213 protein-coding genes, 5 tRNA genes and 2 pseudogenes (1 of these 220 cut by a window edge) are annotated in these 226375 nt (G+C 71.0%); 125 read left to right on the top strand and 95 right to left on the bottom strand.

Annotation, left to right across the window (positions count from 1 at the left end; all coding sequences use genetic code 11):
* The 3 genes in view from QCZ28_RS17310 to QCZ28_RS17300 are tightly spaced (at most 17 nt apart) and all read left to right on the top strand, a layout consistent with a single transcriptional unit that may run on beyond the window.
* Positions 1–78, top strand: the 3' portion of a protein-coding gene (locus QCZ28_RS17310; protein WP_279517604.1) for a YciI family protein. It extends 270 nt beyond the left edge of the window; 78 of the gene's 348 nt are visible here — the last part of the coding sequence; its start codon lies beyond the left edge, outside the window; its stop codon occupies positions 76–78.
* A gap of 2 nt (positions 79–80) precedes the next feature.
* A complete protein-coding gene (locus QCZ28_RS17305) occupies positions 81–1337 on the top strand; it encodes a sigma-70 family RNA polymerase sigma factor (RefSeq protein WP_279517590.1) in 1257 nt (418 codons plus the stop codon).
* Positions 1338–1354: 17 nt separating this feature from the next.
* On the top strand, positions 1355–1945 hold the full coding sequence (locus tag QCZ28_RS17300; protein ID WP_279517589.1) for an HAD-IA family hydrolase: 591 nt from the start codon (positions 1355–1357) through the stop codon (positions 1943–1945).
* A 4-nt stretch (positions 1946–1949) separates the two neighbouring features.
* Here QCZ28_RS17300 and QCZ28_RS17295 read toward each other — a convergent pair whose 3' ends face one another.
* The 4 genes from QCZ28_RS17295 to QCZ28_RS17280 all read right to left on the bottom strand — a co-directional run bounded on the left by QCZ28_RS17295 (position 1950) and on the right by QCZ28_RS17280 (position 7401).
* Positions 1950–2921 carry an NADP-dependent oxidoreductase gene (locus tag QCZ28_RS17295; RefSeq protein ID WP_279517588.1) on the bottom strand — a complete coding sequence of 324 codons (972 nt, stop codon included), beginning with the start codon at positions 2919–2921 and terminating at the stop codon, positions 1950–1952.
* A 134-nt stretch (positions 2922–3055) separates the two neighbouring features.
* Positions 3056–4135: a DUF916 domain-containing protein gene (locus QCZ28_RS17290; protein WP_279517587.1), complete on the bottom strand. Its 1080-nt coding sequence runs from the start codon at positions 4133–4135 to the stop codon at positions 3056–3058.
* A gap of 90 nt (positions 4136–4225) precedes the next feature.
* The gene (locus QCZ28_RS17285; RefSeq protein WP_279517586.1) at positions 4226–6199 is read right to left on the bottom strand and encodes a metallophosphoesterase family protein; all 1974 of its coding nucleotides are present in this window, start codon (positions 6197–6199) and stop codon (positions 4226–4228) included.
* 143 nt (positions 6200–6342) lie between these two features.
* The gene (locus QCZ28_RS17280; RefSeq protein WP_279517585.1) at positions 6343–7401 is read right to left on the bottom strand and encodes a HupE/UreJ family protein; all 1059 of its coding nucleotides are present in this window, start codon (positions 7399–7401) and stop codon (positions 6343–6345) included.
* 340 nt (positions 7402–7741) lie between these two features.
* Here QCZ28_RS17280 and QCZ28_RS17275 point away from each other — a divergent pair, with 340 nt between their 5' ends.
* Positions 7742–8404 carry a hypothetical protein gene (locus tag QCZ28_RS17275; protein WP_279517584.1) on the top strand — a complete coding sequence of 221 codons (663 nt, stop codon included), beginning with the start codon at positions 7742–7744 and terminating at the stop codon, positions 8402–8404.
* A 17-nt stretch (positions 8405–8421) separates the two neighbouring features.
* On the opposite strand, the gene QCZ28_RS17270 is transcribed toward QCZ28_RS17275, so the two are convergent.
* Both QCZ28_RS17270 and QCZ28_RS17265 read right to left on the bottom strand, forming a co-directional pair.
* On the bottom strand, positions 8422–9117 hold the full coding sequence (locus QCZ28_RS17270; RefSeq protein WP_279517583.1) for a hypothetical protein: 696 nt from the start codon (positions 9115–9117) through the stop codon (positions 8422–8424).
* A complete protein-coding gene (locus tag QCZ28_RS17265) occupies positions 9110–9610 on the bottom strand; it encodes a sigma-70 family RNA polymerase sigma factor (RefSeq protein ID WP_030338094.1) in 501 nt (166 codons plus the stop codon). The genes QCZ28_RS17270 and QCZ28_RS17265 overlap by 8 nt, the downstream gene beginning before the upstream one ends.
* Positions 9611–9791: 181 nt before the next feature.
* Here QCZ28_RS17265 and QCZ28_RS17260 point away from each other — a divergent pair, with 181 nt between their 5' ends.
* Complete coding sequence (locus tag QCZ28_RS17260; RefSeq protein ID WP_279517582.1) at positions 9792–13016, top strand: S8 family serine peptidase; 3225 nt, start codon at positions 9792–9794, stop codon at positions 13014–13016.
* Between the two features lie 130 nt (positions 13017–13146).
* Here QCZ28_RS17260 and QCZ28_RS17255 read toward each other — a convergent pair whose 3' ends face one another.
* On the bottom strand, positions 13147–13902 hold the full coding sequence (locus QCZ28_RS17255; protein ID WP_279517581.1) for a glucose 1-dehydrogenase: 756 nt from the start codon (positions 13900–13902) through the stop codon (positions 13147–13149).
* 398 nt (positions 13903–14300) lie between these two features.
* On the opposite strand from QCZ28_RS17255, the gene QCZ28_RS17250 reads away from it, so the two are divergent.
* Together QCZ28_RS17250 and QCZ28_RS17245 are read left to right on the top strand one after the other, a co-directional pair.
* A complete protein-coding gene (locus tag QCZ28_RS17250; protein WP_279517580.1) occupies positions 14301–14453 on the top strand; it encodes a hypothetical protein in 153 nt (50 codons plus the stop codon).
* Between the two features lie 168 nt (positions 14454–14621).
* On the top strand, positions 14622–15164 hold the full coding sequence (locus QCZ28_RS17245; protein ID WP_279517579.1) for a class I SAM-dependent methyltransferase: 543 nt from the start codon (positions 14622–14624) through the stop codon (positions 15162–15164).
* 95 nt (positions 15165–15259) lie between these two features.
* Here the strand turns inward: QCZ28_RS17245 and QCZ28_RS17240 are convergent, their stop codons facing one another.
* On the bottom strand, positions 15260–16789 hold the full coding sequence (locus tag QCZ28_RS17240; RefSeq protein WP_279517578.1) for a non-reducing end alpha-L-arabinofuranosidase family hydrolase: 1530 nt from the start codon (positions 16787–16789) through the stop codon (positions 15260–15262).
* A 560-nt stretch (positions 16790–17349) separates the two neighbouring features.
* On the bottom strand, positions 17350–18462 hold the full coding sequence (locus tag QCZ28_RS17235) for a ricin-type beta-trefoil lectin domain protein (protein WP_279517577.1): 1113 nt from the start codon (positions 18460–18462) through the stop codon (positions 17350–17352).
* Between the two features lie 413 nt (positions 18463–18875).
* Here QCZ28_RS17235 and QCZ28_RS17230 point away from each other — a divergent pair, with 413 nt between their 5' ends.
* A complete protein-coding gene (locus QCZ28_RS17230) occupies positions 18876–20459 on the top strand; it encodes a hypothetical protein (RefSeq protein ID WP_279517576.1) in 1584 nt (527 codons plus the stop codon).
* A 347-nt stretch (positions 20460–20806) separates the two neighbouring features.
* On the opposite strand, the gene QCZ28_RS17225 is transcribed toward QCZ28_RS17230, so the two are convergent.
* Positions 20807–20879: transfer RNA gene (locus QCZ28_RS17225), tRNA-Arg, on the bottom strand.
* A gap of 35 nt (positions 20880–20914) precedes the next feature.
* A tRNA-Ser gene (locus tag QCZ28_RS17220) sits at positions 20915–21005 on the bottom strand.
* Positions 21006–21244: 239 nt separating this feature from the next.
* On the opposite strand from QCZ28_RS17220, the gene QCZ28_RS17215 reads away from it, so the two are divergent.
* Positions 21245–22465, top strand: a complete 1221-nt coding sequence (locus QCZ28_RS17215) for a hypothetical protein (protein WP_279517575.1) — start codon at positions 21245–21247, stop codon at positions 22463–22465.
* 4 nt (positions 22466–22469) lie between these two features.
* Here the strand turns inward: QCZ28_RS17215 and QCZ28_RS17210 are convergent, their stop codons facing one another.
* Complete coding sequence (locus QCZ28_RS17210; RefSeq protein WP_030331591.1) at positions 22470–23240, bottom strand: CPBP family intramembrane glutamic endopeptidase; 771 nt, start codon at positions 23238–23240, stop codon at positions 22470–22472.
* 144 nt (positions 23241–23384) lie between these two features.
* Here QCZ28_RS17210 and QCZ28_RS17205 point away from each other — a divergent pair, with 144 nt between their 5' ends.
* On the top strand, positions 23385–24500 hold the full coding sequence (locus QCZ28_RS17205) for a globin domain-containing protein (protein WP_279517574.1): 1116 nt from the start codon (positions 23385–23387) through the stop codon (positions 24498–24500).
* Between the two features lie 68 nt (positions 24501–24568).
* Here QCZ28_RS17205 and QCZ28_RS17200 read toward each other — a convergent pair whose 3' ends face one another.
* Positions 24569–26098, bottom strand: coding sequence for a peptide deformylase (locus QCZ28_RS17200; protein ID WP_279517573.1), 1530 nt, complete (start codon positions 26096–26098; stop codon positions 24569–24571).
* A gap of 325 nt (positions 26099–26423) precedes the next feature.
* On the opposite strand from QCZ28_RS17200, the gene QCZ28_RS17195 reads away from it, so the two are divergent.
* Positions 26424–27200 (top strand): IucA/IucC family C-terminal-domain containing protein, encoded by a 777-nt coding sequence (locus QCZ28_RS17195; RefSeq protein ID WP_279517572.1) that lies wholly within the window; start codon positions 26424–26426, stop codon positions 27198–27200.
* A 22-nt stretch (positions 27201–27222) separates the two neighbouring features.
* Here the strand turns inward: QCZ28_RS17195 and QCZ28_RS17190 are convergent, their stop codons facing one another.
* A complete protein-coding gene (locus QCZ28_RS17190; RefSeq protein ID WP_279517571.1) occupies positions 27223–29058 on the bottom strand; it encodes a hypothetical protein in 1836 nt (611 codons plus the stop codon).
* Positions 29059–29270: 212 nt separating this feature from the next.
* Here QCZ28_RS17190 and QCZ28_RS17185 point away from each other — a divergent pair, with 212 nt between their 5' ends.
* A complete protein-coding gene (locus QCZ28_RS17185; protein ID WP_279517570.1) occupies positions 29271–29981 on the top strand; it encodes a class I SAM-dependent methyltransferase in 711 nt (236 codons plus the stop codon).
* Between the two features lie 99 nt (positions 29982–30080).
* On the opposite strand, the gene QCZ28_RS17180 is transcribed toward QCZ28_RS17185, so the two are convergent.
* On the bottom strand, positions 30081–30623 hold the full coding sequence (locus QCZ28_RS17180) for a YbhB/YbcL family Raf kinase inhibitor-like protein (protein ID WP_030331603.1): 543 nt from the start codon (positions 30621–30623) through the stop codon (positions 30081–30083).
* 129 nt (positions 30624–30752) lie between these two features.
* On the opposite strand from QCZ28_RS17180, the gene QCZ28_RS17175 reads away from it, so the two are divergent.
* Positions 30753–30908 (top strand): hypothetical protein, encoded by a 156-nt coding sequence (locus QCZ28_RS17175; RefSeq protein ID WP_279517569.1) that lies wholly within the window; start codon positions 30753–30755, stop codon positions 30906–30908.
* 125 nt (positions 30909–31033) lie between these two features.
* Here the strand turns inward: QCZ28_RS17175 and QCZ28_RS17170 are convergent.
* Positions 31034–31120: transfer RNA gene (locus QCZ28_RS17170), tRNA-Ser, on the bottom strand.
* A 161-nt stretch (positions 31121–31281) separates the two neighbouring features.
* Here QCZ28_RS17170 and QCZ28_RS17165 point away from each other — a divergent pair.
* The gene (locus QCZ28_RS17165) at positions 31282–32280 is read left to right on the top strand and encodes an NAD(P)H-quinone oxidoreductase (protein ID WP_279517568.1); all 999 of its coding nucleotides are present in this window, start codon (positions 31282–31284) and stop codon (positions 32278–32280) included.
* A 28-nt stretch (positions 32281–32308) separates the two neighbouring features.
* On the opposite strand, the gene soxR is transcribed toward QCZ28_RS17165, so the two are convergent.
* Positions 32309–32782 (bottom strand): redox-sensitive transcriptional activator SoxR, encoded by a 474-nt coding sequence (soxR, locus tag QCZ28_RS17160; RefSeq protein WP_030331609.1) that lies wholly within the window; start codon positions 32780–32782, stop codon positions 32309–32311.
* 47 nt (positions 32783–32829) lie between these two features.
* Between soxR and QCZ28_RS17155 the strand changes: the two genes are divergently transcribed.
* Together QCZ28_RS17155 and QCZ28_RS17150 are read left to right on the top strand one after the other, a co-directional pair.
* Positions 32830–33522, top strand: coding sequence for a transketolase (locus tag QCZ28_RS17155; RefSeq protein WP_279517567.1), 693 nt, complete (start codon positions 32830–32832; stop codon positions 33520–33522).
* An 8-nt stretch (positions 33523–33530) separates the two neighbouring features.
* The gene (locus QCZ28_RS17150) at positions 33531–34424 is read left to right on the top strand and encodes a transketolase (RefSeq protein WP_279517603.1); all 894 of its coding nucleotides are present in this window, start codon (positions 33531–33533) and stop codon (positions 34422–34424) included.
* On the opposite strand, the gene QCZ28_RS17145 is transcribed toward QCZ28_RS17150, so the two are convergent.
* Positions 34410–35117, bottom strand: coding sequence for a glycosyltransferase family 2 protein (locus QCZ28_RS17145; RefSeq protein WP_279517566.1), 708 nt, complete (start codon positions 35115–35117; stop codon positions 34410–34412). The genes QCZ28_RS17150 and QCZ28_RS17145 overlap by 15 nt on opposite strands.
* A gap of 123 nt (positions 35118–35240) precedes the next feature.
* Between QCZ28_RS17145 and QCZ28_RS17140 the strand changes: the two genes are divergently transcribed.
* Entirely contained in the window at positions 35241–37466 is a 2226-nt protein-coding gene (locus QCZ28_RS17140; protein ID WP_279517565.1) for a glycosyltransferase family 39 protein, read from the top strand.
* Between the two features lie 153 nt (positions 37467–37619).
* Positions 37620–39221, top strand: a complete 1602-nt coding sequence (locus QCZ28_RS17135) for a ricin-type beta-trefoil lectin domain protein (protein ID WP_279517564.1) — start codon at positions 37620–37622, stop codon at positions 39219–39221.
* Between the two features lie 40 nt (positions 39222–39261).
* On the opposite strand, the gene QCZ28_RS17130 is transcribed toward QCZ28_RS17135, so the two are convergent.
* The 6 genes from QCZ28_RS17130 to QCZ28_RS17105 form a co-directional block, all read right to left on the bottom strand.
* On the bottom strand, positions 39262–39861 hold the full coding sequence (locus QCZ28_RS17130; RefSeq protein ID WP_279517563.1) for a hypothetical protein: 600 nt from the start codon (positions 39859–39861) through the stop codon (positions 39262–39264).
* Between the two features lie 56 nt (positions 39862–39917).
* On the bottom strand, positions 39918–41384 hold the full coding sequence (locus tag QCZ28_RS17125; protein WP_279517562.1) for a HAMP domain-containing sensor histidine kinase: 1467 nt from the start codon (positions 41382–41384) through the stop codon (positions 39918–39920).
* Positions 41377–42069 (bottom strand): response regulator transcription factor, encoded by a 693-nt coding sequence (locus QCZ28_RS17120; RefSeq protein WP_279517561.1) that lies wholly within the window; start codon positions 42067–42069, stop codon positions 41377–41379. The genes QCZ28_RS17125 and QCZ28_RS17120 overlap by 8 nt, the downstream gene beginning before the upstream one ends.
* A gap of 89 nt (positions 42070–42158) precedes the next feature.
* Positions 42159–42665: a hypothetical protein gene (locus tag QCZ28_RS17115; RefSeq protein ID WP_124776737.1), complete on the bottom strand. Its 507-nt coding sequence runs from the start codon at positions 42663–42665 to the stop codon at positions 42159–42161.
* A gap of 111 nt (positions 42666–42776) precedes the next feature.
* Positions 42777–43790 carry an aminoglycoside phosphotransferase family protein gene (locus QCZ28_RS17110; protein WP_279517560.1) on the bottom strand — a complete coding sequence of 338 codons (1014 nt, stop codon included), beginning with the start codon at positions 43788–43790 and terminating at the stop codon, positions 42777–42779.
* 56 nt (positions 43791–43846) lie between these two features.
* Complete coding sequence (locus QCZ28_RS17105; protein WP_030331630.1) at positions 43847–45019, bottom strand: acetyl-CoA C-acyltransferase; 1173 nt, start codon at positions 45017–45019, stop codon at positions 43847–43849.
* Positions 45020–45116: 97 nt separating this feature from the next.
* Here QCZ28_RS17105 and QCZ28_RS17100 point away from each other — a divergent pair, with 97 nt between their 5' ends.
* Positions 45117–45545, top strand: coding sequence for a PH domain-containing protein (locus QCZ28_RS17100; protein ID WP_279517559.1), 429 nt, complete (start codon positions 45117–45119; stop codon positions 45543–45545).
* 21 nt (positions 45546–45566) lie between these two features.
* Here the strand turns inward: QCZ28_RS17100 and QCZ28_RS17095 are convergent, their stop codons facing one another.
* Together QCZ28_RS17095 and QCZ28_RS17090 are read right to left on the bottom strand one after the other, a co-directional pair.
* Positions 45567–46478, bottom strand: a complete 912-nt coding sequence (locus QCZ28_RS17095; RefSeq protein WP_279517558.1) for a rhomboid family intramembrane serine protease — start codon at positions 46476–46478, stop codon at positions 45567–45569.
* A gap of 88 nt (positions 46479–46566) precedes the next feature.
* Positions 46567–47097 carry a peptidylprolyl isomerase gene (locus tag QCZ28_RS17090; protein ID WP_030331635.1) on the bottom strand — a complete coding sequence of 177 codons (531 nt, stop codon included), beginning with the start codon at positions 47095–47097 and terminating at the stop codon, positions 46567–46569.
* 84 nt (positions 47098–47181) lie between these two features.
* Between QCZ28_RS17090 and QCZ28_RS17085 the strand changes: the two genes are divergently transcribed.
* The gene (locus QCZ28_RS17085; protein ID WP_279517557.1) at positions 47182–47961 is read left to right on the top strand and encodes a hypothetical protein; all 780 of its coding nucleotides are present in this window, start codon (positions 47182–47184) and stop codon (positions 47959–47961) included.
* Positions 47962–48028: 67 nt separating this feature from the next.
* Here QCZ28_RS17085 and corA read toward each other — a convergent pair whose 3' ends face one another.
* The 4 genes from corA to QCZ28_RS17065 form a co-directional block, all read right to left on the bottom strand.
* Positions 48029–49177 carry a magnesium/cobalt transporter CorA gene (gene corA, locus QCZ28_RS17080; protein WP_279517556.1) on the bottom strand — a complete coding sequence of 383 codons (1149 nt, stop codon included), beginning with the start codon at positions 49175–49177 and terminating at the stop codon, positions 48029–48031.
* A 324-nt stretch (positions 49178–49501) separates the two neighbouring features.
* Positions 49502–50596, bottom strand: a complete 1095-nt coding sequence (locus QCZ28_RS17075; RefSeq protein WP_279517555.1) for a PLP-dependent aminotransferase family protein — start codon at positions 50594–50596, stop codon at positions 49502–49504.
* A 106-nt stretch (positions 50597–50702) separates the two neighbouring features.
* Entirely contained in the window at positions 50703–51161 is a 459-nt protein-coding gene (locus QCZ28_RS17070; RefSeq protein WP_210865575.1) for an ester cyclase, read from the bottom strand.
* Positions 51162–51264: 103 nt separating this feature from the next.
* Entirely contained in the window at positions 51265–51657 is a 393-nt protein-coding gene (locus tag QCZ28_RS17065; protein WP_030331644.1) for a CBS domain-containing protein, read from the bottom strand.
* A 109-nt stretch (positions 51658–51766) separates the two neighbouring features.
* Here QCZ28_RS17065 and QCZ28_RS17060 point away from each other — a divergent pair, with 109 nt between their 5' ends.
* The 5 genes from QCZ28_RS17060 (at position 51767) to QCZ28_RS17040 (ending at position 55544) form a co-directional block, all read left to right on the top strand.
* Positions 51767–52219 (top strand): NUDIX domain-containing protein, encoded by a 453-nt coding sequence (locus QCZ28_RS17060; protein WP_279517554.1) that lies wholly within the window; start codon positions 51767–51769, stop codon positions 52217–52219.
* Positions 52216–52983, top strand: coding sequence for a hypothetical protein (locus tag QCZ28_RS17055; protein ID WP_279517553.1), 768 nt, complete (start codon positions 52216–52218; stop codon positions 52981–52983). The genes QCZ28_RS17060 and QCZ28_RS17055 overlap by 4 nt, the downstream gene beginning before the upstream one ends.
* Positions 52984–53060: 77 nt before the next feature.
* Entirely contained in the window at positions 53061–53792 is a 732-nt protein-coding gene (locus tag QCZ28_RS17050; protein WP_279517552.1) for a phosphocholine cytidylyltransferase family protein, read from the top strand.
* Positions 53780–54847, top strand: a complete 1068-nt coding sequence (locus QCZ28_RS17045) for an iron-containing alcohol dehydrogenase family protein (protein WP_279517551.1) — start codon at positions 53780–53782, stop codon at positions 54845–54847. Before QCZ28_RS17050 ends, QCZ28_RS17045 begins: the two co-directional genes overlap by 13 nt.
* Positions 54822–55544, top strand: coding sequence for a CDP-alcohol phosphatidyltransferase family protein (locus tag QCZ28_RS17040; protein WP_279517550.1), 723 nt, complete (start codon positions 54822–54824; stop codon positions 55542–55544). Before QCZ28_RS17045 ends, QCZ28_RS17040 begins: the two co-directional genes overlap by 26 nt.
* Positions 55545–55707: 163 nt before the next feature.
* On the opposite strand, the gene QCZ28_RS17035 is transcribed toward QCZ28_RS17040, so the two are convergent.
* A complete protein-coding gene (locus QCZ28_RS17035; protein ID WP_279517549.1) occupies positions 55708–57015 on the bottom strand; it encodes a glycosyltransferase family 4 protein in 1308 nt (435 codons plus the stop codon).
* Positions 57016–57039: 24 nt separating this feature from the next.
* On the opposite strand from QCZ28_RS17035, the gene QCZ28_RS17030 reads away from it, so the two are divergent.
* The 5 genes from QCZ28_RS17030 to QCZ28_RS17010 all read left to right on the top strand — a co-directional run bounded on the left by QCZ28_RS17030 (position 57040) and on the right by QCZ28_RS17010 (position 62514).
* Positions 57040–57900, top strand: coding sequence for a DNA-formamidopyrimidine glycosylase family protein (locus QCZ28_RS17030; RefSeq protein ID WP_030331658.1), 861 nt, complete (start codon positions 57040–57042; stop codon positions 57898–57900).
* 263 nt (positions 57901–58163) lie between these two features.
* Complete coding sequence (locus tag QCZ28_RS17025) at positions 58164–59735, top strand: sugar transferase (RefSeq protein WP_279517602.1); 1572 nt, start codon at positions 58164–58166, stop codon at positions 59733–59735.
* Positions 59736–59774: 39 nt separating this feature from the next.
* Positions 59775–61001: a histidine kinase gene (locus QCZ28_RS17020; RefSeq protein ID WP_279517548.1), complete on the top strand. Its 1227-nt coding sequence runs from the start codon at positions 59775–59777 to the stop codon at positions 60999–61001.
* A 23-nt stretch (positions 61002–61024) separates the two neighbouring features.
* Complete coding sequence (locus QCZ28_RS17015; protein ID WP_030331664.1) at positions 61025–61786, top strand: LytTR family DNA-binding domain-containing protein; 762 nt, start codon at positions 61025–61027, stop codon at positions 61784–61786.
* 65 nt (positions 61787–61851) lie between these two features.
* Entirely contained in the window at positions 61852–62514 is a 663-nt protein-coding gene (locus QCZ28_RS17010) for a DUF5701 family protein (protein WP_279517547.1), read from the top strand.
* A 37-nt stretch (positions 62515–62551) separates the two neighbouring features.
* Here QCZ28_RS17010 and QCZ28_RS17005 read toward each other — a convergent pair whose 3' ends face one another.
* Positions 62552–63103: a Uma2 family endonuclease gene (locus QCZ28_RS17005; protein ID WP_279517546.1), complete on the bottom strand. Its 552-nt coding sequence runs from the start codon at positions 63101–63103 to the stop codon at positions 62552–62554.
* Positions 63104–63306: 203 nt separating this feature from the next.
* On the opposite strand from QCZ28_RS17005, the gene QCZ28_RS17000 reads away from it, so the two are divergent.
* Together QCZ28_RS17000 and QCZ28_RS16995 are read left to right on the top strand one after the other, a co-directional pair.
* Complete coding sequence (locus tag QCZ28_RS17000; RefSeq protein ID WP_245233621.1) at positions 63307–63720, top strand: hypothetical protein; 414 nt, start codon at positions 63307–63309, stop codon at positions 63718–63720.
* On the top strand, positions 63721–65361 hold the full coding sequence (locus QCZ28_RS16995; RefSeq protein ID WP_279517545.1) for a cation acetate symporter: 1641 nt from the start codon (positions 63721–63723) through the stop codon (positions 65359–65361).
* A gap of 39 nt (positions 65362–65400) precedes the next feature.
* Here the strand turns inward: QCZ28_RS16995 and QCZ28_RS16990 are convergent, their stop codons facing one another.
* Complete coding sequence (locus QCZ28_RS16990) at positions 65401–65754, bottom strand: hypothetical protein (protein WP_279517544.1); 354 nt, start codon at positions 65752–65754, stop codon at positions 65401–65403.
* Positions 65751–66197 (bottom strand): hypothetical protein, encoded by a 447-nt coding sequence (locus QCZ28_RS16985; protein WP_279517543.1) that lies wholly within the window; start codon positions 66195–66197, stop codon positions 65751–65753. The genes QCZ28_RS16990 and QCZ28_RS16985 overlap by 4 nt, the downstream gene beginning before the upstream one ends.
* A gap of 135 nt (positions 66198–66332) precedes the next feature.
* On the opposite strand from QCZ28_RS16985, the gene QCZ28_RS16980 reads away from it, so the two are divergent.
* Positions 66333–67097, top strand: a complete 765-nt coding sequence (locus tag QCZ28_RS16980) for an ABC transporter ATP-binding protein (protein ID WP_030331674.1) — start codon at positions 66333–66335, stop codon at positions 67095–67097.
* Positions 67094–68785, top strand: a complete 1692-nt coding sequence (locus tag QCZ28_RS16975) for an ABC transporter permease (protein WP_279517601.1) — start codon at positions 67094–67096, stop codon at positions 68783–68785. Before QCZ28_RS16980 ends, QCZ28_RS16975 begins: the two co-directional genes overlap by 4 nt.
* On the opposite strand, the gene QCZ28_RS16970 is transcribed toward QCZ28_RS16975, so the two are convergent.
* On the bottom strand, positions 68782–68976 hold the full coding sequence (locus QCZ28_RS16970; protein ID WP_279517542.1) for a DUF397 domain-containing protein: 195 nt from the start codon (positions 68974–68976) through the stop codon (positions 68782–68784). The two genes, QCZ28_RS16975 and QCZ28_RS16970, sit on opposite strands and share 4 nt — an antisense overlap.
* On the bottom strand, positions 68973–69758 hold the full coding sequence (locus QCZ28_RS16965; protein WP_347815109.1) for a helix-turn-helix transcriptional regulator: 786 nt from the start codon (positions 69756–69758) through the stop codon (positions 68973–68975). The genes QCZ28_RS16970 and QCZ28_RS16965 overlap by 4 nt, the downstream gene beginning before the upstream one ends.
* A gap of 601 nt (positions 69759–70359) precedes the next feature.
* Between QCZ28_RS16965 and QCZ28_RS16960 the strand changes: the two genes are divergently transcribed.
* The 12 genes from QCZ28_RS16960 (at position 70360) to QCZ28_RS16905 (ending at position 82396) form a co-directional block, all read left to right on the top strand.
* Positions 70360–71112: a flavin reductase family protein gene (locus QCZ28_RS16960; protein ID WP_210865623.1), complete on the top strand. Its 753-nt coding sequence runs from the start codon at positions 70360–70362 to the stop codon at positions 71110–71112.
* A 176-nt stretch (positions 71113–71288) separates the two neighbouring features.
* A complete protein-coding gene (locus tag QCZ28_RS16955) occupies positions 71289–71654 on the top strand; it encodes a DUF485 domain-containing protein (protein ID WP_030331682.1) in 366 nt (121 codons plus the stop codon).
* Positions 71632–73323, top strand: a complete 1692-nt coding sequence (locus QCZ28_RS16950; RefSeq protein ID WP_279517541.1) for a cation acetate symporter — start codon at positions 71632–71634, stop codon at positions 73321–73323. Before QCZ28_RS16955 ends, QCZ28_RS16950 begins: the two co-directional genes overlap by 23 nt.
* A gap of 89 nt (positions 73324–73412) precedes the next feature.
* Complete coding sequence (locus tag QCZ28_RS16945) at positions 73413–74390, top strand: NAD-dependent epimerase/dehydratase family protein (RefSeq protein ID WP_030331686.1); 978 nt, start codon at positions 73413–73415, stop codon at positions 74388–74390.
* 76 nt (positions 74391–74466) lie between these two features.
* Positions 74467–75693 (top strand): LCP family protein, encoded by a 1227-nt coding sequence (locus QCZ28_RS16940; RefSeq protein ID WP_279517540.1) that lies wholly within the window; start codon positions 74467–74469, stop codon positions 75691–75693.
* Positions 75694–75852: 159 nt separating this feature from the next.
* Positions 75853–77121 (top strand): LCP family protein, encoded by a 1269-nt coding sequence (locus tag QCZ28_RS16935; RefSeq protein WP_347815108.1) that lies wholly within the window; start codon positions 75853–75855, stop codon positions 77119–77121.
* A gap of 175 nt (positions 77122–77296) precedes the next feature.
* A complete protein-coding gene (locus QCZ28_RS16930; protein WP_279517538.1) occupies positions 77297–78259 on the top strand; it encodes an LCP family protein in 963 nt (320 codons plus the stop codon).
* 58 nt (positions 78260–78317) lie between these two features.
* Positions 78318–78653, top strand: coding sequence for a rhodanese-like domain-containing protein (locus QCZ28_RS16925; protein WP_030331693.1), 336 nt, complete (start codon positions 78318–78320; stop codon positions 78651–78653).
* A gap of 10 nt (positions 78654–78663) precedes the next feature.
* Positions 78664–79452 carry a glycerophosphodiester phosphodiesterase family protein gene (locus QCZ28_RS16920; RefSeq protein ID WP_279517537.1) on the top strand — a complete coding sequence of 263 codons (789 nt, stop codon included), beginning with the start codon at positions 78664–78666 and terminating at the stop codon, positions 79450–79452.
* 55 nt (positions 79453–79507) lie between these two features.
* Positions 79508–80962 (top strand): PAS domain-containing sensor histidine kinase, encoded by a 1455-nt coding sequence (locus tag QCZ28_RS16915; RefSeq protein WP_279517536.1) that lies wholly within the window; start codon positions 79508–79510, stop codon positions 80960–80962.
* A gap of 67 nt (positions 80963–81029) precedes the next feature.
* Positions 81030–81449 (top strand): ATP-binding protein, encoded by a 420-nt coding sequence (locus QCZ28_RS16910; protein WP_279517535.1) that lies wholly within the window; start codon positions 81030–81032, stop codon positions 81447–81449.
* Positions 81450–81508: 59 nt separating this feature from the next.
* Positions 81509–82396, top strand: coding sequence for a DUF5926 family protein (locus QCZ28_RS16905; RefSeq protein ID WP_279517534.1), 888 nt, complete (start codon positions 81509–81511; stop codon positions 82394–82396).
* A gap of 15 nt (positions 82397–82411) precedes the next feature.
* Here the strand turns inward: QCZ28_RS16905 and QCZ28_RS16900 are convergent, their stop codons facing one another.
* The gene (locus QCZ28_RS16900) at positions 82412–83629 is read right to left on the bottom strand and encodes an arginine deiminase (RefSeq protein WP_279517533.1); all 1218 of its coding nucleotides are present in this window, start codon (positions 83627–83629) and stop codon (positions 82412–82414) included.
* Between the two features lie 163 nt (positions 83630–83792).
* On the opposite strand from QCZ28_RS16900, the gene QCZ28_RS16895 reads away from it, so the two are divergent.
* The 5 genes from QCZ28_RS16895 (at position 83793) to pheA (ending at position 87310) form a co-directional block, all read left to right on the top strand.
* On the top strand, positions 83793–84530 hold the full coding sequence (locus QCZ28_RS16895; protein WP_030331709.1) for a hypothetical protein: 738 nt from the start codon (positions 83793–83795) through the stop codon (positions 84528–84530).
* Between the two features lie 167 nt (positions 84531–84697).
* Entirely contained in the window at positions 84698–85156 is a 459-nt protein-coding gene (locus QCZ28_RS16890) for a hypothetical protein (protein ID WP_279517532.1), read from the top strand.
* A 95-nt stretch (positions 85157–85251) separates the two neighbouring features.
* The gene (locus QCZ28_RS16885) at positions 85252–85641 is read left to right on the top strand and encodes an ACT domain-containing protein (RefSeq protein WP_279517531.1); all 390 of its coding nucleotides are present in this window, start codon (positions 85252–85254) and stop codon (positions 85639–85641) included.
* A gap of 207 nt (positions 85642–85848) precedes the next feature.
* Positions 85849–86343: a hypothetical protein gene (locus QCZ28_RS16880; protein ID WP_279517599.1), complete on the top strand. Its 495-nt coding sequence runs from the start codon at positions 85849–85851 to the stop codon at positions 86341–86343.
* Between the two features lie 10 nt (positions 86344–86353).
* Complete coding sequence (gene pheA, locus QCZ28_RS16875) at positions 86354–87310, top strand: prephenate dehydratase (protein ID WP_279517530.1); 957 nt, start codon at positions 86354–86356, stop codon at positions 87308–87310.
* A 90-nt stretch (positions 87311–87400) separates the two neighbouring features.
* On the opposite strand, the gene QCZ28_RS16870 is transcribed toward pheA, so the two are convergent.
* From QCZ28_RS16870 to QCZ28_RS16860, 3 genes are all read right to left on the bottom strand, one after another.
* On the bottom strand, positions 87401–88123 hold the full coding sequence (locus tag QCZ28_RS16870; protein ID WP_030331719.1) for an AIM24 family protein: 723 nt from the start codon (positions 88121–88123) through the stop codon (positions 87401–87403).
* 153 nt (positions 88124–88276) lie between these two features.
* Positions 88277–88624, bottom strand: coding sequence for a metallopeptidase family protein (locus tag QCZ28_RS16865; protein WP_030331721.1), 348 nt, complete (start codon positions 88622–88624; stop codon positions 88277–88279).
* A gap of 170 nt (positions 88625–88794) precedes the next feature.
* On the bottom strand, positions 88795–89226 hold the full coding sequence (locus QCZ28_RS16860) for an OsmC family protein (RefSeq protein ID WP_210859572.1): 432 nt from the start codon (positions 89224–89226) through the stop codon (positions 88795–88797).
* 131 nt (positions 89227–89357) lie between these two features.
* Here QCZ28_RS16860 and QCZ28_RS16855 point away from each other — a divergent pair, with 131 nt between their 5' ends.
* The 3 genes from QCZ28_RS16855 (at position 89358) to QCZ28_RS16845 (ending at position 92132) form a co-directional block, all read left to right on the top strand.
* A complete protein-coding gene (locus QCZ28_RS16855) occupies positions 89358–90095 on the top strand; it encodes a hypothetical protein (RefSeq protein ID WP_279517529.1) in 738 nt (245 codons plus the stop codon).
* Positions 90096–90498: 403 nt separating this feature from the next.
* The gene (locus QCZ28_RS16850; protein ID WP_030331724.1) at positions 90499–91320 is read left to right on the top strand and encodes an HAD family hydrolase; all 822 of its coding nucleotides are present in this window, start codon (positions 90499–90501) and stop codon (positions 91318–91320) included.
* Positions 91320–92132: an HAD family hydrolase gene (locus QCZ28_RS16845; protein WP_030331725.1), complete on the top strand. Its 813-nt coding sequence runs from the start codon at positions 91320–91322 to the stop codon at positions 92130–92132. Before QCZ28_RS16850 ends, QCZ28_RS16845 begins: the two co-directional genes overlap by 1 nt.
* A gap of 2 nt (positions 92133–92134) precedes the next feature.
* On the opposite strand, the gene QCZ28_RS16840 is transcribed toward QCZ28_RS16845, so the two are convergent.
* Entirely contained in the window at positions 92135–92737 is a 603-nt protein-coding gene (locus QCZ28_RS16840) for a bacterial proteasome activator family protein (RefSeq protein ID WP_030331726.1), read from the bottom strand.
* A gap of 84 nt (positions 92738–92821) precedes the next feature.
* Here QCZ28_RS16840 and QCZ28_RS16835 point away from each other — a divergent pair, with 84 nt between their 5' ends.
* Entirely contained in the window at positions 92822–93619 is a 798-nt protein-coding gene (locus QCZ28_RS16835; protein ID WP_279517528.1) for an alpha/beta fold hydrolase, read from the top strand.
* A gap of 81 nt (positions 93620–93700) precedes the next feature.
* Positions 93701–94888, top strand: coding sequence for an ABC transporter substrate-binding protein (locus QCZ28_RS16830; protein ID WP_279517527.1), 1188 nt, complete (start codon positions 93701–93703; stop codon positions 94886–94888).
* Between the two features lie 66 nt (positions 94889–94954).
* Here the strand turns inward: QCZ28_RS16830 and ddaH are convergent, their stop codons facing one another.
* The gene (gene ddaH, locus QCZ28_RS16825) at positions 94955–95788 is read right to left on the bottom strand and encodes a dimethylargininase (RefSeq protein ID WP_342446904.1); all 834 of its coding nucleotides are present in this window, start codon (positions 95786–95788) and stop codon (positions 94955–94957) included.
* Positions 95789–95847: 59 nt separating this feature from the next.
* On the opposite strand from ddaH, the gene QCZ28_RS16820 reads away from it, so the two are divergent.
* Both QCZ28_RS16820 and QCZ28_RS16815 read left to right on the top strand, forming a co-directional pair.
* Complete coding sequence (locus tag QCZ28_RS16820) at positions 95848–96312, top strand: Lrp/AsnC family transcriptional regulator (protein WP_030331732.1); 465 nt, start codon at positions 95848–95850, stop codon at positions 96310–96312.
* A gap of 73 nt (positions 96313–96385) precedes the next feature.
* The gene (locus QCZ28_RS16815) at positions 96386–97342 is read left to right on the top strand and encodes a zinc-binding dehydrogenase (protein WP_279517526.1); all 957 of its coding nucleotides are present in this window, start codon (positions 96386–96388) and stop codon (positions 97340–97342) included.
* Between the two features lie 6 nt (positions 97343–97348).
* On the opposite strand, the gene QCZ28_RS16810 is transcribed toward QCZ28_RS16815, so the two are convergent.
* From QCZ28_RS16810 to QCZ28_RS16800, 3 genes are all read right to left on the bottom strand, one after another.
* The gene (locus QCZ28_RS16810; RefSeq protein WP_279517525.1) at positions 97349–98455 is read right to left on the bottom strand and encodes a hypothetical protein; all 1107 of its coding nucleotides are present in this window, start codon (positions 98453–98455) and stop codon (positions 97349–97351) included.
* Positions 98456–98536: 81 nt separating this feature from the next.
* A complete protein-coding gene (locus QCZ28_RS16805) occupies positions 98537–98803 on the bottom strand; it encodes a DUF6457 domain-containing protein (RefSeq protein WP_210862945.1) in 267 nt (88 codons plus the stop codon).
* Entirely contained in the window at positions 98800–99528 is a 729-nt protein-coding gene (locus QCZ28_RS16800; RefSeq protein WP_279517598.1) for an NTP transferase domain-containing protein, read from the bottom strand. Before QCZ28_RS16800 ends, QCZ28_RS16805 begins: the two co-directional genes overlap by 4 nt.
* A 78-nt stretch (positions 99529–99606) precedes the next feature.
* Between QCZ28_RS16800 and fdhD the strand changes: the two genes are divergently transcribed.
* Entirely contained in the window at positions 99607–100461 is an 855-nt protein-coding gene (fdhD, locus tag QCZ28_RS16795; protein WP_279517524.1) for a formate dehydrogenase accessory sulfurtransferase FdhD, read from the top strand.
* Here fdhD and QCZ28_RS16790 read toward each other — a convergent pair.
* From QCZ28_RS16790 to QCZ28_RS16775, 4 genes are all read right to left on the bottom strand, one after another.
* Positions 100451–101164, bottom strand: coding sequence for a GAP family protein (locus QCZ28_RS16790; protein ID WP_279517523.1), 714 nt, complete (start codon positions 101162–101164; stop codon positions 100451–100453). The genes fdhD and QCZ28_RS16790 overlap by 11 nt on opposite strands.
* 135 nt (positions 101165–101299) lie before the next feature.
* Positions 101300–101698 carry a hypothetical protein gene (locus tag QCZ28_RS16785; protein ID WP_279517522.1) on the bottom strand — a complete coding sequence of 133 codons (399 nt, stop codon included), beginning with the start codon at positions 101696–101698 and terminating at the stop codon, positions 101300–101302.
* Positions 101695–101946: a hypothetical protein gene (locus tag QCZ28_RS16780; protein WP_030331749.1), complete on the bottom strand. Its 252-nt coding sequence runs from the start codon at positions 101944–101946 to the stop codon at positions 101695–101697. The genes QCZ28_RS16785 and QCZ28_RS16780 overlap by 4 nt, the downstream gene beginning before the upstream one ends.
* A 61-nt stretch (positions 101947–102007) precedes the next feature.
* Positions 102008–103054, bottom strand: coding sequence for a DUF4192 domain-containing protein (locus QCZ28_RS16775; RefSeq protein WP_279517521.1), 1047 nt, complete (start codon positions 103052–103054; stop codon positions 102008–102010).
* Positions 103055–103227: 173 nt separating this feature from the next.
* Between QCZ28_RS16775 and QCZ28_RS16770 the strand changes: the two genes are divergently transcribed.
* From QCZ28_RS16770 to QCZ28_RS16750, 5 genes are all read left to right on the top strand, one after another.
* A complete protein-coding gene (locus QCZ28_RS16770) occupies positions 103228–104142 on the top strand; it encodes a fructosamine kinase family protein (RefSeq protein ID WP_279517520.1) in 915 nt (304 codons plus the stop codon).
* The gene (moaA, locus tag QCZ28_RS16765) at positions 104139–105152 is read left to right on the top strand and encodes a GTP 3',8-cyclase MoaA (RefSeq protein WP_279517519.1); all 1014 of its coding nucleotides are present in this window, start codon (positions 104139–104141) and stop codon (positions 105150–105152) included. The genes QCZ28_RS16770 and moaA overlap by 4 nt, the downstream gene beginning before the upstream one ends.
* Positions 105153–105154: 2 nt before the next feature.
* Positions 105155–105409 carry a MoaD/ThiS family protein gene (locus tag QCZ28_RS16760; protein WP_279517518.1) on the top strand — a complete coding sequence of 85 codons (255 nt, stop codon included), beginning with the start codon at positions 105155–105157 and terminating at the stop codon, positions 105407–105409.
* 15 nt (positions 105410–105424) lie between these two features.
* A complete protein-coding gene (locus QCZ28_RS16755; protein WP_279517517.1) occupies positions 105425–106669 on the top strand; it encodes a metallophosphoesterase in 1245 nt (414 codons plus the stop codon).
* 61 nt (positions 106670–106730) lie between these two features.
* Complete coding sequence (locus QCZ28_RS16750; RefSeq protein ID WP_279517516.1) at positions 106731–109910, top strand: UvrD-helicase domain-containing protein; 3180 nt, start codon at positions 106731–106733, stop codon at positions 109908–109910.
* 166 nt (positions 109911–110076) lie between these two features.
* Here QCZ28_RS16750 and QCZ28_RS16745 read toward each other — a convergent pair whose 3' ends face one another.
* Positions 110077–110730: a prepilin peptidase gene (locus QCZ28_RS16745; RefSeq protein ID WP_279517515.1), complete on the bottom strand. Its 654-nt coding sequence runs from the start codon at positions 110728–110730 to the stop codon at positions 110077–110079.
* Between the two features lie 10 nt (positions 110731–110740).
* Positions 110741–111745: an EamA family transporter gene (locus QCZ28_RS16740; protein ID WP_279517514.1), complete on the bottom strand. Its 1005-nt coding sequence runs from the start codon at positions 111743–111745 to the stop codon at positions 110741–110743.
* A 396-nt stretch (positions 111746–112141) separates the two neighbouring features.
* Here QCZ28_RS16740 and QCZ28_RS16735 point away from each other — a divergent pair.
* The 3 genes and pseudogenes from QCZ28_RS16735 to QCZ28_RS16725 all read left to right on the top strand — a co-directional run.
* Positions 112142–112612 (top strand): annotated as a pseudogene (locus QCZ28_RS16735) (hypothetical protein); the annotation flags it as partial.
* Between the two features lie 485 nt (positions 112613–113097).
* The gene (locus tag QCZ28_RS34510) at positions 113098–113544 is read left to right on the top strand and encodes a hypothetical protein (protein WP_347815111.1); all 447 of its coding nucleotides are present in this window, start codon (positions 113098–113100) and stop codon (positions 113542–113544) included.
* A gap of 156 nt (positions 113545–113700) precedes the next feature.
* Positions 113701–114942 carry an ATP-binding protein gene (locus QCZ28_RS16725; RefSeq protein WP_279517512.1) on the top strand — a complete coding sequence of 414 codons (1242 nt, stop codon included), beginning with the start codon at positions 113701–113703 and terminating at the stop codon, positions 114940–114942.
* 13 nt (positions 114943–114955) lie between these two features.
* On the opposite strand, the gene QCZ28_RS16720 is transcribed toward QCZ28_RS16725, so the two are convergent.
* A complete protein-coding gene (locus QCZ28_RS16720) occupies positions 114956–115504 on the bottom strand; it encodes an N-acetyltransferase (RefSeq protein ID WP_210860113.1) in 549 nt (182 codons plus the stop codon).
* A 133-nt stretch (positions 115505–115637) separates the two neighbouring features.
* Between QCZ28_RS16720 and QCZ28_RS16715 the strand changes: the two genes are divergently transcribed.
* A complete protein-coding gene (locus tag QCZ28_RS16715; RefSeq protein ID WP_279517511.1) occupies positions 115638–116183 on the top strand; it encodes a DoxX family protein in 546 nt (181 codons plus the stop codon).
* A gap of 215 nt (positions 116184–116398) precedes the next feature.
* Complete coding sequence (locus tag QCZ28_RS16710; RefSeq protein ID WP_279517510.1) at positions 116399–117865, top strand: glycosyltransferase 87 family protein; 1467 nt, start codon at positions 116399–116401, stop codon at positions 117863–117865.
* A gap of 21 nt (positions 117866–117886) precedes the next feature.
* On the opposite strand, the gene QCZ28_RS16705 is transcribed toward QCZ28_RS16710, so the two are convergent.
* From QCZ28_RS16705 to QCZ28_RS16685, 5 genes are all read right to left on the bottom strand, one after another.
* Positions 117887–118315, bottom strand: coding sequence for a molybdenum cofactor biosynthesis protein MoaE (locus QCZ28_RS16705; protein ID WP_279517509.1), 429 nt, complete (start codon positions 118313–118315; stop codon positions 117887–117889).
* The gene (locus QCZ28_RS16700; protein ID WP_279517508.1) at positions 118312–119568 is read right to left on the bottom strand and encodes a molybdopterin molybdotransferase MoeA; all 1257 of its coding nucleotides are present in this window, start codon (positions 119566–119568) and stop codon (positions 118312–118314) included. Before QCZ28_RS16700 ends, QCZ28_RS16705 begins: the two co-directional genes overlap by 4 nt.
* Before the next feature lie 67 nt (positions 119569–119635).
* Positions 119636–120106: a MogA/MoaB family molybdenum cofactor biosynthesis protein gene (locus QCZ28_RS16695; protein WP_279517507.1), complete on the bottom strand. Its 471-nt coding sequence runs from the start codon at positions 120104–120106 to the stop codon at positions 119636–119638.
* Positions 120103–120594 carry a cyclic pyranopterin monophosphate synthase MoaC gene (moaC, locus tag QCZ28_RS16690; protein ID WP_030331784.1) on the bottom strand — a complete coding sequence of 164 codons (492 nt, stop codon included), beginning with the start codon at positions 120592–120594 and terminating at the stop codon, positions 120103–120105. Before moaC ends, QCZ28_RS16695 begins: the two co-directional genes overlap by 4 nt.
* 259 nt (positions 120595–120853) lie before the next feature.
* Complete coding sequence (locus QCZ28_RS16685) at positions 120854–123946, bottom strand: BTAD domain-containing putative transcriptional regulator (protein ID WP_279517506.1); 3093 nt, start codon at positions 123944–123946, stop codon at positions 120854–120856.
* Positions 123947–124654: 708 nt separating this feature from the next.
* On the opposite strand from QCZ28_RS16685, the gene QCZ28_RS16680 reads away from it, so the two are divergent.
* The 5 genes from QCZ28_RS16680 to QCZ28_RS16660 all read left to right on the top strand — a co-directional run bounded on the left by QCZ28_RS16680 (position 124655) and on the right by QCZ28_RS16660 (position 130304).
* The gene (locus tag QCZ28_RS16680; protein WP_279517505.1) at positions 124655–127057 is read left to right on the top strand and encodes a bifunctional diguanylate cyclase/phosphodiesterase; all 2403 of its coding nucleotides are present in this window, start codon (positions 124655–124657) and stop codon (positions 127055–127057) included.
* 50 nt (positions 127058–127107) lie between these two features.
* Entirely contained in the window at positions 127108–128451 is a 1344-nt protein-coding gene (locus tag QCZ28_RS16675; RefSeq protein WP_279517504.1) for a glycosyltransferase family 87 protein, read from the top strand.
* A gap of 41 nt (positions 128452–128492) precedes the next feature.
* Positions 128493–129125: a phosphoribosyltransferase gene (locus QCZ28_RS16670; RefSeq protein ID WP_279517503.1), complete on the top strand. Its 633-nt coding sequence runs from the start codon at positions 128493–128495 to the stop codon at positions 129123–129125.
* Between the two features lie 22 nt (positions 129126–129147).
* Positions 129148–129528, top strand: a complete 381-nt coding sequence (locus QCZ28_RS16665) for a zf-TFIIB domain-containing protein (RefSeq protein ID WP_030331799.1) — start codon at positions 129148–129150, stop codon at positions 129526–129528.
* Between the two features lie 98 nt (positions 129529–129626).
* Positions 129627–130304 (top strand): maleylpyruvate isomerase N-terminal domain-containing protein, encoded by a 678-nt coding sequence (locus QCZ28_RS16660; RefSeq protein ID WP_279517502.1) that lies wholly within the window; start codon positions 129627–129629, stop codon positions 130302–130304.
* A 33-nt stretch (positions 130305–130337) separates the two neighbouring features.
* Here the strand turns inward: QCZ28_RS16660 and QCZ28_RS16655 are convergent, their stop codons facing one another.
* Both QCZ28_RS16655 and dnaB read right to left on the bottom strand, forming a co-directional pair.
* Complete coding sequence (locus QCZ28_RS16655) at positions 130338–131045, bottom strand: hypothetical protein (protein ID WP_279517501.1); 708 nt, start codon at positions 131043–131045, stop codon at positions 130338–130340.
* Between the two features lie 212 nt (positions 131046–131257).
* Positions 131258–134095, bottom strand: a complete 2838-nt coding sequence (gene dnaB / locus QCZ28_RS16650) for a replicative DNA helicase (protein WP_279517597.1) — start codon at positions 134093–134095, stop codon at positions 131258–131260.
* Positions 134096–134476: 381 nt separating this feature from the next.
* On the opposite strand from dnaB, the gene QCZ28_RS16645 reads away from it, so the two are divergent.
* Positions 134477–136030, top strand: coding sequence for a hypothetical protein (locus QCZ28_RS16645; RefSeq protein WP_279517500.1), 1554 nt, complete (start codon positions 134477–134479; stop codon positions 136028–136030).
* A gap of 206 nt (positions 136031–136236) precedes the next feature.
* Here the strand turns inward: QCZ28_RS16645 and rplI are convergent, their stop codons facing one another.
* From rplI to rpsF, 4 genes are all read right to left on the bottom strand, one after another.
* Positions 136237–136683, bottom strand: coding sequence for a 50S ribosomal protein L9 (gene rplI / locus QCZ28_RS16640; RefSeq protein WP_030331806.1), 447 nt, complete (start codon positions 136681–136683; stop codon positions 136237–136239).
* Positions 136684–136697: 14 nt separating this feature from the next.
* On the bottom strand, positions 136698–136937 hold the full coding sequence (gene rpsR / locus QCZ28_RS16635) for a 30S ribosomal protein S18 (protein ID WP_013289355.1): 240 nt from the start codon (positions 136935–136937) through the stop codon (positions 136698–136700).
* A 41-nt stretch (positions 136938–136978) separates the two neighbouring features.
* Positions 136979–137512: a single-stranded DNA-binding protein gene (locus tag QCZ28_RS16630; RefSeq protein ID WP_030331808.1), complete on the bottom strand. Its 534-nt coding sequence runs from the start codon at positions 137510–137512 to the stop codon at positions 136979–136981.
* 82 nt (positions 137513–137594) lie between these two features.
* The gene (gene rpsF / locus QCZ28_RS16625) at positions 137595–137885 is read right to left on the bottom strand and encodes a 30S ribosomal protein S6 (protein WP_036411437.1); all 291 of its coding nucleotides are present in this window, start codon (positions 137883–137885) and stop codon (positions 137595–137597) included.
* A 628-nt stretch (positions 137886–138513) separates the two neighbouring features.
* On the opposite strand from rpsF, the gene QCZ28_RS16620 reads away from it, so the two are divergent.
* Positions 138514–139305, top strand: coding sequence for a deoxyribonuclease IV (locus QCZ28_RS16620; protein ID WP_030331813.1), 792 nt, complete (start codon positions 138514–138516; stop codon positions 139303–139305).
* Positions 139302–141560, top strand: a complete 2259-nt coding sequence (locus tag QCZ28_RS16615) for a hypothetical protein (RefSeq protein WP_279517499.1) — start codon at positions 139302–139304, stop codon at positions 141558–141560. Before QCZ28_RS16620 ends, QCZ28_RS16615 begins: the two co-directional genes overlap by 4 nt.
* A 123-nt stretch (positions 141561–141683) precedes the next feature.
* On the opposite strand, the gene QCZ28_RS16610 is transcribed toward QCZ28_RS16615, so the two are convergent.
* The 3 genes from QCZ28_RS16610 to QCZ28_RS16600 all read right to left on the bottom strand — a co-directional run bounded on the left by QCZ28_RS16610 (position 141684) and on the right by QCZ28_RS16600 (position 146907).
* Entirely contained in the window at positions 141684–143192 is a 1509-nt protein-coding gene (locus tag QCZ28_RS16610; RefSeq protein WP_279517498.1) for a glycosyltransferase 87 family protein, read from the bottom strand.
* 125 nt (positions 143193–143317) lie between these two features.
* The gene (locus QCZ28_RS16605) at positions 143318–146260 is read right to left on the bottom strand and encodes a transglycosylase domain-containing protein (protein ID WP_279517497.1); all 2943 of its coding nucleotides are present in this window, start codon (positions 146258–146260) and stop codon (positions 143318–143320) included.
* A gap of 197 nt (positions 146261–146457) precedes the next feature.
* Positions 146458–146907: a DUF5318 domain-containing protein gene (locus QCZ28_RS16600; protein WP_279517496.1), complete on the bottom strand. Its 450-nt coding sequence runs from the start codon at positions 146905–146907 to the stop codon at positions 146458–146460.
* A 175-nt stretch (positions 146908–147082) separates the two neighbouring features.
* Here QCZ28_RS16600 and QCZ28_RS16595 point away from each other — a divergent pair, with 175 nt between their 5' ends.
* Both QCZ28_RS16595 and QCZ28_RS16590 read left to right on the top strand, forming a co-directional pair.
* On the top strand, positions 147083–147721 hold the full coding sequence (locus QCZ28_RS16595) for a PadR family transcriptional regulator (protein ID WP_030331823.1): 639 nt from the start codon (positions 147083–147085) through the stop codon (positions 147719–147721).
* Positions 147722–147744: 23 nt separating this feature from the next.
* Entirely contained in the window at positions 147745–148824 is a 1080-nt protein-coding gene (locus QCZ28_RS16590; protein WP_279517495.1) for an inositol-3-phosphate synthase, read from the top strand.
* Between the two features lie 63 nt (positions 148825–148887).
* Here the strand turns inward: QCZ28_RS16590 and QCZ28_RS16585 are convergent, their stop codons facing one another.
* From QCZ28_RS16585 to QCZ28_RS16570, 4 genes are all read right to left on the bottom strand, one after another.
* Complete coding sequence (locus tag QCZ28_RS16585; protein ID WP_279517494.1) at positions 148888–149274, bottom strand: hypothetical protein; 387 nt, start codon at positions 149272–149274, stop codon at positions 148888–148890.
* Complete coding sequence (locus tag QCZ28_RS16580; RefSeq protein ID WP_279517493.1) at positions 149271–149477, bottom strand: ribbon-helix-helix protein, CopG family; 207 nt, start codon at positions 149475–149477, stop codon at positions 149271–149273. Before QCZ28_RS16580 ends, QCZ28_RS16585 begins: the two co-directional genes overlap by 4 nt.
* Before the next feature lie 203 nt (positions 149478–149680).
* Positions 149681–150160 carry a methylated-DNA--[protein]-cysteine S-methyltransferase gene (locus QCZ28_RS16575; RefSeq protein WP_279517492.1) on the bottom strand — a complete coding sequence of 160 codons (480 nt, stop codon included), beginning with the start codon at positions 150158–150160 and terminating at the stop codon, positions 149681–149683.
* A gap of 34 nt (positions 150161–150194) precedes the next feature.
* Positions 150195–150545, bottom strand: coding sequence for a hypothetical protein (locus QCZ28_RS16570; protein WP_279517491.1), 351 nt, complete (start codon positions 150543–150545; stop codon positions 150195–150197).
* A 137-nt stretch (positions 150546–150682) separates the two neighbouring features.
* Here QCZ28_RS16570 and QCZ28_RS16565 point away from each other — a divergent pair, with 137 nt between their 5' ends.
* Positions 150683–151225 carry an NfeD family protein gene (locus tag QCZ28_RS16565; RefSeq protein ID WP_279517596.1) on the top strand — a complete coding sequence of 181 codons (543 nt, stop codon included), beginning with the start codon at positions 150683–150685 and terminating at the stop codon, positions 151223–151225.
* 28 nt (positions 151226–151253) lie between these two features.
* Positions 151254–152756, top strand: a complete 1503-nt coding sequence (locus QCZ28_RS16560) for an SPFH domain-containing protein (RefSeq protein ID WP_279517490.1) — start codon at positions 151254–151256, stop codon at positions 152754–152756.
* Positions 152757–152926: 170 nt separating this feature from the next.
* On the opposite strand, the gene QCZ28_RS16555 is transcribed toward QCZ28_RS16560, so the two are convergent.
* Positions 152927–154387 (bottom strand): CCA tRNA nucleotidyltransferase, encoded by a 1461-nt coding sequence (locus QCZ28_RS16555; RefSeq protein ID WP_279517489.1) that lies wholly within the window; start codon positions 154385–154387, stop codon positions 152927–152929.
* 126 nt (positions 154388–154513) lie between these two features.
* Between QCZ28_RS16555 and murJ the strand changes: the two genes are divergently transcribed.
* The 7 genes from murJ (at position 154514) to QCZ28_RS16520 (ending at position 162905) form a co-directional block, all read left to right on the top strand.
* Positions 154514–156265 (top strand): murein biosynthesis integral membrane protein MurJ, encoded by a 1752-nt coding sequence (gene murJ, locus QCZ28_RS16550; protein ID WP_279517488.1) that lies wholly within the window; start codon positions 154514–154516, stop codon positions 156263–156265.
* 445 nt (positions 156266–156710) lie between these two features.
* Entirely contained in the window at positions 156711–158318 is a 1608-nt protein-coding gene (locus tag QCZ28_RS16545; protein WP_279517487.1) for a protein kinase family protein, read from the top strand.
* A gap of 34 nt (positions 158319–158352) precedes the next feature.
* Entirely contained in the window at positions 158353–159069 is a 717-nt protein-coding gene (gene sigM, locus QCZ28_RS16540; protein ID WP_279517486.1) for an RNA polymerase sigma factor SigM, read from the top strand.
* Positions 159066–160082, top strand: a complete 1017-nt coding sequence (locus QCZ28_RS16535; RefSeq protein ID WP_279517485.1) for a hypothetical protein — start codon at positions 159066–159068, stop codon at positions 160080–160082. Before sigM ends, QCZ28_RS16535 begins: the two co-directional genes overlap by 4 nt.
* A 183-nt stretch (positions 160083–160265) precedes the next feature.
* The gene (gene trxB, locus QCZ28_RS16530; RefSeq protein WP_279517484.1) at positions 160266–161216 is read left to right on the top strand and encodes a thioredoxin-disulfide reductase; all 951 of its coding nucleotides are present in this window, start codon (positions 160266–160268) and stop codon (positions 161214–161216) included.
* 31 nt (positions 161217–161247) lie between these two features.
* A complete protein-coding gene (gene trxA / locus QCZ28_RS16525; protein WP_030331849.1) occupies positions 161248–161571 on the top strand; it encodes a thioredoxin in 324 nt (107 codons plus the stop codon).
* 170 nt (positions 161572–161741) lie between these two features.
* On the top strand, positions 161742–162905 hold the full coding sequence (locus QCZ28_RS16520; protein ID WP_279517483.1) for an N-acetylmuramoyl-L-alanine amidase: 1164 nt from the start codon (positions 161742–161744) through the stop codon (positions 162903–162905).
* A gap of 11 nt (positions 162906–162916) precedes the next feature.
* On the opposite strand, the gene QCZ28_RS16515 is transcribed toward QCZ28_RS16520, so the two are convergent.
* Positions 162917–163582, bottom strand: a complete 666-nt coding sequence (locus QCZ28_RS16515) for a hypothetical protein (protein ID WP_030331852.1) — start codon at positions 163580–163582, stop codon at positions 162917–162919.
* Positions 163583–163876: 294 nt separating this feature from the next.
* On the opposite strand from QCZ28_RS16515, the gene QCZ28_RS16510 reads away from it, so the two are divergent.
* The gene (locus QCZ28_RS16510) at positions 163877–165190 is read left to right on the top strand and encodes a PLP-dependent aminotransferase family protein (protein ID WP_279517482.1); all 1314 of its coding nucleotides are present in this window, start codon (positions 163877–163879) and stop codon (positions 165188–165190) included.
* Between the two features lie 7 nt (positions 165191–165197).
* Positions 165198–166199, top strand: coding sequence for a D-alanine--D-alanine ligase (locus QCZ28_RS16505; RefSeq protein ID WP_030331856.1), 1002 nt, complete (start codon positions 165198–165200; stop codon positions 166197–166199).
* 622 nt (positions 166200–166821) lie between these two features.
* Here the strand turns inward: QCZ28_RS16505 and QCZ28_RS16500 are convergent.
* The 9 genes and pseudogenes from QCZ28_RS16500 to rpmH form a co-directional block, all read right to left on the bottom strand.
* Positions 166822–167586: pseudogene (locus QCZ28_RS16500) on the bottom strand (hypothetical protein); the annotation flags it as partial.
* Between the two features lie 883 nt (positions 167587–168469).
* Positions 168470–169486: a ParB/RepB/Spo0J family partition protein gene (locus QCZ28_RS16495; protein WP_279517481.1), complete on the bottom strand. Its 1017-nt coding sequence runs from the start codon at positions 169484–169486 to the stop codon at positions 168470–168472.
* A 27-nt stretch (positions 169487–169513) separates the two neighbouring features.
* Complete coding sequence (locus QCZ28_RS16490) at positions 169514–170839, bottom strand: ParA family protein (RefSeq protein WP_279517480.1); 1326 nt, start codon at positions 170837–170839, stop codon at positions 169514–169516.
* A 256-nt stretch (positions 170840–171095) separates the two neighbouring features.
* Positions 171096–171806 carry a 16S rRNA (guanine(527)-N(7))-methyltransferase RsmG gene (gene rsmG / locus QCZ28_RS16485; protein WP_347815110.1) on the bottom strand — a complete coding sequence of 237 codons (711 nt, stop codon included), beginning with the start codon at positions 171804–171806 and terminating at the stop codon, positions 171096–171098.
* Between the two features lie 142 nt (positions 171807–171948).
* The gene (locus QCZ28_RS16480; protein WP_030331867.1) at positions 171949–172572 is read right to left on the bottom strand and encodes a R3H domain-containing nucleic acid-binding protein; all 624 of its coding nucleotides are present in this window, start codon (positions 172570–172572) and stop codon (positions 171949–171951) included.
* A 212-nt stretch (positions 172573–172784) separates the two neighbouring features.
* Positions 172785–173777 carry a membrane protein insertase YidC gene (gene yidC / locus QCZ28_RS16475; RefSeq protein WP_030331869.1) on the bottom strand — a complete coding sequence of 331 codons (993 nt, stop codon included), beginning with the start codon at positions 173775–173777 and terminating at the stop codon, positions 172785–172787.
* Positions 173774–174070 (bottom strand): membrane protein insertion efficiency factor YidD, encoded by a 297-nt coding sequence (gene yidD / locus QCZ28_RS16470; protein ID WP_279517479.1) that lies wholly within the window; start codon positions 174068–174070, stop codon positions 173774–173776. Before yidD ends, yidC begins: the two co-directional genes overlap by 4 nt.
* Positions 174067–174483: a ribonuclease P protein component gene (gene rnpA / locus QCZ28_RS16465; RefSeq protein ID WP_279517478.1), complete on the bottom strand. Its 417-nt coding sequence runs from the start codon at positions 174481–174483 to the stop codon at positions 174067–174069. Before rnpA ends, yidD begins: the two co-directional genes overlap by 4 nt.
* Positions 174484–174517: 34 nt before the next feature.
* On the bottom strand, positions 174518–174655 hold the full coding sequence (gene rpmH, locus QCZ28_RS16460; RefSeq protein ID WP_007453904.1) for a 50S ribosomal protein L34: 138 nt from the start codon (positions 174653–174655) through the stop codon (positions 174518–174520).
* A 629-nt stretch (positions 174656–175284) separates the two neighbouring features.
* Between rpmH and dnaA the strand changes: the two genes are divergently transcribed.
* The 5 genes from dnaA to QCZ28_RS16435 all read left to right on the top strand — a co-directional run bounded on the left by dnaA (position 175285) and on the right by QCZ28_RS16435 (position 181688).
* Positions 175285–177114, top strand: coding sequence for a chromosomal replication initiator protein DnaA (gene dnaA, locus QCZ28_RS16455; protein ID WP_279517477.1), 1830 nt, complete (start codon positions 175285–175287; stop codon positions 177112–177114).
* Between the two features lie 776 nt (positions 177115–177890).
* Positions 177891–179024 carry a DNA polymerase III subunit beta gene (gene dnaN, locus QCZ28_RS16450; protein ID WP_196920367.1) on the top strand — a complete coding sequence of 378 codons (1134 nt, stop codon included), beginning with the start codon at positions 177891–177893 and terminating at the stop codon, positions 179022–179024.
* A gap of 40 nt (positions 179025–179064) precedes the next feature.
* Positions 179065–179937 carry a phosphogluconate dehydrogenase (NAD(+)-dependent, decarboxylating) gene (gene gnd, locus QCZ28_RS16445; RefSeq protein ID WP_279517476.1) on the top strand — a complete coding sequence of 291 codons (873 nt, stop codon included), beginning with the start codon at positions 179065–179067 and terminating at the stop codon, positions 179935–179937.
* Between the two features lie 16 nt (positions 179938–179953).
* Positions 179954–181087 carry a DNA replication/repair protein RecF gene (gene recF, locus QCZ28_RS16440; RefSeq protein ID WP_279517475.1) on the top strand — a complete coding sequence of 378 codons (1134 nt, stop codon included), beginning with the start codon at positions 179954–179956 and terminating at the stop codon, positions 181085–181087.
* Complete coding sequence (locus QCZ28_RS16435) at positions 181077–181688, top strand: DciA family protein (RefSeq protein WP_279517474.1); 612 nt, start codon at positions 181077–181079, stop codon at positions 181686–181688. The genes recF and QCZ28_RS16435 overlap by 11 nt, the downstream gene beginning before the upstream one ends.
* A gap of 10 nt (positions 181689–181698) precedes the next feature.
* Here QCZ28_RS16435 and QCZ28_RS16430 read toward each other — a convergent pair whose 3' ends face one another.
* A complete protein-coding gene (locus QCZ28_RS16430) occupies positions 181699–181926 on the bottom strand; it encodes a hypothetical protein (RefSeq protein WP_030331879.1) in 228 nt (75 codons plus the stop codon).
* A gap of 128 nt (positions 181927–182054) precedes the next feature.
* Between QCZ28_RS16430 and QCZ28_RS16425 the strand changes: the two genes are divergently transcribed.
* Positions 182055–182543, top strand: a complete 489-nt coding sequence (locus QCZ28_RS16425; protein WP_279517473.1) for a MarR family transcriptional regulator — start codon at positions 182055–182057, stop codon at positions 182541–182543.
* On the opposite strand, the gene QCZ28_RS16420 is transcribed toward QCZ28_RS16425, so the two are convergent.
* Entirely contained in the window at positions 182528–183082 is a 555-nt protein-coding gene (locus QCZ28_RS16420) for a hypothetical protein (RefSeq protein WP_030331882.1), read from the bottom strand. The two genes, QCZ28_RS16425 and QCZ28_RS16420, sit on opposite strands and share 16 nt — an antisense overlap.
* A gap of 521 nt (positions 183083–183603) precedes the next feature.
* Here QCZ28_RS16420 and gyrB point away from each other — a divergent pair.
* The 8 genes from gyrB (at position 183604) to QCZ28_RS16380 (ending at position 190356) form a co-directional block, all read left to right on the top strand.
* A complete protein-coding gene (gyrB, locus tag QCZ28_RS16415) occupies positions 183604–185550 on the top strand; it encodes a DNA topoisomerase (ATP-hydrolyzing) subunit B (RefSeq protein ID WP_279517472.1) in 1947 nt (648 codons plus the stop codon).
* Positions 185551–185680: 130 nt separating this feature from the next.
* A complete protein-coding gene (gene gyrA / locus QCZ28_RS16410) occupies positions 185681–188203 on the top strand; it encodes a DNA gyrase subunit A (RefSeq protein ID WP_279517471.1) in 2523 nt (840 codons plus the stop codon).
* A gap of 4 nt (positions 188204–188207) precedes the next feature.
* On the top strand, positions 188208–189125 hold the full coding sequence (locus tag QCZ28_RS16405; protein ID WP_279517470.1) for a DUF3566 domain-containing protein: 918 nt from the start codon (positions 188208–188210) through the stop codon (positions 189123–189125).
* Positions 189126–189277: 152 nt separating this feature from the next.
* Positions 189278–189351 (top strand) — tRNA-Ile (locus QCZ28_RS16400).
* Between the two features lie 42 nt (positions 189352–189393).
* Positions 189394–189522, top strand: coding sequence for a DLW-39 family protein (locus tag QCZ28_RS16395; protein WP_209444550.1), 129 nt, complete (start codon positions 189394–189396; stop codon positions 189520–189522).
* 42 nt (positions 189523–189564) lie between these two features.
* Positions 189565–189640, top strand: a tRNA-Ala gene (locus QCZ28_RS16390).
* Positions 189641–189935: 295 nt separating this feature from the next.
* The gene (locus QCZ28_RS16385; RefSeq protein ID WP_279517469.1) at positions 189936–190166 is read left to right on the top strand and encodes a CBS domain-containing protein; all 231 of its coding nucleotides are present in this window, start codon (positions 189936–189938) and stop codon (positions 190164–190166) included.
* Positions 190147–190356 carry a CBS domain-containing protein gene (locus tag QCZ28_RS16380; RefSeq protein WP_279517468.1) on the top strand — a complete coding sequence of 70 codons (210 nt, stop codon included), beginning with the start codon at positions 190147–190149 and terminating at the stop codon, positions 190354–190356. The genes QCZ28_RS16385 and QCZ28_RS16380 overlap by 20 nt, the downstream gene beginning before the upstream one ends.
* Positions 190357–190518: 162 nt before the next feature.
* Here QCZ28_RS16380 and QCZ28_RS16375 read toward each other — a convergent pair whose 3' ends face one another.
* Positions 190519–191283: a TetR/AcrR family transcriptional regulator gene (locus QCZ28_RS16375; RefSeq protein WP_279517467.1), complete on the bottom strand. Its 765-nt coding sequence runs from the start codon at positions 191281–191283 to the stop codon at positions 190519–190521.
* A gap of 109 nt (positions 191284–191392) precedes the next feature.
* Between QCZ28_RS16375 and QCZ28_RS16370 the strand changes: the two genes are divergently transcribed.
* Together QCZ28_RS16370 and QCZ28_RS16365 are read left to right on the top strand one after the other, a co-directional pair.
* Positions 191393–192598, top strand: coding sequence for a DUF418 domain-containing protein (locus QCZ28_RS16370; protein WP_279517466.1), 1206 nt, complete (start codon positions 191393–191395; stop codon positions 192596–192598).
* A gap of 49 nt (positions 192599–192647) precedes the next feature.
* A complete protein-coding gene (locus QCZ28_RS16365) occupies positions 192648–192806 on the top strand; it encodes a hypothetical protein (RefSeq protein ID WP_279517465.1) in 159 nt (52 codons plus the stop codon).
* 148 nt (positions 192807–192954) lie between these two features.
* Here QCZ28_RS16365 and QCZ28_RS16360 read toward each other — a convergent pair whose 3' ends face one another.
* Positions 192955–197421: an HAD-IC family P-type ATPase gene (locus QCZ28_RS16360; protein ID WP_279517594.1), complete on the bottom strand. Its 4467-nt coding sequence runs from the start codon at positions 197419–197421 to the stop codon at positions 192955–192957.
* Positions 197422–197639: 218 nt separating this feature from the next.
* On the opposite strand from QCZ28_RS16360, the gene QCZ28_RS16355 reads away from it, so the two are divergent.
* The 5 genes from QCZ28_RS16355 to QCZ28_RS16335 all read left to right on the top strand — a co-directional run bounded on the left by QCZ28_RS16355 (position 197640) and on the right by QCZ28_RS16335 (position 200987).
* A complete protein-coding gene (locus QCZ28_RS16355) occupies positions 197640–197900 on the top strand; it encodes a hypothetical protein (protein ID WP_279517464.1) in 261 nt (86 codons plus the stop codon).
* Between the two features lie 59 nt (positions 197901–197959).
* Positions 197960–199360 (top strand): MFS transporter, encoded by a 1401-nt coding sequence (locus QCZ28_RS16350; protein WP_279517463.1) that lies wholly within the window; start codon positions 197960–197962, stop codon positions 199358–199360.
* 51 nt (positions 199361–199411) lie between these two features.
* Positions 199412–200065, top strand: coding sequence for a GAP family protein (locus tag QCZ28_RS16345; protein WP_279517462.1), 654 nt, complete (start codon positions 199412–199414; stop codon positions 200063–200065).
* Between the two features lie 83 nt (positions 200066–200148).
* A complete protein-coding gene (locus QCZ28_RS16340; protein ID WP_030331904.1) occupies positions 200149–200343 on the top strand; it encodes a hypothetical protein in 195 nt (64 codons plus the stop codon).
* A 95-nt stretch (positions 200344–200438) separates the two neighbouring features.
* Positions 200439–200987, top strand: coding sequence for a YbaK/EbsC family protein (locus tag QCZ28_RS16335; RefSeq protein ID WP_030331905.1), 549 nt, complete (start codon positions 200439–200441; stop codon positions 200985–200987).
* A gap of 73 nt (positions 200988–201060) precedes the next feature.
* On the opposite strand, the gene QCZ28_RS16330 is transcribed toward QCZ28_RS16335, so the two are convergent.
* Genes QCZ28_RS16330 through QCZ28_RS16315 form a run of 4 tightly spaced genes read right to left on the bottom strand, consistent with a single transcriptional unit; the run spans position 201061 to position 204438 of the window.
* Complete coding sequence (locus QCZ28_RS16330; protein ID WP_279517461.1) at positions 201061–201702, bottom strand: DsbA family oxidoreductase; 642 nt, start codon at positions 201700–201702, stop codon at positions 201061–201063.
* Between the two features lie 20 nt (positions 201703–201722).
* A complete protein-coding gene (locus QCZ28_RS16325) occupies positions 201723–202151 on the bottom strand; it encodes a SufE family protein (RefSeq protein ID WP_279517460.1) in 429 nt (142 codons plus the stop codon).
* A gap of 35 nt (positions 202152–202186) precedes the next feature.
* Positions 202187–202612: a CBS domain-containing protein gene (locus QCZ28_RS16320; RefSeq protein WP_030331911.1), complete on the bottom strand. Its 426-nt coding sequence runs from the start codon at positions 202610–202612 to the stop codon at positions 202187–202189.
* Positions 202613–202668: 56 nt separating this feature from the next.
* Complete coding sequence (locus QCZ28_RS16315; protein WP_279517459.1) at positions 202669–204438, bottom strand: proline--tRNA ligase; 1770 nt, start codon at positions 204436–204438, stop codon at positions 202669–202671.
* An 18-nt stretch (positions 204439–204456) separates the two neighbouring features.
* Here QCZ28_RS16315 and QCZ28_RS16310 point away from each other — a divergent pair, with 18 nt between their 5' ends.
* The 5 genes from QCZ28_RS16310 (at position 204457) to QCZ28_RS16290 (ending at position 208405) form a co-directional block, all read left to right on the top strand.
* Positions 204457–204615: a hypothetical protein gene (locus QCZ28_RS16310; protein ID WP_279517458.1), complete on the top strand. Its 159-nt coding sequence runs from the start codon at positions 204457–204459 to the stop codon at positions 204613–204615.
* A gap of 44 nt (positions 204616–204659) precedes the next feature.
* A complete protein-coding gene (locus QCZ28_RS16305) occupies positions 204660–205427 on the top strand; it encodes an SGNH/GDSL hydrolase family protein (protein WP_279517457.1) in 768 nt (255 codons plus the stop codon).
* Between the two features lie 2 nt (positions 205428–205429).
* Positions 205430–205876: a hypothetical protein gene (locus QCZ28_RS16300; RefSeq protein ID WP_279517456.1), complete on the top strand. Its 447-nt coding sequence runs from the start codon at positions 205430–205432 to the stop codon at positions 205874–205876.
* Positions 205877–206005: 129 nt separating this feature from the next.
* Positions 206006–207364 carry a hypothetical protein gene (locus QCZ28_RS16295; protein ID WP_279517455.1) on the top strand — a complete coding sequence of 453 codons (1359 nt, stop codon included), beginning with the start codon at positions 206006–206008 and terminating at the stop codon, positions 207362–207364.
* Between the two features lie 138 nt (positions 207365–207502).
* Positions 207503–208405, top strand: a complete 903-nt coding sequence (locus QCZ28_RS16290) for a sulfurtransferase (RefSeq protein WP_030331920.1) — start codon at positions 207503–207505, stop codon at positions 208403–208405.
* Positions 208406–208455: 50 nt separating this feature from the next.
* On the opposite strand, the gene QCZ28_RS16285 is transcribed toward QCZ28_RS16290, so the two are convergent.
* From QCZ28_RS16285 to QCZ28_RS16275, 3 genes are all read right to left on the bottom strand, one after another.
* A complete protein-coding gene (locus QCZ28_RS16285; protein WP_279517454.1) occupies positions 208456–209649 on the bottom strand; it encodes a hypothetical protein in 1194 nt (397 codons plus the stop codon).
* The gene (locus tag QCZ28_RS16280; protein ID WP_036411447.1) at positions 209646–210194 is read right to left on the bottom strand and encodes a SigE family RNA polymerase sigma factor; all 549 of its coding nucleotides are present in this window, start codon (positions 210192–210194) and stop codon (positions 209646–209648) included. The genes QCZ28_RS16285 and QCZ28_RS16280 overlap by 4 nt, the downstream gene beginning before the upstream one ends.
* Before the next feature lie 70 nt (positions 210195–210264).
* The gene (locus tag QCZ28_RS16275) at positions 210265–210846 is read right to left on the bottom strand and encodes a TetR family transcriptional regulator (RefSeq protein WP_030331926.1); all 582 of its coding nucleotides are present in this window, start codon (positions 210844–210846) and stop codon (positions 210265–210267) included.
* A gap of 107 nt (positions 210847–210953) precedes the next feature.
* On the opposite strand from QCZ28_RS16275, the gene QCZ28_RS16270 reads away from it, so the two are divergent.
* Positions 210954–212111 (top strand): FAD-dependent oxidoreductase, encoded by a 1158-nt coding sequence (locus QCZ28_RS16270; RefSeq protein ID WP_279517453.1) that lies wholly within the window; start codon positions 210954–210956, stop codon positions 212109–212111.
* On the opposite strand, the gene QCZ28_RS16265 is transcribed toward QCZ28_RS16270, so the two are convergent.
* Complete coding sequence (locus QCZ28_RS16265) at positions 212108–213331, bottom strand: MFS transporter (RefSeq protein WP_279517452.1); 1224 nt, start codon at positions 213329–213331, stop codon at positions 212108–212110. The genes QCZ28_RS16270 and QCZ28_RS16265 overlap by 4 nt on opposite strands.
* Before the next feature lie 107 nt (positions 213332–213438).
* Between QCZ28_RS16265 and QCZ28_RS16260 the strand changes: the two genes are divergently transcribed.
* From QCZ28_RS16260 to QCZ28_RS16250, 3 genes are all read left to right on the top strand, one after another.
* Positions 213439–214038: a TetR/AcrR family transcriptional regulator gene (locus tag QCZ28_RS16260; protein WP_030331931.1), complete on the top strand. Its 600-nt coding sequence runs from the start codon at positions 213439–213441 to the stop codon at positions 214036–214038.
* 71 nt (positions 214039–214109) lie between these two features.
* The gene (locus QCZ28_RS16255) at positions 214110–215447 is read left to right on the top strand and encodes a biotin carboxylase N-terminal domain-containing protein (protein WP_279517451.1); all 1338 of its coding nucleotides are present in this window, start codon (positions 214110–214112) and stop codon (positions 215445–215447) included.
* 228 nt (positions 215448–215675) lie between these two features.
* Positions 215676–216596: a hydroxymethylglutaryl-CoA lyase gene (locus QCZ28_RS16250; protein ID WP_279517450.1), complete on the top strand. Its 921-nt coding sequence runs from the start codon at positions 215676–215678 to the stop codon at positions 216594–216596.
* A 54-nt stretch (positions 216597–216650) separates the two neighbouring features.
* Here QCZ28_RS16250 and QCZ28_RS16245 read toward each other — a convergent pair whose 3' ends face one another.
* Positions 216651–217211, bottom strand: a complete 561-nt coding sequence (locus QCZ28_RS16245; RefSeq protein WP_279517449.1) for a snapalysin family zinc-dependent metalloprotease — start codon at positions 217209–217211, stop codon at positions 216651–216653.
* Positions 217212–217378: 167 nt separating this feature from the next.
* Here QCZ28_RS16245 and QCZ28_RS16240 point away from each other — a divergent pair, with 167 nt between their 5' ends.
* The 3 genes from QCZ28_RS16240 (at position 217379) to QCZ28_RS16230 (ending at position 222923) form a co-directional block, all read left to right on the top strand.
* Positions 217379–218911, top strand: a complete 1533-nt coding sequence (locus tag QCZ28_RS16240; protein ID WP_279517448.1) for an acyl-CoA carboxylase subunit beta — start codon at positions 217379–217381, stop codon at positions 218909–218911.
* Between the two features lie 78 nt (positions 218912–218989).
* Positions 218990–220138, top strand: coding sequence for an acyl-CoA dehydrogenase family protein (locus tag QCZ28_RS16235; RefSeq protein ID WP_030331942.1), 1149 nt, complete (start codon positions 218990–218992; stop codon positions 220136–220138).
* Between the two features lie 133 nt (positions 220139–220271).
* Positions 220272–222923 carry a helix-turn-helix domain-containing protein gene (locus tag QCZ28_RS16230; protein WP_279517447.1) on the top strand — a complete coding sequence of 884 codons (2652 nt, stop codon included), beginning with the start codon at positions 220272–220274 and terminating at the stop codon, positions 222921–222923.
* A gap of 234 nt (positions 222924–223157) precedes the next feature.
* Here QCZ28_RS16230 and QCZ28_RS16225 read toward each other — a convergent pair whose 3' ends face one another.
* A complete protein-coding gene (locus QCZ28_RS16225; RefSeq protein ID WP_279517446.1) occupies positions 223158–223676 on the bottom strand; it encodes a MarR family transcriptional regulator in 519 nt (172 codons plus the stop codon).
* Positions 223677–223776: 100 nt separating this feature from the next.
* On the opposite strand from QCZ28_RS16225, the gene QCZ28_RS16220 reads away from it, so the two are divergent.
* Together QCZ28_RS16220 and QCZ28_RS16215 are read left to right on the top strand one after the other, a co-directional pair.
* Positions 223777–224358 carry a YceI family protein gene (locus QCZ28_RS16220; RefSeq protein ID WP_030331947.1) on the top strand — a complete coding sequence of 194 codons (582 nt, stop codon included), beginning with the start codon at positions 223777–223779 and terminating at the stop codon, positions 224356–224358.
* 311 nt (positions 224359–224669) lie between these two features.
* Positions 224670–226148: a glutamate--cysteine ligase gene (locus QCZ28_RS16215; protein WP_279517445.1), complete on the top strand. Its 1479-nt coding sequence runs from the start codon at positions 224670–224672 to the stop codon at positions 226146–226148.
* The last annotated feature ends 227 nt before the right edge of the window (positions 226149–226375 follow it).

Genomic DNA, 226375 nt, shown 5'->3' with positions numbered 1-226375 from the left:
GCCGCCCGCAGCCCCGGGGCCACCGGTCCCGGATCGGTCCAGGTCCGTCCGATCGCCGAGATCGACGTGCAGGTCTGAGCGTGCCGGATGAGAGGGCGGCCGTCGGGTCGTCGGTGGAGGCCGTGTTCCGGGAGGAACGCGGCCGACTGCTCGCCTCGCTCGTGCGCCGCTTCGGCGACCTCGACCTGGCCGAGGAGGTCGCCTCCGAGGCCATCGAGGCGGCGCTGACGCACTGGCCGACCGACGGCGTCCCGAGCCGGCCGGGCGCCTGGCTGCTCACCACTGCCCGGCGTCGGGCGGTGGACCGGTTGCGGCGTGACCGGGTGCTGGCCACCCGGCTCGCCGTACTGCGGGCGGAGGCCGAGCGGGCCGATCACGCCCCGCCCGCCGACGCGGACCGTGACCTGCCCGACGACCGGCTGGCGCTCTTCTTCACCTGCGCGCACCCGGCCCTGGCCGTGCCGGACCGCGCCGCGCTCACCCTGCGGTTCCTGGCCGGGCTCACCACCGCCGAGGTCGCGCGGGCCTTCCTGGTGCCGCCCACCACCATGGCCCAGCGACTCGTCCGCGCCAAACGGAAGATCCGTGACGCACGCATCCCGTTCCGGGTGCCGGGCGACGACGAGCTGCCCGGTCGCCTGCCCACGGTGCTCCAGGCCGTCTACTCGATCTTCACCGAGGGGTACGCGGCCAGCTCCGGCCCGGATCTGCAACGGATCGACCTGGCCGAGGAGGCCATCCGGCTGGGCCGGATTCTGCGCCGGCTGCTGCCGGCCGAGCGGGAAGCCGCCGGGCTGCTCGGCCTGATGCTGCTCGTCCATGCCCGGCGCGACGCGCGCACCGGGCCGGACGGGGCCATGATCCTGCTCGACGACCAGGATCGGGGGCGCTGGGACCGTCACATGATCGAGGAGGGGCGCGGCCTGGTGGTGGTCGCGCTGACCGGCCGGGCGCCCGGGCCGTACGCGGTCCAGGCCGCCATCGCCGCGCTGCACGACGAGGCTCCCGACGTGGCCGGCACCGACTGGCCGCAGGTGGTGGCGCTCTACGACGTGCTGCTCGGCCTGGTGCCCTCACCGGTCGTCGCACTGAACCGGGCCGCCGCGGTGGCCATGCGGGACGGACCGGAGGCGGGGTTGGCGCTGCTCGACGAGTTGGCCGACGATCCGCGCCTGCGCGGCCACCATCCCTATCCGGCGGCGCGGGCCGACCTGCTGCGCCGGCTCGGCCGGTACGACGAGGCCGCGGCCGCGTACCGCAGCGCGTTGACGTTGGTCGGCACCGAACCGGAGCGCGCGTACCTGCTCAGCCAGCTGAAGGCTGTCACGAGCGGGTGAGCTGTACCCTTCCCCGGGTGAGTCTGCCGCTGCCTCCCGGGCCGTTCGCCGCGTATTTGTTCGACTGCGACGGCACCATCGTCGATTCGATGCCGCTGCACTACGTGGCCTGGCAGCGGGCCCTCGCGGAGTGGGGCTGCGAGTTCCCGGAGGACCTCTTCTACGCCTGGGGTGGGCGGCCCACCGCCGACATCATCGTCGAGCTGAACGAGCAGCAGGGTCTGGCCATGCCGGTGGCTGCCGTGGTCGAGCGCCGGGAGAGCTACTACCAGGAGTTGTTGCCGCAGCTCGCCGCGGTGCCGGAGGTGTTGGCGCACATCCACGACGCGCACCGGCGGGTTCCGTTCGCCGTGGTCTCCGGCAGCACCCGCGCGTCGGTCACCGCCTCCCTGGACGCGCTGGGCCTGCTGGACCGGTTTGACGTGCTGGTCTGCGCCGACGACTACACCCTGGCCAAGCCCGACCCGGAGGCGTTCCTGCTCGCGGCGCGGCAGCTCGGCGTACCCCCGGAGTCCTGCCTGGTCTTCGAGGACACCGACCTGGGCATCCAGGCCGCGACGGCGGCCGGCATGGCATCGGTACGCGTGCCGCAACAGCGCACGTCCTGACCTCTCAGGCCACCGTCAGCAGGAGCTTGCCGGCGTAGGAGGTCTGGAGGCGCTGGTGCGCGTCCCGCACCTTGCCCAGGGGGAACGTCTCGGCGACGTGCACCACGAACGGCCCCGCCTCGATGAGTTCGTTGAGGCGTTGCAACTGCCGGGGGTTCGATTCGCCGTCGTACGCGCGGACCGTGACGCCCGGGTGTTCCTGCGGCTCCGGCCGCACCCCGTGGGCGTACGCGACCACCCCACCGTCGGCAAGCGCCTCGGTGAGCCGGTCCAGCGTCGGCCCGCCGGCCATCGCCAGGATGGCGTTCACCCCTCCCGGTGCCGCGTCCCGGATCCGGGCCAGCACCTCGGTCATGTCGCCGTGCCCGTCGACCGACACATCGGCGCCGAGCCGGGTCACCAGCGCGACACCGTCCGCCCCGGACGCCACGGCGATCACGTTGAGGCCCTGCCGCTTCGCCAACTGCACGGCCAGGTGGCCCTGGCCGCCGCTCGCCCCGAAGATCAGCAACCAGTCGCCGGCCGACAGGCTGACGGTGTCGAGGCCGGCCAGCGCGGTCAGCGCGTCGGTGGGCATGGCACCGGCGTGCTCGGCCGGCACACCGTCGGGCACCTTCGCCGCGTACTCCGCCTTGACCGACGCGTACTCGGCGTAGAGGCCGCCCTTGGGCCGGGTGGTGGCGGAGACGTAGACCAGGTCGCCCACGGCCAGGTTCGTCACCTTGCCGCCGGCCGCGATGACGGTTCCGGCGCCGTCGGAGCCGGGCACGATCGGCAGTGCCGAGCCCTCCGGCACCAGCACACCCTCCCGCTCGTACGCGTCCCACACCCCGACGCCGGCGCTCCACACCTTGATCAGCACCTCGTCGTCGGCGACCTGCGGGATCGGCAGCTTGCGGAGGGTGATCACCTCCGGCCCGCCGAACTCGTCGAAGGCCGCGGCCTGCATCCGCTCTGGCACATCCCCGTCAACCATGTGGATTCCCCCTCCGTGCCGGCGTCACCGTCGCAGCATGCCGGCTCGGGAACGGGCGTGCTCCGGAGCTGAGGGCCGTTCACCCACAAGGACGAACGCGCACGCTCGCCGACCTCGTGGGGCGGCTGCGGCGATCAGGAGGTCTGCGGCTCCGGGCCGCGCAGCGCCTGCTCGACGGCGTCGCGGACGCGGGCGTCCTCGCGCGCCCTGCTCAGCGCCCGGTTGCGGCGCCGGTACAGGTACGCCCCGACGAGCACGGCGATCAGCACGACGAGAGCCAAAACCAGCGTCCAGGGCAGGGCCCAGCCGTGCGCGGTGGCCTGCACCTGCTTGAGCGGGGTGGTGGAGCCCGAGGCGTCGGTGAGCAGCGGCGTCAGGGTCGCGGTAGCGGCCAGCGAGATGACCGGAGCCACGCCGTGTACGGGCACCGTCACGTTCCAGCTCTCACCTGGGAGCAGCTCCGGCGGCGCGGCGACGTCAGCGGCCCGGACCCGCAGCAGGCCGAACGGGCCGGAGACGGTCACCGCCTGGTTTCCGGACAGGGCCGCGTTGCCGACGTTGTGGACCTTGTAGGTGATGGTGGCGTCACCCTTGCTGAACGGGTTGGTCGGTCCGGCGTACGTCACGTGCAGGTCCTCGATCGCGAGGTTCGGCTTCAGCTCGCCGCCGACCCGCAGCTTGATCCGGATACCGAGGCGCCGGTCGACGTTGATCCCCTCCGCCTGGTCGGCCTGGGTCAGGGTGGTGAGGATGCCGCCGACGTAGTCCCCGGGCGTGGCGTTCTCCGGAACGTCGACCGTGAACGGGACCTGGGCGGTCTTGCCGGGCTGGATCACGACACTGCCGGCGTTCGGCTTCACCCAGGCGCCGACCGCTGTGGACTTCTTCTCCCTGGTGAGCAGGTCGAGCTGGCCGGCGTCGGTGGTGAAGCCGTCGGCCGCGTACACGGAGAGGGTCAGCGGGGCCGCGCCGCGGTTGGCCACGACCATGGCGTCCTCGACGGCCCCACCCGGGTTGACGTTGTAGCTGTAGCTGGACCGGGCCTCGCCGTAACCGTTGGACGCCGTCCGGACCGTCCAGGCGACGTTGCCGTCCGCCGCCCGGGCGGGGCCGGCACCGACGCCGACTGCCGCGACGACGGCGAGCAGGGACAGTGCGGTCGTACGGAGGAGTGCGGTGGGCCTGGTCTTCCAGCAAGTGACGGACGGGTACATGTCGGTTCCTTGAGGTGATCTTGGGCGGATGGCAAATGGGTGGCGGGGTAGACACCCGAAGGTGCCTACCCCGCCCGTGGAACTGTTCGGTCAGCTGCTCAGCGCGGTGATCGTGAGGGTGGTGCGGTAGCTACCCTTCGCGATGCTGTCCGGGATCTTCAGATCCAGGTCGGCGCCGAGCTTCGCGCCACCACGCGGGTGACCCTGCGCGGCGGCGGCGAGGGCGCTGGAGACCGAGAGGCCCTTGCCCTGGTCGTCGTAGGACGACAGGACCGGGGCACCGGCCTCGGCGCCCGCTCCGGCGTCGAGCACGTACGGGCTCCAACCGAGGTAGGAGCCGGAGAACTTCTGGTCGGCGTCGGAGAAGTCGCCGACGTTGGCCGAGATCGACCACGGGGCGAGCGAACGGCGGCTGTCCGACACGAGGATCGGGTTGATCTTGCCGTTGGCCTGGAAGTAGGTGCCGTCGCGCTCCTGCGCGGTACCCAGGTCGACCAGACCGTTGTAGCCGTCGATCGTCCAGCCGAACTCGCCCGGAGCCGGGTTCGGCACGTTGACCTGGATGGCCTGGCCGTCACCGTGGTAGGGGTGGATGGTCGTGTTGTCAACGATCGAGCCGACCGGCTGACCCTCGGGGGTGTTGACGCAGGAGACGCCCTTCTCGACGGCCGCGTTCGGCGCCGCACAGGTGCCACTGCGGATGTTCTGGAGCACCAGCTTGTCGGCCTTGACCTGCACCTTGACGTAGCTGCGGACGTGCTCCTGGTTCTCCGCCGAGTTGAACCAGTAGTTGCTCGGGTTGAGCGGGTCCGGGCCGAGTCCCTCGACGCCAGTGCCGGAGCCGTCCGGCTTCTTGATGTCGTAGTACTTCGAGCCGGAGGCCGAGTTGGCGGTCACGTAGATGACGCCGCCCGGACCGGGGAACACGTCGGCCGCACCCGGCTTCTCGGCCGGGTTCTCCTTCTGACCGTTCTTGATGGAGTAGCTGCGGGTGTAGACGTGGTCGTGACCCTGCAGCACCATGTCGATGCCAAGGTCGGAGAAGGCGGTCGTGAAGTCCTTCCGGCGGTTCTTGTTGTCCGCGTCGGTGGAGTGGCTCGCCGCCGAGTAGATGGCGTGGTGGTAGACCAGCACCTTCCACTTCGCCTCGGATCCGTGCTTCTTGACCACGTCGGAGATGTACGCGACGTGCGCCGCGTCGCCACCGGGCGAGCCGTCAGCCGGGTTGACGTAGCTGTTGCTGTTGATGTCGATGAACAGCACGTCCTTGTAGATGTACCAGTAGTCGCCGCCGGAGCGGGTCGCCTGGTCACCGGCGTAGTACTGGGCCGAGCGGTCCGTGTTCGGGGTGAAGTGGTGCTGCTCCCAGGACTTGCCGCCGACATCGTGGTTACCGATGGTGGCCGCCGTCGGGTACTGCCGCAGCTGGTCCGGGGCGAGGTACGCGTCCCACTGAGCCTCGTTGTTCGCGGACTCGACGTGGTCGCCGCCGGAGACCAGCAGTTCGGCGTTCGGGTTCGCCGCGGTGGAGACCTTCAGGGTCTCCGCCCACCCGGCCTGGTCCTTCGCGACGTCACCGGAGGCGCCGATCTGCGGGTCGCCGAAGAACAGGAAGTCGAAGTCACCCTCGAAGTCCCGCGTCTTGAAGGAGTACGCCGGGGACCAGCTGCCCTCGGCGCCGACCCGGTACGAGTACGCCGTGTTCTCGCGCAGGTTGCTGATCGTGGCGTGCCGGTTGAACCCGGTGGTGGAGGTGTTCGCCGCACCAACGGCGTCGAAGCTGACGGCGCCGGCCGGGAACTCGCCGTTGACGATCTCGGCGGTCGGGGCGAGCTGGATCTTCTGCGCGGTGTCGGCGGAGGAGTACCAGCTCACGATGCGCTGGGTCTCGTTGGCGCCGACGCCGAGGACCACACCGGTGATCGTGGTGGACTCGGCCGCGCTCGCGGTGGCCACCAGGCCACTACCGAGAGCCGCGCCCAGGCCCAGGAAGCCGGCTGCGACCCCGGCGACCAGGCGACGCCGTACGAGCGCGGAAGCCCGTGACGAGGTGCTCAATGTCATCGACATTGTTCCCTTTTCAAATAGAGAAATAGATGTGCCTTCACCCGACGCTGGGGAAGCAAATCCACGCTTTCGCTGCCCGATGAACCGACTGTGAACGTGATCTTGCGAAAGACTGCACTTCACGAACTACTTAGCCTTACTCATGATCCAGAAATGCGCTGCACAAACCAGATCAACCCCATAAAGGACACGCCCGCAGAAACGGCCCCGGTCGCCCAGAGGCCGGCTTTCGGCGCACGACGCCGCAGCACGAACAGCAGCGGGAAGACGACCGCGATAATCGTCAACTGAACGACTTCGATGCCGATGTTGAACACCAGCAGGGACCACAGCAGGGTCCACGACCACGCCTCGTCGATGCCCAACGCGCCAGCGAAGCCCAGGCCGTGCACGAGACCGAAGCAGAACACCACGCCAAGGCGGATCCAACCGGCCCGGTCCAGGCTGAAGTGACCGCGCCCGGCCGTCTCCAGGTCGGTGGCGTGCTCACCGCGCCGCCAGATTCCCCACAGGTGCCAGCCGGCGACGACGGCGATCGACAACGCGATGATCGGCTCCACGATCGCCCCCGGCACCTCGACCAGGCCGAGCGCGGCGAGCATGAACGTCACCGAGTGCGCCACCGTGAAACTGGTGGCCGCGAGCACGATCTCCCGGAGCCGTCGCGACCCGGCGATGAGCGCCAGCAGGAACAGGATGTGGTCGATACCGCTCAGCAGATGCTCGGCGCCCAGGACGAAGAACTCGCCGAACCGCTCGTACCAGGCCTGCGCGGTCGAGAAGGACGGGTTGGCGGCGTCGAGCGCCGCGCTGCCCGACCGGCCGTCGATCTCGTAGGTGACGATCGTCTTCGTACCCTTGACGTAGCCCTCGCCGTCCGGGAAGAGGTCACTGCGCACCACGTGCTCGTCGACCCGCTCGGGACAGGCCCAGTCGAGCAGCAGGTCCGCGTACGGCACGCCCTCGTGCGCGCCGATCGTCGCGTCACCCACCAGGGTCGGCCGGCAGGCCGCACCCCGGGAGCTCACCGAGAACCGGTCGGAGACGTAGCCGAGGACCGTCGACGCGTGGCCCTTCAGGGCGGCGGCCTGCGCAGTGGTGTCACCCGCCTCGAACGCCGCGGTTCCGGCCTGGAAGAGCGGGTCGTCGTGGCCGGCGTCCGCGGCGGAGACGACAAGGAGGTCGTATTCGAGCTCCACCGCCGTTCGAATGTGACCCTCATCTCCCGCCGCTATTTTCGCGTACACAGTCGACGAAAAACCGTGCGCGGACGCCGATTCGGCGGCCAGAAACGGAACCACCGCTGCGGCGAAACCGACAGCGGCGACGATAACGGTACGGCGGATCCGGCCTGACATTCGACTCCCTCGGTTGGCCAGTGCACGTTGCATGTCGTGGGTGAACACCAACCCGCGTACCGACGAACCGCCGGAGAACAACATCCCCGACCGGCCGCCCACCAATTGCCGGTGACCGGAATTGAGATAGGAATACGAAGAAGTACGCGCACATTCCGCCACCACCCGGAGGACGATCACCTTGCGCCCCCCGCTTCGGGCCGTCGCCATGCTGGCCGCGACCGCCGCACTGGTCACCGCCTGCAACTCCAGCGACGACTGGTCCGAACCACGTCCGGCGCCCAGCGCCATCGGCACCCTCGGCCCCGGGTTCGTCGACCCCGCCACGAAGCCCGCGCCGGAGGCGACCATCACCCCGCAGCCCGGCTCGTGGGCCGGTGTCCACCCGTCGAAGGACTACCGGGTCGTCCTGCTGACCAGCGGTACCGACAACCCGACCAAGGCCCTGGTGACAGCGGTCAAGGAGTGGGCCGAGGACGAGCACGTCGACCTCAGGACGATCGTTGTCGGCAACGCGCACGACGCCGTCCCCAGCATCGCCAAGGCGATGGAGATGGGTCCGGACCTCATCGTCAGCGCGGGAAACGATCTCATCGACGGGCTCGCACTGGTCACCCCGAACCACCTGGACGAGAAGTTCCTGGTAGTCGGCGCGGAGCTGGCCGAGCCCACCCACAACGTCACCGCCGTCGACTGGGAGGGCGCGTCGTTCCGTGGTGAGGGGCTCGGCATGTCCTCGACGTACGACCCGAACTCGTTCACCGCGGAACGATGCGCGGCGGCCATCCGGGCGGGCGTGGCCGCCGTCCTCAACGACCTGACCGGGATCGTGGTCTGGCTCTGACGAAAAGGTTTCGACAGTCAGCGCGGGGTCGGTCCACGATCCTCGAACTCGTACGTGGTGGTCAGGCCCTCGGGCAGGTCGGGCACCAGGGCGTTGGTGCCGTCGACCACCTGGACGTAGCGCCGGCCCTGGAAGATCGAGTAGCTGCCGTCGGGAACCTGGTCGATCCGGAAGAGCTGCGTCGACGCGGCGGCATCACAGGCCCGGCCGCGTACGCTGCCCGGCGCGGCGTCGTGCACGACGGTCATGCAGACCTCGGTGGCACCGGCCGCCAGGAGGATCCGATACCTGTCGCCCTCGGGGCGCAGCACCCACAGCGCCCGATCGTCGATGCCCTGGTCGGTGGTGGCCCGCACCTGGTCACCGTCGCTGTCGATCGCCAACGTCGCGCCGCGCATGCCGGGCAGCGTGATCTGGACCTGCCGCCGGCCGCCGAGGATCTCCTGCGGTCCCGCCGAAGCGGTCGCGGACGGCACCACGGGTGGTGCGACCTGGCCGGCCGGGCCGGCGTCCGGCGCCTCGACGTCGTTCCGGATCTGTGACAGGACGGTGCCAGCGGCGACGGCCACCACGGCCAGCCCCGCCGCGCCCACTGCCGCCCGACGCCGCCGACGCCGGTCGCTGCGCTGTCGCAACGCCTGCGCCCCCGGCAGCGTGGCGACTCGCCGGACCTCGTCCACGATCGCGGTGAGATCGTCGCGCGGATCAGCCATGGGAGGTCTCCTCCTGGTGCGCATCGGTCAGCAACCCGGCCATCGCTCGCCGGCCACGGGCGAGGTACGTCTTCACGGTCCCGACGGGGGCCCGCATCTCGGCTGCCACCTCCGCGACGCTGAGATCGTTGAGGTGGTGCAGCACGACGGCGCGCCGCTCGTTGGGGCTCAGCCGTTGCAGCGCCTGCAACAGCGCGACGTGGTCCTCGTTCAGGCCGGGCACGCTCTGGTCGACCGCGGCCCGGCGGTGTGCGCGTACCCGGTTGAACGCCTTGCGCCAGCTGCTCACCGCGATCCGGGAGGCCACCCGCCGGACCCACGCCTCCGGGCTGTCCGTCTCCCGCACCGTCCGCCACCGCTGCCAGGCCCGCATGAACGCCTCGGCGACGGCGTCCTCCGCCTCGGCGCGGTTGCCGGTGAGCGCGTACACGTGACCCACGACCCGACCAGCGCAGGCCGCGTAGAGGGCGTCGAACTCCTCGGCGTCACGCATCCGACCGGTGCCCTCCCACGCTTCGTCTCCTGGTCACCGCCGCATGGAACTCGGCTGGTTGGACCGGTCGCGTCGGCGCGGGGCGAGATTGTGGCCCGCGTCACACCACTGTGATCAACCTGACGACCCGGCCAGGCGTCATCGTGCCGACCCGGGAGACGCCCGTGGCGGAGAGGACGATGTGCGACGACGGCAACGACGCGCCCTGACAGCCGGCGTACTCGCAACCGCGCTGGTTACCGCGGGGCTGACCGCGCAACCGGCGAACGCGCAGCCGACGCCCCCGACTCCCGGCACCGCCGGGACCTTCACCCTGATCACCGGGGACCGGGTGTCGCTGGACGCGGCGGGTCGCCCGCAGATCCAGCGCGGCCCGGGTCGGGCCGCCATGCGGTTCGTCAGCAACCGGGAGGACGGTCACCAGTACGTCATCCCGGTGGACGCGATGCCGCTGGTGCGGGACGGGCGACTCGACCGCCGCCTGTTCGACCTCACCACGCTCGCCGAGTTCGGCTACGACGACCGGGCAGCCGAGTTGCCGCTGCTGGTCGCGTACCCCGAGAACACGGCGGCACGGGCGCGGACCGCGACCACCGGGGGTTCCGGGCGCGTGCGGGCCGACCTGCCCGCCGCCCACGCGCTCGCGGTCCGGGCGGACCGGGACGACCGGGTGACGCTCTGGGCGTCGCTGACCCGGGGTACGCCATCCGCGCGCACCCTCACCGCCGGCGTCACCCACATCTGGCTGGACGGCAAGCGCACGGTCTCCCTCGATCGCAGCGTGCCGCAGATCGGTGCCCCGACGGCGTGGCTGGCCGGTTTCGACGGCACCGGCGTCACCGTCGGCGTGCTGGACACGGGGATCGACGCCAACCACCCCGACTTCGCCGGCCACCTCACCGAGGTCCGGGACTTCACCGGCGGCGGCGACCCCAGCGACTCGGTCGGCCACGGCACCCACGTGGCGTCGACGATCGTCGGCAGTGGCGCCGCCTCCGGCGGCAGGTACCGCGGCGTGGCACCGGGAGCGAAGCTGCTGGTCGGCAAGGTCTGTGCCACCACCGAATGCCAGGACTCGGACATCATCACCGGCATGCAGTGGCTCGCGCCCCAGACCCGGGTGGTCAACGTGAGCTTGGGCGGCGACGACGCGCCCGGACTCGACCCGCTGGAAACCGCGGTCCAGGAGTTGAGCCACCGGTACGGCACCCTCTTCGTGGTCGCGGCGGGCAACGAGGGAAAGCCGAAGTCGGTCTCCTCGCCGGCCTCCGCCGACGACGCTCTCGCCGTCGCCGCTGTGGACGCCGACGACCAGCGGGCCTACTTCTCCAGCCGAGGTCCCCGCATCGGCGACAACCACATCAAGCCCGAGATCAGCGCACCGGGCGTCGACATCGTGGCCGCGGCCCCCGGCGGCGACTACGCCACCATGTCGGGTACGTCGATGGCGACCCCACACGTGGCCGGCACCGCAGCGATCCTCGCCGGGCAGCACCCGGACTGGACCGGCCCGCAGCTCAAGGCCGCCCTGATGGACTCGGCCAAGCCGACCGGCGAGGACACCCTCTACGAGCAGGGCGCCGGCCGGGTGGACATCGCCCGCGCCGTCGCCCAGCCGGTCGCCGCCGACATCGCCGCCATCGACTTCCCGGTGCAGCGCTGGCCACACGCCGACGACAGCCCGATCACCCAGGTCGTCGGCTACCGCAACACCGGCACCACACCGGTCACCCTGACGCTGGCCATCGCGCCGGCCCCGGCCGGCATGCTCACCGTCAGCCCGGCCACCCTGGTGGTGCCGGCCGGTGGCCGCGCCGAGGCGACCATCACCGTGGACACCCGGGTGGACGCCCCGGACGGCGTCTACCAGGGGGCGCTGACCGCCACCGGTGCCGGTGATCTGCGGGTGCGCACGCCGTTCGCACTGAACCGCGAGATCGAGAGCTACGACGTACGGCTCGACCACACCGGACGCGACGGCAAGCCGGCCACCGAGTACACGACAGTGGCGGCGAACCTGACCACCGGCGAGTTCAGCACCCTCGCCGTGGCACCGGGCGGCGGCGTCCTGCGGCTGCCCAAGGGTCGTTACGCGTTGTACAGCACCATCCACGAGGGTTCCGTGTCGACCCTGCTCGCGCAGCCGGTCCTGGACGTACGCGGCCCGGTCACCGAGGCGGTCGACGCCCGTGCCGCCAAGCCTGTCGCGTTGACGGTGCCGCAGCACGACGCCGCGCCGACCTCGATCAATGTGAGCGCCAACTGGGACGACGGCCTGCGCTACCCGGGCGTCCAACTCAGCGGGCTGTCCTTCGCGGACCTCTTCTTCGGCCGGATCGGACCCGCCGTCACCGCACCCGAGTTCACCGCGACGCTTGGCGTCGGGCTCGCGCGACCGGGCAGGGACGGCACCTTCCGGAACAGCCCCTACACCTACGACCTGGCGTACGTCCGGCAGGGCGACATGTTCACCGGCCTGACCAGGAAACTGTCGCCGAAGAACCTGGCCACCGTCCGGGCGACCTACCGCAGCCAGTCCAGCACGACGACGGCCACCCGGTTCCACCGCGCGTCGGGTCCGGGAGGCTCCGGTCCGATCGGGTCGAACACGCCCGTCGACCTGCCGTTCAAGGGCGTCGAGTACTACAACACCGACGGGGGCGTCGTCTGGACGTCCACGTTCCTCGAAGGGGACAACCTCACCGCCCAGGACTCGACCTTCGCCGCCGGCCGGACGTACACCCAGACCTGGAACGCGGCACCGTTCGGGCCGTCGGTGGCCCAGGCGCCGACCCTGTCGCCACTGGGGTACGCGGGCCGCGACGGCGACACCATCTCGATCGCGTCGCTGCCCCTGTTCGGCGACGCGTCAGGTCGCCCCGCCAGCCGCGACGATCAGCCGGTGCGGTTCCGGCTGCTCCGCGACGGTAAGGAGATCGGCAGCTCGGACAGCCCGTGGGCCGAGTTCGCGGTGCCCGCCGGCAGGGCCACCTACCGACTGGAGGCGACTGTCACGCGCGGCGCCCCGGACACCCTGTCGACGTCGGTCTCGGTGGCCTGGACCTTCACCTCGGCGCACACCACGTCACCGGAGCGGTTGCCCCTGACCACGGCTCGCCCGACGCCCATGCTCGACGACACCAACACGGCACGGATCGGCCGGGTCATGGCGATCCCGGTGACGCTGGACCGGCAGGTCGGTTCGAAGGCCACGCCCAACCGCACGCTCAGCGTGTCCGCGTCCTTCGACGACGGCCGCACCTGGGCCGCGTTGCCGGTGCTCCGGAACGTCGCCGTGATCAGTCATCCGCGACGGGCCGGGTTCGTCTCGCTGCGACTGGCCGCTACCGACACCGCCGGCAACACCGTCACCCAGACGATCCAGCGGGCCTACCGGATCTCCTGACGCGTTGCGGTGTCCGGGGTGGCGGCTGCTGGAGCCGCCACCCCGGACAGGGCGGTCATAGATGTGTCCGCGATGCGCATCACGCGGTGAAGCACCGTCGAAGCCTCGGGCGGTGCGGGCGGCGTCTGCCTCAGGCGGTGAAGGCGCCGTCGATGGCGATGGACGCGCCGCTGATGAAGGTTGCCTCGTCACTGAGCAGGAACGTGGTGAGCGCGGCGACCTCGTCGGAGGTGCCGGCGCGGCCGGTCGGCTGCGTCGACAGGTAGCGCTGCGCCGCCTCCGGGGCCTGGCTGACCACGTTCTGCCAGAGCGGGGTGTCGATCAGGCCGGTGACCAGGGCATTGACCCGCACATTGGAGCGCGCCACGTCGAGGGCGGCCGAGCGCGTGAGACCGATGACCCCGTGCTTCGCCGCGTTGTAGGCGGCCTGCGTCGGGTCACCCTTCACGCCGGAGACGGAGGCGTTGTTGACGATCGCGCCCCCACCGGAGGCGATGATCGCCGGAAGCTCGTACTTGAGTCCGTAGAAGACGCTCGTCAGGTTGAGGGCGAGCGACCGGTGCCAGTTGTCACTGTCGGTCTCGCGCATGCTGGCCATCGGGCCGCCGCCGGCGTTGTTGAACGCACCGTCCAGCCGCCCGTACTCCGTCACCGCGGCGTCGACGAGCCGCGCCATCTCTTCCTCCACGGTGACGTCGGTGGGCACGAAGAGGGCGGCACCGCCCGCCGTCCGGATCTGGGCGGCGACCTCCTCGCCGCGGTCCTTGTCCCGGGCGCCGATGACGACCCGAGCACCTTCCGTGGCCGCCCGCCTGGCGAACGCCAGGCCCATGCCCTGCGTGCCACCGGTCACGACCAGCACCTTCGATTCCAACCGTCCAGACATCTCGCCGCACATCCATTCGAGTGATGAGCCGCCGCAGAGCGCGGGGCTTCGCGAGACGGAACGCTAGTCTTATCTGGAACGTTCGACAAAGTAATGGGCCTCACAATTGACGTGCCGTGTAGCTGGGCCACCTCGCCTCAACCCGGCTTTTGCTGTCAAAGCGGTCGCAAGGACGGCGCTACCTGCCAGCGCGGGTCCTGTAACCGCACGCACATTCTTTGGTGATCGTTCCACAACCTCGTTAGCGTGGTGAGGGTCGCGAATTCGGCTCGTCGCAGCAGGTCGGCGGTTCGATCGGCACCGCGCTGCTCAACACCATCGCGACCAGCTCCGCCGCCACCTATCTGCTCTCGCACGGCGGCCCGGCGGCCCAGACCCAGGTACGGAACGAGGCGCTGATGCACGGCTACTCGGTCGCGTACTGGGTCGCTGTCGGATTTGTGGTCACGGCGGCCCTCGTCTCCGCGAACATGGTGAACGCTGGCGCTCCGAAGCACGTCCCGGCCCCGCCGGACGCCCTCGGGGACGTCGCGCCCGTGCCCGTGCACTGATCGCTGTCGTACCTGTCAGATGGGGCGCGGTGACCGAGGACACGGTGCACTGACTCCGTCGAGAGAGTGGAATCAGAGCTGTGAGCAGAGAAGGCACCGGCGAGTGACGTGGTGAGGTCCGCTCTTCCGGCCCACAATCGGGGTCCGTCCAGCCCTGACCAGACGCCCGTGGCGAGCGAATCGGTTCGGGTGACGGTCGGGCACCGGCAGCGCTGGGCGGTGGAGACCATGGCTGTGGCGCCCGACGACCAGGTGCTGGAGATCGGGTGCGGCCGGGGTGCGGCAGTCTCCCTGGTCGCCGGTCAACTCACCACCGGCCGCATCGTCGCCATCGACCGCGCCGCGACGATGGTACGGCTCGCTACCCGGCGGAACCTCAGCCACATCGATGCTGGCCGAGCCGAGATCCGGTGTGCCGGGTTCGAGTCCGCGGACCTCCCGACTGAACACTTCACCAAGATCTTCGCGGTGAACGTCAGCCTCTTCTGGTTGGGCGACGCGGCGCAACTGATCGCTCGGATGCGAAGCCTGCTGGCCCCGGAGGGACGGCTGTACGTCTTCGGCGAACGACCCAGCGCCGCGCACGCCACCGCGAACCTCGCCGCCACCGAACTACTGCTCGCGGCCCAGGGGTTCGCGACGACCACGTCGAGCGTCACCCGTGGTCAGGGCCGGGTGCTGACCTGCGTCATCGGCACGCCTGTCGGGTGAGCTGGGGCGTGACCGCCTTGCCAACGTGAGCCGGGCGGGCTCGGCGTCCTGCCGAGCCCGCCCGTTCCGGGTCAGTCGAGCGTGATCGAGCCGTGTCAGCGCTGCAGCGTCAGCAGACCCGGCCGGTACGGCAGCAGACCGTAGTCGACGCCGTTGGAGCTGGGGGAACGACCCTGGTAGAGCAGTTGCAGGTTGCAGGCGTCGACGGTCATGGTCTGGTCGGCGCTGGTCCGCAGCAACTCACCGTGGCTGATGTCGTTGGTCCAGGTCGCGCCACTGTTCGCCTTACCCGCGAACGGGTTGCTCTCACTGGTGGCCTGCGGCGTCCACGAACCACCCAGGCTGGTCGCGGTGAACGACCGGAAGTAGCGACCCTGCGACCCGATCGCCTCCACGATCATCAGGTACTTGTTCAGGCCCTGCAGCTTGTAGACCTGCACCGCCTCGAACAGGTTGTTCGTCGTGTCACTCATGATCGTCGTGTAGTTCGACCCGAAACTGCCCGGGAAGTTCCCGATCGGCATACTCGCCCGGTAGATCTTCCCGTTGTCACCGGCGAAGAACAGGTACATGTTCGTCCCGTCACCGATCACCGCCTGATCAATCGGACCCGTACCCGAACCAGTGATGCTCCCACTGAACAACGTCTGCGGCGACGACCACCCGTTCGGGTTCGTCGGATCCGACGACGTCCGGTACGAGAACGCCGGCCCACCCCACTGATACGCCAACACCCAGATGTTGCGCGGCGCGAAGTAGAACAGCGACGGCGCCACCGTCCCCGAGTTCATCGCGTTCTGACTCGCCGAACCCATCTGCGAATAATTCGAGAACAGGCCGAAGTTCATCGAACCCCAGCTGCTCCCGAAATCGTGCGTGGTGGCGTAGACCAGCTGCTGGCCGTTGTAGGGGGCGACGGTGAAGTCCTTCAACGACACCCAACCCGACCTCGGCTGCGCCAACGCACCCGTCGACGACCACCGGTACGTCGAAGGCAGGTCACAGGTGCCGGTCGGCGGCGGCGTGGTGGGGTCGGTCCCACCGCCGACGCGGACGAACTGCCACTGCTGGTTGGTGCCGTTCCAGTCGTCGTACTGCACGATGTTTCCACCGTCGGCGGTCGAGGCGCCCTGCACCTCCATCACCTTGTTGCTGTTCCGATTGATCAACCGGACGTAACCGCTGTCCGAGTCGGCCAACCGGAACTGCTGGTTGGTGCTGTTGTTGTCGCTCCACTGCACGATTGCGCCGCCGTTGGCGGTCGAGAAGCCCGAGACGTCCAACACCTTGTTGGACAGCCGCGACTTCACCCGGTAGTAGCCACCACCGGAGTCGACGAACTGCCACTGCTGCTGGTTACCGTTGTTGCGGGTCCACTGCGTGATCCGCGCGCCGTCGTTGGTCGCCAGGTTGTACACGTCCAGGGCCTTGCCGCTGTTGCGGTTGACCAACACGTACCACGCGTTCGTGTCGACAGTCGCCGCTGCGGCGGGCGATGACACGACCGCCACGGCGGCGCCACCGACCATCAACGCCGCCGCGCTGGCGGCGAGGAGACGGGGCAACCACCAACGTTGCCGCCGCGACGGCGGTGCGATTGTTGGAGACCTATCGAGGGCAGACATGATCCTCCTCCAATGACCAAGAGCCGAACGGCCTGCCCGGGGTGGGCGTACCGCGACGCGTGGCCGAGCAAACAGGCGTCAAGAAGTTAGCGTTAACAAGATGCCGGCGAGCCCTGGCGCACGCCTGATTCGAGATCGACGAGGCAAGGCTTGCCCGGAAAGCCAAGGTGTCGTCGTCCTTAGGCATCGACTGTGAGCGATAACATGCCGTTCGTCAAGACGTAACGTGCTGGGAACATCAACCGTTGTCGAACCACGGATCTTGGAGCCAGACACACTCGGCCGGCTTCCCGCAGGCATCGCCCCAGATCCCCGCCCAGAGCACGACCACTGCCCTTGAGGCGGCGTCGAGCGCGCGTTAACATCGACGTTTGCCCATCGTCTGAAGTGCCGCCGAACTCAGCCTCGCTGGCGGTGCCACCACACTCGGCGGGACGGGTCGACCGGCCGGGGGCGGTGTCGCCGGCGCCGGGTGGACGGACTGGCTGATCCCGAAGTCCAGCCGTCAGTCGACGTCGAACGTGGGGATGCGATCCGACCACCCGGCGCGAGCGCCCGAACTATCGGCGGCTCCACTGCTGGTTGCTCTGGCCGGTGCAGGTCCAGAGGACGAGCTTCGTGCCGTTGCCGGTGCCCATGTTGTAGGGGTCCAGGCAGAGGCCGGACTGCACCCCGGTGATGGTGCCGTTGGCGTTCACGTTCCACTGCTGGTTCGTGCCGCCGTGGCAGTCGTAGATGGTGACCTGGGTGCCCGGGGAGGTGCCGTAGCCGGCGGCGTCGAGGCACTTGTTGCCGTACACGGTGAGTGCCTTGCTGCTCGTGTAGGTCCACTGCTGGTTGGTACGACCGTGACAGTCCCACAACTGCACCTGCGTGCCGTTGGTGGTGGACGAGCCGGGGACGTCGATGCAACGGCCGGACAGCGCGCCCACGATCGCGTTGGTCTGCCCGGAGCCGCTGCCCGGGTCGCCGATGCTGCCGGGCACCGACTGCAACGCGCTGTACCAGCGGGCGGCCATCTTGTCGTAGCCGCCGGAGGTGGGGTGGATGCCGTCGATCAGGTCGCCGGTGGTGAGGGCGCTGTGCATGTCGACCAGGCGCACCCGCTTGCCGGCGTTCACCTTGCTCTGCACGATGCCGGGGATCGCCGCGTTGAACGTGCGGACGGCCGCCTCCTGGTTGCTGTTGGACAGCGGGATGATCTGCGCGACGAACACGTCAGCGGTGGGAGCCGTCGTGGTGATCCGGTCGATCAGGGTGGAGAGCCGGTTCGGCGCGGTGCTCACGTTGTAGTTCTGCAGGATGTCGTTGGTGCCGATGTGCAGCAGGACGGTCCGCGGCCGTTGGGTGTTGAGCCAGTTGACGATGTTCGCGTCGATCTGGTCGATCCGCCAGCCCGGGTGCCCCTGGTGGTCGTGGTCACCCAGGCTGGCTGGTCCGTTGAACTGCGACCCGACGAAGTCGACTGTGTATCGACCGTTGACGAGGCGCTGCCAGAGCCCGATGCGGTACCCGCCCGGCACCTGGGTGCCCTCGGTGATGGAGTCGCCGAGTGGCATCACCCGTACCCCGCCGTTGGATTCCGCGCTGGCCGGACCGGTCGAGGTCAGCACCCCGGCGAGGACGACCCCGAGCGCGGCGGTCGCCGCGAGCCATCTTGCCCTCGTTCGCATAGATTTCTCCCCTGCAGTGGTAGTGCTGACCGAGGAGTCAGGCCGTCGCGACCGTCACCACATCGGCATGACGATGCCGTCGCAGCACTGGGACGGGTTTGTTAACGCTAACAGCGATTCATGTAAATTCTTGTCGCTGACCTCGCCCACGTCAAGCGCCAGCACCCGAGTAACGGCGCCGAAACCGGCGCACTACCCGCCTCGGCGCGCCGAGGGAGTGATCCAGCGCCGGCTCGGCCGGTGCCGGTCGGCCAGATGGGAACGGATGGGGCCACCGGGACGACTGTGGCAGTTACGCCGAATGTAGGTCTTTTTCGCATAAGCCCGGTTGATGTGAGCATCGCTCGACTACCTTCGCCTTGGTGGCTATAACCGATTTGTCGCCTTCTGCACCGACTGCGACGTGCGGAAACATGGTGTACGGAGAAGGGCTGGGTAGCTCGATGTCCAACTATCTACACCCGAAGATGAGCGAAGTAGCGGCCGACCAGGCCCCGCCGCCCAAGCGGCGCCGGGCGCGTTGGCTCGTCGCCGGGGCGGCCGGGTTGACCGGAGTGCTCGGTCTGGCCGCCTTCACCTCGGCGGGAGTGAGCGGGGCAGCCGGGAAGAACGACGGCAGCCCGTCGAACGCCGGAGCGCAGGTCCTCGCCGACGGCAGCCGGGGCAGCGGCGACGACCACGGCGGCCAGGACCCGGGTGGCCGCGACGGCAGGGACGAGAAGAAGGACAAGAAGGACAACGACCATCGGGACAGCCGGGGCGACGACTTCCGGCCCGTACCCTGCAACGCCGACGAACTGATCGCGGCGATCGTCCGCGCGAACGCCGACTCCGGGGCGAAGCTCCGCCTCGCCGAGAAGTGCACCTACACGCTCAACAGGTCAGCACCCCAGCCGCCGGTGCCGTTCGGCGCGGTCGGCCTGCCGATCATCACCCAGCACGTCGTGATCGACGGAAACGGATCCACCATCGTCCGCGCCGCCAACGCCACCCCGTTCCGGATCCTCGAAGTCGGGACCGGCGGCGACCTGACGCTGCGCGACGCCACCATCAAGGGCGGGCTGGCCGATGGTGGGCTTGGCCAGGGCGGCGGCGGCATCCGGATCGACGTCGGCGGCAGGGCCACCATCGAGAACACGAACGTGGTCTACAACCACACCAACGGCCCGGGTGGCGGTATCGCCAACTACGGCGTCACGAAGATCCTCGGCGGCGGCAAGGACTGGGACAGCAAGGACAAGAAGAAGGACGGCGGCAGCACCATCAGCAACAACAGCGCCGTGTTCGACGGTGGAGGCATCTTCAACAACGGCAACCTCACCGTGCAGCACACCCGACTGAGCTACAACAACACGATCGGCACCTTCAACATCGTGCCGATCGGCGGCGTTGGCGGCGGACTGTCGAACAGCCAGGTCGCCGTGCTCGACAACGTCCGCTTGGACAACAACACCGCAGGCTTCCGCGGCGGCGGCATCCGCGGCGGCATCGACTCCACCACCGAGGCCAGGAACGTCGAGATCAACGACAACCGGGCCGGCAGCGAGGGCGGCGGAATCTTCACCGACGGCGACTTCCGGCTCAAGCACGGCAACGTCCACCACAACGAAGCCGGCCAACGCGGCGGCGGCGTCTTCAACCAGATCAACCAGTTCGTGGCCGAAGAGAGCCGGATCAGCGAGAACGTCGCCAGCACGAACAGCACCATCGAACACGGCGGCGGCGTCTACAACGGCAGCGGCACCGTCGTACTGCGCCGCACCCACGTCGACCGCAACCGGGCCATCGGCTCAAGCTCGCAGGGCGGCGGGATCTACAACAACGCCACGCTCAACCTCACCGAAAGCAAGATCACCGACAACATCTCCACCCTGGCACCCGGCGGGATCTTCAACGACGGCGGCCAGGTCACCGTGGACCAGAAGACTGCCATCACCGGCAACCGGCCCACCAACTGCACACCCAGCTCACCGCCCGTGCCCAACTGCTTCGGCTGATCAGCCGAGAGCCCGGTACGTGCTTTGCCAGACAGGTGTCCGGTCCCGCACGGCTTCGATCACGACGATCGGACCCGCTGCGGGACCGGACACCTGTCTACGGGACGACCCCAGCTCAGTCCCGCAAAGCGGAGACACCAACTGACGGTGCAGGGCGCATTGCGGCGATCCGAACCGCGCAGACCTACGCCCGTGCAGTGCCCCCACCAGGAGAGCGGGCCAACACCCCGCAACCCAAGCGTGACTACGGAAAGCGACGACACCAACCTGGGAGTCAGCGCCCGGCGGGGGCGGCCAACAAAAAACGCCTGACCGCGTTTCCGCAGGCCAGACGTCTTATGATCTTGTGCGCCCGAAGGGACTCGAACCCCTAACCTTCTGATCCGTAGTCAGATGCTCTATCCATTGAGCTACGGGCGCTTGTGCTCAGCCAGTGTACACACCCGGCTTTCGCGCGGAGACTCCGGGATTCGAACCCGGGAGGGGCTTTAAGACCCCAACCGCATTAGCAGTGCGGCGCCATAGACCAGACTAGGCGAAGTCTCCCTGGTGATCCTCAGACCACCGCGCCCGAGGATACAGGTCGCCACCCACCGGGAGCAAAACGACTTCCGGGGTACGCCCGCCAGGGCCACCCGCCCTCGGTGATTCCACGCTGTGCGACGGCGTGATCGGGACTACGCTCCATCGATATGCAGGAGCAGCCGCCCAGCGAGTCGACCCGTCGAGAGCCTGCTGAGGGAGCGCGTCGGCGCTCCCCACGGGCCACCTTCAGGCCGCCGACGGTGGCCGAGGAGCCGACCGGGACGGCGGAGCCCACCGAGGCGGCGGCAGCTCCGGCAGCCGCGCCGGCAAGCCCGCGTCCTCGACGGGCCAAGGCCGCCCCGACGGTGCTCTTCCAACCACCGGATCCGGACCGCCCACTGCCCCGACAGCCTGGACGCGCACCGGCCGACCTGACCACCGACGCGACAGCGGGGCAGGCAGAACCGTCGAACGGTGACGAACCAGGCCCGCCGAAGGCCCGCACCACCCCCACCCGCAAGGCAGCTACCCGGGGCGCGGCCGAGCCGCCCGCCGAGGTGATCCCGACCACGCCGGCACCGCGCAAACGTGCCGCGAGCACCAAAGCCACGAGCCCCACCAAGGCGGCGAGCACCAAGGCCGCGAGCCCCACCACAGCCGCGAGCCCGAGCGAAGGGGCGAGCCCCAGCAAAGCGGCGACCCCGGCCAGAGCCGCAAAGGCCACCAAGCGCGCGGCCGCCGCGCGCAGGAGCACGCCGGCAGAGCCCGCCCCCGAACCTGTCGTCGAGCAGGTCACGGCACCGGCGGCACCCGTCGCGCGGCAGGCTGAGCCGGCTCTGGGGCGTACCCCGGAATCGGAGCTACGGGCGGTCGCCGCGCGCGTGCTCGACCACCCTGGCTTCGCGCCGGAGCTGTTGGCGCTGGCCGCGGTGCGGGCCCTGGGGCCCGGCGCGGCCGGGTGGGCGGCGGGGTTGCGCACCCGGTATCCGGACGCGTCGGCGGACGGCCTGGCCCGGTTGGCGACCCGCCGGTTCGTCCGTTCGGCGGGGGCGGGTGGGGCGACAGCCGCTCTGGCCGGCTTCTTCGCGCCGCTGGCCGAGCTGGCGGCGGTGCTGTGGACGCATGCGGATCTGGTGCTGCACCTGGCCGCGGCGTACGGCAAGGATCCGACGCATCCCGACCGGGCCGTCGACCTGCTGGTGCTGACCCAGGTGCATCCGGACCGGGCGAGTGCGGCGGCGGCAGTGGCCGCCGCGGAGTCGGCGGGCGACCCGGTGGAGGGGGCGTGGCCTCGGGCGGCGGAGGCGGCCTGGCGGTTGGCCGCGCCGCTCACCGCGCAGGCCGGTGGCTGGGTGGCGTTGCGGCTGGTGGCCCGGTTGCTGCCGGGGGCGGCGGTGCTCGCGGCGGCGCTGGGTGACGCGGCGGCGGCCGACCGGCTCGCGGCCCGGGCGGTGGCCGTCTACCGACCCGGTCGGGGCTGACCGGTCAGAGCCAGTCGAACCATTCGCGGGGCAGCAGCGCGTAGCCGACGAAGGCGAACACGTCGAGCAGTGTGTGCGCGATGACCAGCGGCATCACCCGCCGGGTGCGCAGGTAGAAGAGGCTGAACACCACACCCATGATCGCGTTGCCGACGAACGCGCCGAAGCCCTGGTAGAGGTGGTACGAGCCGCGGAGCAGCGCGCTGGCCGCGATGATCGCGGCCAGCCGCCAGTGGAGCTGGCGCAGCCGGGTGACCAGGTAGCCGACCACGATCACCTCTTCCAGCACGGCGTTCTGCACGGCGGCGAGGATCAGCACCGGGACCGCCCACCACACGTCCGGCAGCGCGGCCGGCACCAGCGTCGCGTTGAGGCCCAGGTGGGCCGCCACCCAGAACAGCGCCAGCCCGGGTAGTCCGATGAGCGCCGCCAGGCCGGCCCCACGCGCCACGTCCTGGCCGGGCCGCCGGGCGTCCAGGCCGAGGGTCCGCGCCGGGTCGCCGGGGTCACGGCTGAGCAGGTGTACGGCGAGCAGCACCGGCAGCAGCGCGAACACGATGCCGAGCAGTTGGTACGTGAGGTCCAGCCAGGGTCGGGCCGACGCCGAGGTGTTCAGCGAGGCGGTCTGCTTGGAGAGCGGACCGTCGGCGGTCAACTTCGCGATGATCGACACCACCGCGTAGATCGCGGACTGGCCGAGGGAGAGGCCGAGGACCAGCAGCGTCTCGGTGCCCAGCAGTCGGCGGGACACCGGGCGGGTCAGCTCAACGGTCACCGCACCACTCTGCCCGACGGGCGGCGGCGGTGACATGGCCGACCGGCCAGCATGAGCCGATCGCACATTCTGTGCGACCACTCGACACTCTCCGTGGAGATTCTATGGGCGCCCGATCCGTTGCCGTCTGGAGAAGGAGCGCCCGTGGACAACCTCGCGCGGTTGCTGAAGGAGAGTTGGGCCCTGGTCGAGGACGACCGGGTCCGGTTGAGCGGTCACTTCTACGCTCGGCTGTTCCTGCTCGACCCCGCCCTGCGGCAGCTCTTCCCGGTGCAGATGACCGGCCAGGGCGACCGCCTGCTCGAAGCGATCATCGCGGCGATCCACACCGTCGACGACCCGGAGAGCTTCGACGAGTTCCTCCGGGCGCTGGGTCGCGACCACCGTAAGTACCACGTCGACGAGCAGCACTACGCGACGATGGGCACCGCGCTGCTGGACGCCTTGCGCAGCATCGCCGGTGACGGCTGGAACCTGGAGTACGACCAGGCGTGGCGGGAGGCGTACGCGGCGATCGCCGCTCTGATGGTGGCCGGCGCGGCCGCCGACAACGACCCGCCGTTCTGGCACGCCGAGGTGCTGACCCACGAGCGGTACGGCCCGGACACCGCCGTGCTGACCTGTCGGGCGTTGCAGCATCCGCTGCGCTGGCAGGCGGGGCAGTACGTGAGCCTGGAGGTGCCCCGCTACCACCCCCGGGTGTGGCGCAACTACTCCGTGGCGAACGCCCCGAACGACGACAACGTGCTGGAGTTCCACGTGCGGTCTCCCGGGGCCGGCTGGGTGTCCGGCGCGCTGGTGCGGCGGGTGCGGCCGGGTGACCTGTTGCGCCTGGCGGCGCCGATGGGGTCGATGACGGTGGACCGCGCCTCGGAACGGGACATCCTCTGCGTGGCCGGCGGCGTCGGGCTGGCACCGATCAAGGCGCTGGTGGAGGAGTTGGCCACCTTCAACCGGACCCGGTGGGTGCACGTCTTCTACGGTGCCCGGCAGGCTGCCGACCTGTACGGCCTGGCCGCGTTGCAGGAGTTGGTGGCCGTACACCCGTGGTTGTCGGTCACCCCGGCGTGCAGTGAGGACCCGGACTTCGACGGCGAGCAGGGGGACATCCCGGACGTGGTGGCCCGGTACGGCCCGTGGACCACGCACGACTGCTACGTCTCCGGCGCCGCCCGGATGGTCCGGTCCACCCTGCGGGTGCTCGCCGCGGACGACGTGCCGCCGCCACGCATCCGCTACGACACCTTCGGTGACCTCTAGACGTTCCTCCCCCCACACCGGGGCGCGTGCCCCTGCCCCCTGGGGCACGCGCCCCGGTCCCTCGTCGGTCAGTAACTCCACGGGTGGGCGTTCTCGCGGTACTCCTCCACCGGCACCAACGGCACGCCGGGTGCCATCCGGTCCACGTAGAGCCGGCCCTCCAGGTGGTCGACCTCGTGTGCGACAAGGCGAGCCATGCCGAACTCGAACGAGGTGATGATCCGGCTGCCGTCCCACCGGGCGTGCTCCACGTCCAGGCGCAGCGGCCGGGGCACCAGACCCCGGTGGTCGAAGAAGGAGAGGCAGCCCTCGTACTGCTCGTCGGTTTCCAGGTCGGCGTCGACCACCCGGGGGTTGAGCAGCACGACCGGCTCCGCCGTCCGGTCGGGGGGCCGCACCACAGCTGCCGCCCGGTCGATGCCGAACTGCGGAGCGGCGACCCCCGCTCCCTTGCTGAACGGGTGCAGCTCGTCCAACCGAGTCAGGATCGCGGTGAGCCGGTCGACAACGGCCCGGGCCCCCCGTTCCTCACTGGGCAGATCGAACGGGCGGGCACGCTGGCGGAGCAGGTCGGCACCGCGTTGCAACACGCCCAGGCCGCGCATCCGGTCGCTGGGTCGGACCCGGGTGGGGCCGGGCCCGACGTCCGGTTCGGTGTCCGGTCGGGCGCGGAAGCGCCACTGCATCCGGTAGCGGGCGTTCAACGGTGGGTCGTCGGTCTGCCAGTCGTAGATCGCCCGGTCGTCCTCGTCGTGACGCTGCGGGGCCGTCCGCAGCGGGCCCTCCTCCGCGCTGAGCGAGGTCTCCACGCCCCAGACCTGTGGGTCGAGCGCCGCCGGCAGGTCCAGGCGTACGGCCAACTGCCGGGTGGGCAGCCGGACGGCTCGCTGGAACCAGAGGCCCCACTTCTCGTGCCCGACGGTGTACGCGTACTCGACGGTGGCCCGGCCACCCGGGTAGAGGGGGAAGCGCCGCTCTCCGTTCTCGAAGAGCAGCCAGATCTCCTTGAACGCGTCCCGGTCGTGTTTGGCCCGCCAGTGCATCGGCTCCGGGTCCCCGCCGCCGCCGTCCCGGCGGGCCTGTATCTGCAGCTCGGCGAAGGTGAGGGGGTGCTCCCGGTGGTGCCGGTTGGAGCGGCCGGGGTCGTTCGGGTAGCGGTCGACGGCGACCCGGACCAGGTAGCGGGTGACCGGTTCAAGGCCGGCGTTGTACAGCTCCCGGCGGATGACGCACCGGTAGCCGTCCTCGGTGTGGGTGAGGGTGGCCAGTTCCCGTTCCACGACCAGGCCGGTGCCGGGTGGCAGCCACTGTCCCGGCAGGTACGGCCCGCGGTGCGGCTGGCCCACCCGGGCGTGCCGTAGGTCGTCGTACTCCCGGAAGCGTTGCCAGATCGCGCCGCTGGCTTCCAGGACGGCCTCGGCTCGGCGGGCGAAGTCCTCGGTGGGGCGGTGCCGGCGCCCCTCGATGTGGCTCACGTAGGACGGGTCGAACCCCATCAGAACGGCCAGTTGCTTCTTTGACAGCCCGCGCCCGGTCCGTTGCCGGGCGAGTTCGGCCGCGAAGGAGTCGGCAGCCCGTTCGAGGGGTGAGGTCGTCATCAGCTTCCTCGTGGCCGGGGATATAAGTCTCACGTTCCGTGCCCGAGCACACACTCATGTGGCATCTTTTCGACACACCGCTTGACAATTGGTCGATGACACCGACTGCGCGACGGCGTTTCCCAGCATCGGCTCCGGGTAGTAGCCGAGGCGTCACAACCGCCGGATGCGGAGTGACCTGCGCCTCCGGGATTGGACCAAGGTGAGCCTTCCCTTACGACCGCAGGTCTGGTTAGGCTAGCCTTAGCTCAGGACGGCACTCGTTCGTCCGCCGGGGCGCACTCCTCGGTCACAGAGACAGGGGACGACTCAGGTGACAGCGGTGATGCCGAGGCGGGAGGCCGCCACCACGCCGCTCGCCCCCGTCACCGCCGCGCTCCGGGCCATGTTCGGCACCGACGACCTCCCCGGCCTCGCCCGAGGTCTGCTTGTCGAGGACGAGTTCGGCTGGTCGCCCGCCACCACCCTGATCGACGGCAGCCGACTGCCGGAGCTGCTGAACGGCGCCGCCGTCCGCTGGGGCGGCACCCCGCACGCCTGCGCGGCACTGGCCTGGAAGTCGTACAGCTACTGGGCCGCGCTGCCGGTCGTGCTCGGCTGGGCCTCCGCGCGGCGGGTGCCACTGCTCGATCCGGCCGACCTCCTGATCCACTTCGAGGACCACCGGCAGTTGCTCACCATGGGTCTGCGGCGGGGCACCACGGTGGCGGTGCTGCCGAACGACCCGCTGGCGCTCGCCGGCCTGCCGGAGGTGCGGGTCGTCGCCGACGAGGCGGAGCTGCTGGCCGCGCTGCGCGCGTCACTGCTCGACGCCCATCTGGCGCCGCTCATCACGGCGATCCAGTCCGAGGTCCGGGTGGGCACCCGGACGCTGCTCGGCTCGGTCGCCTCCGGCATCGCGCACGGCATCCTGCGGGCCGCCGACGGTCTGCCCGGCTCCACGGTGCAGAGCATCGAGACCCTGCTCGGCGCACTCGACCTGACCGACCTGATCGAGTTGGTGCCCGGGCCGACCGGTGAGCCGACAGTGCAGCGGCGTACCTGCTGCCTCGCTTTCACCCTGCCCCGACCGAAGGTCTGCCAGGGCTGCTGCGTCCGTTAGGTAAGGGCTGGGCCGGCGCGGCTCAGTCGGTCAGCGACCGGACGTCCCACACCCACACCCCACCGGTGAAGACCGGTTCGATCCCGGTCAGCTCGGTCATCCCCCGACGCAGCGCGGCCTCGTGCTCGTGTGGCCCGAGGATCACCACCCCCGCCCGCCAGTAGCGCAGGTCGTCGACCGCCCGGACCCGACTCTGCGGGGTGATCGGCGGCACCGCTCCGGTGCGCCGGATGGTGGTGAAGAAGTTGCTGGTGGGACGCGGAACCGCACCGAACAGCGCGACCTTCGGCGGGTCGGCGTTCGGGCGGGTGTCCGGGCCGAGGAAGTAGCCGCGCGCCAGCGGCATGTCCAGCCGGGTCGACGCGGACCAGCGCAGCGGCTCCGCGTACGTGGTGTCCGGCAACGGCAGGGTGACCACACTGCGCCCACCGCTCACGTACGGACGCCACGCCCCACTGGTCACGAAGGTGGGGATCGGGTCGAGGCGGGCCACCGGCAGCGGGGTGGGAACGATCGGCAACAGGGCCATCGTGAGCATGGTGGCGGTGACGAAGCGGATCTGCCCCCGGGCCACCGGGTGCGCGTACGCCAACTCGCGGGCCCGTTCGGCGCCGTAGGCGAGCAGCAGCCCGATGATCGGGGTGATCGCCAACGCCCAGCGCGTCGGCACCACCGAGTGCAGGATGGGCAGGTTCTCCAGCGCTGCCCAGGGGCCCGGCACTCCCGTACCCCGGTTGTTGAAGCGGACCTCCCGACCCAGTGAGAGCACCGCGAAGAGCAATCCGAGCGCGGCCAGCGCGAGCACCACTATCGAGCGGCGCAACCACCAGACCAGGGCGATCACCAGCACCACCAGCGCCCAGCCGAAGAAGCTGTTCTCCTCGGTCGGGTTCTTGGCCAGACCCGCCGCGGTGCGCGCGTTCCCCGCGAGGGACTCCCGGGAGTACGCGACGAACGAGGCCAGGTCGCTGGAGTAGCCGCGGATCAGGCGGGACAGCCCGGAGTACGCGTCCGGGCCGAAGAACTGCACGTACAGGGGGTACGCCAGCAGGAGCGCGGCGATCCCGGCGGCGACGGCCAGGCCGGCGAGGAAGGACCGGGCCCGCGACCGGATGTCCGCGCGGCCGACGGCGAGCACACCGATGACCACGCCGAGCCCGATCGCGGTCATCAGCAGGATCTCCAGGTTGAGGAATGCCTGCCAGACGATGACGAGCGCGAGGAGGACCCCGTTGCGCAGCCAGCGGCCCGGTTCGCCGAGTCGCAGCGTGCGCCAGATGATCAACGGGACGACGAACTGCGACACGATGTTCGGGTGCCCATTGGCGTGCGACACCATTGCCGGCGCGAACGCGCAGAAGCCGGCGCCCAGCCAGGCCGGTCCCCGGCTGCCGATCAGGACCCGGGAGAGCACGAAATACCAGGCCGTGGCGGTGGCAATCATGCCGGCGGTGAGAAAGACCAGGAATGACGCGCGCGGCCCGAACAGCAGGGTGATCGGCGTCATTGGCAATGAAATGGATAATACGGACGTATTGGCCATCAGATTCACGCCGTCGGGGACGTTCATCTGATTGGAATGGAACGGATACGCAAAGTGCGTGACTACTCGCGCACCGTGGGCCATCATCCATTCGAACTGCGACTGATCGGACTGGTTGTCCCGCACGTCGCTGCCCGGGTCCAGCCAGAGTCGACCGGTGACCCAGAAGCCGAGCACCACGAAGCTCAGCACGGCGGCCAAATCCGCCCATCTCCCCCTGCGGGAAGGCCGAACGGCACCGGAGGCCCCCTCCGCCGACGGCGCGGCGGCCGGGCCGCCGCTGCCGCTGGGCACGTCCGGTTCAGGAGTAGTCATGACAATTCATAGGGTAGTCAGCGTATGGCACCGCCGTGACATGTTTCGGGGTACTGCCGTACTATGTGCCGGGTTCGCCGACCGCCGATCACGAATCCACCCCCCGACCACAATTCGGCCACCCCGATGCCCCGATTCTTCTGCCGTCCCAGCGGATGATTCACTCTGTCGGTCCAGGCACGGGTCGAGTTCATATCGTGAGGAATCGACGCATGGCAGAAATCACTGGGGATCAGCGCGTGCAGTCCGAGGTGCTGGAAGGCCTGGCAACCGCTGTCAACCACCGTCGCTGGTTCATCGAACTGGCCGTGCCGTACCTCGGCGACGACCCGATCGAGATCGGCAGCGGCCTTGGTGACTACGCGCTGGAATGGTCAGAGCGGCTGCCCCGGTTCACCGCCACCGAGGCCGACCCGGACCGGCTGGTGCAGCTCAAGGAGCGCCTCGCCGACCGTCCGAACATCGACGTCCGGCAGATGCTGCTGCCGCACAACGACCGGGGCGACTACAGCGCCGCGGTCTCGTACAACGTCCTGGAGCACATCGAGGACCACGTGGGCGCGCTGCGGAGCATGCGCGACCTGGTCCGACCCGGCGGCGCCGTGATCATCATCGTGCCCGCGTTCCAGTTCGCGATGGGCCCGGCCGACATCGCCACCGGGCACGTCCGCCGCTACACCAAGAAGACGCTCGGTGCGGCGATGGCCGACGCCGGCCTGACCGTCGAAAAGATCCACTACGCGAACGCGCTCGGGCTGATCGGCTACTTCATGGCCACCAAGGTCTTCCGGCTGATGCCGAAGGAAGGCCCGATGGTCAAGGTGTACGACACCCTCGTCCTGCCCGCCACCAAGGCCGCCGAGCAGCTGGTCCTCCCGCCGTTCGGCCAGTCCGTCTTCGCCGTGGCCCGAGTGCCCTCCTGACCCCACCGCCGCGCGATCTTGCGCTTTCGGTCGTCGCTACGCCCCCTGTGTCGGGAAAGTCGGGACAGAAAGTGCAAGATCGCGGCGGCTGGGCGGGGGTTACTCCTTGATCTGGTACGTGGGGCGGATTACCGCTCTCGCCAGGGTGTGGAACGTGAGGTTGAAGCCCACGTAGGCGGGGGTGGCGTCCGGGGTCAGGTCGAGGCGCTCGACGTCCACGGCGTGCACCGCGAAGACGTACCGGTGCGGGCGGTCGCCGGGGGGCGGAGCTGCCCCGCCGTAACCCTGGTCGCCGTAGTCGTTACGCACCGAGAACGCCCCGCCGAGGTCGGCGCCCGCCGCGCCGCCCGCCCCGCTGGGCAGCTGGGTGACGCTGACCGGCAGGTTCACCAGCACCCAGTGCCAGAAACCGCTACCGGTCGGCGCGTCCGGGTCGTAGCAGGTCACCGCGAAGCTCTTCGTCTCGGCGGGAAAATCCGACCAGGTCAGCTGCGGCGAGACGTTGTCGCCCCCGGTGCTGCCATGCGCGTGCCGGGCGTCCATCGGCTCGCCGTTCTGCACGTCGTCGCTGGTGAGCGTGAACGAGGGCAGCGTCGGCAGCAACTCGTACGGGTCTGGGGCGATCGGTCGTTCCAGGGTCATGGGGACGCGTCCTTCCGATGTGCGGAGATACCAGCCCCTTCATACCCCGCTGCGACCCGTCCGACGAGCGGCACTGTGGTTTTCCGGAGCTACGGTGGAGTTTCGGGCAACGTCCTCAGGGGGGACACCGTGGCCGGCATCTGGCGGGACTTCGTGGTGGCCGTCTTCACCGCGTTCCGCCGCCGGGACGAGCAGGCCATCGCCGACGAACGGCGACGCGCGGTCGAGCGACTGGCCGAGGAGACGATCCGCCAGCAGCGTCGGACCACCGACCCTCCGCAGTGATCAGGACCCGGGCCGCCGGACCGGCACCACTCACCCGCGCCAGATCCACTCGACATTCAGAAAACCGCGGCATTCGTGCGGCCAGAACACCCCAACTTTCAGGAAGTCGAGTGGATCAAAAAGGGCGGAGGGTGTGGGATTCGAACCCACGAAGACATCGCTGCCTTACCGGTTTTCAAGACCAGCGCCATCGGCCACTAGGCGAACCCTCCTGGACCGCCACCCGTGGGCGTACGGCCACGCATAGTCTGCCACGGCTCACTCCGGGCGGCCCAGTGTCCCTCCCCGCTGCGCCGGCCAGGCATCTTGACCCGTCCACTGTGGGCTGGAGGGTGCGCCTGCGGCACCGGGTGAGATCGGGAAGACTGGCCCCATGCGAGCCATCACGATTCCGGAGCCCGGTGGTCCCGACGCACTGGTCTGGGCCGAGGTGCCCGACCCGGAGCCGGGCCCCGACGAGGTGATCGTGGATGTGCGGGCCACCGGGGTCAACCGCGCTGACCTTCTGCAACGGCAGGGGCACTACCCGCCCCCGCCGGGCGCGTCCGCGTACCCCGGGTTGGAATGCTCCGGGGTGATCACGGAGGTCGGAGCGGAGGTCGCCGGGTGGGCGGTCGGGCAGCAGGTCTGCGCGCTGCTGTCCGGCGGTGGGTACGCGGAGCGGGTCGCGGTCCCCGCCGGGCAGTTGCTGCCGGTGCCGGCGTGCGACCCGGTCGACGCGGCGGCGCTGCCCGAGGTCGCCTGCACGGTCTGGTCGAACCTGGTCCAGGTGGCCCGGCTCGGCGCGGGTGACACCCTGCTGGTGCACGGCGGGGGCAGCGGGATCGGCACCTTCGCCATCCAGTTCGGGGCGGCCCTCGGTGTCACGGTGCTGACCACCGCGCGCGAGGCCAAGCACGCCCGGCTGCGCGAACTGGGCGCGGCGCACACGATCGACTACCGGGAGCAGGACTTCGTCGAGGAGGCCCGGCGGGTCACCGACGGGCGCGGCGTGGACGTCATCCTCGACATCATGGGCGGGTCCTACCTGGGGCGGAACGTCTCCGCGCTGGCCACCGGCGGTCGGCTCGTGGTAATCGGGATGCAGGGCGGGCGCAAGGCCGAGTTGGATCTCAGCGCGCTGCTGGCCAAGCGGGCGAGCGTCGCCGCGACGTCGCTACGGTCCCGACCGCTCGCGGAGAAGGCGGAGATCGTCCAGGGGGTACGCGACGAGGTGTGGCCGCTGGTCGAGGCGGGCCGGATCCGGCCGATCGTGGACCGGCGGCTGCCGATGACCGAGGCCGCCGAGGCGCACCGGCTCGTCGAGTCGAACGACCACTTCGGCAAGGTGCTGCTGACCCGCCCGCCGGGAGGCGGATCGGCCGTCAGCTGAGCGAGCCCGCCGGGAGGCGGGTCGGCCGTCAGCTCAGCGAGCCCGCCGGGGTTGGGGCGTCCGTCGGTCGGGGCAGCACCAGGCGGGCACCCGGTCCCTCGCCGGCCAGTGTGTCCTCCGGGTTGTTGAGTGTGCAGCGCTGCAGGGACAGGCAACCGCAGCCGATGCAGCCGTCCAGGTCGTCGCGGAGCTTGGTGAGCAGCCGGATGCGCTCGTCCAGCCGGCTCCGCCAGCTCGCCGAGAGCCGCGCCCAGTCCTGTGGGCTGGGGGTGCGGGCCTCGGGGAGCGAGTCGAGTGCCTCCCGGATCTCGTCGAGCGAGACGCCGACCTGCTGGGAGATCCGGATGAAGGCGACCCGCCGCAGCTCGGCGCGGGCATACCGGCGCTGGTTGCCGCCGGTGCGGTCGGCGCGGATCAGCCCGAGTCGCTCGTAGTAGCGCAGCGCCGACGGCGCCACCCCGGAGCGGGCGGACAGCTCACCGATCGTCAACAAGTCCGGCATCACCAGGTCCTTGAGTTGAAGTGCACTTCAACTCACACAGTAGTGGCATGACCACCGCACTGACCACCGACAGCAGCGCCCGACTGCCCGGGCTGATCCGCCGACTGACCGGCGACGAGAAACACGCACCCAGCGCGCACTCCACCATCGACGTGCTCCAGGTGCTCTACGACCGGGTGTTGCGGGTCACCCCCGACACCGTCGACGACCCGGAGCGGGACCGGTTCCTGCTCTCCAAGGGCCACGGACCGGCCGCGTACTACGCGGTGCTGGCCGCGCACGGCTTCATCCCGGACGCCTGGCTCGACGACCTGGCCGGCCCGGCGAGCCGGCTCGGCCACCACCCGGACCGGCTCCTGGTGCCCGGGGTCGAGATCGGCTCCGGCTCCCTCGGGCACGGGTTCGGGCTGGCCGTCGGCACCGCGCTCGGCCTGCGCGCCCAGGGGCTGACCAAACCCCGGGTGTACCTGCTGCTCGGCGACGCCGAACTGGACGAGGGATCCAACCACGAGGCGATCGCGTACGCCGGAGCGACCGGCCTGGACAGCCTCACCGCGATCGTGGTGGACAACGCGTCGGCCAGCCACGGGTGGGCCGGTGGCATCGCCAGCCGGTTCACCGTCAACGGTTGGACCGCCGACACCGTCGACGGCCGGGACCACGAAGCCCTGTACTCGGCGTTGACCGGGCACCGGCCACGACAGCCGCACCTGGTCGTCGCCCGCATCGGGAGCAACTGATGACCGACATGCGTACCGCCTTCATCGACACCACCACCGCGCTCCTCGACGAGGATCCGCGTACCGCACTGGTGCTGGCCGACATCTCGGCGAGCCAGTTCGCCCCCGCCGGGCACCGGCACCCGGACCGGGTGCTCAACGTGGGGATCCGGGAGCAACTGATGATCGGTGTGGCCGGCGGGCTCGCCCTGACCGGCCTGCGTCCGTTCGCGCACTCGTACGCGACGTTCCTGGTGGACCGGGCGTACGAGCAGATCAAGTTGGATCTGGACCATCAGGGCGTGGGCGCGGTCCTGGTCAGCATCGGCGCGTCGTACGACGGGTCGGCGGAGGGCCGCACCCACCAGTCGCCCGGGGACGTGGCGCTCTTCGACTCACTCGGCGACGGCTGGACGGTCCGGGTGCCCGGTCACCCGGACGAGGTGGCACCGCTGCTGTGCACCGCCGCCACCACCGACGATCCGGTCTACCTGCGCCTCTCCGAGCAGCGCAACGCCGAGGCGTACCCGGATGCCGCCCGGCTACGGGTGCTCCGGCGGGGCGGGTCGGACGCGCCACTCGTGGTGGCGGTCGGGCCGATGCTCGACCCCACAGTGGCGGCGACGGAGGGGATGGACGTGACGGTGGCGTACACCCACACGCCCCGGCCGTTCGACACGCGGGGGCTGCGGGCGCTCGTCCACACCGATGTGGTGCTGGTCGAGCCGTACCTGGCGGGGACGTCGAGCGCGCTCGTCAGTCGGGCGCTGGCGGACGTACCGCATCGGCTGCTCGCACTCGGGGTGGGTCAGACCGACCTGCGGCGGTACGGGAGTCCGGCCGACCACGCCCGGTGGCACGGTCTGGACGCCGACGGTCTGCGGCGGTCGATCAGCGCGTTCCTGGGGTCAGTTGGCGGCTGAGGCGGTGGGACGGCGACGAGCGCGCTCGCGCCCGAGGATCCAGATCGCCTCGACGCCGTCCTTCCAGGTGATCTTCTTGCCCTCTTCCCGGCCGCGCGCCCGGTAGCTGATCGGCACCTCGTACGGCCGGATCCGGCGACGCAGCAGCTTGCCGGTCACCTCGGCCTCCATGCCGAAGCCGCGCGAGCGCACCTCGAGCGACCGGTAGAGCTCCACCGGCATCAGCTTGAAGCAGGTCTCCAGGTCGCCGATGTAGGAGTTGAACAGCACGTTCGCCGCCATCGTGACGCCCTTGTTGCCCATCACGTACCAGAAGCTGTAGGCGCTGTGGCTGCCGAAGGTGCGGTTGCCGTAGACCACCGTGGCCCGCCCGTCGAGCACCGGGTCGAGCAGCTTGGGGATGTCCTGCGGGTCGTACTCCAGGTCAGCGTCGAGGATGACCATGTAATCGCCCTCGGCGTTGTCGACCGCCGTCTTGATGGCGGCACCCTTGCCGGCGTTGCGCTGATGGGTGATGACCCGCAGGCGGGCGTCGTCGGCGCGACCGAGGACCTCGCCGGTGCCGTCCCGGCTGCCGTCGTCGACGACGACGAGCTCGACCTCACAGGGATAGTCAACCGCCAGAGCCTGCTTGAGGGCATCCGCGATGCGTTCTTCCTCGTTGTAGACCGGCATGAGGATCGAAAGCTTCACGGGGATCTCCACGGTGGCGGCAACACGTCGGCCATAGCCTAACCTGGTTGGTTTGTTCATCACCTACCGCCACTGCGGGGCAGTCGACGTGGCGGGTTCAGGTCAATGGTGTTTACTTCCGCCATGTCGGCTGCCGGCTCCCTGCTCGCGGTGGTTCCCGCCGCCGCGGTGCTCCTGCTCATCGTCGCGGCGAGACCACGCGCGGTAGGCACCGTGGCACCGCTGCGGCTCGCCGTGGTGCGCGCCGTCCTGCTCGCCGGGGCGTACGCGGTGCTCGTCGTCGAGGTGCTCGGCGCGTCCCACGCGCTGACCCGGCCCGCGTTCGCCGTCGCCTGGCTGTTCTTCCTGGTCGCTGCCGCGTTGGCGGCCGGTCTGCGCTGGCGACGGGAGACCCGCCTCGGGCAGTCGGCGGCCGTCGTACCGCAAGCGGTGCCGGTCGGCGCGGTGGTGTCCGGTGGCGGCCCCGAGGTGTCCGCCCCGCCCGCCGAGCGCGGTGCGCCCGCGCCCGCGCCGCCCCGCGCCGGTCGGGGGCCCGCCGGGCTGCTCGCCGCGGCGGTCGACACCTGGCGTACGGCCCGACCGGGCGAGCGGCTCCTCGCCGCCACGATCGGCGGGCTGGTCCTGGTGGAGTTGCTGGTCGCGCTGCTGGCCGAGCCGAACAACTTCGACTCCCAGACGTACCACCTGCCGAAGGTGGAGCACTGGGTGGCCCAGGGTGACCTGGACTTCTGGCCCACGGCCATCCACCGGCAGGTGACCATCCCGCCGGGGGCCGAGTACCTGCTGCTGCACCTGCGCCTGCTCAACGGCGGGGACCATCTGTACAACCTGGTGCAGTGGGTGGCCGGGGTGGTCTGCCTCCTGGTGGCCGCACGGATCACCGCTCAGCTCGGCGGTGGCCGGCGGGCCCAGTTGCTCACCGCGTTCGTGCTGGCGACCACGCCGATGGTGGTGCTCCAGGCGACCAGCACGCAGACCGACCTGGTCTGCGCGGCGTGGGTGGCCTGCGCGGCGACCCTGGCGCTGGACGGGCTGCGTCGACGGACCGGCTGGGGCACGCTGCTCGGGCTGGGGGCTGCTACCGGGCTGACCGCGGTGACGAAGACCAGCGGCCTGATCGCGGTCGGTCCGCTGCTGGTGCTCTGGGGGTTGGCCCAGCTGCGGCTGGCCCGCACCGGGAGCGCGGCGGCGACCGGGCCGGCGGCGGGGAGCGCGGCTCGGCGGTCCCGGCCGGTCGGCGGGCTGGCCCGCACGGTCGGCGGTTCGGTGCTGATCCTGGTGGTCGCGGCCGTGGTGGTCGGCCCGTTCCTGGCCCGGGTGACAGTCGAGTTCGGGCACCCGCTGGGGCCACCCCGGCTGCGTGAGTCGATCCCGATGGAGCGGCACGACCCGGCTTCGGTGGTGGTCAACGCGCTGCGGATCGGGCACACCGCGTTCGACACGCCGCTGGCGCCGCTGCGCCGGGCCGGGGCCGAAGTGATCATCAGTGGTGCCGAGGCGATCGGGGTCGATCCGCAGGACCGTGCGATCACCTTCGGCCGGGAGCTCTTCCCGGAGCCGGCCTGGTACCCGGACGAGGACCGGGTGGCGTTTCCGCTGGCCGGGGTGTTGGCGGTGATCGGCGCGGTGATCGCGCTCGGCCGGCCACGGCAGATCGCCCCCGAGCGGGCCGGGTCGCTGCGGGCGTACGCGGTGGTAGTGCTGACCGCCGTGCTGCTGCACACCGCGATGATCAAGTGGCAGCCGTGGGGCAACCGGCTGCTGCTCTACGCCGTGGTGCTCGCCGTGCCCCTCGCCGGCCTCTGGTTGGACGCGCTCTTCCGCCGCCGCTCGGACGACCCCGCACCAGTGGCTGCCGGCGGCGCGTCGGTGGGCGGTCGGGGACGTCGTTCGGTTGCCACCGTGGCTGCGGTCACCGTGCTCGCCACGTCGGCGTTGGCCGGAGTGCTCGCGCTGTCGTACGGCTTCCCGCGCCGGCTCGTCGGTGCCGGCTCGGTCTTCACCACCTCGGACTGGGACACCCGGTTCCTGCGCCGACCGCAGTGGGCCGACGAGTTCCGCTGGGCGGCGACCGCGGTCCGGGACAGCGGTGCGCGCCGGATCGGGTTGGTGCAGCAGAACGACAACTGGGAGTACCCGTGGTGGCTGCTGCTGCGGAAGCCCGACGGCGGCTCGCCTGAGCTGGTGGCGTTGCAGTCGGTGCTGCCGGAACGACCGCCGGCCGATCCCGCCTCGGTCGACGCGATCGTCTGCACCGGCGGCAAGGCGGCCTGCGCCAAGCTCGTTCCGGCCGGCTGGCGGCTGGAGTTCCGCGGCTACGTCGGCTACGCCCTGCCGCCGGGCCGCTGAGCGGGCAGGCCGCCCGGACGCCCGGATAGTCCGATCCGGGCGGTTCTGCATCCCGCGCGCAAGGATCCGAAGCGCATTCACATCTGTTGATCCGCACGTTACCGTCTGGTAACTCAATCGACGTCCCGCGATTGAGCCGAAAGGAGTGCGTCGATGCCTGCAATCCCCGCCAGGCCCGAACGCGCGACCCGACGACGGGCCATCACCGTCGCCGTCGCCGTCGCCGCTCTCGTGCTACCGATGCTCGCCGGACCGGCCACCCCCGCCAGTGCCGCCGACCGCCCGACCGTCCAACCACTCCCCGCCAACCTCGAAGCCATCCGGGCCGCCGAGGCGACCGCCCTCTACGGCAGCCCGGCGATCCGCCCGATCGAACAACGCCGCACTGCGTTGATCACCATGGGTGACAGCGAGATCTCCGGTGAGGGGGTCGGCAACTACGTCCCCGGCACCCACCAGGACGGCAACTGGTGCGACCGCTCGTACGACCAGGCGGTGTTCCGCACCGGCATCACCTCGGACGCGCAGTACAACATCGCCTGCTCCGGTGCCACCCCCTGGAACCTGATCGCCGGCGGCCCCACCCAGCACAACGAACTGAACCAGGGCGACTACCTGGGCATCAAGGCGCGCAACACGCACGTGAAGCTGATCTGGGTGGTGGTCGGCGCGAACGGAGACGGCACCATCCAGTTCGGTCCGGTCGCCACCGACTGCGCCGTCCGCCGGGTGTTCTTCCAGGGCGCCTGCTACCCCACCTACACCGACCAGTGGACGATCCGCACCGACGGCAGCCGACAGGCGGTGGAGTCGGCGCTCACCGACATCCGGCAGACCATGACCAAGGCCGGCTACCTGCGCTCGGACTACGAGCTGGTGCTGATGTCGTACCCGAGCCCCGGCAGCCCCGACGTCGAGGACAACCCCAACTTCCCCGGCTGGTACTCCGGCGGCTGCCTGCTCTACCTCGCCGATGCGGCGTTCGCCCGGAACAAGGCGGTGCCGATGTTCGAGTCGGCGCTGCGGTCGGCCGCGGCGAACACCGGCACCCGCTACCTGGACGCCAGCCGGCTCTTCCACGGGCACGAGGTGTGCACCGACAACACCTCGGTCCGCGGTCTGTACATCGAGGTCGGCATCTGGAACGAGAACGCCGCCCGCCAGTCGTTCCACCCCAACGCCCGTGGGCACGGCATGTTCGCCCAGTGCATCACCCAGTTCTGGAACTCCGGGCAGACGCGGGCCAGCTGCGTCGACCCGGCCAGCACCGGCAGTGGCGTGCTCTACCCGGGGCTGCTGGAGTTCAAGCAGTTGCGCAACCTCGCCACCGGCACCTGCGTCGATGGCAAGGGCTACGACTCCCGCAACGGCACCGTGCAGCAGCCGTACTCCTGCCACGGCGGGCGCAACCAGGGCTTCTGGTACGACTCGGCCCGGCGGTCGCTGCACTCGGAGCTGTCCCACGACCGTTGCCTGGACGTCGCCAACAGCTCGATGACCGCCGGCACCGCCGTCAACATCTACGACTGCAACGGCACCGGCGCGCAGCAGTTCGTCTTCTCCGGCAACCAGATCAGGCCGGCCGCCGCGAGCAACCTCTGCGTGGCGTTCGACAACCCGTTGCTGGGCAGCTCCCGCCTGCGGTTGGCGACCTGCTCCAGCAGCACCCGGCAGCAGTGGTCGTTCGAAGCCCGTACCGCCGCGAACCCGGTCGGCTACGGACACGACGACTTCATCGGCTCCCGCGTCTACTGAGTGGGGGCAGGGGCCCTGGCGTCGACCAGGGCCCCTGCGCTCACTTGGCGCGGGGAACGAGGATCAGCCGGGCCACGCCCTTGTCGCCGTCCTTGGCTCCGGCGACGCCGAGCGTCGCGCCGACAGTGACCTCGCTCGGCTGCACGGTGGCCCGCCGCTCGACGACCCGCAGGTCATCGCCGAACGTCCAGGTCATCGTGAAGCCGTCGGAGGACTTGACGGTCATCGAGTCGCCGTCGATCGCCGTCACCTCACCGCGCTGCACGGCGACGGTCCGCGTACCGCCGTCCTTCGTCTTCACCACCGCCTCACCGTGCAGGGTGTTCTTCCGCAGCAGCACGCGGGCCTGGCGGCGCTTGCGCCACTCCTCGCCGCGCTTCTCCCGGCCCTTCTCCTGGGCGGTGGGGGATCCGCCCGGCGTCGGGGTGGCCGGTGCGGCGACGGTCAGTACGTCCAGGTCGTCGGCGTCGAAGCCCATCGCGGTCAGCGCCTGACCCTCGACCCCCATGGCGGCGGCGACCTCGATGGCGGTGTCCCGGGCGGGCTGGCTGGCCACCTCGGCCGCGCCGCAGCCGCTGACACCGAGCGCGACCGCCGCGAGCAGTGCCGTGGTGCCGGTGGCGATACCCCAACGTGGCATGACTCTCCCTCTCGTCAGTGGAGCCCTCAGCCTTCCCGGAAACGACGAGCGGAGCGTCAGGTCGATGTTCGGGTCAGGTAAGGATCACCGGGCAGCCGGACCGTGAAGGCGGCACCGCCCTCCGGCGCGTGACCCGCGGTGATCTCCCCGCCCAACCGACGGACCAGTCCGGCGGCCAGCGCCAAGCCCAGGCCGCTGCCCACCTTGCGCACCCCCCGGTACCGCTCGTGCAGCGCGCCGCGTTCGAACGCCACCGCCAGGTCGTCGTCGGTGAAGCCGGGCCCGCCGTCGCGGACCTCGAACACGCCGCCGTGCGCCGGGTCCGCGCCGGCCGGCCGGACCGCGAGCACCACCGGCGACCCCGGGGGTACGACCCGCAGCGCGTTCTCCAGCAACCCGTCCAGCACCTGCCGAATCCTCCCCGGATCGGTGTACCCGGGCACCGGCCGACCTGGCGTCTCCACCCGGAACGGCACGCCCACCGCCGCGCACCGAGCGGCCCAGGTCGGTTCCGCGTCCACTGCCAGCTGGGTCAGGTCCACCGGCACCGGTTCAAGGGGGAAGTCGGCGGCCTCCAGCCGGGCCAGCGCCAGCAGATCACCGATCAACCGGTCCAGGTGTTGCGCCTCGGCCAGCACCGTCCGGCCGGTGTCCACCGTGTCGTCGGCACCGAGCACCCCGTCGGCGAGCGCCTCCGCGTACCCCCGGATCGCGGTCAGCGGGGTGCGCAGCTCGTGCGAGACGGAGAGCAGGAACTCCCGCTGCCGGCCCTCACTGGTGGCCAGCGCGGCAGCCAGCCCGTTCAACGCCTCGGCCAGGTCGGCGACCTCGTCCGGTGGCTCGACCGGCACCCGGACGGCGCGGTCACCCGCGCGCAGCCGGGCGGCGGCGGTGGCCGCGACGCGGATCGGCCGGGCCAGCCGGCGGGCCAGCAGCAGCCCGGCCACCACACCGGCGGTCAACCCGGCCAGCAGCGGCAACCAGAGGCTGAGCAGCACGCGCGCCCACAGCCCGGTGGCCAACGGACGGGAGAGCACCACCCCGTTGCCGCCGGCCAGCGCCCGACCCTCGACCACTGCCCACTCACCGTTGACCGAGCGGCGAGCCGACACGTTGCGGCCCTGCCCGATCCGCTGCACCACCCGGGGAGGCAGGCCCGGCCGGTCGACGGCACCGCGCCGGATCAGGTACGCGTCGATGCCCTGGTCGCGCAGTTGCTGGATGAGCCGTTCCTCGTCGGCGCTGCGACCCCGGTCCAGGCGGGTCCGCAGCACCTCGGCGGCGAGCCGGGCCTGGGCGGCGAGCGCCTCCTGCTCGCCCCGCTGCACGCCACGGATCGCCAACGGCACCGCCACGATCGCGGTGACCAGCACCGACACCAGCGCCACCGCACAGGTGACGAGCACCGCGCGGGCGGTCAGCGTACGGCCGAACCGCCCTCGTCGCGGTGCAGCGGGTGAGGTGGCGCCGACCACCGGCAGGGCCATGGTCGGCGACTCGACGTGCCCGGGGTGATCACGCATCGACCGCGTACCCCACCCCGCGATGGGTCCGGATCACGCTGGCCGGCCCGAGCTTCGCGCGTACCTGGGCGACGTGCACGTCCACCGTCCGGGTGCCGGCGTGCGCCGCGTACCCCCAGACCCCGGCCAGCAACTCCTCCCTGGTGAAGACCCGGCCGGGCCGGGCCATCAGGTGGGCGAGCAGGTCGAACTCGGTGGAGGTGAGCTGCACCGGGGCGCCGGCGGCGGTGACCGTACGGCGGGCCGGGTCGAGCGTCACCGGGCCGACGACACGTGCCCGGTCCGCGGCCTCCGGACCGCCGGCGGTTCGGCGCAGCACGGCGCGCACCCGGGCGACCAGCTCCCGTGGGCTGAACGGCTTGGTGACGTAATCGTCGGCGCCCAACTCCAGGCCGATGATCCGATCCACCTCGTCGTCCCGGGCGGTGAGGAAGATGACCGGAGTCCAGTCGCCGGCCTCGCGCAGCCGGCGGCAGACCTCGGTGCCGGGGAGGCCCGGCAGCGCGATGTCCAGCACGCAGGCCACCGGACGCAACCGGCGGGCCGCGCTCAGACCGGCCTCGCCGTCACGTTCCAGGTGGACGCCGAACCCGTCCCGGGTGAGGTAGAGCCGGACCAGGTCGGCGATGGCCGGCTCGTCCTCCACGACGAGGACGAGCCCGCGATGCGGCGTTTCGGCGGTCACCGGCCCATGATTGCCGACCCGGTGGGCCGGGTGCGATCGGTGCGTGTTCGAGTTCGGTAAAGGCGGTGCGACGCCCGACGGGGCTCAGCTCACCAGGACGGGGCGAACATCCCGGGCCGTGCGACGGCCGGCGTGTCACCGATGCTGGCGACGACCCGCGCGCCGGTGGGCCGCAGGCGGGTCCGGAACGCCTGGTTGAGCAACGCGTCGAGCTGCCAGACCTGCTTCGGGTGGCTGGTCCGGATCAGGAACCGCTCACGGATCCCGTCGATCGCGGTGGCCGCCATCTCGACCGACTGCAACCGCGGGTCCGGGCTCCAGGTGACGTTGCTCAGCTCGCGGAGCTCGGTGTTGAGGTGCAGGCGCAGTCGGTGCAGGAGGCGGGTCTGCTGGGTCACCACCAGTCGGCGGTGCGTGAGCAGTAACAGGTAGTCGCCGGTGACCGGGCGGTCGGGGCGGCTGCAACGGGTGACCAGGATGGTGGCGTCACCGGAGCCGACGCAGCGCCGGAAGACCGGCATGTGCCGGCTCACCGTCTGCACGGCCAGGCCAGCCTCGGCGGCGGCCGGAAGGAACGTTCGGGAGAAGACGTCCATGACCTGCCCAACGACGCCCCCAGCGGGGTGACGTGGGTCACGGAGCTTTTTTGGAAGTTCCACGCCGCCAGTCGCACTGCCTGTCCGATTTTCGACTCGGACGGGTAGTGGTCAGACGGTGGGCTGAAGTGGACTGGCGGCGAACAGCTCCTCCAGCCAGCCCGGGACCGCGGCAGCGTACTCGGCGCGGGACTCCGCCGTCGTGTCCAGCGCGCGACGCCAGGACAGCGACCGGCTCACCGGCCCCAGGGCGATCGCGAGGTCGGCGGCCTCCACCAGCGTCCGCCGGTCGTACCGGTCGGTCCACGCCTCCAGGTAGGCGTCTCGCAACCGAACCAGTTGGGCGTCGGCGGCGGCGAGCTTCCTGGCGTCCGCGACGGCACGCAGGGTCACCAGCAACGTGCCGAACGGGTGCGCCACCGAGGCGTCACCCCAGTCGAAGTAGCGGTAGCCGTCCCGACCCGCGAAGACGTTGCCGTCGTGCAGGTCGTCGTGCTGCACGGTGGCCGGGATGCCGATGTCGGCGAGTCGCCGGCACCGCTGCGCGTACGACGGCACCTCGGCCCGCAACCGCTCGTGCATCTCCGGGCCGAGCCCACCCTCGGCGCCGATCAGCAGCGCCTCGCGATCGTCGAGCAGCTCGACGAAGAGGTCGGCCATCACCTCCGGCCGCTGGTCCGGCACGCCCCGGGCGACCAGCTCGTCGGCGTGCGGGGCGCTCGCCAGTTGCAGCGCCGCGTACCCGGGCAGCGCCCGCTCCCAGTGCGCCAGATCGCTGTCGCGCGCCAGCACGTCACGCAACGACTCGCCGCCGTCGGGCAGCAGCGACCAGCCCTGCTCCGGGTCCACAGCGATCGGCGTCAGCACCCGGTCGGGCGTCACCTCGGCGAGCGCCGTGATCAGGACCGCCTCGTGCACGGTGCCGAGGTTGTTGGCCTTGAACCAGACCGGGCCGTCGTCGGTGGGCACCCGCCAGACCAGCGACCAGGGCCGCTCCCGGGGCTCCACCAGCCCGGTCACCCGGCGACCGGCCCGGCTCAGGTGCGCGTCGACCCAGGAGCGGGCCCGCATCTGCCACCGTTCGTCGGACCAGTCGGGGGCGCGCTCACCGGGGATCGTCGTCACACCGGGCACCCTAGGTGGCCCTTCCCGGCCGGGGCCACGTCTTTTCCGACAGCGCCTCAGACCAGCTCGACGATGGTGGCGTTGGCCATGCCACCGCCCTCGCACATGGTCTGCAGGCCGTAGCGGATCCCGTTGTCGCGCATGTGCTGGAGCATGGTGGTCATGATCCGGGCACCGGAGCCGCCGAGCGGGTGGCCGAGGGCGATCGCCCCGCCGCGCGGGTTGAGCCGCTCCGGGTCGGCCTCGGTCTCCGCCAGCCAGGCCAGCGGCACCGGCGCGAACGCCTCGTTCACCTCGTACACCCCGATTTCCTCGATGCCCAGCCCCGCGCGGCGCAGCGCCTTCGCGGTGGCCGGGATGGGCGCGGTGAGCATGGTGACCGGGTCGTCGGCGGCGACCACGGCGGTGTGGATCCGGGCCAGTGGGCGCAGGCCGTGCCGGCTGGCCCAGTCGGAGGTGGTCACCGCGAGGGCCGCGGCGCCGTCGGAGATCTGGGACGCGGAACCGGCGGTCACCACACCGTCGGCGCGAAACGGGGTGGCCAGCTCGCCCAGCTTCTCCAGGGAGGTCTCCCGGCGGATGCCCTCGTCGGCGGCGAACTTGCCGCCGTCGGCGAGCGGCACCGCCGCCAGCTCCGGGTCGAACGCGCCGGCGTCCTGCGCGGCGGCCGCCTTCTCGTGGCTGGCCAGCGCGAACTCGTCGAGCTGGGTACGCGAGAGGCGCCACCGCTGGGCGATCAGCTCGGCCCCGACGCCCTGGTTGAACGGCAGCGGCGCGTCGTCGGCGAAGCCCTCGACGCCCCGGTAGCGGGCGCGCAACTGGTCACTGAACGGCATGCCGCCGGCCACGCTGGAGCCCATCGGCACCCGGGTCATCGACTCGACCCCGCCGGCGACCACCAGGTCGGCCTGGCCGGAGAGCACCGTCGCGGCGGCGAAGTGCAGGGCCTGCTGGCTGGAGCCGCACTGCCGGTCCAGTGTGGTGCCGGGCACCGACTCGGGCCAGCCGGCGGCGAGCACGGCGTTGCGGGCGATGTTCCACGACTGCTCGCCGACCTGGGACACGCAGCCCCAGAAGACGTCGTCGACCTGGGCCGGGTCGAGCCCGGTGCGCTCGGCGAGGGCGCGCAGCACGTGCGCCGAGAGGTCGACGGGGTGGACGCTGGCGAGGCTGCCCTTGCGCCGCCCGACCGGGGTACGAACCGCGCCGACGATGACCGCGTCACTCATGTTTACTCCCCGGTAACTTGGCTGCCCCGATCCTACGTCGTCAATCGGCGGGTCGTCCGCCCAGGCGGTACCCGACCACCGCTGGCATGCTGGGCGGGTGGATGAGACCTCCCCGGTACGACAGTGGCGAGTGCCGTCGACCCTCCCGGCGGCGAAGCTGGCCGGTGCCGTCCTGCTCGTCGCGCTCGGGCTGCTCTTCGCCGACGGTGACCCGGTCCGCCTGACGGTGGCCGCCCTGGCCGCCGCGGCGCTGGCCGGCTGGGCGGTACGGGACCTGGTCGCGCCGGTCCGGTTGGCGGTCGACCCGGCGGGGCTCACCGTCATCCACGGCTTCGCCGGCCGGCGGCTGCTGCCCTGGTCGGCGGTCGAGGCCATCGCCGTCGACCGACGGCCCCGGCTGGGGCTGACCAGCGAGACCCTGGAGATCGATGCGGGCAACTCGCTGCACCTGTTCGGCCGCTACGACCTGGGGGCCACCCCGGAAGAGGTGGCCGCCACGCTGCGGGCCGCCCGCCCCGCGAGCTGAGCCGAGGGCCGGCCCGCCCGGTCAGCTGAGCAGCTGGGCGGTCCGGAAGAGCACCAGCGCGAGCAGCACCGCCAGGATGATCGCCCCACCGGCGACCTGCACCAGCGTCCGCCGACCACGCGGCGCGTACGCGAGCACCAGCGCCATCAACCCGCCGACCGCCAACCCGCCCAGGTGCCCGGGGATCGAGATGCCCGGCACGGTCAGCGTGAACACCAGGTTGATCACCAGGATCGGGATCACCTGGGAGATGTCCCGACCCAGCTTGCGTTCGATGATGATCAGCGCGGCGAAGAGGCCGAAGACCGCCGTCGACGCGCCGGCCGTGGCCGAGTTCTGCGCGCTGAACAGGTAGGCGGCGACGTTACCGCCCAAGCCCGCGATCAGGTACAACGCGCCGAAGCGCAGCGGCCCGAGGTTGGCCTCCAACGACCGGCCGAGCACCCACAGCGCCCACATGTTCAGCAGCAGGTGGATTACGCCGTAGTGCAGGAACATCGCGGTGACCAGCCGGTACCACTCGCCGTCGGCGATGCCACCGAGCGTGCCGTCCGGGAAGAACGCCAGCCCGAGCACCGAACCCCAGTTGGTCAGCGGGGTGCTGCCACCCATGAGGCCGCCGAAGCCGGAACCGCCCACCGCCGCGTCCCCACCCCGGTCCGAGGCGATGGAGAGCAGCATGAGCAGCACGTTCAGGGCGATGAGGCCCTTGGTGACATAGCCGTGCCGGCCGGCCGTACCGCCGCCGAAGGCGGTACGCGCCGGCCGGACACTGCGACGTCCCTCGTTGACGCACTCCGGGCACTGGTGCCCGACCGAGGCCTCCCGCATGCAGTCCGGGCAGATCGGCCGGTCGCAGCGGGTGCAGCGGACGTAGGTCTCCCGACCGGGGTGCCGGTAGCAGACCGGGGTGGTCGGTGGCGACTCGCTCACCGGGCCGACCCTCCGCCCGCCGCCGCAAGGTCCACCGGCCATGCTCCGGAGCGCTCAATCATGCGAGCAAAGGTACCTCGCCGGTCGCTCAGGAAGCAGACCGCTCGATCTCGACCCGCTCGATGACGACGTCCTGGAGCGGACGGTCGCTCGGACCGGTCGGGGTGTTCGCGATCGAGTCCACGACCTTCACCGACTCCTCGTCGGCGACCTGGCCGAAGATGGTGTGCCGGTTGTTGAGGTGCGGCGTCGGGGACACGGTGATGAAGAACTGCGAACCGTTGGTGCCCGGTCCGGCGTTCGCCATCGCCAGCAGGTAGGGACGGTCGAACCGCAGCTCCGGGTGGAACTCGTCGGCGAACTTGTAGCCCGGCCCGCCCCGACCGGTGCCGGTCGGGTCGCCCATCTGGACCATGAAACCGCTGATCACCCGGTGCGAGATGGTGCCGTCGTAGTACGGACCGTTGCCCGGCTGACCGGTGCGCGGGTCGGTGTACTCACGGTTGCCCTCGGCCAGGTCGACGAAGTTGCGGACGGTCTTCGGCGCGTGGTTGGGGAAGAGCTCCAGCCGGATCGGGCCAGCGTTGGTGTGCAGGGTGGCGTAGACAGCCTCGGCCACGGGTACTCCTCACTCGTTGGTCAGTTCCATGCGGATCCTCCCATGTGCCCGATCTGGCATCGCGGAGGCATCCGAAGGTGGAGGATGACGAAGGAACAACTCCCAGGAGGTAGGACCGTGTTTGGATTCGGGCGGCGGCAGTCCCAGGCGCAGTTGGCGAAGGCCGAGCTGAACCAGAGCATCAGCCACCTGATGCAGGCAGCCAACCACGCCGCGAAGGGCGCCGGCGCGACCGTCGGCCCGCGGGTCCAGGTGGCCCGGGGCTACGTCGGGCCGACCGCGGTGAAGGTACGCGACCGCGCGGCGACCGGCTGGGGCACGACTCTCACCACGCTGGCACCGCTGGCGGCGGCAGCTCGTGACGGCGCCGCTCAGGCAGGGCCGCTGACCAGGAAGGCCAAGTCGAAGACCATGCGGATCACCGGTAAGAAGAAGCAGCCGCGTCGTCGCGGCTCGATGATGACCGGCCTGTTGGCGGCGGGTGCCATCGCCGGCCTGGCCGGCGCGGTCGCGTTGCGCCGCCGCCGGGAGCAGCAGGAGTGGGCCGAGTACGACCCGACCCGCAGCACCCTGGAGCCGATGCGCGACGAGGTCGACTCGATCGAGGTCCGTACGCCGTCCGCCACCAAGGGGTCGGACGGTTCCGCCATCTCCGGCGCGGCGGGGATGACCGGCGCGGGCAGCTCGGCGGTGGCCGGCGGTTCCAGCGCCAGCACCACCGCCCCGGCCAAGCAGACCGGTGTCCGCCCGACGGACAAGGTCCCGTCGGTCGCCGAGGGCGCCACTGACGTCTCCGGCCGGCCGACCGACGACCTCACCAAGGCGCTGGGCAAGGACACTGCCCGCACCAACGGCCGCCGCTGAGGTCAGCGACAGCGCGTGAAGCGCCGACGAGTGGGTCCCCCCGCTCGTCGGCGCTTCCGCGTCGCGGTCAGAGCCAGCCGTTGCGGCGGAACCAGCGGTAGAGGGCCAGCGAGACGCCGAGCATGAGGGCGAGGACGACGGGATAGCCGTACGTCATCTTCAGCTCGGGCATGTTGTCGAAGTTCATCCCGTAGATGCCGGCGATGGCGGTCCACACCGCGGCGATGCCTGCCCAGGCGGCGATCTTGCGCATGTCGTTGTTCTGGTCGACGGTGACCTGGGCCAGCCGCGCCTGGAGGATCGAGTTCAGCAGGTCGTCGTAGGAGTTCACCTGCTCCACGGTGCGGCTGAGGTGGTCCTGCACGTCCCGGAAGTACTTGCGGATCTCCTTGGGCACGTCTCGGTTGACCTGCGAGGTCAGCGTCATCAGCGGCCGTTGCAACGGCACCACCGCCCGCTTGAACTCCACCAGCTCCCGCTTCATCTGGTAGATCCGCTGGATCCGCCCGTGACCGTGCCGGTCGAAGACCTCCGCCTCCAGCATGTCCAGGTCGTCCTCGATCTGGTCGGCCACCTCCAGGTAGAGGTCGACCACCCGGTCGGTCACCCCGTACGCCACCGCCCACGGGCCGTGCAGCAGCAACTCCTGCTTGGTCTCCAGGTCGGCGCGGATCGGGGCGAGTCGGCAGGCGTCCCCGTGCCGGACGCTGATCACGAAGTTCGGGCCGATGAAGAGCATCACCTGCCCGGTCTCCACCACCTCGGAGTTCTCGGTCAGCTCGGTGTGCTCGCAGTACCGGGCGGTACGCAGCACCAGGAAGACGACGTCGCCGAACCGCTCCAGCTTGGGGCGCTGCTCGGCCTTGACCGCGTCCTCGACCGCCAGCTCGTGCAGGCCGTACGTCTCCGCGATGGCGGTCATCTCCGCCAGCTCCGGCTGGTGCAGACCGATCCAGACGAAGCCGTGCTCCTCGCGGCGGGCCGCGGCCAGCGCGTCCGCGTACGTCCAGTCGCCGGGCTGCCGTTTGCCGTCGACGTAGAGCGCGCAGTCGACCACCGCGCTGCGGCCGGGGCCGGTCGGTGCCGGGACGGGCGGCGAGCCGTCGGCGTTGAGGATGCGGGTCATCGCCCGCACCGGGGAGGGCCACGCCCGAGGTCGCAGCACCCGACCGGTGGTCGACGGTGCCGTCCGGTCCCGCTCTGTCCGATCCGTCATCGCGTCACCTCCCGCGCTCAGCTGCGGCTTGCAGGCTACGCCGACCGGCGTCGAGGACCGGTGTGACGGCGGTCGCTTGGGGGCGGCGCCGGGCGGGCCGGGCCGCATCGGGGGGTGTGCGGGGGACGACACGGCCCGCCCGGCACCTGTGGGGGCGGGAGGTTGTGCTGCCGCGTCCACCCGGGCGGGGCCGGCCCGGGGGCCGGGCGGTGATGTCCGCAGCTGACGGGGTGACGCTCGCAGCATTGTGGGCCAGCCGGCCGCCCGGAGGGGAGACTCGGGACGGCCGGCATCGTCGTTCTGTCGGGAACCCGACAGATAATCTCAGTCCCGGACGGCCTCGACGGCCGCCGCGAGCCGCTGGACGCCCTCGTCGATCCGGTCGGCGGTCACCGCCGAGAAGGCCAGCCGGAGCGCGTGCCGCCCGCCGTCCACCATGAAGTCGCTGCCCTTGACCACGGCGACGCCGCGCTCGGCCGCCGCCGGGGCGAGCCGGTCGACAAGCACGTCCTGCGGGAACTCCACCCACAGGAAGTAGCCACCGTCGGGCTCCACGAACTGCGCCTGCGGCAGGTGCCGGCGCAACGACTCGGCGAGCACCTGGGCCCGCTCGCCGAGCGCCGCCCGGACCGTCTCGATCGAGCGGTCGATGTCACCAGAGACGCAGAACTGGTGCACGATCGCCTGCGACACCATCCCGGGGGAGATGTAGAGGCTCGTCGCGTTCTTCGCGATGGCGGCGATCAGGTCGGCCGGGCCGACCAGGTAACCCACCCGCACACCCGGGCAGACCGTCTTGGTGAAGCTCGACGCGTGCACCACCACATTGCGGGTGTCCAGCGAGAGCATCGACGGCAACGCCTCACCACGGAAGCGGATGTCCGCGTACGGGTCGTCCTCGAAGATCGTGAACTCGTACTCGGCGGCCAGGTCGAGCAGCTCCCGGCGCTTCTCCAGCGACAGCGTCATGCCGGCCGGGTTCTGGTAGTTCGGGATGACGTGCGCGAGCCGGGGCCGGACCCCGGACTCCAGCAGCTTGCGCAGCTCGGCAGTGTCCAGACCATCCGGCTGGACCGAGATGCCGTGCAGCTCGCTGCCCATCCGCTGGAGGTTGAGCAGCGTCCGGTCGTACGTCGGGCGCTCCACCACCACCGCGTCGCCGGGGCGGACCAGGTGGTCGAAGAGGAACGCGTCGGCCTGGAGAGACCCATTGGTGACCAGCACCTGGTCGGCCTCGACCCCGTGCTTCTCGGCGATCCACTTCCGCAGCGGGAGATACCCGACGGAGGTGCCGTACGCCGTCACCCCCGCGGGGTCGGCGTCGAAGGCGCGGACGGCGGCGGCCTTGAGCCCCTCGACATCGACGATGTCCAGCGAGGGAGCCCCACGGGCAAAGGAGATCAACTGCTCGGCGGTCATGGATGTTGAGCGTACGGGCGGCGACGGGGAACGCGCGGTCGGCACGGCGATGTCCGCATCCTGAGCCACCGGGTCGGGTGACCCCGCCGGACCGGTCGGCGGCAGATCAGACCGGAAGGGCGAGCGCGTCGTGCTGCGCGGCCCGGGAAAGTCCCCCCAGCTGCACGCCGAGCGCGTCGAGAAGCTGACTCCAGTCGAAGTAGGAACGCCAGGCGGTGATCCGGCCCTTGCGGGCCCGGACCACGTCGGCCACCTCCCAGCTCACCACCCGGCCGGTGGGCGCGACGGTGCCGTACGGGGAGTGCAGGGTGCCGGTGTGGGTGCCGGTCAGCCGCAGCTCGACCGCCGCGCCCCCACCGGTGCGGACCGAACCCATCGGGTCGACCCGCAGATCTCCGAAGGCGCCGGTCCAGGTGCGCAGCAGCGCGGGCAGCTCGATCGGGCGGACCGTCACGCCCGGCATGGCGTAGAACGCCTCCGGTGCGTAGAGATCCGGCAACCGGGCCACGTCCCGACGCAGGAGCATCGCGTACTGCTGCTCGACCAGCCGTTCCGCGTCGCGCATCGGGACCTCCCCCGCGGGCCACGGCATCTCCGCGCCCGCAAGGGGATGTCTACCCATCGATCCGGCGCGGCACACCACCCCCGGTCAGGTCGTGCCACCCCGGTCAGGTCGTGGCGACCGCCTGGTTCTCCGACCAGACCCGCATGATGTCCCGCACCGAGATCACGCCGGCGACCTCCCGGCCGTCCAGCACCACCAGGTGCCGGAACCCGCCCCGGGCCATCGCGGCGGCGGCCTCGGCCACTGTCCACTCCGGCCCCGCGTAGACAACGTCCCAGGTCAGATGGGCACCGGTGCGTTCCACGTCGCAGTCGAGGCCGGCGCCGATGGCCTTCAACACGTCGCGTTCGGTCATGATCCCCACGCCCTCGGAATCCGGGTCGATCACGACCGCCGACCCGACACCACGGGCCGACATCATCCGGGCCGCCTGGCGGAGCGTGTGCTCCGGACCGACGACGAGGACCTGGCTGGACATCGCATCCCGTACCTGCATCACGCATCACTCCTTTGGGACGGTGGCATTCGGTACAGACATGGTGGTCGGTGGATGTTTCCGGGACAAGAGCGGCATCGCACAAGCTGCGGACGCTGGCTACTGTCGGATGGTGTCCACCGAGCCCCTGCGCTGCGCCGGCGCGCTGATCGTCGACCATGACGGCCGCATCTTCTTCCAGCGCCGCTCACCACACCGACGCCTGTTCCCCAACTGCTGGGACATCGTCGGCGGCCACCTGGAGCCGGGCGAGGACATCGGCGAGGCGCTCCGCCGGGAGATCACCGAGGAGACCGGTTGGGTCCTCTCGCACGTGCTGGGCCAGGTGGGCGAGTACAGCTACGTCGGCGACGACGGCCTGGCCCGGACCGAACACGACTTTCTGGTCCGCGTCGACGGTGACCTCGACCGCCCGAGGCTGGAAGCCGGTAAGCACACCGAGTACCGCTGGCTGGCCGAGCACGAGCTGACAGTGCTCGACGAGCACCGCGACGTCAACGACGGGCTGATCCGGCGGATCGCGGAGGAGGGCTTCGCCGTCCTCCGGTCGATCGGTCTGTGAACACCGTCGCGCTGGCGCCCCACCGGATCGCCGGGCTGCTCGCACCGGCGGTGGACCGGACCTTCCGCGCCGGCATGCTGGCCGGCCGGGACGGTGGTGGCGCCGAGTTGTCCCAGCGCTACGGCGGGGTCACGGCGACCGGCTTCCTGGTCGACCTGCGCACCCGACTGGCCGCACCCGGTGGCACCGTCGACGGGCCCGGGTTCGCGGCGATCACCCGCTACCACGACCCGGTCGTCTGCCGGCGAGCCGTGGACAAGCAGGTGGCCCACGGGATGATCTACCGCAGCCCGGACGGCACCCTCTCCGCCACCGAACGCGGCGCCGCCTTCCTCACCGAGCTCTATCAGGTGCACGCCGAGGTCACCGAGGAGCTGTGGGCCGGTCACGACGACCGGGTGGCCCGACTGGTAGCCGTGCTCGGCCGACTGCTGTCGTACGCCCTGGTGCTGGCCGACGAGGAAGAGGACCGGGGCGGGTCGGCCTTCGCCGCGCTGGCGCCCCCGTACGAACCGGACGGCACCCCGTCCGGCGTGCTGCTGCTCAACCGGCTCGGCGCGCTGCGACACCACCGGGCCGACGCGCACGCCGCCGCCTGGGCCGCCGCCGGGCACACCGCGTCGAGCATCGCCGCCCTGCCGCCCGGCCCCGAACGGCTCGCCATCGAACTGGAGACCGACCGGCGGGCCGCCGGCCCGTACGCCACGCTCGGCGCGGAGGAGCGGCTGACCATGCTCGCCGACCTGGCGGCGTTGCCCGGCTGACCGGTTGGCCGGAGCGGCGCACCCGGCCGGGGCTATCCTCCAGCGGTGACCGGAGCAGGACGAGGGAGGATGTCGCGATGATCGGAATGGTGCTCGCGGCCGGCGCGGGACGACGGCTGCGCCCGTACACCGACACCCTGCCCAAGGCGTTGGTGCCGGTGGACGGCGAGACGACGATCCTGGACATCGCGCTGGGCAACCTCGCCGAGGTCGGGCTCACCGACATCGTGATCGTCGTCGGCTACGCGGCGGACGCGGTCCGCGACCGGCAGGCCGACCTGGAGAAGAAGTACGGGGTCACGCTCACCCTGGTGCACAACGACAAGGCCGAGGAGTGGAACAACGCCTACTCGCTCTGGCTGGCCCGGGAGTACTTCGCGCGCGGGGTGCTGCTGGTCAACGGGGACACCGTGCACCCGGTGAGCGTGGAGAAGACCCTGCTCGCCGAGCGTGGTCCGGGCATCCTGCTCGCCGTGGACACCCTCAAGGCGCTGGCCGAGGAGGAGATGAAGACCACCTTCGACGCCGCCGGCCAGCTCACCCGGATCACCAAGATCATGGACCCGGGCGAGGCGTACGGGGAGTACATCGGCGCGACGCTGATCGAGCCGCAGGTCGCCGACGCCCTCGCCGACGCGTTGGAGGCGACCTGGCGACGGGACCCGAACCTCTACTACGAGGACGGCTACCAGGAGTTCTCCGACCGGGGCGGGGAGGTGCGGGCGGCGCCGATCGGTGACGTCCCGTGGGTCGAGGTCGACAACCACGCCGACCTGGCCCGCGCGCGGGAGATCGCGTGCCGCTACTAGCTCGTAGCGTCCTCACCCCGCTACACATCGACGTGCGGCGCGGGGCGGTCGCCGATCTGGGCGCGATCCTGGCCGACGGGCGGATCTCCTCCGGGGGCGACGTCGCGGTGGTGGTCGGCCCGGGTCAGGGTGCCCAGATCGCTGAGCTGATCCGACCGTCGCTGCGCTCGGCGGACGTCTTCACCGTCTCTGGCGGGACGTTGGACGCCGCCGACGACCTGGGCGGGAAACTCCGCGCCCGGTCGTACGACGCGGTGGTGGGCATCGGCGGCGGCAAGACCATCGACGTGGCCAAGTACGCGGCCACCCGACGCGGGCTGCCGATGGTGTCGGTGGCGACCAGCCTCGCCAACGACGGGATCGCCTCCCCGGTGGCCAGCCTGATCACCGACGGGATCAAGGGCTCCTACGGCGTGCACATCCCGATCGGGGTGATCGTCGACCTGGACTTCGTGGACAGCGGTCCGGACCGGCACAACCGCGCCGGCATCGGTGACGTGGTCAGCAACATCAGCGCGCTGGCCGACTGGGAGCTGTCCCGCCAGGTACGCGGCGAGCCGGTCGACGGGCTGGCGGCCTCGCTCTCGCGGGCGGGCGCCGAGGCGGTGCTCAACCATCCGGGCGACATGACGGACGACGCGTTCGTCACAGTGCTGGCCGAGGCGCTGATCTCCAGCGGCCTGGCGATGGCTGTCGACGGCACCAGCCGCCCGTGCAGCGGCGGCTGCCACGAGATCATGCACGCGGTCGACTCGCTCTTCCCCGGCACCGCCTCACACGGTGAGCTGGCCGGCCTGGGCGCGCTGTTCTGCACCTGGCTGCGCGGCGACCTCCGCCGCTTCGGCGAGATGTCGGCCTGCCTGGCCCGACACGGCCTGCCCCGGCTCCCCGCCGAGGTCGCGCTCACCGACGACCAGTTCATCGAGGCGGTCCAGTTCGCGCCACGTACCCGCCCGGACCGGTACACCATCCTCGAACACCTGGCACTGTCGCCTACCGAGACCCGGGAACGGCTGGCAGACTACGCCGGTGCAATCCGCGACCAGCTTGGCTGACCCCCGTCCCACCATCGCCGACTTCCACCGGGTCAACCGGGGTGGCGGCCTGTTCAGCGAGTCGATCAGCCAGTGGCTGGGGGCCGTCTTCGCGCTGGTGGCCCAGCGGCTCGGGCTGCGACCGACAGCGTTGACCATCACCAACCTGGTGCTCGGGCTGGCCACCTCCGTCACCGTGGTGGCGCTCGCCGGCCCGGTCGCCGCCGGGGACGTACCGGCCTGGCTGATTGGTCTGCTCGCCCTGATCGGCTGGCAGGTGGCGTACTCACTGGACTGCGCGGACGGGCAGCTCGCCCGGGTGACCGGCCAGGGCAGCGCGGCCGGCGCCCGGGTCGACGTGCTCTGCGACGTGGCCGCGCAGATCGCGCTGGTCGCCGCGCTGGCCGCCACCGCTGTGGCACAGGAGTCGTCCACCCCGACCTGGCTGGTGGCGACGTTCGCGGGCACCTGGATGGTCAACCTGGTGACGTCGGTGATGCAATCCGGCCCGAACGCCGCCAGCATGGTCACCTCGACCTCACTGCCGGTCCGTCTGGTGAAGCTGGTCCGCGACTACGGCGCGGTGATCTTCGTGGCCGCCCTGGTGCTGGCTGTGGCACCCGCTCTGGTCCTCTGGGTGATGGTCGCGTTCACCATCGTCAACGGCGGCTTCCTGCTCGCGAGCATCGCCTTCTCCGCCCGCGCCTCCCTGCGCTGACCGCCCCGCCCGCCGGGCCCGCCCCGCCCGCCGGGCATCCGCCCCGACCCCGCTCCAAGATCCACACAACTTCCCTGGTGTTGCTGCCTCCAGCCGCCGGCACACCGCAACAACCCTGAAGTTGCTGCCTCAAGCCGGCGGCGGGGCGGCGAGCGGCGCGGGTTCAGACGTGGTGGGGGGTACGGGACAGGCCCGCGTAGATGTCGATGAGCCGCTTGGTGACGACGTCGGGGTGGAAGGTGCGCTCGTAGCGGGCGCGGGCGGGCGAGGCCAGTCCGGGCGCACCGGCGCGGGCGACCGGCAGGGCGGCTGCGAGCGCGGCTGGCTCCGGCGCGACCACCCAACCGGCCTCGCCCTGAGCGATACCGGCCGGCATCGCCGACCGCCCGCCCCCGGGGGCGATCGGCGAGGCGACCTCGGACGCGACAGGTGAGGCGACCGTTGAGGCGACGGCGGCCGGGCCGGTGCCGGCGGGCTCGTGCGGGGCGTCGGCCCCGACCAGGTACGGAATGCCGCCCAACGCCGTACCGAGCACCGGCCGGCCGCTCGCCAACGCCTCGATGATCACGGTGGGTAGCACGTCGTGCCACATCGCGGCGGCGATCACCACAGCGCTCGCCTCGACCGCGGCCTGCACGCCGGCCCGGTCGAGCTGACCGAGGTACACCACGTCGGGCCGCTCGGCGGCGGCTGCCTCCACCAGGTGGCGCAACTCGCCGTCGCCGGCCACCCGCAGCGTGCCCAGCGAGCCCACCGGGTGCCGACGCCAGGCGTCCAGCAGCAGGTCGACGCCCTTCTCCGGGGAGAGCCGGGCCATGAAGAGGAACCCGTCACCGAGCGGCGCCGGCCGACCCGGATCGGGTACGGAGTTCGGCTTCACCACGATGCGCTCGTCCGGGATGCCGTAGTCGCGCAGGTGGTCGGCGATCGCCGAGGTGAGCGCGATGTACCGGTCCACCGAGCGCCAGGTGCCCCGGTGCACGGCCAGGGTGGTCGCCATCAGCGCGCTCTGCGCCGCCGAGTCGCGGTAGCAGCGGTGCTTGATCGCCGGCACCCCCAACGCCCGACCCTTGCAGTCCTGGCAGATCACCCCGTCGCGGAAGTAGATCCCCGAGGAGCAGACCTGCCGGTAGTTGTGCACCGTCTGCACCACCGGCACGCCGTGTCGGTGCGCGGTCCGCACCACCCAGGGCGAGAGCAGGGGGTACGGGTTGTGCAGGTGCAGAACGTCCGGCCGGTGCTCGATGAGCAGGCGGCTCAGGTCGTGCTGGGCGCGCGGAGCCCAGATCGGCGAGATCGGCAGCAGCGCCTTCGCCGCCTTCGACATCGACGGGATCTCGTCCGAACTACGGATGAAGGGCAGCACCTCGACGCCAGCGGCGGTGAGCTGAGCGATCTCCGAGTCGACGATCGTGTTCTCACCGGAGGGCTGGGCTTCCCGGTACCGGTTGTGCGCCACCACGATTCTCACGGGAAAGAAGGCTACCGTTGGGTCGTGCCCGAGCTACCGGAGGTTGAGGCGCTCGCGGGTTACCTGCGACAGCGCGCGGTGGGGCGGCGTGTCGATCGGCTGGAGATCGCCGCGATCAGTGCCCTGAAGACGTACGAGCCGGCGCCGACCGAGGTCGCCGGCCGGGCGGTGGTCGATGCCAGTCGGCACGGAAAGTTCCTCGATGTCCTCTTCGAGGGTGGCCTGCACCTGGTGGTGCATCTGGCGCGGGCGGGCTGGCTGCACTACCGGGAGGCGTTCCCCGCCACCACACCACTACGCCCGGGCAAGGGCCCGATCGCGGTGCGGGTACGCCTCGACGACGGTTCCGGCTTCGACCTCACCGAGGCGGGCACCCAGAAGAAGCTGGCGGCGTACCTGGTCACCGACCTCGCGGCGGTCCCCGGGGTGGCCAAGCTGGGCCCGGACGCGCTCGCCGCGGACCTGCCCACCTTCACCGAGCGGTTGCGGAGCCGGCGGGGGCAGGTCAAGGGGGTGCTGACCGACCAGTCGGTGCTGTCCGGCGTGGGCAACGCGTACTCCGACGAGATCCTGCACGCGGCGAAGCTGTCGCCGTTCGCGATCACCGATCGGCTCACCGACGCCCAGCTCGCCACGTTGCACGCCGCCACCCGGCAGGTCCTCGGTGACGCGGTCGAGCGGTCCCTCGGTCAGCGGGCCGCCGAACTCAAGGGCGAGAAGCGTTCGGGTCTGAAGGTGCACGCGCGGACCGGTCTGCCCTGCCCGGTGTGCGGGGACACCGTGCGCGAGGTGTCGTTCGCCGACTCCAGCCTCCAGTACTGCCCGACCTGCCAGACCGGCGGGAAGCCGCTCGCTGACCGTCGGTTGTCCCGCCTCGTACGGTGAGTAATTACACTCGGTGATCACGGAGTGGATTCGCCCTCACTGTGCCGAAGCTCCGGTCCGCCGGTCCCGCCGCTCGGGTATCCATCGGTATAGTGGCCCGGTCCCCGGCTTCTGAAATGGTGTGGAGCCGGCCAGATCCCACCGTAACCATCGGTCGCCAATCTCCTTCGGGGCGGCAACCGGTCGGGCTCGCGTGGGAGACTGGGACGGTGGGCGACCCGGGCCTTCACGCCGAGTGAGCGGCCCGTGTCATGCGGGAGGACATGGGTGAGGTGACGGCAAGCCTCCAGCGCCCGGTATCCAACGAAGGCCGGAGCAGACTCGTGCGGCACGTCGACAGCTTCGAGATCCAGCCGCCGACGCCGACTACGCACAACGGTGTACCCCGGTCGGCGTGGGCCAGGGCGCGACGTCGTGTCTCCCGTTGGCACCGCCCCTACACGGCGATCCTGGTCCTGCTCGACTTCGGCGCGGCCGCGTTCGCCAGCTGGATCGCCATCCAGCTCTTCGACCAGGCCGCCTCCGGGTTCTCCGGCACCAAGCAGGACCCGACCTGGTTCCACACCATCTCCTACCTTCTGCTCCCGCTCGGCTGGGTCGTCATCCTCTGGGGCAACCGGGCGTACGACCGGCGCTATCTGGGGCTCGGGCCCGACGAGTACAAGCGGGTCATCCGGGCGTCGGTGACGGTGGCCGCGAGCGTCTCCTTCCTCGCCTTCGCCACAGTGACCCAGCTCTCCCGGTTCACCGTGGGCACCGCGCTGGTCGGTGCGGCGCTGCTGATCCTCTGGGGCCGGTTCGTGGCCCGCTGGGCCCTGCACTACATCCGCCGGCAGGCCGGCCAGGCCGCGCACCGGATGGTGCTGGTCGGCACCCTGCCGGAGTGCCTGGAGGTCTACGCGGCGGTCACCCGCAGCCCGTCCGCCGGGCTGATGCCCGTCGCCATCCACATCACCAACGGGTACGCGGCGGCCCGGGGGATGCCGACCCCGGTGCCGGTCTACTCCGGCCGGGACGTGCTGGCCCTGGTCCGTGAGGTCGGCGGAGACACCATCGCCGTCTGCGGGTCGGCCAGCGCCGAGCCGGGCGAGCTGCGGCGGCTGGCCTGGCAGCTGGAGGGTTCCGGTGTCGACCTGGTGGTCGCCCCGCAGCTCACCGACATCGCCGGCCCCCGGGTGCACATCCGGCCGATCGAGGGTCTGCCGCTGCTGCACGTCGAGGAGCCGACCCTTTCCGGGCCGGCACTGCTGGCCAAGAACCTGCTGGACCGGGTCGCCGCAGGCCTCGGTCTGCTGCTGCTGATCCCGCTCTTCGTGGCCATCGGCGTGGCGATCCGGATCTCCGACCCCGGGCCGGTCTTCTTCCGGCAGCCCCGGGTGGGGCACGAGGGGCGCACGTTCCGGGTGTGGAAGTTCCGGACCATGTACGTCAACGCCGAGGAGCGGCTGGCCAGCCTGGTCGACCGGAACGACACCGACGGCATGCTGTTCAAGATGAAGGAGGACCCGCGGGTCTTCCCGGTCGGTCGTTTCCTGCGGGCCACCTCGCTGGACGAGCTGCCCCAGCTGATCAACGTGCTCTGGGGCGAGATGTCGCTGGTCGGGCCCCGCCCGCTGCCGGCCGACGACGGCGACTTCCTGGGTGACGTGCGCCGCCGCCTGCTGGTCCGCCCCGGCATGACCGGGCTGTGGCAGGTCTCCGGCCGCTCCGATCTGTCCTGGGACGAGTCGGTCCGACTGGACCTCTACTACGTCGACAACTGGTCGCTCGCGTACGACCTGAGCATCCTGTGGCGCACGGTCGGGGTGGTGCTCGCCCGCAAGGGCGCGTACTAGAGGGTTGGCGCGCCGGCCCGCAGGGGCGAGGATCGCTGCGTGGCTGCCAACCTCTCCGCCGTGGTCGGCGTCGTCTCACTCGTCACCGCGCTGACCGCGGCCCTGTTGGCGGTGCTGCGGCTGCGGGCCCGCCGGGGCATCGCCACCGCCACCCAGCGGGCCACCTACGAGGTGCTGCACACCGCCGGGCTGGCCGCCGAGCCGCTGCGCGCGGGGTTGAGCGAGGCGGGCGCGGCGAAGGCCGTACGTCATCTGCGGGCTCTGGTGGGCGCGGCCGGTCTGGCGCTCACCGACGCCGACCGGTTGCTGGCCCTGGACGGGCGCGGCACGCACCACGGGGAGCAACTGCTCGCGGCGGCCCGGCGGACGGTGGACACCGGCCGTTCGACGGTGCTGGGTGAGCAGGATCTGCACTGCGACCGGGTGGACTGCCCGATCCGGGGGGCGGTGGTCGCACCGTTGCTGGGGGCGGACGGCCGGGTGGTGGGCGCGCTGGTGGCGGTCGCCGACAGCCCACCGCCTCCGGGGTTGGTGCAGGCCACCCTGGAGACGGCGCACTGGGCCGGCAACCAGCTCGCCCTGGCCGAGTTGGACTCGTCGCGGGAGCGGCTGGCCCGCGCCGAGATCCGGGCGTTGCGGGCCCAGATCAGCCCGCACTTCATCTACAACGCGCTGACCGCGATCGGCTCGTTCGTGCGCACCGACCCGGAGCGGGCCCGGGAGCTGATCCTGGAGTTCGCGGAGTTCACCAGGTACTCGTTCCGGGCGCACGGGGAGTTCACCACGCTGGCCGAGGAGCTGCGGTCGATCGACCGGTACCTGACCATCGAGCGGGCCCGGTTCGGCGACCGGTTGCAGGTGCGGTTGCAGATCGCCCCGGAGGTGCTGCCGGTGACGCTGCCGTTCCTCTGCCTCCAACCGTTGGTGGAGAACGCCGTCCGCCACGGGTTGTCCCGCAAGCCGGGCACGGGCATGGTGAGCATCGAGGCCCGGGACGCGGGGGCCGAATGTCACATCACGGTGGAGGACGACGGAGTGGGAATGGATCCGACCACGCTGACCGCCGGCATCGCCGAGCTGGCCCACGGCATCGGCGACCCGGGTGACGACACGGGCCAGCACGTCGGCCTCTCCAACGTCGACGAGCGGTTGCGCTCGGTCTTCGGTGACCGGTTCGGTCTGGTCGTGGAGACCGGGCTGGGTTCGGGTACGAAGGTGAGCATGCGGGTGCCGAAGTTCCACCCCGGCGTGCGGGCCGGCTCGTGAGCGAGCGAGCCGGGACGGGCGTGGTGAACGCGTCCGGTTTCCTGCGCGTCCTCGCCGTCGACGACGAACCGCCCGCGCTCGACGAGTTGGCGTACCACCTGCGGGCCGATCCCCGGGTGGCCCGGCTGCACACGGCCTCCGACGCCACCGAGGCGTTGCGGTTGTTGCGCGACGCCGACGTGGACGTGGTCTTCCTGGACATCCGGATGCCCGGCCTGGACGGCATGGAGCTGGCCCGGGTGCTGCGCCGCTTCGCCCGCCCACCGGCGATCGTGTTCGTCACCGCGTACGACGACGGCGCGGTGGACGCCTTCGATCTGGGCGCCACCGACTACGTGCGGAAACCGGTTCGCGCCGATCGGCTGGCCGAGTCGTTGCGCCGGGTGATCGGCTCGCGGGTGGTGCCGTCGCATCCGGCGGCGTTGGCCCGCGCGGAGGAGGACCCGACCATCCCCATCGAGTTGGCCGGCACCACCCGGATGCTGCCCCGCTCGGCGGTGCGGTGGGTGGAGGCGCAGGGCGACTACGCCCGGTTGCACACCGCGGAGGGGTCGCACCTGGTGCGGGTCTCGCTGGCCACGCTCGCGGAGCGCTGGGCCGATGCCGGTTTTGTCCGGGTGCACCGGTCGTACCTGGTGCAGTTGAAGTTGATCGCGGAGTTGCGACTGGTCAACTCCGGCTACGTGGTGGTGATCGACTCCACCGAGCTGCCGGTGAGCCGGCGGCACACCAGGGAGTTGAAGGACAAGCTGGTCAGGGCCGCGAAACAGGACTGGAGTCGCTGAGCCGGGAATGAGAAGCGGTTTGCCGTACGTTGTACGATAGACCGTACGACTTCCGGGAGGCCTGCGTGACCGAGACCCCGTTCAACGCCGAATCCGAGTTCGACAACCAACTCGACCGACTGGTGCAGCTCGGCTATCCCGCCCTCGCCGGGCTGACTGAGAACGCCTTCCGCGACCTGGTCGCGCCACTGCGGGCCACTGCGGTCGAGGGCACCGCCGGGCTGCCCGCCCCCACCGACGCCCGGGTGCCGTTCCTGCTGGTCATCACCCGGGACCTGATCGGGGTGCCGGAACGGGTGGCGCTGACCACACTGGCCGGCAAGCGCAAGCCCGGCGTCGTCGACCGGCACTACGCCGAGGACGACCTGCCCCGCTTCGACCCGATCAAGGAGTTGGAGGTGCCCGCCGGGCCGGCGTACCTGCTCTTCGACGTCGACCGGGGCGAGGAGTACCGCAACCTGGCCCCGGCCACCGCCCTGGAGGGGATCACCGCGCAGGGCCGGCTGCCGCTCAGCATCGACGAAGGGCTCGCCTTCATCACGCTGCACCCGGCCGCGTTGGCGAGCAACAGGTGCTTCTCGCTGATCGGCTCCCGCTGCGGCGACAGGCGGGTGCCGGCGCTCTGGATCAGCCAGGGCGCGCCCAAGCTGGGCTGGTGCTGGCACGGCAACCCGCACACCTGGCTCGGCTCCGCCTCGGCCCGGCCGGAGCGCATCGGCCTGGGCTGACAGTCGACGGGGCGGGCGGGCGGCTCCCGGTGACGGGTCAGAAGATGTCGGCCAGCGGCAGGGTGAGAGGGAACGGCCGCTCGGCGCGGTAGACCTCGCCGACCGGCAGAACGACCTGCTCGCGGTAGCCGCCCACGCCATTCACCAGCACGGTCAGGGTCTGCTTGCGGGGCTCCACCAACCAGTAGAGCGGAATGCCGACGGCCGCGTACTCGTGACGTTTGAGGACCAGGTCGCGGCCGGCGTTACTTGGCGAGATCACCTCGACGACGAGGAGCACGTCGGCCGGGTCGAGCGCGGCGCCGCCGCTGTCCAGTGCGCTCTCCGTGGCGACGAAGAGATCAGGCACGAAGTACGACGAGCGTTTCGCGCTGACCCCGATGTCCTGACCGACGAGCACACCGGCGGGGGCCTGCCGGTCGAGGGTACGGCGGAGGCGGTTGGCGACCGCGCCATGGAAGACGTCCGCATGGGGGGACACGAGCAGGCTCCCGTCGAAGATCTCGTAGACCTGGTCGTCCTCGGGAAGGCTTTGGAGGTCGTCCACCGTCCAGGCGTCGCCCCAGCCGGGCCGGGCAGGGTTGGTCACCGTCACACCTCCTCTCTACCGGACCACCCTGACAGCTCGGTCGGTTGTCCACAACGAGCCTCGGGAGTTCCCACACGCCAGCCGGGGTGATCCCCGAGTTATCCACAGGCGTGAGCGGTTCTCCACAGGTTATGCACAACGCCACCCACCGATGTGCACACCGCACTGCTTGACAATCGCGTACGGCCGGCGAGACTGCCGGGGTGGCCAAGCAACTCCCGGACGTGGGGTCAGGCGCTGCGGTGCCGCCGCCCCGGCGGTCCCGGATCGTGCTGGCCGAGATCACCCGGCAGGACACCCGCGCCGAGCGGACCCGCACCGAGCTGGCCCAGCAGACCCAGGTCGGCGAGGCGCTGGTCCGCGGCCTGGTCCGGGCTCAACTCGCGTTGGCGCTGCGGCTGTCCCTGGTGGTGGCCATCGGGTTGGGTGGGCTGCCCTGGCTGTTCGCGATCGCGCCCTCGCTCGGCCGGACCACCGTGGCCGGCGTCAACCTGCCCTGGCTGCTGCTCGGGGTGGCGTCCTTCCCGTTCCTGATCGCCGTGGGCTGGGCGTACGTGCGGCTGGCCGAACGCAACGAGCAGGACTTCACCGACCTGGTGCAACGGCCGGAGCGCTGAGTGGGCAACGACTTCGTGGTCCCGGCCATCGTCGCGGTCACCCTGGTCACCGTCGGGATCGGCTTCTACGGGCTGCGGTTGGCCCGGACCACGTCCGACTTCCTGGTGGCGTCCCGGGCGATCAGTCCGACGTGGAACGCCGCCGCCATCGGCGGGGAGTACCTGTCGGCGGCGAGCTTCCTGGGCATCGCCGGGCTGGTCCTCAAGTACGGCGTGGACGTGCTCTGGTACCCGGTCGGCTTCGCCGCCGGCTATCTGGCCCTGCTGCTGTTCGTGGCCGCGCCGCTGCGCCGCTCCGGTGCGTTCACCCTGCCCGACTTCTGCGAGCTGCGGCTGGGCTCACGTCGACTCCGCATCCTGGCCACCGCCTTCGTGATCTTCATCGGTTGGCTGTACCTGGTGCCGCAGCTCCAGGGCGCCGGGCTGACCCTGGCCACGGTGGCCGGCTCCCCGTACCCCCTCGGTGCCCTGCTGGTGGCGGCCGTTGTCACCGCGAACGTGGCGCTGGGCGGGATGCGCGCGATCACCTTCGTGCAGGCGTTCCAGTACTGGCTCAAGCTGACCGCTCTCGCCGTACCGGTGATCTTCCTGGCGTTGCAGTGGCAGGCCGACGGCCGCCCGGCGGTGACCCCACCCGACGGGCCGACGTTCCGGGCCGCGACCACCGTCGTGGTCGAGCACCGGGCGACCCTCACCCTGCCCGACGGCGACATCCGGGAGGTACGCCCCGGCGACGAGCTGACCTTCGCCGCCGGTGACCCGGTGCCGGCGGTGTCCGGTGCGGCCACCGACGCCAACGACTGGTTGCTGCCCAGCGCCGCAGGTGCCGACGACCGGGGCCTGTTCGCCACGTACTCGCTGATCCTGGCCACGTTCCTGGGCACCATGGGCCTGCCGCACGTGCTGGTGCGCTTCTACACCAACCCGGACGGCGCGGCGGCCCGCCGGACCACCCTGGTCGTGCTGGCCCTGGTCGGCGTTTTCTACCTGCTGCCCACCCTGTACGGGGTCCTCGGCCGGATCTACACCCCGCAACTGCTGCTCAGCGGCCAGACCGACGCGGTGGTGGTGCTGCTACCCGGCGCGGCCCTGGGTGACGGGCTGGTCGGGCGGCTGCTCGCCGCGCTGGTCGCCGCGGGCGCGTTCGCGGCGTTCCTCTCCACCTCGTCCGGCCTGCTGACCAGCGTCGCCGGGGTGATCTCGACGGACGTGCTCGGTCGGGGCTCGGTACGCGGTTTCCGGCTCGCCACCGTCATCGCCGGTGGTGTGCCGGCGGTGCTGGCACTGCACGTCTCCGGGCTGGACGTGTCGCAGGTCGTCGGGCTGGCCTTCGCGGTCGCCGCGTCGAGCTTCTGCCCGCTGCTGGTGCTCGGCATCTGGTGGCGCGGGCTGACCGACGTGGGCGCCGCCGCGGGTGTGGTGGTCGGCGGCGGCGCGGCGATCGGCGCGGTGCTGGTCACCGTGCTCGGCCCGCCGCTGTCTGGTTGGCCGGCCACGCTGATCGCGCAGCCGGCCGCCTGGACGGTGCCACTGGCCTTCACCGTGATGGTCGCCGTGTCGATGGCGACCCGCAGGCGGGCCCCGGCCGACATCGCCGCCACCATGCTCCGCCTGCACACCCCGGAAGCCCTCCGGATGTAGCCCGCCCTGCCCGGGAAGCGCCCAGACGATCGGGGATGTTCAGCTGGTGGCTCTGGGGTGGCCCGTGCCGGCGTGCTTGATCCAGCAGGTGCGGGTGTCGTGGTCGGGGAGGTACCAGACGCGACCGCCAGCGGTCACCTCGTACTGCCACTGCGGGAGTGTTTTCCCGTTGTGCTCAGCGGTGGCGAGGGAGCCTTTCAGGGGGTGTTGTCGGGTTGTCGGTGGGGACGGGCACGGGGTGGACTCGATGGCGTCGAAGGCAGCGCGGGTGTTGGCGGCGGCCTGACGGCACAGCTCCTCCCAGCCCTTGGCCGCGTCGTTCGTGGCGAATCGCAGCAGGTAACCGCCGGGGCGGGCCGGTGGCGCCGCCCGATCGCCTCGTTTGGCGCTCACTCGGCGGTTGGGCGGGGCACTGCCCCGAAGTCGTCGGAGCTGGGTGCGGCCAGGACCCGGTGCAGGTCGGGGTCAGCGTGGATTTCGGCGCTGTTTCGCCACTCGGTGAGCAACTGCGAGACGGCCGCGGTATTTCCCACCGACGCCGCCGCCTCCGCTGTCTCGACGAATTCGGCGGTCATCTGTTCGCGGTCTTCTGGCGGCAGGAATCGCACCCACGGCAGCACGGTAGGCAACGCCTCACGCACCAAGGTCGGATCCCGGCGTACGACGCTCGCCAGCAGGCGGGCGGTCAGGTCCACCACTTCGCCCTCCGCTGCCGCCCGGTCGGCGGACATCAGCACCAGGTCAGCGGCGTCGCGGCGGCGCAGCCGCACTGCACGGGCACGGGAGAGCCGTTCTGCAGTCTCGGCCGGCTGCCGTAGCAGCTCCGAAAACGGCACGGATTCCAAGGGCATCGACACGATATCAACACTACTTCAGAAGTCGAGAGATTGCTACCAGCTACGCCTCCAGGAGGACGCGGGTCCGTCCGCCGCCGGAGGGCGGAACTGGCTGTCGACGGATAACGTCGGCGCATGACTGTTGAGCACCCCGCGCTCGCACTGCGTGGCCTGGCCAAGCGGTTCGACGGCACGATCGCGGTGGCCGGCGTCGACCTGGACGTCCCCGCCGGCTCCTTCTACGGCCTGCTCGGCCCGAACGGCGCCGGAAAGACCACCACCCTGTCGATGGCGGTCGGGTTGCTGCGTCCGGATGCCGGCTCGGCCTGGGTGCTCGGGCACGACGTCTGGCAGGACCCGGTGACCGCCAAGCGGTTGCTCGGCGTGATGCCCGACGGGGTTCGGCTGTTCGACAGGCTGACCGGGGCGGAGCTGCTCGCGTACAACGGCTTGTTGCGGGGGATGGACCCGGCGGTCGTCGACCAGCGGGCCGCCGAGCTGCTGGACGTGCTGGCGCTCGGTGACGCCGGTCGGACCCTGGTGGTGGACTACTCGGCGGGCATGAAGAAGAAGATCGGCCTGGCCTGCGCGCTGCTGCACGGTCCCCGGGTGCTGGTGTTGGACGAGCCGTTCGAGGCGGTCGACCCGGTCTCCGCGGCGCTGATCCGGGACATCCTCACCCGCTACGCGGCCGGTGGCGGCACTGTGGTGTTCTCCAGTCACGTGATGGAGGTCGTCGAGCGGCTCTGCTCGCACGTGGCGATCCTGGCCAGCGGCACCATCAAGCGGGTCGGGACCATCGACGAGGTCCGTGGCGACCGCTCGTTGGAGCAGGTCTTCGTCGAGGTGGTCGGCGGGCGCACCGCGACCGGCGAGGAGTTGTCGTGGCTCTCCCGGTGAGCGCTGACGCCACCGCCGCCGCACCGGCCCGGCCGGTCTCCGCCCGCCACTTCGTGCGGCTGAAGCTGCGGGTGATGGGCAACAACTTCCGGGGCCAGGGCTGGCGGATCGCCATGTTCGTCGGCGGCGCGTTGCTCGGGCTGTGGTTCGCCGCCAGCGGGTTCTTCCTCTTCGCCGCGCCCGGCCTGACCGGCAACGGCCGGTACGCGGTGCTGGTCGCGGCGGCCGGCGGCGGGCTGCTGGTGCTCGGTTGGCTGCTGCTGCCACTTGTCTTCTTCGGCGTGGACGAGACACTCGACCCGGCCCGGTTCGCGCTGCTGCCGCTGCCCCGGCGCACGTTGGTGACCGGCCTGTTCGTGGCGGCCCTGATCAGCGTGCCGGTGGTGGCGGTGCTGGTCGCGGCGTCCGGGCTGGTGTTGACCGCCTCGTCGTTGGGTGGCTGGTCGGCGGGGTTGGTCGCCGTCGTGGGGGTGCTCGCCGGGCTGCTGCTCTGTGTGGCCGCCAGCCGGGCGGTGACCAGCGCCTTCGCCACCATGCTGCGGTCCCGACGGGTCCGCGACCTGGCGGCCGTGCTGTTGGCGGTGGTCGCCGCGTTGCTCGGCCCGTTGCAGATCTTCGGCCTCGCCGCGCTGCGCGAGGCGGACTGGGACCGGCTGGCCGGTGTGGCGACGGTCATCGGTTGGACGCCGTTGGGCGCGCCGTGGACCGCCGGCATCGACGTGGCCCAGGGGCGGGTGTGGGCGGCACCGGTCAAGTTGCTGATCACGGTGGTGGCGCTCGTCGCCCTGCTGGCCTGGTGGTCCCGTTCGCTGGAGTCGGCGATGGTGGGTGCGGCGAGCGCCGGTAAGGCCCCGGCACGACGTGGGGTCGACGGTGGCGCGGTCGCCCAGCTGTTTCCCCGGGTCGCCGGTTGGGCCCGCCGGGACCGGTTCGGTGCCCTGGTCGCCCGGGAGGCCCGTTACTGGTGGCGGGACGCGCGCCGCCGGGCCAACCTGATCACGATCGCGGTGGTCGGCATCTTCGTACCCGTGATGGTCAACCTGGGTGGCGCGGGGTTCGTGGCCGGCGACGGCTCGGGTCCGGCGACGAATGCCAACGACAACTCGCCGGTCGTGGTCACGCTCTCCATGGTCGTCGTGGGCGTTGTCGCCGCGGTCACCCTGGCCAACCAGTTCGGCTTCGATGGCAGCGCGTACGCGGCGAACGTGGTGGCCGGCGTACCCGGCCGGCTGGAGCTGCAGGCGCGGATGACCGCGTTCTCGTTGTACGTGCTGCCGATGCTGGTGGTCGTCTCGGTGGTGCTGTCGACGCTGCTCGGGCGTCCGGGGTGGATCGGCCTGATGGCGGGCAGCCTGACCGCCACCTACGGTGCCGGCTTGGCGGTGACCGGTTTCGTCTCGGTGCTCGGGGCGTACTCGCTGCCGGAGACGAGCAACCCGTTCGCGATGAACAGCGGCGCGGGCCTGGCGAAGGGGCTGCTCACCCTGCTGGCCATGGTCGTCTCGGCGGTCGCCGGGGTGCCGATGGTGGTGGCCGCCGCGCTGCTCGGTGACGCGTGGCTCTGGCTGGCCCTGCCGGTCGGCGTCGCCTACGGGTTGGGCGCGGCGCTGCTGGGCGCGTACCTGGCCGGCGACGTGCTGGACCGACGCTTGCCGGAACTGCTGGCCACTGTCACCCCGCGTCGTTAACCGGCGCGGCGGCCAGCGGCGGTGATGAAGTCACGCCAGGCAGCCGGAGCGAAGGTGAGAATCGGGCCGGAACGGTCCTTGCTGTCCCGGACCAGCACAACGCCAGGCACGTTGTCCGCCACCTCGACGCAGGCTCCGCCGGTGTCGCCAGACCTGGTCGACGTCCGCCAGCGGGGTTGAGGAACGGTCATGGCGTCACCTTCAGCTTCCGGATCAGATCCAGCGAGGCGCTTGTGGACAATGCCTCGCCGAGCAGGCTATCCCATTTCCGACCAATCAGACGCACGACGTCCGGGTCGTCGATGACGTGTCCACGAGCCACGTCTTCGACATAGGTGACCCGTTCCCCGTCGGGCAGTTCAGCGAGCAGGAAGCCGCCGGTCAGTCCGACGTGAGCTCCGGCGTCGAGCGGCACGATGTGGAGTCTGACGCTCGGCATGACGGCGAGTTCCATCAGCCGACCGAGCTGAGCGTCCAGTACCGCCGGCCCGCCGACCGGGCGGCGGAGAGCCGTCTCGTCGAGGACGAAGACGCATTGCGGCGACTCCGCCCGCTGCCACAACTGCTGTCGTTCCATCCGGACCGTGACCAGCTCGTCCACCACCTTGGTGGGATTCAGTCCACCAGCGGAAATGACAGCGCGGGCGTAGTCCTCGGTCTGCAGGAGCCCCGGAATCAGGCACGGCTCGAACTCGCAGAGCCTGATCGCCTGCTCCTCGTGGTTGCGCCACGGAATGAACCACGTCGGCAGCCGCTGGCGATCGGCAGCACGCAACAGTTCGGCGAGGAGGCCGCCGGTTGCCAGGGCCTCGTCGGCGGCTACCGCGAACTCCATTGTCGGTCGACGTCGGCCGGTCTCGATGGCCGCGACCGTCGACGGACTCCACTTCGTGGCGGTCGCCAACGCCTCCTGGGACACCTCGGCACCGGCCCGGGCGGCCTTCAACGCCCGTACCCACATTTCGACGTTCATCCTTACCTCTCCGGTAAGTACGCGACTGCGCTGTGTAGTAAGCCCTGGCATCCTCCCGCGTCCGCGCCTTTCCGTCCAGGGTGGAGGGCACGCGGCCCGGCCGGTGGAGGCGACGTCCCGGCGATCGGGTCCTGCGTTCGGGCCGCCCCGGTCATCCCCCGGCCGGGGCGGCCCTCGTCGACCGGGAGGAGATCAGCCATGTTCGGGTTCATCCGGGGCAGGAACGGGGCGCTGTGGTCGTACCGGAGAAGGGAGCCTGCAGCACCGGCGGCGGTGCCCGGCGCGGAAACGCCGCCGGGCGTGCCCGCTCGGCCGCCTGCGTGGGCGGTCGGGCCGACGGTGGCCATGCCACGACCGGGCCGGGCCGGTTGGCTGACCCCGGCGCAGACCTGGCGCGCGAACGGCGGTCGGTGGTGAGCTGCGCCGACCGGAAGCGTCGTGTCACCGGCGCGGCCGCCCGCACCCGATGCTCGTTGCCGAGATCCGCGCAACATCAGGGTTTCTGGTGCCTCCCAGGTGCCGGAGGCAGCAGCTTCCGGGAAGTTGCTCGGATCGTGGCGTGGGACGGAGGGCGTCGGTGGTGAGCAGGCCGCACCTGCCGATGCGGCCGCTCTGGCGGTGTCGCGGCTGCGGGGCGCCCTGGCCGTGCCAGCCGGCTCGGCTGGCGCTGCTCGCCGAGTACCGGCACGACCGGGTGGGGCTGCTGGTCTACCTGGGTGCCCTGATGACGGAGGCCGGCGCTCAGCTCACCCGGCTCCACGGGCGACCCGCCGACCTGCACGAGCGCTTCCTTGGTTGGGCGCGGGGCCGGGGCGGCACAATGTTTCACGTGAATCATGAGCCGGGTGCCGAGATCCACCACACCGATCCGTTCGCGGTGCCGACCGGGCAACGGTCGCCGGTACGCCGGCTGCGTGGTCGGCTCGCCGCACCGGTGACCCTCTGGACGGCACCCGGTCCGGCCGGGCTGACGGTCTCGTCGACCCTGGTGGCCGAGGGGGAACCGGACCGACTGCTCGGGTTGATCGACCCGGAGTCCGACCTCTGGGCGGCCGTCGAGGAGTCGGGGCGGTTCGCGGTCACGCCGCTCGGCCCGCCACACCGGCAGCTCGCCGACCGGTTCGCCGGCCTCTTTCCGGCCCCGGGCGGGCTGTTCGCCACCGGCGACTGGGTCGAGACGTCGTACGGGCCGGTCCCGGCGGACGGCGGCGGCTGGGCCGGGTGCCGGCTGGACACCGCCCGGGAGTACGGCTGGGGCCTGCTGGTCGAGGCCACGATCGAGGCCGTCGACCTGGCCGAGGAGTCCGTGCCGCTGTTGCACTACCGCGGTCGCTACCACGAGTTGCCGGCCTGACCGGGCGTCTCGTCCGGGCCCGACCGATCACCGCAGTGACCTGAGTCACTTGGCGCAGCCAGCCAACCGCTCGGCGCACTCGCCGACCGTCGTCGATCTCAGCCTTCCCTGCCGGGGAGTGCGCTCTTTACGGTGCGCGAAACTCCTCTGACGCCTGTGAAGGTGGTGATCCACAGATGTCCACGGACACACCCGCTCCGGCCGCTTCCGAGTCGGACAAGTACCTGGCCGTACAACGGTCGGACGAGTTCGCCGGGCTGCGGCGTGCGCTGCGCGGCTTCGTCTTCCCGATGACCGTCGCGTTCTTCCTGTGGTATGCGCTCTACGTCATTCTCTCCGCGTACGCCCGGGACTTCATGGGCACGAAGCTGTTCGGCAGCAACATCAACGTCGCGCTGGTCTTCGGCCTGCTCCAGTTCGTCTCCACGTTCCTGATCGCCTGGCTCTACTCCCGGTACGCGGACCGGAAGATCGACCCCATTGCGGACCGGATCCGCGCCGAGATCGGGGAGGTGACCCATGAGCACGGTCCACGCGGTTGAGACGTTCCTCGCGGCTGAGGCGGGCAACCACACCGCCCGCAACCTGACCATCACGCTCTTCCTGGTCTTCGTGGCGGTGACCCTGGGCATCACCATCTGGGCCAGCCGGCAGACCAAGACGGCGACCGACTTCTACGCGGGTGGCCGGTCCTTCTCCGGTTTCCAGAACGGCATGGCGATCGGCGGCGACTACATGTCGGCCGCCTCGTTCCTCGGCATCGCCGGCATCATCGCGCTGTACGGCTACGACGGCTTCCTCTACTCGATCGGCTTCCTGGTCGCCTGGCTGGTGGCCCTGCTGCTGGTGGCGGAGCTGCTGCGGAACTCGGGCCGGTACACGATGGCGGACGTGCTGGCGTTCCGGATGCGTCAGCGTCCGGTGCGTACGGCGGCGGCGGTCTCCACCATCACGGTGTCGATCTTCTACCTGCTCGCCCAGATGGTGGGTGCCGGCGCGCTGGTCGCGCTGCTGCTCGGCATCCGGCCGGGGACGACCTTCCTCGGCATGGACGCGGACACCGCGAAGGTGGCCACCATCATCATGGTGGGGGCGCTGATGATCATTTATGTCACGGTGGGTGGCATGAAGGGCACCACCTACGTGCAGATCGTCAAGGCGTTCCTGCTCATGGGCGGCGCGCTGCTGATGACCATCCTGGTGCTGGCCAAGTTCAACTTCAACCTGTCGGCACTGCTGGGTCAGGCGGCCGAGGCATCCGGCAAGGGCAGCGCGTTCCTCGAACCCGGGCTGCGGTACGGCGTGGAAGTCGCCGGCAACTCGACGCAGACCTTCTACAACAAGGTTGACCTGCTGTCCCTGGGCATCGCCCTGGTGCTCGGCACCGCCGGCCTGCCGCACATCCTGATCCGCTTCTACACGGTGCCGACCGCCAAGGCGGCCCGCAAGAGCGTGCTCTGGGCGATCGGCATCATCGGCACCTTCTACCTGCTCACCCTGGCCCTCGGCTTCGGTGCGGCGGCGCTGGTCGGCAGCCAGGCGATCACGGCGCAGGACAAGGCCGGCAACACCGCAGCGCCACAGTTGGCCGAAGCGCTCGGCATCGACTTCTTCGGCGGCGAACTGGGCGGGGCAGCCCTGCTGGCGATCATCGCGGCGGTCGCCTTCGCCACCATCCTCGCGGTGGTCGCCGGGTTGACGCTGGCCTCGTCGTCCAGCCTGGCGCACGACTTCTACGCCAACGTGCTGAAGAAGGGTGAGGCGTCGGAGCGGCAGGAGGTGCGGGTCGCCCGGATCTCCGCCCTGGTGATCGGCGCGGTGTCCATCCTGTTGTCGATCTACGCGCAGAACCTCAACGTGGCGTTCCTGGTGGCGTTGGCCTTCGCCGTCGCCGCCTCGGGCAACCTGCCGGCGATCCTCTACAGCCTCTTCTGGCGGCGGTTCAACACCTCCGGCGCGGTGTGGGCGATCTACGGCGGGCTGCTCTCGGCGGTGCTGCTGGTGTTCTTCTCGCCGGTGGTCTCCGGTGCGGCGACGTCGATGTTCCCGAACCACGACTGGCAGTGGTTCCCGCTGTCCAACCCGGGCATCCTCTCCATCCCGTTCGGTTTCCTCTGCGGGTGGATCGGCACTGTCATCTCCAAGGAACACGACGAGGACAAGTACGCCGAACTGGAGGTGCGCGCCCTCACCGGTGCTGGCGCGCACTGACAGCGGTACCCGACAGGGGGTCCCCTTTTGACGCACGACGTCAACAGGGGACCCCCTGCACCAATTCGACGGTCGGTAGGCTGAGCGGTATGAAGGTTGCTGAGCGCTTTGGTTCCGGTCACCGCGTCCTCGTCACCGGCGGAGCGGGCTTCGTCCCGTCGCACCTGGTAGACGCCCTGATCGCCCGAGGTTGCACAGTGGTGGCGCTGGACAATTTCGTGACCGGCTCCAAGGAGAACGTCGCCCACCTGCTGGACCGGCCGACCTTCACACTCGTCGAGGCCGACATCTCCGAGGGTCTGCCGACCCACCACCCCGCGCTGGCCGAGCGGTTCGACGCGATCCTGCACATGGCCTCCCCGGCCAGCCCCACCGACTTCGCCCAACTGCCGGTGGAGATCCTCCGGGTCGGCTCGGTCGGCACCCTGCACCTGCTGGAGCGCGCGGTCGCCGACGGCGCCCGGTTCCTGATGGCCTCCACCTCCGAGGCGTACGGGGACCCGAAGGAGCACCCGCAGCGGGAGACCTACTGGGGCAACGTCAACCCGATCGGGGTCCGCAGCGTCTACGACGAGGCCAAGCGCTTCTCCGAGGCCGCGACGATGGCGTACCACCGCTACCGCGGGCTCGACGCGGCGATCGTCCGGATCTTCAACACGTACGGCCCGCGGATGCGCCCGGACGACGGCCGCGCCATCCCCACCTTCATCTCGCAGGCGCTGCGCGGCGAGCCGATCACCGTGCACGGCACCGGCAACCAGACCCGGTCCATCTGCTTCGTCGAGGACCTGGTGCGCGGCATCCTGCTGCTGCTCGACTCGACCGAGACGGGCCCGGTCAACTGCGGCACCGAGCACGAGCTGACCATGCGACAACTCGCCGAGTTGATCGTCTCGCTCTCCGACAGCAGCTCGAAGGTGACCTATGTCACCCGGGGCTCGGATGACCCGGAGATGCGCCGGCCGGATCTCACGCTCGCGCGTGAACTGCTCGGATACGAGCCGTCGATCGCGCCCGAAGATGGCCTGCGACGCACCATCGAGTACTTCCGGACGCGGCTCGGCTGACCGGATCCGCGCGTACCGGCCGTCGCTGAGTGTCGCCTGAAGGCGGTAGTGGCTCTCGCTACGTACCCTGAGTTACATGTCCGCGACCTCGTCTGCCGGCGTCCCGCATCCGTACCTGCACCGCAGCGCCGGGCGCGCGTCGGTGCCCGGCCCCGACCGGAGCGCCCCCGGGCGTGCCCGCCCGAGCGAGGCGCGCTTCTACCCGTCGCACGACGAGGAGCGGCTGCGGCCCGGCGGCCCGACCGGGCCCACCGGGCCTGGGGGCCCGGGTGGCGCCGGTGGGCCGGGACGGCGTGGCCCGCGACCGCGCTGGGGCCGGATCGCCCTGGTGGCCGGGGTCGCGGTGCTGGTGCTGGCGCTGCTCGGCAGCGTCGGCGCCTGGCTGTACGCCCGCAACCTCAACAGTGACCTGGCCCGCACCGACCCGTTCGCGGAGATCACCGGCGGTCGGCCCGCCAAGACCGTCGATGGCGCGCTCAACATCCTGCTGGTCGGCAGCGACTCGCGGGACCCGGACGCACCGGTCGACACCAAGAGTCAGTGGCGCGCCGACACGATCATCGTCATGCACATCCCGGCCGACCACCAGGAGGCCTACCTGGTCTCCATCCCCCGGGACCTGTACGTGCCGATCCCGGAAAGCGCCGGAGCGGACTGCGGCTCCGGTTCACGCGCGAAGATCAACGCGGCGTTCGCGTTCGGTGGGCTGCCGCTGGCGGTTCGCACCGTGGAGTGCTTCACCGATGTTCGGATCGACCATGTGATGGCGATCGACTTCGGCGGTTTCAAGGAGGTCACCGACGCCCTCGGCGGGGTGGACCTGAAGGTGGAACGCACCATCACGTCGATCCACAAGCCGTACCGGACGTTCACCAAGGGCACCAACCACATGGACGGCGCGGAGGCGCTGGACTGGATCCGGCAGCGCAAGCAGTTCCCGGACGGGGACTTCGCCCGGATGCGGCACCAGCAGGAGTTCCTTCGGGCGCTGATGGACAAGGCGGCCAGCACCGGCACGCTGGCGAACCCGAAGAAGCTCAACGACTTCCTCAAGTCGGTGACCGCGGCCGTAACCGTCGACCAGTCTTTCTCGGTTACAGACATGGCGCTGCAGTTCCGTAACCTGCGCGGCCAGAACCTCACCTTTGTGACCAGCCCGAACTCGGGCAGCGACACCATCAACGGCGAGTCGGTGGTGGTATCGGACCGGGAGAAGGCGCTCGCGATGTACCAGGCCATGTCCGCGGACAAGATGGCCGACTGGGTCAAGGCCAACCCGCCGAAGAGCAACGACGGCGGCTGACGCCAACCCGAGGGGCACCAGCCGTTCGGGTCATCGAACAGCGACGATCGTCTGAGTCTGCGAAATTCGACGTCCGGATTGACCCGGGATGAACTCGCCAAGTCGATTTGATGTACGTACAGTGGTGCCGCCCCCTCCTGATCACGAGCTGGAGCACGCATGCCGGTTCAGGCCAGTCGTCGCCCTTCTTCCCCCGGGTCCGCCGCCCCCAGCGGTCGAATCGCTGCGGCCATACCCACGCAGGCGCGCCCCGCTGGTGGCGGGCCGGGCTCGCGCCCTCCGGGCGGCGGCGGTGACGGCGGTGGTGACCGCCCGGGTGGCGGTGGGTCGAAGAAGCGGACCAAGCGCAAGGACCCGCTCTGGGCCAGGCTGACAGTGGTCTTCGGTGCCGTGTTGATGCTGAGCAGCGGCGTGGCCATCGTCGGCAGCAAGGCGCTGATCGGGCAGGCGACGGGCGGCATCGCGAAGGGCAACCTGCTGGGTGAGGCGGGCAAGTCCGACGCCGAGGGCGGGGCGAGCCTGGACGGCCCGATCGACATGCTGCTGCTGGGCGTGGACGCACGGGAGCGCTGGGCCGCCGACGACGTCCGCTCGGACAGCATCATCATCCTGCACATTCCGGCCACCCACGACCAGGCGTACCTGATCTCGATCCCCCGGGACACCGAGGCGCAGATCCCGGCGTTCGAGAAGAGCGGCTACGGCGGCGGCTCCGGGAAGATCAATGCCGCGTTCCAGGCCGGTGCCGCGAACGGTGGCGGCTGGGAGGGTGGCGCCCAGCTGATGGCCCAGACGATCAAGCGGCTCACCGGGATCAGTTTCGACGGCGCGGCGATCATCAACTTCGGTGGCTTCAAGAACGTCATCGACGCCTTGGGCACGGTGCGGATCTGCGTCAGCCAGGAGGTCAAGTCGCTGCACATGTCGTACGTCGACGGCAAGCCGATGTGGAACGCGGACGCCAAGAAGACCGGCAAGCCGCGGACCCCGGTGGTGCACAAGAAGGGCTGCCAGGAGATGGAGGGTTGGGCCGCGCTCGACTACTCCCGCCAGCGCAAGACCCTCAAGAACGGCGACTACGACCGGCAGGCGAACCAGCAGCAGCTGATCAAGGCGATGGCCAAGGAGGCCACCGAGGGTGGGATGTTGACCAACCCGGCCAAGATGAATCAGCTGATCAAGGCGGCGGGCAAGGCGTTCGTGCTGGACACCGGCGGCGTGCCGATCGAGGACTTCATCTTCACCATGCGCGGGGTCACCGGCAACGAGCTGACCATGCTCAAGACCAACAACGGCACCTTCAACGCCAACGGCAACAACACCGAGGGCTTGAACGAAGAGACGATGGCCATGTTCCGGGCGGTCAAGCAGGACAAACTCGCCGAGTTCGTCTTCACCCACCCCGAGGTGATCTCCACCCGCAAGTGACGCCGGTAGTCGCGGAAAGCCAGCGACGGCCCCGTCACCGCCCGTAGCCTGACGTGAGCAGGTTTCACGCATCGGCTGCGGGGAGGCGGTCACGTCCAGGTGGGGACGGAACGCAGCGGGCCGGGCCGGAGCGGCCCCATCCGCCCGGCCACCTCGTGCCCGTGGGTCGCGCATCATGCTCGGCGTCGGCCTGGCCCTCGTCCTGCTGGCCGGGCTCGCCGTGGTCGGGCTCAAGACGCTCAGCCACCGGTACGACCGCACGGTGACCAAGGAGCAACTGCTCGACCCCGACGCCCGCACCGCCCGCACCGACCTGGACGGGCCGCTCAACTACCTCCTGGTCGGCTCCGACCGACGCCCCGGCGACAGCGGCCCGGACCAACGCTCGGACACCATCCTCATCGTGCACGTCCCCGCCGGGCAGCGGGAGGCGTACCTGGTCTCCATCCCGCGTGACCTGCTGGTCGCCATCCCGCCCACCAACGGCTTCGGCGGCGGTCAAGACAAGATCAATGCGGCGTACGAGCACGGCGGCGGCGGGCAGGCCGGTGCCCAACTGCTCTCCGCCACCCTGCACCGGCTCACCGGAATCCAGTTCGACGGCGCCGCGTTGATCGACTTCTCCGGCTTCCGGAAGGTCATCGACCTGCTCGGCGGGGTGCAGATGTGCGTGGACACCGAGGTCCGCTCGATCCACACCAACCGGGTCTTCACCACCGGCTGCCACCAGATGGACGGGGCGCAGGCGCTGGACTACGTCCGACAGCGCTACGACCTGCCCGGCGGTGACTACGACCGGCAGCACCACCAGCAGCAGTTGCTCCGGGCGATGCTGGACAGCGCCGGCAGGGCGGACCTGCGAAGCAACCCCGTCAAACTCGACCAGGTGCTGCGGGCGGTCGGTGGCTCGTTGACAGTCGACACCAACGGCGTACCCCTGGAGGACCTGCTCCTCGCGCTGCGCGCGCTGCCGCCCGACGGGATGCGCGGCGTCCAGGTGCCCTCCTCGCCGCAGACCATCGACGAGGTCTCGTACGTGGTGCTCGACAACGGGGGCAACGGGCTGTTCGAGGCGCTCCGCGACACCCGGGTGCCGGCCTGGGCGCAGGTCAACCCCCGCTGGGTGACCCGGTTGTGACGGTGTCGACGGCCCGGTCGGTGCCGAACCGGGCCACGAGGATCTAGTGTTGCTTCCTGTGTTCGGACCCCAGGTTCCCACCGTGCCCGTGACCGAGATCGCCGACGAGACCTACCTGCTGGACGTGCGGGAGGACGACGAGTGGGCGGCCGGCCACGCCCCCACCGCCCACCACCTGCCGATGATGCAACTGCCGGCCCGACTGGCCGAGGTGCCCACCGACCGGGAGGTGGCCGTCGTCTGCCGCTCCGGCGGGCGCTCCGCCCAGGTCGTCGCCTACCTGATCAACAACGGCTGGGAGCAGGTGCGCAACGCCGACGGCGGGATGCGCCAGTGGGCCGCCGTCGGCCGACCTGTGGTCGACGCGAACGGGCAGCCCGGCCAGGTCATCTGAGGCCGGCGCAATGGGCGGGCCACTGGTCTTCGCGCACCGCGGCGCCTCGTTCGACCTACCCGAGCACACCCTCGCCGCGTACCTGCGCGCCCTCGACGAGGGTGCCGACGGCCTGGAGTGTGACGTCCGGCTGACCCGGGACGGGCATCTGGTCTGCGTGCACGACCGACGACTCGACCGCACCAGCAACGGCCGCGGTCTGGTCAGCGCGCGCACGCTCGCCGAACTGGACGCCCTGGACTTCGGCTCGTGGCACCCCGGCAGCGCGCCGGACGGCGATCTGCCACCGGACGAGTCGCACACCCGGCTGCTGACCCTGGCCCGGCTCCTGGACGCGGTGCTCGCCGCCGGCCGGCCGGTCCGGCTGCTGGTCGAGACGAAACACCCGTCCCGTTACGGCTCGAACGTGGAACGGCGACTGGTCAACCTGTTGCGCCGGTACGGGCTGGCCGACCCGACCCAGGACGATCCGGTGCAGGTGACAGTCATGTCGTTCTCCCCGTTGGCGGTCCGTCGGGTGCGCGAGCTGGCCCCGACGTTGCCCACCGTGCTGTTGCTGGAGGTGTTGCCGCGCTGGTTGCGGTTGGGTCGGCTGCCGTTCGGCACCCGGATCGCCGGGCCGGGCATCAGCCTGGTCCGGGCCCGCCCGCAGCTGCTGCCCGCACTGCGCGCGGCCGGCAACCAGGTGTACGTCTGGACTGTCAACGAACCGGCCGACCTGGAGTTGGTGCTGACCGCCGGGGTGGACGGGGTCATCACCGACCGGCCGGCGTACGCCCTCGCCCGGCTGGAGCGCTGAGCCGATCGGCCGGGCGGGGGTGCCCAAAACCGGGACGGCGGGGCAGACTCGGCACATGCCGGAGCGTATCGATTTCCCCGCTCTCATCGCCGGCCACACCGTCGTGATCGAGATGATCAACTCTGGGGACGCGGGCCTGCCGGTCCTCACCCAGCTGCTCCGGGTGGCCCAGCCGGCGCTCGGCGCGACCGGGATGGCGTTCGTCGAGTTCGGTCCGACAGGTGGCCGGGTGATCGCCGCTACCGGCGTGGCCGAATGGGCCCTCGGCCGACCACTGGCTGTCGACGACCCCGACACCGTCTGCCTGCTCGCCGGGCCACGGGTGCGCCAGGTGCGGGTGGGTGACCTCAACGGCAAGCTCGCCGGCGAACTGGCCGGCAGTGGCCTGCGCCGGATGGTGGTCTCCCGGGCCGAGATCGGCGGTCACACCGTCGGCAGCCTGCACGCGCTCTATCCCGGCGACGACGAGCCGGGCCCCGAGCAGCAGGGGGTGGTCGGTTACCTCGCGTCCTGCGTCGGGCACATGTACGGCGACCAGAGTGGCCTGCCGGTGCACGGTGACGGTCCGGTGGTGGCCGCCCTCGCCGACGGGCTGGCCGTCGTCGACCGGGACGGGCACGTCCGGCTCTGGAACCCGGCCGCCGCCCAGGTCACCGGCCGGACGGTCGAGCAGGCGCTGAACCACCCGTTGCCGTTCCCGCTGCCGCCCTCCGGGCAGGTTCGCGACCACCGACTGCCGGACGGCCGCTGGCTGCGGATCACCTCCGGCGAGCTGCCCGGGCCGGGCACGTTGCGGGTGGTCACCTTCCGCGACATCACCGACCAGCAGCGCCGCGACCACGACCGGGAGCTGTTCGTCGCGGTGACCAGCCACGAGCTGCGCACCCCGGTAACGGTGATCAAGGGCTACGCGGACACCCTCACCGACCACTGGGAGTCGCTGACCGACGTCGACCGTCGGCAGGCCGCCCGGGTGATCGGGCAACGCGCCAACGATCTGGCCCGGCTGGTCGACCGGCTGCTCAGCTCGGCGGCCGAGGTGGGGCCGGGCGACGACCCGCCCACCCCGTTCGACCTCGGCGAGGCGCTGCGTTCCGCCGTCGTCGACCTGCCGGCGGAGCTGCGCCGCCGGCTGGTGCTCCGCCTCCCCGGCGATCTGCCCAAGGCCCTCGGTCACCGGCCCAGTCTCGCCACCGTGCTCACCGAGTTGACGACCAACGCCGGTAAGTACTCGGCACCGGACTCACCCATCGAGATCACCGCCTCGGTCGACGGGCAACTGGTCGCGTTCCGGGTCAGCGACCAGGGCATCGGCATCCGACCCGAGCACGTGGAGCGGGCCTTCGACAGGTTCTGGCAGGGCGAGTCCGGCGACCGTCGCGGCTACCCGGGTGCCGGGCTCGGCCTCTATCTCGTCCGCCGGATCGTTGAACAGCAGAATGGATGGGTATCCCTACGTCCGAGGAACGGCGGCGGTACGGTCGCAGAGGTGCGGCTACCACGCGGTTGACCGAGGGTGGCGCGACGTGGAGGCGACGGTGGCAGCGGCAGCGGTAGCGAGGGATCAATCCTGGTGCGTGGTGGTTCCCCACCACCCGGGTGGGGCACGGCTGGCCCGACACCGGCTCGCCGCCGAACTGGCCGGGGCCGTACCCCCGGCGCTCCTGGCGGACCTGATCGCGGTGCTCGCGGAACTGGTGGGCAACGCGGTGCGGCACGCCAGACCGCTGCCCGGCGGCGTGATCCGGGTCGCCTGGCGGCTGCGGCCCTCGGCCGAGGGCGCACTGATCCAGTTGCGGGTCACCGACGGCGGCGGCGCGAACAGCGGGCCCCGGCTCCGGACCGCCAGCCCGGACTCGGCGGACGGGCGCGGGCTGCACATCGTTGCCGGCCTGGCCACCCGCTGGGGCGTCGAACAGGACGGCATGGGCCAGCGCGTCTGGGCGGAGTTCGACCTGGCACCGGCATCTCGACCCGACCTGGTGCCGGCGGGCTGAGGGCCGCCCGGGCGGGTCCCGGCCACGGCGGGCCGCTCGGGGCTCTAGGCTGTGACGCCGTGAGTAAGCGTCGAAAGAGCCAGCGCACCGCCGCCGACACCACCCCCCGCCGCGACAAGGTGCGGGACGTCTTCGTGCCGCGTCCGTTCGACGGACTGGTCGACGAGTCCGAGTGGATCGCGCTGCGCGAGTTGGTGCCCGCCGCCTCCGCCCCTCTGCGGCTGGCGCCCGACCTCATCGAGGAGTTCGGTGACCGGGCGGTGACGCTCGCCACCGTGCTGCCGATGGCCGCCCCGGCGATCACCAAGCCGGACGGCCGGGTGCTCATCGGTCTCCAGCGCCACCAGCAGTCCGGCGACGTCTCCCGGGATCTGGCCGACGCGTTGCTCAGCGCGTTGCGTACCGAGCCGGGTGGCCAGGTGGCAGTGCCGCCACTGCCCGGGCCCGGGCCCCGTCTGCAGGACATCCTCGTGGACGGTCCGCTGGACATCACCATGCACGACGGTTTCGAGTTCTGGCTCGACCCCGGGGCCGCCGACGACCCGACCGTCCAGGCGTCGCTGGAGCGGGCGAACGCGGCCATCTACCCGACGGTGCGACTGACAGCGGCGAAGGCCGCGTACTGGTGTCAGGTGCCGGAGAAGGCGCACGTGCGCTGGGTGCTGCCGGACGACGAGGACTCCGCCCTCGACGCGTTGGCCCGCCTCGGCGCGGCCGGCACCCTGACGCTCGGCGAGCAGACCAAGTTCGCCGGCATGTTCCGCGCGCACGGTCGACTCGTACCGGTCTGGGACCTGCCGGAGGACACCCCGGCGGCCGAGTGGGAGGAGCCGGTGGCGCAGTTCGCCAAGCGGTACGCCGAGGCGCTCACCGTCACCGACCCGCTCGACGCCGCCGACCGTCGGGCCCGTCAGGGGCTGCTCGGCCGCCAGCTCACCCTGCGCTGAGCCGGGCGGTCCCGTTCAGCCGTTGACGGGTAGCGGCTCGCGGGTGATCGGGCAGGACATGCAGCGCGGCCCGCCCCGGCCGGAGCCCAGCTCGGACCCGGCGATCGGGATCACCTCGATGCCGGCCCGCTCCAGTTGGGCGTTGGTCTCGGTGTTGCGCTCGTAGCCGACGCAGAGCCGTGGGGCCAACGCGAGGGTGTTGTTGCCGTCGTCCCACTGCTCGCGTTCGGCGGTGACCGGATCCAGCCCGGTGTCGATGACCCGGAGCAGGTCGAGGTCCATCGCGTCGGCGGCGGCCCGCAGGAACGGTGCCGGCCCGTCCACCCGCGGGTCCTCGCCGTCCCCGCCGGCGATCACCGTGTACGCGGACAGCGTGCTCGCGATGTTGGGGTACATCAGCACGGCGTCCACGTCGACCATCGTGCACACGGTGTCCAGGTGCATGGTGGCGCGCTCCTGGGCGATCGGCACCACCAGGATGGTGTGGGCCAGGCCGGCGGCGAAGACCTGCCGGCCGAGGCGTTCGGCGCCGGCCGGGGTCGTCCGCTCGCCCACACCGACCGCCAGCACCCCGGGTGCGAGCAGCAACACGTCGCCGCCCTCCAGGTGCTCCAGGCTGGGGCGGTAGACGAACTCGGTGCCGGCGAACCGGGGGTGGTGGCGGTAGATGGCGTCGGTCAGTGTGGTTTCGCGGCGGCGGGCCGGCATGGCCAGGCTGGTGACACCCACCCGGTCGCCGATCCACAGCGACGAGTCGCGGGTGAACAGCAAGTTGGGCAGCGGGTCGATGACGAAGTCGTGTCGGTCCATCAGCGTGTAGACCAGCCCACCCGGCCGCTCCGAGCTGATCCGCAACTCCTCGTGGGCCAGCCCGGCGGTGAGCACGTCGGCCAGGGCGGCCGGGTCCAGGTAGGAGAGGTGGTCGGCGACGCGGGCGCGCAGGGTGTCGCCGAGCCGTGGGGAGCGCAGCACCTCCTCGGTCAGCTCGGCCCGGGCGTCCGCGACGGCGAGCGTCTCGGCCAGCAGGGTGGCCAGGTAGAGCACCTCGACGCCGCGCTCGCGCAGGGCGGCGGCGAACGCGTCGTGCTCCTCCTGGGCGCGTCCCACCCAGGGGATCGCGTCGAACAGGAGCGAGTCGTTGTTGCGGGGGGTGAGCCGGGCCAGTTCGGGGCCGGGCCGGTGCAGCAGTACGGTGCCGAGCCGCCCGACTTCACTGTCGACGTAGTGGGTCACTCCCGCAGCGTAGGGCAGGGTTTAGCGGCATCCGAGAAAAGAACTGTGGATGAATATGGCATTCATCCACAGTCACTCCGGCGTTCCGGCTTGCCGAACACCGGTAGTGGCAACGTAGGGTAGTGAGGACATAACTTCGAGGGACCTTTTGCCGGAGGTCGCGATGACTGTCTTTCCCGCACGACGAGCCGTACCGTCCGCTCGGGCACTGCCGCCCGTCGCGGTGCCACACCCCCGCGTCGAGGCGCCGGGGGTTCTGGAACCGGTCCGTCCGACACCGCTCGAATGGGCCCGCCGTCGTCGGGCCGAGCGGGGTGCCCGCCGCCTGGAGGCGGCCGGGGCACGGGCGTTGGGCCAACTCGACCATCTCGGGCCCGCCTGGCACGTGATCGAGTGGCCGCGCACCGACGTGACAGACGTGCTCGACCGCGGGCAGGACGACCGGGCCGGGTTCCTCGCCATCGGGCCGAGCGGTCTCTTCGCCGTGACCATCGCCGACCACGGCCGGGCCAGGGTGCTCGTCGCCGGCGACGTGGTGCAGATCAACGGCAAACGGCCCCCGTACGTGGCCGAGTCCCGCCGGGACGCCAAGCGGGCCAGCAAGGCCCTCTCCGACGCGGTGGGGCTGCCCGTCCCGGTGACGCCGGTGCTGACCTTCGTCGGCTCCGGCGTCATCAGCGTCTACGGCCTTCCGAAGGACTGTCTGATGGCCACCCACCGGGAACTGGACCGGTTGCTCGTGGCCGGAGGCAGCCGGATCAGCCCGGCCACCGCCGAAAAGCTCTCCCGGGTCGCACAGCACCCCAGCACCTGGCTGAACGGCACGTACCGTCCAACCGCCGACTACCGGTGGTACGACGAGGGCCGAACGGCCGCTGACAAGCCGGCCCACCGCCGGTAACGTCACCGGCGACGCCACGCGGCCCCGGTCCCCCTTCACCTCACCGGTCTCCGCGCCGTCACCGGTCGCCCCGGTCAACCCCGCGCGGCCCGGTGACCCGGTGCGCTCGGTGATTCCGTCGGCGACCCGCTAGCGTGGACAGTCGATCGGTGCACATAGGAGGCGCGGTGGCCCACGTCGAACTTTCGCTCTCGGAAGCGTTCGTGCCGGCGGCGCGGGCCTCGACAGAGCCGGAGTCCGACAACGTCGGCCAATGGTCGTCGACAGTCTCCCGGGCCGATGAGCCGTGTCTGCTGATCGACGCCGAGACCCGGGTGGTGGCGATCTCCACGGCCGGCTGCGACCTGCTCTGCCTCGGTGAGCCGGACGGGCTGATCGGCCGACCGCTGCTCGACGGCGGGCTGCGCCTGCTCGACTTCACCGCCAACCGGGGCGAGCTGACCGAAGCCGAGATCGACAAGATCCCGCCCCTGCTGGCGCTCTCCTCCGGCCGGCTGGCCCGTGGGCTGCTCCGGGTGCAGGCCGCCTCGGCGAACAGCTCCGACGCGACAGTCGACGCGATCTCCACCCCGGTGCTCACCGACGGCACCGTGGCCGGCTCACTCACCTTCTTCTCCGAGGTCTGACCCGCTTCTCCGAGGTCTGACCTGCGGCGGAGTGTGTCGTGTGCCGCACGCGGCGTTGCCCGGGCGGGCCCCCCGGGAAGCCGTAGGGTGCCTTCATGCTCGATATCGCCCTGTTGCCAGGGGAATACGCTGTGTGCCGGATGGCCGCCGGCAGCACCCTGCCGTACGCGCTGTCGAGCGGGCTGCGCGGCGCAGACGTGGTGACGGTGAGCTGGACCTCCGACGGCATCTCCGTGATCTGCCCGCTCGACCGGGCACCGGCACAGGCCGTACTGGAGACGACCTGGCGTTGTCTGCGGGTCACCGCCCCGGTGGCGCTGGCCGGCGCCGGCAGCCTGGCCGCGCTCGTCGACCCGCTCGCCGAGGCCCGGGTCAGCGCCGTCACGTTCTCCACGTTCGACACCGACTATCTGCTGGTGCCGACCGTTCGGCTGACCGAGGGAACGGCGGCCCTCCAGCGTGCCGGGCACCGCGTCACCGGTTGACCTTCACCCGATCGGCCGCTCACCCTACGATGGGCTCGGCCACCCCGGCCGCGACGAATTCTCCGATGTCCCGAGGATCGGCCCGTGCCGTTCACCCCACCCCACCCCGCTCCCCCCGCACCGCAGGCGACGATCCACCCCCCACCGGCGACTGACGAGCGAGCAGCGGATCGCATACCCACGCCGACCATCACCCGGGTCCTGCCGATGGTGCTCGCCGTCGCGGTGCTGGCCGGCTGCGGTGCCCCACCCGGGCTGGGAGAGCCGACGGGCGTGCCCACGCACACCGCGAGCCCGACGACGCCCGCCCCGAGCACCGCGCCCACGACCACGCCGCCCACCGCACCGCCGCTCGCCACCGCGACGCCCACCGCGGACGCCGGGTTGGTCGCGACCGCGTGCCGCAACGGACCGACCGGGCAGCGGGTGCTGCAACTGTTACGCGGCCAGGCCGGAGTGCTGCCGGCGAACGTCCGGGTGCGGGTCCGCACCGGGCCACTCTGTGCCGGCGACTGGCAGTTCACGGTGCTGGAGGTGACCGGGCACGAGGAACTCCAGGTGGTCACCCGGGGCAGACCCAGCGCCCCGGTGCTGGTAACCGCCGGCACCGACGTCTGCACCATCGAGGTACGCGCCGTCAGTCCGGCCGGGATCCGCACCCTGGCCTGTGACGCCGGCCCGGCCAACGGGCCAGGTGCGTAGGCTGATCGGCATGCCGGGAACACCGCCGACGCGATTCGTCTACCTGGGGCCGGAGGGCACCTTCGCCGAACAGGCCCTGCGCTCCCTGCCCGCCGCCGAGCGCGGCACCCGTACGCCCGCCCGGAGCGTCGGCGAGGCGCTGGACAGCGTCCGGGCCGGCGACGCCGACGCCGCGCTGGTGCCGCTGGAGAACTCGATCGGCGGCGCGGTGGGCGTCACGCTGGACGAGATGGCCGAGGGCGAGCCGTTGGTGATCACCCGGGAGGTGGTCCTGTCGGTGGAGTTCGTGCTCGCCGCGCGGCCCGGCACCTCGCTGAGCGAGATCCACACCGTGGCGGCCCACCCGCAGGCGTCCACCCAGTGCCGGGGTTGGCTGCGCAACCACCTGCCCGACGCCGTGGTGGTCGATGTGCTCTCCAACGGCGCGGCCGCCGCCGGTGCCGGCACTGGCGAGTACGACGCGGCGATCTGCGCGCCGATCGGCGCCTCCGGGCACCGGCTCACGACACTCGCCGACAAGATCGCCGACCACCCTGACGCGGTGACCCGGTTCGCGCTGGTGTCCCGCCCCGGGCCGCCCCCGCCGCCGACCGGTGACGACCTCACCTCGCTCGCGGTCTACATCGCCCACGACCGGGTCGGCGCGCTGCTGTCCGTGCTGATGGAACTGGCCGTCCGGGGCGTCAACCTGACCCGGATCGAGTCCCGTCCGACCGGCGAGGCGCTGGGCCGCTACGTCTTCTTCCTGGACTGCACAGGCCACGTGGCCGACGTACGCCTGGGCGAGGCGTTGCAGGGGCTCCGTCGGGTCTGTGCCGACGTCCGCTTCCTGGGCTCCTATCCCCGGCACCGGTGGGCCGGGACGGCGGGCCAACGCCCGGTACCCGCACCGGCGGGCCTCTCCGACGTCGACTACGCCGACGCGGCGGCGTGGCTGACCCGACTGCGTACCGGTGAGCTGACCTGACCGGCCGGGCGCCCCCGAGGACCGGGAGCGCCCACGCCGCCGTGGTCGGCCCAGCGCCGCCGCTGTGTCAGCTCAACGCCGCCGTGGTGGTCAGCTCAGCAGGCCGCCGAGCAGGCCGCCCTCCTGCTGCTGCTGGCCGCTGCCCATGACCGGCGGCTCCTCGGACGGCTGCACCACGACGAAGCCCTGACCGGCGAAGCTCATGGTGAACGACTCACCGGTGCGACGGCCGAGCAGCGTGCCGAGGCCGAGCTGCTCGGCCCGGTGGTAGCCGGTCTGGAGGTTGGCCGACCAGCAGACGGCGGCCTGCGGGTCGACGTACGTCGGGGCGTCCACGTTGAGCACGACCGGGGTGCCCTTGGTGGTGATGGCGATCCGCCCGTAGCCGCTGAAGACACAGTTGAAGAGGCCGGACGACGACGCCATCCCGGCACCGCCGACCATCCTGATGTCGTACTGGAGGGTGGAGTCGAAGGCGAGCACGCTGCTGCCGTTGATGGAGAGGGCGTCGCCCGGCTCCAGGTCGATGATGTGCACGTCCTTGGCCAACTCGGCGAGGAAGACGTCACCCTGGCCGGAGACCTTCATCAGCGGGACACCCTCGCCGGTGAGCTTCTGCTTGAGGAACTTGCCCAGCCCGCCCGAGCCCAGCGCCTGGAACTGCACATTGCCCTGGTAGGCGACCATCGACCCGACCCGGGCCATCGCCTCGCCGTTGAGCTCGATCTTCAACATCTTGGAGTTCTGCAACCGCATGCCGGGCTGCGCGGACTCCTTCTCCAGATTCTCCGTGGAGAACAGCTCGCTGCGCATGAAAGGGCCTCCTGAATAGGGTCGCGTTCGCTGCACCGACGGTAGGCGACCCCGGCAAGCACCAGCCATCGGTTGGGCGGCGCGTCGCGGCCGTCGAGCGGCGGGGGCGCCGAGCGGCGGGAGCGGGGGCGGCTGGAGCGGCGAGCGGCGGGGTCAGCCCCAGCCGAGCGCGTGCAGCCGCGCGTCGTCGATGCCGAAGTGGTGGGCGATCTCGTGCACGACTGTCACGGCCACCTCGTCGATGACGTCCTCGTCGTTGTCGCAGATCCGCAGGATGGGGTGACGGTAGATGAAGATCCGGTCCGGCAGCACCCCGGAGTAGTCCCAACCGCGCGCGGTGAGCGCATGCCCCTCGTAGAGGCCCAGCAGGTCGGCCTCTCCCGGTGGCGGGTCGTCCTCGACCAGGATCACCACGTTGTTCATCAGGCCGAGCAGTTCCTCGGGCACCTCGTCGAGGGCTTCGCCGACCAACTCCTCGAAGCGCTCACGGCTCATCTCCACCGGCACCTCGCCCATTGTGCCCGACGCGGGGGCAGGCGGCCCGGCTCTGCTGGACGACCGTGGCCGTCACTCACACCCGCACGCCGTTTTCGCACCCGCACGGAAGAAGCGACCACCCGGGAACGGGCGGAGGCTTCTTCCGTGGACGTACGCGGTGTGGGTCGGCTTGCTCAGGCGGCCAGGCGGGCGCTCAGGGTGATCTCGGCACCCGGCGAGAGCAGGCGGGAGATCGGGCAGTTGGCCTTGGCGGCCTCGGCGAGCTTCTGGAACTCCGCCTCGTCGATGCCCGGGACCTGGCCGACCGTCTCCAGGTCGATCCGGGTGACGGTCATGCCGGCGTCGGTCTTGTCCAGGTGCACCTTGGCGGTGGTCTCGACCGAGGTGGCCGTCGAGCCCGCGTCGGCAAGCGCCTTGGAGAACGCCATCGAGAAGCAGCCGGCGTGCGCGGCGGCGATCAGCTCCTCGGGGTTGGTGCCCTCACCCTCCTCGAAGCGCGACTTGAAGGAGTAGTTGCCGGACAGGCCGCCCTTACCGGTGCGGACGGTGCCCGCGCCCTCGGTGAGGTTGCCCTGCCACTGTGCTGAAGCGGTACGGATTGGCATGGGGCAAACGCTAGCGGAAACGCGACCGCCGAGCGACAGACCGGCGCGCTCGCCAGCCCTGCGATCCCTGTCACCACCAGCTTGCTGTGCCATGATGCGACCCAGGCCCGAGACCGGCGGAAGGGTGGCCGATGTCCGAGGAGCTTCCAATCCCCCGGCAGGGCGACCGATCCGAGGCCCCCGCCGTGATCGAGTGGGGTGCCGTCGACACGACCCGGCGGGGCCGGTTCGCCTGGTCCCTGGCCGGCCTCGCGCAGGATCCTCGGCTGCCGCTGCTGCTCGCCGGTCTGGGCGCGGTGGCCGCGATCGCCTCACTTCTCGGTGAGTGGCTGGTGATGAGCCTGCCGAACGGCGGGCCCGAGGGGAACTCGACGATCGAGGTGCCCGCCGGGGTGTCCGAGGTCGGTGGCTTCGGGGTGGGCTACCTGGTCGGCCTGCTCGCCCTCGTCTGCGCCGTGGTGCTGGCGTTGTGGGGCACGGCGGCCGTGCGGCCGAACGCCCGGCTGGCCGGTCTCGCTCTGGCCGGTGCCCTGTTGGCGCTGCTGGTGGCCGCCACTGCCACCCTCGACGACCCCAGTCAGCGGGACTTCTTCTACTCGCCCGACGACGGCTTCCGGGCCGAGTACGGCCGTGGGCTGGTGATGGCGTTCGCCGCCTGTGTGCTGTTCGCGGCCGCCCTGCGGCTGACGCCTGCCGCACCCCCCGGCGCGTTCGACCCGCCGGACGAGGACCCGCCCGCCGACGGGCCAGCACCGCGCCCCTGGCGCCGCCGCCGCAACCCTGACCCGATCGAGGACGGCCTACCCGCCCCCGCCGACCTGACCGTCACCCCCGCCGCCCCCTTCACCCGCCCCGACCCACAGCGCTGACCCCCACGGTCACCCCAGCCCACGTCGACAACAGCCCGCCCCACCACGCCCGGGTCCCCGGCCCCGGCCGACCCCCGAGCCCCACTGCCCCACGCCCAAGCCCCGGCCCACCCCCAGCAAGATCGTGCTTGACCATTGATGTAGTGGTATCTGCGCGGCCCGCAGGCCACTACTTCCTTGATTGAGCACGATCTTGGGATGAGCGCTGAGCTGGCGGTCGCACCGGCGCGAGAAGGCTGCGGCGCGCGGGGGACACCGCAGGGGTGCCGGGGGTTGGGGTCCGATTCGCCTGGAAGCCATGGTTGAGGCCCTTTTCGCGAGGTACGGTTGCTGCCCGCCGTCACGCCGGGCCGCGCTCTCCCTGGCCATGGCAGGTGCGACGGCGGCGGGCGAAGGAGGAACGATGACCCGCCCGGGACTGCCCAAGTTGATCGCGACCGACCTCGACGGGACGCTGGTCCGCAGCGATGACACCGTCTCCGCGTACACCCATGGGGTGCTCGACCGGGTGCGCGCCGCCGGAATTCCCGTGGTCGGCGCGACCGGACGCGGCCCTCGGTTGAGCGAACTGACCCGCAACGACATCCGCGCCGCCGACTTCCTGGTCATGGCCGGCGGCGGATGGGTGGTCGACCAGAGCGACCCGAGCGGCCCGGTGGTGCTCCGCGACGAGCGGTTGCCCGCCGAGGTGCTGGCCCGGCTGCTCGCCGATCTGGAGGCGCAGGTCGGCCCGCTCACCGTCATGGTCGAGGCGTCCGACGAGCACGACGCCCCGCTCTGGGGTGACTACCACGAGAGCTGGCCCTACCAGGACCGCTTCGAGGCGCGCACCCGTGACGAGTGCCTCGCCTCCGATGTGATCAAGGCCTTCGCCCGGACCGCCGACCACCACGTGGACGAACTGCTGGCGGTGGCCCGCGAGATCATCCCGCCGCAGGTCGCCACACTCACCCAGGCCGGGCTCGGCTTCGTCGAGATCTGCCCGCCCGGCGTGGACAAGGCGACCGGGCTGACAGTGGTGGCGCAGACCCTCGGGGTCGACCCGGCCGACGTGCTGGTCTTCGGTGACATGCCCAACGACCTGCCGATGTTCGGATGGGCCGGCTGGTCGCGAGTGGCGGTGGCAAACGCGCACCCCGCGCTGCGCGCCGTCGCCGACGAGGTGACCCTGCGCAACGACGACGACGGGGTGGCGGTGTATCTCGACCGGCTACTGTCCCGGTAATGGGAAACACGCCCCGCCTCATCGCCACCGACATCGACGGCACGCTGATCCGCGACGACCACACCGTCAGCCCACGCACCGCCGACCTGCTCGCCCGGATCTCCGCGGGAGGCACGCCGGTCGTCCTGGTCACCGGCCGTCCGGTCCGCTGGCTCAAGATGGTGTACGACCAGCTCGCCCGGCCGCTGCCGGCGGTCTGCGCCAACGGCGCCGTGGTCTACGACCCGTTCGAGGACGAGGTGGTGCGGGCCGACCCGCTCGCACCACAGCACCTGGCGGAGGTGGCCCGGAGGCTACGGGCCGAGGTGCCCGGGATCAGCTTCGCCGTGGAGATCCTGGACAGCCGGGAGATGCGGCACGAGGCGCACTACCCGCTGCGCTGGGACGCCGACGCCGACGGCATCAGGCCGATCGAAACGCCGGAGGAACTGCTCTCGGTGCCGGCGGTGAAGCTCCTCGCCCGCGCCGGCGAGCAGGACCCGGACGCCTTCGCCGAGCTGATCGCCACGGCGGTGGCGGGGCTGGCCGAGGCCACCCACTCGTCGTCCTCGGGGCTGGTGGAGATCTCCGCGGCCGGGGTGACCAAGGCGGCGGGGCTGGCCTGGTACTGCGACCAGCTCGGGGTGGCCGCGGCGGACGTGCTGGCCTTCGGCGACATGCCCAACGACGTACCGATGCTGACCTGGGCCGGCCGTGGGGTGGCGGTGGCCAACGCGCACCGCGCCGTCCTGGCGGTCGCCGACGACGTGACGACGGCGAACACCGAGGACGGCGTGGCGGCGTACCTGGAGGGGATCTTCGGGGTGGACTGAGGTCAGAGGTACTGACCGGTGTTGTGACCCTCGCCGCCGCCCGGCTGGCCGATGCCCGGCATCCCGGGGACGATGCCGCCGGGGCCGCTGGGCAGCGCCTGCCGGCCGCCGCGCATCTGCTCCAGCTGCACGCGGGCGGCCATCTGCTGGGCCACCAGCGCGGCCTGGATGCCGTGGAACAGGCCCTCCAGCCAGCCGACGAGCTGGGCGTGCGCGATCCGCAGCTCGCCCTCGCTAGGGGCCTTGTCCTCGGTGAAGGGCAGCGAGATGCGCTCCAGCTCGTCGCGCAGCTCGGGGGCGAGGCCCTCCTTGAGCTCGACGATCGACCGCTCGTGGATCTCCCGCATCCGGTGGCGGCTGGCGTCGTCGAGAGGTGCGGCCTTCACCTCCTCCAGCAGCTGCTTGATCATGCTGCCGATCCGCATCACCTTGGCCGGTTGTTCGACCAGGCGCGTCGGGTCCTCACCCTGGCCCTCGTCGGTCTGCATCGTGCCGATCGGCCGACCGTCCGGGCCGACCACCACCACGGTGCCGGACTGGCCGGAGTCGTCGGGGCCGGGCTCGTCGTTCTGTCCAGCTGAGCGCGCTTCGGTCATGGGGTCCATCTTTACCCAGTGGGCGCGAGCCATGCCCCCCGGGACCGACTCCCGGGGCTGAACCACCCCTGCGGGGCGCGCTACCGTCGCGCCATGCCTGCCGACCCGCGCGCCGTGTTGACCCGGCCTGCTCCGGAGCCCGACCGGACCGTGGCGTACGGGGACGACCCGAATCAGGTGGCCGATCTGCGCCTCCCGGCGGGGACCGGCCCGGCCCGGCCGCTGGTCGTCGTGCTGCACGGGGGGTTCTGGCGGGCCGAGTACGACCGGCGGCACACCGGCCCGCTGGCCACGGCCCTCGCCTCCCAGGGCTACCCGGTGGCGCAGCTGGAATACCGCCGGACGGGGCAGCCCGGTGGCGGCTGGCCGGGCACCCTGACCGACGTTCTGACCGGGGTGGCCGAGCTGCCCGTGCTGGCGGCCGACGCGCTGCCCGGCCGGGTGAGCCCGACCCCGCCGATCCTGGTCGGGCACTCCGCCGGGGGTCACCTGGCGCTGTACGTGACGGCCACCGCCCCGGCCACGGTGGGCGGGGTGCTCGCCCTGGCCCCGGTGGCCGACCTGGGCGAGGCGTACCGGCGCGATCTGGACTCGGGCGCGGTCGCCGCGCTGCTCGGCGGCGGCCCGGAGCAGGTCCCGGACCGGTACGCGACGGCGGATCCACGGATGTTGGTACCGATACGAACACGCACAGTAGTTGTGCACGGTTCAGACGATCATCAGGTACCGGCAGAGATGAGCCGGGATTTCGTAGCGGAAGCCAGTGCCGCAGGATCCGATATCTCCCTTGTTGAACTGCCTGGATGCGAGCATTTCGGGCTGATCGACCCGGAGTCCGTCGCCTGGCCCCAGGTCCTCGCTGTGTTGCGGTCCCTGCACGATGATCACTAGCCATTGACGCAGCGTCGCGGACCAGGTAGAACGCCGGAGGGGCGGTGTTCGGCCCTGTAACGCTTCCTTGGAAGGAACTCGGTGTCGCAGATGAATCGCAGGCGGGCGCTCCAACTGTTGGCCGCGCTCGGTACCACCGGGTTCGTCGCCGGGTGTGGCTCAGACAGTGACGCCGAACCGACCGCCAACCGCAGCCCGGTCAAGATCGGGTTGATCACGCCGCAGGCCGGCGGTTTCAAGAGCATCGGCGACGACATCACCAACGGCTTCCAGCTCTTCCTCGACCTGCACGACCAGCGGCTGGGCGGCCACCCCGTCGAGCTGCTGACCGCCGACGAGGGCGACACCGCGAAGACGGGCAAGGCCGCCGTCGAGGGCCTGCTCAAGCAGGGCGTGCTGGCGCTCACCGGCGTGGTCAACTCGTCGGTGATGGTCGGCATCCGGGACACCGTGGAGCAGGCCCGGGTTCCGCTGATCGGCTCCAACGCCTCACCGAGCAGCCTGCAGAGCGTCTTCTACATCTGGCGGACCTCGTACGTGCTCGACGAGGCCGGCCGGGCGCTCGGCCGCTACCTGCGCGACCAACTGCCGGCCAACGGCCGGGTCGCGATCATCATGCCGGAGAACGTCGGCAGCCCGGACGTCGTACGCGGCTTCAAGCAGGAGTTCGGCGCGACCGACCCGCGGATCAGCGACCCGGTGACCTACACCAACGCCACCGGCAACCCCGGCAAGACGACGTACGCCTCGGACATCTCCAAGGCGCTGGCCAAGAAGCCCACCGCGGTCTTCTGCTTCTTCGCCGGGGCGGCCGCCGTCGAGTTCATCAAGCAGCTGCGCGAGAAGTTCGCCGGGCCGATCTACGCACCGGGCTTCCTCACCGAGGGCACCGTGCTGGAGAACCTGAAGGACAACGCGCTGGGCATCCAGACCGCGCTGAACTACTCGGCCGACCTGAACAACACGTCGAACCGGGTCTTCGCCTCGGCGTACCGCAAGAAGTACCAGGTCACGCCCACCACGTACGCGATGGCGTCGTACGACGCGGCGCAGGTGCTCGACCAGGCCATCCAGCTGACCGGCGGGAAGCCCACGCCGCAGCAGGTCAACCTGGCCCTGGGCAAGATCGGCCAGATCGACAGCCCGCGCGGCATCTGGCAGTTCAACCAGCCGCGTACCCCGCAGCAGAAGTGGTACCTGCGTGAGGTGCAGCGCGACGGCCAGGTCATGTCGAACGTGCTGATCAACGAGCTGGCCACGCTGGGCTGATCGCCCGCGCAAGCACGGTTCGGGGCCGGTCTCCCAGTGGGAGACCGGCCCCGAGACGTTCGTGGGTCAGTGCCGCAGCTCGGCGATGCAGCACTTCACGCTGCCGCCGCCCTTCTTCAGCTCGGCCAGCTCGACGGGGACCGGGGTGTACCCGGCCGCCTTGAGTTTGCCGGCCAGACGGGTGGCCTCGCTGTTGAGGACCACGTTCGCGCCGTCGCTGACCAGGTTGAGCCCGAAGGCCATCGCGTCCTCGTCGTCGGCGATCACCGCGTCCGGGAAGAGTTGGGTGAGCACCCGCTGGCTGGCCGCGGAGAACGCGCCCGGGAAGTAGACGATGTTCTCGTCGTCGATGGCCGCGAGCGCCACGTCCAGGTGGTAGAAGCGCGGGTCGATCAGGCGCAGCGACACCACCGGACGACCCAACGCCTCCTGCGCCTCGGCGTGCGCGGGGATCTCGGTGCGGAAGCCGTGCCCGGCCAGGATGAGCCCGCCGTGCGCCTCCGGCACGTACGCGAAGTCGCCCTCGCCCTCGTTGGTCTCGCTGGGTGCGATGAAACGCCAGCCCTGCGCCTCGTAGAAGGCGTGGTGGGCGGCGGCCTCGGCGGCCCGCTGCTCGTGCTTGAACCGGGCGCCGTAGACGCTGCCGTCCACCACGAAGCCGCCGTTGGCGGCGTAGACCATGTCGGGCAGGCCCTGCTCGGGGGTGAGCAGGTGCACCTCGTGGCCGAGGCCGACAAGCGTCTCGCGCAGCCGGTCCCACTGCTTGACGGCCAGGTCCCGGTCGACCGGGGTGGTCACGTCCATCCACGGGTTGATCGCGTACTCGACCGCGAAGTAGTCCGGCGAGCACATGAGATATGTCCGCTTTCGCGGGAAACGCTGCTGGTTCACGGTCACCAAGAGTAGGTACCGTGGAACTTTGAAAACAGCCACAAGTGTTGCTTCCCAGAGGCGGAACGTTGCAGATAGACGCGGTAGACCAGCGGATCATTGCGTTACTTGTCGCGGACGCCCGCGCGTCGTACGCCGACATCGGCGCTCGGGTGTCACTCTCCGCCCCAGCGGTCAAGCGTCGCGTCGACCGACTACGCGCCACCGGCGTGATCAGGGGATTCACGGCCGTCGTTGATCCGGCCGCCGTCGGCTGGACGACGGAAGCCTTCGTCGAGCTGTTCTGCGCCGGCCGGACCACCCCGGCGCAGATCGGTGTGGCCGCCCGCCGACACCCCGAGGTGGTCGGCGCGTACACCGTCTCCGGGGAGGCGGACGCGCTCGTGCACCTCCGCGCCGCCGACATCGCCCACCTGGAGGCGGCGCTGGAACGACTGCGGGCCGAGTCCTTCGTGACCTCCACCCGCAGCACCATCGTCCTCTCCCGGCTGGTCGAATCGCCCGGCGTCGGGCCGTCCGCCGGCACCTCTTGACCTGAAGCCCGGTTCAACTGCTGCGATGGTCGTGGCGTGGCACGACGCCCGCCGGCGGCCGAGGGGGAAACGCATGCGGGCGATCTGGTTACGGGAGTTCGGCGGACCCGAGGTGCTGGTGCCCGGCCCGGCGCCCGACCCGGTGCCCGGCCCCGGGCAGGTGCTGATCGACGTCGCGCACGTGAACATCACCTTCGTCGAGACGCAGCTACGCTCCGGTCGCCCCGGCCCGTTCCGGGTCACCCCACCGCTGATCCCCGGCAACGGCGTCGGCGGGGTGATCACCACGGTCGGGTCGGACGTCGACCCGGCGCTGACCGGGCGCCGGGTCGTCAGCGCCACCGGCGGCTCCGGTGGGTACGCCGAACGGGCGGTGGTGGACGCGTCCGCACCCTTCGAGGTGCCGGCCGGGCTGGCACTGGACGACGCGGTGGCCCTACTGGCCGACGGACGGACCGCCACCCTGCTGGTCGAGGCGGCCGGCGTTCGCCCCGGCGACCGGGTGCTGGTGGAGGCGGCTGCGGGCGGCGTGGGCAGCCTGCTCGTGCAGCTCGCGGCGCGCGCCGGCGCACAGGTGATCGGTGCGGCCGGCGGCGCGCGCAAGGTGGACCTGCTGCCCGGCCTCGGTGCCGACCTGACGGTCGACTACCGCCTGCCGGGCTGGGCCGACCAGGTCCGGGACGCGGTGGGCGGAGTCGACGTGGTGTTCGACGGCGTCGGCGGCCCCATCGCCCGGACGGCGTTCGAGCTGCTGGACCCGGGTGGCCGGATGGTCAGCTTCGGGCTGGCCAGCGGCGGGTGGTCCCCGGTGTCGGCGGAGGACGCCGCGGCGCGGCACGTCACGCTGGTCCGGCCGGACGTGCCGCCCGCGCGGATGCGCGCGTACACCGATCAGGTGCTGGCGGGCGCGGCGGCCGGCCAGCTACGGCCGCTCATCGGCCAGCGCTTCCCGCTGGAACGCGCGGCGGACGCGCACGCCGCCATCGAGGCGCGCGCGACAGTCGGCAAGACCCTGCTGGACGTGCACTGACCGGGTTCAGAGGTACATGCCGGTGCGGTGCTCCGACTCGTCGCGCCGGATCGGCTTGTCACCCTCACCGAAGAACCGCTTGCCGCCGAACTCGCCGTGCAGACGGTCGTCCAACTCGTCGGCGAGACCGGTCATCACCTGCACCGCAAGCATCAGATGGGTGGCCTGGAAGTTGCGGCCGAACACCGGGATGGACGCCCAGACCGTGTCGTCGGCGCAGTAGAGGCGGCCGATCGGCATCCGGTTCGTCAGCTCGGAGAGCTTCACGTAGAGCCGCTCGGTCGGCTCCACCTCGGTGAGCACCGGGGAGAACACGTCCACCAGGGGCGGGTTGTCCCGCACCCGCACGAAGACCATCGCCGAGCCGGCCCGGATGTTGATGTCGCCGTCCGAGTCGATCTGCAACCGGTCGGTGTCCGACTTCAACATCGTGGAGACCACGGTACGGACCCGGTCGGCCAGGTCGAGCACGTCGTCCCGCTCGACCTGAGCGGCAGCGGCCTCGGCCAACGCCTCCTCCAGGTCCGCCTCGACATCGGCGTCCGGGCCGAACTCGCTACGCGCGGTCCCCAGCGGGTCCACCGTCAGCGGTTCGCCCTCGGCGTCGTGCACCAGGTAGACGAGGAAGGCCGGGTGCGGGGCACCGTAGACGTCCCGCAGCGTGCGGGAGAGCAGCGTGGCCACCTGCGTCGACTCGCCCGTCGTGGCGTTCAACCCGAAGGAACCGCCGGAGCCGGCGACCACCCCGGGCGGCGACCAACCGAGCGCGACCATGTCCGCCACCGCGCCCCGGTCCAGTCGGTACCCCGCAGGCAGGGTGGCGTTGCCGACTGCGCGGGCGGACAACACCCGGTCCGCGTCCACGTCGACGCTTATCGAGTAGACGGCGTCCCCGGTGCCGGAGGCGGTGGGATCGAGGGTCACGTCGAGGTGCGCGCCGACGGGAAGTTCCCGCAGCCGCACGGCGAGCGCGCGGGCGAACTCCCGCCACGCCTCGGTCACCTTCGCCCGCAGGTCGGTGGTGCTGGGCTCGTCGAGCAGGATCGATTCCGCCGGCTCGGTCGAAGCGCCGGGCAGCTCACCGTGCGGGGCCGAGGGGTGGTCAGCCGTCATGATCGCCTCCGTCCGTCACGATCACCCTACCCACGCCGCCGGTAGGTCGAATCAGCCCGGACCGGGATCGGACAGCGGCGGTCAGCGGGCCGTCGGGTCCGCGGGGTCGGCACCCAACTCGACCGGCCAGGCGCCGGCCAACGCGCTGAGCCGGGCCGCGGCGTCCGCCGGCTCCGCACCCCGGCCAACCGCCACACCCAAGAGGTACGCGGTCACCGGCGCTCCGGGACGCAGCACCTGGTGGGCGACGTCCCGGGCCAGATCGAGCACCGCCGGCACCGGCACCGCGGCCGGGTCCAGATCCAGCTCGGCGCACACCGCCGTGACCCAGTCGTCCATCACCGTCATCGCGCCCACTCCTCCGCCCGGCGTACGTCCTCGTCAGTGTCGCAGTCGAACCACGGCGGCGGGCCCTCGCCGGACCAGCCCACCTCCCGTACGACGAGACCGGCCAGCAACGCCCGCACCGGCGCCCCGGACAGGCTCCCGCCCCGCTCGACGGCCAGCCGGTCCAACGCCGCCCGCAGCGCCGCGACCCGCCAGACACCACAGAGCGACTGCCGCCGCCCGTCCCCGTCCACGAAGCACACCCCGTCCGGTCCCCGCTCGCCGCCGCCGGCCGGCGGTGCCGACGCGGAGCGCTCTCCCGCCGGTTCGGTGCTTGCGGACTCCCGGTCGAAGTGGTCCAACAGGTCACCGATCGCGGCCCGGGTGAGCAGCGGCAGATCGCCGGCGAGCAGCGCGACAAGGGCGGTGTCGGGATCCAGCAGGGCCAGGCCGGCCGCCGCCGCGACGACCGGGCCGCCGCCGGGCGGGTCCTCCCGGACGACCCGCACACCCGCCGGCACGCCCTGGGCCGCGCCGACCAGCACCCGTGGCGTCGCGTCGGCGACGGCGGCCAGCACCCGGTCACGCATCGGCCGGCCACCGACCGGAAGCGCGGGCTTGTCGACCCCGCCCATCCGTCGGGCGGCCCCACCCGCGAGCACCACTGCGGCGTACGTCCCCACCCGCCCACGGTAACCGTGCCGCCACTCGAACACGTCAGCCCAACCCCTCGCCCCGTTGATCATGGAGTTGTCGCTCGACACGCCGACGACACGCGCGGACAACTTCATGATCAACGCGCGGGGTGGGGGGAGGATGGCGGGATGGGACGGGCAACTGATCGCAGGGGCGTACTCCGGATCGACCTGGACGCGGCGAGCGCCGGGCGCGGGTCGGTCCGCCGGCCGGACACCCTCGCCGTGGAAGAGCCGCTGGAGATCCGGGTCGGCGCGGCCGGCCCCGGCCGACGCCGGCCGCTCGCCGTCACCATGCGCACCCCCGGCGACGACCTGGACCTGGCCATCGGGTTCCTGCTGACGGAGGGGCTGATCCGGTCGACCGACGACGTGCTGACCGCGCAGCTCTGCGCCGGCGCGGAGACACCGAACACGTACAACGTGGTGGACGTGGTGCTCGCCCCCGGCGTGCCGGAACCCACCACCGACCCGTCCCGGAACTTCTACACCACCAGCTCCTGCGGGGTCTGCGGCAAGGCCAGCATCGACGCGGTACGCACCCGGTCGCTCTTCCCGGTCTCGGCGGACCCGCTCAGTGTGCCGGCCTCCCTGCTCGCCGACCTGCCCGACCGGTTGCGCGCCGCCCAGCGCGGCTTCGACCGGACCGGCGGGCTGCACGCGGCCGGCTTGTTCACCCCCGACGGCGAACTGGTGGTGCTGCGGGAGGACGTGGGCCGGCACAACGCCGTGGACAAGGTGATCGGCTGGGCCGTGCGAGAGCGCCGGCTGCCGCTCGCCGGGCACCTGCTGCTGGTCTCCGGGCGGGCCAGCTTCGAGCTGACCCAGAAGGCGTGGATGGCCGGGCTGCCGCTGCTGGCCGCGGTGTCCGCCCCGAGCACCCTCGCCGCCGAGTTGGCCGAGGAGGCGGGGATGACGCTTGTCGGCTTCCTGCGCGGCAACACGATGAACGTCTACGCCCGTCCCGAACGGGTCACAGTCTGATCACCAGCTGGTCGAGCAGGTCCAGCCGGATCACGGCGTCGCGGGCCAGCAGAAAGCCCGCGATGCCGAGGATCCAGCCGAGCATGCCGCCGGAGTGGCGCGCGATCCAGGCGTTGAGCCGGCCCAGCACCGGCTCGACCAGCCTCGGCCACGCCATTCGCGCTCCGAGCAGCAGCACCGCCGGCAACACCATGACCACGCAGTAGGCAGCGAGCAGACCCACCATCTCCGCCGCACCGACCCCGGAGGTGGTCAGCAGGCCGACCGCGCCGAGGTACGGCAGCATCGTCGCCACCTCCGCGAGCGCGGCGAGGAGCGCCAGCCCCACCAGCCAGCGCACCGAGGAGTCGCCAGCGGTGACGCGGTCCCGCCATCGCAGCACACCGCCGCCGCGTGGGCGTCGTTTGCCGTCGTACCGGAAGCTGAGCGCGAACAGCCCGACCCCGAGAACGAGCTGCGCCCAGAGCACCGGCCGGTTGTCCATCGCCCCGCCGAGGACGTCGGCCAACTGGCTGCCACCCAGGGCGAGCAGCAACCCCACGGCGAAGTAGAAGACGGCGATGGTGCCGAGGTAGACGAGGATCCGCCGCGCGTTGATCGTCCCGGGTGCGAGCAGCAACCAGACCGGGATGAAGAGGGTGCCGATGCTGGTGCTGTCGATCAACGCCAGCCCGGCCAGCGACAGCAGCAACTGGGGGGTCATGTCGTACCGACACGGTTAACGGCCACGAGATCATTCTCCGGCGGTGGTGAGCCGGCCGCGTCGGCCGTGGACAGGAGCAACGCGTACATCCTTCGACGGAGGGCGCACGCCGGCCGGTCGCAGCCTTGTCGCTCGTCAGGCCAGCGGGAGGATGCTCCAGTTGGTGGGGAGCACCTTCGCCGCCGCCTCGGGTCGCGCCGTCGCGTAGTGCGCCTCGTGGGTGAGTGCCGCACGGGCGGCATGGCCGAGCGAGATGTCACCGTCCCCGGCGCGGGCCAACGTGCCGGTGTCTCGCACCGCCTCGGCGTCTAGAGGCAGCAGGCGGATCATCGGGGCGGTCATCATCAGGGCCAGCAGCGCCGCATCGATCTCGTCGGCCGCGTTCGCGAAGGCGACAGCCAGGCACGTCGCCGGTACGGCCACCTGCCGACCCTCGTCGGCGACCTCCAGCATCAGCTCCCCCACCGATGGGTTGCCCTCGAGGTAGGCCGTCAACGCCGACGCGTCGAAGACGGCAGCGATCTGATCGCTCATCCCGCGCGGCCCAACATCCGGCGTCCTTCGGCGAGAGCGTCCGCCGGAATGGGCGTCGCCAGCCGCTCCCGCCACCGCGCCCGGCCCGCCTCGGTCACCTCGATGCCGGCACGCCGCAGCACCTCGTCGAGGTGCATGACCTCCATCTGGGCCCGTACCGCCGCGGTGATGGCGGCCGAGACGTTGGGCTGCCGATCCAGCCACTCCGCGACGTCGTCGGGGAGGCTCACGGAGCGCTTGACGGTCATGTCCGCCAGCCTACCAATTCTGGTAGCACCCGCGGTATTACCGCGCGCGTGATCGGGCCGGTCAGCGGCGGCCACGTCGACTCCGTTTGCGAGGGCGGATGACCCCGGGCATCCCGACCGACGGCCAGCCGTCCAGCTCGGCCGGGGGAACGCCGCGCCGGAGCAGGTCGTCCAGCAGCAGGGCCAGGGAGTAGTCGGGGTGCAGACCGAGCGTGCGTTCGAGCGCGACCGCCGCCAGCGCACCCTGGCCCGCGCGCCACGCGGCGAACGCCAGCAGCGCACCCGGAGCGGCGACCACCTCCGGCTCGGCGCGGCGCAGCACGTCGGTCCAGAGGGCGATGTCCCGGTCCCGGCCGTCGGTGCGTTCCCACGCGTGATCGCGGACCGGCAGGTGCGTCATCAGCACCGTCAGCCAGGCCACCTCGTCGTCGTCGAGCCGCTCACCACGCCGCTGGCGGCGCTGAGCCTCGCGGATCGCCGCCACCCCGGCGGTGCGCAGCGACCGGGCGCCGAGCAGGTCGCTCTCGGGTGCCTGCTCGACCAGCTCGGCCAGTCTCCGCTCGGCGCGGGCCGTGGCCGCGCGGGCCGCGTCCCGGGCCGGGCCGTCCACCGGTGCCACCTGCGCGACCAGGGCGGCCCGGTCGGGGAGTGCGACCTGGCCGGCGAAGACCGCCGAGGCGGTCACCCGGCTGACGGTCGGGTCGTAGCGGCGGCCCTCGGGCGGGCAGCACTCGGCCTCGGTGCAGAGGTAGGACCACCATCGGCCGTCGGTCACCCGCAGCGCGTCGAGCACCTCCAAGCCGACAGCGGTCAGCGCGGCGCGTACGGCATCCACGCTCGGGGTGACCCGGTCGGGCGGGCCGTAACCCACGACTGTGGCAGCCTCCGCGCCCTGCCGGTGGATCACCCCGGCCAGGTGTCGGGCCCGGTCGAGGGGATCCGTGGACGGCTCGGGCAGGTCGGCGCGTGCGGCGAAGATGATCTGCCGGCCGCGCAGCGCCACCGCGACCACGCTGTCGGCGGGGTGGAAACCGAGCAGGTACGGCACGGCGGCGATCAGGTCGGCGGGTGAGCGGACGGCGAGCTGAGGGCGTTCGGTCGAGGTCATGCCGGAAGCCTGCGGCGGGGGCACCGAGCCCGGCCACCCCTGTGGACGACACGCGGCTTATCCACAGTTACGCAGCGTGTTTTCCCTGCTCATGCCGGACCGACGGGTGCGGAAAGAGCGCCGATGTCGTCGGGCGACACCTGGCTGTCGTAAGGAGCGGTTACCGTGCGCTGATGGACCTGGCGTACCTGCGCGCGCATCCGGCGCACCTCCCGACCTTCCGGACCCATCAGCGGCTCCGGGAGACGCCGGTCGCCGGTGGAAACATCTGCGCCGCCGCCCGGCTCACCCTCGACGACGGCCACTCCGTCTTCGCCAAGTCCTGGCCGGAGGGCGCCGACCGACCGGCGCCCGAGGGGTTCTTCGCCGCCGAGGCCGCCGGCCTGCGCTGGCTGCGGGAGGCGGGCGCGGTCGCCGTACCCGAGGTGATCGTGGTGTTGCCGGAGCTGCTGGCGCTCGACTGGGTGGAGCCCGGCGAGCCGACGCCGGAGGCCGCGGAGCGCTTCGGCCGGGAGTTGGCCGGGTTGCACCGGGCGGGCGCGACCACCTTCGGTGCGACCTGGCCCGGTTTCATCGGCGCGCTCGTGCAGGACAACACCCCGACCGAGGGGCGCTGGTCGACATGGTTCGCCGAGCGGCGCCTCGCCCCCTACCTGCGGCGCTCGGTCGACGGCGGTGCGCTCAGCGGGGCCGATGCGGATCTGGTCGAGCAGGTGATCGGTCGCCTCGACGGGCTCGGCGGCGACGAGCCGCCCGCACGCATCCACGGCGACCTGTGGCCGGGCAACGTGCTGTGGGGGGCCGACGACCGGGCCTGGCTGGTCGACCCGGCGGCGCACGGTGGGCACCGGGAAACGGATCTCGCCCAGCTCGCCCTCTTCGGCGGCATCCCCCACCTGGGTCGGGTGCTGGCCGCCTACCAGGAGAGTTGGCCGCTGTCTGACGGCTGGCGGGACCGGGTGCCGCTGCATCAGCTGCATCTGCTGCTCGTGCACACCGCGCTCTTCGGCGCCAGTTACCGAGATACGGTCGTCCAGACCGCCCGTGCCGTCCTGGGCCGGGCCGAGCGCGCTACGGTCGACAGGTGAGCGCCGCCCCGGGGTCCGACGGCGTCCTCGTCGACCGGTACGGCCGTGTCGCCCGGGACCTGCGCGTGTCCCTCACCGACAAGTGCAACCTGCGCTGCACCTACTGCATGCCGGCGGAAGGGCTGCCCTGGCTGGCCGGCCCCGAGCTGCTGACCGACGAGGAGATCGTCCGGCTGGTCCGGGTGGCGGTCGAGCTGCTCGGCGTGACGGAGGTGCGGTTCACCGGCGGTGAGCCGCTGATCCGACCCGGGCTGGTCGACATCGTGACGGCCGTCGCCGCTCTCCGGCCCCGCCCCCGGGTCTCGTTGACCACCAACGGCATCGGCCTCGACCGGCTGGCCCCGGCGTTGCGCGCGGCCGGCCTGGACCGGGTGAACGTCTCACTGGACACCCTGGACCCGGACCGGTTCACCACGCTCACCCGCCGTCCCCGCCTCGACGCGGTGCTGGCCGGGCTGGCCGGGGCGGCGGCAGCCGGCCTCAGCCCCGTAAAGATCAACTCAGTGCTGATGCGAGGTGTGAACGAGGACGAGGCGCCGGCGCTGCTCCGCTTCGCCCTCGATCACGACTACCAGCTGCGGATCATCGAGCAGATGCCGCTGGACGCCCAGCACGGTTGGGCCCGCGACACCATGGTCACCGCCGAGGAGATCCTGGCGTCCCTGCGTACCGCCTTCGATCTCAGCCCCGACCCGGCCGAGCGCGGTGCGGCACCGGCGGAGACCTGGCTGGTCGACGGAGGTCCCGCCCGGGTCGGTGTGATCGCCAGCGTCACCCGCCCCTTCTGCGGGGACTGCGACCGCACCCGGCTGACCGCCGACGGTCAGGTCCGCGCCTGCCTCTTCGCCACCGAGGAGTCGGATCTGCGCGCCGCGCTGCGGGGTGGCGCGGACGACGACGAGCTGGCCCGACGCTGGCGTACCGCGATGTGGGGCAAGCGCGCCGGGCACGGCATCGACGACCCGACCTTCCTCCAACCGACCCGACCGATGTCCGCGATCGGGGGCTGAGCATGCCGGGGGCACCGCTGACCGTCCGCTACTTCGCTGGCGCCCGCGCCGCCGCCGGCCGCGCCGAGGAGGCCGTCCCCGGTGGGCGATCACTCGACGACCTCACGGCCGAGCTGTCCCAGCGCCACGGCGACCGTCTCGCCGGGGTGCTGCGGGTGGCGAGTTTCCTCGTGAACGGCGTCACCTGTCATGATCGTCAGGCACCCCTACCGGCCGGGGCCACGATCGATGTCCTGCCCCCGTTCGCGGGCGGCTGAGAGAGGCGCGCACACATGATGGCGGTTCTGGGGTTCGTCGCTGTCCTGGCGCTGGTCACCGGTCTCATCCACCTCTACCTGTGGAAGCGGCTGGTCCGGGACACCACCACACCGGGTCGCTGGCGACGGGTCGGCGCGATCGCCGCGGTGGTGCTGGCCGTGCTGGTGCCGATCACCCTCGCCGGGACGCAGGCCGGGCTCTACTGGCTCGCCTGGCCGGGCTACCTGTGGCTCGCGCTGATGTTCTACCTGCTTGTCGTGCTTGTCGTGCTGGAAGTGCCGATGCTCGTCGCCCGGCTGGTGCTGCGCCGCCGGGTGGTTGCCGCGGAGCCGACCACCGCCGCGCCCGAACCGGTACTGGTCGGTGCCGCCGGGCCGACCGACCCGCCGGCCGCCGGCGCTGTCGCGGCACCGGACCACGACCCGTCCCGTCGGTTGCTGCTGGCCCGTGGGGCGGCCATCTTCGCCGGCCTCACCGCCACCGGCATCACGGGGTACGGCGTCCGCACCGCCCTCGGCCCGCCGCAGCTGGACCGGGTGCAGATCCCGCTCGCCAAACTCCCCCGCGGCATGGACGGTCTGCGCATCGCCACCGTCTCCGACATCCACCTCGGCCCGCTGCGCGGCCGGGCACACACCGAGCGGATCGTCGCCGCGATCAACCGGCTCGACGCGGACATCGTCGCCGTCGTCGGTGACCTGGTGGACGGCTCCGTCGCCGAACTCGGCTCCGCCGCCGCGCCGCTGCGCGACCTGCGCTCCCGCTACGGCAGCTTCTTCGTCACCGGCAACCACGAGTACTACTCCGGCGTCGAGGAGTGGGTCCAGGAGGTCGACCGGCTCGGTCTGCGGGTGCTGCAGAACCGGCGGCAGGAGATCCAGGCCCGGGGTGGGGTGCTCGACCTGGCTGGCGTGAACGACCTCAGCGGGGTGGGCACCGGCCTCGCGGCCGGTCCGGACTTCGCCGCCGCCCTCGGTGACCGCGACCCGAGCCGGCCCGTCGTCCTGCTCGCGCACCAGCCGGTGGCGGCCAAGGAGGCGGCCCGCTACGGCGTCGACCTGCAACTGTCCGGGCACACCCACGGCGGGCAGATGGTGCCGTTCAACCTGGCCGTCCGGCTGGAGCAGCCGGTGGTCAGCGGGCTCGGTGAGGTGGACGGCACCAAGGTCTACGTGACCAACGGCGCCGGTTTCTGGGGTCCGCCGGTCCGGGTCGGCGCGGAGCCGCAAATCAGTCTGGTCGAGCTGCGCTCGGCATAGCGGAGGTCACGTCCGCGCGTGGCGGCGGGTGGCCGGCGCGGCGGGCGTGACAGGATGCGGCGTGCCCCCGTTCAGCGCCGTACCCCCCGGTGGCCTACCGCCATTCGTCGCGGACCTGCACATCCACTCGAAGTACTCGCGCGCGTGCAGCCGTGATCTCACCACGCCGAACCTCGCGTGGTGGGCCCGGCGTAAGGGCATCGGCCTGCTCGGCACCGGCGACTTCACCCACCCCGCCTGGTACGACCACCTGCGGGAGACGCTGCGCCCGGCCGAGCCGGGGCTCTACCGGCTCGACCCGGAGGCGGAACGGGACGTCGCCCGCCGACTGCCACCCCGACTCGCCTCGACGGCGGAGGCGGACCCGGTCCGGTTCATGCTGAGCGTGGAGATCTCCACCATCTACAAGCGGGACGACCGGACCCGCAAGGTGCACCACCTGATCTACCTGCCGGATCTGGACGCGGTGGCCCGGTTCAACACCGCCCTCGGCCGGATCGGCAACCTCGGCTCCGACGGCCGGCCGATCCTCGGACTGGACTCCCGCGACCTGCTGGAGATCACGCTGGAGGCCAGCCCCGACGGTTACCTGGTGCCCGCGCACATCTGGACGCCGTGGTTCTCCGCGTTGGGCTCGAAGTCCGGCTTCGACGCGATCGCGGACTGCTACGCCGACCTGGCCGAGCACATCTTCGCCGTGGAGACCGGGCTCTCCTCCGACCCCGCGATGAACTGGCGCGTCGGCAGCCTGGACGGTTACCAGTTGGTGTCCAACTCGGACGCGCACTCGCCACCGGCTCTCGGCCGGGAGGCGACAGTGTTGACCGCGGAACGGGACTACTTCGCCGTTCGGGAGGCGCTGCGTACCGGTGACGGCCTGGCCGGCACTGTCGAGTTCTTCCCGGAGGAGGGCAAGTACCACGCGGACGGGCACCGGCTGTGTGGGGTCAACTGGTCTCCGGAGCGCACCCGGGCCGCCGACGGGCGCTGCCCCGAGTGCGGCAAGCCGCTCACCGTGGGTGTCCTCAGCCGGGTCGAGGAGCTGGCCGACCGTCCGGCCGGGCACCGGCCGGCACACGCCCGGGACGTCACCCACCTGGTGCCGCTGGCCGAGATCCTCGGCGAGATCAACAAGGTGGGTGCCCGGTCGAAGAAGGTCGAGGGGCGGTTCAACGAGTTGCTCGCCGCACTCGGCCCCGAGCTGGAGATCCTGACCACGACGCCGTTGGCCGACATCGAGCAGGCCGGCGGTGAACTGCTCGCGGAGGGCATCGGGCGACTGCGGCGCGGCGACGTCCGCCGGGTGCCCGGCTACGACGGCGAGTACGGCGTGATCACGCTCTTCGACCCGGCCGAGCTGGGCGCGCAGGAGACCCTGTTCGACGTACCGGTGCCGGCGCAGCGACGGCCCACGGAGCCGGCGCCCCGGGTCGCGGCAAAGCGCCCAGCGGCGGCGAAGTCGGAGCCGAAGCGGAAGCCGGCCCCGACGCCCCCGCCGCCGATCGCGTCGCCGCCGTCTCCGCACGAACCGTTCGAGCCGATGCTCGCCGGCATGGAGGAGGTCGGCACCGGCCTGCTGGACCGGCTGGACGCCATGCAGCGGGTGGCCGCCTCCGCCCCCGGTGGCCCGCTGCTCATCGTGGCCGGTCCGGGCACCGGCAAGACCAGGACACTGACCCACCGGATCGCGTACCTCTGCGCGGAGCTGAACGTCTTTCCCGAGCACTGCCTCGCGATCACGTTCACCCGGCGGGCCGCCGAGGAGTTGCGGCACCGCCTCGACGGCCTGCTCGGCCCGGTCGCCGAGGACGTCACAGTGGGCACGTTCCACGCGCTGGGGTTGCTGATCCTGCGGGAGAACACCGCCGCCGCGGGCCTGCCGGCCGACTTCCGGATCGCCGACGACGCCGAGCGGGCGGCGGCCCGCACCGAGGCCGGCGACGACAGCGCCACCTACACGTCGCTGCTGCGTAAGCAGGACCTGGTGGACCTGGACGAGCTGGTGACCCTGCCGGTGGAGCTGCTGCGGGCCGACCGGAAGCTGGTCGAGCGGTACCGGGACCGCTGGCGGTGGATCTTCGTCGACGAGTACCAGGACGTCGACGAGGTGCAGTACGAGCTGCTGCGGCTGCTCAGCCCCACCGACGGCAACCTCTGCGCGATCGGCGACCCGGACCAGGCGATCTACTCGTTCCGGGGTGCCGACGTCGGTTACTTCCTGCGCTTCTCCGAGGACTTCACCGACGCCCGGCTGGTCCGGCTCAACCGCAACTACCGCTCGTCGGCGCCGATCCTGGCCGCCGCCGTGCAGGCCATCGCACCGTCCTCGCTGGTGCGGGGTCGACGACTGGACCCGGCCCGGCTCGACCCGGAGGCCCCGCTGGTCGGGCGCTACCCGGCGGCGTCGGTGGCCGAGGAGGCCGACTTCGTGGTGCGTACCGTCGACGACCTGGTCGGCGGGCTGTCGCACCGCTCGCTGGACTCGGGCCGCATCGACGGTCGGTCCACCTCGCTGTCGTTCTCCGACATCGCCGTGCTGTACCGCACCGACGCGCAGGCCGCCCCGATCGTGGACGCCCTGAGCCGGGCCAACATCCCGGTGCAGAAGCGTTCCCACGACCGGCTGCGGGATCGGCCCGGGGTTGCCGCCATCGCCCGGGAGCTCCGGCACGCCGACGGTCTGGCCGGCTCGCTGGCCGCCCGGGTGCGGCTGGCCGGTCAGGTGGTCGCGGAGCGGTTCGCCGTGCCCACCCTGGACGGCGCTGGCAGCGCCGTCCGCCCCGAGGACGTCCGCTCGGCGGTGGACCTGCTGACCCCGTTGGCCCGGCGCTGCGGCGACGACCTGGAGACCTTCCTGTCGCAGTTGGCGACCGGCGCGGAGGTGGACGCACTGGACCCGCGCGCCGAGGCGGTCACGCTGCTCACCCTGCACGCCGCGAAGGGCCTGGAGTTCCCGGTGGTCTTCCTGGTCGGCGTCGAGGACGGGCTGCTGCCGCTGCGCTGGCCGGGCTCGACACCGGACGACGACGCCGTCGCCGAGGAACGCCGGCTCTTCTTCGTCGGCCTGACCCGGGCCCAGGACCGGCTGTACGTCAGTCACGCGGCCCGCCGCACCCGCCACGGCACCGAGCGCGACTGCGCCCCCTCGCCGTTCCTCGGCAGCATCGACCCGGGCCTCTTCGAACGCTTCGGCGAAGAAGAACCCCGCCGCCCAAAGGACCGCCAACTCCGCCTGATCTAACCCCCGCCCCCGCCCTTCAACTGCGTCGATCTTGCACTTTCTGTTGCCCTTCTGCGCGGGATGCACCTTGTGCCGGCACCGAAACCGCAAGATCGACGAGGGGCTTGGGGCTTGGAGGCGCGGGGCTTGGGGCTTGTGGCGCGGGCTTGGGGGCGCGGGGTTTGGGTCAGGTTAGGAGAGCGGCGAGCCAGGCGCCGGTGAGCAGGGCTGGGCCGAGGGGGAGCGGGGTGTTCCGGTGCACCTTTCGGGCGGCCAGCAGGCCGATGACCAGGACGCCGTGCAGGACGTGCGGCAGGAGAAGGCCGGCCAGCAGGGCGTCCCGCCCCAACCAGCCGAGCGGCAGGCCGAGGACGGCGGCGAGTTTCACGTCGCCGAAACCCAGTCGGGACCCGGGCAGCACTGCCAGCAGCACGTGCGCCGCCCCCGCGACCGCCGCGCCGCCCAGCGCGCCGAGCAGCCGGCCGGGAGCGCCGGACAGCACCGCCGCAACTGTCAGACCCCCGAGGGCCAGCAGCCCGGCAACGAGGACCAGCGGGTCGGGCAGCCGCAGGCAGGCCAGGTCGACCCGCGCGAGCACCAGACCGATCGCCCCGACCGCGAGGAAGACCGGCAATGCCGGGTCGTCGGCAGCCGCGCCGGCAAGGCCGACAAAGACGCTGGCCGCCACCATCGGCGCGACCCAGGGCCGCCGGAACGGCTGCGGCAGTGCAAACGCCGACGACCCGGCGTCCGCCGTGGCGAAGCGCCGCGACATCAGGGGTACGACGAGGCCGACCAATGTGCCGAGCAGAGCGATCGACACCAGCGCGACGGCCGACATGGCCCGGACGTTACCGACGCCCGCGCACGGGCGTGGCCCCCGATCGTGATCCCGTGCCGGTCCGACGCGGCCGTTCGGTGACCACCACGACCGCGACCCCGGCCACGATGACGGCACCGCCGAGCAGCACCTGCGGGGTGACCGGCTCGGCCACCAGCAGCGCGCCGAGCACCACCGCGACCGCCGGGTTCACGTAGGCGTACGTCGACACCAGCGAGATCGGCGCGTTGTGCAGCAGCCAGACGTACGCGGTGAAGGCCACCAGTGAACCGGCCACCATGAGGTAGCCCAGCGCCAACCAGGACCGGGTGCTGACCGCCGCCGGGTGGAAGTCGGCCAGTTCGCCCCGACCGGCGGCGACGACCGCCAGCACCAGCGAGCCAGCCACCATCTCGTACACGGTGGCCACGAAGGGGTCGGCGGGCATCCGGACCCGTCCGGACAGGAACGACCCGACCGACCAGGAGGCGGTCGCCGCCACCACTGTCAACGCCCCGACCAACGGCACCGCGCCCGAACCACCGCCGGGCAGCACCAACAGGATGAGGCCGACGAAGCCCACAGTGACCCCGGCGAACGTCCAGAGCGGCGGCCGGTCCCCGGTGGCCGAGCGCAACAGCACCACCAGCAGCGGCACCGTGGCCACCAGCAGCGCGGCGATCCCGGACGGCACCGCGACGCCGGGCGGCCCCGATTCGGCGAGCACCACCAGGCCGTTGCCACCGGCGAGCAGGAGCACCCCGACCAACGCGACCGAGCCGAGTTGCCGTCGGTCCACCCGCAGCGCGCCGGGGCCCCGGCGCAACCGCAGCACCACCGCCAGGATCAGGCCGGCCACCGCGAACCGGAGGGCGGCCGACAGCAGCGGGGGCACCGTCTCCACGGTGATCCGGATGGCCAGATAGGTCGACCCCCAGAGCAGGTAGACCACGATCAACGCGATCCAGATCAGTGCCGGTGTGGTGCTGACGCGACGGCCGGCGAGGGCCGTGGCGCTCGGTGGAGGTGAGCTCATCAGTGGACCACGCTACGGTGACCTCGGAGTCCGCGTCGCGGTTTGGTGGCCGGCCTCTCACCACTCGTGCAGGAGGGCGGCATGACGAACTACGGACAACCGGGAGGCGGCCACCCGGGGCCGTGGCGTGGCCAGCGACCCGATGAGACACCGGGCCACCCGGTGCAGCGGCAGTACCCGCCCACGCCAGAGTCGTACCCACCCACGCCCGAGTCCTACCCGCCGACGGTCGCGTCGTACCCGCCCGGCCCGCAGGGGCCCGGGTCATACGGCGAGCCGACCTACGGAGGCGGGCCGGGAACGCGGTACGGTGCAGCGCCCGGCGCGCCCTACGGCGGCTCGTACCAGCCGACCCCGACCTACGGCGGGCAGCCGCCGTACCGGCCCGACGACCCGTACGGCGAGGATCCGGCACCAGGCCGGCGCGGCCGGGGGCCGCTGATCGCGGTGCTGGCCGTCGTCCTCGTGGTGGTGGTCGTCGCCGGCGTGTTCTGGTTCCGCGGTGGGCAGAGCGACCCGGCGCCGGCGGCAGCACCGAGCAGTCCGGCGGCGGTTGCCGGTGAGCCCAGCGCGGACGCGGTCGAGCCCGCGCCGAGCGCGGCGGCACCGGAGTCGTCGGCCGATCCCCGGTTCGCCAAGGTCGGCCAGTGCGTCCGCAACGACGGCGCCGCCGGCGGCAAACCCAAGCTGCTGATCAGCGGCTGCACCGCGAAGTCGTACGAGGTGCTGAGCCGGATCGACGGCCCGACCAGCGGCGAGCGGGACGCCGAGACCAAGTGCGACAAGGTGGAGGGTTACACCAACTGGTATTTCTTCGACAGTGAGCTGGACACTCTCGACTTCGTCCTCTGCCTCAAGCAACGCTGAGACCACCCACCCCCGGGGATGACATGACGACCTACGGACCTGCGGGTTCCGATCAGCCGGACGACCCGTACCAGCGCCCGCCCAGCGGGCCTGACAGCTCACCACCGGTCGACCCGACCGTGCCGCAGTGGAGCACCCCGCCGGCCGCCGACGACCCCACCCGGCAGCAGTGGAGCACCCCGCCGGCCGCTGACGACCCCACCCGGCAGCAGTGGGGTCCGCCGCCGGCCGGCGCGGAGCCACCGACGGCACCCATGTGGGTGCCGCCGCCCACCAACCCGGGGCCGCAGTCCACCAGCCCGGAGCCGCCGACCACGCCGATGTGGGCGCCACCGCCGACCTCGGGCCCGGGTTACCCGCCGCCCGGGCCGTACCCTCCGGCGGGCCCGTTCCCGCCGGCCGGCCCGACGCCCGGTCAGCCGGCCGGTCCGGTCCCGGGTCAGCCAGCCGGCCCGTGGGGTCAGCAGCCGCCCGGCGGCTACGGGGTGCCGCCCGCCGCGCCGGCGAAGACCGGCCGCAACGTCGCCCTCATCATCGCGGCGGTGGTGCTGCTGGTGCTCTGTCCGTGCCTCGGCCTGGCCGGTTGGGCGGTCTGGAAGGTGGCCGACGCTGGCAGCGATGCGGCGCGTACCCCGTCGACGAGCGCTCCGGTCGTGCCACCCGCCCTGCCGAGCGACGCGCCGCCGTCAGCCGCGCCGTCTCCGGACGAGGAGTTCGCGCGGGGCGACTGCGTGGTGAACGACGGCAGCGAGGACGACGCGGAGCTCCGCAAGGTGCCGTGCGGCCCGAACACCTATCAGGTGCTGCTGCGCATTCCGGCTACCACCGACGGCGACCGGTGTGAGGTGCTCGCGCCGCAGGCGACAGCGAACTACGTGCACGACAACTCGGTCGACCTGTTCGACTACGTGCTCTGTCTGAAGAAGCGGTAGCCCGAGCTGGGCGGCCGGTCCGCCGATTGGCAAAACTAGGGCTGTCTAGCGTGGACGCTAGACAGCCCTAGTTTGTTGTCGACGGTTCCGACACGCCGGTAGCCCCATCTATCCATGTCTAGCCCCGCAGCTAGATGGCCCGATAATCTGCGATGCGTGGATCCGGTCCGCAACCCGTACGCGCCGGGCGCCGGCCAGCGTCCGCCCGAACTCGCCGGGCGGGGGCGGGAGCTGGACGTCTTCGACATCGTGCTGGAGCGCATCGCCCGCGGCCGACCCGAGCGCAGCCTGATGCTCACCGGGCTACGCGGCGTCGGCAAGACGGTTCTGCTCAACACCCTCCGGTCCCAGGCGATCAACCGGCTCTGGGGCAGCGGCAAGATCGAAGCTCGACCGGACCAGTCACTGCGCCGACCGGTCGCCGCCGCGCTGCACATGGCGGTGCGCGAGTTGGCCCCCCGCCACCGCGCGCCGGACCGGATCGACGCGTTCCTCGGCGTCCTCAAGGCGTTCGCCCAGCGGTCCAACCCGACCGGCCGGGCCGGTGCCGCCACCAAGCTGCGCGACCGGTGGCAGCCCGGCATCGACGTGCCGGCCGCCAGTGGTCGGGCCGACTCCGGCGACATCGAGATCGACCTGGTCGAGCTGTTCAGCGACGCGGCCGCGGTGGCCAGCGACGTCGGCACCGGCATCGCCATCTTCATCGACGAGATGCAGGATCTCGGCCCGGAGGACGTGTCGGCTCTCTGCGCCGCCTGCCACGAGCTGTCCCAGCTCGGCGCGCCGCTGATCGTCGTCGGTGCCGGCCTTCCGCACCTGCCGGCGGTGCTCAGCGCCGCCAAGTCGTACTCCGAACGGTTGTTCCGCTACCAGCGCATCGACCGGCTCGACCGGATCGCCGCCGACCGGGCGCTCTGCGCGCCCGCCGAGCGCGAGGAGGTCGAGTACGAGCAGAAGGCCCTCGACCTGCTCTACGAGAAGTCCGGCGGCTACCCCTACTTCGTCCAGGCGTACGGCAAGGCGACCTGGGACAACGCGCCGCGCTCGCCGATCACCGCCGCCGACGTGCGGGTCGCCGCACCCGAGGCGGAAGCAGAGCTGGCGGTCGGGTTCTTCGGGTCCCGGTTCGAACGGGCCACCCCCGCCGAACGCGAGTACATGCGGGCGATGGCCACGTTGTCCGCGGTGGAGGGCGAGCCCGGCGCGGTGGTCCGCGACGACATGGACGCCGCGGTGCCCACCGCGGAGATCGCCCGAGCCCTCGGCCGCAAGCCGGCCAGCCTCTCCCCGGCCCGGGACGCGCTGATCAAGAAGGGGTTGATCTACTCCGGTGAGCGGGGCACCGTCGCCTTCACGGTCCCGCACTTCGGCCGGTACCTGCGGACGCAGCCGGCCTGACGCGTCAGCCCGCTCAGACCTTCGACCAGGGCGCCGGAAAGAGCACCTCACCGCGCGGCGGAGGGCCTTCCTCGCTGGTGGACGGAGGCAGCACCAACGCCTGCCACGGCTCACCGAGGCCCGCCCACGGGCCGGTCAGGCCCAGCTCACTCGCCGGGCCGAACCCGAACCGGCGGTAGAAGGCCGGCGCGCCGAGGACCACGACGAGTCGCTCACCCAACTCGGTGGAGGCGTCCAGTGCGGCCTGCACGACCGCCGTGCCGTGCCCGACACGTTGCCGGTGCGGCGCCACGGCCACCGGGCCGAGCGCCAGCACGGGCACGTCGGCGCCCCGCTCCGGCCGCAGACGCACCCGGGTGAGCAGCGCGTAACCGACCACCTCACCGCCGTACTCGGCGACCATGGCCAGCTCCGGCAACCAGGCGGTGGTGTCGCGCAGCTCGTCGACCAGGCTGACCTCCGGCGGCGTCGTCACGTCCGGGCGGGCGAAGGCGGCGGCCAGCACGCGGCGCACCGAGCCGGCGTCGGCCGGATCCTCGGGGCGTAGCCGCAGCGTGGTCACCCGCGCGACGTTACCCGTCAGCGCCCGTCCATCCGTGACGGTCGCTCGATTCGGCGTGGCGTACGTGTACGAACACCAATCCGATCCTGCGGTTGCCCGGGTAGCAAACGCCGCGACGGGGTATGACTGATCCATGACGCCCGTACGCTCCCTCGCCCGCGCCATGCTGAGCGGCATCTTCGTGGTCAGCGGGTATCGCAACTTCCGTGCTCCCGGCCGGCTGTCGGCCGCCGCCAAACCCGTGACCGACAAGGTCGCACCGATGCTGAAGAAGGCGCACCCGAACTTCCCCACCGAGACTGAGACGTTGATCCGACTCAACGCCGCCGTGCAGGTCAGCGCCGGGTTGATGCTGGCCACCGGTCGGTTCAGCCGACCCGCGGCGCTGGTCCTCGCTGGCACGCTGGTGCCGGTGACCGTCGCCGGGCATCCCTTCTGGAAGAACGACGACCCGATCGCCAAGAACAACAACCAGATCCACGTCCTGAAGAACATCGGGCTCCTCGGTGGTCTGCTGCTCGCCGCGGCGGACACCGGAGGCAAGCCGGGGCTGCGGTGGCGGACGGGCCATCGCATCGGCCACTCTCGACGTTCCGTGCAACGCGCCGTCCGGACCGCCCGACGCGAGGCCCGAATCGCCGTCCGCTCCGCCTCCACCGCACGTCGGCTCCCCGGCTGACCTGCGTCGATCCGTCTCGGTCTCACCCCCACCCCCCGCTAAGGGCACGAATTACCTGAACCACCCGGTAGGCGTTAACGCGGTGGAAATGTCAAAAACATGTGTGGGATCGGACACGGTCGCATAACGCGGGAGGCACTGACGTGAGGCGCCGTTCTAGGCTCCGTGCAGGACCTGGACGGATAGGACGACCTTGGTACGGGGGTGGCCACGCCATGCCGACGGATGTCGGTAGACGGGCGGACCGCCTCGCCCCAATCCAACGGGTGACGCGCGGGATCGACCGCGTGACGCGCGGGATCGATCGTAGGAACGTCGTACGGGGTGCCATCGTGGCCGCCGTCGCCTATGCCGCATGGCTCGCCATCGGCGCTTTCGGGCGACCGTACAACTTCTTCGACATGAAGATCTACCACGGTGCCGTGGTGTGGTGGGCGAGCGGTCACGAGCTCTACGAGTTCATCGCGCCCGAAACCACGCTCGGGTTCACCTACCCACCCTTCGCCGGGCTGGTCATGTTGCCGATGGCGCAGCTGCCGATCGACGCGGCCGGTCTGGTCAACGCCGCCGCCAGCATCGCCGCGTTGGCGCTGGTGCTGGCCGGGCTGCTCCGACCCATCGTGGACCGACTGGGGTGGCCACTGTGGTTCACGGTGGCCGTGGCGGTGCCGCTCGCGGTCGCCATCGAGCCGGGCCGGGAGACCCTCGGGTACGGCCAGGTCAACATCCTGCTGTTCGCCCTGATCATGGCTGACCTGATCGGCCTTCGCTGGCGGTCCCGCCGGGGCACCCACTACGCCGCCACCGACGGCCCGCTGCTGCGCTTCGTCTACGGCGGGGCGTGGGCCGGGGCCGGGATCGGCCTCGCCACCGCTGTCAAGCTCACCCCGGCGCTGTTCATCGCCTACCTGCTGATCACCCGTCAGTGGCGGGTGGCGGCCACCGCCATCGGCACCACGATCGGCGTGACGCTGGGGACCTTCGCGATCGTCGGCGACGAGTCGCGGACCTACTTCGGCAGCGTGCTGTGGCAGACCGAACGGGTCGGCGCGGCCGACATGACGCCCAACCAGTCCCTCGCCGGTCTGCTCGCCCGGCTGTACGACTCGATCGAGACCCCGGGGCTGCTGTGGCTCGCCTTCTCGGTGCTGGTCCTGGCGCTGGGCCTGTCCCGGGCGGCGAGTTCCCGCGCCGACGGTGACGAGCTGACCGCCTTCACGCTTGTCGGTCTCACCGCGAACGTGATCAGCCCGATCTCCTGGACGCACCACCTGGTCTGGGTGATCCCGGCGATCATCGTGCTGGCCGACGCCGCTGTGCGTCGCCGCGAGGCGAGCCGGGGGACACCGCAGCGCACCGGCCAGGGGCCGGTCTTCGGCGGGCTTCCCGGGGTCAACGGGCTCCGCCCGCCGATCTGGTACCCGACGCTGACCGGGCTGCGCCACGGCGTCGCCGCGATCGGGCTCTACCTGCTCTTCCTGATCTCCCCGATCTGGCCGTACGAACACCAACTGCCGGAGATGTCGCACTACCAGGACGGCCTGTTCGGCGCGTTGATGGAGAACTCGCTCGCGCTCGCCCTGATCGTGCTGGTCGCCGCGCTGCCCTGGCGACCGGGTGCGGAGCCGGCGTTCTACGGCGACCGGCTGTCCAGGGCCGTGGTGGTCAACGGTCACCGCTGACGGGTGGGGGCAGGTGGCCCGTCAGGGGCAGTTGACCCATTCCTCGGTGCCGTCGGTGAAGACCTGCCGCTTCCAGATCGGCAGTCGCGCCTTGACCTCGTCGACCAGCCGGGCGCAGGCCGCGAAGGCCGCCGCCCGGTGCGCGGTGCTCACCGCGGCGACCAGCGCCACGTCACCGATCGCCAGGGGGCCGACCCGATGCGAGACCGCCACCGCGTAGACGTCGGGCTCCGCCGCGATCTCGGCGGCCACCTCGCGCAGCACCTGCTCGGCGCTCGGGTGCCCCTCGTACTCCAGGCTGGTGACCTGGCGGCCGTGGTCGTGGTCGCGGACCACGCCCTGGAAGGACACCACCGCGCCGGCCCGGCGGTCGACGACCGCAGCCTCGTGTGCGGCCAGGTCGAGTGGCCGGTCGGTGACCTCGCCGAAGGTGACAGCTGGTGCGGTCACGACGCACGCTCCCCGGGGAACAACGGCAGTGGCACGATCGGCACCCGGTCGCCCGGCTCGCCGCTGGTGCCGGGGCGGATGACGGCGAACCCGTCCGCGCCGGCCAGGCCCCGCAGCATCGCCGAGCCGACGTGGCGGACCGGGGACGCCACCCCGGCGGCCCGGTCCAGTCGGACCAGCGCCAGGTGGGTGTGGTCACCGCGGCCGGGCACCGCCTCGGCCAACGTGGCCTGCGGCAACACCGGCATCGACCGGCCCTGGAGGCCGGCGAGCAGCGGGCCGACCAGCGACACCAGCGCGACGATGGCGGACTGCGGGTTGCCCGGCAGCCCGGCCACGAACCGGGCACGCCCGTCGGGGCCGGTCAGCCGGGCCAGCAGCATCGGGAAGCCGGGGCGGACCGCCACCGTGTTGACCACGTAGTCGGCGCCGAGCGCCTCCAGGGTCGGGTGCAGGTGGTCGACCGGACCGTTCATCGTGCCGCCGGTGGTGCAGACCAGATCGGCGTTCGTCAGCGCCGAGCGCAGCGCCGCCACGTGCGCGGGCAGCGTGTCGGCCACCGGGCCGACCACGTCGGACGGGCGGACCTGGCAGCCGTAGCGCCGCAGCCACGCCGGCACCGAGGGGCCCAGCGCGTCGCGGACCCGACCGGCCGCGGGCGGACCCGCTGTCAGCAGCTCGTCGCCGAAGACCAGCAGCGCGGCACGCGGCGCCCGTCGAACCCGCAACGTGTCGTGCCCGCAGGCGGCCGCCAGGCCGATCACCGCCGGGTCGACCGGCGTGCCGGCCGGCAGCAACACCTCATCGGCGTACGCCTCCTCGCCGGGTTTGCGCCACTCGGGCGTGCTCCGGGGAACGCCGCTGACCAGGCCGTCAGCACTCTTCGACTCTTCCACGCGCAGCACGGCGGTGGCCCCCTCGGGCACCATGGCACCGGTCGCGATCTCGACGGTCGTGTCGTCCTCGGTGAGCGGCGCGGGGGTGCTGCCGGCCAGGACCCGCCCGACGACGCGCCACGGACCACTGCCGCGCACCGCCCAGCCATCCACGCTGGAGGTCGGGAACGCCGGCAGGTCGGTGCGGGTGGTCAACGGCTCGGCCAGGGTCGACCCGTCGGTGTCGACGAGTGGTCGGGCGACGGTGGGCAGCGCGGCGGCCAGGCCGACCGCGTAGACCCGCGAACGCGCTTCCTCCCACCCGGCAGGCGGGGGTGCGCTGACCCGATCCGCGTTGGGTGCGGTTTCCGTGCTCACCGACCGAGCCTATCGGCACCGACCGACACCCGTCCGGGCCTGGCGTGCACCCGGTGGCCCAAGCGGTTCAGTGGTCCCCGCCGCGAAGCTGGTCGACGGTGTGCCCGAGGATCGGCCCGAGAACGGCCAGGCCGTCCCGGGCGCCGCCGGTCGAGCCGGGCAGGTTGACCACCAACATCCGACCGGCGACCCCGGCCAGGCCCCGGGACAGCACCGACGTCGGCACCCGCTCACGGCTGTGCGCGCGGATCGCCTCGGCAATGCCGGGGACCTCGTAATCCAGCAGACCCCGGGTCACGTCCGGCGTCCGGTCCGACGGGGTCACTCCGGTGCCACCGCTGGTCACCACCACGTCGACACCGTCGGCGCGGGCGGCCCGCAGGGCCTCGCCGACCGGCTCACCGTCGGGCACCACCACCGGATCGTCGACCTGGCAGCCCAGCTCGCGCAGCCCGGCGACGAGCAGCGGGCCGCTGGTGTCGGCGTAGACACCGGCCGCTGCCCGATTGGAAGCGACGATCACCCGGGCCCGGATCACTGCCGATCCTCCGGACGAACCCACTCGCCGGTCTTGCCGCCCTCCTTGCGCAGCACCCGGACCGCCTCCACCGAGGCCGCCGGGTCGACCGCCTTGACCATGTCGACCAGGGCGAGACCGGCGACGGCCACCGCCGTCAGTGCCTCCATCTCCACCCCCGTCCGGTCCGCCGTGCGGGCAGTGGCCGTGATCTCGACGGTGTCGGTGGTCAGCCGCAGGTCGACGGTGACGCCGTGCAGGGCGATCGGGTGGCACAGCGGGATCAGATCCGGAGTGCGCTTGGCCCCCATGATCCCGGCCAGCCGCCCGACGGCCAGCGCGTCACCCTTGGGCAGACCGTCGCGATGCAACAGGTCGATGACCTCGGGTGTCGTCCGCAGACGGCCGGCCGCGACGGCCAACCGGCCCGTCACCGCCTTGGCGGAGACATCGACCATGCGGGCCGCGCCGGCGCGATCGACGTGGCTGAGCTGCGCGGGTTCGGTCACGGTCGTGAGCCTATCGGTGCGGTACGACGGTGGTCGGAAGGAGCGACGTCACGCTGACGATCACACCGGGTGCTGACGGCGCAACGGCCCGACGCCGCTCCTTCCTGACCGACCCGCCGCCGAGGTCGCTGGGGGGACCTGGCAGCGGGCGCGTGTCGGCGACCCGGTTCTGCCCAGGAGCAGAACCTCCCCCGTCCGCCGATACGGCCAGAAGCTACCGGGCTCGGCGATAAGAAATCGATAAGAGCCGTTGACCTGGTCAGGGCCCCGAGACCACGGTTGTGGAAGCCATCTCGGCGAGGCGGCGTTCGGCCTCGAACCGTTCCGGCACCCCCATCCGCCGGAAGATCGCCAACGCCCGCTCCCAGTGCCTGCGGGCCTCGGCCGGGTCGGCGCGGGCGAAGCACTCGGCGAGACCGGCCAGGGCACGCCCCTGCTCGTACGGGTGCGAGATCCGGGTGGCCAGTCGCAGGGCGGCCTGGTGCATCTCGACGGCCTCGCCACCTCGCCCCTGCGCCAGCAGGGTACGGCCGAGTTCGTTCAGCGCGGCCGCCTCGACGTGCCGTTCCCCCGAGGTGATCGACAACTGTCTGGCCGCCTCGTGTTGCTGTTGGGCCTCGACCAGACGGCCGAGACCGCGATAGGCGATCCCGAGGTCGTTGCGCACCTCGGCCTCGGCAAACCGATGGCCGGTGCGATCGCGCAGGGCCAACGAGGCCTTGAGAATCCGGATCGCCTGCGGAAAATGGCCCATTCTTACGCGCACCGCCCCAACATGGCCGAAGGCGTTGAGTACATGGAAATCCTCGGACTTCGTCCGGGCCCATGCCAGGTGCCGGCGGTGCAGTCGCAACGCCTCCTCGTAGCGCCCGAGCATCATCAGTGCCGTGCCAAGGTTCGGCAACACCACTGGCACCCCGACATTTCCGTATCCCTTGTAGTCGCGCAGGCTCTCCATACCGACTGTCACCGCCTCGGCCAGGTGCCCGCTCCACGCGTAGACGGCCGCGAGGTTGGCCCGGTACCGCGCGGTGTTCCGCACGTCCCGGGAGTTGTGAGAGAGGTCTACCGCCCGGGTCAGGTGGTCAAGCGCCCACTGGTTGTCACCGGTGCGTACGTAGGCGGAAGCCAGGTAGTTGTTCACCACCGCCATCGCGTCAACATCTCCCGTTGCCTCCGCCGCCGTCAGTGCGTGGCGGAAGGTCAGGATCATGTCCTCGAAGTATCCGCGGATGTAGAAAAATCGCCAGAGGGCGCGGGCCAGTTGCCAGCAGTGCCGGTAGAGCTCCGACTCGAGCGCTGACAACACCATTGCCACCAGTTCCGTGCGTTCGGCCTCCAACCAGTCGGTGCATGGTTCACCGATCGCCTCGACCAGCTCAGGACACCCGGAGTAACGGTGAGTGACCTGGGATCTGATGACCCCGGGCTCCAGCAGATCGGCGACCCTCAGCACCGCCTCCAGCGTGAAGTCGAACAGTTGAGCCAGGCCGGCCTTTCGGTCGCTCGCGGACTCGGTACGCGTGCACAACTCCACGGCGTACTGGCGCATGAGGTCGTGTAGTCGGTATCGCGTCGAGTCCAGGTCTTCCACCAGGTTCCGGTCGACGAGGTCGTCGAGCGCCCGGTGAGCTTCCGCCACCGCCAGGCCGGTCAGTGCGGCGACTGCCGCCGGGCTGAAGCGGTTACCGGGATACAGACCCAGGAACCGGAAGACACGCTTGGTCGAACCCGGGAGCGGCTCATAGGAGGCGGCGAAGGCGCCGGTGACTGTGCTCTGTTCCTGAGCCAGATGATGCAGCACCAGAGGATCGCCAGCCATCTGTCCGGCCAGGTCCGCCACCCGCCAGCCGCGCCGATGGGCGAGTCTGGCACCGGCCAGCCGAATTGCCAGGGGGAGATGCCCGCACAGCCGGACCACCTCGGCCGCGGCATCCGGCTCCGCTTCGACCCGGGCCCTACCGACACTGAGTGCGAGGAGGTCGAGACTCTCTTCAGGAGTCATCACCGGCAACGTCTGTGAAGGCGCCACGTCCGGGTGAGAGAGCCTCCGCCTTGAGGTCACCAGCACGACGGCGGTCGGCTCGGTCGGCAGGAGAGGCAGAATCTGCTCGCTGCTCGCAGCGTTGTCGAGGACGAGCACCGACCTTCGACGGCCCAGTTCTCGTCGCCACAACTCGGCTCTGGCGTCGAACTCGACCGGAACGCGGTCGGCCGGCACCTCAAGCTGACGCAACAGCGTGACCAGCGCACCCGCTGGCTCGACCCGGTTCTTATCGCCATGGCCACACAGGTCGATGAACAACGTGGCGTCCGGATAGCGATCGGACAGCCGGCGGGCCAGGTGCACGGCGAGGGCCGTCTTGCCGCTGCCCGCCATGCCGTCGATCATGTGCACTGGCGGGACTCGTTCCTCGACTCGCCGGGTCTCCGCCAGCAGCCGCGACAGGACGTCCTCCCGCCCGACGAAGTCCGCGACGGCCCGCGGAAGATGATCCACCGGTGTGACCTGACCCGTCTGTTCAGCTGCCGCCTCTCCCGCCGCGCCGTGCACGAGCGCCGCGGCGGGTCCTGGTCGGGCTCCCGCTCGGGAGAGCACAGCCGGCAGCGGGCTCGGAGTGGCAATCTCGCGGTGCAACTCTTCGATGCTCGCCCCGGGGCCCACTCCCAACTCGGTGATCAGCCGTGTCCGGATCTCGTCGTACGCGATGAGTGCGCCCGCGTGATCGCCACCCTCGTACAGCGCCCGCATGAGCAGGACGTACGTCGGCTCCCGGAGGGGATGACGGGTGGTGACTTCCCGCAACAACGGGATCGCCAGATCACCCCGCCCCGATCTCATCTGTACGTCGGCAAGAAGTTCCACGGCGAGCAGACGCTCTTCCTCGGCGGCGAGCACGCGTGCGCTGAGCACGGGTCCCAGCGGGATGCCGGCGAGCATGGGGCCCTGCCACCGGGCGACGGCTCGGCTCAGCAGCTCCCGAGCTTGCTCCAGGTGGCCGACCTCCAAGGCTTCCCGGCCCGCGCTCCGCTCCAACTGGAAGCATGCGACATCGATCAGCTCGGGCGGCACGTCGAGACGAAAGCCGTTCCGCTGCCGCACGACGACCCCTCGCCCGGAGGGGAAGGCCTCGAAAGTCCGGCGCAGATTGGCGGCATAGCTCAGCACATTCGCCACGGCCGATCGCGGTGGGCGATCGGCCCATAACTCGTCGATGCAGTCGGCCACGGTAACCAGTCGACCTGGCTGAACTGCGAGCATCGCGAAGATCGCCTGCTGTTTGGGTGTGCCGAGGCGCAACGTGCGAGAAAGTAGTTGCACCGAAAGGCCGCCTAGAACCTGAATCTCCACTCGCCCTACTCCAGCCGTCGCGGGTATTCAGCCGATCACACAACGAAGCCTAGGACTCACCCCGGCAACTCACCGCTCGTGCGGCGATGCGAAGGGTCGTGGCCCCCGAGAGCCTTGCGAGGAAGCGACCGCCTCACGACCTAGTCGTACCAAATTTGCCTATTCCGCCACTACACCGAGCCGAACTCCGGGTGAGGCCACAGACAGAGGGCCGCAGACTAGGGGGGAATAGCACGTTCATAACCTGAACAGATACCGTCCGCAGTTTCGAGCCCGCTGCGAAACCAACACCGCCGCGACCTGACCGCACTCCGTTTAGCCGTGATGGACAGAACGTGATAAATCGACTCTAGCTTGGCTAATGTTGCGTATACCGACATATAATTCTTCTAAGCTGCCCTTCTACCTCTTAAGCTGCCTTTCGTTAGGAAGATCTCCCCTCGGGCGAGGTCATCGAATGGCACGGCAGCAGAGAGGGGCATTGCGATGCGCGGCAGCGAGTGGGACTGAAAATTCCGCAGGGTACGTGCGCGACTCCCGCACGTTAGGCTACGAACAAGGCGGAGGCAGTCCTTCGGGGGTGATGTGACCCATCCTCAGCGACGAGAGACTGAGACCGATCAGCGGCTACGGCTGCTCGTCGGTCTCGTCGTCGTTGTAGCCGCAGTCATCACGGCCACCTCACTCCCGGTCGCAGTGCGGTTTGCGATGACTGCCACGTCGAACGATGCCGCGGTCCTCGTCGTGCTCACCGCGACCATCGCCCTGGGAACGCTGGTCAAAGCAAGGGTGCGGATCCGGTCCACCACCCACTCGATCAGCTGGACCGAAACGGCGATCATCATCGGCCTCGCCGTCGCTCCAGCCCCGATAGTGGTGCTCTCAACGGCGGTGGGCATCGCGTTCACCTGGCACCGCCAGCCAGCGATCAAGCTGGCCTTCAGCGTGGGAAAGAACGTCATCGTGGCCTGGGGTGCCGGCATCACGCTGGCAATGACAACCTGGACCTGGCCGCCCGAGGGCACCGTGGCCCTGCTCGTGCCGTTGGCGCTGGCTTACCTGACTGCGGCCCTTCTGGACGACATTCTGGCCATACCGGTCATCGCGCTGGCGTCCCGGACCAAGATCTCAAAGCAGTTCCGAAGCAATCTCGACCTCCGGCTCGCCGGTTTCGCCCTACGGTTCGTCGTGGCGGCCTGCACGCTGCTGATCCTTGAGGCCAACCTCAAACTCCTGCTGGCCATACCGCCGCTCGTGCTCAGCCTGCACCTGGCCTACTCCACGAGAATCCGTTCCCGGACCGAACAGCAGGCGTGGCAGCGGCTGGCCCGCACCACCGACGCGCTCAACGTGGTCGACCTGGACAACGTCCTCACCACCGCCGTCACCCAGGCCGCCGAGTTGTTCTCCGCCGACGAGGTCGAAATCGAGCTGCGTGACGGCGGCCGCACCGTGCGCGGTGGCACCGGCGGCATCACCTTCGACGGCCCGACCGGCACCCCCACCGACGTGGCCGGCACCGTCGTCCCCGCGCCACTGGAAGGCCACGACCGCACCGTCGACGTCGGCATGCTCCGACTGCGCTTCCGAGGCCCGGTGCAACTCTCCGAACGGGAGCAGTACACCCTGCGCACCTTCGCGTCCGCGCTCTGCACGGCCGTCCGCAACGCCCAGGCGTACGCCGAACTGGCCCGGGTGGCCGACGAGCACGCGTACGCGGCCTCGCACGACGCGCTGACCGGGCTGGCCAACCGCCGACAACTCCTCGACGAGGGCACCGAGCAGTTGAGCACCCGGCACGCCGACGGTGTGACCGCGCTGGTGCTGATCGACCTCAACCACTTCAAAGAGGTCAACGACACGCTCGGGCACGCCGCCGGCGACCAGGTGCTGGTGCAGGTGGCCGACCGGTTGCGCGGCGCGGCCCAGACGACCGACCTGGTGGCCCGCCTCGGCGGCGACGAGTTCGCCGTACTCCTGCGGGGTCTGCCGGCCCCGGCGGTGGCCGCGCACCGGGCCGAGACACTGCTCGCCGCCCTGCACGAGCCGTTCGAACTGGACGGCATGCGCATCAGCGTCGAGGCCAGCGGCGGGATCTCCGGCGCCCCGTCCAACGGCGGCATGGCCGAGCTGCTACGCCGCGCCGACGTGGCCATGTACCAGGCCAAACGGGCCGGACAGCGGATCGCCACCTACGCCCCCACCAGGGACACCGCCGACCTTGGCCGCCTCACTCTCGGCGGTGACCTGCCCCGCGCGGTCGCCGACCACGAGTTCGTCGTCAACTTCCAACCGATCGTCGACCTGGGCACCGGCGAGGTGACCAGCGCGGAAGCTCTGGCCCGCTGGCACCACCCCGTCCACGGCCTGATCGACCCGCTGCGGTTCCTGGAGGCGGTGGAGCGTTCCGGCCTGCTGCCGGCGTTCGCCGAAGCGATCCTCGACCAGGCGCTGATCGCGGCGGTGAGTTGGCGCGACGCCGGCTTCGACGTACCGGTCGCCGTCAACGTGTCCCCGCGCAGCCTGCTCGACGCACGGTTCCCGGGCTCGGTGCTGGCCCGTCTGCGCGCCCACGACCTACCACCGGACCGGCTCGTCCTGGAACTGACCGAGACGCTGACCCTCAGCCAACTCGACGTGGTCGACCGGGTGCTCAGCCGGCTCCGCGACGAGGGAGTCCGGCTGGCGTTGGACGACTTCGGCACCGGCTACTCCTCGCTGTCCCTGCTCTCCCGGATCCCCGTACACGAACTGAAGATCGACCGGAGCTTCGTGACGACGATGGAGAGTTCGGCGGAAGCCGCCGCCGTCATCCGTTCCACCCTCGACCTGGGACGCAGCCTCGACCTCGACGTGGTCGCCGAAGGGGTGGAGAGCGAACCGCAGCGGCGAGCCCTCTGGGAGTTGGGCTGCGTCGCCGGCCAGGGCCACCTGTTCGCCCGACCGATGCCGTCCGGCACCCTGCTCGCGGCGATGCAACGCGGCTCCGGCGGCCGACCGGGCACCCTCGCCGCACCGCTGCACGACGCGGGGGCGGTGATCCGGCTGAGCCAGAACCGCCGCCAGGCCGGCCGCTCCCGACCCGACCGCCTCCCCCACCTGCCCGCCTGAGCAGGCGACGGCCCGCTGCGCGGGCAGCCCGGTCTGCCAGACTGTCGCGCGTGATCGTCGACGACCCGACCGCCCGCCGCCGTCGCTGGCACTGGCGGACGCTCGACAACGCCGCCGGAGGGCTCGCCCTCGACCTCGGCCTCTACGCCGTCTCGGCCACCTTCGCCGCGATCACCGCGGTCACGTCGACCCTGCTGCCGCACCGCGCCTGGGGCGCTGTCGCCGCCGTCGGCTACCTGCTCGCCACGCTGACGGTGACCGCCCAACTGCTGCTGCGCCGACGCTCCCCGACCTCCCGGCTGACCGGCCTGCCAGCCCGCTGGGCGGTCACCGGTCTCGCCTGGGTCGCCACCACACTGCTGCCACTGGCCTGGCAGAGCATCGACCGGGCCGGCGGACGCACCGACCGGGCCCAGGAGGAGGTGCTGGTAGTGGAACAGGCCGGCAACCGCCTCCTGGAACACGGCACCCCGTACCTCGGACCCGACGCCATCGCCGCCCTGCCACCCGGCGAGCAACTGATGGGCTACACCCCGTACCAACCCGGCATGGCGATGTTCGGCCTGCCCAGAGCGCTGCTCGACACCTGGTGGACCGACTCCCGGGTCTGGTTCGCGGTAGGCACCGCGCTGGCCCTCGCCCTGGCCGTGATCGCCCTGCGCGGCACACGGGCCACAGCAGGCCAGCCCACCGCCACCCAGCAACGGGACGCCGCCCTGCTGCGCGGCGTGCAGGCCGCCACGGTCCTACCCGTCTGCGCCCTCACCCTCGCCACCGGCGGCGACGACCTACCCGTACTCGCGCTCTGCCTGCTGGCCCTCGCGTTCGCCGCCACCGACCGACCCGGCCGGGCCGGCCTCGCCGTCGGGCTCGCCGGCGCGCTGAAGCTGTTCGCCTGGCCGGTCGCCCTGGTCCTGATCGTCTGGGGCCTGACCCGCCGCGCCGGCACCCGCGTCGCCGCCGGCGCCATCGGCCTGCCCGTCGCCGCACTACTGCCGGCCCTGCTGGTGGACCGCGACGCCCTCACCGAGAACGTGCTGCGCTTCCCGCTCGGCCACGGGCTGGTCACCAGCCCCGCGCAGTCCCCGTTCCCCGGCTACCTGATCGCCAGCACGCTACCCGCCGGCCGGCTCATCGCCGCCGCGCTGCTGGTCGCCGCCGGAATGGCCATCGCCGTCCGGCTCGCCCGCCGCCCGCCCCGCACCGCCGTCGCCGCCACCCTCATCTGCGGGTACGGGCTGCTCGCCGCCATCGCCCTGATGCCCTCGACCCGCTTCGGCTACCTGCTGTATCCACTGGCGCTGCTGACCTGGGCACCCGCGCTGCACCGCCCGGCCGACACGCCGGCCACCCCGCTTCCCGACGTCCAGCCCGGTCGGAGCACTTCGGCGTAACTTCCGAGCGGAACGACCCGTCAGGGCGTAGACCTGAAGGCATGACGACGTACCGCGACCGGGCCGACGCCGGCCGGGTGCTCTCCGAACGGCTCAGCGCACTCATCGGCGAACCAGACGTCGTCGTCCTCGGCCTCGTGCGGGGCGGCGTACCTGTCGCCCGAGTCGTCGCCGAACGGCTCGGCGCGCCACTGGACGTGCTGGTCGTCCGCAAACTCGGCATGCCGTGGGCCCGCGAGGTCGCCTTCGGCGCACTCGGCCCGGGCGGTGTCCAGGTGCTCAACGACCTGGTGGCCGGCCGGCTCAGCAGCGACGACATCGCCCAGGTCAGCCGGCAGGAGCAGGCAGAGCTGGAACGCCGGGAACGGCTCTACCGGGGCGGGCGCGCACAGTTGGACCTCACCGGACGGACCGCGGTGATCGTCGACGACGGCCTCGCCACCGGCGCGACCGCCCGCGCCGCCGTCGAGGTCGCCCGCCAACTCGGGGCGCACCGGGTCGTGGTCGCGGTCCCGGTCGGCGCGCAGGAGGCGTACGAGCTGCTGAGCGCCGAAGCGGACCAGGTCATCTGCGCCCAACGCCCACCCGACTTCGGCGCGGTGAGCGTCTACTACGACGACTTCCACGAGGTGTCCGACGAAGAAGTCACCGAGGCGCTCACAGCAACCGCTTAGGTGCACCAGGTACCGTCGGGAGATGAGCCTCACCTGTCCCAAGTGTCACGGAGAAATGCGCCAGTACGAGCGCAGCGGCGTCGTCATCGACCAGTGCGGGGAGTGCCGAGGCATCTTCCTGGACCGCGGCGAACTGGAGAAGCTGTTCGAAGCGGAGGCCAACTGGAGCCGCCAACAGGCCGGTGGCGCGCCAGGTCAGCCCGCGCAGCAGCCGGCCGGCTACCCGCCGCCGCCCCCGCCTCCGGCGCACCAGCCCGGGTACGGCAACGTCCCGCCGCCGCCCCCGCCCGCCCACGGCTACCCGCCGCAGCCGGCCTACGGCCACCCGCAGCAGCACCACGGCTACCACGGCCACTACCGGCAGAAGAAGCGCAAGGGCTTCCTCGACGAGATGTTCGGCTGAGCCGAGGCAAGCCTTCGCCCGGGTCGATCCCCGCGTCGGCCCGGGCACACCACCGGTGACCGTTGGCGGGCGGCAGGCTCCATGCCAGGCTGAATCGCATGACAGCGATCCGACCGCACGAGGCGCTGGCCCAGGCGTACGACGGGATCAGCGCGGTGGTCGGCCGCCTGGACGACGCCGGCCTGCAACGAGCCACCCGATGTCGGGGATGGCTCGTCGCCGACCTGCTCCTGCACGTGCTCGGCGACGCCCAACGGGCACTCGTCACCCTGGCCAGCCCCGTCGACGGCCCCGCCGACGTCGACGACGTGAGCTACTGGCGGGACTTTCCCGGCGACGACGACTCGGCCGCCCGGCACGCCTGGTGGGTCCGCCGATCGGCCGCCGCCTTCGACAGTCCGACCGGGATCGTCGACCTCTGGCGGGACACCGCCCCGGCGGCGGTCCGCGCCGCCGCGTCAGCCGACCCTGACGGGTACGTGACCACACAGGGCCATGTGTTGCGGGTGCCGGATTTCCTCGCGACCCTGACCACTGAGGCCGCCATCCATCACCTGGACCTGACGCTGGAACTGCCCGACGCCCCGCCGCCCGGCCCACTTGCGGTACGCGTCGCGGTGGCGACCATGGACGGCCTGCTCAGCGACGACACGGTCAGACCCACCGCCTGGGACGACCACGACTTCCTGCTGAAGGCCACCGGGCGGGTGCCGCTGACCGACCGGGACCGGCTGGAGCTGGGCGAGTCGGCGGGCTGGTTCCCGCTGCTCGGCTAAGCCGTCGTCCTTGCTGCTAGTAGCGAACAGAAGTCAACCGTCGAGGATCTTCTTCGCCATCTCTGCCTTTCGCGCCAACGCGACCTCCGCTTCCGCGTACAGCAAAGCAACTATCTTTTCGGCAGGCCCGCACGTTGTTCCGATCGTGTAGATCGTTTTGTGCGGGCGGACAGACAAACCCTTGATATCATTCTTCCGAAGAAACACCGCAAACGAATCGAGTAACCGCTTGCTGCCCACAAGCCTGAATTGAGAGAAAGTCGATTGACTGGGAGCCTGTCGCCGGTACTGACCGATTGATCCATCGCCATCGACGACACCTCGCCAGAAGTCGCGCGATTCAGTCAGTCGATCATTGAGCGGGCCGTCATACCGTCCCAGAGTTGTCAAACGCTCCGCAAGGCGATTCGAGCGCACCGAAAACTGACACGACCCATGGGTGGGGCTTGGCGCGGAGATACTACTGGTCGAACCCAGGAAGGTACGCAACGAGACAAGATGTTCCCGGTCTCGCTGGGCAAGTCCCACGGAGATCTGCGGTAGATGACCTGCCCGGTACGTCACGCACCCGTCGGCGAAGAGAAACCCTAGCCAGTAGCATGCTTCCGGGGTCAGCAAGTCGAAAGCGTCGTGGCGAAGTGTGTGAACAGTCTTTCGGAGGACGACGCCACGGCGGACCAACAGTCCGCGCATCCCTGGCTCGGTGAAACCGAAATTCTTTGCGACTTCAGTTACAGACATGCCTTCGGCGTATTGCCTTACCGCCTCTGAACGTTCCGACTCGGTCAGTTTTGCCCTGGACCGAGCCGGCACGCCTCGCCTTCGCAGTAGACCCCGAACAGCCTGCCGGGTGACGCCGTATGAGTTCGCAATTCGAGTCAGACTCTCGCCCGACTGCGCACGTTCAACAACCGCCGTGATCTGCGCCGGCGACAGACGAAAACCTGCATCCCTCATCCGATAGCCATGTCGACGAATCTCGAGAGATGCAATTGGGCGGCAACGGTCACGGTATCGGTAGGGCCATTCCGATGCTTAGCAATTATGAAATCCGCCTCCCCGGCCCGCGGCGACTCCTTGTCGTAGTAGTCGTCGCGGTGCAGCAGGATGACAACGTCAGCATCTTGCTCAATTGACCCAGATTCACGCAAGTCGGACAATTGGGGTCGCTTGTCGGTGCGCTGCTCGGGGCCACGGTTCAGCTGACTGACCGCGATGACCGGGCACTCGACCTCCTTGGCCAGCAGCTTCAAGCCACGCGACAGGTCGGCGACCTCCTGCTGGCGACTCTCGGTGCGCTTCGGCGAGGTCATCAGCTGGAGATAGTCCACCACGATCATCTTGAGGTCGTGCCGTTGCTTGAGCCGCCGGGCCTTGGCCCGGATCTCCATCAGGTTCATGCTCGGCGTGTCGTCGACGAAGAGCGGCGCCTCACTGATCTCGCCCATGCAACGGGCCAGCTTGGTCCAGTCGTCGTCGGAGAGTTGGCCGCTGCGCAGCACGTGCAGCGGCACCCGCGCCTCGGCGGAGAGCAGCCGCATGACGATCTCGACCTTGCTCATTTCCAGCGAGAAGATGGCCGCAGCCTGGTTGGCGCGAATAGCTGCATTTCGGGCAAAGTCCATGCTGGCGGTGCTGTTGTGCGTAGGGATCATCGCCCGGCTGGCCAGGTACAGGTGCTCGTCGTTATCGACAGTCACGCACCGGACCGGAACGCTCGGGACCGGCCGGACGTCGACGATGAACCGCGAGGTCGTTCGAACATCGGAGGTGGTGCGGCGACGTTCGGCGTGCGCATCCTGCTTCCGCTTGAGCCGGAAGACGACATCCGGGGTGGAGAAGTTCAAGGTGTACGCCGTTGACGACTCGGCGGTGCGGCCGCGCACCGGCTTTGCATTCACCGTGCAGCGGTAGCCGAGGCTGACGATCAGTTCGCGTACGTCATCAGCCAACCGCTTGGAGGTCGACGTGTACTGGAGGTTACCGGCGGGGGCCACGGTCCCATCGGTGTCCATCAGCCCGGCGAGCAACGCTCTGCGCTGAGCCTCAGAGGCCCGCAGGTAAGCGACCGGGATGTGTTTGTTGGCAGCCACCCCGACCTGACGTAACAACCCGAGGAAGGAGCCGTTCCGGTGACGGCAGTCAGCACATTTCCTGGTCGCCGGGTTCTCCCCGAACGCCCTGGTGGAAACGCCACAGTCCGCGCAGACGCCGTTGCCCCGAGCAGCGGACGCGGGCCGCAGCAGGATGGTGTAGACCATCGGCCCGCTGGGCCGCACGACGAAGCCGTCCGCCTCGACGTGCGTGACCATCTCTGGATCTGCCGTGGTGAAGCGGCCGGCATCCCTGTGCCCGCCACCGAGCCAGGCTCCCAACGTGTAGGGCGGGATCAGCAGGTCCCGATCCGGAAGTTGGATGGGGGCACAGTTCCGTACCGCATGGTTGAGCCGCGGATAGGCGGTATCGGTACGCAGCGTGGCGGCGATTTCCGCAGTGGTGACGGCACCATCATGGTCGGCCCGGCTGCCGGTGTTGACTTCCCGCTCGGCTCGTTCAAGAAGCGCGGTCAGCAGCGGACCCGCCGGGTAGCCGGGCGCGGTCCAGTTTTGCGTCCTGCCGTTGCGGACGATGGGGCGGCCGATCCGGCCGGTCGACCCGACCTCACGGGCGACCGTGTGCAGGACATGCCGGAACTCCGGCCCGACCTGCTCGATCGTGTCGAAGAGGGTGATCGGCTGGCTTTGCATGGCGCCGAGTGTCTTGTGGGCCGCACGTACGTTCGCTAGCGACGACTCGGACCAGTACCGCCTCTGCCGCGCCGGTTCCTGCCGCCGGCTCGCCCGGGTGGTCGTCTTCCACAGATGCTCCGCGTCCGCCACGATCACGGTGCCGTCCGAGAACTCGACCTCGTAGCAGGGGCGGTCGTGCATCACGTCGAAGGCGTGCGTGACAGTGGTCGGGGAGCCGTCGGCGGCCAGTAGCTGGTCGCCAGCCTTGACCTCGCCCATCGTGGTCCAGCCGTCCGGGGTCGGCAGTGGGGTGTCGAGCGCGAGCGCCTTTCCCAGACCAGGTCGACCCGCCACGATAATCAACTGCCCGGCGTGCAGACCGTTGAGCAGGCGGTCCAGGTCGCTGAAGCCGGTGGGCACACCGGTCATCACACCGCCCTGCGCGCCCACCGCCTCGATCTCGTCAAGCGTCGGCTGCAACATGTCGGCCAGGACCGCGAAGTCCTCACTGACCCGGCGTTCGGTGACGTCGTAGACGGCCTGCTGCGCGAGGTCGACGACGTCGTCCACGTCGCGGCTGCCGCCGCTGGCGGTGCCGTAACCCAGCTGCACGATCTTGGTGCCGGCCTCGACCAGTCGACGCAGCACCGCCCGCTCACTGACGATGCGGGCGTAGTACGCGGCGTTCGCGGCGGTGGGCACGCTGGCGATGAGCGTGTGCAGGTACGGCGCGCCGCCGATGCGTACGAGATCCCCGGAGTCGGCCAGCGCCGCCGCGACCGTGATCGAGTCGGCCGGCTCACCGCGCCCGTAGATCTCGAGGATGATGTCGAAGATGGTGGCGTGCACCGGCCGGTAGAAGTCGTTGGTCTTGAGGATCTCGACGACGTCGGCGATGGCGTCCTTGGAAAGCAGCATGCCGCCCAGGACGCACTGCTCGGCGGCGACGTCCTGGGGCGGGGTCTTGTCGAACTGGCCGTCCCGCTGCGAAGGTGGCTGGCCTCCGCCGGAGCGTGGCTCTGCCCGCATGTCGTCGGTGACCGACACGGGTCCCCCCTCCACTGCGCCGGATCCAACCCCAGCTCTACTGCTGGGGTACGACACTTCTCCTCCGACCGGGCCGGTCGATCGGGGGCCATCGCCGGCGGTCGAGGGCCAACCATACGGACCCCGAGGTCAGAGACTCAACAACGCCGGTGGACGAGCCTCGGGACAACCTGTGGATCCCGGTGGACAGGATGTGCGCAGCGTGTGCACAGCCTGTGGAAAACCATTGGGGAATTCTCGGCCATAGCCCGCTGACCTGCGGAGACACGCTCCCCAGCCTGTGGAGGAGAATATTTCGGTCGGGCCTGTGACACGATCGTCCCGTACTATCTCCAGCGAACGGCTACACCTGGACAGCGGATTCCGCTTTCGGTTCAGAAGGGTCACACTCCGGCCGTGAATTACCGGGACTGGGGACGCGGCGATGGCAGCCCGCGCGAGCGCCAGCCAACCGCCTCGTGGCGTGAGCCCGCGGCGTCCGTTCCGGTTGATCCGTACGACGAGGACGGGCGCTACCGCACCTCCAGCCGGCGGCGTGCGTTGGACCGCGGCCAGGACGAGCCTGTCGACGCCTACCTGCCCCGGTGGGCGCTGGAGTCGGGGGTCCGGCACGCGGACGGCGGCGGTCGTCACGCGGCACCGGACGATGACGATGACGAGCTCGACCCGCCGACCTCCGGTGCGGGCCGGCGGTCCGCCGAGTCGGCGACCTCGCAGTGGCGGGGCGGCGACACGCGTCGGCGGGAGCAGCCGGCGATCGGCCCCGCGCCAGAATCGGACCACACCCGGGAGTGGACACTCGACCGACCGCAGGATCAGGGGTACGCCGGCCGTCGGCGGGCCGACGCCGGGGAGGACGAGCCGGTCTCCGGTGCGGTCTCGGACCGTCGTCCCCGCCGCGCGCCCGCCGGTCGTCCGCAGGTGATCTGGTCGGGTGGGGATGTCGAGTCCGCCCCGGCCGAGCAGGTGCCGGACCAGGCGCCGAGCCGACCCAGCCGGCGTAGCCGTCGTGCGGCAGAGGAGTCCTGGACCCGTCCGGCGGCCGACCCGTGGGCGCGCGGAGCGGACCGGGTGGCGGAGCCCGAACCGTCGTACCCCCCGGCAGTGGACCCGTGGGACGCCTCGGGCGTGCACGCGTGGCCGCCTGCGGCGGGCGCGGACGGCGGGGACCTGAGCGGGCAGTGGTCGGCGGTGGAGAGCGTCGGTGGTTGGGAGCGGTCGGACCGCACCGGCCAGTGGGAGCGGTCCGCGATCGAGGATGACCAGTGGGACCGTACGCTGCCGCCGCGCTCGGATCGTTCGGTGGCGGCCGAGGGCTGGCCGAGCCGTGAGGACGGTTTCTGGTCCGGCACTCGGCTGGCCGACGACGACCCGCGGTGGATGGATCCTCCGACGTCTGCGCCACGGTCTCCGGTGGTGGGTTACACCGCTCCTCGACCCCGCAGCTCGCCTGGGCCACGGGCCGGTGTGCCGGGCGCGGGTGCGCCCCGGCGTCGGGCGGACCGGCCGGCGGTGGGCTCGGCGTCGGTGCGTCGGCGGGTCGAGTCGGCGGCGACTGGTGCCTGGGCGCGGCGTCTGGAGGACGACCTGCTGGACCCGGACCCGGGAGGGTCGGTCCGGCCCCTGTTGTACACGGCGGCCTGTTACCTGGTCCCGGCGATGCTGATCTTCGTCTGGTTGTTGACGTTGGACAGCCAGGCACCGGCGGGTTGTGTGACCGACATCAGCGGGGGTGGGTGTGACTCGGCGCGGTCCCGCGCGTTGGAGTCACTGCTCGCCGGTTCGCCGCGCTTCGGGTTGGCGCTGGTGAGCAGTCTGGTGGTGGCGGCGCTGCTGCGTCGGGTCGGTACGACGTGGCGGTCGGCGACCATCGCGGTTGCCGCCGCGGTGGTGGGCGGCGGCCTCTCCACGGTGCTGATCAGCGCGGTGACGGGCCAGCCCATCGGGTGACCCGTCGGCCGGGCCGCGGGGCGGGGCCGCGCTTGACGGGATGCGGGCCGGGCCGAGCCTGGCGGGAGCGGGCCGGGCCGCTTGGCGGGCTGCGGCTGCGCTGGCGGGCGGGCTGTCCGGGTGCGGGCAGCGTCGGGTCGGATGACGTACGCACGAGGGCCCGCACCGATTACTCGGTGCGGGCCCTCGTGGTGCTGTTGCGGACGTCAGCCCTGAACGACGTTCAGGTTGAACGACGCGGTCACCTCAGGGTGCAGCTTGATCTTCACCGGGTAGGTGCCGGTCGACTTGATGTGACCGGGCACCTCCAGTCGACGCCGGTCGAGGACCGGGCCGCTGGCCGCCTTGACGGCGTCGACGATCTCGGCCGGGGTGACCGAGCCGAAGAGCCGTCCGCCGTCGCCGGCGCGGACCTTCAGGTTGACCTTGAGACCCTCGAGCTGAGCCTTGACCTCGTTGGCGTGGTCGAGGTCGCGGATCTCGCGGGCCGAACGGGCCCGCTTGATGACCGTGACCTGCTTTTCCGCGCCCTTGGTCCAGGCGATCGCGAAGCCCTGCGGCAGCAGGTAGTTACGGCCGTAGCCGTTCTTGACCTCGACGATGTCGCCCGGGGCACCGAGGCCGGACACTTCCTGAGTCAGGATGATCTTCATATCGGTGCCTCCTCTCAGCGGGTGGTGGCCGTGTACGGCAGGAGCGCCATCTCACGGGCGTTCTTGACCGCGCGGGCGATCTGCCGCTGCTGCTGCGAGGTAACGCCGGTCACCCGTCGAGCGCGGATCTTGCCGCGGTCGGAGATGAACTTGCGCAGCAGCGCGGTGTCCTTGTAATCGATATAGGTGATCCCGTCCTTGTCGAGCGGGTTCACCTTCTTCTTCGGCTTGCGAAGTGCCGCAGCCTTGGCCATTGCACGTGCTCCTGGTTTGCGATCGCGGGCGCTCGGCGCCATTAGAACGGTGGCTCCTCGTCAAAATTGGCGCCCGAACCGGCACGCGCGGGAGAGGGAGCGGCCGAAGCCCAGGGGTCGTCGAAGTTGCCTCCGCCGCCGCCCTGGTTGCCACCACCACCGCCACCGAAGCCGCCGCCACCGCCGCCGGAGCGGGACATCTTCTGCACCTTCGCCGTGGCGTAGCGCAGCGACGGGCCGATCTCGTCGACCTCGAGCTCGATGACGGTGCGCTTCTCACCCTCGCGGGTCTCGTACGACCGCTGACGCAGCCGGCCCGACACGATCACCCGGGCGCCGCGCTGCAGCGACTCGGCGACGTGCTCGGCGGCCTGACGCCAGACGGTGCAAGCGAGGAACAGCGGCTCGCCGTCCTTCCATTCGTTCGACGCCTTGTCCATGAAACGGGGCGTCGAAGCGACTCGGAACTTGGCGACCGCAGCCCCGGAGGGGGTGAACCGCAACTCGGGGTCATCGGTCAGATTGCCGATGACCGTGATGGTGGTGTCTCCTGCCATGACCATCTCCTCGCGCACTCAGCGTCTCGTCGTACAGGCTGCCAGAGCCCTCTGACAGAGTCGCGGAGGCTGATCCGGACGAACCGGGGGGGTTGAAGGCTTAGCGCATTTCCGGTCGGAGGACCTTGGTGCGCAGCACGGACTCGTTGAGTCGCAGCTGACGGTCCAGCTCGGCCACCGCAGCAGGCGTGGCCTGCAGGTCGACGACGGCGTAGATGCCCTCTGCCTTTTTGTTGATCTCGTACGCGAGGCGCCGGCGGCCCCACACGTCGGTCTTCTCAACCGAGCCACCCGCGGTCCGAATCACGTTCAGGTACGTGTCGAGCGACGGGGCGACGGTGCGTTCCTCGAGGCTGGGGTCGAGGATCACCATGATCTCGTAATGACGCAAGACGTGCTCACCTCCTGTGGGCTAAGCGGCCACGGTCCTTCCGTGGCAGGAGGTCTTGTGTCGTGGTCCGCACGCGCCGAGGGAACCCGGCCGGACGCGGACAACCTGACCAGGATACCCGGTCCCAACGATCATGCCCGGGGTGGTCGGGCCGGCACCCGGAGATGCCGACGGGGGCCCACCGTCCGGCCGTCAATCGGCCGGTGGTGGACCCCCGTCTACGAGGCCGCGGGGCGTCCGGTCCGCATTCCTTGGGTGGGACCTGGGGAGGAACGACCACACCGATGAGGTTGGACCGAAGACGCCCCGCGGAGCTTTATCGTGTTGTTATCTGACGATACAACAGCACTCGTACCTTGTCGGGGGAAAAAGCACAATTTTCCGAGATCGTCGTCGCTCGGTGGCCACTGTGCGATGGGATCGCCTCCGCTGCGCCGGGCCGCGCGGCGGGGGTGACCTCGCTGTCGGCCGGCGACCGCCGATCACCGGGTGCGGCGCTCGCGCCACAGGCGGCACCGGAATGCTGGTCGCCGGTTCACACCCATCAACGATCGTCGGTCCGTCCGGTGACGCGACACCGCCCCGGCCGTCGCCCCGGCCGTCGGGGTCGCGACGTAGGCTCGCTCGCATGCGTATCGGAGCCCACGTCGATTCGACCGACCCGCTGGCGGAGGCGGCCGCCCGGTCCGCCGACACCGTGCAGTTCTTCCTCTCCGACCCACAGGGATGGAAGGCACCCAAGCCGCGCGAGGACGCCGAGCGGCTGCGCGCGGCCGAGGTCGACCTGTACGTGCACGCGCCGTACGTCATCAACGTCGCCACCCTCAACAACCGCATCCGGATCCCCAGCCGAAAGCTGCTGCTCGGGCACGCCACCGCCGCCGCCGCGATCGGCGCCAAGGGCCTGATCGTCCACGGTGGGCACGTCAACGCGGGCGACGACCTGGCCGTCGGCTTCGACAACTGGCGCAAGACCTTCGCGTACGCGGCAGACTCCGGCGGCTTCGGCGTGCCGGTCCTGATCGAGAACACCGCCGGCGGCGACAACGCCTGCGCCCGACGGCTGGACGCGCTCGCCCGACTCTGGGACGCCATCGGTGACCACGAGGTCGGCTTCTGCCTGGACACCTGCCACGCGTACGCCGGCGGCGAGGAGCTGCTCGGCCTGGTCGACCGGGTGAAGGCGATCACCGGGCGGATCGACCTGGTGCACGCCAACAACTCCAAGGGTGCGTTCAACTCCGGCCAGGACCGACACGACAACCTCGGCGGCGGGACGATCGACCCGGAGCTGGTGGTGGCGGTGATCCGGGCGGCCGGCGCGCCGGTGGTCGTCGAGACACCGGGCGGCGTGGCCGGCCAGGCCGCCGACATCGACTTTCTGCGTGAGCAACTCGGAGCGGAGAGCCCGGCGGCATGACGAGCGGACAGCCCGGGACCGGCAACACCCCGCCCACCCCCACCGGCGCGGACACCGAGAGCCGACCCGCCACCACGGCCGCGCCGGGCACATCCACCCAGCCGGCTCGCACCTCCGACCCGGCGCGCACCTCCGACAAGGCCGTCACCGAGACCACCGCGGGCTCGCCGCCGGACGTCGGCGCAGGCAGTGGAGCCGCCCCGAGTGGCGACCCCGAGGCCGCCCGCGCGACGAGCGGTCCCGCCAGCGACACGACCCGGCACGGCGACACGAAGGCCGCCACCAAGCAGGACGCCGCCCAGGGCGGCAGCACCGCCAAGGACAGCACCGCTGCCAAGGACGCCAGCACAGCCAAGGACAGCACCACCAAAGGCAGCGGCGCGACCAAGGGCGGTGACCCGGCCAAGGGCGCGAAGGGTGGCGACGGCGAGGCGAAGCCCGTCGGTCCGGACAAGGCCGACGGCGAGACGAAGCCCGTTGGCCCGGAGCGTTGGGAGGCGTTCGCCTCCGCACCGGAGCCACGGCCCTCCATCTTCACTCGGGCCGGCCGCGCCATCGGTCGGTTCCTGATCCACGAGTGGACCCTGGCCACCCTGGCCGCCACCGCACTGGCCGTGCTGATGACCTGGCCGACGCTGCGCTATCCGCGCTACACCCTCCCGCAGGACTACTGGGACCCGAGCCTGCAGGCCTGGCAGATGGCCTGGTCCGGGCACATCCTGCTGGCCGACCCGGCGCGCCTGTGGCAGTCCAACACGTTCTTTCCCGAGCTGTGGAGCTTTGCGTTCTCCGACACCCTGCTCGGGTACGCCCCGGCCGGCATGCTCGGCAGCGGTCCCGAGGACGCCATCCTGCGCTACAACATCATGTTCGTGTTGGCGCACGCGCTCGCCACGCTCGGGGCGTACGCGTTGGCCCGACAGCTCGGGTCCGGCCGGATCGGTGCCGCCGTCGCCGGTGTGAGTTACACCTACGCGCCGTGGCTGCTGGCCCAGGCCGGTCACCTGCACGTGCTCTCCAACGGGGGCATCCCGCTGGCGCTGGCGATGTTGGCGCGCGGACACGGTTGGTCCCTGCGACACGGCTACCGGCCGGAGCGACGGCATGACGGCTGGGTCTACGCCGGTTGGCTGGTGGCGGCGTGGCAGCTCAGCCTCGGCTTCGGCATCGGGTTGCCGTTCGCGTACTTCCTGGCCGGCACGGTGCTGGTCGCTGCCGTCCTCTTCTTCGCGCGGCGGCTGCGCACCAGGCAGGCCGTTCCGTTCGGTCGCCGGCTGTTCACCGCCGATCTGCTCGGCGGGGTGTTGTTCGCCGGTATCGGCCTGTTGATGGCGTTCCCGTTCTACAAGGTGACCGAGCTGCACCCGTACGCCGAGCGCACCATCGCCGACATCAGCATCTTCTCGCCGCCGGCGTCGGGCTTCGTGACGGCGCCCGCCGAGTCGCGGATCTGGGGTGGACTGCACGAGGGGGCCCGGGCGGCACTGCCGTGGCACCCGGAGATGACCCTCCTGCCGGGCTTCGTGCTCTACGCGCTCGCCGCCGGTGGGTTGATCTTCTCGGTCTGGCGGCTACGGCAGCGACTGCTGCTGCTGGTCGGGGTGCTGGTGACGATGGCCTTCGCGATGGGCACCCGGTTCTTCGACGGCACCTTCACCTACGTGCCACTCTTCGAGCATCTGCCGGGCTGGAGCGGGCTGCGTACCCCTGGGCGGTTGATGCTCTGGACCACGTTGTTGCTCGCCCTGCTCGCGGCGGGCGCGGTAACCGCGCTCACCGACCGGGTCCGCGAGTTGACCGCGCAACGGATCCCGTCCTGGCCGGGGCCGTGGCTGCGGATGGCCACCCTGCTGCCGCTGCTGCTGGTCACCGTCGAGGGTCTGAACACCACCCCGCATCCGGTGGTGCCGACCCAGCCGGCGGCAATGCGTTCGGCGGAGGGGCCGATGCTGGTGCTGCCCAGCAATCAGAGCCTGGACCAGCACGTGATGCTCTGGTCGACCAGTGGGTTTCCCGACGTGGTCAACGGCGGTAGCGGCTTCACGCCGCGCCAACTCGACGACGTCCGTCGGGTGAGCCAGTCGTTCCCGGACCAGACGAGCGTCGACTACCTGCGCACGCTCGGCGTCCGCACTGTGGTGCTGCTGCGTGGTCAGGTCGCCGGCACACCGTGGGAGATCACGATCGACGCCCCGGTCGAGTCGCTCGGCATCAGCCGGCAGGAGGTCGGGGACGCGGTCGTCTACCGGCTCTGAAGGTGTCTCAAGGGCGGGTTTGCGGGGGAGCCCGCCCGGCTCCGGGCGGTCAGGCTTGACCCCTGCGCCGGGCGGCTCCCCCGCAAACCCTGACGTGGTTCCGGCCGCGTGCGGCCTGAGGGGTCAGGTGGCGGGTGCGGGCTCGCGTGACGGTTCGTCCGTCGACGGTTGGCGACGCCAGCGGTCTATCCAGGGGGCGTCCGGTGCGCCGTCGAGAACACCGCCGTCCGGGTCGTCCGGGTAGGTGGCCCGCACCGCGTCCTGCTCGGGGTGCAGGATCTCCTTGACGACGAATACGCAGAGCACCACCACGGTGGCCAGCCGCAGCGTCGAGGCCAGCACGAACACACCCTCCGGGAAGACCGGACGGCTGGTCGCCGCGCCGAGCAGTTCGCCGTAGAAGGCCACGAAGTAGCAGACCTCGGCGATCTGCCAGGCCAGGAACGCTCCCCACTTCGGCCGGGCCAGCACCACCAGCGGGAGCAGCCAGAGGACGAACTGCTGCGACCAGACCTTGCTGAAGATGAGGAACGCCGCCACGACCAGGAAGCCGAGCTGAGCCAGCCGCGGTCGACGTGGTGCCCGCAGCGCCAGCACGGCCACGCCGAGGCAGGCCAGCCCGAACAGCGCGTACGACAGAGTGTTGAGGGTGGGGATGTTGGCGTTCAGCCACTCGAACGGGCCGAGCTTGGCGGGGTCGTTGCCGACCTTGCCGTCGAGGTAGCGCCCGATGTACCAGAGCGTGCCCCAGTCGATCGGCCGGGTGGTGTTCAGCTCGAAGAACCGGTCCCAGTTCTCCGGGTACGCCCGGGCGGCGGGCAGGTTCACCAGCACCACGGCAACGATCGCCGTACCGATGGCGGTGAGCGCGGCGCGGACCCGGTCGGCCCGTAGCGCCAGGATGAGGATCGGCCCGAGCAGGAACAGCGGCCAGAGTTTCGCGGCGCCGGCCAGCCCGAGCAGTACGCCGGCCACCGCCGGTCGTTTCCGGGCCCAGGCCAGCAGACCGAAGGCGGCCAACCCGATGGCGAGCAGGTCCCAGTTGACGGTGGCGGTGAGCACCAGCGCCGGGGCCAGTGCGAACAGCGCCGCGTCCCAGGGTCGTCGGCGGCGCAGTGCCAGGATCACCGCCACCGTGGCCACTGCGAGCGCGCCCAGCACCAGCGCGTTGAGGTTGTAGAACCACTGCCCCTGGTTGATGCTCGGGTCGCCTTCACCGATCGCGTGCACCGGCAGGCCCAGTGCCCCCATGAAGTAGCCGGTCAGCACCGGGTACTCCACCGGGTGGTCACGGTAGGGCACCTTGCCCTCGTTGAGCCCTTCGGCGTAGTAGAGGGCGAGGACGTCGGTGTAGCAGAACCGGTTGTACTGGACGTTGTTCTGCCAGGCGCCGTCCTGACACGGCGACTTCTGCACCCAGTGCAGCGCGAGCGTCAGGCAGGTCAGGGCCAGCACGATCCGGACGGCGGTCCAGAAGCGGCGCTCCCGACCAGCCGGCCGGTTCAACGCGGTCGCGTGGTCGCCCAGTGGGCCGCCGATCGCGGCGGAGATGCCGCGGACGAACCCATCGGAGCGGGACGGGTGGTCGATGGTTCCGGCTTCGTCGATACCGGGCGTCGACTGGGTGCTCATGAAGAGGCATCCTGCCGTACGACAGGGGTGCCCGTCCCGTCCCGGCGCGGAGTTCCGGGTACGAAAACGCCGCCGCCGGCCGGACAGGTCGTCCGGCCGGCGGCGGCGTCATGCGCTGCTGCGGGTCAGTCCCTGTTCGGTGGCAGGCTGGGTAACAGGCCCCCGCCGGCGCCACCGGGATTGCCGCCCCCGCCGGGGGTACCGCCGCCCCCGGGGTTGCCGCCCCCACCGGGGTTACCGCCGCCCCCGGGGTTGTTGTTGCAGAAGAGGTCGATCAGCGGGTTACACGGCTGGTTGGGTTGGTTCGAAGGCGGCGGCGGTGGGGGCGGGGGCGGAGGCGCTTCGCCGTTTCCGGAGTCCGGATCGCCGACGTTCGCCGCCGGCGGGAAGTCGAGCTTCGGTTTGCCCTTCAGCGCCTCGTTCATGAACCGCTCCCAGATGTCGCCCGGGAGGTTTCCACCACTGACCTTGCGGCCGTCCTTGAGGATGAGTGGCTTCCGGTCCTTCACGTTGCCCACCCACACCGCGGTGGCCAACTGTGGCGTGTAACCGATCATCCAGGCGTCACCGTTGTCCTCGCTGTCGCCCTTGAGCTCCCAGGTGCCGGTCTTGGAGGCCGCCTTGCGACCGTCATCGAGCCGGTGGTTGACGGCGGCCGGGTAGTCCTTCAGCACTGACGTCACGTCGTCCACGACGCTCTTCTCGATTCTGCGCTTCGAGTCGAGCTTCTCGCTGTAGACCTTGTCCCATTTACCGGTGTTCGGGTTCTGCTTCTCCACCGAGTAGAGGAAGTGGGCCTTGTTGTAGACGCCGCCGTTGGCGAAGGTGGCGACGCCGTTGGCATGGTCCAGCACGGTGATCGGGTACTGGCCGTAGCCGACGACGTTGAAGAACGGCTCCGGCGTGATGTCCTTCGGGTCGGTCTTGGTCAGGTCGTAGGCCTTGGCCGGAACGGTGTCAGTGCGCCACATGGTGGTGACGCCGGCCTGCTTGGCCATGTCGACGACCTTGTCCGCGCCGATCTCCTCGGTGACGTAGTAGAACGGCACGTTCAGCGACTTCAGCGTGGACACCCTGAGGGTGCAGGAGTTGCCACAGTTCGGGTTGTCATCGCCCGCATTGCTGACCTTGAACTCGGTGCCTTCCGGCTTGAAGGCCTTGCCCTTCCACCGGGATTCGAGCGCCTTCTTCTCCTTGAGCGCCGCCGCCAGGGTGTAGATCTTGAAGCTTGATCCGGGCGAGTGACCGCCGCTGATCGCGCCGGTGGAGTCGGTGTTCTTGCCGGCATAGTCGGTGCCGGTGCCGTTGTCACCGCCGTAGTACGCGACGACCCGACCGTTGGTGGGGTCGATCGCCACCACCGCGGCCATGATGTTGCTCCGCTGACCGGCCAACTCAGAGCCCTTGGACTTGCGCTGGGCCGTCTCGACCGCCGCCGCCTGCATCTTGGTGTCCACTGTGGTGCGGATCCGGTAACCGCCGGCCATCAGCGCCTGGGAGCAGGACGGCTTGGCGTCCGTCACCTCGGCGTCCTTCTCGACGCAGATGCCCCTGTCCCGCATCTCCTGCCGGACGTAGTTGATGACGTTGCCGTACGGGGTGTCGACGCCAAAGTCGACGCCGATGCCGCCCTTCTTCGGGGCCTTGATGCTCTTCGTCGGGTACTCGGTAGGCCGCGGCTCCTTGCCGGGCACACCGAGCCAGCCCTCCTTGACCATGCCGTCGATCACGTAGTTCCAGCGATCCTGGGCCGCGGTCGGGTTGATCGCCGGGTCGTACCCCTGGTGGGTGGAGCTGGGTTCCGGCTGCTTGATCAGGGCGGCGAGCACGGCGCCCTCGGCCGGCAGGAGCTTGCTCACCGACTTACCGAAGTAGGTCTGCGCCGCCGCCTCGATGCCGTACGCCCCCCGGCCGAAGTAGATCACGTTGAGGTAGTGCTGCATGATCTGCGGCTTCGTGTACTCGTCGTTGAGCTTGGAGGCGAGGATCGCCTCCTTCACCTTCCGGGCGTACGTGTCGTCCTTCAGGTTGTCGTAGGCGTTACGCGCGTACTGCTGGGTGATGGTGGAGGCACCCTGCTTGTCGCCGCCGGAGAGGTTGTTCCAGCCGGCACGGGCGATGCCCTTGTAGTCCACACCGGAGTGTCGGTAGAAGTTCCGGTCCTCGGCGGCGGCCACCGCGTCCTGCACGTACTTCGGAATCTGGTCGATGGTGACCAGCGTGCGGTTCTGGTCCCCCACCTTGGCGATGATCGTCTTGTTGTCGAAGGCGTACAGGGTGGTCGCCTGCGGCGGGGTGATCTCGTCCGGGAGCACCACGTTCGTCGAGTAGTAGGTGAACCCGACCACGCCGATGCCGGCGAGCATGATGAAGACGGCGAACCCGGCGATCAGCAGGTTCATCCGCTTGCGCTTCTTGGCCCGCGCCGCGGCACCCGGGTCACCCGGACCACGGCCACCCCGACCTGGCCCGCCCGGGCCACCGGGACCCCCGGGGCCGCCCGGCCCGCCGGAGACCGGTGAGACGCTCGCCCGAGCGACCGCCGCACGACCACCGACCGACGCGGAGCCGACGCTGGCCCGGCCCGCCGAGGCGGTGCCGACCGAGGCGGCGCCGACGGCGGCGGCGCCGACCGCGGCCCGTCCTGCCGGTGCGCCCGGCGCCGGGGAGACGGGCACCGAGGCCCGACCGGCGCCAGCGCGACCGGTGGCGGCCACACCCGGCGCCGGCGACACCGGCACCGAGGCTCGACCGGACCGGCCGGTCGCTGCCGAACCCACCGAGGCGGACCCGGCGGCCGCGCTGCCACGCGGCGGCACCGGGGCTGCGGCGCCACGCGGGGGCACTGCGGCCGAACCGCCGACTGTGGCGCGACCACCGGCCGCCCGGGGCGTCACCGAGGCGCGGCCCGGGGTTGCCGGGGCGCCCTCCGAGGCCGACCAGCCGCTCCCGCCGGAGTCACCGCCGGGTCTGCGGTACGCGTCGTCCGCGCCCGGTCCGGGGTCACCGTCCGGACCCGGGTACTGGGCCCGTCCGCGCGCAGAACTGGGATCGCCGTACGAGTTCATTCCTCACACCCTGCCGGTCGCGGTGGGGCGCGGCTGCGCCGCCACCGGGTTGCCGTGAGTTGCTTCACCCGGGGCGCCGGCACGGGGGTGCCAGCCGACCGGGGTCATTGCCGTATCAATCGGGCCAATCGGACCGCCATCCAGTCGACCGTCCCGGGTTACGTCTGCGGCCCCGGGGCCGGTACAACCAGCTGAGATCACCGTTGCGCCTCTCGCCTCCGCCGGCCGGCGCCTTCGGCGCCCGCCGCGTCCTGCTCGCTGGTGCCGTCGCTGTCGGCGGCCAGACCGTCCCGGCCGAGCAGGTACTGCTCGACGAGATGGTTCCAGTCACAACCGAGGCACACCTCCACCACGAAGACCTGGAACTCACGCAGCGTCATCGCCAGCACTGGCAGCTCGGCAAGTGTCCGGGCCTGCCCGGCGGACTGCTTGAGTTCGTCACCGTAAATGTAGTGGACGAGGGTCAGGTTTTCGCTGCGGCAGATCGGGCAGCGCCGGTCGGTCGGCTCGCCATGGAACCGAGCGGCGTTCTTCAGGTACGGCGACGCGTCGCAGACGTCGTACGTGCCGACTCGGCCGGCCAGGAGCTCACGCAGCACCGCTCGCTTCTGAAGCGAGTAGTCGACGACCTGGCGCTGCGTACGCATGCGGAGAAGGGTACGCGGTCCGGCCCGAGCAGGCGACCGCGCTCACAATCCGTGACGACGACATCTCGGAACGGGGGTTTGCCCCGGCCCCCGCGACCCGCTAACGTGCGATGTATCGGTCCGATACATCGCGGCGGTTACCGCTCCACGCCGGAGGGTAAAGAGAGGGTGGCCAGTGCTTGAGTTCGCCATCCTCGGCCTCCTGCAGGAGTCTCCGATGCACGGCTATGAGCTGCGTAAGGAGCTGACCGCCAAACTCGGCGCGATCCGGGCGGCGATCAGCTACGGCTCGCTCTATCCCACGCTACGCAGGCTGCAGGCGGCGGGATGGATCACCGAAGCTGCTGAGACACCCGCCACTGCCGAGGAGGTTCCCGCGCTGACCAGCCGACGAGGTCGGGTGGTCTACAAAATCACCGCGGAAGGCAAGGAACGCTTCGCCCAGCTGATCGCACAGGCCGGGCCCGAAACGTACGACGACACGGGCTTCGGGGTGCACTTCGCGTTCTTCGCCCGGACCGACCAGGCGACCCGACTGCGCATTCTGGAGGGTCGCCGCCGCAAGATCGAGGAGCGTCGCGAAGGGCTTCGTGACGTGCTGGGCCGGGCGGCCGAGCGCCTCGACGCTTACACGCTGGAACTGCAGCGCCACGGTCTTGATGCCTGTGAGCGCGAGGTCCGCTGGCTGGAGGAGCTCATCGCCAACGAGCGCTCCGGCCGAGCCCCGACGGTCCCGAACATCGGGACAGCCGGCGGCCGACGAGAAGACAACAGCCCGCCTCCGCCTGGAGAGACCAGGAATGAGCGGCCGTGACAGAAAAGAAGGAGGCAGACGCTATGGGCTCCGTCCGCGTCGCCATCGTCGGTGTGGGTAACTGCGCCTCGTCCCTGGTTCAGGGCGTCGAGTACTACCGGAACGCCAACCCGAACGACCGCGTCCCGGGTCTCATGCACGTCGCCTTCGGCGACTACCACGTCAACGCCGTGGAGTTCGTCGCGGCATTCGACGTGGACGCCAAGAAGGTGGGCATGGACCTCGCGGAGGCGATCGTCGCCAGCGAGAACAACACCATCAAGCTCTGCGACGTGCCGCCGACCGGCGTGACGGTGCAGCGCGGTCCGACCTTCGACGGTCTGGGCCAGTACTACCGCGAGATCGTCGAGGAGTCGGACGCCACCCCGGTCGACGTGGCGCAGGCGCTGCGTGACGCGCAGGTCGACGTCGTCGTCTGCTACCTCCCGGTCGGCTCCGAGCAGGCCGCCAAGTTCTACGCCCAGGCCGCGATCGACGCCGGCTGCGCGTTCGTCAACGCCCTGCCGGTCTTCATCGCCTCCGACCCCGAGTGGGCCCAGAAGTTCACCGACGCCGGCCTGCCGATCGTCGGTGACGACATCAAGAGCCAGGTCGGCGCCACCATCGTGCACCGTGCCCTCGCGAAGCTCTTCGAGGACCGCGGCGTCGAGCTGCTGCGCACGTACCAGCTCAACTTCGGCGGCAACATGGACTTCATGAACATGCTGGAGCGCAAGCGCCTGGTCTCGAAGAAGATCTCGAAGACCCAGTCGGTCACCTCGCAGATCCCGCACGAGATGAGCAAGAGCGACGTGCACATCGGGCCGTCGGACCACGTGCCGTGGCTGGACGACCGCAAGTGGGCGTACATCCGCCTGGAGGGCCGTTCGTTCGGTGACACCCCGCTCAACGCCGAGCTCAAGCTCGAGGTGTGGGACTCGCCGAACTCGGCCGGCGTCATCATCGACGCGGTCCGGGCCGCGAAGATCGCCCTGGACCGGAAGATCGGCGGCCCGATCCTGTCGGCCTCGTCGTACTTCATGAAGTCCCCGCCGGTGCAGTACGCCGACCACGACGCCCACCAGGCCGTCGAGGAGTTCATCGCCGGTGAGGTCACGCGCTGACCCGCTGAACACCAACAGCATCGGCGAGGGCCGGGTCCGAACGGACCCGGCCCTCGCCGCGTCTCAAGCGTTCATCTCGAGGTACGGAGACAGCCGCAGCGCCAGTTCGTCGACCGAATCGATCTCACCACTGGCCAACGCGTCGGTGAGCGCCATCCGCTCCTTGGCCGGCATGCGTAGCGTCACCCCGCAACGGATCAGGAAGATCCGCATCGCTGCCCAGGCCAGGCCTGCGTTCCACATGTCGGGCGGACGCCAGATCATCAATCCGTGCATCAACGCCGCCGCCCTGTCCAGCACGGTTGGGTAGACGGCCTGCCCCAGGATCCGTGCGTGTGGGCGGACCGCCGCAGCGACGAGGATGCCGCCGTCCCTGACCCGACTGTGCTGGCCCGTGTTCTCGGACAAGAGGATCAACAGGTCTTCAGGCTCGGGCCACGGTTGAATCACCGGTCCCCCAACATCTCGAAGAATTCGGCGTCTTCCTCCAGGACCCGCCGGGCGGCCTGGCGGGTCCACTCGTTGCGCTCCTGACGCTCGAGGTATTCCTGGATCGCCACCTCGACGGTCTTGTGCATCGAGCGGTGTTCCGTCTCGGCCAGCTCCCGAAGGCGCTGCTCGACCTCGGGCTTGAGCGTCAGGGTGAAGGCCATACCGTTTTTGTATAGCTCTTCCGGTGGTACGTCAACCAGACTCGACACCGCCTCTTGCCTCCACCTCCGCAGCCAGCACGTTCGCGTTTCGCCCAACGCCGGTGCGGAGAGGGAGGTACGGAGGCACCTGCCTCGAAATGTGTAGCGATCGTCACGTGTTCGTCTCCGGCGCGTCGGCCAGGCGTGACGGTGATAGCGGTCGGTCAGGACCAGGCGTGTCGCAACGCGACAGCGGCCTCCAACTCCAACAGCTTGACCTTGCGCGGCAGGCCCCCACCGAAGCCGACCAGCTTGCCGCCCGCGCCGATGATCCGGTGGCACGGCACAATCACCGGCACCGGGTTGCGGTTGCACGCCACTCCCACCGCCCGTGCCGCCCCGGGGTCGCCGACCAGGCGCGCCACCTCGCCGTACGTCAGCGTCTCTCCGTACGGGATCCGCGTCATCTCCCGCCAGACGGCGCGCTCGAAGTCGGAGCCGCGTGGCACCGACACCGGAATGGTGAACGCGGTCAGCTCACCGGCGAAGTACGCCCGCAACTCGGTCGCCACCTGCCGGGACAACGCGTCGCCGGGCTCGTCGACAGCTGCCTCGACCCGCCCGAACGCCGCGCCACAGACGGTCGTGTCGTCCGTGGCGACGGAGAACTCCCCGATCGGTGAGTCGAGCACGGTCCAGCGCATCAGCCCATTCTCCCCGACGCCTCTGCCGGCACGGCTACCAACGTCGGGCCGAACGCCACTCCTCGGCGGCCCGGATCGCCTCTTTCGCCGCGGCCCGTTCGGCGCGGATCCGGTCGCGGTCGCGGAAGCCCAGGTAGAGCTTGCGCCCGGCGTAGATGGGAAGTAGCACAGCCCCGTAGAAGAGCACGACAGTTTCGTCGTTCGAGCTGAGCAGGTAATAGGCGTAGTAGCCGGCGAGGGCACCACCGACACCGGCCAGTACCCGGTCGACCCGGGAGGTGGTGGCGAACGAGGTGATCGCGACGCCCAGCAGCACGACTGCTGTCAACGCCAGGCTGACGATGTAGAACACGACCACGGCGTTCGGGATGATCGGGTCGGCCACGGGCAGGTCCTCTCGATGCGTGTCGACCGGGACGAGCTGCCGGCGCCGCAGAAGATAACGCGCCCGAGCCGTGGGGCGCTGCCCTGTTTTCGATCAACGCCAGAGGAAGATCGACTCTGCATCCAGCGGACCGCTCGCTGTTGCGCCACATCGATACCGTGCAGGTCGTGGCAACGGGGACGCTCATCTTTCTGATCATCGGTGGGGCGGGCATCGGTGTGCTCGCGCTCGCCCTGCTCGGCACCGAGCTGCTCCAGTTCGGGCACCCTGACGTGGACGGGCCGATCTCGGTCGAGACGGTCGCCGGCTTCGCCGGGGCGTTCGGGTTCGGTGGCGCCATCGTCAACGAACTGCTCGGTGCGCGTACCCCCGGAATGGTCGCCGGGGCGGTGGTCGGTGGGGTGCTCGCGGCCGTGCCCACCGGATGGTTGGCGTCCCGGCTGAGCCGGGCGGCGCGCAACATGCGCACCGACGCCACCCCCACCCGTGACGACCTGGTCGGCGCGCTCGGCCTGGTCGTCACCCCGGTGCCGGCCGACGGGTACGGCGAGGTCCGTATTCGCCTCGCCGGCCAACCGGTCAAGCTCAGCGCCCGTGCGGACCAACCGATCCCGATCGGCACCCAGGTCTTCGTCGTGCAGGCGCTCAGCGAGACCAGCGTGCACGTCGAGACCTACTGATCAACCCCTCGTAGACGGGACTGCTCATATGGCACTACTCATCGCCATCGGCGGCGCGGTTCTCCTCGCGCTCATCCTGGTGCTCTTCGTGCTCTCCCGGATCAAGGTGGCCGGGCCCAACGAGGCGTTCATCGTCACCGGCCGCAAGGGCCGCACCACGCAGACCGCCGACGGTGGGCGGTCCACCGACACCTCCGGGCAGAAGGTCGTGCTCGGCGCTTCGGTCTTCGTACTGCCGGTGGTGCAGAAGCTCCAGTCGCTCGACCTGTCCAGCCGACGGATCGACGTCGGCATCCGGGGCGCGGTGAGCAAGCAGGGCATCCGCGCCGACCTGCACGGCGTGGCGATCGTCAAGGTCGGTGGCACCGAGGACGCGATCCGGGCCGCCGCCCAACGGTTCCTGCACCAGCAGGACGAGATCGACAACTTCACCCGGGAGGTGCTGGCCGGCGCGCTGCGCTCGATCGTCGGCCGGCTCACCGTCGAGGAGGTCATCCGGGACCGGGCGGCGTTCGCCAGCGCGGTGGCCGAGGAGGCCGAGCACTCGATGACCAACCAGGGGCTGGTGCTGGACACCTTCCAGCTCCAGGACATCCTCGCCGAAGGCTCCTACCTGCAGGACCTGGGCCGGCCCGAGGCCGCCCGGGTGCTCAAGGACGCGGCGATCGCCGAGGCGCGGGCCCGGCAGCAGGCCGAACAGGAGCGGCTGCTCGCCGAGGAGGCCATCGCCGAGGCGAACCGGAACCTGGCCCTCAAGCAGGCCGGCATCCAGGCCGAGATCGACGCCGCGAAGGCGAAGTCCGCGGCGGCCGGACCGCTCGCCCAGGCCGAGCGGGACCAGGCGATCCTCTCCGAGCAGCAGAAGGTGGCCGAGCGCAACGCCGAACTCAAGCAGCGCCAACTCGACACCGAGGTGCGCAAGCCGGCCGACGCCGCCCGGTACAAGGTGGAACAGGAGGCCGAGGCGGCCCGCAACGCGGCGGTGCTGCACGCCGACGCGCAGCGCCAGTCCGTCATCGCCGCCGCGCAGGCCTCCGCCGAACAGGCCCGCCTCACCGGTGAGGGTGAGCGGGCACGGCGGGCCGCACTCGCCGAGGCGAACGCCATCGAGGGCGCCAAGGAGGGTGAGGCCGAGCAGCGTCGGCGCTCCGCGATCGCCGAGGCGGTGGAGCGGGAGGGTCAGGCCGAGGCCGCGGCCATCCTGGCGAAGGGTGAGGCCGAGGCGGACGCGATGGCGCGCAAGGCCGAGGCATTCGCCGCGTACGGCGAGGCGGCTGTGCTGGACCTGCTGGTCAAGGTGCTGCCGCAGGTCGTCGAGGCGGCCAGTGCGCCGATCGGCGCGATCGACAAGATGACGGTGATCTCCACCGACGGCGCGTCGTCGCTCACCAAGTCAGTGGCCGGCAACGTGGCCCAGGGCCTCCAGCTCGGCAGTGACCTCACCGGGATCGACCTGCCCGGCCTGCTGGCACGGCTCGGCGCGGCCTCCACCCCAACCGGCAACAACACCCCAGCCGTAGAAACCCGCTAACGCCCGCCCGCACTACCCCACCCCGCCCCCGTACCCCCTGCCCGCGCCCCCTGCCTCCGCCCCCTGCCGCGTCGATCTTGCAGTTTCGGTTGTCGAGATGGGACAGATCGCCCACTTTTGTCGCCACCGAAAGTGCAAGATCGCGCGAGGAGGGGGTGGGGGTGGGTGGGTTAGGGGATCAGGCCTTCGGCGCGAGCCCAGCGCAGCAGCTCCGCCTCGGCGGCGTCGCGGTCCAGCGGGCCGCGTTCGAGGCGCTGCTCCTTGAGGTGCTTCCACGCCCGGCCGACCACCGGCCCCGGCGGTACGCCGAGCAGCTCCATGATCGCGTTGCCGTCCAGGTCGGGTCGGACCCGCGCCAGGTCCTCCTCGGCGGCGATCCGGGCGATCCGGTCCTCCAGCGCGTCGTAGTCGGCCGCGAGCTGGGCGGCCTTACGCCGGTTGCGGGTGGTGCAGTCCGAGCGGGTCAGCTTGTGCAGACGGGGCAGCAGGTCACCAGCATCGGCGACGTAGCGGCGCACCGCCGAATCGGTCCACTCGCCCCGCCCGTACCCGTAGAAGCGCAGGTGCAGGGCGACAAGCGCGGTCACCTTCGCGGTGACCTCCTTCGGGTACCGCATCGCCTTCATCCGGGCCTTGGTCAGCCGGGCGCCGACCACCTCGTGGTGGTGGAAGCTGACCCGGCCGTCGGACCCGACCGCCTTCGTCGCCGGTTTGCCGACGTCGTGCAGGAGGGCGGCCATCCGCAGGATGAAGTCGCAGCCCTCCTCCTCGTAGGAGACCGCGTTCTCGACGACCGTCAACGTGTGCTCGTAGACGTCCTTGTGCTGCGCGTGCTCGTCGATCTCCAGCTTCAGCCCGGTCAGCTCCGGCAGGAACCGCTCGGCCAGCCCGGTGTCGACCAGCAGCCGCAGCCCGGTGATCGGGTCCGCGCCGCAGAGCAGCTTGGTGAACTCGTCGCGGACCCGCTCGGCGGTGATCCGGTCCAGGTCGGCGGCCATCTCGGTCATCGCCAGGTGCACGTCCGGGTGCACCGCGAACCGCAACTGGGCGGCGAAGCGGGCGGCCCGCAGCATCCGCAGCGGGTCGTCGCCGAACGACTCACCCGGCGTGCTCGGGGTACGGATCACCTTGGCCGAGAGGTCGGCCAGCCCGCCGTGCGGGTCGGTGAACCGGTGGTCCGGCAGGCTGACCGCCATCGCGTTGATCGTGAAGTCGCGCCGCTTCAGGTCCTCGTCGAGGCTGGTGCCGTACACCACCACCGGGTTGCGACTGACCTGGTCGTACGACTCCGCACGGAACGTGGTGATCTCAAGCCGGAGGCCGTCGCGCTGAGCACCGATGGTGCCGAACTCCCGACCGGTCTCCCAGATCGACTCGGCCCAGCCCTTGATGATCCGCAGGGTCTCGTCGGGGTGCGCGTCGGTGCAGAAATCGAGGTCGTCGCCGAGTCGACCAAGCAGGGCATCCCGCACCGAACCGCCCACCAGGTGCAGTTCGTGACCGGCGCGGACGAAGCGGCGGCCCAACTCGTCGGCGACCGGGGAAACCCGGAGCAGTTCGGCGACGGCGTTGCGCTGCGCGGCGGTGAGTTCGCGGCGGTCGGCGGCGTGAGGAGCGGAGGCTTCGGACATGGGATCGCCAGCTTATCGGTCCGGGGTGTGATCAGATCCGCCGGGCGCGGGTAACGGGTGCGGGTTGACTATGGTCTGTGGCGTGCGGGTCGGTGTCCGACCCGACGTACCCCTGGGAGGCTGGAGATGAGCGGCGGGCTCTACCGCAGCGCCAACGCCGCGAACGACGGCGACCCTGGCATCCGTCCCGGGGACGGCGCCACGTTCATCTCCGCCGAGCCGCTGAACCAGCCGGCCATGGAGTCGGCAGCGCCGCCGCAGGAGCAGGTGGGCGAGGCGAGCGCCGCGACCAACAGCGCGGTGATGGCGATCGGCAGCCTGGTCAGCCGGGGTACTGGTTTCCTACGCACGTTGGCGTTGACCGCCGCGCTGGGTGGGGCGCTGGTCGGAGACGCGTACACCACCGCGCAGATCCTGCCCGGCATGGTCTACGAGTTCCTGCTCGGCGGCATCCTCACCAGCGTGCTGATCCCGGTGCTGGTCCGTCGGCGCAAGGTCGACACCGACGGCGGTCAGGCGTACGCCCAACGGCTGCTCACCCTGGCGGTGCTGACCCTGGCGGGAGCAGCCCTGCTGGCCGTGCTGTCGGCGGGCTTGCTGACCAAGCTCTACGCCGGCGACAACACGGGCGACGAATTCCGGAGCCTGGTCAAGGCACTGTCGTACCTGATGTTGCCGATGATCTTCTTCACCGGCCTCAGCGCGCTGATCAGCGCGGTGCTCAACACCCGGGGGCACTTCGCCGCGCCGATGTGGGCGCCGATCCTCAACAACATCGTGGTGATCGCCACCGCCGGGCTGTACATAGCGATCTTCGGGGCCGAGATCGTCAAGCCGGAGGAGATGACCACCGGCCGGATCCTGCTGATCGGTGGCGGCACCCTGCTCGGTGTCGCGATCCAGGCCGCCGGCCTGCTGCCGGCGCTGCGCAAGGTCGGCTTCCGGTGGAAGTTCCGGTTCGACTTCCGGGCCCTCGGACTGCGGGAGCTGGGACGTCTCGGCGGCTGGATGTTCTGTTACGTCGCGGTGAGCCAGGTCGGCCTGATCGTGCTGTTCAACCTGCTGAACCGGGCGGGCAAGGAGAACGCGGCCGGCCCGCTGATCTACAACAACGTGTTCCTGCTGCTGATGATGGCGCACGGCATCATCGCCGTCTCGATCATCACCGCACTGATGCCCCGGATGAGCGCGGCGGCGGCCGACGGTCGGTACTCCGACGTCGCCGCCGACCTGTCTCGTGGCACCCGCACGGTCTCGGCGGTGCTCGCCCCGATCGCGGTCTGCTACGCGGTGCTGGCGACCCCCCTGGCCGTGACGCTGTTCCGCTACGGCGCGTTCACCGACGAGAACGCGGCGGACACCTCGCTGGTGCTGCTCCTGGCGGCGCTGGCGTTGGTGCCGTTCGCGATCAGTCAGCTCTTCACCTTCGCGTTCTACGCCCTGCCGGACACCCGCACCCCGGCGCTGATCAACATCCCGGTGGTGGCCCTGCGCATCGGCGTGCAGGTGGTGCTCTACGTCGCCTTCGCCGCCCACTTCGCCGCGGCCGGGATGATGATCGGCAACACGGTGTCGTACCTGGCGGCGGCCTTCGCCTCGGCCTGGCTGCTCCGGCCCCGGGTGGGCCGGATCGGGATGGGCGCCATTCTGCGCACCCTCGGCCGGGTGGCGGTCGCCGCGTTGGGGGCCGCCCTGGTCGGCCTCCTCGTCGTGAACCTGCTGCCCGGCGGCGACCGGCCAAGTTGGATGCAGGCTGTCGTCCAGCTCGTGATCGGTGGCGTGGTGATCGGCGGGACCTACCTGGGTCTGGCCATGGTGCTGCGGATCGGGGAGATCACCGAGGTGGTCGGGATGGTTCGCCGCCGCCTCGGTCGCTGAATGCCAGCAGCTGATTACAACAAGTTGGCACTCATACGGATCGTGACCGCGGATCACCAGGCTGGGGATGCTTCTGTGGATAACTCCGCGATTCGCCGGTCAACCACCGCTTCAGCCTGTGGATAACCAACCGTACGGCTGAGCGTGGCGAACCGATCGGTGGGAACGTACGAGGCAGCGCGAGCGCCAGGCCGGCCCAGCCCCGGCTTCGGTCACTTGCGGTGAAGCCGTAGATTAGCTAGTACATGTGCCAGCAACGTGGCTGACAACGGTCGTAACCGGACGACTTCTCCGACTGCCGGAACCCCGCCAGTTACAGCGGGAAGATGACATGTCGGAGAGACGGGCAACCCGGGTAAGGTCGCTCTCGACGGGTACGGCAGGGGCCGACGCTGGGCGTCGACACCGGTCGGCCGGTTCCTTCAACGGCAGAGCGGGAAGCCACATGCCCAGCAGTTCGGGTTCATCGATCGACACGATCACCGAGGGAGGACGGGTGACCCAGGTCGGCGAGGGTCAGGAGGCGGACGAAAGCGCTCCTCCGGTCATGACCTTCGGTGCTCCCACGGCCGGTGAAGTCCTCGCCGAGCGGTACGAACTGGTTGAGCACATCAACAACGACAGTGCGGGTCGGCTGGTCTGGCGCGGGGTCGACGTCATCCTGCGCCGTCCCGTTGCCGTGGTGCTGCGCTACCCGGGCGGCGACTCCGCCACCGAGATGCTTCAGGCCGCCGTCGCGGCCAGCCGGGTCATCCACCCGAACCTGGTCGGCGTCTACGACGCGATCGACGAGGCCGACCGGGCGTACGTGGTGCGCGAGTGGGTCGACGGGCAGTCCCTGCGGGATCTGACCGCCGACGGCCCCCTGGATCCGGCTCGGGCCACCGCCATCGGTAACGCCGTCGCGAGCGCGCTCGCCGCTGTGCACGCCACCGGCATGGTGCACGGCAACGTCCACCCCGGCACCGTCATGATCAGTGACGAGGGCCGCGTGGTCCTGGCCGACGCCCGCACCGACGGCGCCGACAGCCAGGAGAACGACATCCGGGCGGTCGGCGGCATCCTCTACTTCGCGTTGACCGGCTCCTGGCCGCACGCCGAGGCACCGCTACGGGGTGCCACCGCCGGCCACGGCCGCGCCGCCATCCCGGACGCTGTCCGGGACGCCGCGGGTGCCATCGCGGCACCCCGCCAGGTTCGGGCGGGCGTCCCGGCGTACCTGGACGACCTGACCATGGATCTGCTCGACGCCGAGATCGCGCCGCCGTCGTCCGACGTGCTGGCCGCCGAGTTGGCGCGACTGGACGTGCCGGCCGAGGAGGAGCACTACCTCGACAACAGCGGGCCGCTGCGGTTCGCCGCCGACACCGGGGAAGAGCCGTCGCCGCTGGCCGCGGCGGGGGGTCGCAAGGTCGCCGTCGGCATCGCCGGTCTGCTGGCCGTCGCCCTGGTCGGTCTGCTGATCGGGATCATCGCGCTGGGCGGCGACGACGATGACCCGCAGTCGAACCCGGTCGCCGCGCCGACCTCCAGTGCCCCGGCAGGTGACGCCACCCCGGCCGCCGCCACGGCACGCAAGCTGGCCGTGAAGGACGTCCGGATCATCGACCCGGACAGCAAGAACCGCAGCGAGGTGAAGAACGCCGAGCGGGTCATCGACGGTGACGAGGACAAGGGCTGGGAGACCGAGACGTACGTCAACAAGCCCAACTTCGGCAACCTGAAGCAGGGCATGGGCGTCTGGATCGACCTCGGCGAGCCGCACACCGTCAAGTCGGTGCAGGCGGTGCTGTCGGCCACTGGTGCGTCCGCTCAGCTGCTCGCCGGCACCACCAACCCGCCGTCCAGCACCAACGGTGACAAGCAGTTGGTGGCGAGCTACAAGACCGCCATCGGGCAGCCGTTCGAGGACCACGACGGCACCACCATGACGTTCAACGGCTTCGACGCCGACAAGAAATACCAGTACCTGCTGTTCTGGATCACCGAGCTGCCGCCGTCGGAGGGCGGGTTCAAGCTGGGGGTGCAGGAGATCACGGTCCAGGGGTCGTGAGCCGATCCGGGCACCGCACCCGCTGGACGCGGTGATGGACGGACGCGCCGTCGCATCGGACCTGGAGCTGCTGCGCGCGCACGTCGCCGGTGACCGGGACGCCTTCGCCGAACTGTTCCACCGGCACCGCGACCGGTTGTGGGCGGTGGCCCTGCGGACGCTCGGCGACCGCGAGGAGGCAGCCGACGCACTCCAGGACGCCCTGCTGTCGGCGCATCGGGCGGCGGCCCGGTTCCGCGGTGACTCCGCCGTCACGACCTGGCTGCATCGGATCGTGGTCAACGCCTGCCTGGACCGGATCCGCCGCCGGCAGGCGCACCCCACCGTGCCGCTGCCGGACGGCAACCGCGCGGAGGACGGATCGGGCACCGGCCGGTCGGAGCCGGCGGCACCGGCGACCGACCATGACACCGTGCTGGTGGTCCGCGAGGCGCTCGCCGCACTGCCCGTCGAGCAACGCGCCGCGTTGGTCCTGGTCGACGTGCAGGGCTATCCGGTCGCCGAGGTCGCCCGCATCCTCGGCGTCGCCGAGGGGACGGTGAAGAGCCGGTGTGCCCGGGGCCGGGCACGGCTGGCCGTGCTGCTCGGGCATCTCCGCCCCGATGCCGTCGCGACGTCTTCGGCCCGACCGGACCCGACCGCCCCGGTCACCGGCGTGCCCGGCGTCACGCCCGGGAACCCCGGCCCGGTGGAGGGCGTCGGATCGAGGTCAGGCCGGTACCGGCGGGACGCCAACCAGGAGGACACGTGACGACCGAGGGGTTCCGGGAGGTCGACGCCGACCTCCTCGCCGACTACCTCGGCGGGGCGTTGGACGGCACCCCGCAGCAGGACGAGGTCGCCCAACTGGTCTCCGCTGACCCGTCCTGGGCCGAGGCGTACGCACTGCTGGCCCCTGCCGTGACCGAGGTCGGGGCGGACCTGACCCGGTGGGCCGAGCCGTCCCCGCAGATGCCGCCGACGATCACCGACCGGCTGCTGGCCGCGTTGGCCTCCGCGCAGCCGACGAACGACACCTCGACCGGGCCGGCGCGCGCCGCCGCGTCGAGCGTCGATCCGGCCGGCGACGCGGCGACACCCGTGGTCGTACCGACTCAGGGCGGTGCCGGTCGACGGCCGGCTCTCCCCACGCCCGCCGGCGCGGGGCGCGGGGCGTCCACCGGTCCGGGCCGCCGCCCTCGCGGCTGGGCCCGCCGTGGCGCACCCGTGGCCGCCGCGGCGATCGCCGTCATCGCCGTCGCCCTGGGCCTCAACCAGCTGTCGATGCGCGCGCCGGACGACTCCGCCGGCACCACCGCCATGGATCGGCCGGCCAGCGCGCCCGAGGGCGCCGCGGGGGCCGGGACGGTCCGAACCACCGGGCCGGCGCTGCGCAGTGGTACGAACTACACCCCGCAGACCCTCGGCAATGCCTACGACACGAACTCGCCGAGGACACCCGCCACCAGCCGGGCGACGGGCAAGGGCGAGCAGCCGGGGGTGGATGTCGAGGGCGAACGCCGGCCCTCTCCCGACGGGTCGGACCAGTTGGCCCGGCTGACCGACGAGGCCGCCCTGACCAGTTGTCTGGCGAGCGTCGCGGCGGAGCACGGATCGGCGCCACTGGTGGTCGAGGTGATCGACTACGCCCGCTTCCAGGGTGACCAGGCGCTGGTCATTCGCTTCACCGATGCCACCGGAGGCCGGTGGGCCTGGGTGAGCGGCCCGGAGTGCGGAGTGCCCGGGTCCGGCTCGGACAGCAGGTATTCGGCGCGGGTAGGGTGAATCCACGGTCGATGGCACGATGACCGCTCACGTGACCTGACCCACCGGATGCCCGGCTCGGGAATCCCCGGTTCGTACGATGACGTTCTGGAAGTCAGCTGTCGGCCCCACCCAGGCGTCGGCAACTCGGATCGGCATCGGTGCTCGCGCCGACGCCGAACACACACAACTCGGGAGACGGCAGTGGACGAGGTCCGCAACCTGATCATCATCGGCTCCGGGCCGGCCGGCTACACGGCGGCGGTCTACGCCGCACGCGCCAATCTGAAGCCGCTGATCATCGAGGGCGTGCAGTCCGGTGGCGCGCTGATGACCACGACCGAGGTGGAAAACTTCCCCGGCTTCGCCGACGGCATCCTCGGCCCCGAGCTGATGGACAACATGCGCAAGCAGGCCGAGCGGTTCGGCGCCGAGTTTCTCACCGACGACGTGACCCGCGTCGAGCTGGTGGACACCGGTGACGCCGGCTCCGGCGCGGTGAGCACCGTCTGGGTTGGCGAGACCGCCTACCGGGCCCGGTCCATCATCCTCTCCACCGGTTCGGCGTGGCGTCCGCTGGGCGTGCCCGGTGAGCAGGAATACCTGGGCCACGGCGTCTCCGCGTGCGCCACCTGTGACGGCTTCTTCTTCCGCAACCAGCACATCGTGGTGGTCGGCGGCGGCGACTCGGCGATGGAGGAGGCCACCTTCCTCACCCGTTTCGCCGATTCGGTGACGATCATCCACCGCCGCGACTCGTTCCGGGCCAGCAAGATCATGGCCGACCGGGCGCTGAGCAACGAGAAGATCAAGGTCGAGTGGAACAGCACCGTCGAGGAGATCCTCGGCGACGACGGCAAGGTCACCGGCGTCCGCGTTCGCAACGTGCACACCGGTGAGACCAAGGTGATGGACGTGACCGGCGTCTTCGTCGCCATCGGTCACGACCCTCGCAGCGAGCTGTTCCAGGGCCAGGTCGAGCTGGACGGCGAGGGCTACGTGAAGGTCGACGCCCCGAGCACCCGCACCAACGTGCCCGGTGTCTTCGCCGCCGGTGACGTGGTCGACCACACCTACCGTCAGGCGATCACCGCGGCCGGCACCGGGTGTGCCGCCGCGCTCGACGCCGAGCGGTTCATCGCGACGCTCAGCTGAAACAACGAACAGATCCCGGAGGAGGGGCATAGTGGGAACAACCAAGGCGGTCACGGACAAGAGCTTCGTCGCCGACGTGCTACAGGCCGACAAGCCGGTGCTGGTGGACTTCTGGGCGGAGTGGTGCGGGCCGTGCCGCAAGGTGTCGCCGCTGCTCGAAGAGATCGCCCGGGAGATGGGTGACCAGGTCACCATCGTCAAGCTCAACATCGACGAGAACCCGGAGACCGCCCGGGCCTACCGGGTGATGTCGGTGCCGACGCTGACCGTCTTCAAGAACGGCCAGCCGGTGCAGTCGATCGCCGGTGCCAAGCCGAAGGGCGAGCTGGTCCGGCTCATCGAATCGGCCCTCTGACCAGCAGAAACTCACCCGAACCCCGTACCCGCTCGTCGGGTGCGGGGTTCGTCGTCTTCCCGGCCGCACCGTCGACGTATTTCGCCGCCCCAGCCACCTCGCCGTCCCGGAGCGCATAGCCTCAAGCCTGGGCCGCCCGGCCAGCCAGTGTCGTGCAGAGGGGGTCGTGCGTGCGTCCGATCCGACCCGGTGACCGGGGACCCGCGGTCACGGAGATCCGTACCATCCTGACCGGCCTCGACCTGCTCGCCGCCGCCGGCCCGCACACCGACGAGTTCGACCTCGACACCGAGCGGGCGGTCCGCGCGTTCCAGCAGTCGCGGGGGCTCAGCGTGGACGGCCGGGTCGGAGCCGAGACCTGGCGCGCCCTGGACGCCGCCCGCTGGCGGCTCGGCGCCCGCACCCTCTACCACGCGGTCCCCGAGCCGCTCACCGGCGAGGATGTCCGGTCACTGCAGGAGCGACTGCTGGAAATGGGGTACGACGTGGGCCGCGCGGACGCCATCTACGGTGTCCGGACGTCGCGGGCGGTGGCCCAGTTCCAACGCGAGGTCGGGCTCACCCCCGACGGCTCCTGCGGCCCGCACACCATGAACGCGCTGCGCCGGATCGGCCGCAAGGTGGTCGGTGGCCGCCCGCAGTGGCTCCGCGAATCCGACGCGATCCGGCAGTCCGGGCCGGCGCTGGTCGGCAAGACTGTCGTCATCGACCCGGGGCACGGGGGCACCGACCCCGGCATGGTGGTGCCCGACGGCTCGCTGCGCTGGACGGAGGCGGACCTGGTGCACGACCTGGCCAGCCGCCTGGAGGGGCGGCTCGCCGCCTCCGGGGTGCGGGTGCAGCTCACCCGGGGCCCGTCGCCCGACAGTTGCCTGCCGGATGCCGAGCGGGCGCTGCTCGCCAACTCCCTCGGTGCCGACGTGTTCATCTCCCTGCACCTCGACGGCCACGCCAACCCGGACGCGGAGGGCGTGGCGACCTACCACTACGGCACCGACAACGGGGTGACCTCGGCGACCGGTGAACGCCTGGCCGGGCTGGTGCAGCGGGAGATCGTCGCCCGCACCGGGCTGCGGGACTGCCGTACCCACGCCAAGACGTGGGAGCTGCTGCGGCTGACGCGGATGCCCGCCGTCCGGGTCGAGGTCGGCTACCTCACCTCGCCGACGGACCGCGCCCGCCTCGTCGATCCCCGGTTCCGGGACCGGGTGGTGGAGGCGATCGTGGCGGCGGTGCAGCGGATGTACTACCCCATCGAACGGGACGTCCCGACCGGATCGCTCGACGTCAGCGAACTGCGCGCTGTGGTGACCGCCGGCACCGTGGTCGACTGATCGGCCCCGGGTCAGCCGTTGGTGGAGCGGGTGGCCGGGGCGGGACGGACCGGCCGGAGCAGCGTCTCCGGGCTCATCGAGCCGAGCAGCTTCTCCAGCGCGTACTCGACGTCGGACTTCCAGCTCAACGCCGTCCGCAGCTCGAGGCGCAACCGCGGAAAACGCGGATGCGGACGTACGGTCTTGAAGCCCACGGAGAGGAAGAAGTCGACAGGTGCCACGCAACCCCCGGCCGGGTCGTCCGCGTCGCCGAACTTGGCGTCGCCGAACGCCTCGATGGCCTTGATCCCCCGCTTGGTCAGATCCCGGGCGACACCCTGCACCAGCATCCGGCCCAACCCGCCACCGGCGAACGCGGCGACCACGTTGGCGGTCATCAACAGTGCCGCGTCCGCGGAGACCGGTGAGGTCGGGAACGCCATCGAACGGGGCACGTAGGCGGGCGGGGCGTACATCACGAAGCCGGCCGGCATGCCGTCGACGTACGCGAGCTTGCCGCAGGAGCCCCACTCCAGCAGCGTCTGGGAGACCCACGCCTCCTTCTCCAGGCCCGGGTCGCCGGCGGCGCAGGCCCGCTCCGCGGAGACCGGGTCGAGCTCCCAGTAGACGCACTGCCGGCACGGGCGCGGAAGGTCTTCCAACGTGTCGAGGGTCAGGCTGACCAGACGTCGCGACATATGGCGCATCCCCACAATAGGCTCGGTGGTGAGACCGGCATGGAACGACAGCGCCGCCTTCCTGCCCCCGACGAGCGATCGTACGCCGCCGATCGGCGGTACGGGAGGGGACGCGCAGACACCCACCCCGGAGGGGGACGCTGACGAGGTCCGCCATGTGGTCGATCTGCCTCGGCCCGACCGCTGCGGGGCTGCCGCGGACTACGATCGACAATCGGTGTGCCCTCCGCCATGGTCAGCGGCGTGCGGGGTACCCAGGGCGGGAGCCACCCGAGCAGCGATCGAGGTGAGGTCATGACCGGCACGACACTCGACGACTACACCGACCGGTACGCCCGGCGGGTACGCGGGATGACCGCCTCCGAGATCCGAGCATTGTTCGCGGTGGCCAGTCGCCCGGAGGTCGTGTCGCTTGCCGGCGGCGCTCCGTACATCGCCGCCCTTCCGCTGGACGCGGTCGGCGAGATGCTCGGCCGGCTCGGCTCCGAGCACGGCGTGAGCACCCTCCAGTACGGCATCGGTCAGGGCACCCTTGAGCTGCGCGAGCGAATCTGCGAGGTGATGTCCCTCTCCGGCATCGACGCCGCGTGCGGCGCGTCCCCGGAGGACGTCGTGGTCACCGTGGGCGGGCAGCAGGCACTGGACCTGGTGGCCCGGCTCTTCCTCGACCCCGGTGACGTGGTGCTCGCCGAGGGGCCGACGTACGTCGGTGCGCTCGGCGTGTTCCAGGCCGCCCAGGCGCAGGTCGTGCACGTACCGATGGACGCGGACGGGCTGATCCCGGAGGCGCTGGAGACCGCCATCGCCGACCTGGCGCGGGCCGGCCAGCGGGTCAAGTTCCTCTACACGATCCCCACCTACCAGAACCCGACCGGCGTGACGCTCAGCGAGGAGCGCCGGGAACGGGTGCTCGACATCTGCGAGCGCGCCGGCCTGCTCGTCGTCGAGGACGACCCGTACGGTCAGCTGGGGTTCGAGGGTGAGGCCCCGGCCCCGTTGCGGGCCCGCCGCCGAGACGGCGTCTTCTACCTCAGCACGTTCTCCAAGACCTTCGCCCCGGGGCTGCGGGTCGGCTGGATCCTGGCGCCGCACGCGGTCCGCGACAAGCTGGTCATCGCCAGCGAGGCGCAGATCCTCTGCCCCAGCGGTTACGCCCAGGCCGCGGTGGCCACCTACCTGAGCACCATGCCGTGGCGGCAGCAGCTCAAGGTCTACCGCGAGGTCTACCGGGAGCGCCGCGACGCCCTGCTCGACGCGATGGCCGACCTGATGCCCGAGGGCACCAGCTGGACCACACCGACCGGCGGGCTGTTCGTGTGGGCCACGCTGCCCGACGGGCTCGACTCGAAGGCCATGATGCCGCGCGCGGTCGCCGCCCGGGTCGCCTACGTCCCCGGCACCGGCTTCTACGCCGACGGCACCGGCACCGGCGCCATGCGGCTCAACTTCAGCTTCCCGCCGCCGGAGCGGATCCGCGAGGGCGTCCGCCGGCTGTCCGGTGTGATGGAGCAGGAGATCGCCATGCGCCGGGTCTTCGGTGCCGTGGGTGGCGCCGCCGGCCGGCGCGGCCGGGCCGGTTCCGACGTGCCCGGGCCCGACTTGGCATGATGCCGGGATGGGTACGACCGTCGAGCATCTCCTCGTGACCGAATCCGCCGTCTCGGCCGACCTCCGCGTCGTGGTGCTCGCGGGCGGGCTCTCCTACGAACGGGACGTGTCGCTGCGCTCCGGTCGTCGGGTGCTCGACGCGCTGCGCGCCGTCGGCGTGGAGGCCGAGCTGCGCGACGCGGACGTGGCACTTCTGCCGGCGCTCGCGGCCGACCCGCCGGACGCGGTGGTGATCGCACTGCACGGCGCGACCGGCGAGGACGGCTCACTGCGCGGGGTGCTGGATCTGTGCGACATCCCGTACGTCGGCTGCGACGCCCGGGCCTCCCGGGTCGCCTGGGACAAGCCCTCGGCCAAGGCGGTGCTCCGCGAGGCCGGCATCCCCACCCCGGACTGGGTGGCGCTTCCGCACGACCGCTTCTCCGAGCTGGGCGCGGTCGCCGTCCTGGACCGGATCGTCGACCGTCTCGGGTTGCCCCTGATGGTCAAGCCGGCGCAGGGCGGATCCGGGTTGGGCGGAGCGGTGGTCAGGGACGCCGCGGCGCTGCCCGCCGCCATGGTGGGCTGCTTCGCGTACGACTCCACGGCGCTGGTGGAGCGGTACGTGCCGGGGATCGACGTGGCGGTCTCCGTCGTCGACCTCGGCGACGGCCCCCAGGCGCTGCCGCCGGTGGAGATCGTCCCCCGCAACGGCGTGTACGACTACGCCGCCCGCTACACCGCCGGGCGGACCACCTGGCACGCCCCGGCCCGGCTGGCCCCGGAGGTGGCAGCCACCGTCGCTGACGTGGCCCTCGCGGCGCACACCGCGCTCGGTCTCCGGGACCTCTCGCGCGTCGACGTGATCGTGGACGCCGCCGGCCAACCCCACGTGCTGGAGGTCAACGTCTCGCCGGGCATGACGGAGACGTCCCTGCTTCCGCTCGCCGTACAGGCGGCCGGGCTGGACTTCGGCCGGCTCCTCGGCACCCTGGTCGCCCGGGCGGCGGCCCGCCTCACCACTCACTGACCTACCTGCCAGCCCGTCGCGGCGAGCGCGGGTCGACCGTGCGGCTGACCGGCGGGCCAACCACACGGTCGGTTCCAGATCAGTGGCCCGCGCGTACGTCTGGTGTGTCGGTGCCGTTGGTGCGCGCTGCCGCGCCCCGGTCGCCGGGGATGCTGGTCCTACCGGCGTCACCGGAGGCACCGCCGTTGGCGAGGTCGGAGGCAGCCGGGAGGGCGGGGGCCGAGCCGCTCTCGTCGACGCCTGCGCGCGCTGAGTCGACGTGGGGCGCGTCCGCGCTTGCGCCCGCCGGACCGACATGGAGACCGTCGTCCGGCGTTCCCGCCGACTTGTTGGTGGACGTTCCCGCCGGGCCGAGGTGAGATTCGTCGGTGGGCGTCCCTGCCGTGGCGGCGCTGCCAAACGCGGTCCTGTCGAACGCGGCGCTGCCGGACGCGGTCCTGTCGGATCCGGCGTTGTCGGATCCGGCGTTGTCGGGCGCCGCGCTGCCGGGGGCGGCGGCGTCCCGGGCCGCGACAGCCGGGACACCGGGCGGGTTGGTGGCGGGTGCCGTTCGGGCAGGTTCAGCCGTCCGGTCGGCGACGGTGGTCGCCGTCGAGCCGGCATCGGCGTCCGCCTCCGGGACCGGTCCGACCGCCGGCAGGCTGTTGGCGCCAGCGGAACCGGACGTGGAGTCCAGCACCGGTTCCGGGATCTCCTCTGCCGCCTCGATGACCGAGACCGCGTCCGCTGCGGCTGCTGCCGCTGAGGCAGCTTCGGCTGCGGCGGCGGCATCCGCGGCAGCGGACTGGGCCAGCAGACTGGACGGTGCCTGCCACTGGATGCGGGGTGGCTCGGCGAGCGGACGGCCACCGAACTCGGCGAGCCAGGCCGCCACCAGTGCCAGATTTTCCCGCCACTGCGCCTCGGAGATCGGCGGCAGGATTGAGTCCCACAGCGACAGGAACGTGCCCCGCAACTGGAGGCGACCGTACGGCCGGGCGAGGAACCACATGTGCAGGTGAGCGGAGCCGTCGCCCCAGCGGTTGACGTGCACCCGGGCGACGCCGTCGAGAGAGCGGATGGCCCGCTCCAGACGTACGGTCATCACGCCCAGCTCGGCGGCCAGCAGGTTCGGCAGGTCACCGAGGTCGAGGTGGCTCCGCGATTCCAGGATGAGCACCATGGGCAGACCGGTGGGCCGGTCCATGGCGCGTACCCGCCACCGCTCGCCCACCCAGATGTAGGCGTCGTCGGGGGCGTTGCAGGCGGTGCATTCCCGGAGACCCTCGCCCTTCCGGGGCGGTTCAACCGGGACCGGATCATCGAGCTGCTTCACGTGGAGGTCACCCTCGAAGGGAAATGACGGCCACTGGGTGAAGTCCGGGACTGAGGGAGGGGTGTCGTGCACGACGCTGACCCTAACCGAGTCTGGCACCGCTGTCCCTACCTGTTTGAGCGGTCCTGAGCCACCGGATCATCGCCCTGCCGCCGGTCGGGCTCGAGTGGTCACGCGGGCACCGAGAGGCGATATCCACAGGCTGCCGAGATCCTCAACACAGGCCGTCATCCACAGGTCCACACCCGCTCCCACGCGCTGTTTCACGTGAAACCGGGGGTGCCTGTGGAAAACCGGTGTGGATAACTTTTCGACCTGTCGGTCGTTGTCCGCCAACCCGTCCCCGAGGCGACTCGGCCGCTTCGGGGGTCGGCGGCTGAACGGTGCCGCGACGCCGACGCATGGGGGCGCGGAGACGACCCAGCCGACCGCCAGCCCGACCCGCAGGGGTCGATTGGCCACACCGACGATCCGGTGTCGCTGTTTCACGTGAAACCGGCGCAGGGCGGCGGCCGGCGGCGCCGCTCGGACTGCCTCTGGTGGGTCCGACACAACCCAGGCCCTTCGGGCTCACCCGAGGATCACCACGGAAGCGCCGTGCAGGCCACTCAGGGGCTCGCTGTCGCGTCGAGCGGCGCAGGGGGTGGCTCGGGTCGACCCCAGCATTCCGGAGCCTCCTGTGACCCGTGCAGCAGATCGGCCCGCCGCTCCGGCGCCCACCGACCGCATCTACGCGGTCGCCGCTTCCGACAACGTGGACGGCCGGGCCGTCTGCCCACGTACTCCGAAGGCGCCCTCTCCGGAAGGCGGGGGCCAGCTGAGCGATTCGGCGTCCGTCCGGTCCGCCGAGCCGCCGAGCGAAGCGGCCGGCTGTTTCACGTGAAACGCGACGACCCCGGGACGCGGAACGGCCGCGCCCCCCGGTGGGGTGGCGCGGCCGTTGGGCGAGCGGGGCTCAGTCCCCACTCTCCTCCTGCTGCACGCCGATGATCCCGACGATCCGCTCCAGGTCGTCAACGGTCGCGAACTCGATCGTGATCTTGCCCTTGCTCCGGCCGATGTCCACCTTCACCCGGGTGTCGAACCGGTCGGACAGCCGGTCGGCGAGATCGGTGAGTGCCGGCGCGTGCGCCTTGGGCCGCCGCTTCGCGGCCTGACCCTTCGCCGGACCGTCGTTCAGCGTCAGGGCCACGATCTCTTCGGTCGCCCGAACCGACAGCCCTTCGGCCACGATCCGCAGGGCCAGCTGTTCCTGCGCCTCTGACTCGTCGAGGCTCAGCAGAGCGCGGGCGTGCCCCGCCGACAGGACGCCGGCGGCAACCCGGCGCTGCACCTGGGCGGGCAGATTCAACAGTCGGATGGTGTTGGAGATCTGCGGGCGGCTCCGGCCGATCCGCCGGGCCAACTCCTCGTGGGTGGCCCCGAACTCCTCCAGCAGTTGCTGATAGGCGGCGGCCTCTTCGAGCGGGTTCAGGTTCGCCCGGTGGATGTTCTCCAGCAGGGCGTCACGGAGCATCGCGTCGTCGCGGGTGTCCCGGACGATCGCCGGGATGCTCTCCCGACCCACCGCCTGGGCGGCCCGCCAGCGCCGCTCACCCATCACCAGTTCGTACTTCTCGTCGTCGAGCTGCCGTACGACGATGGGCTGGAGGAAGCCGACCTCCTGGATCGAGGTCTTCAGCTCCTCCAGCGCCTCCTCGTCGAAGACCTGACGCGGCTGCTTCGGGTTGGGCATGATCGCGTCGACCGGGATCTCGGCGAATCGCGCACCGGGCACCGGGCTGAGCACGGGCTCCGGCTCGTGGACTGGTACCCGGGCGGGCACCGCGGAGACGGCGGCGATGGTGGCCGCGCCGTCCGGGCGCTCGTTGTCCGGCTCGGCCGTCGCGGTGCCAGCGGCACCCGGCACCGGCCCGGTCGGGATCAGCGCCCCCAGGCCCTTACCCAGACCGCCCCGAGGACGGTTCTTCATGCCACGCCTCCCAGCGACTTGTCCGCACTACGCATTCCGGCCCACCGGCTCCTTGACGCCCCGCTCGGCGATTTCCTGAGCCGCCTCGAAGTAACTCGTGGCACCCCGCGAACCGGGATCGTAGGTCATCACCGACTGGCCGTAACTCGGTGCCTCGGAGACCCGGACGTTACGGGGGATGACCGCCTGGAGGACCTTGTCGCCGAAGTGGTTCCGGACGTCCTGCTCGACGGCGTCGGCCAACCGGGTACGGCGGTCGTACATGGTCAGCAGGATGGTGGAGACATCGAGCTTCGGGTTGAGGTGCTGGCGTACCAGGTTGATGTTGTTGATCAGCTGGTTGAGCCCTTCCAGCGCGTAGTACTCGCACTGGATCGGGATCAGCACCTCCTGCGCGGCAACCAGAGCGTTGACGGTGAGCAGGCCGAGCGAGGGCGGGCAGTCGATGAAGACGTAGTCGAACTCGCCCGGGTAGGCGGCGATCGCCCGGTCCAGACGCGACTCCCGGGCCACCACCGACACCAACTCGATCTCGGCTCCGGCCAGGTCGATGGTCGCGGGTACGCACCAGAGGTTGGGGATGCCCTCGACCGCCTGCGCCACCTCGACCAGCGGCACGCTGTTGATCAGGCAGTCGTACACGTCGGGGATTCCGGTGTGGTGCGGGACGTTGAGCCCGGTCGAGGCGTTGCCCTGCGGGTCGAGGTCGACCACGAGCACCCGGTTGCCGTGCAGGGCGAGCGCCACCGCAAGGTTGACGGTGGTGGTGGTCTTACCCACGCCGCCCTTCTGGTTGGCGACGCACATGACCCGGGTCCGGTCCGGCCGAGGCATGGTCACCTCGCCACTGGGATTCAGGATCTGCACGGCGCGCATCGCCTCCATAGCCAACGGTGGGTCATCCTCTTCGCGCGTCGGGGTTTCACGTGAAACGTACGTGGGGTCGGCCGCCACGGCGGCCAACGACTCGGTCGAAGCGACCGGGGTGTCGGCGACCATCGGCGCGGCGTCCCGAACGACAGCCGCGGTGGGTTGGTGCGGGACCGCCGGCTCGAATCGAACCGCCGCTGCGGTGTTGCGCCGACCCGAAGTCGATCGCACCTCGGCCGCGTTGATCGGTCGACTCGACGCCTCCGGCGTTCTGCGCCCAGTCGAGGGCTCCGCGAGGGCCGAGCCGTCCGGTCTTCCCGCGCTCGACGGCGGGTCGAGCGCCGGCGGCGGATCGCTGTCGGTGGGTCGGTTCGATGGCCCGGTCGCGCCGGGCGACCAGCTCGGGTAGTCGGTTTCACGTGAAACGGGATCGCTGGTCGACCCGGTCACGCGTGGATCGTCGTACCTGCCGTCGTCATGCACCTGTCATCCCTGCCCGCTTCGGATGGTCGGTCCGCGCCCCGGTCAACTCGGCCGCGTCCACGCCCGCAACCCGGAGCGTACGGCCCACGGGAGCGGTCGGAGACCCGCGACGTCCGTCATCCGCTACACACTATCGACGCGCGGTCAGCCTACGGCGGACGGGCGCGGCCGGTCCACGTCGGGTTCTCATCCCCTCGTCCACCCGTACCGGTACAACGAGGCAACCCACCGGCCGGAAGCCCGATGGCGCGAAGTGTCAACCTCGGCGGGGACGCCCGCCCCGGGCGCGCTTCTTCGCCGCCGGGCGGGGCGGACCGACCATCCGCTCGCGCACGATCTCCACCACGGTGGTGGGTGGATCGATCACACCGACGCCGCAGAGCCGCACGGTTGCCTCCCCACCGCCGAGTCGCGCCACCACGTCGGCGTGCTCCTCGATCTCGGCGGCGGCGGACGAGCCCTTGAGCGCCAGCAGACGGCCGCCCCGAACCGCCAGCGGGAGACTCCAGCCGGCCAGCCGATCCAGGGGCGCGACCGCGCGCGCGGTCACCACGTCTCCGCTGATCGGCTCCCGGCCGCTCGATCCGCTGGCCGCCTCGTCGGCCCGGCCCCGGAACACCCGTACCGACCTGGCCAACCTGAGCTGCTCGACGACCTCGATGAGGAACGAGGTCCGTCGGGCCAGCGGCTCGATCAGGGTGACGGTGAGGTCGGGGCGGGCGATCGCCAGGACGAGACCCGGCAGGCCGGCTCCGGAGCCGACGTCGAGCACGGTCGCGCCGGACGGGATCCGCTCGGCGACCGCGGCACAGTTGAGCAGGTGCCGATCCCAGATGCGGGGGGCCTCCCGGGGGCCGATCAGGCCCCGGACCACCCCGTCGGTGGCCAGCAGTTCGGCGTACGCGGCGGCCAGGTCGAGACGGTCGCCGAAGAGGGTGAGCGCGGCTGGCGCCAGCTCGGGCGGCAACGCCGCGTCGGCAGGTGACGGGGCGTTGCCGCTGCCCGTCGTGCCAGCGTCGGCGGTGACGGGGCGGACAGCGGACGGCCCGGGCGGCGTGCCGCCCGGGCCGGACACGGCTTCCGCCGTGAGGTCGTCGTGGGTCACCCGGTCAGTCCGCCGGCCGTACGACGATGCGCCGGTTCGGCTCCACACCCTCGGACTCGCTCGCCACGCCCGACATGGCGTTGACGACGTCGTGCACGCACTTGCGCTCGAACGCGGACATCGCCTCCAGCCGGACCGGCTCGCCGTACTCCTTGACCTTCTCGACGGCGTTCTTGGCGACCGCGGCGAGTTCCTTGCGGCGGTTCGCCCGGTAGCCGCCGACGTCGAGCAGCAGGCGGCTCGGCGTACCGGTCTGCCGGAAGACGGCGAGGCGGGTCAGCTCCTGGAGCGCCTCCAGGGTGGCCCCGCGCTGACCGACCAGATTCTGCAACCGCTCGCCGACCACCTCGACCATCGGCCGGCCGGCGGCGACCAGCTCGTCGATGTCGCCGTCGTAGTCGAGGATGTCGAGCAGGCCCTCGACGTAGTCAGCGGCGATCTCGCTCTGCCGGAACAGGTCGCCCTCGCCCACAGCCTTCTTCGCCCGCGTGCCACTGCCAGCGGCGGTGTCGGTGTCGTCGTCCGCCTCGGTGTCGTCGGCTTCGGTGTCGTCGCCGTCCACCGCGAGCGTGGCGGTCTCCTCCTCGTCCACTGACTGCTCGGCGCGGGGGATGCTGGTCTCGGTCACGGTCTCATCTCCGTACTCGCTCGGCCGGACCGTCGGGTCCGACTGGTTTCCCGGGGCCGGCTGGAGGTTGCCGGTGCCCACAGGCACGTCTGTACGGGCAGTGTCGCCCGTGGCCGCGCGGTGCGCGGTCGGTTCCACCCGGCGCCGGCCGTACGGCGGCTGCGCGGTGCGGAACGGGCCGCCGCCGGATCACCGGCGGCGGCCCTCACACATCAGCCCTGCCGCTTGGCGGGGCGGCTCTTCTTCGGGTTGTTCACCGGCTTCGCGCCCGGCTTCGGCCCGGCCACCTTGGGTGCTGCCGCCTTGACCGGCACCGGCGGGGCCGCCTTGCCGCGACCGAACAGGCCACCGGACTTGGCGGGCTGCACCGGGTTGCGGGAGGTGGCGGGGGCGGCGGTCTTCTTGGTGGCGGTCACCGGCGGCGGGAACTTCCGCAGCACCCACTGCTGCTGGCCGAGGGTGAAGAGGTTGTTGGTGACCCAGTAGATGATGACGCCGATCGGGAAGATCGCGCCGGAGATCAGCAGCGACGCCGGGATGCCGTAGAGCATCAGCCGCTGGATCATCCGCTGCTGCGGGTCCTCCGCCCAACCGGTCTTGAGGATCATCTGACGGCTGGTCAGGTAGGTGGTCGCGATCATGACCAGGACCAGGACACCAGCAATGATCTTCACCGTGCTGCCGTTGGCGCCGAGGCTGGCCAGCTCGTCGGCGGTGGAGCCGAACTTGCCGGCGATGGGAGCGGTGAAGAGCTTCGCCTGCGAGGCGCTCTGGAACTGGTCGACGGTCCAGCCGTAGAGGGTCTTGTTCTGCTTGTCGGGGTCGAGCCGGCGCAGCACGTGGAAGAGACCCAGGAAGACCGGGATCTGAAGGAACATCGGAAGGCAACCCATCAGCGGGTTGGCCTTCTCCTTCTTGTACAGCTCCATCATTTCTTTCTGGAGCGTCTCCCGGTCACCCTTGTGCTTCTCCTGAAGCTCCTTGACCTTGGGCTGGAGCGCCTGCATCGCCCGCTGCGACTTGATCTGCTTGACGAAGACCGGGAACAGGATCACCCGGACGGTGACCACCAGGAAGACGATGGCCAGGATCCAGGCGAAGTTGGTGCCGAGCACCGCGCCGACCGGCACCCCGATGGCGTCCCAGGCCGAGTGCCAGGTCAGCAGGATCCACGAAATCGCGTAGTAGATCCAGTCGAGACTCAATTCGGGGCTCCAGTCACATCAGCACGGCGGCGGCCGCCCGGCTCCGGCACCGGGTCATGTCCACCAGGGTGAAAGGGGTGGCAGCGCAACAACCGCCGGACCGCCAGCACGGCTCCCCGGAGCGCGCCGTGTCGAGCGACCGCTTCCTGGGCGTACGCACTGCACGACGGGTAGAACCGACAGCGAGCCGGCAGTGCCGGACTTATCCACCGACGGTACGCGATGATGGGCGCGATCAGCACCTTGGCACCGGTTGTCGACGGGCGGGGGCTGGTCTGTTCGGTGTCAGTCATCGGGACCGTCGCTCCCGGGGCGACCTGGCGACCGCGATGGCGGCGTCCAGATCGGCGGCGAGCCGGGGGTACGACGCCTGCGCCGCGGCGGGCAGTGCCCGGACGACCAGCGTGCTGCCGGCGGGCAGGGCGCTCAGCCGTTCCCGGACCAGTGCCCGCAGTCGGCGGCGGACCCGGTTGCGGGTCACCGCGTTGCCGACCGCCTTGGACACGACAAAGCCGGCACGGGAGGGCGCGGACGACTGCTCCGCACTGTTGTCCCGTGCCGGCTTCGGCGAGGTCGGTGTGCTGGGGTCGACGGTCACCGGCACGGCCAGGTGGACCACGACGGCGCCACGTCCGGCGCGTCGGCCACCGCGAACCGCTGCGGCGAAGTCAGTGCTGCGCCGCAGTCGCTGTGCGGCGGCCAGCACGACTGCCCACGTCCCCTGGACCGGCCCGGTCGGCTCAGGCCGACAGGGTGGTGCGACCCTTGGCGCGACGGCTCGACAGGATGGCACGGCCGGCACGGGTGCGCATGCGCAGCCGGAAGCCGTGGGTCTTCGCGCGCCGGCGGTTGTTCGGCTGGTAGGTGCGCTTGCTCACGTCAGGCTCTCCGTTTTCGTACGCGCCCCGCGCGACGGGATCGCCGGGGTCGTGTGGTGGTCCAGGCCACCGCGACGGTGGCCCACGATCGGTGCTGTCCGGCGGGGCGGGACCTCGGCGGTGCGAGGATGCGACCGCGGACAGCAAGCACCCATCACCCTAGCAGAGGGCGAGAAAGCAGCCGTTCCAGCCTACGCAGGGGGGCAATGGCCGTCAAACACCCCGAGCAGCGGACAACGGGACGCGCCCGAGGCGCGAGGACGGTTTTCGCTGATGCCGACAAGGGTGCCGCCGCGTCGCCGGTTGATGGCGCAGGGACAACGCTGTTACCGTGCCCGATTGCGGTGAGCGTCGGAAGCTCCGGTCGTCGCACAGGCAAGACCGGACAAGGCAGTGAATCGTTCGGCACGGTGAACCCGCTTCAGCGCCCGTTCAGGCAGGGGCAGGTGCCACCCGCGTCCGGCGGTGGCCACAATCGGTCGGTACACAGGCTGTGGATAACTTGTGGATGACCACCGGTCGATCGTCCGGGTGGGTGTTGTTCCACCCGCGAACGCGGCGGGCCCGGGACGGCCGGCTGGCAGACAGACAGCGGCGGCCGGGAGCAGAGGCGAGGGGGTGGCACGACGGTGGCCGGTACGACCGACCTTGCCGCAGTGTGGTTAGCGGCGACCGACGAACTCGCCGACGAGATCATCTCCGCCCAGCAGCGTGCCTATCTACGGCTGACCCGGCTGCGGGCGATCGTCGAGGACACCGCGCTGCTCTCCGTCCCGGACGCGTTCACGCGCGACGTGATCGAGTCACGGCTGCGCCCGGCGATCACCGAGGCGCTCACCCGCCGGCTCGGCCGACCGATCCAGGTGGCGGTCACCGTTCGGGTGGCCGAGGACGCCACCGGCCGACCGGCTGGCACCGTCTACCGCAGCGCTCCGGAGGCCGGGCAGCTCGACCTCGACGGCCCGGGGGTCGCGTCGTTCGAGGACGACCAGGACGCCCGGCCGTCCGCCGACGCGATGATCCCCGAGCAGTCACCCGCGCCGCGTACGACCGATCCGGTGGCGCCGCCCGCGCCGGCGGGTCCGCCGCTCGCGCCGCCCGTCGACGGGCACCGCTCCGGGATGATCCCGGCCAGCAGGGACGGGCAGGAGGCGTTGTTCAGCGCCGCCTTCGCCGAGCCCATGCGGCCGAACCGGCCGGGCCCGGATCGGCGCGGCTACGACGAGCAGGCGGCCCGCCTCGACCCACCCGGTCCGGACACCCGGCCCTACGAGCCCCGCTACCGGGAAGACTCGGCGTCGCCACGCGACCAGCACGTGATCCGCTCGCTCCCCCGGGACAGCGGAACGGACAGCGGCCCGGGTCGCAGTGCTGTGGACCACCGCAACGGTGGCCGTGACGACCGCCGGTTGCCCGGCGCCGACACCGGTGGCAACCGGCTCAACCCGAAGTACATGTTTGAGACCTTCGTCATCGGCTCGTCCAACCGGTTCGCCCACGCGGCGAGCGTGGCGGTGGCGGAGTCGCCGGCCAAGGCGTACAACCCGCTGTTCATCTACGGGCACTCGGGGCTGGGCAAGACGCACCTGCTGCACGCCATCGGGCACTACGCCACCACGCTCGGCAACGCCCGCTCGGTCCGGTACGTCTCGACCGAGGAATTCACCAACGACTTCATCAACTCGCTCCGGGACGACAAGACCAGCGCGTTCCAGCGGCGTTACCGCGACGTCGACATCCTGTTGATCGACGACATCCAGTTCCTGGAGAACCGCGAGCGCACCCAGGAGGAGTTCTTCCACACCTTCAACACGCTGCACAACGCCAACAAGCAGATCGTGATCACGTCGGACCGGTCGCCGCGCCAGCTCGCCACCCTCGAGGACCGGATGCGAACCCGGTTCGAGTGGGGGCTGCTGGCCGACATCCAGCCGCCGGATCTGGAGACCCGGATCGCGATCCTGCAGAAGAAGGCGGCGCAGGAGCGGATGTACGCCCCGCCGGACGTGTTGGAGTTCATCGCCTCCCGGGTGTCGAACTCGATCCGGGAGCTGGAGGGCGCGCTGATCCGGGTGACCGCGTTCGCCAGCCTGACCCGGTCGACGGTCGAGCTGTCGCTGGCCGAGGAGGTGCTGCGGGACTTCATGCCCGACGGCGCCGGCCCGGAGATCAACGCCGACCAGATCATGGCCTCGACGGCGGACTACTTCGGGGTGAGCCTGGAGGACCTGCGGGGCCAGTCCAGGTCCCGGGTCCTGGTCAACGCCCGCCAGGTGGCCATGTACCTGTGTCGGGAGCTGACCGAGCTGTCGCTGCCCCGGATCGGGCAGGCGTTCGGTGGCCGGGACCACACCACAGTGATGCACGCCGACCGCAAGATCCGTCAGCAGATGGCCGAGCGCCGCTCGCTCTACAACCAGATCGCCGAGCTGACCAACCGGATCAAGCAGAACAGCTGACGGGTACGACCGCCGTCGCGGCGGTGCACAGCCTGAGGACACGCCCGGCCGGATCTCCGGTCGGGCGTTCTTTTCGGTCAGTCAGCTGGACTCTCGACATGGTGTAGACCACAGGATCGAGGCCGTGACCGCCTCGATCCCCACTCGTTGTCCACAGCTCGTTATCCACCGTCGGTGGATAACTACGGTCCGTCCTCCGCCAGTTACCCACAGGCTGTGGAGAAACCCTGTGTACGAGGCTGTGGACGCCTGGGGACGACGGTCGGGTTATCCACCGATGACCGTCGACCTGTGTACGGGCTGTTGAAGGTTCTGGGGATGACGGCAATGGTGATCTTCCCCGCGATCCACAGGCTTGGGGAGAAAGTCGGTGGATTACCGGTGGACAACCGGTGGACAACGGTGGACAACCGGCCGTCGTCGCCGGGCTGTGGACACAGAAGCCGGTTGTACCCCCGGTTCTCCACAGCTAAATCACCGGTGGATAACCTGTCTGAGCTGCGCAGACCTCGGTTTTCCACAGTTTGCACAGGTGCGATGAAGACGATGAGTTATCTCTTCTAAGAGAACAAAAACCAATCATCACCGTTGGGCTTTCTGTGGATCGGGCCGAACGCTGTCGGACCAGCCCGTCAGCATCGACACGATCCATGGGGTCGGGCGCACAGCCGATGTCCCTGCGCCCTAAGGTGCGATGGGTACCCGCACGGTCGGGCGGGACGGTAGGCAGCGGTCGGCATGAGAGAGTTGTCGCTGACGTCGACGCGGAGGCATTGATGAAGTTCCGAGTGGAGCGCGACGCGCTCGCCGAGGCTGTGGCGTGGACCGCGAAGAGCCTGCCCAACCGGCCGTCCGTACCGGTGCTCGCCGGGGTGATGCTCCGCGTCACCGACGGCAACCTGCGGGTCTCCGGGTTCGACTACGAGGTCTCCAGCCAGGTGACCGTCGAGGTGCAGGGCGACGCCGACGGCGCCGCGCTCGTCTCCGGCCGCCTGCTCGCCGAGATCACCAAGGCGTTGCCGGCCAAGCCGGTCGACATCGCCGCGGTCGGCGCGCACCTCGAGTTGGTCTGCGGCAGCGCCCGGTTCACCCTGCCCACCATGCCGGTGGAGGATTACCCCGCGCTGCCCGAGATGCCGCAGAGCGCCGGCACTGTCGACGCCGCCGCGTTCGCCACGGCGGTCTCCCAGGTGGCCATCGCGGCCGGTCGTGACGAGACGCTGCCGATGATGACCGGTGTCCGCGTCGAGCTGTCCGGCGACACGTTGTCGATGCTCGCCACCGACCGGTACCGGTTGGCGCTGCGCGAGATCCAGTGGCGGCCGGACGACCCCGAGGTGAGCATCAACGCCCTGGTGCCGGCCCGCACCCTGAACGACACCGCCAAGGCCCTCGGCCCGCTGGGCGGCGAGGTCACCCTCGCCCTCGCCCAGGGGGCCGCTGGTGAGGGCATGGTCGGTCTCGCCGGCGGCACCCGTCGTACCACCAGCCGGCTGCTCGACGGCGCCAACTACCCGCCGGTGCGGTCGCTCTTCCCGGCCACGCACAACGCCGCGGCCCGCGTCCCGGTCAGCACGCTGATCGAGGTCGTCAAGCGCGTCGCGCTGGTCGCCGAACGCACCACGCCGGTGCTGCTCAGCTTCAGCGCCGACGGCCTGGTGGTCGAGGCCGGCGGTTCCGAGGAGGCGCGGGCGAGCGAGGCGATGGAGGCCACCTTCACCGGTGACCCGCTGACCATCGGCTTCAACCCGCAGTACCTCATCGACGGTCTGGCAAACCTGGGCGCTCAGACGGCCGTGCTCTCGTTCGTCGACGCCTTCAAGCCCGCGGTGATCTCACCCGCTGGCGAGGATGGCGAGGTCATTCCGGGGTACCGGTACCTCATCATGCCGATCCGCGTCTCGCGCTGATCGCGCCCAGCAACACCCAGATCCACGGAGGTAGAAACACATGCAGCTCGGCCTAGTAGGACTCGGCCGTATGGGCGGCAACATGCGGGAGCGGTTGCGTTCGGCCGGGCACGAGGTGGTCGGCTTCGACCACAACGCGCAGATCAGCGACGTTACGACCCTTGCCGGCCTGGCGGAGAAGCTTGAGTCCCCGCGCGCGGTCTGGGTCATGGTGCCCGCCGGTGTCACCGATGCCACCATCGACGAGCTCGCCGAGGTGCTCGGCGAGGGCGACATCGTCATCGACGGCGGCAACTCGCGCTTCAGCGACGACGCCCCCCGCGCCGAGCGGCTCAACGAGCTGGGCATCGGCTACATCGACGTCGGCGTCTCCGGCGGCGTCTGGGGCCGGCAGAACGGCTACGGGCTGATGGTGGGCGGTTCCCAGGAGCACGTGGACCGGCTGATGCCGATCTTCAACGCGCTCAAGCCGGAGGGCGAGTTCGGTTTCGTGCACGCCGGCCCGGTCGGTGCCGGGCACTACTCGAAGATGGTGCACAACGGCATCGAGTACGGCCTGATGCACGCCTACGCCGAGGGCTACGAGCTGATGGCCGCCTCGGAGCTGGTGACCAACGTGCCGGGTGTCATCAAGTCCTGGCGGGAGGGCACCGTCGTCCGTTCCTGGCTGCTCGACCTGCTGGACCGGGCGCTCGACGAGGACCCGGAGCTGGCCGACCTGAGCGGCTACACCGAGGACACCGGCGAGGGTCGGTGGACGGTCGACGAGGCGGTCCGGTTGGCGGTGCCGCTGAACGTCATCACCGCTTCGCTGTTCGCCAGGTTCGCCTCACGGCAGGACGACTCGCCCGCCATGAAGGCCGTCTCCGCGCTGCGTCAGCAGTTCGGTGGCCACGCCGTGCACAAGCGCTGAGCGGCGTCCACAACCTGTGTACGTTCACCGGCTGGAACTGGTCGACTTCCGCTCGTACGAGCGGGTGGGCGTCGACCTCCAGCCGGGGGCGAACGTCCTGATCGGCGCCAACGGTGTCGGTAAGACCAACCTCGTCGAGGCGCTGGGCTACGTGGCGACCCTGGACTCACACCGGGTCGCCACCGACGCGCCGCTGGTCCGGATGGGCGCATCGTCCGCGGTGATCCGCTGCGCTGTGGTGCACGACGGCCGCGAGCTTCTGGTCGAGCTGGAGATCGTGCCCGGCAAGGCCAACCGGGCCCGGCTGGGCCGCTCACCGGCGCGGCGGGCCCGGGACGTGCTGGGGGCGCTGCGGTTGGTGCTCTTCGCCCCCGAAGACCTTGAGCTGGTCCGGGGCGACCCGGCCGAGCGTCGCCGCTACCTGGACGACCTGCTGGTCAACCGCCAGCCCCGGTACGCGGGTGTGCGGGCCGACTACGAGCGGGTCGTCAAGCAACGCAACGCCCTGTTGCGTACCGCGTACCTGGCCCGCAAGACCGGTGGGTCCCGGGGCGGTGATCTCGGCACCCTGGCGGTCTGGGACGCCCATCTGGCCCAGCACGGCGCGGAGCTGCTCGCCGGCCGACTGGAGCTGGTGGCCGCACTGAGCCCGCACGTGGCCAAGGCGTACGACGCGGTGGCCGCCGGTCGGGGGGCGGCGAGCATCACCTACCGGCCGTCGATCGAGCTGGCCGAGCCGACCACCGATCGGGCCGCGTTGGCCGAGGCGCTGACGGCGGCCCTGGCCGCGTCCCGTTCCGCCGAGATCGAACGGGGCACCACCCTGGTCGGCCCGCACCGTGACGAGTTGGCGTTGAGTCTCGGCCCGCTGCCCGCCAAGGGGTACGCCAGCCACGGCGAGTCGTGGTCGTTCGCGCTCGCGCTGCGGCTGGCCGGCTACGACCTGTTGCGCTCCGACGGCATCGAGCCGGTGCTGGTGCTCGACGACGTCTTCGCGGAGTTGGACACCGGCCGCCGGGAGCGGTTGGCGGAGCTGGTCGGCGGGGCGAGTCAGCTGCTGGTGACCTGCGCGGTGGACGATGACGTGCCGGCCGCCCTGCGCGGCACCCGCTACCAGGTCGGCGAAGGGACGGTACGCCGTGTCGGATAAGCCAGGCACCGAGCGGCCGGCGGCAGGCGACGCTGCGGCTGCGCGTACTCCGAAGGTTGCTGCGGAATCGGCGGGCGGTGAGCCGGCGGCGGCCGCCAGCGGGCCGGAGCTGGCCCGGGCGGTGCTCGACGCGGCGCTGTCCCGGCGGCAGGCGGCGGCCCGCGCCCGGCGTGCGCCCGGCGGTGGCGACGCTGCCGGCGGCTCGGGGCGGCGCTTGCGTGGCTACTCCGGCCCGGGCCCCGACCCGCGCGATCCGCAGCCGCTCGGCGCGGTGCTGAACCGGCTGGTGAAGGCGCGCGGCTGGCAGCAGCCGGCGGCCGAGGCCACCGTGTTCGGCGCCTGGGAGCGGGTCGTCGGCGCTGAGGTGGCGCAGAACAGCCGCCCGGTGAAGTTGGAGAACGGCGAGCTGACCGTGGAGGCGCGTTCGACCGCCTGGGCCACCCAGCTGCGGCTGTTGGCCGGTTCGCTGCTCAAGCAGATCGCCAGCGAGGTCGGTCACAACGTGGTGCGCAAGCTGCACATCCACGGGCCGGCCGCGCCCTCCTGGGGCAAGGGTCCACGCCGGGTGCGCGGCCGGGGCCCACGCGACACGTACGGCTGAGCCCGCCGGCTCAGCCGCGCCGGTCCGCCTCGCGGGCTGCGCGCTTGCGTTCCCGCTGCTCCCGGGTGTGGCGCTTGCGCTCGGCCAGGTCGCGTTTCCACGCCTCGCGGGCCTCGGCCGAACCGCCCTGCACCGCGCCCTGCACCCCTTCGGCGGGTCCGGCGAGGTGCCGGAAGGCCCACCGCATCAGTCGGCCGCCCTCGCCCGGGGCCCTGGTGACCGCGCCGTCCTCGCTCATCTGCCGCCTCTTTCCGCGTCACGTCGTCTCGCCGGGCCGGGCCCGACACACGAGCAGACCGTTGGGGTACGAATGGTTGGTGCACCAATGATCGGTACGATAGTCATCGTGCGCAGGGAGGGCAACCGATGAGCGAACGACCGGACGGCGTCGACCCGCTGGCCCTGGAGCAGCAGGTGTGCTTCGCCCTCTCGGTCGCCGCGCGCAGCGTGGTGGCCGTCTACCGGCCGCTGCTGGAACCGATGGGGTTGACCCACCCGCAGTACCTGGTGATGTTGGCCCTCTGGCAGCACGCGCCGCTGTCCGGCCGCGACCTCAGCCGCCTGCTCCAACTCGATCCGGGCACGCTGTCACCCCTGCTCAAGCGGCTGGAAGCAGCCGGCTACCTGCGCCGGGAACGCGACCCGAGCGACGAGCGCAGCCTCGCCGTCACCCTCACCGCCAGCGGCGCCGCGCTGCGGAGTCAGGCGGAGCTGATCCCCGCCGCGATCGTGCAGCGGCTCGGGCTGCCCGTCGAGGACCTGCAACACCTGCACGCCGTGCTCACCCGGCTGATCATGGCCGCCAACCGGCCGGCCGCCCCGGAGACGGACGCGGCGGCTCAGGCGTCGGCGTAGACGGCGAACCCGCGCTCGGCGCAGCGCCGGTAGAACGCCGCCAGCACGCCCAGCTCCGCGCAGGTGAAGTTCCACTGCGGCGGATCGCCGCGCTCGTCACGCAGCGCGTCGAGCCGACTCTCCAGCCAGCGCAGCTGCTGTTCGGCCAGCCGGCCGTCGCCGAGCAGAGCACGCAGCACGGTGCTCACCGACTCGAAGGTGACCGCCTCGCCGGTCGGGCGGTGCGCGGCCACGAACCGTTCGATGCCGCTCGCGATCCAGGAGCAGCCGTCCGGGTCGATCACCGGGTCTTCGTCCTCGGCGGCAGCATCTGTGGCGTACAACACACCTTCGAGGCCGAGCAGGAGATCCACCAACTCGGTGTACGCGGTCGCCCGGATGGTGCCGGTCTTCGCGATGAGCTCGGCCAGCGCCGCTGTCGGCGCGGAGATGCGCGGTAGGTCGACGATCTCGCCGAAGTCGACGAACTCGGCCGGCGCCACCGGATCGTAGAAGCGGCCGGTCCGCGGCCAGTGCACCGCGACGTTGTCCAGCCCCATCTGTCACCTCTTAAAGAGCACGTGTCGGGTCGATCGGGTCGATCGTCCCGGTTCCAACCGGTAAAGATCAAGGCTGGTTCCGGGGCGCCGCAAACGTACGGCACTGACGGTTCGGCCGCGACCCCCGACCCGCCCGACCGCGGGTCAACCCGTTCCGGGGCGGCGCGTGCGAAGGGGGCCTGGCGTGTGGGGGGAGTCGTGGGCGACGGGGTTCTGCCGGCTATGGACTTCTCAGCCGCCTCGCTGAGGGTGCCGAGTGGTGGTTCTGTCCTCCGCGCACAGTAGGATTGACAGTGAGACGAAGACCCGGTGCGGGAGTGGGACGGGGCCGGTGGCCCAGGTTCATTCTCCACGTCGGGTCGAGCCGATCGCGATCCGCGGGCAACCGCGGCGACCGGCGCGTTCGACCCGCTGTCCGGAGGTCTCCGGCGCCGGTCCGCGCGCCGACGTCGCGTCCTGTCCGCCGAACCCGCGCCCGACGCGCCCCTACCGGCGCGGCTGACGCGAGAAAGTGGCCGAGGGTGGCAGCGCAGGACAAGCAGGAGTACGGCGCAGAGTCGATCACCGTTCTCGAGGGGCTGGAGGCCGTTCGCAAGCGGCCCGGTATGTACATCGGGTCCACCGGTGAGCGCGGTCTGCACCACCTCGTCTGGGAGGTTGTCGACAACGCTGTCGACGAGGCGCTGGCCGGATACTGCGACACCATCGACGTGGTGCTGCTCGCCGACGGCGGCGTCCGGGTCACCGACAACGGCCGTGGTTTCCCGGTCGACCTTCACCCGAAGCTCAAGAAGCCGGGTGTCGAGGTCGCGCTGACCGTGCTGCACGCCGGCGGCAAGTTCGACGGCAAGGCGTACGCGGTCTCCGGTGGTCTGCACGGCGTCGGTGTCTCCGTGGTGAACGCCCTCTCCACCCGGATGGCGGTGGAGATCCACAAGTCCGGTTTCGTGTGGCGGCAGCAGTACACCAACTCCAAGCCCAGCCCGCTGGACAAGGGCGAGACCACCGACCGCACCGGCTCGGCGGTCTCCTTCTGGCCCGACCCCGACGTCTTCGAGACCGTCGACTTCGACTTCCAGACCATCTACCGGCGGCTGCAGGAGATGGCCTTCCTCAACCGCGCCCTGCGCATCCACCTGCTCGACGAGCGGGTGGCCGAGGAGGAGGACGGCCGGCAGCGCGAGGTCACCTTCTACTACGAGGGCGGCATCTCCGACTTCGTCCGGCACCTCAACGCCTCGAAGAACCCGATCCACAAGACCGTGGTCGAGTTCGGGGCCGAAGAGGAGGGCATGTCGGTCGAGATCGCCATGCAGTGGAACGAGTCGTACGGCGAGTCGGTCTACACCTTCGCCAACACCATCAACACCCACGAGGGCGGCACCCACGAGGAGGGCTTCCGGTCCGCGCTGACCAGCGTGGTCAACCGGTACGGCACCGACAAGAAGCTGCTCAAGGGCGACGAGAAGCTCTCCGGCGAGGACATCCGTGAGGGGCTCGCGGCGATCATCTCGGTCAAGCTGGCCAACCCGCAGTTCGAGGGCCAGACCAAGACCAAGCTGGGCAACACCCCGGTGAAGAGCTTCGTGCAGCGGGTCTGCAACGAGTGGCTGGTCGACTGGTTCGACCGCAACCCGGCCGAGGCCAAGATGATCATCACCAAGGCCTCCCAGGCGGCCCGGGCCCGGATCGCCGCCCAGCAGGCGCGCAAGCTGGCCCGGCGCAAGTCGCTGCTGGAGTCCGGCTCGATGCCGGGCAAGCTGGCCGACTGCCAGTCGACCGACCCCCGCGAGTCCGAGGTGTTCATCGTCGAGGGTGACTCGGCCGGTGGCTCGGCCAAGCAGGGTCGCGACCCGCGGACCCAGGCGATCCTGCCGATCCGCGGCAAGATCCTCAACGTGGAGAAGGCCCGGATCGACCGGGTGCTGAAGAACAACGAGGTCCAGGCGCTGATCACCGCGCTGGGCACCGGCATCCACGACGACTTCGACATCGAGAAGCTGCGGTACCACAAGATCGTGCTGATGGCCGACGCGGACGTCGACGGCCAGCACATCCAGACGCTGCTGCTCACCCTGCTGTTCCGCTTCATGCGTCCGCTGGTCGAGCTGGGGCACGTCTACCTGGCCGCCCCGCCGCTCTACAAGATCAAGTGGAACAAGAAGGGCGACGATGCCCAGTACGCCTACTCCGACCGCGAGCGGGACGGCCTGATCGCCCTGCGCCAGCAGAAGAAGGCGAACGCCAAGCCGGACGACATCCAGCGCTTCAAGGGCCTCGGCGAGATGAACTATCCCGAGCTGTGGGAAACCACCATGAACCCGGCGACGCGTACCCTGCGTCAGGTCACTCTCGACGACGCGGCGACCGCCGACGAGTTGTTCAGTGTGCTGATGGGTGAGGACGTCGAGGCGCGCCGGTCGTTCATTCAGCGCAACGCCAAGGACGTGCGGTTCCTGGATATCTGACGGACTGCGATGGATCGGCCGGGCAGGGCCCGGCCGATCCGGCAGTCCACAGAGTTATCCACAGCTTGGCCGGTATCCACAGCGGTTATCCACAGCACGAAAACGACTCTGAGTCTGATAAGGGTATACAGTGACCGATTCTCCCGAGTCCACACCGAACGAGCCCGAGGTCCCCGCCGAGGCCATCGCCGCGGTGGTCGCGCACGACCGGATCGAACCGGTCGGGCTCGAGGTGGAGATGCAGCGCTCCTACCTCGACTACGCGATGAGCGTCATCGTCGGTCGCGCGCTGCCGGACGTCCGGGACGGCCTCAAGCCGGTCCACCGCAAGATCCTCTACGCGATGTTCGACTCCGGCTACCGCCCGGACCGCGGCTATGTGAAGTGCTCCCGCGTCGTCGGTGACGTGATGGGTCAGTTCCACCCGCACGGCGACTCCGCGATCTACGACGCGCTGGTCCGGATGGCGCAGCCCTGGTCGCTGCGCTACCCGCTGGTCGACGGCAACGGCAACTTCGGCTCACCGGGTAACGATCCGGCTGCGGCCATGAGATATACGGAGTGCAAGCTCGACCCGCTCGCGATGGAGATGCTGCGGGACATCGACGAGGACACCGTCGACCTGCAGGACAACTACGACGGCCGGGCCAAGGAGCCCACCATCCTGCCGTCGCGGATCCCCAACCTCCTGGTGAACGGCTCCGAGGGCATCGCGGTCGGCATGGCCACCAAGATCCCGCCGCACAACCTGCGGGAGATCGGCGCGGCCGTGCAGTGGTGCCTGGAGCACCCGGAGGAGGACGAGGAGACCACCCTCGAAGCCCTGCTCGGCATCGTCAAGGGCCCGGACTTCCCGACCTACGGCCTGATCGTCGGCACCACCGCGATCCAGGACGCGTACCGCACCGGTCGCGGCTCGATCCGGATGCGCGCCGTGGTGGAGGTCGAGGAGGACAAGCGGGGTCGCCCCTGCCTGGTCGTCAGCGAGCTGCCCTACCAGGTCAACCCGGACAACCTCGCCGAGCGGATCGCCGAGCTGATCAAGGAGGGCAAGCTCGCCGGGATCGCCGACATCCGCGACGAGTCCTCCGGTCGTACCGGCATGCGGATCGTGCTGGTGCTCAAGCGCGACGCGGTCGCCAAGGTGGTGCTGAACAACCTCTACAAGCACACCCAGCTCCAGGAGACCTTCGGCGCCAACATGCTGGCCCTGGTCGACGGGGTGCCGCGCACGCTCAACCTGGCGCAGTTCATCCGCTACTACGTCGAGCACCAGATCGACGTGATCCGCCGGCGGACCGCGTTCCGGCTGCGCAAGGCCGAGGAGCGGGCGCACATCCTGCGCGGTCTGGGCAAGGCGCTGGACGCGCTGGACGAGGTGATCGCCCTGATCCGGCGCTCGCCGACCGTGGACGACGCGCGGCAGGGCCTGATCCGGCTGCTGGAGATCGACGAGATCCAGGCGACCGCGATCCTGGACATGCAGCTGCGCCGGCTCGCCGCGTTGGAGCGGCAGCGGATCGTGGACGACCTGGCCAAGCTCGAGCTGGAGATCGCCGACCTCAAGGACATCCTTGCCAAGCCGGAGCGGCAGCGGAAGATCGTCTCGGAGGAGCTGGGCGAGATCGTCGCCAAGTGGGGCGACGACCGCCGTACACAGATCATCCCGTTCGACGGCGAGGTCTCGATGGAGGACCTCATCGCCCGCGAGGACGTGGTCGTCACGATCACCCGCACCGGGTACGCCAAGCGGACCAAGGTCGATCTGTACCGCTCGCAGCGACGCGGCGGTAAGGGCGTCAGCGGCGCCACGCTGCGGCAGGACGACATCGTCAGCCACTTCTTCGTCTGCTCGACCCACGACTGGATCTTGTTCTTCACGAACAAGGGCCGGGTCTACCGGGCCAAGGCGTACGAGTTGCCGGAGGCCAGTAGGGTAGCCAAGGGCCAACACGTGGCCAATCTGCTCGCCTTCCTGCCCGACGAGCAGATCGCGCAGATCATTGAGATCCCGAACTACCAGGTAGCCCCCTATCTGGTACTGGCCACGAAGAACGGCCTGGTGAAGAAGACGCGGCTCGAGGAGTTCGACTCCAACCGTTCCGGCGGCATCATCGCGATCAACCTGCGCGATGAGGACGAGCTGGTCGGTGCTGCGCTGGTTGCCCCGGAGAACGACCTGCTGCTGGTCTCGAAGAAGGCACAGGCGATCCGGTTCAACGCCTCCGACGAGGCGCTGCGGCCGATGGGCCGGGCCACCTCGGGCGTGATCGGCATGCGCTTCACGGACGACGACGTCCTGCTGGCCATGGAGGTCGTGCGGGAAGGTTTGGACGTTCTGGTGGCCACGAACGGGGGATATGCCAAGCGCACCCCGATCGAGGAATACCCGGTGCAGGGCCGGGGAGGTAAGGGCGTGTTGACTGCGAAGATCACCGAACGGCGCGGTGGTCTGGTTGGCGCGGTGGTGATCGATCCGGACGACGAGCTGTTCGCGATCACCAGCAATGGTGGTGTCATTCGGACTCCGGTGAAGCCTGTACGCCGTACGCGTGACCGGAACACAATGGGGGTCAAGCTGATGGACCTCCCGGACGGCGTGACTATCGTGGCGATTGCTCGCAATGCCGACGAGCCTGACGAACAGGACTAGTTGAATGACGGAGACACAGGCGAAGTCGGGGAACACGGGGACCTCGGCCAACCCGGTCGACGAGGAGGCCGCCAAGGGCGGCACACCAGCGACCGGCCGCGCGGCCGTAGGCCGGGCGACGGTCCCCGCCGATGCGCCTGCCCCGAAGTTCACCAGAGCTCCAGGTATGACGCCCCCGCCGGAGCAGCCGGGCGAGGACGACGGGGCGGGTGACAAGACCGAGGCGACGCCCAGCGCCGAGGCGCCGACGTCGGCCGCCGCCAACCCTCCGGGTCCGGCGGCGACACCCTCGGCCCGTCCGACGACCACCCAGCCGATCGGTGTCCGGCCCGGCCAGGCGACGTCGGCCGGGTCCACCGGCACCCAGCCGCGGATCACCCCCGGCATGACCCAGCCGCAGCCGGAGGCGGCGCGTGGCACTGCCACTGCCGGTCGCCCGGCCAGCGGTGGTGGCCTGCCGCCGGGGATCGGCAACCCGTCCGCCGTGGGGGCCGCCCGCGTCGGTGACGCGGTGCGCGCGGCGCGTACGTCGGTCAGCTCGGCCGCCTCTCGCGGACCGCGCCGGGCCCGGCTGAACCTGAAGCGGATCGACCCGTGGTCCGTGATGAAGTTCGCATTCGCGGTGTCGGTGGTGCTCTTCATCGTCGTGGTGGTCGCCACCTCGGTGCTCTACCTGGCGCTGGACGCGATGGGTGTGTTCCAGAGCGTCAACGAGAGCCTGAGCGACCTGGTCAACGCCGGCGGTGGGCAGAGCACCAGCGGCTTCCAGATCACCGCCAAGGGCGTGATTCTCAGCTCGGCGCTGATCGGCCTGGTCAACGTGGTGCTGTTCACCGCGCTGGCCACGCTCGGCGCGTTCGTCTACAACGTCTGCGCCGACCTGGTCGGCGGGATCGAGCTGACCCTCGCCGAGCGGGACTGAGCCACCGGGACGCCGGAGCATCGCGGAATGCGGTCGCTCCGGCGTCCCGTACTCAGGTAGGTTTTTGCAGGCGACGACGGGCCCGGCCCGCAGGCTCGGACCCCGATTTGGGGCCGGCAGAGCGGATGGGTTAATCTTGCTCGTCGCAACGCGGGGCTATAGCTCAGTCGGTTAGAGCGCAGAGCTGATAACTCTGAGGTCGATGGTTCGATTCCATCTAGCCCCACCGCAAGTCGTCCGACGGTAGTCGAGCGCGAGGGGTCGCCCCATGTTCAAGAAGCTGCTGATTCTGGCTGGCGTCGTCGGTGTGGCCGCCGTCGTGTTCAACAAGATCAAGGCGTCCAACGACGAGCGCGCCCTGTGGCACGAGGCGACCACCGCTCCCGACCTGCGCTGACGTCCGGCTCCGCGACGAGTGATCGTCGCCAAGGCCACCCACGGGGCCCTAGCTCAACTGGCAGAGCACTGCCTTTGCAAGGCAGGGGTTAGGGGTTCGAGTCCCCTGGGCTCCACCAGCACTCAAGGCTGCCGCGGCGGGGCTGCGGCGATCGCTTCAGCAACGCACTCGTAGTCCTTGACCAGCGGGCCGACCAGGCCCGGTTCGGGTTCGACTGCCTCGATCAACCCGCGCACCAGGTCGCGAATCCTGGCCTCGTGCGAAGGCTGGCGGATCCGAGGGTGTCGCCGATGAAAGCTGTGCCAGCGGCGTAGGCCGATGTCGACGAGGCAGGCGCCGGCCGGGGTAGGAGAACGGCAACAACCCCCTGGGAAGTAACGGCAACACCCCCCGGGAAGTGAGGTGTCATACCAATGCCTATGGCACGCGAGATCATGACGAACGACGTGACCTGTGTCCGCGAGCAGGACGACCTGAAGTCGGCCGCGAAGCGGATGGCCGAGTTGGGGGTCGGTGCCCTGCCGATCTGCGGTGACGACAATCGGCTCAAGGGCATGCTGACCGACCGCGACATCGTGGTGAAGGTGCTGGCAGAGGGTCGAGACCCGGCCAACGTGATGGCCGGTGAGCTGGCCCCACGGTGAGGCGGTAACCATCGCCGCGGACGACGACGCCGCCGAGACCCTTCGCACCATGGGTCAGCACAAGGTACGCCGGCTGCCGGTGATCGATGGCCACGAGCTGGTGGGCATCGTGGCGGTGGCCGATGTGGCCCGTTCCCTCCCCGAGCGTCCGGTCGGCGACCTCATCGAGGCCATCTCCGAGCGCAGCTGACCTCAGCGCCTGTCAATGATCGCCGCCGCCGGTTCGCCGGCCGGCGGCGATTCGCGTACTCCGGCGACCCGTGCCGGCAGGTCGGGCGGTACCCCGGTGAGCCGCCGGCATGCGGCTCACCTCCCGGCGCCGCTGACGGGCCGACCAGGGCATGCGGGTGGGTCAGGGGTCGGTGCGCGCGATCCGGACGGCGATGCCGTCGAGGATCAACTCCAGCCCGAGCGAGAAGTCCGCGTCGGCGATCACCTCGTCGGGGGTGTCGGACGGTGGTGCCTCAAACAGCGTCGAGGAGAACAGCCGGGCTGCCTCGGGGAAGCGGTCGGGGTTGACGAGTCGCGCCAGCGCCCGGCCGTAGTCGCGTTCGGCGTCGGCCTGGCCCTGGCCCTGGCCGTTGGCCCTGCCCTCGGCGAGTTCGCTGTACTGCCGTACCGACTGGACCACGTAGCCGCTGATCAGTGACATCGCACCGATCCGGTGCGCCCAGTCGAGGAGGGTGCCGGACATGACCGCCAGCGCGGCCTCCATCCAGGCGATCTGGTGCGGCCCGGAGGGTGGTCCGGCGGCGGGCACGCGCGTCAGCCACGGCCGACGCTGGAACACCGCGCGCTGGGCGAAGGCCCAACGGCGTAGCCCTTCCCGCCAGTCGGGGGCGGCGATGTCCGGCGGTGGGCCCAGTGCGGCGTCGGCCATGAGAGTGAGCAGTTCGTCCTTGGAGCCGACGTGCCGGTAGAGCGACATGCTCGTGAAGCCGAGGCTCTTGGCGACCTTGGGAAGCGTCACCCCGTCGAGCCCGTCCCGGTCGGCGATCTTCACCGCGGCGGCGACGACCACGTTGACGTCGAGGGACGCGGGCCGCCCGAGACGCGCCGGCTCTGACATTCCCCACAGCCGGCGCAGCGGCGCCGGAACGAAATCGTCGCTGGTCATGGGCTCCCACGTTCGCCCCGGAAGGTTACGTCCACATCATGACAGACAGTATTAGTGTATGTCTGATACTTTCTCTCCGAAACTAAAGCTGAGTCACGGGGAGACGGCCATGGGCATCGACACCGCACCGCAAACTTCGAGAGGGTCGGTGCTGCGCACCGAGCGTGCCCTCGCGCCGGACCTGACCCGGGGAGCGATGCTGCTGATCATCGCGCTGGCCAACGTCGCCGGAGTCGTCTTCGCCGGCGAGCCGGGCCTCGACGCCACCCCGGAAGGCGTCGATCGCGGCCTCAACTTCCTGCTTTTCGAGCTCGTCCATGCCCGCGGCTATCCGGTCTTCGCCGTGATGTTCGGCTACGGCCTCGTCCAACTCGCCCGCCGCCAGGACACCTCCGGTGTCACCCCGAAGCAGGTCCGCGCCGTGCTGTTGCGTCGTAACGTTTGGCTGGTCGTGTTCGGGTTCGCGCACGCCGTGTTGCTGTACTACGGCGACTTCCTCGGCGCGTACGGGATCGTCGGGATCGCGATGACCCTGTTGCTGCTGCGCCGCGGCGACAGGTTCCACCGCGTCGTGCTGGTGCTCTGGGCGCTGTCCGCGGTCGAGATGCTGGTCATCGGTGCGATGGTGGTGAGCGGCATCCTCGGGGGGTCGGGCGGAGCGGCACCGCTGCCGTCGGGCCAAGTCGACTCTCTCGCCGCACCCGGTTACGTCGCGTCCATGCTGGATCGCATCGGCGAATGGCCGGTGCACACGCTGACCGTCCTGCCCTTCATCATGATTGCCTGGCTGGGCATGTGGGCCGCTCGTCGCCGCGTCCTCGAAGAGTTGCCCCGGCACCGGACCCTGCTCACGTGGACCGCCGTCCTCGGCCTCGGCGCCGCAGTGGCCGGTGGCCTTCCGGCTGCCCTGGTCAGTGCCGGATGGCTGCACGTCGACGAGTCGGCCGCCAGTCTGATGTTGCTGCTCCACGGCGTCAGCGGCATGTTCGCCGGACCGGGCTACGTGGCCGCCTTCGGCCTGATCGCCATGCGAGCCAGCCGATCCGGTCCCGTCGTCGGCGCTCTCTCAGCCCTGGGTCAGCGTTCCCTGTCGGGATACCTGTTCCAGTCCGTGGCCTGGCTCGTCCTCCTGGCGCCCTTCACGCTCGCCCTCGGCGACCGGTTCGGCAGCCCCACAGTGACCGGTCTGATCATCGCGGTGGTCGTCTGGCTCACCACCGTCCTGATCGCCCGTCAGCTCGACAAGCGCCGGCAGCCCGGCCCGGCCGAGACCGTCCTACGTCGGCTGACCTACGGACCACGAATGGGAGCCTAGTGACGGTTTGATGAGGGTTTGGGTCAATTGAGGACAGGGATCTTCGAATGTGCAGATCAATATCGAAGAGCCGGATGCAACCGAACAGTTCTGGGTCTGGGATGCGGGAGGCGGCCGCCGCAGCGACACGGCACCGGAACTACAGCCTGCGAACGGAATTGGCGAAGAAGGCGATGAGCGGGGGGCGCTCCCCAAGCCCTTCGCCTGACGACCCGGGCGGCGGGTCTTTCCGCCGGACGGCTGGAGTGTGGTCCTGCGTGGAGCGTCATGACTCTGAGGTATGCATATGACTTTGAGGAATAACGCTCCACGCAGCATGCCGGCCGACCCCCGGCACCGAGCGCCACACCCGGTGCTCAGTCCTTGGAGCCGGTCGCGCCGTCGCTGTCCGCAGTGGTGGTGTGGGGTCGGGCCTGGGGCACGTGCTCCATCAGCTTCGTGAGTGCGCCGTTGGCGAAGGTGGCGCCGAGCGCCGACCCGGCTCCGATGGTCCAGCCGACCGGCCCGAGCGGGGTGCAGCCGAAGAACTGGCTCACCCCCGGCGTCTGCACCACCACGACCAGCACACCCAGAGATGCCACGGTGGAGGCCAGTACGGCAGCGCTGGTGCCGCCGGCCAGGATGGTCTGCCCGAGCTGGGTGCCGACCAGGGAGACCAGGGCGACGGTGCCCGCCCGTTGGCGGCGTCCGGTGTAGCGGGCCAACGTCCAACCCGCTGTCGCGCCCAGCGTGGTGGCTGTCGCCCGCAGCCCGATCTCCCTGGTGAGGCTCTCGCCGAGCGCCGTGTCCGGGCCCTCCCGCAGCAGCGCGTCGGCGCGGTCCGACGCGGGTGGCCGGACCGCGATGGCCAGCGCCGGTGCCAGGTCGGTGAGCAGGTTGACCAGCAGCAGTTGTCGCCCGGTGAGCGCGGAACGGCCGGTCGCCGCGGCGCTGAGCACGCTGAAGGCGATCTCGCCGAGGTTTCCGCCGACCAGGATGCTCAGCGCGTGCCGCACCGACGACCACATCGCCCGCCCCTCGATCAGGGTCGCGATGATGGTTTCCAACCGGTCGTCGGTGACCACCAGGTCGGCTGCGGCGCGGGCGGCCGGGGTGCCCCGTTGGCCGAGGGCGATGCCGACGTCGGCCAGCCGGATCGCCGGGGCGTCGTTGGCACCGTCGCCGGTCATCGCCACTGTCCGCCCGCACTTCTGCAACGCCTGGATGATCCGCACCTTGTGGGCCGGGGTGCAGCGGGCCACCACGTCGGTGTTGGTCAACCGCTCCGCGAGCGCGTCGTCGTCCAGTTGGTCGAGTTCACCGGCGGTGACCACCTGCTGTTCGTCGTGGTCGCTGATGGTGGCGGCGATCGCCTCGGCGGTGGCCGGATGATCGCCGGTGATCATGATGGTGTGCACGCCGGCCTGCCGGATCCGGCGTACCGCCGGGGCCGCGCTCTCCCGCACACCGTCGGAGAGGGCCAGGAAACCCACGAAGGTGAGCCCTCGAACGTCGGAGTCGGTGACCTTCGGGTCGTTCACCGGGCACTCGGCGACGGCCAGGATCCGGTTGCCGGCACCGGCCCGGTCGGCGAGCATCCGTTCCAACTCGGCGCGGCCGGCGTCGTCCAGCGGCTCCTGACTGCCATCGGCGCGTCGGGACGAGCAGCGGGGCAGCACCGTCTCCGGAGCACCCTTGACGCTCAACAGCAGGTGACCGTCGGTCTGCCCGATGCTCGCGTGGTAGCCGCGGGACGGCTCGAACGGCAGGCCCCCGGCAGCGCGCCAACCGGCGGCACCGGTCTGCTCCACCACCCCGGCCTCCCCGGCGCCCCGCCGGACCGCCCGGTCGGTCTGCAACGCCAACTCCTCCGGATCCTTTGCGGCGGGGGTGGCCCGCAGCGCCGCGGCCAACGTCATCCGCAGCCGGTCGTCCAACCGGTCCACCGACGCGTACCGGTCACCGACGCCGTCGCCGACCCCGGCGAGCAGCAACTGACCCTCGGTGAGGGTGCCGGTCTTGTCGAAGCAGAGCACGTCCACCCGCCCCAACGCCTCGATGGTGCGCGGGTTGCGGACCAACGCGCCGTGCTCGGCCAGCCGCCGGGCCGCGGCCAGCTGCGCCGCGCTGACCAGGAACGGCAACCCCTCCGGCACCGACGCCACGGCGAGGTTCGCGGCGGTCGCCGCCGTTTCGGCCAGGGGTACGCCCCGAAGCAGGCCCGCGCCGGCCACCGCTATCGCGGAACCGGCCGCCAGTGGGATGGCGGTGCTGGTCAACGAGCCGAGCCGAGCCTCCACCCCACTGGTCGGGGGTGCCTGCCGCACCAACGCGAGGCTGCGCCCCGCCTCGGTGTCGTTGCCGGTCGCCACCACCACTGCGGTGCCGTGCCCGGCGGCGACCGTGGTGCCCTCGTAGAGCATCGAGTGCCGGTCGGCGACGGCGGCGGCGACCACCGGCCGGTTGGACTTGGCGACCGGCAGCGACTCACCGGTCAGCGACGACTCGTCGGCCTCCAGGCCCACCGAATCGAGCACCCGGCAGTCGGCGGGCACCGAGTCTCCCGGTTCGAGGGCGATGACGTCCCCGAGGACCAGGTCCTCGGCGGCGAGCACCTGATCGGCGCCGTCCCGGCGGACCCGTGCGGTCACCGCCGACCGCGACAGCAGCTCCGCCAGCGACCTCTCGGTGTTGCGTTCGTGCACCGCCCCGATCAGGGCGGACCCACCGACCACGCTGCTCACCAGCGCGGCGTCGACAAGTGAACCGAACGACGCGGAGAGCACCGCCCCGGCGGCCAGCACCGGGGTGAGCGGGTTGGACAGCTCGTCGAGGAAGGCGCGCAGCAGCCCACCACTTCCGGGTCCGGCACCGCCGTCGGCGCCCGAGGCGTGGCGTCGGCGCTGCGCTTCCGCGCTGGTCAGGCCGTCCGGCGTGGAGCGCAGGTGGTCGAGCACCGTGCCGACGGGCATCAGGTGCCAGGCGGTCGTCACCGGGGCCGGGGTGTCCGACTGGTCGTGCAATCGGCGGGCCTGCCAGACCCCGTTCGCGAAGGCCAACCCGGCCGCGCCGTTCACCGCGACGAGCGACCGGCCGGGCAGTTCGGTCGGCGGGGCCGTGAACGCGCCCAGCGCCCCGAGACCGGTGCCGGCCATGGCCAGCCGGATGTTCTGCTGGGCGGTACGCCGAGCCACCCCGGTCGCCTCGATCACCAGGGCCACCACCCGCAGGTCGGCACCGACCAGCAGGTGCGCGCCCCATGGGGGCAGCTCCTCCGGCGCGGCGAACCCGAGACCGCAGTCGGACGCGCCGAGCGCCTTGCGGTCGGCGGAGACGAGCATCACCACCGCGCCGTCGCGCTGTAGTCCACGGACCGACTCGACCAACTGGTCCCCGCCGGGCAGCATCGCGTCGGCGAAGCCGTACCGCTGCTCGTCGCCGCCGGCAACCACCAGCCGCAGGCCGGCCCGCCGCGCGGTGGCCGGCAGCCCGTCGACACCGGGTGCGGGTTCCGGCTCGACCCGCAGGAGCGCGGCGAGCCGGTCGCCGTGGGCGAGGCCGAGCAGTTGCCCGCCGGCCGAACGCAGCCGGCCCGCGTCCGCGATGGCGTCCAGGTCGTTCGCGGGCATCTGGTCCAACGGTCCGAGCCGCCAGCCGTCCGCCGCACGGGACGCGGCCGGATCGTCCGGGTCGAACAGCGCGAAGGCCCGCTCGGCCACCTCGTCGACGTCCGCGTCGGACGCCGGCACCAGGTCGGCGAGTACGCCCCGGTCCGAGCCGAGCACCGCGGCGTCGAGCACGAGCGTGTCGATCCGGTCCAACTCCCGCAGCACACTGCGGTCCATCGCGATCACCCCGCGCCGCGCCAGCAACCGGCCGAGCTGGGCGGCGTACCCCTCACGTCCACTGCCAGGGGCCTTCGGCAGCGCCGACAGGCCCAGCGCGGCGGCCCGCTTGCGCCCGGCGAAGGGCACCGCCGCGGCACCGGCCGCCGTACCTGCGGCGAGCATCCGGTTGATGTACCGCTCGACCGGGCCGTGCGGCTTGGGTCGGGGACGGTCGGCTATCGGCCACCGCGCGACGGCACGCTCGGGGTCCCCGGTCAGCCGCGGTTCCGCGTTCTCCCAGGCGGTGAACTGGGCCCGGTCCTCACCCCACTCCACGAGCCGTTGGGCACCGTCGAGGACGATGCCGGTCCAGCGGCCGGCGAGACCTTGGACCACGGCCTCGGCCAGCGGGAAGAGGACCTCCGCGCGCGGGTCGGAGCGCAGTGTCCTGCCGAGGAACGCGTGCAGCTTCGGTTGCAGGTCGACCGCCGCCAGTACGCCGGCCACCTCACCGGGCAGCGGCGCGAACGGCAGGATCCGGGTCGCCGCCCAGAGGGTCAGACCCAGCGCGTCCGAGGCGAGCGCGCCGAGGGTGCGCGGGTTGTGCGGGCCCTCCTCGGGCGGGTTCGGGGGTGGGATCTCCGGGTCGGGCTCGTGATCGCAGGTCCGCTCGACCCGGCTGATGGTGGCGATGAGGTCGTCGAGATCCGGTTCGGGGGCCTGCACGGCCACCACCACCCGCCCGGATGGAGCGTTCACCCTGGCCCAGGCCACCCCGGGCATCCGCTCCAGCGCGCCCTCGACCTGCCGGGCGAGCTGGTCGCCGCCCTCCTGGCACACGCCGTGCACCTCGATGTGGTGCCGACCGGGGCGTGACCAGACCCGACGCCGAGTGAGCCCGACCGACCGGGCCAGCCGGGTCGCGGCCGACCCGACGGTCCGGGACGCCTCGCCGATCAGGTGCGGCACACCGAAGGACGGCAGGATGCGGCCGGCAGCGCGACCCGCCGCCGTCATCGAGGCGTACGGCTGGACGGACGCCAGCCCGGCTCCCTGTTGCCGCTGGTCCTGACCTTGGCCATGTCGTCCTCCCACCGCGCTCGCGTCCGGCGGCCTGGCTTCCCGACCTGCCATCCGTTATGCCCCCTGAGCGCCGGAATTTTCCGTCGTCGCTGGCGCATGGACGGGTTGGGCCGTGGAATCCGACGAGCATCACCGGACATGGGGAGGTCGGCATGAGCACACTGACGCGACATCTCAACGGTTCGCGGGAGAACATGCACGTGTACGGCCGGCGGGTCCAACTGCCGATGCTGGGTGAGGTGGCGGTGCCGCCACCGGACAAGGTTGCCTACTACGCCGGGCTCGGGGTGCTCGCCGCGCTGCAGGTCATCGAGTGGCCGATCGCTGTGGTGATCACCGCCGGTCACCTGCTGGCGGACCAGCATTTTTCCGGACTGGCGCGCGGTGTCGGGGAGGCGTTGCAGGACGCCTGACGAGAGCCGGGTCACCGGACGGTTGACATGAATCAGGGTTGAGGTCGCATGCTCGGCCGATGCCGAGCACAACCGCCACCGCCGCGCCCGCCGCCACCGCCGCACCTGGGCTCTTCGCACCCCGGTTCCGCGCGATGACGGTGGGCAGCGTCGCGTTGATCTCACTGCTCGCGTTCGAGGCGTTGGCGGTCGGTACGGCGATGCCGACGGTCGCCCGCAGCCTGGACGGGCTGGCGCTCTACGGGATCGCGTTCGGTGGCCCGTTCGCCACCGGTGTGCTGGCCATGGTGGTCTCCGGAATCTGGTGCGACGCACGGGGGCCCCGCGGGCCGATGTGGCACGGCGTCGCCTGGTTCGTGGTGGGGTTGCTGATCGCCGGGACCGCCCCGGTGATGAGCGCGCTCGTCGTCGGGCGGGTCGTGCAGGGTTTCGGCTCCGGGCTGCTCTCGGTGGCGCTCTACGTGATCGTCGGGCACGCGTACCCGCAGGAGCTGCACCGGCGGATCTTCGCGGCGTTCGCTGCGGCGTGGGTCGTACCGTCGCTGGTGGGGCCGGCTGTCGCCGGCCTGATCGTGCAGTACCTGGGCTGGCGGTGGGTCTTCCTGGCGGTGCCGGCGGTGGCGGTGCCGGCGGTGCTGCTGATCCATCCGGGCCTGCGGTCGTTGGGCCGGAGTGTGGCCGCGAGCCCACCGGCGGGCGCGGTCGGGCGGATCGGTTGGGCGTGCGGGGCCGCGGTGAGTGCCGCACTGCTGCACATCGGGGGACAGCAGCGCGGCGCCACCGCCCTGGCGCTGGTCGCGCTCGCCGTGGTTGGTCTGCTGGTCTGCGCCCCGCGACTGCTGCCGGCCGGGTTCCTCCGGGCGGCGCGAGGGTTGCCCACCGTCGTGGGCCTGCGGGGCCTGGCGTCGGCGGCCTTCGTCGGCGCCGAGGTGGTCATCCCGCTGATGCTGTCCCGGGAGCGGGGCCTCTCGCCGACGGCGGCCGGACTGGTCCTCACGGTCGGCGCGTTGGCGTGGTCGGTGGGCTCCTGGTTGCAGGGCCGCATTCCGGTGCCGGCATCACGGGCCACCCTGCCACGCGTCGGGCTGGGCTGCATCACGATCGGCACTGCCACCGTGGCGCTGGCCGTCCGTCCCGAGTTCCCGGTGGCTGTCGCCGTTGTCGGTTGGGCGGTCGCCGGTCTGGGCATGGGGTTGCTCTATCCGTCGTTGTCGGTGCTCACGCTGGAGTTCTCCGCGCCGGGTGAGCAGGGCCGCAACAGCTCGTCACTGCAACTGAGCGACTCCCTCTTCGCGGCCACCGTGCTCGCGCTGACCGGTGCTGTGCTGGCGGCCGGGAGCGCGCCCGGCCCGGCCAGCTACACGACGACGCTCGTGGTGGCCGCTGCGCTGGCCTTGCTCGGGGCGGTGCTCGCCGGCCGGGTGGTGGTGGTGGGCGGGGGTGTGCGACAAGGCGGGTGATCCGCGGATTCGGCCGCGTCCCGGCCGCCGGTGCCGGAAGGATGGCGGGCGATGAACTTCCTGACTGTCCTGCCGCTCGCCGTGGTCATGGTCGCCGGGACGCAGCTGGTGGTGGCGGTCTTCCTCGCCTCGTCGGATCGGCCCCGGGCCGCGTCGCTGGGCTTCCTCACCGGCGCGGGGCTGGTGGTGGCCGCCGGGGTGACGGTGGCGTGGTTGTTGACCCGGCTGGTGGGCGGAGTGGCGGCCGACGCCAGCGCCGTCGCCGGAAAGGTTGATCGCGGCCCCGCCATCGACCTGGTGGTGCTGGCCCTGCTGGTGATCCTGGCCGTGCTGATCTGGCTACGCCGCAACCGGTCCGGACCGCCGCGCTGGCTGGGCGGCATCGAGCGCGCCGACCCGCCGCAGGCGCTGCGGCTGGGTGCGCTGCTCTTCGTGGCGACCCCCACCGACGACCTCACCATGGCCACCGTCGGGGCGAGCGTGGCCCGTCATGATCTGCCGTGGTGGCACCTGGTGCCGTTCGTGCTGTTCACAGTGTTCCTGCTCGGGCTGCCCCTGCTGGCGTTGCTGCTGCTCGGGAGCAGGGCGGCGCGGGTGTTGACCCGGATGCGGGAATGGGCCGAGGGGCACGCCTGGATCGTCAACGAGATCGTGATCGCGTTCTTCGCGCTGCTGACCGGGTTGGACCTGATCCGGTCCGGCTGACCCACCGCCCTTCTCTGACACGTACGGGGGAACCGGGCGGAGATGAGCGCAACAACGGTTCACGTTCGTCTTACCGTGACGCCATGTTCGCTGTCGTCACCACGGTGATCCTCTACGTCTTCGGTTTCGTCTTCCTCTACGGCGTGATCCGGCTGGGTGTCCGGCACGCGTTCGAGGATCTGGAGTTGCAACGGGCCAAGGCCCAGCGCGAAGAGGAGTTGGCGGCCGCCCGCGACCGCTCCTTCATGCGCGACAACGCCTTCCTCGCCGGCAGTTGAGCGCCGGATCGGTCCGGCCCGGCCCGGTGGCGTCGCCGGGCGGACGGGGAGCCGCCGGACGGTTCAGCGTCACGGATGCGAGGATCGCACCCGTGATGGGAACGCTGAAGACGGAACCGGCCCGCGCCCGCCTGGATCTGCTCGCCCCGCCGGTCGCGGAGGCCATCGCCCAGTGGCCGGCCAGCGCCCCGGTGGACGTCAACGACGTGCTGGTCGCGCCGATCGACGCCGACCTCGCCGACACCGCGGCGTTCTGCGCGGCGTACGAGGTGGGGCTGGACGTGTCGGCCAACTGTGTCGTGGTGGCGGGCAAGCGTGAGGGTGTGGTCCGTTACGCGGCCTGCATCGTCCTGGCCACCACCCGGGCCGACGTGAACGGCGTGGCCCGCCGGGCGTTGGACGTCCGCAAGGCGAGCTTCGCCCCGATGGCCGACGCTGTCGAGTTGACCGGCATGGAGTACGGCGGCATCACCCCGATCGGGCTGCCGGCCCAGTGGCCGATCCTGGTGGACGCGCGGGTCATCGCCACACCGCACGTGATCGTCGGGTCCGGCGTACGGCACAGCAAGATCGCGCTGCCGGGGCCGGCGTTGGGCGCGCTGCCCGGAGCGCAGGTGGTGGAAGGGCTGGCCAGGCCGGCCTGACCACGCACCGGCATCGATGTCGTTGCACGTGAAACATCGTGATCATCGATGCCGGATGCCGGCCGCTGGTGACTCAGTGTGAGTGGGCTGCGGATTCGCGCTGCTCCACCTCGGCCAGCGCGGCGAGCAACGTCTGCACCTCCTGCGCGCCGGAGACCGCGTACTTCCCGGCCAGCACGAAGGTCGGCACGCTGGTGATGCCCAGGGCCTGAGCGTGGGCCAGGGCGGCGGTGACGTCGGCGACGCGTTCGTCGGAGTCGAGGAATCGGCGGGCGTCGGCCGCGTCCAGGCCGACCTCGCCGGCCAGGGTGGCCAGCGCCTCCCGCGACCCGACGTCGACGCCGTGGTTGAAGTGCGCCTGGTACAGCGCCTCGACCATCTCGGCGGCCCTACCCTGGTCGCTCGCCCAGGAGACCAGCCGGTGCGCTTCGAAGGTGTTGGCGATCACCGCGCGGTCGTAGTCGAGCCGCAGCCCGTCAGCCGCCGCGACCTGCTTCACGTGGTCGACCATCTGCCGGGCGCGCCCCGGGCCGCCGAACTTGCCGGCCAACGCCTGCACCAGCGGCAGGGGCTTCGGCACCGGCGACGGGTCGAGCTGGAACGGCCGGTAGTGGACCGTCACCTCGCCCGGGTAGCTGGCGAGGGCCTCATCCAGGCGGCGCTTGCCGATGTAGCACCACGGGCAGATGACGTCCGCGTAGATCTCGATCTCCATGACCGGTGCCAACCTCGCGATCAGCCGCGTTGTTCCCGGATCTGACGCTTGAGACGACCCAGGATCGCCGTGCCGCCCCGGACCCGCAGCGGGCTGATCGCCTGCGCCAGCCCCATCCGCTGGTAGAGGTCGTCCGGTACGGCCAGCACCTGCTCGGCGCTCGCGCCGGCCAGCCCCTCGGCGAGGATCCCGGCGAACGCCCGGGTGGTGGGCGCCTCCGGCGGGCAGTCGAAGAGCGTCTCCACGGTGCCTTCCGGCGTCACCCGGGCGCGCAGGAAGAACGCCGTCTGGCACTCGGGCACATGCTCCATGCCCTCGCGCTCCGCGGCACCCTCCGCCAGCGCCGGGATGACGTCCGCGTACTCCAGGAGCATCTCCAGCACCAGGTCGCGCGGCGCGGCCGCGAACTCGTCGACGATCTCGGCCAGTCGGGCCGGCATGTCAGCCATGCGTCGAGGCTACCGCCGTGGTGCCGGAGCCTCGGTCACACAGTGGGCGACTGCTCACTGATCTCGCTGAGCGCGCTGGTGGGGTCGAGCTGCATGGCCAGGTCGCCGAGGGAGACGATCCCTACCAGCTTGCGGTCACTGTCACAGACCAGCACCCGTCGGATGCCCCGATCCCGCATGAGCGCCGCCGCCTCACCCGCCGTGCAGTGCTGCTCGATCATGACGACCTCGCGGGTCACTATCGCACCGATGGTGGTGGCCGCCGGGGAGCTGTTCTCCGCCACGGCCCGCACCACGATGTCCCGGTCGGTGAGCATGCCGGCGAGGCTGGCGCCGTCGGTGACCACCACATCACCGATGTCGGCCTCCTTCATCACCCTGGCCGCCTCGTCGAGGGTGGTCTCGGCCGGCAGGTAGACCACCTGCTTGGTCATCACGTCGCTGACCCGGTAACCGGTCATGAGAGCCTCCGAAGACGTTTCCACCGATCCGACTGCACTACCCAGTGACGCCGTGGCTACACCAGGCTTGCACGTTCCTGGCGTACCTCGTCGACGAGTCGATCCAGCAGACCGTCCAGCGGCAGCTCGGTGCGCTCGCCGCCGGCCCGCTCGCGCAGTTCGACGTACCCCTTGGTGAGTCGGCGGCCGACCACGACGGCCCGGGGGATGCCGATCAGCTCGGCGTCGGTGAACTTGACCCCGGCCGAGACGTGCGTGCGGTCGTCGACCAGCACCCGCAGGCCGGCCGCGGCGAGCCGCCCGCCGAGCTCCAGCGCCGCGTCGAGCTGCGGGCCCTTGCCCGCAACCACCAGGTGTACGTCACATGGCGCGATCGCCGCCGGCCAGACCAGCCCCCGGTCGTCGTGGTGCTGTTCGGCGACGGCCGCCACCGCCCGGGAGACCCCGATGCCGTAGCAGCCCATGGTCGGCCGGACCGGCTTGCCGGCCGGCCCGAGCACGTCGACAGCGAAGGCGTCGGTGAATCGGCGGCCGAGCTGGAAGATGTGCCCGATCTCGATGCCCCGCCGGATGGTCAGCTCGCCCGTCCCGCAGTCGGGGCAGGGGTCGCCGGGGCGCACATCGGCCGCCTCGATGGTGCCGTCGGGGGTGAAGTCCCGTCCGCAGACCACGTCGGTCGCGTGCCGGCCCGGCTCGTTCGCCCCGGTCAGCCACGCCGACCCGGCCACCACCCGGGGATCGACCAGGTAACGGATGCCCAGCTTGTCGAGCAGCTGCGGCCCGATGTAGCCGCGTACCAGCTCCGGATGGTCGGCCCACTCCTCGAAGACGGTCACCTGCGCCGGGTGCAGTGCGGCACCGACCCGCTTCAGGTCGACCTCCCGGTCACCGGGCAGCCCGACCACCAGGGGCACGGCCCGTTCGGCGCCCGGCTGCCGGACGGACAGCACGACGTTCTTCAGGGTGTCGGCGGCGGTCCAGCCGTCCCGACCGCCCAACCGGCGCGCGTTGGCCAACTCCACGAGGCTGGCGATCGTCGGGGTCTCCGGAGTGTCGTGCACCTCGGCGGCCGGCTGCGCGGCCGGATCGCCGGCGGCGGGCACCCGGGTGAGAACCGCCTCGGTGTTGGCCGCGTAGTCGCAGGAGGTGCAGCCCACGAAGGTGTCCTCACCGACCGGCGTCGCGGCCAGGAACTCCTCCGACGCCGAGCCGCCCATCGCGCCGGACATCGCCTGCACCACCGTGTAGTCCAGACCCAACCGGTCGAAGATCCGCCGGTACGCGGAGCGGTGCCGGGCGTACGCGTCCCGTAGCCCGGCCTCGTCCAGGTCGAAGGAGTACGCGTCCTTCATCAGGAACTCCCTGCCCCGCAGCAGCCCGGCCCGGGGCCGCGCCTCGTCGCGGAACTTCGTCTGCACCTGGAAAAGCGTCACCGGGAAGTCCCGGTACGAGGTGAACAGGTCCTTGACCAGCAGCGCCGCCATCTCCTCGTGGGTGGGCGCCAACAGGTGCTCGGCGCCGCGCCGGTCGGCGAGGGTGAAGATGTCGTCGCCGTACTCGGCCCACCGGCCACTCGTGCGGTACGGCTCGGCCGGCAGCAGTGCCGGGAAGTGCACCTCCTGGTCGCCGATCGCGAACAGCTCGGCGCGTACCACCTCGGTGATCCGGTCCAGCACCAGCTTGCCCAGCGGCAGCCAGGTGTAGCCGCCCGGTGCGGCCCGACGGATGTAACCGGCCCGCAGCAGCAGCCGGTGACTCGGCACCTCCGCGTCGGCCGGGTCCTCGCGCAGGGTCCGCAGCAGCAGGGTCGACATGCGTAGCAGCATCCGGGCAGCCTACGGTCGATGCGTCAGGCGGAGCCATCCCATTTCGACATCGCGGATATCGGCGACACCACACCCGATATCGGCGATCCGGTGTCGAATCAGGCCGCCGGGCGGCAACTGGACAATGACCTCCGACACGTCGCGGATTCGGGGCGGCACCGGGCGATCCCGCGGTGACAGACTGGTCGCCGCAGGCAACAAGTGGCGTGAGGGAGGCGCGGGTGCGCTGGCGCAGTTTTGTCGCGGTCGGGGACAGCTTCACCGAGGGCATGGACGACGCGTACCCGGACGGCACCTTCCGGGGCTGGGCGGACCTGGTGGCGACCCGACTCGCCGCCGAGGCGGGCCCCGACTTCCGGTACGCCAACCTGGCCATCCGGGGCCGGCTCTTCCCCAGCGTGGTCGCCGAGCAGGTGCCCTCCGCAGTGGCGATGAAGCCGGATCTGATCAGCTTCGCGGCGGGTGGCAACGACGTGCTGCGGCGTACCTTCGACCCGGACACGCTGGTCGCCCGCTTCGACGAGGTGGTCCGGCAACTGCGCTCGGGCGGCGCTGACGTGCTCCTCTTCCGGTTCGCGGACGTGATGGCCCGGCTGCCCGGCCAACGCCTCGTCGCACCCCGGGTGCAGCTGCTCAACCAAGCGGTCGGTGAGACCGCCGAGCGGCACGGCGCCATCATGGTCGACCTGTACGCCGACGACACCTTCCTCAACCCGATGCTCTGGAGCACGGACCGGTTGCACCTCTCCCCGGCCGGCCACCGGCGGGTCGCCGGCCAGGTGTTGAACGCCCTGGGGGTTGGTTGCGACGAGGAGTGGCTGATGGTCCCGCCGCACCCGGCACCCTCGCCGTGGCTGGCCGCCCGCGCCGCCGACCTGCGGTGGGCCGGTCAGCACCTCGCCCCGTGGGTGAAGCGGCGGTTGACCGGTCGGTCGTCCGGCGACACGGTGACGGCGAAGCGCCCGCAACTCGGCCCGCTCGTCGACTGAGCGTGCTCACCCTGCACACCGCGGCCCTGCTGTGCCGCGACCGGGACGGCGAACCGGTGCCGGAGCACGCCGTGCTGGTCAGCGGCGACCGGGTCGCGGCCGTCGGCCCGCTGGCCGAGTTGAGTGCGGCGTACGCCGGTGCCCGGGTTCGCCGTTGGCCCGGGACGCTGGGGCCGGGTCTGCTGCACGACGGTCCGCTGCCGCCCGCACCGACCCCGCGCGAACGGGTACACGCGCTGCTGCGTACAGGGGTGACGGCGGTCCTGGCGGAACACCTGGCCGACCCGGCGCTGCGGGCCGCCGCCGAGCGGAGCGACCTGCTGGTGCTGCCCACCGCCGTGGTGCCGACGCTGCGCCCGGACGGTCGGGCCGACCTCGCGGTGCACGGCGTCGACGGCACCTGTCTGGTGACAGTGGTAGCCGGTCGGATCGTCCACCGCCGCGCCTGAACAGGCCCTGACACCTCCACTGTGGATTGCACCGATCGAATCGGGGTCGCCCGATGTCCGCCCGCCCCGATAGCATCCGCTGCCCCCGCTGATCGGAAGGCGGGGACATCGGGGAAAGGTGGATGGGGGATGACCCTCATGCCTGGCACGACGACATCCGCACGACCGCTCCGGGCGCTGCTGGCGACGGGGCTTTCCGTGGCGGTCGCCGCCGGGACGCTCACGCTGACGGCCGTGCCGGCCGTAGCGAACGACGTACCGAACGCGCCTGCCATCGACGACAACCAGCCGCCGGGTGTGCCGACCGAGCTGCAGACCTCCGGCGAGCCGTGCACCACGGCGGAGCCGTACCAGTGGTGGCAGAACGACGACCTGACGCTCTCCGCCGTCCTGCACGACCCGGACATCGACGCGAACGGCGGCACCGACCGGTTGACCACCACCTTCGCGCTCTGGCCGGTCGACGAGCCGGCGGCCCGGATCGAGCGGTTCGGGTACAACGGGCGGGACGGCGATCGGGAGAGCGGCCTCTTCGAACGGGAGGTGCTGACCCACGACCGGGTGTACGCGTGGCAGGTCCGGGCGGCGGACAGCCAGGCGACCGGCGAGTGGAGCGGCCTCTGCTACCTCCGGACCGACTTCCAGGGCCCGGAGGCCGCGCCGGTCGTCACCTCCAGTGACTTCCCGGTCGACGGTTGGCACCCGGCGTTGCCGGGACAGTTCACCTTCGACGCGGCGGTCACTCCGGACGCTGTTGGTTTCCGGTACGAGCTGCTCGGCGGTGATGGCGTCCAGGTGGTGTCGGCGGACGGGCCCGGCGGCACGGCCACCGTCACGCTCCGCCCGGAGGCGGGGCCCAACACCCTCGTGGTGTGGAGCCTCGACGCGGCCGGGAACCGCTCGCCCGAGGCACGGTACGAGTTCCGGGCCAGCGACGTCGCGCCGATCATCACCGGCAGACTCACCGAGATCGGCGTGCCGACCACGTTCACGGTGCGGCCGCAGATGGCTGGGGTGGTCCGGTACCGGTTCCAGTTGGACGGCGACCCGGAGCAGACGGTGGAGGCGGCGGCCGACGGCACCGCCACGCTGACCGTCACCGCGACTCGGGGTGGCTACCGGACGCTCTCGGTGACCAGCGTGACCGCCGACGGCGTGACCGCAACCGCGTCGAGCACCTTCCGGCTGAGCACCGCGCCGAAGATAACCGCGACGGTCTATCAGCAGGGCGTCACCAGTGGGGGGCCGGGCGTGCCCGGGGTCTTCACCTTCACCCCGCGCCAGCCCGACGTGGTCAGCTACCGGTATCGCTTCGGCACTGTGACCAGCACCGTGGCCGCGGCGGCCGACGGCACCGCGTCGGTGACCTGGGCACCGACGAAGGCCGGTCTGACCTCGCTCACCGTCTGGAGCATCGACAGCAACGGCACCCAGTCGGACTCGGCGTCGTTCACCTTCTTCGTCGGCAACCAGCCGCCGAGCAGCTAGCCGGAGCAACCCGGCGGGCTGCCCCGCCGGGCGATCGTGACCCGGCGAACGCCGACCGGCCCACCATCCCGTGCGGGGGTGGTGGGCCGGCCGGCGTTACAGCGGTCGTGGACGGCGATCCGGCGTACCTTTGGGATCATGTCTGTGCCGAACGATCCCGATCCCCGCCTCCAGTCGTACGCGGACCCGCAGCGGTTGGTCACCACCGAGTGGCTGGCCGCGCATCTGGGCGACGAGGGCCTCGTCGTCGTCGAGTCCGACGAGGACGTGCTGCTCTACGAATCCGGTCACATTCCCGGTGCCGTCAAGGTCGACTGGCACCTGGAGTTGAACGACCAGGTGACCCGGGACTACCTGGACCCGAAGAGCTTCGCCGAGATGTGCGCGGCGAAGGGCATCGGCCGGGGCGACACCGTCGTCTTCTACGGCGACAACTTCAACTGGTGGGCCGCGTACGCCCTCTGGGTCTTCTCGCTCTTCGGCCACGCCGATGTGCGACTGCTCGACGGCGGCCGGCAGAAGTGGATCGCCGAGGGACGCGAGGTGACCCGCGACAAGCCGGCCCGCCCGCGCGCCGACTACCCGGTGCCGCTGCGCGACGACGCCCCGCTGCGGGCCTTCCGTGAGCAGGTCATGGCGCACATCGCCGCCGGTCGGCCACTTGTCGACGTCCGGTCTCCGGGTGAGTACACCGGCGAGATGCTGCACATGCCGGATTACCCGCAGGAGGGTGCGCTGCGCGGCGGGCACATCCCGGGTGCGGTCAGCAAGCCGTGGAAGTCCGCCGCCAACGAGGACGGCACGTTCAAATCCGCCGACGAGTTGAAGGCGATCTACGCCGACCAGCTCGGGCTGAGCCCCGACGACGACGTGATCGCGTACTGCCGGATAGGGGAGCGGTCCAGCCACACCTGGTTCGTGCTGCGGCACCTGTTGGGCTACCCGCAGGTGCGCAACTACGACGGCTCGTGGACCGAGTGGGGCAACCTGGTCCGGGCGCCTGTGGTGAAGGGCGACCAGCCCGGCGGCCTGGCCGCCTGACCGGCACGACCGTCCCCGCGTGACAGTGAACGTCGCGCGGGGACGGTGTTTCAGCCGGCCAGAGCGATCGCGCCGCGCAGGTCACGAACGATGCCGGTGATCTCGCCGGTCTCCGGGTGCCAGCGGGCCAACGCGGCCGGTTCCAGTCGGAGCAGCACCGCCCCCCTGTTGTCCCAGCCCAGTACCGCGCAGCAACCCTTGGCACGGTCCCGCCCCAGGTCGAGCAGGTGGAGCACGGCACCGGTCCGCGCGTCGAGCACCGCGGCCCCCTCGGTGCCGTTGGTCTCGCTGCTGGTGATCCAGGCCGCCCGGGCCAGCCGCTCGCCGTGCAGCCAGCCCCGGCCGTAGAACTCGTTGACCTGGTAGGGCGAGGGCAGCGCCGACGTGTTGACCGGTTGTTCGGAGCGGAGCTCGCCCTCCCGGGCGGTCAGGCTGCGCAATTTCAGGCCGGTCCCCTCGCCGTACATGTCGATCAACGGGGCCTCCCGGCCAGCGGCCGGGTCGGGCGCGATCAACTCCCAGGTCGACACGTCGATCGTGCTGGCCGCGCCGGTGACCCGGTCCACCGCGTACGTCCGGTCGTCGCCGCCGACCAGCACCCGGTCGTGCGCCCACACCACCTGCTCCAGGTAGCCGTCGAGCGGTATCCGGCGGACGGCCGCGGTGGTGAGGTCGACCATGACCAGTTCTTTGGTCTGCGCGAACGCGGCCTGCCGGCCGTCCGGCGACAGCACTCCCGGCTTCAGGGCGCCCGCCTCGTTGCCGCTCGCGTCGCGGGTCGGTGCCAGGGTCACCACGTCGAGGCTGCGTACCACGCCGTCGTTGCCGAGCACCCGGACCGGGCCGCTCGCCCGGTTCTCCTCGTCGACCGGCTGGAACAGCGCCAACGCCCGCTGGACCGGTCGCTCGGAGAGCGGCACGGTGGCCGGATCGCCGAGCCGGGCCAACGGATCGGGCGGGTAGGTCAGCTCGGCGGGCGGCTTCTGCACCGGACCCGCGTGGGAGGGGTCGACGGTCGGGGTCACCGTCGGACCCACCGGTGGAACCGGCGCGGGATCGGCGGGCGGTCGCAGCGCCGCCACCGTGCCACCGCCGACCAGCACCACGGCCAGGGCGACCACCGCGACGGCCCGCCGGGTGCGCCGGGTACGCCGAGCCCGCTCCCATCCGGCGGCGGCCGGCTGGCTGGGCAGCACGTCCTCGACGCTGACGGTCAGCAGTCGGCGCAGCTCCTGCTCGTTCACGGGTTCACCTCCAGACCGCTGGCCAGATCGGCCGGGCCCCGACCCGGTCGGGCGTCGCGGGCGAGGTCCGGTGCGACCTCGCGGAGTCGACGCAGCGCCGCGTGACACTGGCTCTTCACGGTGCCGACCGTCACGCCGAGCGCCTCGGCGGTGGCGACCTCGGTCAGGTCCTCGTAGTAGCGCAACACCAGCACGGCCCGCTGCCGTGGGGGCAGCAGGCCCAGCGCGTCGTGCATCGTCAGCCGTAACGCGCCGTCCCGGTCGTGGGCAACCTGGTCCGGTGGCGCGGCGCTGAGCCATTCCCGCCGTCGGCGACGCCACCACGACACCGAGTCGCGGTAGAGGATGGCCCGCACGTACGCGGAGGGGTCGCCGTCGCGGACCGAGGACCAGCGCAGCGCCAGCTTGAGCAGCGCGTCCTGGAGGAGGTCTTCGGCCTGGTGCCGGTTGCCGCAGATCAGGTAGGCCGCGCGGAGCAGCCGGTGCTGGTGGTTCTCCACGAAGGCGAGGTAGCCGTCGCGTCCGTCGTCCCTCGTCGGCGCCATCCGCCCCCCTCCCGGCCGTCGCGCGGTACGCGTCAACAGGCAGACGCACGGGAGGGCGAAAAAGGTTGGGTCAGCTCGGCGGCGTTCCGGTCAGATAACGCTGCAGGGTCGGCGCGACCCAGGAGACCAGCTCGTCCGGCGTGGTGTCCACCATGGGCGGCAGCCGGACGATGTATCTGGTGAAGGCGAGGCCGAGGACCTGACTGGCCACCAGGCCGGCCCGTCGGGCGGTCAGCGTCGGGTCGGTGCCGAAGGTGGCCACGGCGGCGGTGAGCTGGTTGGCGAAGATGCCGCGCATGCGTTCGGCCGCGCCGGGATTGGTGCTGGCGGCCCGCAGCAGCGCCACCAGGGTCTCGTCGCCCTCCCACCGGGCCAGGAAGTGTCGGACCAGCACCTCACCGAGTCGGGCGGGCGGCACCGAGGTCAGGTCGGGCAGGCGGAGGTCGAACTCGGCCGCCGCCGCGAAGAGCCCTTCCTTGCTGCCGTAGTAGCGCATGACCATCGACGGGTCGATCTGGGCGTCGGCGGCGATGGCCCGGATCGTGGCGCGTTCGTAGCCGTCCGCCGCGAACCGTTCCCGGGCCGCTCGCAGGATCGCCGCCCGGGTGGCGTCGGAGCGGCGGGGCTGGGTCGGCGGGGCGGACGAGGTCATGCCAACGACCGTATGCCAACACCTGTTGACACGCAATCGTGAGGCGTTCTAGCGTGGCCAACAAGTGTTTGCCAACACATGTTGGCAGTCGTCTTCTGGAGGTGGCCATGCTGCCCACGAGCACTGACGTCCTGGTGGTGGGTGCCGGCCCCACCGGTCTCGCCACCGCGTTGACGCTGGCCCGGCGCGGGGTCGAGGTGACAGTGCTGGACCGGCTCGCCGCGCCGCCGATAACCTCCCGCGCCGCCGTCGTGCACGCGTACACCCTGGAGGTGCTGGACCGGATCGGTGCCGCCGCGCCGCTGATCGCCCAGGCGGTGCGGACGCCGCGTTTCACGGTGCGCGACCGGGACCGGGTGCTGCTGTCGGTGCCGTTCCACGAGCTGCCGTCCCGCTTCCCCTACGCGCTGCTGATCTCCCAGGCGGTCACCGAGACCGTGCTCACCGAAAAGTTGGCCGAGCTCGGTGTCCAGGTACGACGGCCGTGCCAGCTCACCGGGCTGAGCCGCGTCGGTGACGGCATGCTCGCGCAGGTCGACGGGCAGGCGGTGCGCGCCCGGTTCGTGGTCGGCGCGGACGGCCTGCACAGCACGGTCCGGCAGTTGGCCGGAATCGGCTTCACCGGCAGCAGCGACGAGGAGTCCTTCGTCCTCGCCGACGTGCGGGTGCACAGCGTGCTGCCCCGCGACGAGGCGGCGCTCTTCCTCGCCCGCCCCGGGCCGTTGGTCTGGGCCCCACTCCCCGGCGGGGTGGTCCGGATGGTCGCCGCCGTGCAGAACGCACCGGCCGAACCGGATGCGGCCTACCTTCAGGCGCTGCTCGACGAGCGCGGCCCGGTACGACGACCCGACCGGGTGACCGACGTGGTCTGGGGCTCCCGGTTCCGGGTGCACCACCGGATCGCCGACACCTTCCGAGCCGGACCCGTGCTGCTGGCCGGTGACGCCGGGCACGTGCACAGCCCGGCCGGCGGGCAGGGCATGAACCTCGGCATCTGCGACGCGGTCGCGCTCGGCACCGCGGTGGCCGACGTGCTCGACGGTGGCCCGGAGACGCTGCTCGACGACTACGACGCCCGGCAGCGACCGATGGCCGAGGACGTGATGAGCTTCGCCGCCGGGCTGACCAGGTTGGCCGGCGTCTCCCCGGCCGGCCGGCCCGCCCGGGACGTGCTGCTCCGGCTGCTCGGTGCCGTTCCACCGGCCCGTCGACGGATCGCGCTGCGCCTGTCCGGGCTGTCCCACCGCGAGCGAACGCCGAGCTAGGCCACGCCGCTGCGGCTCAGCACGCCGGGTGCGGCCGACCGCAGCGTCCGCCACGCGGTCAGGGTGACCAGCGCGAACGTCCCCGCCGCCGCGCCCGCCACCGGCACCGTGCCGTACGCCGCGGCGGCCAGCCCGGCGAGCGCCGCCCCGAGCGGTGCGGTGAGCAGACCGACCATCCGCTGCGCCGCACCGACCCGGCCCAGCAATTCGCCCGGCACCTGCCGCTGCCCGTACGACGCCCACAGGCTGTTCCACACCACGGTGCCGGCGGCGAAGACGGCCAGCGCGAGCCCACCCGGCACCGGATGCCGAGCCAGCGCGAAGCCGGTCAGCGCCACGGTCTGCCCGGCCAGCACCACCCGCAGCGCCGGCACCGTGCCGAGCCGGGCGGCGAGCCGGCCCGCCCCGAGCGCCCCCGCCAGGCCCCCGAAGATGGCTGCGGCGGCGAACAGTCCGTACCCGGCCGGCGGCACCCGCAGCACGTCCAGCGCGTAGAGCACCAGCACCGCCATGATCCCGCTGATCGCCAGGTTGCTCGTCGCGGTGAGCAGTGTGAGCCGCCACAGCGTCCGGTGCGCCCGCAGCCAGCGCAGCCCCTCGACGATCTCGCTCCACACCGAGCCGCGCCGCCTCCGCACCCTCGACCGTGGCGCCGGGGCGAGGGCCAGCACGAGCACTGCGGCCACCGCGAAGGTGACGGCGTCGAGGGCGAACGGAAGGGCCGGGGCTGCGGCGAACAGGACACCGGCGGCGGGCGCCCCGAGGAAACCACCGGCCACCGCTGACCCCGCCTGCAGCCGGCCGTTCGCCCGGGGCAACGCGTCCGCCGGCACCACCGCGGGAAGCAGCGCGAACGAGGCGGAGTCGAAGAGGGTACCCAACGCGGCGAGCAGGAACGCCGCCACCAGCAACACCGGGACGCTGACCCGGTCGAGCGCGACCACCACGGCCAGCGCCGCCACCACGCCAGCGCGTACCCCGTCGACCACCGCCATCGTCCGACGGCGGTCCCAGCGGTCCGCGTACACCCCGCCGAGGAGGCCGAAGAGCAGCGGCGGCAACTGCCCGGCCACGGTGACCGCCGCGATGATCCGGGGATCGCGGGTCACTGTCGCGGCCAACAGGGCCAGCGCCGGGGTACGCAGCGCGTCTCCGAATCGCGACGACACGGCAGCGGACCAGAGCAGCCGGAAGTCCCGGCCGAGAGCAGTGGCGGTCATGCCGGTGACCGTGCCGGTTCGACCGGGTCGAGGGTCAAGCCACCACAGTGCGGAACGACCGTCGGCCGCCGCTCCACCGCAGGCAGTTCCCGGTCTAGGCTTGCCCGGTGACGGTGGAGCAGCAGGCACGGGGTGCGGCGGGTGCGGGCCGGCGCAGGTCCCGCAAGGACGAGATCCTGGAGATCGCGGTAGGTCTTTTCGCAGCGCGCGGATATCACGGCGTGTCGATGGATGACATCGGCGCGGCCGCCGGGGTCACCGGTCCGGCGCTGTACCACCACTTCGCCGGCAAGGAGGCCATGCTGGCCGCCGCGCTGATCCCGGTCAGTGAGGGCTTGCTGGCGGGTGGGCGGGAACGCGCCGCCGGCCGGTCGGACGACCCGCGCGGCGTACTGGAGTCGCTGATCGACTTCCACGTCGAGTTCGCCCTGGCCAACCCGGCGGTGATCGCGTTGCACCTGCACGAGCTGGACCGCCTCCCCGAGGAGCCGCGGCGGCGGATCCGTCGGCTGCAACGGCTCTACGTCGAGGAGTGGGTGACGGTGCTGACCGCGCTGCACCCGGGCATGCCCGACGGTGAGGCGCGGGTGCTCGCGCACGCCGCGTTCGGCCTGATGAACTCGACGCCGTTCCTCGGCGGTGAGGTGGACCGGCGACGCCGCGCCGAGCTGCTGCGTGGGGCGACCCTGGCCGCGCTGCTCGCCTGAGTCGACTCGTCAGAACCGTGCCGGTCATGATTCCCTGACATCGTCCCACCATCCGGACGCCGGGAGGAAACATGATCGAGTCACTGCTGGTCGCCAATCGGGGCGAGATCGCCCGCCGGATCATCCGGACCGCCAAGCGGCTCGGCATCCGCGCGATCGCTGTGTACTCGGAGGCCGACGCCGACCTGCCGTTCGTCGCGGAGGCGGACGAGGCGGTCCTCATCGGCCCACCGAACCCGGCGCTGAGCTACCGCAACACCGAGGCGATCCTCGCCGCCGCTAAGTCGACGGGCGCGCAGGCCATCCACCCCGGCTACGGCTTCCTGTCGGAGAACGCCGACTTCGCCCGTACCGTCGAGGCGAGCGGCCTGATCTGGGTCGGACCTGACGCGGACGCGATCACCGCGATGGGCGACAAGATCAATGCTCGGAACCTGATGGCGGCGGCGGGCGTGCCGGTCGCGCCCGGCACCACCGACCCGGCCGCCGACCTGGACGCGGCGGTGTCGGCCGCCGCCGAGATCGGCTACCCGGTGATGGTCAAGGCCGCCGCCGGCGGTGGCGGCATGGGCATGGGCGTGGCCGTCGACGAGGCCGCGCTGCGCACCGAGTACGACAAGGTGCGCGCGTTCGCCGAGCGGATGTTCGGCGACGGTTCGGTGTTGATCGAGCGGTACTTTCCCCGGGTACGGCACGTCGAGGTGCAGATCCTCGGCCTGGCCGACGGTCGGGTGGTGGCGCTCGGTGAGCGGGAGTGCTCGGTGCAGCGCCGCAACCAGAAGCTGGTCGAGGAGTCCCCGTCGCCGGCGGTCTCGCCGGAGCTGCGCTCCCGTCTGCTGGCGGCGGCGGTGCGGGCCGGCGAGGCGGTCGGTTACCGCAACGCGGGCACCGTGGAGTGCCTGCTCGACCCGGCCACCGAAGAGTTCTTCTTCCTGGAGATGAACACGCGGCTCCAGGTGGAGCACCCGGTGACCGAGTACGTCTACGGGATCGACCTGGTCGAGGAGCAGTTGCGGGTGGCGTCCGGGCTGGCGCCGACGTTCGACCCGGACGCCCTGACGCCGGCCGGGCACGCGATCGAGATGCGGATCAATGCGGAGGACCCGAAGCGTTTCCTGCCCGGCCCTGGTGTGGTGAAGACCTGGGTGGAGCCCGCCGGCGTGGGTGTCCGGGTGGATTCCGGCTACACCGAGGGCAACACGGTCACTCCGTTCTACGACAGCCTGATGGCGAAGCTGATCATTAGCGGGGCTGATCGTGACGAGGTGCTCGAACGCGCGAAGGAAGCGGTCGCCGGGTTCCAGGTCGTCGGCCCGAAGAACAACCTGCCCTTCTTCGCCGAGCTGCTGGACAACGAGGAGTTCCGCTCCGGCGCCTACGACACGGGCATCGTCTCCCGGATGCGCTGAACCGTCAGGCCGCCGGGCGGCCCGTCGGCCCGTCGGCCCGGCGGCCGGCGGTGCGGCGGTGCGGCCGGGCGGCCGGGCGGCCGGGCAAGACTGGTTGGTGGGCCCTTTGCTCTGCTTACCTATATGCGACAGCGGCTTTCCGATGACGGACAGTAGCCGTCGCACATAGGGCAGCAGAGCAAAGCGGCCGACATGCTGTCCCGATCCGACGTCACAGCGAGGTGACCGATGAGCCAGTTGCCAGATTCCGTCTCCATCCGCGAGGTCGGGCCACGGGACGGGTTGCAGAACGAGGACCCGATCCCGACCGACGCCAAGGTGCGGCTGCTCGACGCCCTCTCCGGCACCGGTGTACGCCGGATCGAGGCGGTGTCGTTCGTGCACCCCAAGGCGATCCCGCAGATGGCGGACGCCGACGAGGTGTGGCGGCGGGCGGTGAAGGCCGACGGGGTGCGCTACTCGGCGCTGGTGCCGAACACCCGGGGCGCGCAGCGGGCCCTCGCCGCCGGGTTCACCGAGATCGAGGTGGTGGTCTCGGCCAGCGACACGCACAACCGGCGCAACGTCAACAGGTCCACCGACGAGTCGCTGGACGACATCGCCGAGCTGATCGACCTGCTGCACGGGGCCTCAGCGCGGGTCGAGGTGATCGTGGCGACCAGCTTCGGCTGCCCGTACGAGGGGGACATCGACCCGCAGCGGGTGGCCGGGATCGTGGACCGGGTGGTCCGCGACGGCGCGGACCGGGTCGCGTTCGGCGACACCACCGGCATGGGCACCCCACGCCGGGTCCGCGAGCTGCTGACCGCGGTACGCGACCGCAACGCGCACGTGCCGGTCCTGCTGCACTTCCACAACACCCGGGGTACGGCACTGGCCAACCTGTTGACCGCGTTGGAGCTGGGGGTGACCGAGTTCGACGCCAGCGTCGGCGGCCTCGGTGGTTGCCCGTACGCGCCGGGGGCGAGCGGCAACCTGGCCACCGAGGAGGCCGTGCACATGCTGCACGACATGGGCGTCGACACCGGCATCGACCTGTCGGCGCTGATCGAGGTGGCGGAGTTGGCCGAAGAGCTGCTCGGCAAGAAGCTGCCGTCCGGTGTGCTGCGGGCCGGCCCGCGTACCCGGCTGACGCCGCTGCCGGGCTGAGGACGCGACGAAGGGGCCGGCGAACCCGCCGGCCCCTTCCACCTGCCAGGTCGCTCAGCTCACCGGGGTGAGCGCGCCCGGCCAGCTGTCGCGGAAGATGTCCGCGCTGCGGTCGGTGGCGCTGAACGTGCCGGCGAAGAGGTTGCTGACCCGGCTCGCCTCGGCGCTGCTCGGGTACGGGTTGGTGCAGCTGGTGCCGGCGCTGCCGCCGGACATCAGGATCGCGCAGTTGCCGTTGTAGTTGTCCGGCAGGCCGAGGATGTGCCCGATCTCGTGCGTCATGATCCGCAGCGGGCTGTACTGCGCCGCCTGCTGGGTGTCGATGTAGACCCGGCCGTTGCCGAGGCTGGTCCGTACGGCGTACGAGCCGCCGCCGGTGATCTGGTAGATCCGCAGGTTCGAGCCGCAGTTCGCCGAGAGTGTCAGGTTGACGGTGGCGTTGTTCCAGATCGAGGCGGCCTGGTTGGCGGTGCCGGCGTAGTTGCCTGCCTGGCTGGTGTTGTAGCAAATGGTCATGGCGGCGGACGCGGGCGCGGGGTTGGCGACCGTGAGGCCGAGGGTGGTGAGTGCCGTCGCGAGCAACGCGACCGCGAGCCGATTGAGTCGTGAGGTCATCGCTGACTCCAATCCGGGAGGAGGGGTGGCAGGAGCCTAGCGACATCCATTCATGTTATTCAATGTCTTGCTCTCGGCCCGACTGTCTGATTCGCTCGTAGGTCGCCGACAGTCGCAGTCATGCGCTAGCCTAACGATCGTTCAGGTCATCTGCTGGAGGAGTCGGCGTGACGCTCGACGGTGAGGCACTGGAGCAGCTGCGCAAGCGCGCCCGGTCCGGCGGCGCGGACAAGTACCACGCCGCCAACGCGGCCAAGGGCAAGCTCTTCGCCCGTGAGCGGGTCGCGCTCCTGGTCGACGAGGGATCATTCGTCGAGGACGGCCTCTACGCCAACGCGCTCGCCGACGGGCTGCCCGCCGACGGCGTGGTGACCGGCACCGCCACGATCGACGGCCGACAGGTCTGCCTGATGGCCAACGACTCCACAGTCAAGGCCGGCAGCTGGGGCGCCCGCACCGTCGAGAAGATCATCCGCATCATCGAGCGCGCGTACGGCGCCGGTGTGCCGATGGTCTACCTGGTCGACTCGGCCGGCGCCCGGATCACCGACCAGGTCGACCTCTTCCCCGGCCGGCGCGGCGCCGGCAAGATCTTCTGGAACCAGGTCCGCGCCTCGGGCTCGATCCCGCAGGTCTGCGCGCTGTTCGGTCCGAGCGCCGCCGGTGGGGCGTACATCCCGGCGTTCTGTGACGTGGTGGCGCTCGTCGACGGCAACGCCAGCATGTATCTCGGCTCCGACCGGATGGTCGAGATGGTCACCGGCGAGAAGACCACCCTGGAGGCGATGGGCGGGGCGAAGGTGCACACCACCGAATCCGGAGTGGGGCACTTCCTCTGCAAGACCGAGGCCGACGCGCTCGACGTCGTGAAGACCTACCTGTCGTACCTGCCGGCGAACTGGACCCAGCAACCGCCGGCCGCGCCGGCGGTCGCCGCGCCCGCGAAGGCCGACCTGGCCGCGCTGGTGCCGGCCAGTGAGCGGCAGGCGTTCGACATGCGGCGGTACGTCAAGGGCCTGCTCGACGAGGGCTCGTTCTTCGAGATCCAGGCGCTCTGGGCCAAGGAGTTGACCATCGGCTTCGGCCGGCTCGACGGCCAGGTCGTCGGCGTGGTCGGCAACAACTCGATGTTCAAGGGCGGCGTGCTCTTCGTCGACTCGGCCGACAAGGCCACCCGGTTCGTGCAGCTCTGCGACGCGTTCAACGTGCCGCTGCTGTTCCTCAGCGACGTACCGGGCTTCATGGTCGGCAGCGCGGTGGAGAAGCAGGGCATCATCCGGCACGGCGCCAAGATGATCACCGCGATCTCCGAGGCGACGGTGCCGAAGATCTGCGTGGTGGTCCGCAAGGCGTACGGCGCCGGCCTCTACGCGATGGCCGGTCCCGGGTTCGAGCCGGACGCCACCATCGCGCTGCCGACCGCGAAGATCGCCGTGATGGGCGCCGAGGCGGCAGTGAACGCGGTCTACGCCAACAAGATCGCCGCCATTGCGGACGAGGACGAGCGGGCCGCTTTCGTCGCCGCCAAGCGCGCCGAGTACGAGCAGGACATCGACGTCGTCCGGCTCGCCAGCGAACTGGTGGTGGACGCCATCGTCGAGCCGCACGACCTGCGCACCGAACTGGTCCGCCGATTCGCGGCAGCACGCACCAAGGACCGGCACTTCTCCCGCCGTCGGCACGGTGTCACCCCGGTCTGATCATCGACTCGGGCCCGCACAGCGACCCGCCCTCGGCGTCACGAGCGCCGAGGCGGACCGTCCTTACAGGAGGATGAGATGGACTTCCGGCTCACCGACGAACAAGAGGCGCTGCGCGAGAGCGTGCGGGAATTCGCCCGCGAGGTGGTCGCCCCGGTCATCGCCGAGCACTACGAGCAGCACACCTTTCCGTACGAGGTGATCCGGCAGATGGGCAAGATGGGCCTGTTCGGCCTGCCCTTCGACGAGCAGCACGGCGGTATGGGCGGCGACTACTTCGCGCTCTGCCTGGCGCTGGAGGAGTTGGCCCGGGTCGACTCGAGTGTGGCCATCACGCTGGAGGCGGCGGTCTCGCTGGGCGCGATGCCGATCTACCGCTTCGGCACCGAGGAGCAGAAGGCGACCTGGCTGCCCCGGCTGCTCAGCGGCGAGGCGCTGGCCGGCTTCGGTCTCACCGAGCCGGGCACCGGCTCGGACGCCGCCGGCACGCAGACGCGGGCGGTGCTGGACGGCGACGAGTGGGTGATCAACGGGTCGAAGGCGTTCATCACCAACTCCGGGACCGACATCACGGCCATGGTCACTGTCACCGCGGTGACCGGCACGAACCCGGACGGCTCCAAGGAGCTGTCGACGATCATCGTGCCGACCGGCACGCCCGGGTTCACCGTGGCCCCCGGCTACTCCAAGGTGGGGTGGACCGCCTCGGACACCCACGAGCTGACCTTCGACGACTGCCGGGTGCCGGCCGCCAACCTGCTCGGCGCGCGGGGTCGGGGGTTCGCGCAGTTCCTGCGGATCCTCGACGAGGGCCGGATCGCCATCGCCGCGCTGGCCGTCGGTCTCGCGCAGGGCTGCGTCGACGAGTCCATCAGGTACGCGAAGGAACGGCACGCCTTCGGTCAGCCGATCGGCGCCAACCAGGCGATCCAGTTCAAGATCGCCGACATGGAGCTGAAGGCGCACACCGCCCGGTTGGCCTACTACGACGCCGCCGCGCGGATGCTGGCCGGCGAGCCGTTCAAGCGGCAGGCCGCCATCGCGAAACTGCACGCCAGCACGATCGCCGTGGACAACGCCCGGGAGGCCACCCAGATCCACGGCGGGTACGGCTTCATGAACGAGTACCCGGTTGCCCGGTTCTGGCGGGACTCCAAGATCCTGGAGATCGGCGAGGGCACCAGCGAGGTGCAGCGCATGATCATCGCTCGGGACCTGGGTCTCTGAGTGGTCCAGCCGAACTGATCAGCCGGTCGTTCCGGACGGGCTGTCCGTACGGCTGTCGGGTTTCGGCGACCGGGCGTCGGTAGCCCGACGTTCGACTGCCGATGGTCGGAGTCGATCCGTACTCTTCGAGCCCATGACTCCGGATCATGACTGGTCGCGGAGCTCGGCTGGGCGGACCACACTGCCGGAGCTGCTCCGCGCGCATCGACGCGCCGCCGGCCTGACCCAGGCCGAGCTGGCGTCCCGGGCCGGGGTGGGCGTGCGGACGGTGCGTGACCTGGAGCGTGGCCGGTCGATCCGGCCGCAACGCACCACCGTCGAGCTGCTCGCCGGGGCGTTGGCGCTGACCGGCGCCAGTCGGGCGGCGTTCCTGGCCGCGGCCCGCGGCGTCGGTGCCGAGCCGGCCCCGCCGGACGTCGCGTCGACGACGTTCGCGGTCAGCGGCAACGCCGCGTCGGCCGCACCCGCCGGCCCGTCGGTCGCGCTCCCGCCGCCGGTCGCGTTGATCGGCCGTGATCGCGACCTCACCGAGCTGGCCGCAATGCTGACCGCCGAGCGAGGGCCCCGGTTGGTGAGCCTCGTCGGGCTGGCCGGCGTCGGCAAGACCGCCCTGGCGACGTCGGTGGCGCACCTGGTGGCCTCCGACCACCCGGGCGGTGTCGCCGGGGTGCTGGTCGGCGAGGGATCGGACGGTCCGGACGTGCTCGCCGCCTCGATGTCAGTACTCGGTGTGGCGCGCCTGTCCGAACTCGTGGCCCGGCTCGCCGGACGGCCGGCGCTGCTGGTGATGGACGCGGTGGAGCACGCCCCGGGACCGGTGGCCGCGACCCTGCACCGGTTGATCGGCGCACTGCCCTCACTGCGGGTCCTGGTCACCGGGCGACACCCGGTCGGGCTGCCCGGTGAGCGGGTCTGGCCGGTCGCGCCGCTCGACGTGCCGCCGCCGGAGGCCGAGCACTCCGGACTCGAATCGTGGCCGGCGGTCGCGTTGTTCACCGCCCGGCTCGCTCAGGTGCGCCGGGAGCCGCCCACCCCCGCTGAGCTGCCGGCGCTCGCCGCGTTGGTGCGCCGGTTGGGCGGGCTGCCGTTGGCCATCGAGCTGATGGCCGCCCGGGGCCGGCTCCTCGACCTCACCGAACTGCTCGACCGGTACGGCGACCGGGTGCTCGACCTGGCCACTCCGGCCGACGGGTCCACCCACCCGGGCTGGGACGCACCGGAGGGGCTCACCGGTCGCACGAGCGGGCCCGACAACGGTGCGGGGGGCGCGGTAGCGGTCACCCTGCGGGACGCGGTGGCGTTCAGCTACCGCCTGTTGGCGTCGGACGAGCGGGCCGCGCTGCGGCAGCTGGCTGTCTTCGGTAACCGCTGGTCCGTGGAGTTGGCCGAGGAGATGCTCGCCGACGAGGCCGACCGGGACGGCACTGTGGCGATCGACCCGGTCCCACTGTTGGACCGCTTCGTCGAGCTGGGGCTGCTGAGCGTACGCGGAACCGGGTCGTTCCGGTTCCGGCTGCTGGACGCGGTCCGTGACTACGCCGTCGAGCAGGCGGCCGGTGAGGGCGAGCTGACCTGCATCCGGCGTCGACACGCGGAGGTCATCGCGCGCCTGGTGGCACGGACCGCCAGCGACCTGGTCGGCCCACGGCTGCCCGATGCGGTGCACCGGTTGGACGAGATGAGCAGTGACATCAGCTCGTCGTTGGCCCACGCGGCCACCGACGACCCGTTGACCGCACTGCGGCTGGCGGCCTGCCTGACCCGCTGGTGGCGGTTCCGCGGACGCGATGTCGCCGGGCGGCAGTGGCTGCGGCGGCTGCTGGCCGACCCGCGGACCGGCGACGCCGACCCCCTCCTGCGGGGCTGGGCCGCCCTCGGGGTTGCCCGGCTGGCCGCCGAGCACGGGGCGGGGGCGGAGGAGCTGTCGACGGCCCGCGCGGCGCTGGACACCCTCCGGCAGGCCGGCGACGTCACCGGGGAGTTGGAGGCGCGCAACGTGCTCGGCACCCTGCTGATCTCCGTGGGGAGACAGGAGGAGGCTCGCGAGCAGGCCGAGGCGCTGCTGCGGTTGGCTGCCCGCAACGGCCGGACCCGGGACCTGGCGGTGGCCCAGAACAGCCTCGCCTGGCACGAGATCCGCGCGGGCGACCTGGCTGCGGCCCGCCGCCGGCTCGCTGCGGTGGACCGGCTCGCCGTCGAGAGCGGGGAGCAGCGACTGCGGGTGCTGGGCTGGGCCAACCGTGCCGAGGTCGCCCGGCTGGAGGGCTGGTACGCGGACGCCGTCGACCGTGGCCAGCGGGCCATCGAGGCCCTGGCCGAGCTGGGTGACCCCGGGCGTCGCCGTCGGGTGCTGGGGACCGTCGGGCTGGCGCTCGCCCAGGACGGGCGGGTCGCGGAGGCGAGCGAGGTGCTGGCCGAGTTGCGTGCCGGGGGCGTGGAGTCGTTGCCGGCGCGACCGACAATCCCGCGACAACGGTCGGACGACGCGACGCTGAGGTGGGGTGGGCCGGAGGCCGGGCTGTGTGCGCTGATCGAGGGGAACCTGGCGCTGCACCGGGGTGACCGGGAGTTGGCCGCCGAGTGGTTCGCCGCCGCCATCGACAACGCGGGGCAGGATCGCCGCGACGTGGTGGAGGCGCTGGTGGGACTGGCCGCGAGCACCGCGGACCCGACGGTGCTCGATCGACTGGACCGGGTCTGTGTGGAGACCGGCATCCGGCTGTTGCCGCAGGAGTCGGGTCTGCTCTACGCGCTGGTCGCCGACCGGGACGGGCCGGCTCGGTAGGAGCGACGAACCGGGTGCCCGGGAGGATCGCGACGGGAGAGTGGCGCGGGCGAAGAGCCCCCTTTGGTGCTACCCCTCGCTGATCGCCCGCGCCGTCACCCCCCGGTTATCCCCGGTGCAGGAAGCCTGTCACCGATGCGATGGCAGAAAGTCGGCTTGGACCGAATCCTCCAGCTTGGCTGGGTCAGTTCTGCCGGTCTTTCTGCCGCCGCGCGATGGCGGTGACAGTGCTTCTCACTGTCGTCGGGCGGCGCTGTCGGTGTCGGCGCGCTGCTCCGGGTCGACGTTGTCACTGCCGGCGGTGGCGCACGGATGCGCGGCGTCGCGAACCCGTCGCAACCCGTCGAGGAGGGCCGCCAGCGCCTCGGGGTCGAGCTGCCCCGTGAACCACTGTTCGATTATCTGCAGGTGGCCGGGCAGCGTCTCGTTCAGGCGTTGCATCCCGGCGGCGGTGACCACCGCGTACGAGCTGCGCCGGTCGTTCGGGCAGGCCCGGCGGGTGAGCAGCCCGTCGCGCTCCATCCGGTCCACCACGCGGGTCACTCCGCTGGTCGACAGGGAGGTCTGGGCGGCGAGGTCGGTCATCCGTAGTTGGTTGCCGGGCGAGCGGGCGAGTCGGGTGATGACCTCGAACTCGACCGCGGAGAGGCCGTGCTCCTCCAGCTGGGCGGTGAACCGGGCGGACAGCCCGGCGTGTGCCTCGAAGAGCAGGCCGACGGCGGTGATCCGGGGATCGTCGAAGACGTTGGTCACCCGTTCATCATACCAGTGCTTGACACGGGGAATATTGTTGCGGTTATAGTTGCTCACGCAGTCGTTGGGCTATTAAACAATCCCCCTGGAGGACAGCAGCATGACCAGCAGCATCGATGCGGTTACCCGCGACTGGGACGGCCTCACCATCCCGGCGGCCGGCACCTACGCGCTCGACGTGGCGCACAAGCGGGTCGGCTTCGTTGCCCGGCACATGATGGTGAGCAAGGTTCGCGGTGAGTTCAACGAGGCGACCGCCACCATCACCGTTGCCGAGGACCCGCTGCAGTCGTCGGTCGTCGCCACCATTCAGGCCGCCAGCGTCGACACCACCCAGGCCGACCGGGACGCGCACCTGCGCAGCGCCGAGTTCCTGGACGCCGAGAAGTTCCCGACGCTCGAGTTCCGCAGCACCGGGGTCAAGTCCCGTCGCGGCAGCGAGTTCGTGCTCACCGGTGAGCTGACCATCAAGGACGTCACCCGTCCGGTCGAGCTGGAGGTGGAGTTCGAGGGTGTCGGCCGCAGTCCGTTCGGCCAGGACATCTTCGGCTTCTCCGCGAGCACCGAGATCGACCGCGAGGAGTTCGGCCTGACCTGGAACGTCGCCCTGGAGACCGGGGGCGTGCTGGTCAGCCGCAAGATCAAGATTGAGATCGAGGGCGAGGCCGTCCGTCAGGCCTGACCCCCGGGGATCACCGGAGGGTCAGGGGCATCCTCCCGGGTGATCAGGCACGCAGGGCCCGCGCCGTACGTCGGCGCGGGCCCTGCGTCGTCTCCACTCGTGGTAATTGTCACGAGTTGATAGCACCGCCACCGGGTCCAGCAGGGCGACGAAGGGGTACAGATGGCGCCACGAGCGCGTCCGCGCCGGTCGACGCCGGATCACCGGCGTCGGCCTCTGGCCCCGGTCAGGTGGGCGCTCTTACCGTGGATGCTTCACAAAGCGCTTCCGGGACGGCATGATCCCGACCGCGCCGGCCGTCGGGAGGACACATGGGCAGGGACGTCTCAGAGGGCGCCTTCACCCGGGATGATCGCGTCCGGTATCGGCAGAAGGTGCGGCGTTGCCTGGACGTCTTCGCCCTGATGCTCGACGACTTCGGCTTCGACGCGGACCGGCCGATGACCGGCCTGGAGATCGAACTCAACCTGGTCGACTCGGCCGCCGAGCCGGCGATGCGCAACGAGGAGATCCTCGCCGACATCGCCGACCCCCTCTTCCAGACCGAGCTGGGGCAGTTCAACCTCGAACTCAACGCCGAACCCCGACTGATCGAGGGCACCGGCTTCGCCGACTACGAGGACGATCTGCGCGGCAGCCTCTCCCGGGCCGACGAGCGCGCCGCCAGGTCCGATGCGAAGATCGTCCTGGTCGGCATCCTGCCCACCCTCACCGAGGGGCACCTGGTCGAGGACAATCTCTCCACCAACGAGCGTTACCGCGTGCTCAACGACCAGATCGTCGGCGCCCGTGGCGAGGACATCGAACTGGACATTCGCGGCGTCGAGCAGTTGCGGACGCACACCGACTCGATCGCCCCCGAGGCCGCCTGCACGAGCCTCCAGTTCCACCTCCAGGTCGCCCCGGACAGCTTCGCCGACTACTGGAACGCGTCCCAGGCCATCGCGGGTGTGCAGGTGGCGGTCGGCGCGAACAGCCCCTTCCTGTACGGCCGGCAACTGTGGGCCGAAACCCGGATCGCCCTGTTCCAGCAGGCCACCGACACGCGGCCGGACGAACTGAAGGCCCAGGGCGTACGACCCCGGGTGTGGTTCGGCGAACGGTGGATCACCTCGATCTTCGACCTCTTCGAGGAGAACGTCAGGTACTTCCCGCCGCTGCTGCCGATCTGCGAGGACGAGGACCCGGTGGAGGTGCTGCACGCCGGCGGTGTGCCACAGCTCGGCGAGTTGCGGCTGCACAACGGCACTGTCTACCGGTGGAACCGGCCGGTCTACGACATCATGAACGGCCGCCCACACCTGCGGGTGGAGAACCGGGTGCTGCCGGCCGGTCCGACGGTGGTGGACATGCTGGCCAACGCGGCCTTCTACTTCGGGCTGGTACGCGGTCTGGCCGAGGCCGACCGGCCGATCTGGAGTCAACTCACCTTCAGTTCGGCCGAGGAGAACTTCCACGCCGCCGCCCGACGTGGCCTCGACGCCGTGCTGCACTGGCCCGGGCTCGGCGACGTGCCGGTCACCAAGCTGGTTCTGGACCAGCTGTTGCCCACCGCCGCCGCCGGCCTGGACGGGTTCGGTGTCGCCGCGGCGCAGCGGGACCGCCTGCTCGGCATCATCGAGCAGCGCTGCCGTACCGGCCGCAACGGCGCCGTCTGGCAGACCGAGGCGGTCTGGGCGGCGGAACGGCACCACGGCATGGACCGGACGGCCGCCCTGCACCACATGGTCCAGCGCTACGCCGAACTCCAGCGCACCAACCAACCCGTCCACACCTGGCCAACCCCCTAACCCCAACCCCGCCCCCGTACGGGTTGATCATGAAGTTGTTGCCACCTCGCCCGGCGTGTCATGGCAATAACTTCATGATCAACGGAAGGGGTCGGTGGGTGGGGGATGCTCCTATGGATGTCAAGGTGTGGTCGGTGGGGGTTGGGCGGGGTTGGTGAGGGCCTCGTAGACCTCGCGGGCGACGTATCGCTTGAGGCAGCGGATGATCTCTTTCTTGGTGAGGCCTT

It is taken from the genome of Micromonospora sp. DH14 (assembly GCF_029809455.1).
Classification (GTDB): domain Bacteria; phylum Actinomycetota; class Actinomycetes; order Mycobacteriales; family Micromonosporaceae; genus Micromonospora; species Micromonospora parva.
This window is presented reverse-complemented; position numbering and strand designations above follow the sequence as displayed.

What these genes read in the sequence shown, in the direction of transcription:
- QCZ28_RS17180 (WP_030331603.1), bottom strand. Translation starts at nt 30,623, where the DNA reads ATGACCCTGGAACGACCGATCGCCCCAGACCCGTACGAGTTGCTGCCG.
- QCZ28_RS16945 (WP_030331686.1), top strand. Translation starts at nt 73,413, where the DNA reads ATGAAGGTTGCTGAGCGCTTTGGTTCCGGTCACCGCGTCCTCGTCACC.
- QCZ28_RS17125 (WP_279517562.1), bottom strand. Translation starts at nt 41,384, where the DNA reads ATGCGTGATCACCCCGGGCACGTCGAGTCGCCGACCATGGCCCTGCCG.
- QCZ28_RS16745 (WP_279517515.1), bottom strand. Translation starts at nt 110,730, where the DNA reads ATGTCGGCCGTCGCGCTGGTGTCGATCGCTCTGCTCGGCACATTGGTC.
- QCZ28_RS16600 (WP_279517496.1), bottom strand. Translation starts at nt 146,907, where the DNA reads ATGCGTACGCAGCGCCAGGTCGTCGACTACTCGCTTCAGAAGCGAGCG.
- rplI (WP_030331806.1), bottom strand. Translation starts at nt 136,683, where the DNA reads ATGAAGATCATCCTGACTCAGGAAGTGTCCGGCCTCGGTGCCCCGGGC.
- QCZ28_RS17265 (WP_030338094.1), bottom strand. Translation starts at nt 9,610, where the DNA reads ATGCGTGACGCCGAGGAGTTCGACGCCCTCTACGCGGCCTGCGCTGGT.
- QCZ28_RS16860 (WP_210859572.1), bottom strand. Translation starts at nt 89,226, where the DNA reads ATGCCAATCCGTACCGCTTCAGCACAGTGGCAGGGCAACCTCACCGAG.
- QCZ28_RS16580 (WP_279517493.1), bottom strand. Translation starts at nt 149,477, where the DNA reads ATGGCCTTCACCCTGACGCTCAAGCCCGAGGTCGAGCAGCGCCTTCGG.
- QCZ28_RS16495 (WP_279517481.1), bottom strand. Translation starts at nt 169,486, where the DNA reads ATGAAGAACCGTCCTCGGGGCGGTCTGGGTAAGGGCCTGGGGGCGCTG.
- QCZ28_RS17295 (WP_279517588.1), bottom strand. Translation starts at nt 2,921, where the DNA reads ATGGTTGACGGGGATGTGCCAGAGCGGATGCAGGCCGCGGCCTTCGAC.
- QCZ28_RS16710 (WP_279517510.1), top strand. Translation starts at nt 116,399, where the DNA reads ATGCCGACGGATGTCGGTAGACGGGCGGACCGCCTCGCCCCAATCCAA.
- sigM (WP_279517486.1), top strand. Translation starts at nt 158,353, where the DNA reads ATGGACGGACGCGCCGTCGCATCGGACCTGGAGCTGCTGCGCGCGCAC.
- QCZ28_RS16325 (WP_279517460.1), bottom strand. Translation starts at nt 202,151, where the DNA reads ATGGCTGACATGCCGGCCCGACTGGCCGAGATCGTCGACGAGTTCGCG.
- murJ (WP_279517488.1), top strand. Translation starts at nt 154,514, where the DNA reads ATGAGCGGCGGGCTCTACCGCAGCGCCAACGCCGCGAACGACGGCGAC.
- QCZ28_RS16935 (WP_347815108.1), top strand. Translation starts at nt 75,853, where the DNA reads ATGCCGGTTCAGGCCAGTCGTCGCCCTTCTTCCCCCGGGTCCGCCGCC.
- QCZ28_RS16755 (WP_279517517.1), top strand. Translation starts at nt 105,425, where the DNA reads ATGATGGCGGTTCTGGGGTTCGTCGCTGTCCTGGCGCTGGTCACCGGT.
- QCZ28_RS17135 (WP_279517564.1), top strand. Translation starts at nt 37,620, where the DNA reads ATGCCTGCAATCCCCGCCAGGCCCGAACGCGCGACCCGACGACGGGCC.
- QCZ28_RS16320 (WP_030331911.1), bottom strand. Translation starts at nt 202,612, where the DNA reads ATGACCGGTTACCGGGTCAGCGACGTGATGACCAAGCAGGTGGTCTAC.
- QCZ28_RS16885 (WP_279517531.1), top strand. Translation starts at nt 85,252, where the DNA reads ATGCTCGATATCGCCCTGTTGCCAGGGGAATACGCTGTGTGCCGGATG.
- QCZ28_RS16870 (WP_030331719.1), bottom strand. Translation starts at nt 88,123, where the DNA reads ATGCGCAGCGAGCTGTTCTCCACGGAGAATCTGGAGAAGGAGTCCGCG.
- QCZ28_RS17070 (WP_210865575.1), bottom strand. Translation starts at nt 51,161, where the DNA reads ATGCGCGACGCGGAACGGCTGGTCGAGCAGCAGTACGCGATGCTCCTG.
- QCZ28_RS17250 (WP_279517580.1), top strand. Translation starts at nt 14,301, where the DNA reads ATGCACGGCTACTCGGTCGCGTACTGGGTCGCTGTCGGATTTGTGGTC.
- QCZ28_RS17195 (WP_279517572.1), top strand. Translation starts at nt 26,424, where the DNA reads ATGCCGAGGCGGGAGGCCGCCACCACGCCGCTCGCCCCCGTCACCGCC.
- QCZ28_RS16395 (WP_209444550.1), top strand. Translation starts at nt 189,394, where the DNA reads ATGTTCAAGAAGCTGCTGATTCTGGCTGGCGTCGTCGGTGTGGCCGCC.
- QCZ28_RS16715 (WP_279517511.1), top strand. Translation starts at nt 115,638, where the DNA reads ATGACGCCCGTACGCTCCCTCGCCCGCGCCATGCTGAGCGGCATCTTC.
- dnaN (WP_196920367.1), top strand. Translation starts at nt 177,891, where the DNA reads ATGAAGTTCCGAGTGGAGCGCGACGCGCTCGCCGAGGCTGTGGCGTGG.
- QCZ28_RS17240 (WP_279517578.1), bottom strand. Translation starts at nt 16,789, where the DNA reads ATGTCTGCCCTCGATAGGTCTCCAACAATCGCACCGCCGTCGCGGCGG.
- QCZ28_RS16385 (WP_279517469.1), top strand. Translation starts at nt 189,936, where the DNA reads ATGCCTATGGCACGCGAGATCATGACGAACGACGTGACCTGTGTCCGC.
- QCZ28_RS17185 (WP_279517570.1), top strand. Translation starts at nt 29,271, where the DNA reads ATGGCAGAAATCACTGGGGATCAGCGCGTGCAGTCCGAGGTGCTGGAA.
- QCZ28_RS16295 (WP_279517455.1), top strand. Translation starts at nt 206,006, where the DNA reads ATGACCCTCATGCCTGGCACGACGACATCCGCACGACCGCTCCGGGCG.
- QCZ28_RS17230 (WP_279517576.1), top strand. Translation starts at nt 18,876, where the DNA reads ATGGTGTACGGAGAAGGGCTGGGTAGCTCGATGTCCAACTATCTACAC.
- QCZ28_RS16310 (WP_279517458.1), top strand. Translation starts at nt 204,457, where the DNA reads ATGCGTCAGGCGGAGCCATCCCATTTCGACATCGCGGATATCGGCGAC.
- QCZ28_RS17025 (WP_279517602.1), top strand. Translation starts at nt 58,164, where the DNA reads ATGGGTGAGGTGACGGCAAGCCTCCAGCGCCCGGTATCCAACGAAGGC.
- QCZ28_RS16590 (WP_279517495.1), top strand. Translation starts at nt 147,745, where the DNA reads ATGGGCTCCGTCCGCGTCGCCATCGTCGGTGTGGGTAACTGCGCCTCG.
- QCZ28_RS16430 (WP_030331879.1), bottom strand. Translation starts at nt 181,926, where the DNA reads ATGAGCGAGGACGGCGCGGTCACCAGGGCCCCGGGCGAGGGCGGCCGA.
- QCZ28_RS16770 (WP_279517520.1), top strand. Translation starts at nt 103,228, where the DNA reads ATGGACCTGGCGTACCTGCGCGCGCATCCGGCGCACCTCCCGACCTTC.
- QCZ28_RS16670 (WP_279517503.1), top strand. Translation starts at nt 128,493, where the DNA reads ATGACGACGTACCGCGACCGGGCCGACGCCGGCCGGGTGCTCTCCGAA.
- QCZ28_RS16850 (WP_030331724.1), top strand. Translation starts at nt 90,499, where the DNA reads ATGACCCGCCCGGGACTGCCCAAGTTGATCGCGACCGACCTCGACGGG.
- corA (WP_279517556.1), bottom strand. Translation starts at nt 49,177, where the DNA reads ATGACGGATCGGACAGAGCGGGACCGGACGGCACCGTCGACCACCGGT.
- QCZ28_RS17150 (WP_279517603.1), top strand. Translation starts at nt 33,531, where the DNA reads ATGCGTACCGCCTTCATCGACACCACCACCGCGCTCCTCGACGAGGAT.
- QCZ28_RS17200 (WP_279517573.1), bottom strand. Translation starts at nt 26,098, where the DNA reads ATGACGACCTCACCCCTCGAACGGGCTGCCGACTCCTTCGCGGCCGAA.
- QCZ28_RS16510 (WP_279517482.1), top strand. Translation starts at nt 163,877, where the DNA reads ATGACCGGCACGACACTCGACGACTACACCGACCGGTACGCCCGGCGG.
- QCZ28_RS17130 (WP_279517563.1), bottom strand. Translation starts at nt 39,861, where the DNA reads ATGCCACGTTGGGGTATCGCCACCGGCACCACGGCACTGCTCGCGGCG.
- QCZ28_RS16315 (WP_279517459.1), bottom strand. Translation starts at nt 204,438, where the DNA reads ATGCTGCTACGCATGTCGACCCTGCTGCTGCGGACCCTGCGCGAGGAC.
- QCZ28_RS16810 (WP_279517525.1), bottom strand. Translation starts at nt 98,455, where the DNA reads ATGACGGCTGACCACCCCTCGGCCCCGCACGGTGAGCTGCCCGGCGCT.
- QCZ28_RS16275 (WP_030331926.1), bottom strand. Translation starts at nt 210,846, where the DNA reads ATGACCTCGTCCGCCCCGCCGACCCAGCCCCGCCGCTCCGACGCCACC.
- QCZ28_RS16800 (WP_279517598.1), bottom strand. Translation starts at nt 99,528, where the DNA reads ATGATCAACGGGGCGAGGGGTTGGGCTGACGTGTTCGAGTGGCGGCAC.
- QCZ28_RS16375 (WP_279517467.1), bottom strand. Translation starts at nt 191,283, where the DNA reads ATGACCAGCGACGATTTCGTTCCGGCGCCGCTGCGCCGGCTGTGGGGA.
- QCZ28_RS16350 (WP_279517463.1), top strand. Translation starts at nt 197,960, where the DNA reads ATGCCGAGCACAACCGCCACCGCCGCGCCCGCCGCCACCGCCGCACCT.
- QCZ28_RS16665 (WP_030331799.1), top strand. Translation starts at nt 129,148, where the DNA reads ATGAGCCTCACCTGTCCCAAGTGTCACGGAGAAATGCGCCAGTACGAG.
- QCZ28_RS17050 (WP_279517552.1), top strand. Translation starts at nt 53,061, where the DNA reads ATGATCGGAATGGTGCTCGCGGCCGGCGCGGGACGACGGCTGCGCCCG.
- QCZ28_RS16940 (WP_279517540.1), top strand. Translation starts at nt 74,467, where the DNA reads ATGTCCGCGACCTCGTCTGCCGGCGTCCCGCATCCGTACCTGCACCGC.
- QCZ28_RS16615 (WP_279517499.1), top strand. Translation starts at nt 139,302, where the DNA reads ATGACGAGCGGACAGCCCGGGACCGGCAACACCCCGCCCACCCCCACC.
- QCZ28_RS16270 (WP_279517453.1), top strand. Translation starts at nt 210,954, where the DNA reads ATGCTGCCCACGAGCACTGACGTCCTGGTGGTGGGTGCCGGCCCCACC.
- QCZ28_RS17060 (WP_279517554.1), top strand. Translation starts at nt 51,767, where the DNA reads ATGGTGTCCACCGAGCCCCTGCGCTGCGCCGGCGCGCTGATCGTCGAC.
- QCZ28_RS16545 (WP_279517487.1), top strand. Translation starts at nt 156,711, where the DNA reads ATGCCCAGCAGTTCGGGTTCATCGATCGACACGATCACCGAGGGAGGA.
- QCZ28_RS16775 (WP_279517521.1), bottom strand. Translation starts at nt 103,054, where the DNA reads ATGACCTCGACCGAACGCCCTCAGCTCGCCGTCCGCTCACCCGCCGAC.
- QCZ28_RS16370 (WP_279517466.1), top strand. Translation starts at nt 191,393, where the DNA reads ATGGGCATCGACACCGCACCGCAAACTTCGAGAGGGTCGGTGCTGCGC.
- QCZ28_RS16840 (WP_030331726.1), bottom strand. Translation starts at nt 92,737, where the DNA reads ATGGACCCCATGACCGAAGCGCGCTCAGCTGGACAGAACGACGAGCCC.
- QCZ28_RS16880 (WP_279517599.1), top strand. Translation starts at nt 85,849, where the DNA reads ATGGTGCTCGCCGTCGCGGTGCTGGCCGGCTGCGGTGCCCCACCCGGG.
- QCZ28_RS16610 (WP_279517498.1), bottom strand. Translation starts at nt 143,192, where the DNA reads ATGAGCACCCAGTCGACGCCCGGTATCGACGAAGCCGGAACCATCGAC.
- QCZ28_RS16290 (WP_030331920.1), top strand. Translation starts at nt 207,503, where the DNA reads ATGTCTGTGCCGAACGATCCCGATCCCCGCCTCCAGTCGTACGCGGAC.
- QCZ28_RS16960 (WP_210865623.1), top strand. Translation starts at nt 70,360, where the DNA reads ATGCGGCCGCTCTGGCGGTGTCGCGGCTGCGGGGCGCCCTGGCCGTGC.
- QCZ28_RS16330 (WP_279517461.1), bottom strand. Translation starts at nt 201,702, where the DNA reads ATGGAGATCGAGATCTACGCGGACGTCATCTGCCCGTGGTGCTACATC.
- QCZ28_RS17235 (WP_279517577.1), bottom strand. Translation starts at nt 18,462, where the DNA reads ATGCGAACGAGGGCAAGATGGCTCGCGGCGACCGCCGCGCTCGGGGTC.
- QCZ28_RS17290 (WP_279517587.1), bottom strand. Translation starts at nt 4,135, where the DNA reads ATGTACCCGTCCGTCACTTGCTGGAAGACCAGGCCCACCGCACTCCTC.
- QCZ28_RS16555 (WP_279517489.1), bottom strand. Translation starts at nt 154,387, where the DNA reads ATGTCCGAAGCCTCCGCTCCTCACGCCGCCGACCGCCGCGAACTCACC.
- QCZ28_RS17105 (WP_030331630.1), bottom strand. Translation starts at nt 45,019, where the DNA reads ATGAGTGACGCGGTCATCGTCGGCGCGGTTCGTACCCCGGTCGGGCGG.
- QCZ28_RS17190 (WP_279517571.1), bottom strand. Translation starts at nt 29,058, where the DNA reads ATGACTACTCCTGAACCGGACGTGCCCAGCGGCAGCGGCGGCCCGGCC.
- rpsR (WP_013289355.1), bottom strand. Translation starts at nt 136,937, where the DNA reads ATGGCCAAGGCTGCGGCACTTCGCAAGCCGAAGAAGAAGGTGAACCCG.
- QCZ28_RS17085 (WP_279517557.1), top strand. Translation starts at nt 47,182, where the DNA reads ATGACGAAGGAACAACTCCCAGGAGGTAGGACCGTGTTTGGATTCGGG.
- QCZ28_RS16950 (WP_279517541.1), top strand. Translation starts at nt 71,632, where the DNA reads ATGAGCACGGTCCACGCGGTTGAGACGTTCCTCGCGGCTGAGGCGGGC.
- QCZ28_RS16970 (WP_279517542.1), bottom strand. Translation starts at nt 68,976, where the DNA reads ATGACCGTTCCTCAACCCCGCTGGCGGACGTCGACCAGGTCTGGCGAC.
- QCZ28_RS16965 (WP_347815109.1), bottom strand. Translation starts at nt 69,758, where the DNA reads ATGAACGTCGAAATGTGGGTACGGGCGTTGAAGGCCGCCCGGGCCGGT.
- QCZ28_RS16345 (WP_279517462.1), top strand. Translation starts at nt 199,412, where the DNA reads ATGAACTTCCTGACTGTCCTGCCGCTCGCCGTGGTCATGGTCGCCGGG.
- QCZ28_RS17065 (WP_030331644.1), bottom strand. Translation starts at nt 51,657, where the DNA reads ATGCAGGTACGGGATGCGATGTCCAGCCAGGTCCTCGTCGTCGGTCCG.
- QCZ28_RS16895 (WP_030331709.1), top strand. Translation starts at nt 83,793, where the DNA reads ATGACTGTCTTTCCCGCACGACGAGCCGTACCGTCCGCTCGGGCACTG.
- QCZ28_RS16360 (WP_279517594.1), bottom strand. Translation starts at nt 197,421, where the DNA reads ATGACGGCGGCGGGTCGCGCTGCCGGCCGCATCCTGCCGTCCTTCGGT.
- QCZ28_RS16955 (WP_030331682.1), top strand. Translation starts at nt 71,289, where the DNA reads ATGTCCACGGACACACCCGCTCCGGCCGCTTCCGAGTCGGACAAGTAC.
- QCZ28_RS16250 (WP_279517450.1), top strand. Translation starts at nt 215,676, where the DNA reads ATGAGCCAGTTGCCAGATTCCGTCTCCATCCGCGAGGTCGGGCCACGG.
- QCZ28_RS16355 (WP_279517464.1), top strand. Translation starts at nt 197,640, where the DNA reads ATGAGCACACTGACGCGACATCTCAACGGTTCGCGGGAGAACATGCAC.
- QCZ28_RS16340 (WP_030331904.1), top strand. Translation starts at nt 200,149, where the DNA reads ATGTTCGCTGTCGTCACCACGGTGATCCTCTACGTCTTCGGTTTCGTC.
- QCZ28_RS16405 (WP_279517470.1), top strand. Translation starts at nt 188,208, where the DNA reads ATGACGGAGACACAGGCGAAGTCGGGGAACACGGGGACCTCGGCCAAC.
- QCZ28_RS17075 (WP_279517555.1), bottom strand. Translation starts at nt 50,596, where the DNA reads ATGACCGCCGAGCAGTTGATCTCCTTTGCCCGTGGGGCTCCCTCGCTG.
- QCZ28_RS16980 (WP_030331674.1), top strand. Translation starts at nt 66,333, where the DNA reads ATGACTGTTGAGCACCCCGCGCTCGCACTGCGTGGCCTGGCCAAGCGG.
- QCZ28_RS17285 (WP_279517586.1), bottom strand. Translation starts at nt 6,199, where the DNA reads ATGACATTGAGCACCTCGTCACGGGCTTCCGCGCTCGTACGGCGTCGC.
- QCZ28_RS16920 (WP_279517537.1), top strand. Translation starts at nt 78,664, where the DNA reads ATGGGCGGGCCACTGGTCTTCGCGCACCGCGGCGCCTCGTTCGACCTA.
- soxR (WP_030331609.1), bottom strand. Translation starts at nt 32,782, where the DNA reads ATGCCGGACTTGTTGACGATCGGTGAGCTGTCCGCCCGCTCCGGGGTG.
- QCZ28_RS16815 (WP_279517526.1), top strand. Translation starts at nt 96,386, where the DNA reads ATGCGGGCGATCTGGTTACGGGAGTTCGGCGGACCCGAGGTGCTGGTG.
- QCZ28_RS16505 (WP_030331856.1), top strand. Translation starts at nt 165,198, where the DNA reads ATGGGTACGACCGTCGAGCATCTCCTCGTGACCGAATCCGCCGTCTCG.
- QCZ28_RS16915 (WP_279517536.1), top strand. Translation starts at nt 79,508, where the DNA reads ATGCCGGAGCGTATCGATTTCCCCGCTCTCATCGCCGGCCACACCGTC.
- QCZ28_RS16215 (WP_279517445.1), top strand. Translation starts at nt 224,670, where the DNA reads ATGGGCAGGGACGTCTCAGAGGGCGCCTTCACCCGGGATGATCGCGTC.
- QCZ28_RS16265 (WP_279517452.1), bottom strand. Translation starts at nt 213,331, where the DNA reads ATGACCGCCACTGCTCTCGGCCGGGACTTCCGGCTGCTCTGGTCCGCT.
- fdhD (WP_279517524.1), top strand. Translation starts at nt 99,607, where the DNA reads ATGGGACGGGCAACTGATCGCAGGGGCGTACTCCGGATCGACCTGGAC.
- QCZ28_RS16655 (WP_279517501.1), bottom strand. Translation starts at nt 131,045, where the DNA reads ATGTCTGTAACTGAAGTCGCAAAGAATTTCGGTTTCACCGAGCCAGGG.
- QCZ28_RS16835 (WP_279517528.1), top strand. Translation starts at nt 92,822, where the DNA reads ATGCCTGCCGACCCGCGCGCCGTGTTGACCCGGCCTGCTCCGGAGCCC.
- QCZ28_RS16740 (WP_279517514.1), bottom strand. Translation starts at nt 111,745, where the DNA reads ATGAGCTCACCTCCACCGAGCGCCACGGCCCTCGCCGGCCGTCGCGTC.
- QCZ28_RS16680 (WP_279517505.1), top strand. Translation starts at nt 124,655, where the DNA reads ATGACTGCCACGTCGAACGATGCCGCGGTCCTCGTCGTGCTCACCGCG.
- QCZ28_RS16575 (WP_279517492.1), bottom strand. Translation starts at nt 150,160, where the DNA reads ATGCGCTGGACCGTGCTCGACTCACCGATCGGGGAGTTCTCCGTCGCC.
- QCZ28_RS16255 (WP_279517451.1), top strand. Translation starts at nt 214,110, where the DNA reads ATGATCGAGTCACTGCTGGTCGCCAATCGGGGCGAGATCGCCCGCCGG.
- QCZ28_RS16605 (WP_279517497.1), bottom strand. Translation starts at nt 146,260, where the DNA reads ATGAACTCGTACGGCGATCCCAGTTCTGCGCGCGGACGGGCCCAGTAC.
- QCZ28_RS17155 (WP_279517567.1), top strand. Translation starts at nt 32,830, where the DNA reads ATGACCACCGCACTGACCACCGACAGCAGCGCCCGACTGCCCGGGCTG.
- yidD (WP_279517479.1), bottom strand. Translation starts at nt 174,070, where the DNA reads ATGACTGACACCGAACAGACCAGCCCCCGCCCGTCGACAACCGGTGCC.
- QCZ28_RS16420 (WP_030331882.1), bottom strand. Translation starts at nt 183,082, where the DNA reads ATGGGGCTGGACAACGTCGCGGTGCACTGGCCGCGGACCGGCCGCTTC.
- gnd (WP_279517476.1), top strand. Translation starts at nt 179,065, where the DNA reads ATGCAGCTCGGCCTAGTAGGACTCGGCCGTATGGGCGGCAACATGCGG.
- QCZ28_RS16780 (WP_030331749.1), bottom strand. Translation starts at nt 101,946, where the DNA reads ATGACCGTCAAGCGCTCCGTGAGCCTCCCCGACGACGTCGCGGAGTGG.
- QCZ28_RS16785 (WP_279517522.1), bottom strand. Translation starts at nt 101,698, where the DNA reads ATGAGCGATCAGATCGCTGCCGTCTTCGACGCGTCGGCGTTGACGGCC.
- QCZ28_RS16230 (WP_279517447.1), top strand. Translation starts at nt 220,272, where the DNA reads ATGACTCCGGATCATGACTGGTCGCGGAGCTCGGCTGGGCGGACCACA.
- QCZ28_RS16845 (WP_030331725.1), top strand. Translation starts at nt 91,320, where the DNA reads ATGGGAAACACGCCCCGCCTCATCGCCACCGACATCGACGGCACGCTG.
- QCZ28_RS16855 (WP_279517529.1), top strand. Translation starts at nt 89,358, where the DNA reads ATGTCCGAGGAGCTTCCAATCCCCCGGCAGGGCGACCGATCCGAGGCC.
- QCZ28_RS16660 (WP_279517502.1), top strand. Translation starts at nt 129,627, where the DNA reads ATGACAGCGATCCGACCGCACGAGGCGCTGGCCCAGGCGTACGACGGG.
- QCZ28_RS17115 (WP_124776737.1), bottom strand. Translation starts at nt 42,665, where the DNA reads ATGGACGTCTTCTCCCGAACGTTCCTTCCGGCCGCCGCCGAGGCTGGC.
- QCZ28_RS16515 (WP_030331852.1), bottom strand. Translation starts at nt 163,582, where the DNA reads ATGTCGCGACGTCTGGTCAGCCTGACCCTCGACACGTTGGAAGACCTT.
- QCZ28_RS17255 (WP_279517581.1), bottom strand. Translation starts at nt 13,902, where the DNA reads ATGTCTGGACGGTTGGAATCGAAGGTGCTGGTCGTGACCGGTGGCACG.
- QCZ28_RS16805 (WP_210862945.1), bottom strand. Translation starts at nt 98,803, where the DNA reads ATGACGGTGATGGACGACTGGGTCACGGCGGTGTGCGCCGAGCTGGAT.
- QCZ28_RS16930 (WP_279517538.1), top strand. Translation starts at nt 77,297, where the DNA reads ATGCTCGGCGTCGGCCTGGCCCTCGTCCTGCTGGCCGGGCTCGCCGTG.
- QCZ28_RS16235 (WP_030331942.1), top strand. Translation starts at nt 218,990, where the DNA reads ATGGACTTCCGGCTCACCGACGAACAAGAGGCGCTGCGCGAGAGCGTG.
- QCZ28_RS16560 (WP_279517490.1), top strand. Translation starts at nt 151,254, where the DNA reads ATGGCACTACTCATCGCCATCGGCGGCGCGGTTCTCCTCGCGCTCATC.
- QCZ28_RS16790 (WP_279517523.1), bottom strand. Translation starts at nt 101,164, where the DNA reads ATGACCCCCCAGTTGCTGCTGTCGCTGGCCGGGCTGGCGTTGATCGAC.
- QCZ28_RS16280 (WP_036411447.1), bottom strand. Translation starts at nt 210,194, where the DNA reads ATGGCGCCGACGAGGGACGACGGACGCGACGGCTACCTCGCCTTCGTG.
- pheA (WP_279517530.1), top strand. Translation starts at nt 86,354, where the DNA reads ATGCCGGGAACACCGCCGACGCGATTCGTCTACCTGGGGCCGGAGGGC.
- QCZ28_RS16425 (WP_279517473.1), top strand. Translation starts at nt 182,055, where the DNA reads ATGAGCGAACGACCGGACGGCGTCGACCCGCTGGCCCTGGAGCAGCAG.
- QCZ28_RS17140 (WP_279517565.1), top strand. Translation starts at nt 35,241, where the DNA reads ATGTCGGCTGCCGGCTCCCTGCTCGCGGTGGTTCCCGCCGCCGCGGTG.
- QCZ28_RS16760 (WP_279517518.1), top strand. Translation starts at nt 105,155, where the DNA reads ATGCCGGGGGCACCGCTGACCGTCCGCTACTTCGCTGGCGCCCGCGCC.
- QCZ28_RS17270 (WP_279517583.1), bottom strand. Translation starts at nt 9,117, where the DNA reads ATGGCTGATCCGCGCGACGATCTCACCGCGATCGTGGACGAGGTCCGG.
- QCZ28_RS16220 (WP_030331947.1), top strand. Translation starts at nt 223,777, where the DNA reads ATGACCAGCAGCATCGATGCGGTTACCCGCGACTGGGACGGCCTCACC.
- QCZ28_RS16245 (WP_279517449.1), bottom strand. Translation starts at nt 217,211, where the DNA reads ATGACCTCACGACTCAATCGGCTCGCGGTCGCGTTGCTCGCGACGGCA.
- QCZ28_RS16620 (WP_030331813.1), top strand. Translation starts at nt 138,514, where the DNA reads ATGCGTATCGGAGCCCACGTCGATTCGACCGACCCGCTGGCGGAGGCG.
- QCZ28_RS16335 (WP_030331905.1), top strand. Translation starts at nt 200,439, where the DNA reads ATGGGAACGCTGAAGACGGAACCGGCCCGCGCCCGCCTGGATCTGCTC.
- QCZ28_RS17165 (WP_279517568.1), top strand. Translation starts at nt 31,282, where the DNA reads ATGCGAGCCATCACGATTCCGGAGCCCGGTGGTCCCGACGCACTGGTC.